The organism is Bacillus sp. M5A3_1b (genome assembly GCF_053345335.1).
Genome location: NZ_JBKEZY010000003.1, coordinates 1 through 228,626, shown reverse-complemented (window position 1 = coordinate 228,626; position 228,626 = coordinate 1). Strand labels below are relative to the sequence as shown.

The window sequence follows — 228,626 nt, the reverse complement described above, 5'->3', positions numbered from 1 at the left end:
ACAACGCGCTATCCTGTTTCGGGAGAAAATTCATTATGGAATGTGTATAAAACAGTTTCTTTTTGGAAGGTAATGAAAAACTTTATTATTATCCAAATTGCGCGTTATACACCATTTTTATCCGTCAAGAATTGGTTGTACCGTACATTTTTACGGATGAAAGTCGGAAAGAAAACATCAATTGCGCTTATGGTAGTGCCGGATATTATGTTCCCAGAAAAGATAACTGTGGGAGAGAATTCAATTATTGGCTATAATACAACGCTTTTAGCACATGAATATTTAATTCGCGAATATCGACTTGGAGAGATCGTCATAGGAAATGAAGTGATGATTGGAGCAAATACGACTATATTACCAGGTGTGAAAATTGGAGATGGCGCGATTGTTTCAGCTGGCACACTTGTTCATAGAGATGTCCCAAGTGGTGCTTTCGTGGGTGGAAATCCAATGCGTGTTATTTATACGAAAGAAGAAATGGATGCTAGAGAAGGTTGATGCTAAAAATGTAACATTTCTCTTCTTTTTTAATGAATAAAAAGGAAATAATTGAGTATAATATACTGTTTTGTTTTTTACGGAATCGTTTATACTTATAGATAGAAGAATGTGTGAACGAAGAAAACAAAAAACTGGAGGATATATGGGGAAAAATCAAGGAATATATAAGGAGAACGGACAAGTTATCTCTTTTAATCAATTATCGGACTTCTTTTATAAAAAAGGGATGAGGGCTTACAAAGGACAGAAATTGCAAGATGCAATTAAATATTTTCGAAGAGCGGCACAAAGTGAGAAGGAGCCGTTTATTTTATGCCAATTAGCAACAGTATTATCTGAGGCTGGTGAATATCAAGAGTCGAATCAAATCTTCTTTAAGCTTGTTAGATCTAATCCAGAACTTGAACAATGCTATTATTTTATTGCAAATAATTATGCATATATGGGGCTATTTCAGCAGGCGAAAAAGTATGCGGATCGCTATTTAGAAGTTGCAGAAGAGAAGGAATTTGTAGAAGATACATTAGAATTACTTGAAATTATGGAAGAAGAAGCGATGGGTGAGGAAGAGATTGAGGATGAGGACGATCTAATTGTTATGCAAGAAGAAGCGAATCGTTATATTCGTAACGGACAATTGGAAGAAGCAATTGCTACATTGGAAATTGTTACAAAAGATTATCCGGAATTTTGGTCGGGTCATAATAATTTAGCTATTGCACATTTTCAATCTGGTAATGTAGATAAAGCTCTGAAGTTAACGGAAATGATTTTAGAGAAAAATCCTGGTAATATACATGCGCTTTGTAATACGCTTATTTTCCTATATTCAATTGGAGAGCATAAACAAGTAGAAGCGTTAGCGGAGCAGTTAGTTTCAGTATATCCGATTTCGTTCGAGCATCGTTTGAAACTTGGAACGACACTTGCAACAATTGGTCATTTTGAGCCTGCATATAAATGGTTCAAAGTATTAAAGCGTCAAGGATATGAGGGAGACGTTAGTTTTTATTATTGGTTTGCATATTCTGCTTATATGGTGAAAGATCAGCAAGTAGCTGAAAAAATGTGGCAGCATGTTGTAGAATTGCACCCTGATAAAAAGGGAAAAGAACCGTGGAATGCGCTGAATTTAGCAGATGAAGGACAAAACGTATTATTTGAAGAATTACGAAAATCATTTCAACAAAGTGCGACGCTAGAGGAACAAATGCTAGCTTTATATTTAATGAATGAATTATCAACGCCAGAGAAGGTGGGATTCTTCTTTGATGTAACGCAGGCGAAGAACGGTGTTCCAATCGTATCGCAACTTGCAAAGTATTTCTTTTTACTTAATAGCCATAAGAGCATTCCAGCTGATTTACAGCAATTTGAACAGTGCGCGCAAATTGCGGATGCTTTATATAATTATACGAAAAAAGATGATGAATTAATCGAAGAGTGTTTACAATTTTGGTTTTGTACGTTCATACGTTTATATACATCTGGGGCAGTTTTTACAAATGTATACGGCTGGTCAGCTGCTGTTGAATATATTGTACGCAGCGAACAAGGAAATAAGATGACACAGTCGGAGCTTGGGGATGTATATAATGTATCTGTAGCGACTGTTCGAAAGTATGTGCAGGCTGTTAAACGTACGCACACATAGGGTAAGCAAATCATTGGGAAAAAAATGATGCTAACAGTATAATGAGGGTAACTTAATTGTGTAGGAATGAATAGGAGTGAATAGTGTGTCAGAAGAAAAAATTTATGATGTCATTATTATTGGTGCAGGACCAGCTGGTATGACAGCTGCAGTATATACATCTCGTGCGAATTTAAGCACATTAATGCTTGAGCGTGGTATCCCAGGTGGCCAAATGGCAAACACAGAGGATGTAGAGAACTACCCAGGTTATGAGTCTATTTTAGGACCAGACTTATCAAATAAAATGTTCGAGCATGCGAAGAAATTTGGTGCTGAATATGCATACGGTGATGTGAAAGCAGTCATCGATGGTAAAGAATACAAAACAATTATTGCTGGTAAAAAAGAATATAAAGCACGTGCAATTATCGTTGCAAGCGGTGCAGAATATAAAAAAATTGGTGTGCCAGGCGAAACAGAACTTGGCGGCCGTGGTGTATCATATTGTGCAGTATGTGATGGGGCTTTCTTTAAAGGAAAAGAACTTGTAGTTATTGGTGGTGGAGATTCTGCTGTTGAAGAGGGTGTATTCTTAACACGCTTCGCATCAAAGGTAACAATCGTTCACCGTCGTGACACTCTTCGTGCACAGAAAATTTTACAAGATCGTGCTTTCCAAAACGAGAAAGTTGATTTCATTTGGAATCACACTATAAAAGAAATTAACGATGCAAATGGTAAAGTGGGAAGCGTAACACTTGTAGACGTAAACAGTGGAGAAGAGAAAGAAGTCAAAACTGATGGCGTGTTCATATACATCGGTATGTTACCACTATCAAAACCATTTGTTGAACTAGGTATTACAAATGAAAATGGTTACCTTGAAACAAATGAGCGTATGGAAACGAAAGTTCCTGGTATTTTCGCAGCTGGAGATGTTCGTGAAAAAATGCTACGTCAAATTGTAACTGCAACAGGTGATGGTAGTATCGCAGCACAAAGTGCACAACATTACGTAGAAGAATTATTAGAAGAACTAAAAACAGTATCAGAAAAATAAGGGATAATATGCCTTTTGAGAAGAAAGCTACCGATAGGAGCTTTCTTTTTTTATGAAAATGTCAAAGTTTTGTCAAAAAATATTGGGATTATAAGCTTTCTTATTGATATACTGGACTTTACGGAAAAATCACTATAAGAAATGAGGAATTTATTCAGTATGGAATGGCGTAATATATATCGTGGGTTTTGTATGGGCGTTAGTGATTTAATTCCTGGTGTGAGCGGCGGTACAATCGCTGTTGTGTTAGGGATTTATGAACAATTGCTTGCGGCAATTAGTGGATTCTTTAGTCGTGAATGGAAAAAACATTTAGGGTTTTTAATTCCCCTTGCAGCTGGTGTGGCAGCAGCGTTTTTAACGCTAAGTCACGTTATTAAATATTTACTTGCAAATCATTATGAACCGACTCAATTTTTCTTCCTCGGTTTAATTATTAGTATATTACCGATGTTAATGAGAGAAGCTGATGCAAAGTCGTCGTTTAAAGGTAAGCACATTGTTTTATTAATAGTTGCAGCAATTCTTGTTGCGATCACAGCTTTCTTTAAACCAGATAAGGCAGCAGATCCAATTACGACGTTAACAATTTTAAATGCAATTGGCTTATTTTTCGCGGGCTGGATGGCTAGTATGGCTATGTTGCTTCCTGGAATTAGCGGATCATTTATTTTATTAATTATTGGTGTGTATCCGACAGCAATTAATGCTTTAACTACACTGAACTTACCTTTAATCGTAGTTATCGGTGCTGGTGTTATGGCGGGGTTTGTTGTAAGTAGTAAAGGAATTAGTTTCTTGTTAGATCGTTATAAAAGTATGACATTTGCGGCAATTATTGGACTTGTTATCGGCTCGATTGTAATTGTGTTCCCTGGTATTCCAACTGGAGGATTTTCAATTATAAGTTCAATTATTACCTTTATTTTAGGATTTGCGATTGTTACTTATTTCGGTAAGAAATAAGTACTTTAATCCCCTTGGCGATAAAAATCGTTAAGGGGATTTTTCATGCTATTCATTGAAAGTCTAGGCATTTACATTGCTTGTTCTAGAAAGCTTTTTTAAAATTGTTGAGTGGCATGTGCTTAGCGAAAGAGGACTGGCTCCTTCGTTGTAGCAAACTGTTTTTGATAGTATAATGAAATGAGTATGCAGTGAGAAATTTACTGCAAGTAGCTGAGGTGAAGAAACATGCAAAGAGTGACAAACTGTGTGTTAATTAGAGATAATGAAGTACTCTTACTCCAAAAACCTCGCCGAAATTGGTGGGTTGCACCAGGCGGGAAAATGGAGCGTGGTGAGACAGTAAGAGATTCCGTTGTTCGCGAGTATCGTGAAGAAACAGGTATTTATTTAAAGAACCCAGCGTTAAAAGGGGTCTTCACCTTTGTCATCCAAGAAGGTGATAAAGTTGTTTCTGAATGGATGATGTTCTCCTTTTTAGCGACAGATTTTGCAGGAGAAAACAAACTAGAGAGCGAAGAAGGCATCATTGGTTGGCATACATTTGACAAAATTGATGATTTAGCAATGGCACCAGGAGATTATCACATTATTGATTATTTAATTAAAGGAAATGGCATAATCTACGGTACATTTGTATATACCCCAGATTTTGAGTTGCTTTCATATCGATTAGATCCGAGTTAAACCGTCAAGGAGAGGATACGATGACAGAGAATAATGATATAAAAATGGTAATTATTACAGGAATGTCTGGAGCTGGAAAGACAGTAGCTTTACAAAGTTTTGAAGATTTAGGATATTTCTGTGTAGATAATTTACCACCGATGTTATTGCCGAAGTTTATTGAACTTATGGCGGATTCAAAAGGGAAAATGAATAAAGTGGCACTTGGCGTTGATTTACGTGGCCGAGAGTTTTTCGAACATTTATGGGGAGCACTTGATGATTTATCAGAACGTACATGGATTATTCCTCATATTTTATTCTTAGATGCGAAAGATGGCACGCTTGTAACTCGTTATAAAGAAACGAGACGTTCGCATCCACTTGCACCAACTGGTTTACCGTTAAAGGGAATTGAGATGGAGCGTGGCTTATTAACTGATATGAAGGCACGAGCGAATATTGTGCTGGATACATCGGATTTAAAACCGAAAGAATTACGTGAAAAAATTGTTCACCTGTTTTCAACTGAAACTGAGCAAGCATTTCGTGTAAATGTTATGTCGTTTGGATTTAAGTACGGTATTCCAATTGATGCAGATTTAGTATTTGATGTTCGTTTTTTACCAAATCCATATTACATTCCACATATGAAGCCATTAACAGGACTAGATGAAGAAGTTTCATCGTATGTGCTGAAATTTAATGAGACACATAAGTTTTTAGAAAAATTGACGGATCTTATTACTTTCATGCTGCCTCATTATAAAAGAGAAGGCAAGAGTCAACTTGTAATTGCGATTGGATGTACAGGTGGACAGCATCGTTCTGTTACGCTTACAGAATACCTTGGGAAACATTTGAAACCAGAGTATAGCGTTCATGTATCTCATCGTGATGTGGAGAAGAGAAAGGGCCATTAAGGGATGAAAAAAGAGAGAAAACCTAAAATTGTTATCATGGGAGGCGGTACTGGACTCTCTGTTTTATTAAGAGGATTGAAACAATATCCAGTTGATATTACAGCAGTTGTTACAATCGCTGATGATGGTGGCAGTTCAGGTAGATTACGTGATGAGCTCGAAATTCCACCCCCAGGTGACATTCGTAACGTACTTGTTGCATTATCAGATGTAGAGCCGCTGGTGGAAGCTTTATTTCAGCATCGTTTCACAACGGGAGACGGGCTGAAAGGTCATGCGTTAGGAAATTTATTATTAGCGGGTATGACCTCGATTACAGGAGACTTCTTCCATGCGATTACGGAAACGAGTAAAGTGTTAAATGTCAGAGGACGTGTGTTACCTGCAGCGAACCAAAGTGCGGTACTTCATGCGGAACTAGAAGATGGAGAAATTGTAACAGGTGAATCAAAGATTCCTTATTCTAGGAAGAAGATTAACCGCGTCTTTTTAACTCCAGAAGATGTAGAGCCTTTACATGAAACGTTGGCTGAGATTAAACGAGCTGATTTACTTGTTTTTGGTCCAGGAAGTTTGTATACGAGTATATTACCGAATTTAGTTGTTAACAAAATCGGGGACGCTGTTCTTGCTGCAAAAGCGAAGAAGGTATATGTCTGTAATGTTATGACGCAAGCTGGTGAAACGATGGGATATACTGCGTTTGACCATGTGCAGGCGTTACATGATCATTTAGGTAAACCATTTATCGATACTGCAATTGTAAATAACCGTGATATTCCTTGTGAATTACGTCAGTTGTATGAGGAAGAAATGTCGGCACCAGTTGTAGTAGATGAAGAGCGTTTTACAGAGAGCAATATTGATGTCATTCAAGATCAATTAGCGAAGTATGATGATCGTGTTGTAAGGCACGATACATTAAAACTAGCTTCTATTTTATATTCACTGTTGTAGATGTGCGTTGCCTCTTTTGAGGTAACGCTCATCATTTCATATAGGACAAGATTTTTGTTCCAAAGTAATCGTATAAGGAGGTGTTGACTGTGTCATTTGCATCAGAAACAAAGAAAGAGCTAACGAATCTTGAGGTGAAGGAATGCTGTGAGAAAGCAGAATTATCAGCGTTACTTCGAATGAACGGATCGCTTTCTTTTTCAAACCGTCGTCTATCTATCGATATTCAAACGGAGAATGCGGCAATTGCAAGAAGGATTTATACGCTTTTGAAAAAAGGATATGACGTGACGGTAGAATTACTTGTTCGTAAAAAAATGCGATTGAAGAAAAATAATGTATATATTGTGCGGCTTGTTGAGAAGTCTCGCGAAATATTAGCTGATCTTCATATTGTTCGAGACGACTTTTCGTTAATTCGAAATATATCCCAGGAATTAATCGAGAAGAAATGTTGTAAACGATCGTATTTACGAGGTGCATTTTTAGCAGGTGGTTCAGTAAATAACCCAGAAACATCATCTTATCATTTAGAGGTCTTTTCGTTATATAAGGAACATAATGATGCTATATGTGAATTGATGAACGGATTTGATTTAAATAGTAAGACGTTGGAAAGAAGAAAAGGGTACATTACGTATTTGAAAGAAGCAGAAAAGATTACGGAGTTTTTAAATATTATAGGCGCTCATAATGCACTTTTAAGATTTGAAGACATTCGAATCGTTCGCGATATGCGTAATTCAGTAAATCGTTTAGTGAACTGCGAAACAGCCAATTTAAATAAAACAATTGGTGCAGCGCTAAGGCAGATTGAAAATATCCGTTATATTGATGAGACAGTTGGTCTTGATATATTACCAGATAAACTGCGAGAAATTGCACAATTACGAAGAGATTATCAAGATGTAACATTGAAAGAGTTAGGCGAGATGGTATCCGGGGGGAAAATTAGTAAATCGGGTATTAATCATCGTTTGCGTAAAATCGATGAGATTGCAGAGAAATTACGCGCGGGGGAAGCTGTAGCAAAAAAATAAGAGGTTAAAGGGGAAATGGAGCTGTGGTTCAAAAACGAGTTAAAGTTTCATTAAAAAACGGTTTACAAGCACGTCCGGCTGCGTTGTTTGTACAAGAGGCCAATCGCTTTCATGCAGATATCTTCATCGAGAAAGATGGAAAGACAGTGAATGCAAAGAGCATAATGGGGATTATGAGCTTAGCAATTGGAACTGGTAGCATGATAACAATTACAACAGAAGGTTCAGATGCAGAAGAAGCTTTAGAAGCATTAGCTGCATATATACAATAAGAAGCTATCGCGCATGTGCGATAGCTTTTTTGTTTTGTTATTTGGTGTTGGGAGTCGGGTATGTAGGGGGCGCGTGCTTGTCGAGGGTTGTCGGTAAGTCGATAAGTTGTGTCGAATCGTCGATATATTAAAATAATCGCCGATATAATTGGAGTTACGGTGGATATATTTGAAAAATCGCCGATATATTTAGAGGTATACTAGGTGGGGTATGTGAGCGGGGAACAATATATAAAAGAAGCGCCCAATTATAGGGCGCTTCCGCTTTAAATCTATCCAGCTCCAGCGGCTAGAATGGTCGGTGGCTTCGCTTCTTCCGACGAGGTAAAAAGCACCTCTTTGTCAGAAGCTCCATCCTCCTCCCATTCTAAACGAGCCGCTTCCGCTTTAAATCTATCTAGCTCCAGCGGCTAGAACAGTCGGTCGTTTCACCCCTTCATTCGAGGCAAAAAAGCGCCTCGTAATCAGGGGTTCCAACTTCCTCCTGTTCTAAACGAGCCGCTTCCGCTTTAAATCTATTAACGATTTGTAAAGATCTTATCGATTAAGCCGTATTCTAGAGCTCTTTCAGCTGTCATGAAGTTGTCGCGGTCTGTGTCGCGTTGTAGTACTTCAAGTGGTTGACCTGTGCGGTCAGCAAGAATTTGGTTTAGTTTTTCACGTAAGAATAGGATACGTTTTGCAGCGATTTCGATTTCAGTCGCTTGGCCTTGTGCTCCGCCAAGTGGTTGGTGAATCATTACTTCACTGTTTGGAAGTGCATAACGTTTTCCTTTTTCACCTGCTGCAAGTAAGAATGCACCCATAGATGCAGCCATACCGATACAGATTGTTGATACTTGTGGTTTAATAAATTGCATTGTATCGTAAATTGCCATACCTGCTGTGATAGAACCACCAGGGCTATTGATGTAGATGTGAATATCTTTTTCTGGATCTTGAGATTCCAAGAATAAAAGCTGGGAAACGATTGAGTTAGCTACGTTGTCATCAATTGCACTACCAAGCATAATGATGCGGTCTTTTAATAGTCGAGAGTAAATATCGTAAGCGCGTTCTCCACGATTTGTTTGTTCAATTACTGTAGGAATTAAATTCATCTGTTATTTCCTCCTTCTAAAGCTTTCTTAGTCTTATAATACAATTATGGTCAATAAAGGTCAAACGAAACCACTTTAAATCAAAAAAATATGTAGTTGTACCATGAATTATTCGCTATGTTTTTGAAATTCCCTGCTTATGTATCTTCAACATCATAACCGAATTACATAAATTTAAACGTCATGAAATCTGTAGTAAAAAGAAAAGAACGCCTTTTTACTGAAGCGTTCTTGTGATATCTATTCTTTTAAAAGATAGGTTACTTTATTTAAAATCTTTTCGATGTGTTTCGCGTTTTTACTATACATTTCGCTTGCTGATTTCGACTTTGTTTCTAGGGAAAATAGTTCAAGATCAGCATGACATTTTTTTAAAGATGCTAATAATAAAGGCTTGTTTTGAGGAGAAGGCATTTGTAGTTTGTCATTATAAATGTCGATAGTAAGTTGTCCGTATGAATCCACTTGACCGAGAAAGACATTTTCAATAACAACACCGAGCTTTTCTAGTTCAGAATGTAACCAAGCGCGGTTATGTCCACTAGAGGATAGAGGTTCATCTAAGACATTGCCATCCATAATAACAGTTTGTGGTTCTTTTTCATTCGGTACTTTTAAGCCAACGTCTTTTGCTGTAAGTGGTTGGCGATCTTTCTTCAATAATACATTTAATTCTCCGCTCGGTTCTAGTACGGCAAATTCAACATCAGCTACGCTGAAAGCATTTTTTCCACGGAGTAGTTCCAGTAATTCGTCACTTGTATATTTTTCTTTCTTTAAGTTATCTTCGAGTATTTTTCCATCTTTTATTAATACGGTAGATTTCCCTTCAAAGAAGTCGCGAGCTGTTTTGTTCTTTAAGGAGAGGATTCCTGTGAAAAAAGGTACCACAGCGAAAATGAGTATCGCAAAGACGCCATGGAAAAATTTTGAATCGAGCCCTGTAGATACTTGGGCAGCGATGTCACCGATTGTCATTCCGGCTATGTATTCAAAAAAGGAGAGCTGAGAGATTTGTCTTTTCCCTAACCATTTCGTAATAGCGAATAAAATAATTAATATGAATACAGAGCGAAGAATGACAAGTGTCCATTCCGGCAGGTGAGACATAGTCATTTCCTCCAGTCTACTTAAAACCCTTTATATTGAGGTTCTTCACGTTCTAATAATGAAACTCTATTCTGTAAATCAGCGATGATGCTGTCCATTTCTAACATACATTCATGAAATACGCGTTTTGATTCCGCGTCCTGTGAATGTAGTGAAAGGGAGCTTAAACTTGCTTGAGCGCCCCTTACACTAGCAAGGCAGGTTTTAACGCTAGCGATAACTGTCATACAAACACCTCTTATCCTTTCGGTTTGAATAGTAATGCACCAATGAATCCGAATATGATAGCAGCAGAAATACCAGCGCTTGTTACTTTAAACATTCCGGTAATGACGCCAACGATGCCGTGTTTTGCAGCTTCTTCCATTGCGCCGTGAACGAGGGCATTACCGAAACTTGTAATAGGTACAGTTGCCCCGGCTCCAGCAAAGTCGATTAATGGTTCATACAGGTTGAATCCGTCCAGTATAGCACCGGCAACAACAAGTGTTGCCATTGTATGAGCGGGTGTTAGCTTGCCAACATCAAACATAAGTTGGCCAATTACACATATGAGTCCGCCGATGACGAAAGCCCAGAAAAAAATCATTGCGTTGCACCTCCAAATTCAATCGAAACGGCGTGAGCGATACACGGAATCGTTTCTTCTTGTTGGAATGTAAGTGGAGATAGTAAAGCGCCTGTCGCAACGACAAGTATTTTTTTGAACTCTCCTCTTTTCATTCGGTTTAATAAATGACCGTACACGACTGTTGCGGAACATCCCGGTCCGCTAGCACCAGCTATGACAGGTTGCCCTTCTCTATAAATGAGTATGCCGCAATCTTGAAACTGTTCGCTCGTTATTTTCGTTCCGTGTTTATGTAGTAAGTCATAAGCAATTTCGCGACCGACATGTCCTAGGTCGCCTGTTACGATTAAATCGTAGTAAGAGGCATCAATTTGGCGTTCGCGCAAGTGGGCTTCAATTGTATCGACGGCAGCTGGAGCCATCGCACCGCCCATATTAAACGGATCCGTTAGTCCCATATCAACCACTCGTCCGATTGTTGCAGATGTTACTCTAGGACCATGTCCAGTGTCGCTTAAAATAGCTGCGCCAGCTCCAGTTACTGTCCATTGTGCGGTAGGAGGTTTTTGACCGCCGTATTCAGTTGGATATCGGAACTGCTTCTCTACAGCGGTGTTATGACTAGATGCCCCGGTTAATAAATATTTTGCGCCTTTTGCATTTACAATACTTGCCCCGAGCGCTAATCCTTCCATGGAAGTAGAACATGCTCCGAATAATCCGAGATATGGTGTTCCGAGTGTACGGCAGGCAAAGCTTGTTGGAGTGATTTGATTAATTAAATCTCCTGCAAGTACGAATTGAATATCGTCTTTACGAAGCTTGGCTTTTTCAGTAGCGCGGCTACAAGCTTCTTCGAATAAAATTTTATGTGCTTTTTCATAGGAATCCTGGCCGAGCCATAAATCTTCATGGAGGATATCGAAGTCTTCTGGAATGTTTCCTTTTGCTTCAAACGGTCCACCAACGACTCCTGTCGAAATAATAACGGGTTTATTTTCAAATACCCACGTTCGGTGTCCTTGTAACATTTATAGCCCTCCCCATTGAACGAGAATCGTTTTAATAAGTGCGATGACGAAAGCTGAAAATACACCAAACAAAATAACAGAGCCGGCTAATTTAAACATATTTCCTCCAACGCCGAGTACGAACCCTTCTGTTCGGTGTTCGATACATGCGGCAATAACAGAGTTACCAAATCCAGTAACGGGTACAGCTGTGCCTGCTCCAGCAAACTGCCCAAAACGGTCATATATACCGAAACCAGTTAGTAACATGGAAATGAAAATGAGAGTTGCGACTGTTGGATTTCCTGCTGAACGCTCAGTGAAGTCAAAATATGTGATATAAAACGTAGAAATGAGTTGTCCGATGAAGCAAATAAAACCACCGACGAAAAAGGCTTTAATACAATTTTTCAAGACAGGGCGCTTCGGTTCGCGTTCTTGCTCGAATTTTTTATACTCTTGTTGCACAGGGGTTAAGTTCTTATCTTTACTAGACATTGCGATCCTTCCTTTTCTATTAAAAAGCGTTAAGTGTTAGACTCCATTTTTTTCCCAATGAGTTTTAATTGCTTATTGATCTCGTCTTTAGATACTTCTTTTTTCTTAATTTTGTTCTCAAGCCTTTCGAGTAACATAAAGATTTTTTTATCAGTACTTACACGAACATCGAAAGTAGGATGCTCATCACTTAGCTGCTTTTGAAGCTTCTTACGCAGAGGCTTTAATCCAAACCTTTCGTGATGCTCAGGCAGAACTGCTATGTAGAGATCCAAATTTGAATTCACTGCTGTGCTTTTTGTAATTTCATCCATAGCGAGAGCCCTTTTCTTGGCTCCTTGTGATATAGATTGATTAAAGGATTCTGTACTCGTCTTTGTTAGTTTGGGACCTTTTTCTTTCTCCGTTCGTTTTGCTTCTTCTTTCACTTTTTTATCTAAGGGACTATTATCACATCCGGCAAAAGAGCTACATAGAAGGGCAAATAACGCGGTTATGAGGCCGAGTTTTCGCATGATTATCATTCCATTTCTGTTGCAATATGTAATGTGATAGAAAAAGGATGACTGCATATCATCCTTTTTCTATTTCACAGCATGACTAATTCGTTATTGCTGTGAGTATTGTGGTTCTTCTTGTTGGACTTCTTCAACGCGTGGATTTAAAGAATCGATAATCGTTTGCGTTTGCTCTGCAGCTGTTTGGAAAAGTTGCTTAGCTTGTTGGTTATCCGTATCAAGAGCGAATCCCTCTAAGCTAGCTTGTGCACTTTTTAATCCAGAAACAGTTTGCTTTAATTTTGTAATTACAGTCATTGAATGAAGCCCCCTTTGGAATATCAATTCAAAGATTATAATTTGTGAGTTGGGGTGAATTTATGATTGGAAAATTTAGGAGTGTTACATGTGTGGATTACAATTTTGTAATGAATATGTAAGGAAAAGCGATAGTGGAAAAAACTTTTTCTCCTAGAATAAAGAAAGTAAAGCAAGTCAAAAGGACATTTGAAGGAGAGAAAAATGAAGAAATTATTATTAGGTTTAATTGGACTTTTTATATTAGTTATTGGTGTGGCAAGCTTTTCTCATAATGAGGTGACTGATAGATATAATCCGCTTGTGAAAGAAGACTTTGTATATGTAAAAGCGAAAGAATCTGGCCGACTATCTACAGTTGGAGAGGTAGCTGGAGACTATAAACTTACCGGTTATTACGCTTCGGGCGAAGGAAGAGATGTTAAGTTTTATGCACCTCGTGGGCTTAGAGAAGGAGCATATGTAAAGGTTAAAACGAAAGGTGAGTATATCGAAACGTACCAAGAAGTACAACCGGATGAAATTCCAAAAGAGATTAAAGAGAAACTAGATAAATAAGACCGTTAAGAATTGCCTCCTAAATGTAGAAAATAGGGGGCATTTTTATGCAGAAAATATCGTATATACAATGTGCTATCAAAGAGTTTTTATTGATTTAAATGGTTTTTATTGCTATTATTATGGAGAGAAAATGAAGTATATTTTATAATCATGCGCCCATAGCTCAGTCGGATAGAGCGGTGGTTTCCGGTACCACGTCTGCCGGGGGTTCGAATCCCTCTGGGCGCGTTATGTATTGTTGGTGTTACGTGTTGAAAATAAATAGTAAATTTAAAACAACCTCTTGTATGTGATTAGAAATAATCGTGTATAGGGGGTTTTTGTTATGGTCCAACAAGGTACTTCTGTTAATTTTGTAATGAGTTTATACTAAAATTATCTGAAAATTATAGTATGAGGGGATTGCAGGTGCGTAAAATTAGTGGATATTTAAGTATTTTAGGGGATAACGAACGTAGAACCGTTGCTGTATCTGATTCTGGTGAAATTACAGGCGATGAAATGTTGAAATTCATGTTAAATATGGAATTGCAATATAAAGGAATTGATAGGGATTGTTTTGGACCTAGTCACTATTTGCCTAGCGGAGACTACCATAAGGATTTAATAGCGATTGTCTTTACGGCTGAAATGATGTTAGACGACATGGAATTAGAAGGTGAATGGCCTGCTGAAGAAGGGGATGTTATATTTAACGAAGCATAATGAATCTATCTGCATAAAAAGGTCTGCACTTACAAATATAAGTGCAGACCTTTTTTATTAACACTTGTTATATCTGATAATAAGATTTACTATTAGTATGTGGTAATAATTTTGTCGCGCTATTATTTTCTTTCAATATTATTCAAATTTCGGTTGTAAGTTGTAAATCTCATTAATACATATAAATTAATAATATTTTGGAATGGGTGTCTGTGATAGCATTCTCCTTTTACCAAACTTATTGTACAATAGAAACAAGGGGGAGATTAGTTTGAAGGCAAGTCTTTTACAAGAACAAAGCTTACGTTTGGCAATGACACAAGAGTTAAGGCAAGCGATTACAATGCTCCAGTATAATGTACAAGAATTATCGGAGTTTTTGTATGAGCAATCGTTAGAGAATCCCCTTATTGAGTTAGGTGGTTTTGAGAGGGAGAAGAAAAAGAGCTCTAACAACAGTAAAAGTACCAGCAAACAAGTCGAGAATCAGATGGAAATCTACAGTGTGGATTCAACAACGATTCAGCAACATTTATTAAATCAAATACAGTATTATAAAATAGATGAAGAAGAGCGAAAAATAGCTTCTTTCATTATTATGAACATGGATGGAAATGGGTATTTACAAGAAACGAACGAAGAGTTAGCGGATCTCCTTTCCGCACCGATTCATGAAGTCGCCCGCTTTGTAGAGCTTGTCCAATCACTCGAGCCAGCAGGGGTAGGAGCGCGTAATATTCAGGAATGTCTAACTTTACAATTGAAGCGCTTACAAAGACGGAATGGATTAGCGGAAGAGGTTATAGAGGATCACTTCGCTTATTTCGTGAAGAAAGATTGGCGAAAGCTCGTTCAAGTGTTGAAGTGTAGTAATGAAGAATTGCAATCGGCGGTGAACTGTATTACGTCATTACAGCCGAAACCAGGTCTTGCGTTTTCTTCTGATAAACCGCTTTATATTGTGCCTGATATGGCGGTGAAAAAAGATGGTGATCGTCTCGTTTTACAAATGAACGAGAGAAATATGCCGAGAATTGAAATTCATTCTGAGTATAGTGCGCTTCTGAATAATAGTGAAAGTGAAGTAGCATCTTATGTATCAGAAAAGTATCAGCATGTGCAGTGGATTATGCGCAGTTTAAAACAGAGAAAACAAACGCTTTTGCAAGTGATGACTATTATTATGGAAAAACAACGTGATTTCTTCTGGGAAGGGCCAGAACATTTAAAACCGCTTGCTTTAAAAGAGGTAGCGGAAGAGTTAAGTGTGCATGAATCTACAATTAGTCGTGCAACGCGAAATAAATATGTGCAAACACCACATGGTTTATTTGAGATGAAATCTTTCTTTAGTAATGCTATTACGACTACTGAAGATGAAGCAGTTTCTACAAAGCGTGTGAAACGATTTATCCAAACGCTTGTTGAGGCGGAGAATAAGAAAAAGCCACTTTCAGATCAAAAGATTTCAAAATTATTAGAAGAAGAGCATGAAATCGTTATTTCTCGAAGAACAGTGGCGAAGTATAGAGAACAAATGCACATTCCAGCGTCATCATTACGAAAAACGATCGGATAGGTGAAGAATATGAAAGTTGTACTGTATACAAAAAAAGATTGTGGCCTTTGCGTGCAGGCGAAACAAGTTTTAGAGGAAGTACAATGTGAATATTCTTTTCAAATCGAGGAAATAAATATATATGAAGATAATGACCTTTTAGAAAAATATCACCTAATGATTCCGGTGGTAGAAATAGGCGGAAAACAAGTAGAATATGGTAACATTCACAAAGGTGTCATAATAAACTATATAAAGAATGCAGTTAAGAGTTGAATAAGTTTCTATCTCCTGTTACAATAATACACGTAGCAGGGATTATTTTTTTAACCTATGTGGGACACAAAATGTCACTACGGGACGTAAAGTGACCACGAGGAAAAATGAACCAATGTAGTGAGGAGAAAAGATATGCGCTCATGGATTCAGAACACAAAAAAATTATTACCTGATCTGCTACCTGTTATGCAAACGAGAATGCAAATTCTTCAATACATTAGGCTCATGCAGCCGATTGGAAGAAGAAACTTGTCAGCAAGTCTCGGTATGACAGAACGAGTATTGCGAAGTGAAGTTCAAGTTTTGAAAGAACAAAACTTAGTTCACGTCGCTTCTTCTGGAATGACTTTGACAGAAGAAGGAACAGCTTTAGTTCTTGCTTTGGAAGACTTTATGAAAGAAATTTCCGGGTTAAAGGTTTTAGAAAAGCAACTTAAGGAAACATTAGACTTGGATGAAGTTTTCGTTGTCCCTGGTGATAGTGATGAATCACCTTGGGTCAAACTGGAGATGGGCCGTGCTTGTGTGACTTGTATAAAAGACCGTCTGACAGCGAATAATATCGTTGCTGTGGCTGGAGGAACTACGCTAGCTGCTGCTGCGGACATGATGCAGCTTGATTGCAAAGATTTACATATGCTATTTGTCCCAGCGCGTGGTGGAATTGGAGAGGGTGTCGAATTAGAAGCCAATACCATTTGTGCCAAGATGGCACAAAATACGATGAGTAATTATCGCTTATTGTATGTTCCAGACCATGTTAGTAGCGAAGCATATGCGTCTATTGTGACAGAGCCTTCCGTGAAAGAAGTTCTTGAGTTGATTCGATCTTCCAATATCGTCATTCATGGAATAGGTGATGCGTTAACAATGGCACGTCGCAGAAATACTTCAGAAGCAGATTGGTTAAAGATTCAAGCAAGCGAAGCAGTAGGCGAAGCTTTCGGTTACTACTTTAATGAACAAGGAAATGTTGTTCATAAAGTAAGAACAGTTGGTATGCAACTTGAGGATTTACAACATGTATCTCACGTTGTTGCAGTCGCTGGAGGTTCTTCAAAGGCAAAGGCAATACAGGCTGTAATTAAACAAGGGCACACTTCAATTCTAATTACAGATGAAGGTGCAGCAAAACAGTTAACAAAGGGTATTACCCTTTAATATAATCCCCCAAGGAGGAAATTCAAATGACTAAAATTGGTATTAATGGATTTGGACGTATCGGACGTAACGTATTCCGCGCAGCTCTTAACAACTCTGAGGTAGAAGTAGTAGCAATCAACGACTTAACAGATGCTAAAACATTAGCTCACCTTTTAAAATATGACACAGTTCACGGAACTTTAAATGCAGAAGTATCTGCTAACGAAAACAGCATCGTTGTTAACGGTAAAGAAATTAAAGTTATCGCTGAGCGTGACCCAGCTCAATTACCATGGAGCGACTACGGAGTAGAAGTAGTAGTAGAATCTACTGGCCGTTTCACTAAAAAATCAGACGCTGAAAAACACTTAGGTGGATCAGTTAAGAAAGTTATCATCTCAGCTCCAGCTTCTGACGAAGATATTACTGTAGTTATGGGTGTTAACCACGAACAATATGATGCAGCTAACCACAACGTAGTATCTAACGCTTCTTGTACTACAAACTGTCTAGCTCCATTCGCTAAAGTATTAAACGAAAAATTCGGCGTAAAACGCGGAATGATGACAACAATTCACTCTTACACTAACGACCAACAAATCTTAGACTTACCACACAAAGATTTACGTCGTGCTCGTGCAGCAGCTGAAAACATGATCCCAACATCTACTGGTGCAGCTAAAGCTGTAGCATTAGTATTACCAGAACTTAAAGGTAAATTAAACGGTGGCGCTGTACGTGTTCCAACTGCTAACGTTTCTCTTGTTGACTTAGTTGTTGAACTTGACAAAGAAGTAACAGTTGAAGATGTAAACGCAGCATTCAAAGCAGCAGCTGAAGGCGAATTAAAAGGTATCCTTGGATACAGCGAAGAGCCATTAGTATCTATCGACTATAACGGATGTACAGCTTCTTCTACAATCGATGCATTATCTACAATGGTAATGGAAGGTAACATGGTTAAAGTACTTTCTTGGTACGATAACGAAACTGGTTACTCTAACCGCGTAGTAGACCTAGCAGCATACATGACTTCTAAAGGTCTTTAATTCTTAATTATATAAGTAATCAATGACAAAACGAGGGAGAGGGTTTGTTCCCTCTCTCTCTTCTTTCGTTTTAAAAGCAAATGTGTTAAGCTTTTGAGTGGGTTTTGTCAATCCTAACTAGTAGTCGGAGGGAAATCCAATGAACAAAAAATCAATTCGTGACGTAGATTTAAAAGGTAAGCGTGTATTTTGCCGCGTTGATTTCAACGTACCTATGAAAGAAGGCAAAATTACAGATGAAACTCGTATCCGTGCAGCTCTTCCTACAATTCAATATTTAGTAGAGCAAGGTGCGAAAGTTATTTTAGCAAGTCACTTAGGCCGTCCAAAAGGTCAAGCAGTAGAAGAATTACGTCTTACTCCAGTAGCAGCACGTTTAGGCGAGCTTCTTGGTAAAGATGTTAAAAAAGCAGACGAAGCATTCGGACCAGTTGCACAAGAAATGGTTGCAGCAATGAACGAAGGCGACGTATTAGTTCTTGAAAACGTACGTTTCTATGCGGGCGAAGAAAAGAACGATGCAGAACTTGCGAAAGAATTTGCAGCTCTTGCTGATATCTTCGTAAACGATGCATTCGGTGCAGCTCACCGTGCTCACGCTTCTACAGCAGGTATCGCAGACTACCTACCAGCAGTATCTGGATTATTAATGGAAAAAGAGTTAGATGTACTTGGAAAAGCACTTTCTAACCCAGAACGTCCATTCACAGCTATCATCGGTGGTGCGAAAGTAAAAGATAAAATCGGTGTAATTCGTCATCTATTAGACAAAGTAGATAACTTAATCATCGGTGGCGGACTTGCTTACACATTCGTTAAAGCTTTAGGTCATGAAATTGGTCTATCTCTATGTGAAGACGACAAGATCGAACTAGCTAAAGAATTTATGCAACTTGCAAAAGAAAAAGGCGTAAACTTCTACATGCCAGTTGATGTTGTAATCACAGAGGAATTCTCTGAAACTGCAACAACTCAAATCGTAGGTATCGACTCTATCCCTTCTACTTGGGAAGGCGTGGACATCGGTCCTAAAACACGTGAAATTTATGCAGATGTAATTAAAAATTCTAAGCTTGTTGTATGGAATGGACCAATGGGTGTATTCGAAATGACTCCATTCGCAGAAGGTACAAAAGCAGTAGGACAAGCATTAGCAGATGCAGAAGATACATACTCTGTTATCGGCGGTGGTGACTCTGCAGCAGCTGTTGAAAAATTCGGTATGGCTGATAAAATGAGCCACATTTCTACTGGCGGCGGTGCGTCATTAGAATTCATGGAAGGCAAAGAGCTTCCAGGTGTAGTTTGTCTTAACGACAAATAAGTAGCAGCCAAAGAAAAAGGACGGTGCAAAGCATGCGTAAACCAATTATCGCAGGTAACTGGAAAATGAATAAAACTCTATCTGAAGCAGTTAGCTTCGTAGAGGAAGTTAAAGGTCAAATCCCAGCAGCTTCAGCTGTTGATGCAGTAGTTTGCTCGCCAGCTCTATTTTTAGAGCGTTTAGTAGCAGCAACTGAAGGAACTGATTTACAAGTAGGTGCACAAAACATGCACTTCGAAAAAAATGGTGCATTCACTGGCGAAATTAGCCCAGTAGCACTTAGCGACTTAAAAGTAGGCTACGTAGTACTTGGCCACTCTGAGCGTCGTGAAATGTTTGCTGAAACAGATGAGTCAGTAAACAAAAAGACTCTTGCAGCATTTGAACATGGTTTAACACCAATCGTATGTTGTGGTGAGACTTTAGAAGAGCGCGAAAGCGGAAAAACATTTGATCTAGTAGCAGGTCAAGTGACAAAAGCACTTGCAGGTTTAACAGAAGAGCAAGTTAAAGCAACTGTTATCGCTTATGAGCCAATTTGGGCTATCGGTACAGGTAAATCTTCTTCTTCTGCAGATGCAAACGAAGTATGTGCACACATCCGTAAAGTTGTTGCAGAAGCTGTTTCTCCAGAAGCTGCAGAAGCTGTTCGTATTCAATACGGCGGTAGCGTAAAACCAGAAAACATTAAAGAGTATATGGCACAATCTGACATCGACGGCGCTTTAGTTGGCGGTGCTAGCTTAGAGCCTGCTTCGTTCTTAGGTCTTCTGGGGGCGGTAAAATGAGAAAGCCAACAGCTTTAATCATTCTTGATGGTTTCGGACTACGTGAAGAAACGCATGGGAATGCTGTAGCACAAGCTAAGAAACCTAATTTTGATGGTTACTGGAACAAATTCCCTCATACAACGCTTACAGCTTGTGGTGAGGAAGTAGGTCTTCCAGAAGGTCAAATGGGTAACTCTGAGGTTGGTCACTTAAATATCGGTGCTGGCCGCATTGTATATCAAAGCTTAACACGCGTAAACGTTGCAATTCGTGAAGGTGAGTTCGATCAGAACGAAACTTTCCAAAATGCAATTAAAAGCGTAAAAGAAAAAGGTACTGCTCTTCATTTATTCGGTTTACTTTCTGATGGTGGTGTGCACAGTCACATGAACCATATGTTTGCTCTTCTTCGCTTAGCAGCAAAAGAAGGCGTGGAGAAAGTTTATATCCATGCATTCTTAGACGGCCGCGATGTTGGACCACAAACAGCAAAAGGTTATATCGATGCAACAAATGAAGTAATTAAAGAAACAGGAGTAGGACAATTCGCGACTATCTCTGGTCGTTATTACTCTATGGACCGTGACAAGCGTTGGGATCGCGTAGAAAAATGTTACAGTGCTATGGTGAATGGTGAAGGCCCTACTTATAAATCAGCAGAAGAGTGTGTAGAAGACTCTTATGCGAACGGTATCTATGATGAATTCGTATTGCCGTCTGTAATTGTTAACGAAGATAACACGCCAGTTGCAACAATCAATGATGATGATGCAGTTATCTTCTATAACTTCCGTCCAGACCGTGCAATTCAAATTGCTCGTGTATTTACAAACGAAGACTTCCGTGAGTTCGATCGTGGTGAAAAAGTACCTCACATTCCTGAATTCGTTTGTATGACACATTTCAGTGAAACTGTAGATGGTTACGTGGCATTCAAGCCAATGAACCTTGATAACACATTAGGTGAAGTTGTTGCGCAAGCGGGATTAAAGCAACTTCGCATCGCGGAAACTGAAAAGTATCCGCACGTTACATTCTTCTTTAGCGGTGGTCGTGAGGCTGAATTCCCAGGAGAAGAGCGTATTTTAATTAACTCACCGAAGGTTGCAACGTATGACTTGAAACCTGAAATGAGCATTTACGAAGTAACGGACGCTTTAGTAAATGAAATCGAAAATGATAAACATGATGTTATCATTCTTAACTTTGCAAACTGTGATATGGTTGGCCATTCTGGGATGATGGAACCAACAATTAAAGCAGTAGAAGCAACTGACGAATGTTTAGGAAAAGTTGTAGAAGCGATTCTTGCAAAAGATGGTGTAGCACTTATTACTGCTGACCATGGTAATGCTGATCAGGAGTTAACTGCTGATGGTGGACCAATGACAGCTCATACAACTAACCCGGTTCCTTTCATCGTTACAAAAAATGATGTAGAGCTTCGTGAAGGTGGTATTTTAGGAGATATCGCTCCAACAATGCTTACGCTTTTAAATGTGGAACAACCGAAAGAAATGACAGGTAAAACAATTATTAAATAATTTGCTTATATAAAAAGGAGAGAATTTATTATGTCAACAATTATTGATGTTTATGCTCGCGAAGTCCTTGACTCTCGTGGTAACCCAACTGTAGAAGTAGAAGTTTACACAGAAAGCGGCGCTTTCGGACGCGCTATCGTACCAAGTGGTGCATCTACTGGTGAGCACGAAGCAGTAGAATTACGTGACGGTGACAAATCTCGTTACCTTGGTAAAGGTGTTCTAAATGCAGTAAACAACGTTAACGAAGCAATCGCTCCAGAAATCGTTGGTTTCGACGTAACTGACCAAGCTGGTATCGACCGTGCTATGATCGAATTAGATGGCACTCCAAACAAAGGTAAACTAGGCGCTAACGCTATCCTTGGTGTATCTATGGCAGTAGCTCACGCAGCAGCTGACTTCGTAGGTCTTCCATTATACCGTTACCTTGGTGGATTCAATGCAAAACAATTACCAACTCCAATGATGAACATCATCAACGGTGGTTCTCACGCTGATAACAACGTAGACTTCCAAGAGTTCATGATCTTACCAGTTGGTGCTCCAACATTCAAAGAATCAATCCGTATGGGTGCTGAAGTATTCCATGCACTTAAAGCTGTATTACATGACAAAGGTCTTAACACTGCAGTAGGTGACGAAGGTGGATTCGCTCCAAACCTTGGTTCTAACCGTGAAGCATTAGAAGTAATCATCGAAGCTATCGAAAAAGCTGGTTACAAAGCTGGCGAGAACGTATTCTTAGGAATGGACGTTGCTTCTTCTGAGTTCTACAACAAAGAAACTGGTAAATATGACCTTGCAGGCGAAGGCCGTACTGGCTTAACTTCTGCAGAAATGGTTGATTTCTACGAAGAGCTTTGCAAAGACTTCCCAATCATCTCTATCGAAGATGGTTTAGACGAAAACGACTGGGATGGTCACAAATTATTAACTGAGCGTATCGGTGATAAAGTACAATTAGTTGGTGACGACTTATTCGTAACTAACACTCAAAAACTTGCTGAAGGTATCGAAAAAGGTATCTCTAACTCAATCTTAATTAAAGTTAACCAAATCGGTACTTTAACTGAGACTTTCGAAGCTATCGAAATGGCTAAACGTGCTGGTTACACAGCAGTTGTATCTCACCGTTCTGGTGAAACTGAAGATGCTACAATCGCTGACATCGCAGTTGCAACTAACGCTGGCCAAATCAAAACTGGTTCTATGAGCCGTACTGACCGTATTGCTAAGTACAACCAATTATTACGCATCGAAGACGAACTAGGCGAAATCGCTGTTTACGATGGTATCAAATCTTTCTACAACATCAAACGATAATTGTAGAAAATAACGACAGACCGTGAGAAATCACGGTCTGTTTTTTTTATCCCGCGTTAACGGACAGTAAAACCCCCACTGATTAAAGTTTCACTTTATGTTAAAATTGCTCACCCGTCATAAGTGACATGAAATGTTTAAAGAAGCGGTTATAATCAAAATCAATTGCGATTTGATGACTCGGCCAATCAATAAATGGCTTAGATTCTCCTAAAGAACGAAATTCCCCTATGCTTGTTCCTTGTGCATAAGATTCTGTCATGACAACGATAGGTGACTTGTGATATGTAAACATAGAGTTATCAAGTAAAGCGAGTATTGGCATTGTGTCATGGAAGGGGCTCCCCTTTAAATGCGGTAAGGCGTCTTTATAATATTCGTAGTAATAATGATTGAATAACGGTTTGACGAGTGGAGCTTTTCCTTTTGCTTCAATGTATTCAGCCATTTCTGGTGTAATGATGGAATACTGAGTGACGTTTAATGGATAGATGTACATGTTAGGTGAGGATTGAAGGACTATATTAGCAGCAGTAGGATCGCCATAAAAGTTTGCTTCGGAAATAGGGGTAACATTACCAGGATGTAAAAAGGCACCGCCCATTACGTAGTAAGATTTAACTTGCTTCATGAGCTGTTTACATAAGATGAATAAAATTGCTAGGGAGGTAAGTCTGCCTAAACTAACAATGATTAATTCATCTTTATACTGTTCAATAAGAGGAATAACTTCGAAAAAATTCTCCATTTCTCTGTTAGTTACATGTCCCTTTGGAATAATTGGCCCGAGCCCCTGTTTCCCGTGTACTTCCGTAAAGAAAGTAGGAGGGGCGCCAGTAAGTGGGCGTTCTGATCCACCAAATATCTTGATATTTCTATCCTTTGCTTCGTTCTTAAGAAAATGAGCGTTTTGTACGGCCATTTCTTTTGGAACATTGCCGTAATCAGCAACGATGCCGACGATTTCTATTTCATCAATAAAGAATGCTAAGAGGAGAGCCATCGTATCATCAATGCCAGGATCACAAAAAATAAGAACTTTTTTTGGCATATGTTCACCACCTATCTTGTTTATCCCGTAAAAGTCCGATTGTGGGGATGAAGAAAACCACCACTAATGAAAGTTTCACTTTATATATATGTAAGCTTAAGGATAAAAAGATTATTTTATTGAAATAACAACGTTATAAATTCAGAAAATAAAAACTTTTTATATTAGGTCAAGGTTTTTGACTTAATTTCTATGCGGAAATCCAGTCATATCAAGGTTGTAAGCGTCTAACATAAGCTGTTTTTGCTGTCAAGTTGATAAATTGCAGCTTTTTACAATTTATACTATGATAAAGATATTAAGAGAAGATCGTATAAACATGAGGGATGATGAACATGAAATTTACAAAGATTCTTGTCCAAATTGCAGCTCTTTACGTTTTTTATATGGTTGGAAATTGGGTACAAGAAGTGTTAAATATTCCGATTCCAGGAAGTTTGATTGGAATGTTCCTCTTACTTGTTTTACTTAGCCTAAAAGTCCTTCCAGTGAAATGGTTCGATTTAGGAGCAGAAACACTCGTTGCTATTATGCCGTTTTTATTAATTCCGCCAACGCTTGGCCTAATGAATTACGGTGCTTTTTTTATGAGTAAAGGAATTTCTCTTTTCATTACAATTGTAGCGAGTACATTTTTAATTATTATTGTCGCAGGACATACAGGACAATATCTTGCGAATAGAAAGGAAAGAGAGTCGCGATGAGCCAAATATTAATCGGAATCGGTTGGGTTCTTTTTACGGTGCTATTATACCAATTATCTAAAAAAATCTATAAATTATTTCCAACACCATTCACCATTCCAATGCTTGTAGCAACAGGATTAATGGCTTTCTTATTTATCATGCTTGATATACCATATCAACATTATATGGAAAGCGGTGGTGGCTGGATTGCAAAACTGCTCGGACCCGGTGTTGTAGCATTTGCAATTCCTCTTTATAAACAACGTCACGTTCTGCAAAAATATGTTGTACCGATTGCTGGTGGCGTATTAGTAGGGACAACAGTTGCAATCGCAAGTGATTTTGCCATTGCATCACTTATGGGAACAGATAAAAGCTTAATTTTATCTTCTTTACCAAAATCGGTGACAATGCCAGTTGCGATGAGTGTTTCAGAGCAAGTTGGTGGTGTACCATCATTAACAGCAGCTTTCGTTGTTATCGCAGGTATTACTGGAACGATTACCGGTCCACTTTTATTAAAATGGAGCCGTGTTACAAACTCAGTTGGTAAAGGTATCGGATTTGGATGTGCTTCTCATATTATGGGTGTAATGAGAGCGATGAAAAATAATGAACATGAAGGTGTTATTGGATCGGTAACAATGACATTAACAGCAATTTTGACATGTTTGCTCGGACCATTATTTGCAATGATGTTTATGTAATAGAAGAAAAGCGAGAGCAACCCTATAGCTCTCGCTTTTCTATAGAATTTATGCTACAGTTAAAATAACTGAATCTTTGTAGGAGGTACGCCAAGTGCATACGTTATTATCCGTTTTACTTATTATTGTATCGATTTTAATGATTGTTATGGTACTTATGCAGTCTAGTAATAGCTCAGGCCTTTCAGGTGCAATTTCAGGCGGTGCAGAGCAATTATTTGGTAAGCAAAAAGCACGTGGAATTGAAGCGGTATTAAACCGTATTACAATTGTTTTAGCTGTATTGTTCTTTGTATTAACAATTGGTGTTACGTACTTCAATTTATAGAATTGAAAGAAGAAGCGTTAGTAAGATGTACTAATGGTTCTTCTTTTTTTATTTTGCCATTTGAAAGATGTTTCTAATTAGATTATAGAAATATAAATATGGTACACTAGATATAGAAAGAATACGACTAGATTACAGAAGAGAAAGAGGAGAAGTACATGATGAAATTAGCATCTCCGAAACCATTTACATTTGAGGGTGGAGACCGCGCTGTTTTATTACTACATGGTTTCACAGGAAACTCAGCTGATGTACGTATGTTAGGGCGTTTCTTAGAGAAGAAAGGCTATACTTGCCATGCGCCAATTTTTAAAGGGCACGGTGTACCACCAGAAGAGCTTGTTCATACAGGTCCTGAAGATTGGTGGCAAGACGTAATGGAAGCATATCAGCTTTTAAAAGATAAAGGCTTTGAGAAAATTGCTGTTGCTGGATTATCACTTGGCGGCGTATTTTCTTTAAAATTAGGTTATACAGTACCGGTTTTAGGTGTAGTGCCAATGTGTGCACCAATGTATATTAAGAGTGAAGAAACGATGTACCAAGGTATATTGGCATATGCCCGCGAATATAAAAAACGTGAGCAAAAATCACCAGAGCAAATTGAACAAGAAATGTTGGAATTCCAAAAGACACCGATGAATACATTAAAAGCATTACAACAATTAATTGCTGACGTACGTAACAATGTGGATATGATTTATGCCCCAACATTTGTTGTACAAGCGCGTCATGATGAAATGATTAATACAGATAGTGCTAACATTATTTATAACGGTGTAGAATCTACGTTAAAAGACATTAAATGGTATGAAGACTCTACGCATGTCATTACACTTGATAAAGAGCGTGACGAGCTACATGAGGATGTATATAACTTCTTGGAGCAACTAGATTGGTAAGATCTAGTTGCCTCTTTTTTTCATAAGGAATTTTTTGTGAAAACTGTAAAAATCATTAGGGGAGTATTAAAGTTTCGCTTTATACATCCCCGGTCTTTCGGATACACTAAATAATATAAGGGTTTAAAGGAGGTATTTCTGCTTGGAAGAAATCATACAAGAAAATATTGATAAGTTGTTATTATTTATGAGAGAAGAAGCGTATAAACCGCTAACGATACAAGAGTTAGAAGAGGCATTTGGAATTGAAGGTTCTGAGGGCTTTAAAGATTTTGTAAAGGCACTTGTAACGATGGAAGAGAAGGGACTTGTTATTCGCACACGTAGTAACCGTTACGGTCTTCCTGAAAAGATGAATTTAGTACGCGGTAAATTAATTGGACATGCACGTGGCTTTGCATTCGTTGTACCAGAAGAGAAGAAAACCGGAGACGATGATCTTTTCATCCCACCTACAGAGTTAAACGGTGCACTTCATGGCGATACAGTATTAGCGCGTGTTAGCGCACAATCAAGTGGATCACGCCAAGAAGGTTCAATTGTACGTATTTTAGAGCGCGGCACGAAAGAACTAGTTGGTACATATACAGAATCGAAAAACTTTGGATTTGTTGTACCTGACAATAAGCGCTGGACGAGTGATATCTTTATCTTGAAAAGTGCATCAATGGGTGCTGTAGAAGGCCATAAAGTAGTTGTGAAAATTACGAGCTATCCAGAGAATCGTTTAAGTGCAGAAGGTGAAGTTATTCAAATTCTAGGTCATAAAAATGATCCAGGAGTAGATATTTTATCAGTTATCCATAAACATCATCTACCTTTAGCATTCCCTGAAGAAGTGATGGAGCATGCAAACAGTGTACCAGAAACGATTTCAGAAGAAGATTTAAAAGATCGCCGTGACCTGCGTGACCAAATGATCGTAACGATTGACGGTGCAGACGCGAAAGATTTAGATGACGCTGTTACAGTAACGAAGCTCGAGAATGGTAACTACAAGCTTGGCGTTCATATTGCGGATGTAAGTCATTACGTTCAAGAAGGTTCTCCAATTGATGTAGAAGCAGCGGAAAGAGCAACGAGTGTATATCTTGTTGACCGTGTAATTCCGATGATTCCGCATCGTCTATCTAACGGTATTTGTTCGTTAAACCCGAAAGTAGACCGTCTGACGTTATCTTGTGAAATGGAAATTAACAACTTAGGTGATGTTGTAAAGCATGAGATTTTCCAAAGTGTGATTAAAACGACAGAGCGTATGACGTATGCTGACGTAAGAAGCATTTTAGAAGATGAGGACGAAGAGTTAATCAAACGCTATGAGCCGCTCGTACCGATGTTTAAAGAGATGGGTCAATTGGCACAGATTTTACGTGAAAAACGTATGCGCCGCGGTGCAATCGACTTTGACTTTAAAGAAGCGAAAGTATTAGTAGATGAAGAAGGTAAACCGACAGATGTTGTCATGCGTGATCGTTCTGTATCAGAGAAGTTAATTGAAGAATTTATGCTTGTTGCGAACGAAACAGTAGCAGAGCATTTCCACTGGATGAACGTACCATTCATGTACCGTGTCCATGAAGATCCGAAAGAAGATAAGCTGGAACGTTTCTTTGAGTTTGTAACAAACTTCGGATATGCAGTAAAAGGACGTGCGAATGAAATACATCCTCGTGCGCTGCAACAAATTCTTGAAATGGTTCAAGGACAGCCGGAAGAAGTAGTTATTTCAACAGTAATGCTTCGTTCAATGAAGCAAGCGCGTTACGATGCGGATAGCTTAGGACATTTCGGTTTATCAACTGAGTTCTACACACATTTCACATCACCAATTCGTCGTTACCCAGATACAATCGTTCATAGATTAATTCGTGAATACATCATTAACGGTAAAGTCGACAACGAAACACAAGCAAAATGGCGTGAAAACTTACCTGAAATTGCAGAGCATTCTTCTAATATGGAACGTCGTGCTGTTGAAGCAGAACGTGAAACAGACGAAATGAAAAAAGCAGAGTATATGGTTGATAAGATTGGCGAAGAGTATGACGGTATGATTAGCTCTGTAACAAACTTCGGTTTATTCGTAGAGCTTCCAAATACGATTGAAGGTCTTGTACACGTTAGCTACTTAACGGATGATTACTACCGTTATGACGAGAAACATTTCGCAATGATCGGAGAACGTACAGGTAACGTATTCCGCATCGGAGACGAAATCACAATTCGCGTTATTAACGTAAACAAAGACGAGCGTGCAATCGACTTTGAAATCGTTGGCATGAAAGGTACGCCTCGTCGTAAGTTCAAAGATCGTCCAGTCGTTATCGAACAGCCAAGAACAGGCAGAAAGAAACGCGGTGGACGTAGCGAGCGTAGTGATGAGCGCGGCGGAGAACGTGGTACAGGTAGAAAATTCGACCGTGGTGGCAAAGGAAAAGGAAGAGGATCAGCTTCTGCTTCTGCTTCCACTTCCACGTCCGCTAGTCAGCCAGGGAAAAAAGATGGTAACGGTAAGAAGAAAAAAGCATTCTTCGAAAATGTACCAGGATTCAAGAAGAAAAAGAAAAAGCGTAAGTAAGAAAAGGAGGGCTTCGCTTTGATAAAAGCGGGGCTTTTCTTTTTTATTGGTGGCTTGAGAGCGAGCCACTTTCGCTTTTTGTTGGAATCCAGCTACAGTGGCTAGAATGTTCGGCGGCTTCGCTTCTTCCCGAGAGGCAAAGAGCGCCTCAAGGTCAGAAGCTCCATCCACCTCACATTCTGAGCGAGCCACTTTCGCTTTTTAATGGAATCCAGCTACAGTGGCTAGAATCTATTGGCCATTTCACTCCCTCGAACGAAGCAAAAAACGCTTCTCTCTCGGGAGTTCCAATGTCCAAAGATTCTGAGCGAGCCACTTTCGCTTTTTATTAACATTTGTTACAATAGTAAAAATAGAGGAGGGACGTTATATGCCAAAGGGTTCAGGTAAGGTTATTGCACAAAATAAAAAAGCATTTCATGATTATTTCATTGAAGAAACATACGAGGCAGGGCTTGTCCTTCAAGGAACGGAAATTAAGTCGATTCGCGCTGGACGCGTGAACTTGAAAGATGCGTTTGCACGTGTACATAATGGTGAAGTATGGGTACATAATATGCATATTAGTACGTACGAGCAAGGGAATCGTTTCAACCATGATCCGCTTCGCACGAGAAAGTTACTTCTTCATAAAAAAGAGATTGAAAAGTTAACGGGTGCTTCAAAAGAAACAGGCTATGCATTAGTTCCAGTTAGAATTTATTTGAAAAATGGATTCGCGAAAATGGCACTTGGTTTAGCAAAAGGTAAAAAGCAATATGATAAGCGTAACGATTTAAAAGAAAAAGAAGCAAAACGTGAAATTGCACGCGCGTTCCGTGATCGCCAAAAGATGTAATACAGATATTTACATTTGTAAAACGACGCGCGTATGTTATAATAACTTATGTAAGATTGTTGCACATTGAAAAACAGCTCTTAGTAGCTATCACGATATTTCTTCGTATGCTCCATTTTTATCATGGGGACGTTACGGATTCGACAGGGATAGTTCGAGCTTAGGTTGCGAGTCGAGGGGATCGGCCTCGTTAAAACGTCAAAGCCTATAATTGGCAAACAAAACAATCTTTCTTTAGCTGCTTAATTGCACTAAAGGTTCCTCCCTCCATCGTCCATGTGGTAGGGTAAGGGACTCAAACTAAGTGGACTACGCCGGAGTTCGCCGTCTGAGGGCGAAGGAAGAGAACAATCAGACTAGCAACTTGGAAGCCTGTCGATAGGCCGAAGAGTTCGCGAAATGCTAATATATCGACTACACTCGTAGAAGCTTAAGTGCCGATATTTTTGGACGTGGGTTCGACTCCCACCGTCTCCACCAATACATAACTGTTTGGTGGTTTTTTATTTTGTATGATATGAACCATAACTTTGCCAGATTGGCGAGGTTATGGTTCTTTTTGTTTTGTAGTTTTATAAAATGCTTAAGTTGATGGGGGGAGGGGGTACCTCTGAAACAGAAGATGAAGAGACAGTTATTGATGATAAGCAGGTAGATACTATAGATGCCCTTAATGATTAAACAATATGTATTTAAATCTTCATATCCTTTGTGTTTCTATTCATATCTATTGTAAGATTATATAGAGTTCTCCTAATAAGCTGTTATAATGGCCTTTTTTAGGGGGTTCATATTTATAAATTTTAAAATGTTTCTTGAGATAATTTTTTATCTAACTAAGTTATATTGAAGTAGAGGTGAACCATCGGTGAAGCAGGTGTTAGTAATTAAGAATGAACGGTCTTTTGCGAAGAAAATCGTAAGCGGTCTAACGCAAGAGGGCTATTTCATTTTAAAACTTCACAATGAAAACCAAGGTTTAAATATAGTATATGAACAAGATTGGGATATTATCATATTGGATTGGGATTCATTAAGTATATCGGGGCCAGAAATTTGTAGACAAATACGACTTGTTAAAACGACACCGATCATTATTGTGACCGACAATATTTCTAGTAAGGATTGTATAGCAGGGCTACAAGCAGGAGCAGATGATTATATTAGAAAACCATTTGTGAAAGAAGAATTAGTAGCAAGGGTTCAAGCTATTTTAAGGAGAACTAACTATATCCAGCAAAATGAGACAAACTTTTTTCAGTTTAAAGATCTCTTTGTTGATACATCTAGCAATATTGTGAAAAAAGGTAGCGAAAATCTCTCGCTTACGAAGCGCGAGTACGATTTACTTGTATTTTTAATCAAGAATAAAAATACAATATTGAGCCGTGAAATGCTTTTGAATCAAGTTTGGGGATATAACGTAGTAGTGAATCCAAATGTAGTAGACTTATATATTGGTTATGTAAGAAAAAAGTTAAAGTGTGAGAAGAAAGACAGATATATTCAAACGATACATGGCAGAGGCTATTCAATGGTTGAATGATAAAAATAAGATAATAAAATAGTTTCTGTGAAATATGAAAAGAAGGAAATTATAAAAAGAAGATTGCTATCAGGAAATGGGTATTTTTTTCATATTAGAAATCATGGTTTATAAGGTGCTCAATCTATTGATTAGCACGTGTGTGGGCTGAATCTGGTGAATTTATGTTTAATTTGATTAACTCACACCATTCACAAGATTTTCACAGAATTAATGACTATACTAATTAACAGGATGTTCAAATGAAAATGATTATCAATATTGATTTAGGTGAATAGCAGTTATTATCTAATTCAATCTATGGACGTTATCATTTTCGAACTAAATTACATAATAAGGAGTATACGTATGAAAAAAACTATGCTTTTAAAATTAGTAAGTATTCTAGCAATTTTCACTTTAATGTTAGTAGCTTGCTCAGATTCAAGTAAGGAAACTTCGAAGGCTACTAAAGGTAATAGTAGTGATAAACCAAAAACGGTTGAAATCACTGATGCTCATGGAACTGTTAAAGTCCCTGTAAATCCAAAGAATGTAGTTGCTTTAGATAATAGAACGTTTGAAACTTTAGCTGATTGGGGAATTAAATTAGCGGCTGCTCCAAAGGATATCATGCCTGCGGATTCAGCATATAAAAAAGATGATTCAGTTAAAAATATCGGGAATCACCGCGAACCAAATCTTGAAATTATTGCAGCGGCAAACCCGGACCTTGTAATCGTTGGTCAAAGATTTGCTGATCATTACGAAGAAATCAAAAAATTAGTGCCAAATGCAGCTGTTATTGATCTTAATTTTGATGTTTCTGAGAAGGCTACTAAGCCTGGAGAAAACTTAGTAAAAGGACTTAAAGATTCTACAACTACTTTAGGAAAAATCTTTGCTAAAGATAAAGAAGCTAAACAATTAGTAGCTGATTTCGATAAATCTATTGAAAAAGCAAAATCTGCTTATAACGGAAAAGATAAAGTTATGAGTGTTATCGTTACTGGTGGAAATATTGGCTTTGCTGCGCCGCACTCTGGTCGTGTTTGGGGACCTATGTATGAAATTTTCGGTTGGACTCCAGCATTAGAAGTTTCGAATTCTACTGCAGGTCATAAAGGTGATGACGTTTCTGTTGAAGCTATCGCACAAACAAATCCTGATTGGCTTTTCGTATTAGATCGTGATGCTGCAACATCTGATGCAGCTAAGTCAGCTCCTGCTCAGGATGTTATTTCTAAATCACCAGCTCTTCAAAATACAACTGCTGTTTCTAAAAAACAAGTTATTTATGCACCAGCAGATACTTACACAAATGAATCAATTCAGACTTATATAGAGTTATTTGGAAATATTGCAAAAACTTTAGCTAAGTAGTGTAAAGGAGTACGAAACAGTGTCAAAAAATATGATTTCTAGGGTTGAGAATATTTCTCAACCCCAGTTTTATAATCACAATAAAATATGGACAAAACCTTTTATAATAGCGGTTATAGTTGTTATAATTTTAGGGATTATATCACTGTTTACTGGAGTTTATGATATACGTGGACAAGAGGACGGAATGGAAATGTTTTTCATCACTCGTGTTCCGAGAACAGTTGCATTAATGCTTACTGGAGCTGCAATGGCAATGGCAGGGCTCGTAATGCAATTAATTACACAGAATCGTTTTGTTGAACCTACTACAACGGGGACGATTGAATGGTCAGGCTTAGGCCTGCTTTTTGTGTATTTACTATTTCCTGCCCCGACTTTAGTTCAAAGAATGACTGGTGCAATCATTTTTTCTTTTATAGGAACTATGATTTTCTTTTTATTTTTAAGAAGAGTTAAACTTCGTTCTTCTTTAATTGTCCCAATTATTGGATTGATGCTTGGAGCAGTTATTTCTGCAGTGTCTACTTTTTTGGGACTCCTTTTTCAAATGACGCAAAGTATTGAAACTTGGTTCGTAGGTTCATTTGCTACTGTTCAGGTGGGAAGATATGAATATTTATGGCTGATTGTTATCGTTACTTTGTTTATTTTTATGTATGCGAATAGATTGACTTTAGCTGGACTAGGAGAAGATGTCGCAACAAGCCTTGGAGTTAATTACAATAGAATTGTTCTTTTTGGGACTGGTCTTATCTCTGTTGCTGTTGGAATTGTTGCAGCTGTTATTGGAAACTTGCCTTTCTTGGGATTAATTGTTCCAAACATTGTTTCCATGTTTAGAGGGGATGATCTTAGGAGTAATTTACCTTGGGTATGTGTGATCGGAATGGGGACAATCACTGCCTGTGACATCATTTCTCGAACAATTATAAAGCCGTTTGAATTACCTGTTTCTTTAATACTTGCAACAGTGGGAGCGGTCGTGTTTATTACTATTTTATTGAGACGAAGAAAACCAAGGAGGCTACGATGATCACATTAGATTATAGAAATAAAGAAAATGTCGAAGTCGATTCTAGCCTTCATAATGAAAGTAGATCAGCTAGTGCTTTTCGTTCTAAGAAGGAGGCAAGACGTTATTGGATTGTACTGACAACATTGATTGCTTTAGGTCTCCTTTCTTCATATGGACTTTTAGTTTATAACAATCCAGTTCCGATAGATTCACCTTCGTTTATCCCGGTTGTTAAGAGAAGGATAGTAGCTATTGTTGCAATGATTATTGCTGCAGTTTGCCATAGTTTATCGACAGTCGCTTTCCAATCTATTACGAATAATAAGATTATTACTCCTTCACTTTTAGGTTTCGAATCACTTTATTCAGCAATTCAAACGAGTACAATATTCTTCTTTGGTGCTAGTGCATTGATCAATTTTAATGGAATTGGATCATTTTTATTTCAAGTCGTTGTTATGGTCTTCATGAGTTTGATACTTTATGGGTGGTTACTTTCCGGTAAATACGGGAATTTACAACTTATGCTTTTAGTCGGGATTATCATTGGTACCGGGCTAAATTCTGTGTCAACTTTTATGAGAAAACTACTTGCGCCTTCAGAATTTGATATTTTACAAGCGAGATTATTTGGTTCTGTTAATCATGCAGACTCTGCATATTTTCCTGTTGTAATTCCTATGATCATAATTGTAGCAGTATTAATTTTTGCTCATTCTAAGAATTTGAATGTTTTGTCACTAGGAAAGGATGTTGCAACTTCTTTTGGCGTTAAATATCAACCTAGTGTAATTTATACGCTTGTATTAGTAGCTATTTTAATGTCCATTTCAACAGCTCTAATCGGGCCACTTACGTTCTACGGATTTTTAGTAGCGACTTTAAGTTATCAGGCGGCATCAACGTATGATCATAGATATATTTTCCCAATGGCTTTTGCTATAGGATTTTTAATAATGACGAGTGCATACTTTTTAATGTATCATGTATTCCATGCTCAAGGTGTAGTTTCAGTTATTATTGAATTATTTGGTGGAATCATATTCTTAACTATTGTTTTAAGGAAGAGGGCTTTATGATAAAAATTGATAATGTTAAAAAGTTCTATACTGATAAGGTAAAAATAGGACCTTTGGATATTGAAATACCAAAAGCAGGCTTTACTTCTTTAATTGGACCAAATGGCGCTGGAAAGTCTACGACACTTTTGATGATTGGAAGACTTTTAGATATGGATGAAGGTCAAATTCAAGTAGCGAATATGGATGTTTCTGAATCTAAATCAAAAGACTTAGCAAAAATCCTGACTATATTGCGACAAGAAAATCATTTTGTAACGAGGCTTACTGTTAGACAATTAGTTGGATTTGGGCGCTTTCCTTATTCAAAGGGAAGATTAACTAAAGATGATGAAGTTATCATTTCTAAATATATCGATTTCTTAGATTTAACTAGTTTAGAGAATAGATATTTAGATGAGCTTTCTGGTGGTCAAAGACAAAGGGCATATGTAGCGATGGTATTGTGCCAAGAGACGGAATATGTACTTTTAGACGAGCCTCTGAACAACCTTGATGTTGCTCGTTCTGTTCAAATGATGGAGCATTTAAGACGTGCAGCTAATGAATTCGGAAGAACCATTTTGACTGTTATGCATGACATAAATTTTGCAGCTAAATACTCTGATAAAATTTGTGCTATGAAAGATGGACAAATTGCTGCTTTTGGAACAGTAGAAGAGGTTATGGACCCAACACTTTTAACAGACATTTTTGAAACAAAAATAGAAATTATCAAAGGTCCTTATGGGCCAATTGCTGTTTATTAGTTACAAAATGATTATGCAAAAAAGCTGCTGTCTATATTTTATAGGTAGCAGCTTTTTTTATGAGATTGCCGATGATAGCTCTGTCCCACAGGTATTTCATTACTTCCGGCCCTGCGACGCTTCCAACAATAAACTTGTAAATTACTCATAAAATGCAAAGGAATGCTTCAATTTTTCAAGTATCTACCAAAGGGAAAATTTATCCCGCTTTAATGGGCAGTAAGACCCCCACCTCAAAATTCAGCGAAAGCAAAGAATTTAGGTGGGGGGGCAACTGCCCATAAAAGTCCGATTGGTTCAACTAATAATCAGTGGGGGATGAAGAAAATCCCCACTGATTAAAGTTTCACTTTATCTCTGTATAACTTTTTATGAGGATTCAGCTTGGTTCTTAGTATGTAATATTGCATATAAGAGTGTGTTGATAAAAGTGTAAGGGGTCACTATAATGAGGGCATAAAGATTAATCACATTTTCGCAGCAATAAAAAAGGAGGAAAAAATATGGAAATCGCAATGGCAGTTTTAAAATTTTTAGGTGGAGTAATTCCTTTAGTTCAAGAATTTTTAAAAGCGTTTATGTAAGGTTATTAGCTAGCTATCATATATCAATCATTATTATATCTTACTAAAAAAGAACGGGGTGATTTTTCTGAATATTAAGAAAAACACTAAAAGAAGAAAGTTCCTTGCATGTTTATTAGTTAGTCTATGCACTATTAATTATTCATCTATTTCCTTCGCAGAAACACAAGTAGGTAATGCAACTGATGTAATCAAAAATGCTAGTGGCATTGATACTGGTATAGCAAATCTTAAATATAATAATCAAGAGGTTTTAGCTGTAAATGGTGATAAGGTAGAGAGTTTTGTTCCGAAAGAAAGTATCAATTCAAATGGTAAATTTGTAGTAGTGGAACGCGAGAAAAAATCACTTACAACTTCACCAGTCGATATTTCGATTATTGATTCTGTGGTGAATCGTACGTATCCAGGAGCGGTACAACTTGCAAATAAAGCTTTTGCAGACAATCAACCGAGTTTATTAGTGGCTAAGAGAAAGCCTTTAAATATTAGTATAGACTTACCTGGCATGAGAAAAGAAAATACAATTACTGTCCAAAATCCGACATATGGTAATGTGGCTGGAGCAGTAGATGATTTAGTATCTACTTGGAATGAAAAGTATTCTAAAACACATACGTTACCTGCAAGAATGCAGTATACGGAATCTATGGTTTATAGTAAATCACAAATCGCAAGTGCTCTTAATGTTAACGCTAAATATCTTGATAACAGTCTAAACATTGATTTTAATGCGGTTGCAAATGGAGAGAAGAAAGTGATGGTGGCGGCATATAAGCAAATATTCTATACCGTAAGTGCTGAGCTACCTAACAATCCATCCGATCTTTTTGATAATAGTGTTACTTTTGATGAGTTAACTCGTAAAGGAGTAAGTAATTCAGCTCCACCTGTTATGGTTTCAAATGTAGCTTATGGTAGAACCGTTTATGTAAAATTAGAAACAACATCTAAGAGTAAAGATGTACAAGCTGCTTTTAAAGCCTTACTTAAGAATAACAGTGTCGAAACGAGCGGACAGTACAAAGATATTTTTGAAGAAAGTACCTTTACTGCTGTAGTATTAGGTGGAGATGCGAAAGAGCATAACAAGGTTGTTACTAAAGATTTCAATGAAATCCGAAATATTATTAAAGATAATGCTGAATTAAGTCTTAAAAATCCAGCATACCCAATTTCATATACAAGCACTTTCTTAAAAGATAATGCAACTGCTGCTGTTCATAACAATACAGATTATATTGAGACGACAACTACAGAATATTCAAGTGCTAAAATGACACTTGATCATTACGGTGCTTACGTTGCTCAATTTGATGTATCTTGGGATGAATTCACATTTGATCAAAATGGGAAAGAAGTACTAACACATAAAACATGGGATGGTAGCGGCAGAGACAAAACAGCTCATTACTCTACAGTTATCCCTCTTCCACCAAATTCAAAAAATATAAAAATTGTAGCTAGAGAATGTACTGGTCTTGCATGGGAATGGTGGAGAACAATTATTAATGAACAAAATGTTCCATTAACAAATGAAATAAAAGTTTCAATTGGAGGAACAACATTATATCCAACGGCTAGTATTAGTCATTAGGTGTAAAAAAGCGCCCTGTAATCAGGGCGCTTTTTTACTTAGTCACAAATTTTATGCTTTCCAAAACTGATTAATAATGTAATTCCTAATATAGTTAATCGGCGTCGATTTACTTCTTCACGTAAAATGGATTGAAATGAAATTCTTATTACTTGGACAAATGTTGCTAAAAGTACGGCAATTAAAGGAATAAAACTTTAAAAAGTTTATGTTCTTTTGTTTGCGGCCAACTTAAAAAACTTTTGTAAAATGATAGAATTACAAAAATGTAATGTGAGTGTAAGGAAGCTGGATTGTACCAACTTTATGGTTAAAGCATACTTAAGGTAAGGAAGATTTATATTTTAATGGGTATAAATCTTACAAGTAGAATAGAAAGGTTAGGTATTATCATATGAAATGGATCATGAGAATTTTTGTGTTATTAGCTATAGTAGGAGGTGCTTTCTACTATATGAAGTCAGGGAATGGATATTATTCAACTAAACAATATTATGTAAAAGTAATGACGGATTCTACAGTAGAAAACGAAAAATTGAGTAATGGAGAAGTTCTTACGTATCATGCTTACGATGAGAAGGTGTACGATAAAAAAGGGAAAGAAAGAGAACTGAAAATTTCCGTACAAAATAAATTGGAAAAAAATCAATATTATTTGATTGATTGGGAAGATCGCCGTGGGATTGTTTCTAAAATAGCTAAAGTGAATCAAGCAAAAATAGATAAAAGTATTTTAGATAAGTTGAACGCAAATTCATAATATTTCAGGATAAGTTAATCAAGAGCTGTGTTAGCGTAAGATTTATAAGAAAAAGGTATTGTAGAAAAAATAAGAGAGATTATTATAAAACAAAAAGGACCGAACCGTCTGGTTCTGCCCTTTTTTAGGAATGAAGAATGAATTGTACAAATGATGTGGCACAAAGCTGGATTGCTACGATCATAATGATATGTATGAATATTGGACTGTAACACTTATGCAGATGGTTTGCAGAGATATAAAATCAATATAGAAGAGGAGTATTGTTATAAATGACTGAAGTAACTACAATTCTATCAATAGCGGGTATCGTTATCATGTCTTTAGCAAGGATTAATTTTAAAATAAGGGCGTTTGCTAATAAACCAGCTTGGGGTGGCTTCACTCTTCCCTTAATTCTAATTGGATTTATTTTATTTTGTATCGGTATGTTTTTAGGTTTTGTAAATCATCAATTATAAGGTGGGAATATTGTGAAGACGAAAAGCTACATGTTTTTCGTCTTTTCGTTCTCTTGCTTAATAAGAAAGATCCTGCAACTCAGTACAGGATTTGTAATCAAACGTTTTTAAAAGCTAAATTGTGGTTTCATATCACCTTTATAAGGTTCATGTTCAACGAATATAGTTATATCCTTACCAGCTTGGTCTTTACCAGTTCTTTTATACGTAAATTTATTCTTATTGAGTTCAGTAAGTTCAAGAGCAGCACCGTATTTATTATTTCCAATTGAAACATGGGCTCTTATTTTATTTTCGTGTACAACATCAAAGTAGCCATAATCACCGCGGCTTTGACCTGTTTCGCTATTGAAGAACTCATATTTATTAGATTTGTCATCAAATTTTGCTAGACTTATAAAATTCGAATTAAACTGTGTTACATCGTTACCAGCTTCATCTAATACCTTTGTTCCGTGCCAAAGGGTACCGCCTAAAATTTTATCTCCATCAACGTTTTTAACAATATCGCCTGTAGTCGTGTTCAGCTGCTTGTCCGGATCAGTGAAAGAAAGTTCTTTTTCTTTATATGGAACATGTTCAACAAAAACTTCTACATCTTTGCCGTTAGCGTCTTTCCCTATTCGTTTATAAGTAAATACATTTTTATTTAGTTTTGTCATGTCAACGACAGCTTGATACTTCATTGATTCTGAAATTAATATTCTCTTCTTCCCATCATTTGTGACAAAGAAAGTACCTTTATCACCACGACTTGCACCTGTTTTAGCATCAAAAAATTCATATCTTCCTGACTTCGCATCATATTTTGCAAGGCCAATGAAGTTTGCATTTTCTTTCGTTAAGTCATTATTATCTTTGTCATACACTTTTGTACCTTGCCAATTCGTATCGCTAAGAATATTAGCCATTTTTTGGCCTTTCGTTAACTTAGTTTCCTTTTTAGTATCTTTCGTAGCTTGTTCTTGTTTCGGTTTACTATGTGTTTCTTCGGCTTTCGTACCAGCACACCCTGTTAGTGCTAGTGTGAATCCGAGCAATATAGATGATAGTGCTTTAGTTTTTTTGTTCATGTTTTATCGTCTCCTTATTTTATGATTTTAAGTAGTACGGTTAGCGATTATAGTAGCAGTGCGTTATATATGAAAAGACTCAAATTGAATAGATGAACTTAGTTGCTACGTTTCTTATGTTAATACCCGACTATAAACTCCCTCTAAATAAATCATTAAAAAAAGATAAACTAATTCCTAAAAATTTTTCATATTCATAAAAAAATCGCTAGCTTGCTGTAGTGCCTACGAGTAATTAATAAAATACATTGTAAAGAAGAAGGAAAGCCGTTAACAGTAATGTAATTGTTAATAGAGTTAATCGATTGTATTGTAAAGATTTTTAAGGTGAATTGTAGGGGAAATGATGATCTTATAGAAGGTGATTCCTATAGGAAGGGGATGTCCATGTTTGATTCAACAGATTTTAAAATTATAAAGTTACTACAAGAAAACGCTAGAATGAACTGGAAGGAAATTGGAGAGATAGTACATTTGACTGGTCAGGCTGTTGGGAAACGAATTAATAAATTAGAAGAGGCAGGTGTCATTCAAAAATATACGATAGATATCGACAGGGCTAAGCTGGAAGGATCTATTATGACGTTTGTTACACTATTTCTGCATGCACCACATTATCATAATCAAATTCAAACCTTTTTTGAAAAAACGGACTTAATTACTGAAATGTATCGTATAAGTGGCGATGGGTGTTATATCATGATTCTTCATACATCTTCGCACCAGCAATTAGAAGAGACTCTTGCAGATGTTTTACATTTTGGTGATTATCGTATAAATACTGTCATCAAGACAATCGAAAAAAAGAAAGGATAAAAAATTTATCCTTTCTTTTTTTAATATGAAATTTTAGTTTTTTATTTAGTATTGTTTATAAAACAGCTCGCTGAAATGACTGTTGCATAAATATCACCAAACTCTAATGCACTCATGAACGATTGATGAGCGTGTACTGCGGGGATTAGATTTCCTTGGAATTCTAAATCTTTTGTTGTACAAGCATCTTCAATTACAACACATTGAAATCCTAAATCACTGGCAGCGCGTACTGTTGCATCAATACATACATGAGTCATCATACCGCAAATGACTAGTTGATCTATCTTTTCTTTCTTTAATGTTTCAAATAAATTGGTTCTTAAAAAACTATTAGGGCGATGTTTTTGTATGACTCTTTCGTTAGCAATCGGTTGTACATCATCATGAATTTGAACACCTACTGTTTCAGGTAAGAAGAAAGTAGCTCCTTCATTGTTCGCAATATGTTGTACATGAATGACTGTTTTATGTCTTTCACGAAATACTTTCAATACTTCCTTGGCTTTTTGTACGGCTTTTTCAGGCTGATGTAATTCCATATTGCCGCCTTCAAAGTAATCATTTTGTATGTCTACTAATAGTAACGCTTCGTTCATCGTTATTCCCCCATACTTATTGATTCAGTACGTTATTTGTACTGTACCGTTATTATATAAATTGCAACTATGTGGAAGTAATAACGTCGTGAAACGATTTTGATGTATATAGTTTCATTGTGAAAAAGTGGGAGGGTAACAATGATTAAAAAGAAAAGTATGAATATTATCTTTTTAATCCACTAATAAATTTATCTAATTCTTTTTTTATAATTAAGTATATAAATACTTTACTCTTTCCAAAACTGTTCTAACAGAATAACGATCATAGTACCTACGAGTAGTCCGTTACTTAACACATATTGTAAGGAAGAAGGAATGCCGCTAAATGCGCTTTCTGGAAGAAACATTATTCCTAAACTGATTAATAATGTAATTCCTAATATAGTTAATCGGCGTTGATTTAATTCTTCACGTAAAATCGAGTGAAATGAAATGCCTATTACTTGGACAAATGTTGCTAAAAGAGCAGCATTAGCAATAGGACCTGGAAGCAAGGATATAAAGTTTACAATTGAGGGGATAAAAGAAATACTTGCTAATATAAGACTTGCTATAAGAAACGACTTCACCTTTTTTTGACCTGTTAGTTGAATAAATCCTGCTGATGCAGGTAATGGTACAATTCCAATTGTAGAGAACAATGATGAGATAATATGTGATATACCTCCGACCCATACACCACGGTTCAGTGTTTGCTTTTCATTTTCTTTAGATAACGGAGCCACTAGTTTTACAGCCGAAATAGCAGCAATTGTATTTGCAACTAAAAGAAAGGTAAATAAAGTCGCAGTTAGAGTCATTCCAATATCGAATCTAGGTGTGCCCCAAGCAAATATCTCTGGTAACTTAACTAGCGTTGTATGTGAAGGCATATGAGATGATTTTCCTAATACTGCATACAAAAGCCAACCGCATGAAATTCCAAGTAACACAGCGTAACTTTTCATCCACCCTTTCCCTTTAATTGATAAGAAAGTAATAAAGGCAAAAACAAAGAGCGCAATAGTAGCTGTTGTATAGTCAGGATGAGTTGCAGATCCTTGTAATCCCATTATTCCTTTTAGTAACACACCACTAAGCTGAAGTGCTAAGATTAAAAGAAAAGTTCCTGTAACTAAAGGTGTAAATAAACGTAGAATTCGATGTACAAGCCCTGTTATACCAAGAATGAAGAGTAATATACCTGCAATAATTAAACCACCTTCTAAAAGTTGTAATACATCTTTTGCACTCTGTCCTTGATGCATAGCGACTTGTCCCAATATGACAAATATACTTACCCATGAACCGGCTGGTCCATCCGCAATAGGATAGCGATGCCCAAACCATGCTTGTATAAATGAACTTACTCCTACTACTAAAAAAGTTCGCTGCATTAATGTTGAGATATCTTCTATTGGTAAATGGAATATGCCACCAATAATGATAGGTAATGCAATTGCATTTGCTAATAAAAACACGAACCACTGTAGAATACTGAAGCTCGTATCAAAGTATTTTTTATTCATATTAGTCTCCTTTGCCGAAAAAGAATTTCATAGTTAAAATCCATCCTTTCTACATAGTTAGAAAGGATGGATTTTGTAAATCTATAAAATTAATTTAATTATATAGATGGATTTTTTGATTTTTTACCATGTACGGAATGGTAAGAATTTCCCGTTAAGTGTAATGACGATACGAGGGTCGCCACCTTGTGGATCTTCTTGTGTATCCACACCGAGGTTGAAGTTAATTGCACTCATTACACCTTCGCCGGCTTTTTCTAAGATTAATTCTCTAATAGTTGGTGCATATTGTAACATCATTTCATATAAACGATATGCAATCGGGTCAGTAGGAGGCATTTCCATTACTTGGCCACGAAGTGGAACTACTGTTAATGCTTGAACTACTTCTTCATCTAATTCTAATAGTTTACCGATTTTTTCTGCTTCTGGACGTGTCATTGTAGCTTGTCCTAATAACGCGGTTACAACCCAAGTCTCAGAGTTTTCACTTACTTTTGCAATTTCTTCCCAAGTTAACCCTTTTTTAATTTTTGCCGCTAGAATTTTTTGCGTAGCTTCTTGTCTATTCATATCTAACACTTGTTTTTTCATATCTCATAACTTCCCTTCATGTACGTAATAATTATTATTTTGTTTCACTATTTAACGCTTTATATCCATCAACCACTACATCTAATTTACCTGTGTGAGGATCAATAACTAAACCATGTACAGGAACATCTTTTGGAATAAGTGGATGATTTCTTACTAAATCAACATTAGCTTGCGTTGAATCGCAGACATCATCGAATCCAAATAACCATTTTTTAAGGTCAACACCAGCATATTCAATAGCTGATAAAATTTCTGGTGAAGCTACTCCGCGATCTAATATTTTTTGAAGTGTTCCTTTTGGATTCGTTTGGCTCGCACCACATCTATGGTGTCCAATAAGGAAGATTTCATCTGCATTTAAATCGTATACTGACGCTACAACACTTTGCATAACACTATCGAAAGCAGAAGCAATTTTACCGCCTGCATTTCTGATAACTTTTGCATCACCATCATGTATATCTAAAGCTTTTGGAAGTAGCTCAATTAAACGAGCATCCATGCAAGAAACAACAACCATACGTTTTTTAGGCATTTTTGTCGCTTCACGAGGAGCGTATCCCTTATTTTCTACAAATTGTTCATTGAACGATAGAATTTCTTGTAATAACATATTTGTAACCTCCTTTAAATCTAGATGTATTTTTTTGTTGCGTCCTCTGTGTTATAAGTAAATATAACTGATAAATAATGTGATGTAAGAGGATAAACTAAGTATAGTGAATTGTATCGATAAGCAGAATAAGTTGGCGAAACACTTTCGGGCTTTCTACTTTCACGGTGAAAGGATTGGTTTATATCATTGATCAAACAGATTTTGAGATACTGAAATTATTAGGAGAAAACTCGAGAATACAATGGAAAGAACTTGGTCAGAAAATACATATGACAGGGCAGGCTGTAGGAAATCGAATTCGGAGATTAGAGGATCTAGGAATTATTGAACAATATACAATTGCAATAAACCGAATCAAATTAGGACAAGTAGTGACTGCATTTGTTACTTTGTTCGTAACAACAGCTAATCATCAAGAGTTTATGAATTTCTTTCAAGGAGAAGAAGGGATTTCTGAAGCACACCGTATAAGTGGTGAGGGGTGTTATTTATTAAAAACACATTTTACTTCTAATGAAGAATTGGATAACTTTCTGGGGCGACTATTAAAGTATGGGAATTATCGTGTTAACCTATCGATAGGAAAGTTAAAATAAGATTTCTTTTTTTGAGGTTATAGTAACATTATTTGCTAATCCCTATTTGTATAGAGATAATAAAGTCGTTTGATTTTTATCCCGCATTAACGGGTGAGTTAAAACGATTGGTAACTGGTATTAAGCAAAAAATGCTTACCAAACAATTGAAAGAGCATGAAAAGGATGGACTCGTATCTAGAAAAGTATACAATCAAGTACCACCGAAAGTGGAATACTGCCTTACAGAACAGGGACAATCATTAAAACAAGGTTTAAAAGTACTTTGCGATTGGGGCAGCGATTATATTGAGCATAAATATCCTAATGGTGAAGTGATAGTGAAAGAGGACGATCATATTTGATTTAACACTTCTGTAAGTATAATTTTGCTATAATAAATTAAGTACTTATACGAAGGGGAGCTAAAAGAGAAAATGAAGTTTAATATCGATCATTACATAGCTAGCATTTTGCAGTGGATATTGAATATAGCGTTAATTATATTATCCATTGTATTATCTATCTTTTTAATTAACGAGACTATCACATTTATTCAATACATATTTTCAACAAAGGAATATACATCGTATAAATTGGTTGAAAGTATCATCGTCTATTTCTTATATTTCGAGTTCATCGCATTGATTATTAAGTATTTTAAGTCGAATTATCATTTCCCGTTACGTTATTTTATTTATATCGGAATTACAGCTTTAATTCGATTAATTATTGTATCTCATGAGGAACCGATAGAGACGTTATTATACGCAGGAGCAATTCTTGTTTTAGTTATTGCTTTATACATATCAAATATGAGAGATTTGAGAAAAGAGTAGTAGTGCAGACATAAGTTTGCACTACTTTTTTATTTGCAATTTTCCTCACTATTCATTTGAGGCTGTAATCAAATGAATAGTGTCAGGACATTCTAATTTATAAGTTACTTTGTTGTCTTTAATATCCTTCTGTATTTTTTGACATGTATTATTTGAATACTGAATATCTTTATTTTCGTTATCTTTCTCACTTGTTTTGGTGTAGTCGACATCATAATAGACGGAGGTAGATTCCTTTTCTTTTTTTACAGTTAAATCAATAATAATAGGTTCGTTCTTGTTATTAAATTTAGTAATTCTAACTGAATCGTCTTTATTTGAATTATAATTTTTTACGAAAGTATCTAATTTCTCTATGTTATAAACTTTATCGTTTTTTTCAATAATATCACCACGTTTTTTGGAATCCTCAAAAGTATATGTTTCGTTTTTATTGTTTTTTTCTCATTATTAGTACAACCAATAAGAGTAAATAAGGCTAGCGAGATTACAGATAACGCATACTTTCTATATTGTATTCTCATAGATTTATCTCCTTTTCTTAATTTTTAGAAAAACATTCACAATAATATTTTAGCCTACACGGGTCTAGGATAGGTTAAGGATAATTTGTTTTTTTATTAACTTACAGTAAATATTTGCATTTTTTTCATTTTTTCGTTAATAAGTTGTAAATTTCGACATGAAATTTTTATATTATTTTATGATGTTTTTGTAACGAAAAAATCTAAAAAGGAGTGATGTGATTCATGTTTAACAAATTTTTGGGGAATTCAAGAGCAAAAAAGATTTGTGGAATTGGGGCATTAGCAACTTTAATAGGTTTTTCGTCGTTAGGGTCAGTTAGTGCAGGCGTAGCTTGCACTAACTTTTTATGTCTTGACCTTCAAGTTACTTGAAAGTTTACAATGTAAATAGGGCGTTTGAAATTGAAAAAAATTGAGAAATTAAGTGAAGAAGTTTCTTTTACTTGGAGGTTATAACAATGAGTCAGGAATTGAAGTTACGTCCTTTAGAACGGGAAGATTTAAAGTTTGTACACGAACTTAATAATAATGCCCATATTATGTCGTATTGGTTTGAAGAGCCGTATGAGGCATTTGTGGAGCTGCAGGATTTATACGATAAACATATACATGATCAAAGTGAACGCCGATTTATCGTTGAGAAAGATAATGAGATGGTTGGATTGGTCGAGTTAGTGGAAATCGATTATATTCACCGAAGAACTGAATTCCAAATTATTATTGATCCTAATTATCAAGGGCATGGCTACGCAGCAGAAGCGACGCGTTTAGCGATGGATTACGCTTTTTCTGTATTAAATATGCATAAGATTTATTTAGTTGTGGATAAAGAAAATGAGAAAGCAGTCCATGTGTATAAAAAGGTTGGATTTATAGTGGAAGGCGAGCTTTTAGACGAGTTTTTCGTTGATGGTAACTATCATAATGCGATAAGAATGTGTATGTTCCAGAAGGAATATTTTAAAAATAAGTAGTTGAATGATTTGGAGGTAATGTTGACGCTTCGTAAAACTGTATGCTAAAATCCCTTTTAAGTATTAAGGAAGGTGCAGAACATGCTTTATATAAAATTTGTAAAACTCATTAGAAAACTTTGCTCCGCACAAATGTATACGGTGAAGCGTTGTACGGAGCTTAATCAAGGGGCATAAATCCCTATATTCATCGACTGAATAACTTTTCTAAAAAAGTATAGTTTCTCTATGCTTATTTGGTTATGGTTTTTCAGTTGATGTATAAAATAGATTAAGGGGCCATAGACAATGCTTTGTCTATGGCCCTTTGTGTATATTATTCCAATGAGCTTTTACTGTAAATTGGAGTAGTATGGGAAAAACCACGAAGCAGAGGGCTAGTGTCGAATGACGCTATCTCTCTGCTTTTTTTAATTTCAGGAAAAGAGGAATAAAAATGAGTTTACTTAAAGTTGAACGTTTATCACATAGTTCTATAGATAAAGTATTATACGAAAATGCTTCTTTTGATTTGTATAAAGGGGAACATATGGGGATTGTTGGACAGAATGGTGCAGGGAAAAGCACATTAATGAAAATATTGGTGGGGGAAATTATTTCTGATAAGGGGAGCATTAAGTGGCAACCTAATATTCAAATTGGACATCTTGATCAATATGCGGAAATTGATGGGAGCTATACCATTTCACAGTATGTAAAGCGAGCCTTTTATGATTTGTTTGAAATGGAAAAGAGAATGAATAAGTTATATGAAGAAAGTGCGATGACTGGAGATGAGAATCAACTATTGAAAGCAGCTGAAATACAAGAACAGCTTGAGGCTCGTGATTTTTATTCAGTAGACAGCGTAATAAATAAGGTGGCAGCCGGTTTAGGTATTGATGCGATTGGGATGGATCGTGTTATTGATGAATTAAGCGGAGGACAAAGGGCAAAGGTAATTTTAGCAAAGCTTTTATTAGAAGAGCCTACTATTTTATTACTAGATGAACCGACAAACTTTCTTGATAAAGAGCATGTTGAATGGCTTGCTAATTATTTAGTGAATTTTGAAGGGGCATTTATTGTCGTGTCACATGATTATGAATTTCTAGAAAAAGTGACTTCTTGCATATGTGATATAGAGTTTGGAACGGTGAAGAAGTATTACGGCAAATACTCAGATTTTGTAAGACAAAAGGAGCATTTGCGAAAAGATTATATTCGCCAATATTATGCACAGCAAAAGAAAATTGAAAAAACGGAAGAGTATATTCGTAGAAATATTGCTGGAGTGAATTCTAAAATAGCACAAGGACGTAGAAAGCAGTTGCAACGTATGGAAAGAATTGCACCACCAAGTTTTACTCATAAACCGTTTATTCATTTTCAGGAACTTCCCATTTCAGTTCAGACGGTTCTGGAAGTAAATAACCTTGAAGTTGGTTACGATTTTGCTCTCTTACCAAAATTGAATTTTTCAGTAATGGGTGGGGAAAAACTTGTTATTACAGGGTTCAATGGGGTAGGGAAATCTACTTTATTAAAAACAATCGTTGGAAATATTGCTAGCATTTCTGGAGAATTTCACTTCTCAGAGCAAATAAAGATTGGATATTATGAGCAAGATTTAAATTGGAAGAATGATTCTTTAACGCCGCTTCACATTATTTCGGAACAGTTTCCTAAACTAAGCGTGAAGGAAATACGTCATCATTTAGCTGCGTGTGGTGTGAAGGATACTCATGTTTCCCAAGAAATACGTACGTTGAGTGGTGGTGAACAATCAAAGGTTAAATTATGCGGGTTGTTATTATCACCTTGTAATTTCTTAATTTTAGATGAACCGACAAATCATCTAGATGCGGAAGCGAAAGAAGCTTTGCGAAAGGCGTTAATACAGTTTAAGGGGAGCGTTATACTCGTATCTCATGAGGCAAGTTTTTATCTTGATTGGGCAGATAGTATTTTTAATATAGAGACAGGGTTAGTTAAGGGGGTGTGAAACATATGATTGAAAACAATTGGAAAAAGAAAATTATATTATTTTTGACCGCTCAAACGATTTCGTTATTCGGTTCATCTCTCGTACAGTACGCGATTATATGGTATATCACCTTAACGACATCGTCAGGGTTAATGTTGACCATTTCAACCGTTTGCGGTTTCTTACCACAAATTGCGATTTCTTTATTTACGGGTGTTTGGATTGATCGTTATGACCGTAAAAAGATGATTATGTTATCGGACGGGGTTATAGCAATTGCTACGTTAGTTTTAGCAGTTTTATTTTTAACAGGATATAAAAGTATTTGGTTACTTTTTATAGTACTACTCATTCGATCAGCTGGGACAGGTATACAAACGCCAGCTGTGAATGCGTTAATCCCACAAATCGTTCCGAAAGATTATCTTATGAAAGTAAATGGGATAAATAGCAGTATTACATCTTTAATTATGTTTCTTTCTCCAGCAGCAAGTGCTGCAATTCTTTCTATTGCTAGCATTGAAACGACATTTTTTATTGATGTTATTACGGCTATGATTGGGATTAGTATTATGTTTATCATTCAAGTGGAGAGACATGTGAATACAGAGAGTAAGCAAAAATCTAATCTACAAGGCATAAAAGAAGGATTTGCTTATTTAAAAGAAAATGAATTGATTAAAAGGCTACTCTTTTTATTAATTATTGTCATGATTTTAATAAGTCCAGCCGCCTTTTTAACACCTTTAATGGTAACTCGTTCTTTCGGTGCAGAAATGTGGAGACTTACTGCTAGTGAGATGACTTTTAGTGCGGGGGCGGCAGCTGGTGGCGTATTGATTGCGGCATGGGGTGGTTTCCGTAATCGTATGCATACAACAGCGCTAGCTTGTGCGTTGTATGGACTGCTTATGATTGGACTAGGGATTGCTCCGGTATTTATTGTGTATTTAGTATTTAACTTTTTAATTGGTATAACAATGCCGTGCTTCAATACACCGGTTACCGTGTTATTGCAGGAAAGAGTAGAACCTTCTATGCACGGACGAATGTTTAGTCTTGTACAAATCGCTAATTCATGCGCGTTTCCTTTAGGAATGATAATATTTGGTCCATTGGCTGATATGTTTAGTGTAGAAATTTTGTTAATTTATGCTGGGATATTCGTGCTATTGTGTGCGATTTATGTTGTAGTAAGCAAGGGGTTTGAAGTGTAAATATTTATGTTTGAAAAGGTTTGTGAGGCAATTTAAGGTGCTTCATAAACCTTTTTCTATTTACAATAATCAATAATTATTTATTGCAAAACAATAAATAATTATTGACGAATGATTTTGTTTTAGGTAATATGATGTTAATAATCTAAGGGTAATTATATGAATAGAGGAGAATGTGAAATGATAAATAAATACGTAGTAGCTATTTCTTTCATGATTTTAGCGATCATTTCTATGGCTATACATGCTTCAAACAGTAAAGTGGGAGCGAATGGATTCCTTGAAGAACCTTTCTTTTTCTTAGTACCGATAAGTTATGTATTGTTCTTGAGTGGTATTGGTGTATTACTATTTGGATTTATTACTTCAAAGCTGAAAAAAAGTAATAGATAAAATGAAGTTTAAGTAGTGAGGGATTCATTAATCGGGACAAAACACTCACCATGAAATAGAAACATACTATATGGAAGAAAAATAATAAGTGAGCTGAATCATGATGAATCATTATTTTTATAGTGGTAGACAAGTGGGAGCAGCTATTACACTGGCAGGCGCACAGGGGACAATTCATGCTGTGAATCAAGCGATTCAAATGCAGCAGCAAGCATATTTTGCACAAATGATGCAAGGGCAGTATATGTCGTACTCACAGCCTCCGATGCAAATTGTACATTACGATGTGCATCCAGCGGGTTTATTTTCCATTCCATATGGCGGGACATACTTCTTATGAAAGAAAGCGACTGATAAGAGTCGCTTTCTTTTTTTATATTCCGCCTAGTTTCATTCCAAGAAATGCAAAAAGGATACCGATTATATAAGTTGCGCTTACATATAGAAATAGTATGCCAAAGTTTTTAAGATTGAAGAGCTGAATGGACTCTAGTTTAAATGTTGAAAACGTCGTAAAGGCACCCATAAATCCAGTACCTAATAATAATTGCCAACTTGTAGAGATCCCGTTGCCAATTATATATCCGAGTAAAAACGCGCCTGTTATATTAATGAGAAATGTAGCAATTGGAAAGGAAGTTTTATTTCTTTTTTTAAACCAATTACTAATTGCAAATCGTGTAATAGCACCGAAAAATCCACCTGTTGCCACTAATAAAGCTTCTATCATAAGTGATCACCTTCCGTAAGATGTTTCTTAATTAAGAAATCACCTAGTGTATAGCCAAGACCAGACATAATGAGACCACCAAGTATGCTGCATGATACATATAAGAAAGCCGTACCCCATTCAGAAAGATGGATTAGTTGCACAGTTTCTACACTAAATGTTGAAAACGTCGTAAAGGAACCGATGAATCCAGTCCCAATGCCTGTGATAATTTCTGAAGGCAAGATGTTTCTCCGAGCGATATAGGTAGTCAGCCACGCTAATAAGAAGCAGCCGAGTAAGTTGATGAGCAATGTAGCTAGCGGAAATGAATGATTCCATGAATTATGAATAGTAAGACCTAAATAATAGCGAGAAAGGGCTCCTAATATACCGGCTATGCCAACGATAATATAAATCAATTTCTTCACCTCTTTAAATATCTTGCTCAAAAAAATAGACTCCTACCAGTAGTTATACTGGTAGGAGTCATTAGCTAAGCAGCAGTTATGGCGAACTCCATCGCCTATGATTATTACATATAGTGTACTAAAAATTTCATAGAATTTCCAGTGAAGAAGTGGAGCTTTTTTGTATGTATGTGATGGTTTAAGATAGAGAATTTATACTTATAAACTAAATATAGTGATATAAGGTTTTCGATATGATAAAATGTTTCGTATGTCTGTCATTCGTTTTAGTTAACTGAAAATAAAGAAAAGTAAAATTGGTAGTTTTAGAAAAGGAGTCGTTCGTTTGAAAAAATTATTAAAAATAGTACTTATATGTATTTTAGTAGGGGTGGGAGTTGTAGGTGGTTTTTTAGCGTATATGACACTTACAAAAGAACAGCCGGCTAATGTTATAAGTTTGAAGGTGGAAAATAAAAAAGAACGCGTGTTAGCGCTTGGAAATGAATTTAAAGTTACAACATTTAATATTGGATATGCTGGATTAGATAAGGATCAAGACTTCTTTATGGATGGTGGAAAAGGTTCTGGTTCAAGTAGTAAAGAGCAAACAGAAACGAATTTAAAGAAAATGCTTTCGTTTTTACAAAATGAGAATAGTGATTTTACGTTATTACAAGAAGTTGATATAAAATCAATGCGATCTTTTGATGTAAATGGGCATGAATTTTTGACAAAAGGATTACCTGATTATGCTTCGTCGTTCGGAAAGAACTATGATACAAAATGGGTCCCTGTACCAATTACAAGTCCAATGGGATATGCGGAGGCTGGATTAAGTACATTTTCTAAATATACAGTTCAAACAGCGGAGAGGTTCCAGCTTCCTGGAATGGAGCCTTGGCCAAAGCGTTTGTTTGATTTAGATCGAGCGATTGTTGAGCATAAAATACCTGTTAATAATGGGAAGTTTGTGAGACTCGTAAATTTACATTTGTCTGCGTATGATGAAGGCGGGAAAATTAGAAAACAGCAAGTAGAGTTTTTAAAAGAATATATGAACAAGCATTATGAAAATGGTGATTACGTAATAATGGGCGGAGATTGGAATCAATTACTTTCGGACGCTCAGTTAAGTGATCCGAAGTTTGTGAAAGAGCGTCCTGAGTGGTTAGTAGAGTTACCAAAGGACTTTACTGATGGTGGCTTTAAGTGGGCTGTAGACCCGTCTGTTATGACTGTGAGAGATGATGTGAAGAAGTATGTGGAAGGTGAAAACTTTGTCACAATTATTGATGGTTTTATCGTTTCACCGAATGTGGAAATTGTAAATGTACAAGGGAAAGATTTAAAGTTTGAAAATAGCGATCATAACCCAGTAAGTGCGGTATTTAAGCTGAAGTAATCGATATGTATAAGTAGAAGGTGGGGCTTCATATATGGAGTGGTTAAAGAGAACTTGTTTTTCTAACCTGGAGAAAGAATCACAGAAAAATCATTTATTGCTGTTCATTACGATTTGTAGTTTCTTTCTTGGAATAATCGCGATTGGGTATTACGGATATATTTTTACAGAGAGAGCAATAGCGTTTTGGGTTTGTGGTATTTCAGTTGTTGTATTTGGAACGCTGTTTACTTTTATAGAAAGCATGGAAGCGATGTATAAATATATCATGACATTTATGTTGCTTATTATGTCTTTCATTATGGTACAAGCTTTTAATGAAAGTCCGGCTGTATTTCAAATGGTCTACTTTACATTAGCAGTTTCACTTATTTATTTAAGTGAACGTCTCGTTATCATTCTCGGCGGAGTGGCGGTTATTATCACATTTATTCTTTGTAGTTATTGGCCGGAGCAATTTTTTGCTTATACAGCGGCATCTGAAGCTGCAAACTTCGCAAGCTTGTTAGCAATCGTAACGAAGATTGGCTCTAATTTGTTAGCTCGTTTAAGTGATGAGAAGCAAGAAGTAACGAGGAAAGCTCAGGAGCTAGAAGAAACGCAAAGACTGATTGAGGAAACGGTTGTGAAACTAGATAGTAATTTCAATCACTTAAGACAAAATATGAATACATCGATGGAGTCGATGAGTGAAATTAATTTTGCTTTTGAAGAGGTGGCAGTTGGCACTCAATCACAATCAGAGATGATGTCACGTTCAGTAGAAGTATTGAACGATATGGAAGGGAATATTGAACAAATCATTTCGCAAGTAAGAAATGCATCGACTCGTGTTGATGAAAGTTTAGAGATTTCAAAGGGTAGTGTACATACTTTACGAAATTTTGAAGCGAATATGAGAAGTTTAAATGATGTTGTTTCACAATCAGGAATTATATTTAGAGATTTAATGATGCAGTCGAAGCAAATCAACGAAATTGTAGATGTAATAACGAATATCTCAAGTCAGACGAGTTTGCTAGCTTTAAATGCAAATATTGAAGCGGCAAGAGCAGGCGAGCATGGAAAAGGATTTGCTATTGTAGCGAATGAAGTATTAAAGCTTGCCGAAGAATCGAATCGCTCTGCGGGGAGAATTCAAGGTATTTTGAAGGAGTTTAGTAATCAGGCAAGTAAAGTGGAAGTACAGGTAGAAAAATCAGAAAAAGTACAAGAAGAATGTAATGAAATGCTAGCAAGTGTTTTAACAAATGTAACGGATTTAGGAAAGTTTATTGATGCAATTAATGATGTAATGAGAGAGATTGTTGGTCATCAAGAAAACTTGCAGGTTAAAACGACAAATATCGTAAAGGATGTTACACATGCTTCTAATGTAATTCAGCAAACTTCTGCGGCTACGGAAGAAGTGTTAGCAAGTGTGGAAGAAGAAAAACATCGAAATGATATATCGGTGAAGACGTTGCATACTGTTAGCGAGCAAGTGAAGTTGCTAGAAAATATTTTAGAAAAGTAATATCTCTTAAAAAGGGCACACAATGTGTGCTCTTTTTTCATTTAAATGAATACTTGATAGTAATTTAATTGCTTTTCTGCGCGTTTTCTGCCAAGCTTAAGGAGATAAACTGAGACTTTAATTAGTGGGGCTATACGCTACTGATTATTAGTTGAACCCCGCAAATAGCGGAATAAAATACTTCAAAGAAAGAATTATATAGGTGACGCATATGATCGAAGTTAAGACTTCTGAACTTAGTGATGGAGAATTTAATAGAGGGGTATTTGCAACTCGTGATATTAAAAAGGGTGAGTTGATTCACTCAGCACCAGTTATCTCTTATCCGAATGAACAGCATGAACACATTGAGAAAACGTTACTTGCTGACTACGCATTTGAGTATGGGGTAAATCATACAGCATTCCTTTTAGGATACGGCATGTTATTTAATCATGCATATAATCCGAATGCAACGTATGATATTGTCTTTGAGAATCACACGTTTAACTTCTTTGCTTACAAAGATATAAAAGCGGGAGAAGAGATTTTAATCAATTATAATGGTGAAGTTGATGACGATGAGCTATTATGGTTTGATAAGGAAAAAGAAGAGAACGAAAAGTAAATTATAATAAGTAATAAAAAAGATGCTTTTACATAGGTAAAAGCATTTTTTTTATTGATGAAAATAAAGTAAAGATTACAAAAAATACCACTTTATTTTCGTATGGTATAGTAAGATACTGAAGGATAGTGTTTTGAAAAAAGTAATATATTTTACAAATTGTTGTCTTTCTGATGACATGTCAAGTTTAGTAGCCCATTTGGGTTGCTTTATTATGCAATATATATTTTAATATGAGTGGCACCTCTTATAAATTAAGAGGTTTATAGGTGTCTCGAATTGATTTTGGGTACACTGTATCCACCACTTTAGGTTCGTTCATGTATGTGGGGATATTATGGGCCCGTATAACGGGATAAAAAGAATATAGAAATAGAGGAATCGTAAAATGAATATGCAAGAGGTTTATAAATATTTAAGTACGGTATTGCCTGAAGGTCATGTGAAACAAGATGAAATGCTAAAGAATCATACGCATATTAAAGTTGGTGGAAAAGCAGATGTGTTCGTTGCGCCGACAAATTATGATGAAATTCAAGAAGTTATCAAATATGCTAACGAATATAATATTCCAGTTACGTTTTTAGGAAATGGATCGAATGTCATTATTAAAGATGGTGGAATTCGTGGGATTACCGTAAGTTTAATTCACATTACAGATGTGACTGTAACAGGAACGACGATTGTGGCACAGTGTGGTGCAGCAATTATTGATGTATCACGTATTGCATTAGATCATAATTTAACGGGTCTTGAGTTTGCTTGTGGCATTCCAGGTTCAGTTGGCGGAGCTTTATATATGAATGCTGGCGCATACGGCGGTGAAGTATCGTTTGTATTAACAGAAGCTGTCGTAATGACAGGTGATGGAGAGTTACGTACTTTAACGAAAGAAGCATTTGAATTTGGATATCGTAAGAGTGTATTTGCAAACAACCATTACATTATTCTTGAAGCGAGATTTGAGCTTCAAGAAGGTGTGCGTGAAGAAATTAAAGAAAAAATGGATGATTTAACGTTTAAACGTGAATCAAAACAACCTCTAGAATATCCTTCATGTGGTAGTGTATTTAAGCGTCCACCAAATAACTTTGCTGGTAAATTGATTCAAGAATCAGGACTACAAGGTAAGCGAATTGGCGGAGTGGAAGTTTCTTTAAAACACGCTGGATTTATGGTGAATGTTGATAACGGAACAGCACAAGATTACATCGATTTAATTCACTTTGTACAAAAGACTGTTGAAGAGAAATTTGGCGTGAAGTTAGAGCGAGAAGTAAGGATTATTGGAGAAGATCTATAATAATCTTTGAATTAAAAGCGTATAAAAATATGAATTATTTTAAAATAACATTTGGGTATTGTTGACAATTTGTTTTCAATTCAATATAATGGCTAATAATTTAACAAATAACATACGTTGAAAGAGCCCAGTAGCAGTTTGTCACTGTTAACGAGAGAGCTAGGGGTTGCTGGAACCTAGCACAAACAAACTTGCGAATTACACTCTGGAGTATCTTAGGTAATGCTAAGCGGATTGGCAATCGATATTATTGCTAAGAGTGGTATGAGTAGCTATGCTATTTATACAAACTGGGTGGTAACACGGTGAATAATCGTCCCTATGTCATAGACATAGGGACTTTTTGTTTTAAAAAATAAAGGGGATGACAAAAGATGAATATTATTGATGAATTAGAATGGCGCGGCGCTGTGAATCAACAGACTGATGAAGAAGGTTTACGTAAGCTAGTAGAAGAGAAAAAGATTTCACTATACTGCGGAGTTGATCCGACTGGTGATAGTATGCATATTGGACATTTAATTCCGTTTATGATGATGAAGAGATTCCAGTTAGCTGGCCATCATCCAGTTATTTTAATTGGTGGGGCAACAGGAACGATTGGTGATCCGAGCGGACGTCAATCAGAACGTCAACTTCAAACGTTAGAAGTAGTTCAGCATAATGTGGATGCGTTAACAGAGCAAATGAAAAAGCTATTTGATTTTGGCGGAAATAGCGAAGTGAAGATGGTAAATAACTACGACTGGACACATAAAATAAACATTATTGAGTTTTTACGTGATTACGGAAAGAACTTTAGCATTAATAGCATGTTGGCGAAGGATATTGTAGCAAGTCGTTTAGATACAGGAATTTCTTTCACAGAATTTACGTACCAAATTTTGCAAGCGATGGACTTCCATCATTTATACACGAAAGAAGATGTTCAACTGCAAATTGGTGGTAGTGACCAATGGGGAAATATTACGAGTGGTTTAGATTTAATTCGTAAGTTAGAAGGGCACGAAGCGAAAGTATTTGGATTAACGATTCCGTTATTACTGAAATCAGATGGTACGAAGTTCGGTAAATCAGCAGGTGGTGCAGTTTGGCTTGATCCTGAAAAAACAACACCATTTGAATTTTACCAGTTTTGGGTGAATACAGATGACCGTGATGTAGTTAAATACTTGAAATACTTTACGTTCTTAACGAAAGAGCGCATTGATGAATTGGCAACGAAGGTAGAAACAGAGCCTCATAGACGTGAAGCGCAAAAAGTATTAGCGGAAGAAATGACGAAATTCGTTCATGGAGAAGGGGCCTTCCTGCAAGCTGTGAAAATTACAGCAGCGTTATTTAGCGGGGATATTAAATCGTTAACAGCCGATGAAATTGAACAGGGCTTTAAAGAGATGCCAACATTCCAGTCTTCAAAGGAGACGAAAAATATCGTAGAATGGCTAGTCGATTTAGGAATTGAGCCATCTAGACGACAAGCACGTGAGGATATTAATAATGGAGCTATTTCGATGAATGGCGAAAAAGTAACGGATGTGGGTACAGATGTTACTGTAGAAAATTCATTTGATGGACGATTTATTATTATTCGTAAAGGGAAGAAGAACTACAGCTTAGTGAAGTTAGGAGAATAATTTGTGTGAAAGGATGGGAGTAGGAAGAATACTTCCATCTTTTCATATACACAATTTAGACATAAAATAATCAGTAAATTTAGATAATTGAAAGGGTTATAATATTCTTCTGCCGAATAAATAAGTTAGAGAAAATTACGGATAAAGTGAAACTTTAATCAGTGGGGATTTTGTTCATCCCCACTGATTATTAGTTGAACCAATCGGGCTTTTACGGGCAGTTAATCTTCCAACTTCATCCCTGCATTCACTGAATTTAAGGTGGAAGTTTTACTGCCCGTTAATGCGGGACAAAAATAGCCCGAACCATGCAGGGCATGATTCGGGCTTATATTCAGATTAGTAAGCTAAGCTGAATAGACCTTTAATGTGTGATAAGTAACGAACGTTACTTGCTTCTTTCATTAATGATGCTGGTAAGCCTTTAAGTGGAGTATTGCTTGCTCCAATTGTAGCAACAGCATCTTTACGTCCTAGACTAGCAAGTGTTCCAGAGTTTACAGGTGCGAACTCTTCGAATGCTTTGCCTTCTAGTGCTGCGTATAAGTTGTATCCAATTAACTCACCCATTTGCCAAGCGATTTGTGCAGTTGGTGGGTATGGACGTCCGTCTGGAGCGAAGACAACAGCGCTGTCTCCAGCAACGAATACGTCTTTGTGAGAAGTAGATTGTAGGTATGCATCAACTGTTGCACGGCCACGGTTTACTTCAAGACCTGATTCACCGATTAATGGGTTACCTTGTACGCCGCCTGTCCAAACGAATGTGTTAGCAACAAGTTTTTGACCGTCTTTTAAGTCGATTTCATTGCCAGCAACGTTTGTTACAGGAAGACCTGTTAAGAATGTAACACCGCGTGCTTCTAGGCTAGTAGTTGCACGTTCGATTAAGTGGTCTGGTAATACTGGAAGGATTTTTGGACCTGCTTCAACAAGAAGAAGTTTAACTTCTTTTGGATTTACGCCGTGGCTTTTTGCAAGTTTAGGCATAATGTCAGCAAGCTCACCAACTAGCTCAACGCCAGTTAATCCGCCACCACCGATTACGATTGTAGCATCAGCTTCGTTTTTCGTTTTCGCGTATTCACGAATACGGTCTTCAACGTGTTTGTAGATTTTGTTTGCATCAGCAGCAGATTTTAATACCATGCTGTTTTCTTCTAGTCCTGGAATACCGAAGTAAGCAGTTTTACTTCCTAAAGCAACTACAAGTGCGTCGTAAGATAAAGTAGTGCCACCAGCTAGTTTAATTTCTTTACTATCAACTGAGAATGACTCAACTGTTGCGATTTTAAGATCGATGTCTTTACCTTTGAAAAGCTTTGTAAGTGGCATTGCAATTGCTTGCTCAGCAACGTTACCAGCTGCAAGGCGGTGTAGTTCAGTGATGATTTGGTGTGTTGGGTATTGGTTAATCACTGTAACTTGCGCTTCTGATTTGCTGTAATATTTACGTACGTTTAAAGCGGCAAGAAGACCGCCATAACCAGCGCCTAAGATGACAATTTGTTTTGACATAGTATGATATCCCCCGTCTTTACTAATTGTTGTTATAAGTTAACTTATTTATTGTTACGTTCTGCACTAATTTGAAGATATGCGTTCACAAAGCGGAACATTTTTTGCGCTTGTGGGTCTTTTAATAATTTTAATAGACCGAACAGGCCGATAACTTCATTGCTTTCGTCAGCACGATCTTTCGCTTCGATTGCAGTAGCAGCCATGCCTTTCACTGTATCTTTTACAGGTTCTACAAGCTCTGTGATTGCACTAACAGTGTCGCTTTTTAATACTTCATCAGTAGCAACAGTTTGAGCGAAATCATAAGACTTAGTTAAAATGTTAACAAGCTCAGTTAATTTTGGAAGCTGTTCTACTAGTGTAGTTAATGATTCTTGTACCTCAGGTTTTAACAACTGATCAAGTACATCAAGTTGTCCTTGGCTAGCAGAAATTTGTACAGTTTCTTGTTCTGGCTTTGTTTGAGTCATAGTTTCTGGCATCTCCAATTCTCCTTTACGATAGCAATACTCTTATTTTTGATAGGTAAGATAGTAAACGTTTGCGAAACTTTATACAAAGTTTCACAAAGCACAATAAAATGCCTTTAAATTTATGCCAGCAAGTAAGCTGAAATCATAAATCCAAAACCATAATGTCCTACCTATTATTTATGAACTGTCCGATACATGGCTTGTCCGCATAATGGAAAGTTCCTTTATCGGAAAGTGTATATAATATATATCCTATATTATATACTATATACACCTATGTTAACATAAAAATGATTCCTAATTATTTGATATTAAGCGTATAACGTAGTACTGACAAGGCATGAAAGCGCATAAATTATTTTGATAAGGTAGGAAATGTACGTATATATAAATAAGAAAAGGAAAAAATGGACAAATTTATGTTCATTTTTTCCTTTTCTTATTGTTCACCTTCTGTAATTAGCATCGATGTGTTACCGCTTTTTTCAAGGTGGCATTCGCCCCAAGTACAAAGAGAATCAAGAATGGATTCTAAAGACCAACCGTAGTCTGTAAGAGAATATTCTACTTTCGGTGGTACTTGATTGTATACCTTTCTTTGAATAACTCCGTCTTCTTCTAATTCGCGTAATTGCTGTGTTAACATCTTTTGTGTAATACCAGGCATGAGACGTTTTAATTCACTCGTTCTCTTTGTACCTTTCGTTAAGTGGCAAAGAATAACGACTTTCCATTTTCCGCCGATAACCTCTAAAGTCGCTTCAACGGGAATATTATATTTCTTCATATAAAAAATCTCCTTTGATGAATATAGATTTCAGTTCTCCAACAAAAGAAGCTAAATAATTTAAATGTTACTAAAAAGTACCTATAGCACTTTAAAGTACGTACTTTTTATCATGTTGAATATGTTCCATAATAGCATATGTAAGAGGGAAATGAGTAGTACGGTACTAAAAAGTGCCTATGTTACTTTTTGGTACCTATCGTACTTTAAAGTGCGTTCTTCAAAAAAAGAGTGAAGCCATTCATAATAGCATATATCAGCAGTAAAGTTATGTTTGTAGAAGATAAAAAGGCCTTTTTATCATACTATTATGATTGGATTTCTCGCATTAAGGAGGAGTTCAATTGAATTCATATACAGTATCTTCTTCAGCGGTACAGACGAATCGAAGAAGTATGTTTGCTTTATTAGCACTAGCAATTAGTGCGTTTGGAATTGGTACAACCGAATTTATTAGTGTCGGTTTATTACCATCTATTTCAGAGGATTTACATGTTTCTGTTACAACAGCGGGTTTAACCGTTTCTTTATATGCATTAGGAGTAGCGTTTGGTGCCCCAGTATTAACGTCGTTAACAGCTAGTATGTCGCGAAAGACGTTATTAATGTGGATTATGATTATTTTCATTATTGGTAATGGAATTGCGGCAGTGGCAACAAGTTTTACTGTGTTACTTATCGCGAGGGTTGTATCTGCGTTTGCGCATGGTGTTTTTATGTCGATAGGATCCACAATTGCGGCTGCGCTTGTACCAGAGAATAAACGTGCAAGTGCAATTGCATTTATGTTTACTGGTTTAACTGTTGCGACCATTACAGGCGTACCAATTGGAACATTTATCGGTCAACAATTTGGCTGGAGAGCATCGTTTATGGTAATTGTGGCAATTGGAATCGTTGCCTTAATCGCTAACAGTATGCTAATTCCGTCTAACTTGAAAAAAGGTACATCCGTATCATTTCGTGATCAATTCAAACTGATTACGAATGGAAGACTATTACTTGTATTTACTATTACTGCATTAGGGTACGGGGGAACATTCGTAACATTTACGTATTTATCTCCGCTATTACAAGAAGTAACAGGATTTAAATCAAGTACCGTTACAATTATTTTGTTAGTGTACGGAATTGCAATTGCGATTGGGAATATGGTCGGCGGGAAATTATCAAATCATAATCCGATTCGAGCATTATTTTACATGTTCTTTATTCAAGCAATTGTATTATTTGTTTTAACATTTACAGCGCCATTTAAAGTCGCTGGACTCATCACAATTATTTTTATGGGACTATTTGCGTTTATGAATGTTCCAGGGCTACAAGTGTATGTCGTTATCTTGGCTGAGAGATTTGTTCCAAGTGCTGTTGATGTGGCATCAGCGATTAACATTGCAGCATTTAACGCAGGAATTGCTCTTGGTGCTTACTTGGGCGGTATTGTAACGAACTCGTTAGGGTTAATTCATACGGCCTGGGTAGGCGGCATCATGGTAGCGGGGGCTGTTATTTTAACAACGTGGAGTATGACATTAGAAAAAAGAGATCAAGTGAAATAAGGGAGAGAAAATATAATGAAAAATTTACAAAGTACAACAACATTGCATAACGGTGTAGAAATGCCTTGGTTCGGTTTAGGTGTATTTAAAGTAGAAGATGGACCAGAACTTGTAGAAGCTGTGAAATCGGCGATTAAAGCAGGATACCGCAGTATCGATACAGCTGCGATTTATGGAAATGAGAAAGCTGTAGGAGAAGGAATTCGTGCTGGTATAAAAGAAGCAGGGATTACTCGAGAAGATTTATTTATTACTTCAAAAGTGTGGAATGCAGATCAAGGGTATGAAACGACACTTGCTGCATATGAAGAGAGCTTAAAAAAATTAGAACTAGACTATTTAGATTTATACCTTGTTCACTGGCCTGTAGAAGGAAAATATAAAGATACATGGAGAGCGTTAGAAACACTTTATAAAGAAGAGCGCGTACGTGCAATTGGTGTAAGTAACTTCCAAGTTCATCACTTACAAGATGTAATGAAAGATGCGGAAATCAAGCCAATGATTAACCAAGTAGAATACCACCCTCGTTTAACACAAAAAGAATTACAAGCGTTCTGTAAAGAACAAGGTATTCAAATGGAAGCATGGTCACCACTTATGCAAGGTCAATTATTAGATAACGAAACAATACAAGAAATTGCTGATAAGTATGATAAAACGACAGCTCAAATCATTTTACGTTGGGATCTTCAAAATGAAGTTGTAACAATTCCGAAATCAACGAAAGAACACCGCATTATTGCAAATGCTCATATATTTAATTTTGAATTAACGAAAGAAGATATGGAGAAAATTGATGCGTTAAATGAAAATCATCGCGTTGGTCCAGATCCTGATAACTTTGATTTCTAAACTTATAGTGGAGAGAAGGGGTGCAAACAGTTTGCACTCTTTTTTGTTTTGCTTATGCATAAAAAAAGTTTCTAACTAAATAATAAACAGAAGAAAATTTGTTATTTCATAAGGGGTTGTAAACATGAATATAAAAAGATCGTTCAAGCTAATGGCCGCTTTTTTGAGTGTTTTATTTGTATTTGCGAACTTATTATTTCCACTTCAAAAAGCATTCGCGGAAGTTATGGATCATACAAAGTATGAAATGGATTGGAGTTATAGTAGGTCAAAGAAGAAACCAATTCGAACAGAGCTTATTAAAACAGCAGATGGAAAAATTGCCTTTTGCTTAAATGTAGATTTGAAATCTCCAAGCGGTCAAGATTTACCGGAAATGGGCAAAGTGGATATTAATGTATACCGTGTACTGTTAAATGGGTATCCGCAAAAGAGTCCACAAGAATTAGGTGTTTCTGATTGGAGAGATGCCCATTACGCAACGCAGCTTGCAGTATGGAATGCGTTAAAGCAAATTGATATTAACGATTTAGAGTTCCGTAATAAAAATGTAGAAAAAGTAACGAAAGACATCGTTGCAAAAGCGAGTGCTAGTGAAGAATTACAAGAAATTACGATGAGTGTCGTGCCGTCAGAAGAACAACAAGCAGTGTTGAAAAATGATTTCTTTGAAACAGGTTTATATACAGTAGAAACAAATGCGAAAAGCGGAACATATAAAGTGCAAGCAACAGGTGCACCAGAAGGCGCGAAATTTGTAAATGAAAAGGGCGAAGCAAAAACGGAATTTAATGTAGGAGAAAAGTTCCGCATCTTAATTCCGAAACAAACACCAGCTGGTGGGTTTAGCTTTAAAGTATTAGGGAATTTAACAAAGTTACAAGGGATTGCACATAAAGGGACACCGACTATTCAAAATGCAGTTGTATTACTTGAGCGTAGTGAAGAAAAAACAAGTCCGGAGTTATCGGTCAGTTGGAAAACAACAAATGGTCATGAGAATAATAAACCACATACTCCAAATGAACCACATAAACCGAATCAAAAGAGATAATGAAAAAGCATTGGCGTGTGCCAATGCTTTTTTATATGAATTTTAAAATTATATCAGGAAAATTATATATAGAATGAGAGCGCTGTTTATACAGTTTGAAATTTATTTTGAAATAATATAAATATGGTGAAATCCAAACGTTACAATTAGTGGATTTTATTCACAAAATTGTAACATTATTCTGATTGAAAAGGCTATCAAACAAAGTAGAAAGCGTGTAGAATTCAGTTGAAAAAACTACCTATAGATGGTCATATATGAAGAAAATGTAAGATTCTATTTGTTATTTACAACTTTAGATGTATAGATGACAATACTGAAAATATATCGTTTACTATTCTCTATTTATGTAGAGAGAACTCATCACAAGCAGAGAGAAGTGAGGAGAATAAAGTACATAAAAATTTTTATAATGTAGGAAAGCAAATACATGGAGAGATATGCGGTAGTAAATGATACAGGTGCGCGAGGTGTTAGTCTATTCACTAAATGTTTTTATAAAAATAATAGGATTTCTTATTAGATGAATATGCATAGGATGGTTTCTCTAAATAAAGGAACAGGGGACACAGATTATGTCGAAGAAAAAGACGAGTAGGGTATTAGTAGCTGGAATATGTATATCTACATTATTATCGCCAGTAGCTTTCGAAGCATCGAAAGGATATGCAGCGCCTTTAGAAGAGGTTAAAGGTGGGAATTTGGAAGAGAACAAATTTGAGCAAAGGACGTTCCAGGTACCCGGAAAAGGGGATATAGACAAGGAAACAGAACGATTAAAAGTAACTTTTGATCTTTCTGTTAATGAACCGACTGGAATTTATGCAGCGGCAAATGAAAAAATTACAGTTGAAATAAAAGGAACACAGTCTATTCAAGCTTTCATAGGAACGAGATCTTATGATGAAGAGGCACCTGAAAAATTCGATTTAAAACCTGGAAAAAACGTTATTTCATCGCCAAGAGGTGGTATTTTATATTTTTACAATATGAATAACGAAGGTGAGGTAACTGCTTCAGTTACGAAGGGTGGTAGCCATTTTCCTTTATTTATTTTAGGTAAGCATACGAAAAAAGATTGGGATGAAATGTTAAAGAAATATAAAGATCCTTATGCGGTTGAATTAAAAGGTGAGCGAAGTTTAGTTACTGCTAGTCCGAGCTCTATACAAAAGTTTATGAAAAACACAAGCCCGATAGAGTTAATGAAATTGCATGATAAGATTATTCGAATAGAAAATGCAGTAGCTGGTTTATCAGAGGATGGAATTGGACTCGCGAAATCTCCAATTCATTATGTTCAGTTTGTTGAAAAACGGAAGCCTGCTGAAGATGATTTTATGTTTGCAACAAATTATCATACAGGATATATTCCAAGCGCAATGAATAGAGTTTTAGATATAGAAGTGCTTGAAAAGGATGGCTGGGGACCATGGCATGAAGTTGGACATCTACATCAGCAAAGTCCTTGGGATTGGGATGCTATTGGAGAAGTAACAGTCAACATTTATTCTTTAATGGTGCAAAAAGCATTAGGAAATGAATTAGAAATGGATGGGCACTATAAAAAGTCATTTGAGTACTTAGAGAAACCTATAGAAGAAAGAATAATTGATGAATTTGATCCTCTTACAATGTTTTGGCAATTAAATGTTGTTTACGGAGAACATTTTTATCCGAGACTGCATCAAGCTTATCGTATGTTACCTAAGGAGGAATTGCCTACTTCTGATGAAGAGAAAAAGCAAATGTTTGTTTATATGACATCAAAAGTGGCAGGACAAAATTTAGTTCCTTTCTTTAAAGAATGGGGATTAACTCCAAGTGATGAGACTAGAGAAAAAATAGAAAAATTAAATTTACCTAAATTAGAAAAAGAAATATGGAAAGCTACAGATAGTAATGATATTCGCGAGAAGCAAGTTGAACCGTATAAAGTTCCGTATGGTGAACCTGCTAATGAGGTACAAAACCTTGTAGTTGGTACCAATTTTGATGAAGAGCAAGCGGGTAAACTTGTTCAAAATTTAGGTGAGAATGTAAAAGTAACAGGTAAGATTATATGGTCTAAATTAGAGAGTGGAAAACAGGAAGTGTTAGTAGAAATTGAGGATGAAAAAGGGAATGAAAATTTAATTACTGTTCCAGTCAATGCTGTTTATGGTGACAGTATGATTTTTCAAGGAATTTCAAATGATGTAATGTCGACAGTGGAGCTTCGTCACAATGAAAAAAAATTACATGTCGCTTTTATTAGTAATGAAATACATTACCTTTTTGATAAAGAAAAATATATAGGTTTAACAGTATATGATCAAAATGGGATTGAAAAGAAAAGTGTATCAGCAGAAGGGCAAGAAAGTGGAAAACGATTTGCGATGGAACTAAATGGATTGAATTTTGAATATGGTGATGTAGTAAAAGTATTCCATGCAGAACCAAGTCGTTTAAAATGGTACCGAAATAACGAACTTGTAGATCAAGGGAAAGCTAAAAATAAAAAAGAAAAATTCTTTAAAATTACTCCGCAAGGGTTCGAATTAAAAGATAGTTTACAAGAAGTGACGGCGAAACCGCAAAAAGTAGTAGTTGGAATGGATGTAGACAAACTAGATCCGAAAGAATTCGTACAAGTAAAAGACGGTGAAGTAGTAGGTTTTGTAGAAAAACCAAATACAACAAAAATCGGTGAACAAAAAGTAAAAGTAGAAACGAAAGATCGTTTTGGGAATAAGCAAGTGACAGAGGTACCTGTAGAAGTGGTTTATGGAGATAGTATTGTATACGCAGGATATGGCGATGATATTGCTTCAATTCTAACTTTAAAGCACGAAGAGAAGAAATTCCATGTGACTGATATGGATAGCGAGATTCATGAGTATTTTAATAAAGAGTTATACATGGGTATCACGTTATACGATCGAGATGGAAAAGAGAAAAAACATGTAACAGCAGAGGGACAAGAAACATCAGAGAACTTTGCGAAGCAAGTGAATGGTATGCAATTCGAGTATGGAGATGTAGTAAAAGTATTCCACGCAGAACCGGATCGTTTGAAATGGTATCAAAATAATACCCTTACTGGTCAAGGTGAGAAAAAAGGGGCAAAAGAACTATTCTTCAAAGTGACAGAAAAAGGCTTTGAGAGAATGGATATGTTGCAAGAAGTAACAGCGAAACCGCAACAAGTAGTAGTCGGAACAGATGTTGAAAAGTTAGACGTGAAAAACTTTGTTGAAGTAAAAGATGGGGAAGTAGTTGGATTTGTAGAAAAGCCAAATACAACAAAAATCGGTGAACAAAAAGTAAAAGTAGAAACGAAAGACCGTTTCGGAAATAAGCAAGTGACAGAGGTTACATTAGAAGTAATTTACGGTGATAGCATTATGTTCTTTGGTACATGGCATGGTGGAACGAATATTAAATCGATTGTGACATTAAACCATGAAGAAAAGAAATTTAGTACAACAAATTCAGAAGGTTCAATGCATACTTCATTTGCAGATGAGAAGTATATGGAGATGACTGTATACGATAAAGCTGGAAAAGAGAAGAAAGTAGTATCTGTAAAAGCATCTGAAAATACGAAAGCATTTGCAGAACAATTCAATGGAATGACTTTTGAGTATGGTGATGTAGTAAAAGTATATCAAAAAGAGTTTGATAGATTTAAAGTGTATAAAAAGAATGAATTCGTGGATACAGAGTATGGCGTTCATGAAGTATTCTTTAAAGTTACGGAGCAAGGTTTCGAAAGAATGGCGACTCAACAAGAAATAACAGCGAAACCGCAACAAGTAGTAGTAGGAACAGATATTGAGAAGATAGACGCAAAAAACTTTGTTGACGTGAAAGATGGAGAAGTAGTTGGATTTGTAGAAAAACCAAATACAACAAAAATCGGTGAACAACAAGTGAAAGTAGAAACGAAAGATATGTTTGGAAATAAGCAAGTGATAGAAGTTCCTCTAACAGTAACATATGGAGATAGCCTACTTGTATATGGATTAAGTTATGGTGCCGACGATATGAAATCAATTGTAACTTTGCATCATGATACGAAAAAACTGAGTGCGACACATACAAAGAACTTAATTCATGATTACTTTAAAGATGAAAAGTATTTTGAATTCACACTGTACGATAAAGAAGGAACAGTGAAGAAAAATATAGCGGTAAAAGGTTTAGAGAATACGCAAGAATTTGCTAAGGAAGTAAATGGACTTGCATTTGAGTATGGAGATGTAGTGAAAGTATATCATGCGGAATCTTCTCGTTTACATTGGTATCAAAAAGATGTATATGTGGGCGAAGGAAAAAGTAAAGAGATAAAGGAATTAGTCTTCAAAATCACTGAAAATGGATTTGAAAGATTAGACGGTGAGCAAACAGTAAAAGCAAATCCGCAGCAAGTAGTAATCGGAACAAATAGCGAAACGCTAGATGCGAAGAAATTTGTTGAAGTACAGGGTGGAGAAGTAGTAGGTTTTGTAGGGAAACTAGATACGACAAAAATTGGTCAGCAAACAGTGAAAGTAGAAACGAAAGATCGATTTGGAAATAAGAAAGTGACGGAAGTTCCTGTAGAAGTGACATATGGGGATAGTCTAGTCTATCAAGGTGTGTCCGATGTTACACGTTCTATTATTACGTTAAATCATGATGAAAAGAAGTTACATGCAACATTTACGAATGATGTGATTCATTATCGTTTTGTGAACGAAGAGTATATAGGCTTTGCGATTTATGATCAAAATGGGAATAAGAAAAAGCATATATCAGCGGAAGGGCAAGAAACTTCAAAGAATTTTGCGGAACAGGTAAATGTTACTTCATTTGAGTATGGTGATGTAGTAAAAGTGTATCATGCAGAACCAAGTCGTCTGAAATGGTATAAAAAGAATGAGTTAGCAGAACAAGTGGCTTCAACAGAAGTTGAATTTAAAATCACTCAAAGTGGATTAGAGCTAGTAAAGAAAACATTGTAATAAAAAATGCGCGTAGATGTTGGGTCTACGCGCATTTTTGTATTATTCAGCTTCAGAAACAACTGTGAAGCGTTCGTTTACGTGTTTTGGATTTTCGATTTCATCAAGTGCTGCAACTGCGAAGTCTTCGTAACTTACGTAGCTATCACCTTTTGCGTTAACAAGGAGATTGTCTTGTCCAGCTGTATAAGAACCAGTACGTTTTCCTAATGCGAATAGTGCAGAAGGGCTGATGAATGTCCAAGTAATATCGTTTGTTTGTTGCAGAATTTCTAAGTTTTTACCTTGGTTTTGAGCTGTTGCAAGGTATTCATTTGGGAAACCTGGCGTATCAAATACACGCGTTGTTTTCTCTTCGTCTACAAATAAGCTTCCAGCGCCGCCAACTACAAGTAATTTTGTGTTAGGTGCACCTTTCATAGCTTCAATTAGTACGTTTCCTGCATCTACGTGAAGATGTTCTTCTCCTGCTGGAGCGCCGAATGCATTTACAACTACGTCAAATGCTTGTAGGTCATTAGATGTAAGAGCGAATACATCTTTCTCTAAAACTTTTATATTTTCTTCTGTAATTTTTGCAGCGTTTCTTACGATTGCAGTTACTTCATGTCCGCGATCTAATGCTTCTTTTAAAATACGACTTCCTGCTTTACCAGTTGCTCCGATGATTCCGATTTTCATAATAAATCCCTCCAAAGTGTTTTGTTAAAGTGTATATCTGAAAGTAAATGAATTTGTTGTAATAAGCTTTGTTACAACCTGATGTAATCATTATAGTTACAGGTTGGTGTTTTTGTCAATGGGGTAGTTTGTAGATTTACTTTTTGTTTTAGTATGTACAGTTAAAGGGAGGAGAGTCATAAAAGATTGTTACGCTATAAATCGCTAACATTTGGAAAAACGAAAATTGTCGAAAAATGTTGATTTTTGAATATTTTTTAAATATAATTCGTTTTATGGAGAAAAAGGAGGGGGTAATTGCATGAATATTTTAGAGCAATTTGTTTCATCAACGAATACAATTCTTTGGTCATATATTCTTATTGCAATGTTAATTGGTTTAGGTCTTTATTTTTCTATTAAATTGAAATTCGTACAAATTACTCATTTAGGAGAAATGGTTCGACTAATGAGTGATGGATTAACTGGAAAGACGCGTAAAAAAGGTAGTGTATCTTCTTTCCAAGCGTTCTGTATGAGTTCAGCAGCTCGTATTGGAATCGGGAACTTAGCCGGTGTAGCATTAGCTATTTCTATGGGAGGACCTGGCGCAGTATTTTGGATGTGGGTGATTGCGATTATCGGGGCGTCTTCAAGTTTCGTGGAAAGTACACTTGCGCAAATTTATAAAGTAAAAGATGGCAGTGGTTTCCGTGGTGGTCCTGCTTATTATATGGAAAAAGGTTTAAATAAACGTTGGATGGGAATTTGGTTTTCTATCCTTATTACGATTAGTTATGGTTTAATTTTTAACTCAGTACAAGCAAATACAGTAACATTAGCGTTTGAAAATGCATTTGGTATTGAGCGTTATATTGTTGGAATTGCATTAGCTGCATTAGTTGCGGTTATTATTTTTGGTGGTGTAAAAAGTATCGCACGTATGTCGGAAATGATTGTTCCGCCAATGGCGCTTATTTATATTGCGGTAGCTATTTTTGTTGTCATTAAAAACTTCTATTTAATACCAGATGTGTTTACTGAAATCTTTAAAGGTGCATTTGGTTTAGATTCAGCTGTAGGTGGCGGTATCGGTGCTGCGATGAAGTTTGGTATTCAGCGTGGATTATTTGCGAATGAAGCAGGTATGGGGAGTGCGCCGAACGCGGCTGCAACAGCGGATGTAACACATCCGGCGAAACAAGGTTTTATTCAAACAATCGGTGTTTTAGTAGATACGTTCTTAGTATGTACATCAACAGCGTTTATCGTACTATGTTCTGGTGCATATAAAGCAACAAATTTAGAAGGTATTGAATTAACGCAAAATGCATTAAGTTCACAAATTGGTCCGTGGGCAAGTAGCTTCTTAGCGATTATTATTTTCCTATTTGCTTTCAGTTCACTTCTAGGAAACTACTATTATGGTGAAACGAACATTGAATTCATTAAACAAAGTAAAACTTGGTTAACGATTTACCGTATTGCGGTAGTGGGAATGGTATTATTCGGTTCTGTTGCGACGCTTAAAGTCGTATGGAATATGGCGGATTTATTTATGGGACTAATGGTAATCACAAACTTAATTGCGATTACACTTCTTGGCCGATTTGCATATGCTGCTTTGGCAGACTATGTAAGGCAAAAGAAACAAGGAAAAGATCCGGTGTTCAGTGCAGATTCTATTCCGGGTTTAACGAATACAGAGTGTTGGGATAAGCCAGTTGTAAAAAATAAAGAAAAAGCAGTGTAATGAAAAGATGAGTATCGAGCAGAATTCGATACTCATCTTTTTTGTTGTAATACATGATGTAAAGTGTAATTCGGTTTGTTTTTCTTGCTATTTTTAGTATAGAAATAATTAGTTGAATAGGTGTAGGGATGTTGGTGCTATTTTCCTTGTTTTAGTATAGAAAAAAACAAACATGTCACATGTGATAACAATTTCATGTAAGGAAACCTTACATCTTTTTGTCGAAAATTGTTGATTGTTTAAAGTTTTTAGAATATAATTTTCTTATTGTGAAGAAGAGGGGGCAATGCAATTATGGATTTTTTAACTAATGTAATTGGGGATATAAATAATGTTCTTTGGTCATATATAATCATTGCGATGTTAATTGGGTTAGGACTTTATTTTTCATTTCGTGTGAAATTTGTCCAAGTTCGTTACTTCGGTGAAATGATTCGTTTGCTTGGGGATGGGGCAAGTTCGAAAACGAGGAAAGCACAAAAAGAGAAGAGTGGTGTATCATCGTTCCAGGCTTTTTGTATGAGTACAGCTTCTCGTGTAGGTACTGGTAACTTAGCTGGTGTAGCTATCGCAATCTCAGCAGGTGGACCAGGAGCAGTATTTTGGATGTGGTTAATTGCGGTAATTGGGGGTGCTTCTGCATTTGTAGAGAGCACATTAGCGCAAATTTATAAAGTAAAAGATGGGAATGCATTCCGTGGTGGTCCAGCTTATTATATGGAAAAGGGATTAAATAAGCGCTGGCTTGGAGCAATTTTCTCTGTTTTAATAACAGTAAGTTTCGGATTGATTTTTAACGCTGTACAGTCTAATACTGTAGCAGCTGCTTTTGATGGGGCATTCAAAGCAGACAGTAGATTAGTAGGTCTTGTAATGGCTGGTTTACTTGCAGTTATTATCTTCGGCGGAGTAAAACGTATTGCACGTGCGGTTGAAATGATCGTTCCAGTAATGGCAATTATTTATGTAGCAGTAGCATTATTCGTTGTTGTAACAAACATTACGGCAATTCCGTATGTATTTAAAGAAATTTTCTTACATGCTTTCGGAATTAAAGAAGTAGTAGGTGGGGGATTAGGAGCTGCGATTTTACTAGGGGTAAAACGTGGATTATTCTCAAATGAAGCAGGTATGGGTAGTGCGCCGAACGCAGCTGCGACTGCAAACGTAACGCACCCAGTTAAACAAGGTTTCATTCAAACTTTAGGGGTATTTACAGATACATTATTAATTTGTAGTTGTACAGCATTTATTATTCTTTTATCAGATGTGCATAATGCAGCTGATTTAAATGGTATTCAATTAACGCAGCAAGCATTAAGCCAACATATTGGACCGTGGGCATCTATATTTGTAGCGGTTGCAATCTTCTTATTTGCATTCAGTTCATTAGTAGGTAACTACTACTATGGTGAAACGAATATTGAGTTCTTAAATGGAAGTAAAGTGCTATTAAATGCATACCGCATTGCTGTACTTGGTATGGTTGTTTTAGGATCTGTAGCAACAATTCAAATCGTTTGGGATTTAGCAGATTTATTTATGGGGATTATGGCTGTTATTAACTTAGTTGCGATCGTATTTCTTTCTAAGTATGCTTTCGCGGCATTATCAGATTACGTTAAGCAAAAGAAACAAGGAAAAGATCCAGTATTCTATGCGGAGTCTATTCCAGGTTTGAACAATACAGAGTGCTGGGATAAGCCAGCAGTAGCTGATAAAGAAAAAGCAGTATAATGAGGTGAGCATCAAGTGAAACTTGATGCTCATTTTTTTGTTTTATCCTGCTATTTGTGAACAGTAAAACTCTCGATTGATACGGGCTAATAATCAGTGGGGATGATATTGATTAAAGTTTCGCTATATAATGTAAAAGACGAACATTCATGAACGTTTTATAATAAAATGTAATTTTTTTAAGAAAAATGCGGATATGAGTTGTGATTTATGTTAGAATGGAAAATGCCTTTGAAACAAGAGGTTTTATGGTCTTTCCTATCCGATTGAAGGTTTTGGAGGAGAAATGGAAAGTTCGGATTATTTCTTATTTCAAGTAGTCAGACGTTCAACGTTAATGAAGAGTTAAATGGAGGATTTTATTAATGAAGTTTGTTATGTTTCTTGTAGGATTGCTCGTTGTATTCGTACTCGGTTTTCTTATAAGTGCCGATCGAAAGAAGATTAAGTATAAACCAATCGCAATTATGCTTGTTATTCAGCTAGCGTTAAGTTATTTCTTATTAAACACGCAAGTTGGTTATATTTTAGTAAAAGGAATTTCAGATGGATTTGGCGCGCTTCTTGGATATGCGGAAGCTGGAATCATTTTCGTATTTGGCGGTCTTGTTAATAAAGGAGAGGTTTCATTCTTCTTAACAGCGTTATTACCAATCGTATTCTTTGCCGTTTTAATCGGAATTCTGCAACACTTTAAAATTTTACCGATATTTATTCGTGCTATTGGTACTGCGCTAAGTAAAGTAAATGGTTTAGGAAAACTAGAATCATATAACGCAGTAGCAGCGGCTATTGTTGGGCAAGCGGAAGTATTTATTACAGTAAAAGATCAATTAAGTAAAATCCCAAAACATCGTTTATATACATTATGTGCATCTTCCATGTCGACAGTATCAATGTCAATCGTAGGTTCTTATATGAAAATGATCGAACCGAAATATGTAGTAACAGCACTTGTATTAAATTTATTTAGTGGTTTCATTATTATTCATATTATTAACCCGTACGATATTACAGAAGAAGAAGATACACTGAAATTAGAAAATAAGAAAAAACAGTCATTCTTTGAAATGCTAAGTGAATATATTATGCTTGGCTTTACAATCGCGATTACAGTAGCGGCAATGTTACTTGGTTTCGTAGCATTAATTACAGCAATTAATAGCTTGTTTGATTCAATGTTCGGTATTACATTCCAAGCTATTTTAGGATACATTTTCTCACCATTAGCATTCGTAATGGGTATCCCGCAAGCAGAGATGGTAACAGCGGGACAAATTATGGCAACAAAATTAGTATCAAATGAGTTTGTTGCGATGCTGGATCTTGGAAAAGTAGCGGGTGATTTATCAGCTCGTACAGTTGGTATTCTTTCTGTATTTCTTGTATCATTTGCGAACTTCTCATCAATCGGAATTATCGCAGGTGCAACGAAAGGTATCGATGAAAACCAATCAAATGTTGTATCATCATTCGGTCTACGCCTTGTGTATGGTGCGACATTAGTAAGTATTCTATCAGCGATTATCGTTGGTGTTATGTTATAAGAAAGATTGCCCTAGCTTATAGCTAGGGCTATTTTTTATGGTAAATTTGCATGAAAAAACCAATTATTTAGGAATATATTAACATATAAAAATCTTTTTAAATTTATATTGCATTTCGATTAGATAACGCTTACAATTTGATTTGTAGGTGGTATCAATTTCAGACTTTCAAGTATGGTAGGAGAGAAGAAGCTACCTTTTATAAATTGCAATTTATGTAAACGCTTACTGATTTTAGAAAACAGTTGAATAATATTTAGGGGTTTTAAATTTTTTTAACATCAATGGTCAGACGTCATTCGTTATACGACCGATAACTCGTGGGAGAAGTGGAGGATTCACATATGAAAATCGTAATGTTTCTAGTCGGTTTACTTGTAGTATTTGTACTAGGGTTCCTTATCAGTTCAGATCGTAAGAAAATTAAATATAAACCAATTGCACTTATGCTTGTCATTCAATTGGTACTTGCGTATTTTTTACTAAATACAAAGGTCGGATTTGTATTAGTAAAAGGGATTGCAGATGGATTTGGCGCTATTTTAAAATTTGCGGAAGCAGGGGTTAATTTCGTATTTGGTGGTCTAGCAAATGATGGACAAGCACCATTCTTCTTAACAGTATTATTACCAATTATTTTCTTAGCAGTATTAATCGGGATCTTACAACATATTAAAGTTTTACCGATTATCATCCGTGCAGTCGGTTTCCTATTAAGTAAAATTAACGGCTTAGGAAAACTAGAATCATATAATGCAGTAGCAGCTGCAATCGTTGGTCAAGGTGAAGTATTCATTACAGTAAAAGATCAACTAAGCAAATTACCGAAAAATCGTTTATACACACTTTGTGCATCTTCCATGTCAACAGTATCGATGTCAATCGTCGGTTCTTACATGAAAATGATTGATCCAAAATATGTAGTAACAGCACTTGTATTAAACTTATTTAGTGGATTCATTATCGTTCATATTATTAATCCATATGAAGTGAAAGAAGAAGACGATATTTTAGAATTACAAGAAGATAAAAAACAAACATTCTTTGAAATGTTAGGCGAATATATTATGCTTGGTTTCTCTATCGCTGTAACAGTAGCGGCGATGTTAATCGGTTTCGTAGCATTAATTACAGCAATTAACGGTGTGTTCGATTCAATTTTCGGAATCACATTCCAAAGCATTTTAGGATACGTTTTCTCACCATTAGCATTCGTAATGGGTATTCCAACATCAGAGATGCTAACGGCAGGACAAATTATGGCAACGAAATTAGTAACGAACGAATTCGTTGCAATGCTTGACCTTGGAAAAGTAGCTGGTGATTTATCAGCTCGTACAGTAGGTATTTTATCTATCTTCCTTGTATCATTTGCGAACTTCTCATCAATCGGAATTATCGCAGGTGCAACGAAGAGTATCGATGGCAAACAAGCAAACGTTGTATCTTCATTCGGATTAAAACTTGTATACGGTGCAACGTTAGTAAGTATATTATCAGCGATTATCGTTGGGGTTATGCTTTAATAAATAGTAAAGAAGTCGTTTATCTCTCGCTTAGAGGGATGAACGACTTTTTTATTTTGGTATGATGAATAATATAGAGAGGGGGAATTAGGGTGAAAGAATCGGATAGTTTAAGGGAGTTTGATGAGATTATAGAGAACATTAATCATTTAACTGGAGAAGATGCTAGAGCGCTTTTGAAGTTTATACATGGATATTTAAGCATAGTAGAAGAAGGCGATGGGACTTTTACTCATAGTAACTTTGTTGAAAAGGTTTCAGGGCTTTATAAGAAGGATTTGGCGAGGGTTATTCAGCTTAGAGAAGAAATAAAAAAATCACCTTAACAAATTCATTAAGGTGATTGAAATACTATTCAGCTGGAGGCGTAAATGTACGTTTCTCTAATTCAGCGTCTAGCATAAATAATGCGTTTGAATCGCTTGTAATACGTTTTAATTTTTGGATGATGCTATCGAATGAAGATTCTTCTTCTACTTGCTCATCGACGAACCATTTTAAGAATGTAATTGTTGCATGCTCACGCTCATCCCAAGCGATATCAGATAAGTTGTAAATACGCTTCGTTACTTCACGCTCGTGCTCAAGTGCTACTTCAAAAGCGTTCAGTACAGATTCATATACGTTATTTGGATTATCAAATCCAGTAATAATAGCGCGCTCACCGCGGTCATTAATGTAGTTGTAAAGCTTCATTGCGTGGAAACGTTCTTCTTCAGCTTGTACAAGGAAAAAGTTAGCGAATCCATCATAGCTCTCAGCTGTACAGTAAGCAGCCATTGCCATATAGGCGTGGGCAGAGTAAAATTCAAAGTTCATTTGATCGTTTAATGCGTCGTGCAATTTTTTAGATAACATAAAATCCCCCTTAATATTGTGACAAGAATATTATACCATAATTGATAATATTCTCATTTGGATACTTCGAACCTTTTCGAAAGCTTTGTGACGTGAGCCTCCATAATGTCTTGTAAATCTAAATCATATTTTTGTGAAAGAATAATAAGATTAGATAGTACATCACCAAGTTCTTCTTTTAACTCTTGTTTTAGTTCTTCTTCTGTTTTCACTTTTTCGTCAGGACGATCACGGCCAATTTCGATTGCACGAACAACGCGTGAAACTTCTCCAACTTCCTCTGTTAAGAAATTTAAGCGAATAAAGGAATTATACTGTGACCAGCTTCGTTTTTCGTAAAATTCCTCCACCCATCTTTGAAATGCGACGATATCCATTTCTTCCTCATCCCTTCAATATGTTGTACAATGTTCATTGTATCATAACAATATATAGTTTCGGGGTGTAGGAATGAGAAAGATTTGTGTGTTTGCAGGTTCCAACTTAGGGGAGAGACCTGAATTTAAAGAGCAGGCAATAGCGTTAGGGAAAATGTTTGTTGAGAACGATTATGAGCTTGTATACGGTGGTTCTTGCGTTGGATTAATGGGAGAAGTGGCAAACGAAGTTCTTCGCTTAGGCGGACGTGTAACAGGTGTTATGCCGCGCGGTCTATTCCGAGGAGAAATTGTTCATACAGGGCTAACAGAATTAATTGAAGTAGAAACGATGCACGAGCGCAAAGCGAAAATGGCAGAGCTTGCGGATGCTTTTATTGCATTACCAGGCGGATACGGAACGTTTGAAGAGCTATTTGAAGTAGTATGTTGGTCACAAATTGGTATACATAATAAGCCGGTTGGTTTATTGAACATAAAAGGCTTTTATGGGCCAATTTTGCAAATGGTTGAACGTGCAGCAGAAGAAGGATTTATGAATCCATCAAATAAAGAGTTGATCGTTTCAGCTGAGACGGCAGATAAACTAATTCATGCAATCCAAAATTATGAGCGTCCTGTTTTAGGAACGAAGTGGAAACAGCTATCATAATACAATTTTATAGATATTTTTGGAAACACATGTCATTTTACTTTGAAAAGGCATGTGTTTTTAATTTGGTTAAATATGTTAATGTTAAGATGTAATGTTTTTAGAAAAGGAGAAATAGATGGAGGAGTTTGTGTATTTACGTCCTGTTTTTAAAAGTATATTAGCAGCATCTATTCTTGTTATGCTAATTGTTTCAACACAGAAGAAAGAGCTAATTAATGAATTTTCGCTTTGGTTTATTTCGATATTGTGTATTGGTGTTTCGGCGATAACACTCTTTATGATTGGCTTTATCGTTGATGAGTATAATCTAGCCGGAGATGTGCATAGTTCTAATATGTTTATTGCGATTGGTTGTATTAGCGGTTTGAATTTTATTATTTATTATAGACGGCAATAAAAAGAAGGCATTCCGTATTACTTTGGAATGCCTTTATCATTTTGATTACTTTGTTTTTTATACAGGTACCAGCCACCCCAGCCGCCACCAATTGCTACAACAACGAGGAAAGCATAGTCTTTCACCTCGATACGTATATTGAAAATATTAGCTATAAGTAAGACAATACCAACCGTTATTAACGCAAAAAATGCTCTAATTAAGTAGTCTTTCAACTGAACCACTCCCGCCATTTAAGTAGTAAATGATGAATATGGAAAAGCTTTTTTGGATCTATTTTACTAAAGGATGTTACCTATATTTTAACATAAAAGGGATTGTAATATATTGATAAAAGTAGAGGAGAGGGGTGCTAATATTGTCGTGTTTTGTCGGTAAGTCGATATATTGGAAAAATCGCTGATATATTTGATGGAATCGCCGATATATTGAGAAAATCGCTGATATAAATTTCATGTACTGATATGCGCGATTAACCCCATACAAAAAAGCGACTCTGAACGAGCCGCTTTCGCTTTTAGTGATATCCAGCTCCGGTAGCTAGAATGTTCGGTGGCTTCGCTTTTTCCTACGAGGCAAAGAGCGCCTCTACGTCAAAAGCTCCATCCCCCTCACATTCTGAGCAAGCTACCTCCGCTTTAAGTAATATCCAGCTCCAGCGGCTAGAACAGTCGGTTGTTTCACTCCTTCATTCGAGGCAAAAAGCGCCTCGTAATCAGGAGTTCCAACACTCTCCTGTTCTGAACGAGCCGCTTCCGCTTTTAATCTATCTAGCTCCGGTGACTAGAACAGTCGGTCATTTCGCGCCTTCCTGTGAGGCAAAAAGCGCCTCTTCGTCAGGAGCTCCAATGCCCTCTTGTTCTGAGCAAGTCACCTCCGCTTTAAAATCTATTATTGATTCAAGAACGCGCGTAGCATCCAAGCGTGTTTTTCTAGTTCTGTGTAGATGCCTAGTAGTAGGTCAGATGTCATTTCGTCATCAGAGTTTTGAGCGATTTCCATGCCTTTTTTCAGTTCGACTAGCATCATTTCGTAGTCTTTCATGATTGATTCAACCATTCCTTCTGCAGTTTCGCCGTATGCTGCTTCTTGAATAGAAGATAGTTCTAAGTATTCTTTCATTGTTGCTACTGGTTTGCCGCCAATTGCTAAAATACGTTCTGCAATTTCGTCGATGTGAGTAGCTGATTCTGTGTAAAGTTCTTCGAATTTCTCGTGTAATGTGAAGAATTGAGGTCCTTTTACGTACCAATGGAAGTTGTGTAATTTTGTGAATAAAACGCTCCAGTCTGCTACTTGTTTGTTTAATACTTCGATTACTTGTTTGTTCATTATGATCAATCTCCTTTTGAGTTGTTATGTTATATCAATTACTAATTTATAATTATTATAATCTAGTAATTCGTATAAATCAACCCTTTTGCTGGAATTAATTTGTACAAATTATGAACTGTTGTAAATAAAAATCCCTATTACGGTGAAGTAATAGGGATTTTGTTTGATATATAGCTCTTGTTCTGAGCGAGCCGCTTCCGCTTTTAGGTGATATCCAGCTCCAGCGGCTAGAATGTTCGGTGGCTTTGCTTTTTCCTGCGAGGCAAAAGCTCCATCCCCCTGATATTCTGAACGAGCCGCTTCCGCTTTTAGCTGTTACACAGCCTTCTGTTTTTCTTCTACATCCTGTCCATCCCAGCACTCTGTATTCTGTAAGCCAGGGATAGAACTTGCAACGAAGACAGGATCTTTTCCTTGTTTCTTTTGCTTTATATAGTCTACTAAAGCTGCGTATGCAAACTTGCTAAGGAATGAGATGGCAATTAAGTTTGTGAATACCATTAGTCCCATAAAGAAATCAGCTAAACTCCAAACTGTTTGAAGGGCAGCGATAGATCCGAAGAACACCATTCCGACAACTGCAACACGATAAATCAGTAACCATGTTTTGCTTTCTTTAATGAATGCGATGTTTGTTTCACCATAATAGTAGTTTCCTAGTAAAGAACTGAAAGCGAATAGGAAAATAATAATCGCTAAGAAAGTGCTTGCCCACGGTCCGATTTGTGAACTTAATGCTCGTTGTGTTAATTCAATACCTTCTAAATTCGATCCTTTGTAAAGTCCAGAACATAATACGATAAACGCTGTTGATGTACATACTAAGAATGTATCTACGAAAACACCTAATGCTTGAACAAGTCCTTGTTTTACAGGGTGAGATACATCTGATGTTGCTGCTGCGTTAGGGGAGCTACCCATACCAGCTTCTGTCGCGAATAAACCGCGCTGAATTCCGAATTTGATTGCTGCTCCAATACCACCAGCGATAGCTTGGTCTAAACCAAATGCGCTGTTAAATATTTCTGTAAAAATGCTTGGTAACATATTGAAGTTGTTAATTACGACAAAAATAGCCACACCGATATAAATGATCGCCATTGGAGGAACAATCATTTCTGTAATACGTGAAATGCTCTTAATACCACCAAAAATAATAACTGCAACTAATAAAGCTAATAGAGCTCCTACGATTGTTCGCTCTAGTCCAAAAGCATTTTCAAACGCTATTGTTACTGTATTTGCTTGTACAGAATTGAAAATTAATCCGTACGCAACTGTAATAAGAAGTGAGAACCAAACACCCATCCAGCGCTTGTTTAATCCTTTTTCCATGTAATATGCTGGCCCACCACGGAACCTGCTTCCATCTTTTACTTTATAAATTTGTGCGAGCGTACATTCTACGAAACTAGTAGCTGCTCCAAGGATAGCGATAAACCACATCCAAAATATTGCGCCGGGTCCACCCATTGAAATGGCTAATGCTACACCAGCTAAGTTTCCGATACCGATACGTGCCGCTGCACTTAAGCAAAATGCTTGGAATGGAGAGATGCTATCTTTCTTTTTTTCTTTTCGATTAAACCCTTTACTAATTAAACTGACCATCTCACCGAAATGAGTAATTTGGACGAATTTTAATTTGAAAGAGAAATAAAGACCGAAGCCGATTAGCATTGCAATAAGAATATATGACCATAAAATATTATTCGTTACCTCAAGGAATCTGCTAAAGATATCAACCATATAATACACTTCCTTTTTTCCGTAATAAGAAAATTATATGCAAAAAATATACGAGAATCAATTTTTCTAAAAAATCATGTTACATAAACGTGTTTTGTGTTATGATTATGTTACATCGTAATATTTTTAGAATTATTTACATTTTAAAAAACTAAATTTAAAACGAGAAAGAGGGGATAATTTGAAAGAAGAATCTTTATTGAATATAAGCCTTAAGAGTTTGAAAATGAGAAGTAATATGTTTTTTATCATTACATCTTTAAGTATTTTTTTAGGAGCCACTTATTATTACAATAAAAGATTTCCAAGTCATAGGTATCCTGAATGGTTAGAATTTCTAAAATTGATTGGATGAACAAAAGACAGAAAAACAGAAAATTAAAATAAAGAAGTTATGGAGGAGCTAAATATGAATATTAGAGAAAGTGAACTTCCGGGTATTGGTTATAAGTTTCAAATCGTTACGAAAGGTAACGAAAAGATGGTGATTGTCATTCATGATGATGGGCGTAGAGAAATGTATCATTTTGATTCAGATCATGAAGAAAGTATCTCAAGTATTTCATTACGTGACTCAGAGGCGAGACAAATTGCAGCAATATTAGGTGGAATGGTATACAAACCTAGAGCATTAGAAAATGTTGAAATGGTCTTTGAAGGTTTAGCAATTGAGTGGTTTAAAGTAGAGAATGCAGCTCCGGCAATCGGAAAAACAATTGGCGACCTTGAAATAAGAAAAACATATAGCGTAACGATTATTGCAGTTATGAAAAAGAATATGAAAAAGCTATTCAATCCAGGACCAGAAACGGTAATTGAAGAAGGCGATATGCTTGTAGTTTCAGGTGAGAGAGAAGAAATTAAAAAAATTATTAATGAGTTACTTTCGAATAGGGGGACTGACTAGATGGATACGTTAATTTTTGAAGTTGGTACAGCTTTAGTTTTAGTGGCAATTGCGGCGGTAATTGCTGGAAAGTTTAAATTCTCAGTAATTCCTTTTCTAATTGTTCTTGGGATGTTAGTAGGACCGCACGCACCGACAATAGGTGTTATCGATCTCAAATTTATTGAAAGTGCGAGTGTCATTTCCTTCCTTGGACGGATTGGCGTTCTGTTCCTTCTTTTCTACCTAGGACTAGAGTTCTCGATGAAAAAACTAATTAAATCTGGACGTTCTATTGCGATTGGCGGAACAATCTATATTTTAATTAATTTTTCACTTGGATTATTATACGGATTTATAATGGGATTCCCTTTACTAGAAATTTTAATTATTGCGGGTATTATTACGATTTCTTCTAGTGCTATCGTTGCTAAAGTGTTAGTGGATTTAAGAAGAACTGGTAATAATGAAACCGAATTAATTTTAGGAATTATTATGTTTGAAGATATATTCCTTGCTGTATATTTATCAGTCGTATCTGGTTTAGTTCTAGGAGATCATGCTTCCTTCCTAGGTGCTCTTACTTCAATTGGAATTGCTTTAGGATACATGCTTCTATTCTTTATTGTAGCTAGAAAGGCGACGCCTTTATTAAATAAATTGCTCAATATTAGTTCAGATGAAATTTTTATTATTGTAGTATTTGCTTCGTTATTCTTTATTGCAGGTTTCTCGGAAACAATTCACGTTGCCGAAGCAATTGGAGCACTTCTTTTAGGATTAGTTTTCTCTGAGACAGAGCATAGTGACAGAATTGAACATCTTGTTGTTCCATTTAGAGACTTTTTCGGAGCTATTTTCTTCTTCAGTTTCGGATTAAGCATTGATCCGTTTTCATTAGGCGGAGCGATATGGTTAACGTTAGGTGCTGTCCTTCTTACAATCATCGGAAACTTTGTTGCAGGAATGATTGCAGGGCGACAAGCTGGGTTATCTCATAAAGCGTCAACAAATATTGGATTAACAATTGTTTCAAGAGGAGAATTCTCCATCATTATGGCCAATATCGGCATCGCCGGTGGTTTAATGTCAGTCTTGAAACCATTCTCGGCACTATACGTGCTTATACTATCGATCTTAGGTCCACTTCTGACGAAAGAGTCAAAGAATGTATATAAATTTTTAAATAAAATCTTTAAGTGGGATACGAAGACTAACTAATTTTAAAAAAATAAAAGTACAAGATATTTACTGCTTGTACTTTTATTTTTTGCAATGAAAACAGTAAAGAGAGGTACATAATGTTAGGAGAGTTGATTCATTCCGTTTTAGTTTTTCTAGAAGGACTTGGTTATTGGGGAATTATGCTTGGATTGATGTTAGAGGTTATTCCGAGTGAAATCGTATTGTCTTATGCAGGTTATTTAGTATCAACAGGAAGCATTACATTTTGGGGCGCTGTCGCGTTCGGTACAATTGGTGGTGTAATCGCACAATTATTCATTTATTGGATCGGTCGATACGGAGGAAGACCCGTCCTTGAGCGATATGGAAAATATATTTTAATTCAAAAGAAACATATTGATTATGCTGAAGATTGGTTTAATCGTTACGGAACTGGCGTTATTTTTACAGCGCGTTTTATTCCTGTTGTGCGTCATGCTATTTCGATACCAGCAGGGATTGCAAAAATGTCACATGCTAAGTTTATTACGCTAACTACATTAGCTGTTATTCCGTGGTCAATTGTATTTGTATATTTAGGTTTTAAATTAGGAACAGAGTGGGAAAGTATTAATAAAGTCGCTGGGCCATATGTGAAATACTTTGCACTTGCAGCTATTGTTTGTGCAATTGGTTACTTTGTATTAAAAAAAGTGATGAAAAAAAAGTGATTACGGAAAAGGAATCTATATCGGTATAGATTCCTTTTTTATTGGCATTTTTTCAAGGATGAAAGAATACGTTTAATATTTACCATATTGTGGCATACATATAGGAAAAGGGAGTTTGGAAAGGGGATTATAGAGAAATGGAACTCCAGTTTCAAAATGTATATCAACAGGTGGAGAATTGGTATGTGTTGGATTCGGAGCTTCCTTGGGATGTCAAAAGGCTTAGAGATGATTTGTTTTCACTGATTGAAGTATGTAAAACACCAGTTATTTTTTGTGATACGTGTGATGCGAATCATGTGCTTCTATCATTAGGAGAAGAAGAAGAGGAATTCTTATTCCCAGTAGGTGGTTTTTATCATAAAGAAAAACAATTAATTTTTGTTTGTATGTGGGAAGAGTATGAGCAGGTGCTCAAAACACTATTGCATGAATTTCGTCATGCGATGCAGCATAAGAGGGAAGTATTGTATGTTGGAAGTGAATTGTACGAAGATAGATGGATTGAGAAAGATGCGAGAAAATTCGCGGAGAGGAAGTTAGATGAATATAAAAATAGAAAGTTAATGTAAAGCATAGTGGAGAAATGGCACTGTGCTTTCTTTGTTGATTACTAAAAGTAAGCGATTGACTTTTATAAAGTTTAGTTCTAAACTAATGGTATGAAATAAGCGAGGTGATAGAATGAAAACAGAAGATAGACTCGGGTTACTATTATGGTTTCGTTTATCACGTTTTTATAACAAAAGTATTCGTGAGACGAATCAGCATTTGAAAGAATGGAATGTATCTGCCGCTCAGTTTGATGTGCTAGCTCAAGTTGGAGGACATAATCGTCTAACGCAGCAAGAGCTCGGAAATAAACTATTTGTTACGAAGGGAAATATCACGCAGCTATTAAATAAAATGGAGCAGCTGGAGTGGATTCATCGTGAACAAGAAGGCACTACAAAATATATTTCGTTAACAGAAAAGGGAAAAGTTTTATATGAAGAAATCGTCCCGCCTCAAGAAACGTTCCAAGCGGAGCAGTTTCAAAATTTAAATGTAGAAGAACAACATCAATTATTAAAATTACTAAAAAAATTACAGTGAGAAAAATTTTAAAAATAAATCTTGAATTCGAGATAATATGAGGTGAAGGATATGTTTAGAAAAGTTGATCATAAAAATATGGGAAGAGCAAATCACGGTTGGTTAAATACACATTTTCATTTTTCCTTTGCGAATTACTATAACCCGAATAACATGAACTTTGGAGCATTGCGCGTAATTAATGATGACTTAGTAGCACCGCAAACTGGTTTTGATATGCATCCGCACCGCGATATGGAAATCATTTCGTACGTTGTAGATGGTGCTTTAACACATGAGGATAGCATGGGGAACCGCGGAACAATTGAGCGAGGACATGTTCAATATATGAGTGCTGGCACAGGTGTATTTCATAGCGAGCATAATTTAGGAAATGAAACACTACGTTTATTACAAATTTGGATTTTACCAGATCGTGCGGATCATAAACCAAACTATGGTGAGTTTACATTTGATTGGAGCAAGCGTGAAAACGAATGGTTTCACATGGTATCTCCACTAGAAGGAGAGGCACCAATTCAAATTCACCAAGATGCGAATTTATATTCTTTATCATTAGATGCAGGAAAAGAAATTCATTTTCCTGTGCGAGAAGGCCGTCAATTGTATCTTGTACAAATTGAAGGAAGTAGTGTAATAAATGGTGAAAAGCTTGTTATGCGTGATGCAGCAGAAGCGATAGAAGAGGATATTCATATTGAAGCGAAAGAGCAATCACACTATTTAGCAATTGAATTGAAAAGACAATAAAACATTTATGAAAAAGAGGACACCCAATAGGATGTCCTTTTTTTTTGAGTGGAATTGTCAGAAAACTTTTTCTCAATATTTAGAAAAAGGTATTAGCCCGGAAAATAAGAATTGTATAAAAGTGTCAAAAATCTTTAGGGAATGGGGAATGTTATAGTGAAAAAGCAAGTCATTTCATCAGCATTAGCCTTAACTGTTATCGCCGGGGGATTTGGAACATTTGGAGCAACGACAACGAAAGCGGAAGAACAAAAAATTCAATATCATCAAGAATTTAAAACGCCTGCATACATAGGTGAAGAATGGAAAGCACCGGAAGGACTAGATAAAAAAGAGACAGTCTTTCAGTATTTAGAGAGTAAGAAAGATATGTTTAAATTAGCAGGAAATATTGATAAACATTTCAATGTCGTTGGGGAGGAAAAAGATGCTGAATCTGGTACGACACATGTGAAGTTAGTTGAGAAGCATAATAACATTCCTGTGTATGGTTCAGATCAAACTGTTACACTTGATAAAGAAAATAATGTAAAAGCATTCTTCGGACAAGTTATTCCGAATTTAGAGGATAAAAATATTCCTGCGTTTGCAAATATTAGTGCAGAGCAAGCTGAAACGATTGCAAAGGCAGATATTGAAAAAGAAGTTGGTAAAGTAAAGAATTATGACGGTGTGAAAAAAGATTTATTTGTGTATGAAAAAGATGGGAAGTACTATCTTGCATACTTAGTTAAAGCATCGATTTCAAAACCAGCTCCAGGATATTGGCATTATTTTGTTGATGCAACGAATGGAAATGTGATTGAGAAATATAACGCTGTAGATCACATTACAGGATTTGGTTACGGAGTATTAGGCGATAGACAATCATTTGAAATTGCTCAAGATGAGAAAACAGGAGCGTTCAACTTGTTTGATGGTAAACGAGGACAAGGTGTTCACACATTTGATGCAGAAAATATGGATGAAAACTTGTTTAACTTATTCTCACAATGGCTTGGATATACAGGAGAAGAAGTTGAGAGTAAATCTAAGTTCTTCGAAGATAAGGCTGCAGTTGATGCGCATGTAAATGCAGGAAAAGTATATGATTACTACAAAAAGACATTTAATCGTAATTCTTTCGATGATAAAGGTGCGAAGCTTATTTCTACTGTTCACGTCGGAGAAAGCTGGAATAACGCAGCTTGGAATGGTGTGCAAATGATGTATGGTGATGGCGATGGAAAAACATTCATTCCATTATCTGCTGGACTAGATGTTATCGGTCATGAATTAACGCATGCTGTAACTGAACATACAGCAAACCTTGTTTATAAAAATGAGTCAGGTGCGTTAAATGAATCGTTATCTGATATTATGGGTGTCATGGTTGAGAAGAAGAGCTGGGATTTAGGTGCTGACATTTATACACCTGGAAAACCTGGTGATGCACTTCGTTCTCTGAAAGATCCAGCATCTATTCCAAATCCATTAAAACCAGGTGAAGGTTACCCAGATCATTACAATAAACGCTACACTGGAACAGCTGATAATGGCGGCGTTCATATTAACAGTAGTATTAACAATAAAGCTGCATATTTAGTATCTGATGGCGGAGAGCATTACGGTGTGAAAGTAACTGGAGTAGGACGTGAAGCGACAGAAAAAATTTATTACCGTGCTCTTACGAAATATTTAACTGCAAACTCTGACTTTAAGATGATGCGTCAAGCTGCTCTGCAGTCAGCTGAAGATTTATATGGTAAAAACTCTAAAGCTGTACAAGCTGTAACGAAAGCTTATGATGCAGTAGGCGTAAAATAATAAGAGAAAAAGACCTGACTAGGATGTCAGGTCTTTCTTTATTTAGTCACGAACACCTAATGCGATTTTCGCCATACGTGACATGCGTTCTTTAGACCAGGGTGGATTCCAAACGACATTTACTTCTATTTCATTGACTTCAGGTACGTTCGTTGATAATACTTTTTTAACGTCTGATATAATTTGCCCAGCCATTGGACAACCGATAGAAGTCATCGTCATCGTAATGACAGCATTATTATTTTCATCTGCTGTAACGTCATAAACTAATCCAAGATTAACAATATCAACACCTAGTTCAGGATCAATAACAGCTTCTAAGTTTGCATATAACTTTTCTTCAAATGCTTGTTGTGACATGTATAGCACCCCCTACATATTAATGATATCGATTCTCATTATAACGGATATATATATAATATGCAGGGAATGAGCTCAAAAAAATATTCCTCTTGAAAGAGGAATATTTTTTGAAAGCTATTCAGTTTTGAAATGAGATACGAGTTGATCTAATTCTTGAACTGTTTGTTTCATTTGTCTAGCAGTTACAGTCATCTCATTCATAGTAATGACCTTTTGCTCAGCAGATTGTGCTGTTGCCGCTGTTTCACTAGATACTTCAGTCGAAATAGAAGCGATGTTATTCAGTGAAGCGTTCATTTCTTCAGCGCTTGCAGCCATTTCTTCAGCAGTTGCGGAGATGTCTTGCATTTGAGTAGATACTTTATTTACTTGTTCTACAATCGTTGTGAAAGAATTTCCAGCTTCACGAATGACATGAATGCCTTCAAATGCTTCCGAACGACCTTGGGACATCATAGAGCTCGCAGTTTCAGTGTCTTGTTGAATTTGATGTAGTAGTTGGTTAATATCTGTTGCCGCTGTTTTAGATTGTTCAGCAAGTTTTCGAACTTCGTCAGCTACGACAGCGAAGCCTTTTCCTTGTTCGCCAGCACGAGCTGCTTCGATAGATGCATTTAAAGCAAGTAAGTTTGTTTGCTCTGCGATATTAGAAATAGATTGTACAGCTGTATCAATATATTTTGTGTGAGTGATTAGACGTTCGACCACTTCTGACGTAGCATTTACCGCGTCGTGTATCGTTGTCATTTGTGAAACGGATTTTTGAATAACAGTACTTCCGTCGTTAGCTTGTTCAGATGTAACTACAGCAAGCTCAGTTACAGATGTGGCAGATTCAGCAATACGCTGAACACTTGCCGCCATATCGTCCATTGCTGTTGAGCTTTCTTCCATACTAGAGGCTTGTGATTGAATATTTGCATTTAAGCTAGACATCGAGCTCTGAACTTTTATTGTTGCCTCGCGTGATATATTCGTCTTTTCTAGCATATTTTCAGAAGCGTTTTGCACTTCCACAGATGTTTTTTGAACACGATTGATAATATGTTGTAGGTTTTCTAACATTTTATTAAATGATGTTGCGATCGTACCAATTTCATCATTACTATTTACTTGTAGGCGGGCTGTTAAGTCACCTTCTTGAGATGATAATTCTTTTAGCTTACTATCAATTTGTTGAATTGGTTTAACAAGTTTACCAGAGAACCACCATGCAACAGTGATAGCTACGATAATACAAATAACAAGTGATAAGAAGACAACATATTCAATTTGTAGCGAAGATTGATCAATTTTCTTGATAGATTGATCACGTAACTTTGCTTGTTCGTTACTGTAATTTGTGAAGTCACCAATTACTTTATACACAGTACCATTTTCTGCATAAGCTACTTGTAAAGCCTCTTCCCACTTTTGTTCTTTTGCAAGAGTGAAAACTTTTTCTTCAATAAATTTTCTCCAAGTGGATCCTGATTCCATTGTATTTTTCATGGACTGAGAAACATTTGGATTAGAAAGAAGTTTATCTTTTGAATCCTCCAGACGTTTACTCATCTCATTAAATTTGTCTAATTCAACTTGATCATGTTGTAATAAATAACCTCTTAAAGCAGAGAGCTGTACCTGATAAGCGTCCCCACGCTCTTTCAATTCTGTTGCCAGAGGGGAAATTTCTTTTTGTAATGCTTCAGCTTGACGAGATTGATCCATGGTAAAGAATAAAATAAAAGCTAAGGCGATGCCAAATAAAGCGCAAATCGTTCCCATCATGAACATTAGTTTTTTTCGAATGCTAATAAAACTCATATGATAAAAAGCCTCCTTTGTGAAATCTTAGTATTAGAATTAATAAATTTAAAAAATTGAAAGAAAGCTTTACTCCATTTGGAACAAAGCTTTCTTCTTTCCTTTAGGAATTATAGCAGACGGAATGAGAGATAGAAAGAGATATTTTAAGATGAAAAAAGAGAGACTGTAAATCTCTCTTTTTAATAATTTGGAGCTCATGGAAATATAAATGAAAGTTTTGCTTTAAACGTTTGTTTTGAAATGAGAAACGAGAACTTCAAGTTCTTGTACGGTCGTTTTCATTTCAGAAGCTTTTTTAGCAACGACACTCATTTTGTTTACTTGGTCACCAGCTGAAGTTGCTGTTTGTGATGTTTCGGCGGCAACTTCATTTGAAATAGAAGCGATGTTATTTAAAGCTGCATTCATTTCTTCTGAACTTGCGGCCATTTCTTCAGCAGTTGCAGACATTTCTTGCATTTGTGTAGAGACTTTGTTAATGTGGTTAACAATTTCCGAGAATGAAAATCCAGCGGTACGAATGACTGTAATTCCTTCCGAAGCCTCTGACTGACCTTGTGTCATCATTTCATTTGCTATTTTTGTGTCAGCTTGAATTTGATGAAGTAAATGGTTAATGTCAGTTGCTGCTAGCTGAGATTGTTCAGCAAGTTTTCGTACTTCATCGGCAACAACGGCGAATCCTTTTCCGTGTTCGCCAGCACGAGCTGCTTCAATTGAAGCATTTAAAGCGAGTAAATTCGTTTGTTCCGCGATATTAGAAATGGATTGAAGTGCAGTATCAATATGATTCGTATGTGTAATGAGTCGCTCTACTACTTGTGATGTAGCGTTAACAGCTTCGTTAATGGTATGCATTTGTGTAATAGATTTCTCAATGACTTTATTCCCACTATCTGCTTTTTCTGAAGTTGTAACAGCTAGGCTAGCAACAGAAGAGGCAGATTCTGCAATACGCTGAACACTCGTTGTCATATCGTCCATTGCAGTTGAACTTTCTTCGATGCTTGAAACTTGTGAACGAATACTATACTCAAGAGCATTCATAGTTTCTTCGGTTTTTGCTGTATTTTCCATAGAAGCAGTGGTTTCGATGAACACATTTTCAGACGCTTCTTTTACACTTGTTGATGTTTGTTGCACTTGTTTTATGATACGTTGTAAGTTAGCGAGCATTTGATTAAAGGAATTAGCGATATCACCAATTTCATCTTTACTCGTTACGTGTAATCTAGCAGTTAAATCGCCGTCTTGAGAAGCTAATTCTTTTAATTTCTCATCAATTTGTCGTATCGGTTTAACGAGTTTACCAGAGAACCACCATGCTAATAAAATAGATGTTAACGTACATGTAATGAGTGAGAAGAAAATAATATATTGAATAAGAGATGAAGAAGACTCTACGTCAGCAATTAATGCGTCACGTTTATCATTTTCTTCATTTGCATATTTAGTAAAACGACTTAAAAGATCGTTTACATAATCGGTTTGAGCTAAAGCGATTTTGGATGCTTCGTCCCATTTTCCTTCGCGAGCGAGAGGAAGGACTTCATTATCTATGACGCTTCGCCATTTTGCCCCCATTAAAATGGCTTCTTTCATTCCTTCTGGGAGTTTTTTATCACTTGTTACCTTCTCTCTAGTATCAGCAAGTTTTTTTCCTTCTCGGTTGAATTTATCCAATCCTTTTTGATCATGTGACAGTAAATATTCTTGTAAACCGGCAACTTGTGCTTGGAACCAATCACCACGTTCTTTTAAAATTGTTGCTCGTTTTGATACATCATTTTTTAACGTTTCAATTTCGCTTGCTTGGTTCATAGCGAATGAAAGAATAACAATAAGAGCAATACTAAATAAAGAAGAAATGCTTAAGAGTGTGAACAGTAGTTTTTTGCGAATACTAACATATTTCATCGTTACCCCTGCCTTTAAAAACTATTTATTATGATTTATGAATATTAAGAACGACATTAATAAAAACATCATTATGAAGTTATTAATCTGTTCAATGAAAATTATAGCAGATAATGGAAGATGGCAGATTAATATGAGTAAATGTTCTTAAAATGTATACATTTGTATATCAAAAAGTTCATAAATAAAAATGAGAAATGCTATTGTAATTTGAAATAACATCATGTATACTTCTAATTAGTTGATAACGATTATCAGTATCAACTAATGACATTACTCTTCGTTATGTTGGTCATACCCCTTTTTGACGACGTAAGTCAGAGACGAAATGTTGAAATATCTTGTGTCCTATTCTACAGAATTATGGTAATCTCCAACCTCAACTTATATGCGTGAGCATGCAAAAAGGATCCTATCCGTGAAGGGATCCTTTTTTGCATGCTGTCGCAATTAATGTATATAAACCAGGCACGCGATTTTCAATTTCTTCCGGTGCAGTAGAAGGGAAGACCCACCTTTGATGAGACCCGTGTTCTTCAACTAGTTTTTCAATTTTAAAATGTTCTTCGGCAAGTGTTGTAACAATTTCTCCTAGCGTCCAGCGGCGGATAGTTGTTTTAGGTAGCGATTCTTTCTGTGCTTCTGTAAGAAGGATGCTATAAGCAACATCATCTTCAATCAATTCTTCATCAAAATAATTTCCATTGGCCTGAAATGATGGATGGTCGACTCCTAATAATTTCGTGTAAACAGGATGATAGTCACGAAGGATAAGCATTCCATCTTGCTTAAGTAAAGTAGCAATTTTTTGAAAGAGTGGTTTTAAATCTAGAAAGTAATGGAGTACACCAAGTTCGAGCAATACGATATCAAATGATTCGGAAAGATTTACATCCAGTACATCAGAGACGATGTATTGGATAGAGACACCAGCAGCTTCGGCTAGTTCGGTTGCGTATTTTTCATTACTTGCTGAAATGTCTACAACTGTTATATCGGCTCCTAAAAGAGCAAGAGCAACAGCTTTATTTCCTTTTGACCCGAGTAAATTAATAATACGTTTTCCTTTCGGAGATTGTATGTAAGGTAAATAGTGATCTACCTCGCGCATAGGGTCTTCCATGATTTTTTTCGCATAATCAGCTGGTGCCCCGTGGCGATTCGTCCAAGCTTCATAAGCAGCTGTATTCCAGCTTTTTTCATTACGTGTGCTTAGTTGTTTTTGATTCAATCATATCACTCCTTTTGTGAACGTATAGGTATTCGGCAGGAAGGTGAGATTTCCTGTTTTTCTTGAATTAAAGTTTGATTTTTCTGTTATTAAGTCGTAAAATACGTGTTATACGTAAAAGCGTTGAAAAGGAAAAGTAGGATGAACACATTCTTTCCAGAGAGCTTCGGTAGCTGAGAAGAAGCAAGAATATTCATTTGAACAATGGCCTTTGAGCTTCGTCCTGAACTTATCAAATGATAATAGTAGGCGGCGACGAGAGTTGGTACTCGTTATCAAAACCACAGTATAAGAGCTTATAGCTCCGTACTTGATAAGGCTAATTATGTGAGTAATTGGCGAAATAAGGTGGTACCGCGACTGTTTATACAGCCCCGCCCTTATCTTTTTTAAGATAAGGGCGGGGCTTTTTATATTTTAAAGGAGGAATGTAAGATGAGTATTTTTGTTGGAGGAGCTTGGCCGTATGCAAATGGTTCGTTACATCTTGGACATATTGCGAGTTTGTTACCTGGAGATATTTTAGCACGTTATTACCGGGCAAAAGGTGAGAATGTGTTGTATGTTTCGGGAAGTGATTGTAATGGAACACCGATTGCAATTCGGGCAAAACAAGAAGGTGTGACGGCGAAGGAAATTGCTAATAAGTATCATGAAGAATTCCAGCGATGTTTTCGTAGCCTTGGTTTTACGTATGATTGCTATACACGTACAGATAGTGAGCACCATCATGAAACGGTTCAAAATGTTTTTTTACGTTTATTAGAAGAGGGACATATTTATAAAAAAACAGTGGAACAAGCATATTGCGAAACGTGTACGCAGTTTTTACCTGATCGTTATGTAGAAGGCGTTTGTCCACATTGTCATGAAGCAGCAAGAGGAGATCAATGCGATGCGTGTTCAGCTATTTTAGATCCACTCGATTTGTTAGAAAAGAAATGTAAGTTATGTGGTAGTACGCCGTCTGTACAGGAAACAGAGCATTTCTATTTCGCATTGCATACATTTCAGGAGCAAATTAAAACGGCTGTAGAAAACGCCAAACAAACAGGAACATGGCGAGACAATGCGATTCAACTAACAGAGAGATATGTAAAGGAAGGGTTACAAGATAGGGCCGTATCACGTGATTTACCAATTGGGGTACCAATTCCAGTAGAAGGGTATGAAGATAAGAAAATTTACGTATGGATTGAAGCAGTGACAGGGTATTATTCAGCGAGTAAACATTGGGCTGAAAAAAAAGGGAAAGATGATCAAGAGTTTTGGGATAAAGAAGCGAAAACATATTATGTGCACGGAAAGGATAATATTCCGTTCCATTCCGTCATTTGGCCAGCGGTATTACTTGGAATAGGGGAAGGCGCAATTCCACGTCATATCGTTTCGAATGAATATTTAACAGTTGAAAAAAGAAAATTATCTACAAGTAAAAACTGGGCAGTATGGGTGCCTGACATATTAGAACGCTATGATCCAGATTCTATTCGTTACTTTTTAACCGTCAACGCACCAGAAAATCGTGATACTGATTTTTCATGGCGGGAATTTATTTACAGTCATAATAGTGAATTGTTAGGTGCATACGGGAACTTTGTGAACCGGACATTAAAGTTTATTGAAAAATATTATGGTGGTATCGTGCCGAAAGGAAGTATTGATGTAGAGCTGAAAGATAAAGTAGAAGGATTATATAAACATGTAGGAGAGGCGATTGAGCAAACTAAATTTAAGGTGGCACTAGAATCAATATTTGATGCAGTACGTTTTGCAAATAAATACTTTGATGAGAGGCAGCCGTGGAAACAAAGGGAAGATGATCCAGTTTCATGTAAAGAAACCATTTATAACTGTGTGTATCTTATCGCTAATTTTGCAAATCTCCTTGAACCGTTTTTACCATTTTCAAGTGAAAAAGTTAGAAATACATTATCGATTGTGAACCGAAATTGGGAGCCTCAACATACGTTGCCGAATAGAATTGATAGTGTACAGCCCCTATTTGAGCGAATCGATGTAAAGCAAATTGAGCATGAGGTAGGGAAGCTATATGGAGCAGTAAAGTGAGATAGAGAAAAAGACCTTTCAAATAAATGAAAGGTCTTTTGTTATGCAGTAGGATTCTCTTTCTTATCCTTTAAGAAGAAAAGCACAGCAAGGATTACGAGAATAATAGCTGCAATATCATATGTTATTTTGAATGTAGTATTAAAGTTTAAGTACTCCACTAAAGGGGGTTTGACTGCCCCAGCATATATGCAAATGGGAATGAGGAGCAAATCGTAAAATTTCTTTTCTTTCATATATCTTATTAGGAAGAAGATACACATAATGGCAAAAAAGGCTACGCTTAAAATAGTCATTTATACCTCCAAATAGATTTGAAATTATACCACATTGTAACTGCATTTACATTTATCCCGCTTTAATGGGCAGTAAGATCCCCACCTCAAAATGCAGCGAAAGCAAAGAAGTTATGTGGGGAATCAACTGCCCATAAAAGTCCGATTGGTTCAACTAATAATCAGTGGGGATGAAGAAAACCCCCACTGATTAAAGTTTCACTTTATATGCAAACTTCTATTTTCACGCACTATGCACACTACTATGTTTTTTTGTTTTCCTAGCCGTAAGCAGCTGAGGAGTAAAAATTCCAAGTAGTATAAAGAGTATCCCAATCCACTGCATAAAGGTTACGACTTCATGTACAAGTGTAATAGAAGCGATAATGGCCGTTGGTAATTCAGCTGCTCCTAGTATTGTACTAAGTCCTGTTCCTACTTTCGGTACACCAATTGAAAAACAAATGACAGGTACGACAACGCCGAACAATCCGAGGAAGAAAGCGTATTTCCAAAGACCGGCTTGCAGGGTACCATCCGTTAAAAAGGTTGGCGGGAAGAATAGGCATACGATAAGAGTAGCACTTGTTGTCATAAGAAAGCTTTTCGTATAAGGTGGTACTTCTGTAGCAACACGCCCACTTGCAAAAACATAGAATGAAAAAGAGACAGCGGCTAATAGACCAAAGATAATACCTTTCGTGGAAAAGTTTTGTCCGAGACCTTCAAAGACACCGCCTGCAAACAATGTTCCAGTAAATAAAATAATGATAGATATAACTTTCTCACGGTTTGGTAATGTTCGATTAGCGATTGCTTCTATAACGACACCAATCCATGTGAACTGGAAGAGTAGGACAACAGCGATAGATGCTGGTAGTTCTTCTACAGAAATAGCGTAGAAGATACCAGTCATACTCATTGTTGTGCCAACTGTTAGTAAGGAAAAGAATTGCTTTTTTGTTACTTTATGACGTGAAACGAAAAGAACGAGCAGAAGAAGCCCGATCCATCCGAAGACATATTGTCCCCCTAATAGTTGATGTGCTGAAAATCCATCAATGAATCCGAGTTTGAAAATAGTTGAAAGTACGCCGTAGCTACAAGCGCCGAATAAAACAAGTAATGAATACTTAAATTTCTCCATGAAAATCCTCCTTTTAAATAATAAAAAACGCCCGCTATCCAAATAAGGATAACGGGCGAACGAAACAGAGTAAGATACTCTACAAAATTCCGCCATTCATACGAAGTATGAATTTGGGGTATGAAATTGTAGTAGGTTTTTTACATTGCTTTTGGGAATACAATAGAACATTTTACACCTTGAGGTGTGTTTTGTATCCCATAAGGAAACTGATGTTTATCTAATATTTGTTTTACAATATATAGCCCAAGACCACTACCTTGTACTAATCCATGTTTGCCAGGGTTTGCGCGATAGAATGGCTCAAATAAATGGGCGAGTTTATCCTCATCAATTTGTGAACCTGTATTTAATACTTCTAATGCATAACCGTTTGGCTTTTCATAAAGCTTTATATATACATGCTGATGGTCAATTGTGTAATGAATTGCATTTGAAATAATGTTAAAAATAGCAGTTTGAATAAATTTAGGGTCAGCTAAAATTTGTACATCTTGCTTAATGTTAGATTGAACATTTAATTGCTTTACAGATACAAAGTAATCTACTTTCTTCATAACATCCTCAATAATATTAGTTAATGAGATAACTTTTAAATCAGGTTTAAATTGAGGGTTTTGTATTTTGGATAATTCCGACATTTTTTCCGTTAATATGTTAATGTCTTGCATCATTTCATAGGAACGTTTTAAATATTTATCTCTATCTTTATAAGCTCCAATTCCGTGAATCATGCCATCTATTTGTCCCATAACGGCTGCGATTGGTGTTTTTAATTCATGGGAAACCATAGACATAAATTCTTTACGAGATTGTTCTAATTGTTGTTCCTTTTTGAGTTCATTTCTTAAATCTTGATTGCTTGCATGTAAATTCTTCACTATATTTGGGACCTGTGAAGCAGCTACTTGCAAATTAAAATCTGTTTGATCTGTATTTTTGTTAAGTAGCTTTTTATCTGAGAAATCAAGATTCATAATATCTTTTAAAGCATCACTCATAAATTGAAAAGGTTTGGCAATTAGTTTCGTATAAATTAAAGATCCGAGTAAAGATAATGCAAGCATTGTCGCACCAATATGTGGAGCCAATTGCTGCAGTGCATCTGCTAATTTTGGATAATCTTGTGTATCATTTGTGTTTTTTGCTGCATTTTGTTTATGTAAGGCATCATTAGTAGCGACTTGCTTTTCCGTTTCTGTAAGTGGAGCAGAAGTGCTGTTTTTCCCCGCAATATTTTGGGTATGTTCTTTTGCTTTTACAGTTTGGCTAGGCTGCAAAAGGTGATTTATGGCTGTAGAGAGTGCTTTATAATCTATAATAGAAGATTGGAAATTGGAAATCATACTCTCTGAAACAGCCTTACTTTGATTCGTTTTACTTTGGTCGTTTTGTTTGTCTGAATCCGCTTGTTCTGTAGACAGCGCTCCATTTTCTTTTGCAAAACGTTCTTTATCGTAGTTTGAAGCTAGAAAATAAATAATTTGATAAAGACAAAGTGATAAAAGAATACAAAATAATAAGGTTTTGATGAAAATATTTTTGGTGATGTTGTCTGTACTACGATTCGATTTTGTAGCCAATGCCTTTCACCGTTTTAATATAAGGAATCCCTAATTTTTTTCTTAAGTTTTTAATATGTGTATCTATAACTCTTACATCACCATAATGTTCATAGCCCCATACCTTATTCAGCAAATCACTTCTTGATAATACTTTTCCCCGATTTTGCAGTAAAGTATATAAAATTTCAAATTCTTTTGTTGTTAATTCAATTTGATTACCATGAACATAAGCGGCATAGGCTGTAGAATTTAACATCAATTCATGGAATTGTAGTATAGTTGCAGCTTCTGCTTCCTTCGTTGCTGCCCTTCTTAATACAGCCTCTACACGTTTAATAAATACGGTGTAATGGAACGGTTTCGTAATATAGTCATCAATACCTAACTCAAATCCTTTAATTTCACTTTCTTCATTATGTAAGCCTGTTAACATAATGATCGGTACATCAGATTGTCCTCGCATAATTTTACAAATACTATAGCCATCTATATCTGGTAACATCACATCAAGGAGGACAAGATCGTATGAATTTTTTTGGAAAAGAAGAATACCTTCTGTTCCAGCGCCAACGACATCAACAGTAAAGTTTTGTGCCATTAGAAATTCACGAATCAGTTCTTGTATATCTGGGTTGTCTTCAATCACCAGTATATGCGTCATAGTAACACCTCCTAAATAACGCTTTTTACTGCAATATTCGAATTCATCATTTTTTGGATAACTCAAATTGTTTATACATATAATAAGCCCCCGCTATAAAGTCATCATGAAAGTAGCAAGGGGAATGGTTTAGAGAAACTGAATATTTCAGAATTACATTAGTTCTATTATAGTATGTATTGTAAAATTTATAAAATATTATAACTGTATAATTTTAATATCCATGTTTATCAATGTTTTGATATTGCTTAACGAAACCTATTCTTATTATATATGTAAATACAGTTGTTTTGCTACTGTAAATGAATAAATAAAATAAGCCAAGATATAAAATTCTTGGCTACACATAAATCTTGTTTTTAGGTTATTTTACAGTGACGGTAGCTTGCTGCTGAATACGCTCAAATAACCAGTGTATATCATTGTTATACATACGAATACAACCAAGTGTTGTCCATTTGCCGATTGCTTGATTATTGTTAGTACCATGAATCGCATAAGTTGTTCCGTAAGTTCCTGCCATGTTTAGTCCGAGCCAACGGTCACCAAGTGGATTACGTGGATCGCCGCCTTTAATTTTTCCTGTATAGTAAGGACGGTTTTTAATTTTATTAACGATTTGAAAAGTACCTTTAGGCGTAGGTGTGGCTGCCTTTCCAGTAGCTACAGTAAAACTCTTTATAAATTGTCCGTTTTGATAATAATCCATTTTATTTAACTGCGTATTCACGATAAGCTGATCGTTTGTTGTAGCTGCCTCAGCATTTGTGAATGGAATAGTTAAAAATCCTAATGATAATAGTGCGCTTAATAATAGTTTTTTCATTATATTCTCCTTTTTGCTATTGTAATAGTCTTACATACAATGAATTTGCAATCCTCGTAATACTTTATTTACATTTTCATCTAATGTTTCAAAGAAGGTAGTAATCTTTGGATTTTGTTTGTTGTTTTTATCAATAAGTAATCTTTCATTTAGTAAAAGTTCACCATGTAGTCCAAAACTTTGAACTTGAATATTTAGCTCATCTTCAGTTTCAGAAATAATTGGTAAGAAGTAGTGGAAAGCTTTCGTTGGAATGATGTAACTTTTACCAATCATGCTTTCTTGATTTGAATTAATCCATTTTTTCGTAACAATCTTAATGTTCTTTTTTGAAACGATAAAAGACAGTGTTGTAGATTTTATTAAACTTACGTCAAATTCACTTGTTTCACATATGTGTAAATTAAAAACGGTTTCATTTTGATGAGATTCAACATTTGTATTAATAAAATCATGCATTTTATAAGCTTCCATTTCTTATTCACCCTTTTTTCAATTTCGAAAAACTACTTATATTTATTCAATTTAATGCTTAGTCATATATTAGTTAAATTTTTCAACAAATTCCGATATAATCTTACAATACGTATATGAAGCTAATATGAAGTTAGTATGAGTTTGTGGTGGTTTTTTATTGAGAACAAAATAAGGTGACTTTTAAGTGTTAAAAACTGGATAAAAAATGCATATTAACGCCCTTGTGTCGTCTTATATATAGTTGTTAGCTTATTTTAAAACGATAATGGATAGCAGCAAATAATGAACAGAAAACTTTAGTGTGAGCCTTACAAAAATGTAATAAAAATGTAAGCTATTGTGATAGTTATTTCGACAATTTTTTTATACAATAATAGTAAGAAGTTGTACGTGATTGAAAGGAGAGATGACATGGAATGGGTTCATGAATTATTTCAGCAGTACGGGTACTATGTTGTACTTGTTGGTTTGCTGTTAGAATATATTGCACTTCCGTTTCCGGGAGAGCCAACGTTAGCATATGCGGGGTTTTTAGCACAGAAGGGCGATTTAAGTTTACCAATTTTAATTATCCTATCCTTTATTGGGACAAGTGTAGGAATGACAATTCAATACTTTTTAGGAAATAAATTAGGTATGCCCTTTATTCAAAAGTATGGGAAATACGTATTTTTAACACAAAGAAAAATCGACTTAACAAGAATGTGGTTTGATAAGTATGGATACTTCCTTATTTTTATCGGCTTCTTTATTCCTGGTGTACGTCATTTTACAGGATATTTTGCAGGAATTATTAACTTACCATTCCGTCGTTTTGCGATTACAATTTACTCAGGTGCTCTATTTTGGGTATCATTCTTCTTAATCGGTGGTTACTGGTTAGGTGGCAACTTACATGATATTTTTGGAGTGCTAGAAGATCATATCGGTAAAATCATTGTTGGAGTTATCGTTATCGTAGCAATTACGTTAGGAGTACGTTTCCGCAAACAGCTAAAACGAGTATTGTTACAAAACGCAAGTTAATATGGAATCCATTCTATGTCAGAATTTAGGAAGGCAGTGCAGACGCACTGCCTTTTTATTTTATGTTCCAATCTATTTTAATGAGATTTTGTTAGTTCATCTGTTTAAAATTATATAGATTATATTGTCAATTATTAACGTCAAAATGACAATTATAATTGACAAAAATAAGGGCATTATTTACAATTTTAATTAAATAAATGAAAAAGAGGGAAGACATGAAGCTTCAAAATCGAGTGAGGGAATTGCGAGCAAAGCATCGTTTATCACAAGGGGATTTAGGGAAAGCGATAGGATCATCACGGCAAACGATTAGTTTAATTGAGCGCGGGGATTATGCACCATCTATTGTATTGTCGCTAAAAATCGCACACATTTTCAACGTACCGGTGGAGGAAATATTTACGTTAGTGGAGGGGGAAGATGGAGATGAAGAGTAAAGTAAAGGGGAAAAATTTGACTATACTGAAGTTGTTAGTAGGAGTGGTATGCGGTGGGTTTATAGGGTATGTAGTAGGAGATATTGCAACAGAGGGAACTAGTAAAATATCTCCTGTTATTAGCATTGGCATGATGAGTTTATTTGGCGTAATAGCTATATATTATATTTGGAAGCGTACAAGGGCGCTCGCACAAACGAAAGATGAAGAAGAAAATGTTAAGGGACGAAGATTAGGAATAGCACTTATTTATTTTCGAGTAATGGAAATTGTTATTCCATCATGGTTTGTTTGCTCAGTTATTGCTTTTTATAGAACGTATACAAGTGAGGGAAACTTGCTCTTTGTTAGTGTAAGTATTGTGGTATCTACAGTGTGCTTTATTGCTATAACTTGGTTAGGATCTGTAATGAGGAAAAGGTATAACGCTCTATATCCAGAACAGAGTGTTACGTATTCTCAGTCAATGGAAATGTGGGCAAAGAATGCAGATGAAGGGCAAAAACAAATTGTTCATGAAGCGGGATATAAGGCATACCAATATACAAATATGACACTTGCCTGTGCGTGGTTAGCGGCGATTGTGTATGCACTTTTAGATGGGAAAGATTATTTTATGGTCATTATGATTTCGTTCGTTTGGGTATTACATGTTGGAACATATATGTACGAAATGCATAGAAAAATGATTTATTAAGGGGAGAAAAAGGTGGATATTTTAAGAAGGCCAGCTGGTTCACTGACAGTGGCGCTCATTCTGTCCATTTTATACGGAGTGATCCGAACTGGAAAATTAGAAACAATGTTGAATATATGGGTATTATTGGGTATTTTTCTGTTAGTGGTAATCATTCATGAGTTAGGACATGTCATATTCGGCATAATAGGTGGTTTGACATTTAAATTTATGACAGTAGGGCCTATTACTGTTCAAAAAGAGAAGGGGAAAGTACGTATTCGAGAAAATAAATTATGGGCGTACTTCGGAGGCGTGGCAATGTTAATACCGCCTTCTATAGTAACACCGAACCTTTCGAAAAAATGGGCATGGATGACTTTAGGTGGACCAATAACAAGTTTACTATTTGGTATTACTTTTGGTTACATATACATGGTGAGTTATTATCAATATCTTTTATATTTTTCTGTTTTCCATTTTATAATTTTTGCGGTTACAATCTCGCCGATAAAAGGAACGCTTATGAGCGATGGTATGCAATTTCTTATTTTAATTAAAGATGATGAAAAGGCGAAGCAGCATGTATATAACATTCAAGTATCGAGTGAGTTATTTAGTTATAAGAGGCCGAAAGATTGGGATAAGAGATTAGTAGAACTTAGCGAAGATAAAATAAAAGAAAATAAAAATATAAGAGAGATCATGAGCGGACTTATGCTCGTTTTCCTTGCCCGATCGGATCAAAAGGGAATGGAAAGAGCAATACTATATGTAGAACAAGTTGCTCAACTTTCGGTCACGAAAGAAAATAAATATTTCGTTAGTAGTTTTCATAGTTGGTATCTTTTATATAAAGCTCTTTATGAGATGGATAGTCTTTCTCTGCAAGAAGCGAAGGAACATGGGAAGGCCATTACAAAAGTGGACTTACATGGGTATTATCGCACACAAGGAATTGTTAAATATTTAGAGGGCGATATGGAAGCGTCCAAAACTTATATGAGGAAAGCAGACAAAGAATTAAAGAGTGCCGAGAAGAGTGAAATAGGATATTTACAATTAGAGAGAGAATGGTTTGAGCAGTTGAAAGAGAGGGTATCTTACGATGGGTGAGGTATCCTCTTTTTTCTATGTCGTCTTATGCCGTTCCATAAAAAGTCTGAAGCGAGTAAAATAAGATAAGCAGAGCAAAGCTTGGAGGAATTCTAGATGGAAATTTTAACGATTATTTTAATAGTCTTGCTCATTTATGCTGTTTTTAAAGTAGCATATGTAGCATTAAAGATACTCGCGATCCTATTAGTTATCTTTTTAATCGTAGAGTTCGGCAGTAAGTTGCTTGGGGGATAGGGTATGTTGTGCGTTTTGAGTGTCGAAGGGTGTCGGTAAGTCGATATGTTGTGTCGAATCGTCGATATAATGAAAAAATCGTTGATATAAGTTTAAAAATCGCCGATATATTTGAAAAATCGCTGATATATTTTAGTGAATACTAAGTGGGATATGTAGAAAAGAAGTTGCCGTGAGGGTAGCTTCTTTTTATTATAGTGACAGGGCATAGAGCCTACATAGGTTGCTGAAAATTGTCGGTAAGTCGATATCCCGTGTCGAAACGTCGATATAATGAAAAAATCGCTGATATATTTCAGTAAATACCAACGGGGGTATGAAAACCAATCTAAAAAAGCTGGAAGAGTATCTTCCAGCTTACGAGTTACTTTCAATTTGGCGACCGTTCTCTTCTTCATTGTCTTGTAAAAGGTTGAATACGTCTGCTAGGCAGAATGCAATGAACCAAGTCCATAGACCGTGGAAGAAAGCTGAGCTTAATTGAAGTGGTAATGTATAGTTAGTCATTGAGTAGGAGATACATCCGCCAACGATTCCGATCATTGTTAATAACATTGTTTTTTGCGCATTTTCTTCTGGATTGAAGAGGAAGAAAATGTATCCACCTAAAATTGAAGCGCTTACAAGCGTTTCGATTCCATTAAAAATGATATTCTCTCCAAGCTGAGTGTTTGTCCAGAAGCAGATTGTTCCGCCGATAATAGCAAACAGGACAGCTATTGTATATCTTATATATTGATTCATATGTTCATCTCCTTATGTAATAAGATGATTTGGAAGTCAAAAAGGTAGGTATAGTATATTGAAGTGAATTTTAGTTGTACGTATCTTTTTATAAAAAGATCATGGAAGAATAACTAAGATGATCGGTTTTTTAAACCGTTACGTGTATGGTGTCTGAAATATACCTGACTGCTCGTTTCTTTTTGCTTGTAAAAATAAGAGAAACTTCCAAGTCTATATACTCTTTTTTTGTGAGTCTGCTTTCATTATAACACATTTAGGGCCACAATAATAGAATTATCTGATTTTGTAATAAGTGTAAAAAATAAAAAGCGCAAGGAAATACCACTAACAATGCAGTTTAGTGGAAGAAGGATTTTAATTTATTATGATGAAATATGTAATCAAGGTGAGGTCTAAGAAGGAGGATTAAATACTATAAAAAATGTTTTGTAGCATGAATGTAAGGGAGGAGAGCTAACTTGGAGATCACAACAGAAAGATTAATAATTAGACCTTTTAAGAGTACTGATTTACAGGATGTATTTGCTATTTATAATAATGATGATACATGTAAGTTCCTATTACATAATAAGTGGACTCATGAAGACATGCAGAAAAAATTTAATAAGAAGCTAGTAAATAATGTACTTACTAAAGAATCAATATTAAGTTTGGCAGTTATATACAAGACTAAAGTAATTGGTGATTTATCCGTATGGTACACAAATATGAAAGACACTGTTGAGATTGGTTATAGTTTTTCAAATGAAGTAGCTGGGAGAGGTTTGGCAACAGAAGCAGTAAATAGTTTGGTATTTAAATTATTTAATGAATTTCATGTACATCGTATACAAGCTAATCTTGATGCACGTAATACAGCTTCACAAAAATTGTGTGAACGAATAGGCATGAGAAAGGAAGCCCATTTCATACAAGATTTTTGGAATAAAAATGAATGGACAGATAGTATCGTATATGGAATGCTATCCTCCGATTTGTAGTAATAAACTTCGTGATTTTATTATGCTAAAGGGTGCGTTAGTTGAATAACAAAGGGCATAACATATTATATATGACTAATATGTTATGCCCTTTCATGTATTAACCTTTTTTATATGCGTTTGAAACGGCCGACAATTTCAACTGTTTCAGTAATGTTCATGAATGCTTTGTTATCCACTTGACGGATAATACGTTTCATTTCGCCTAACTCATAGCGAGTCACGACAGTGTAAATCATTTTTTTCTTATGGTTTGTATAGCCGCCGACAGCATCTACCATTGTCACACCGCGTATGCCGTGATGCAATAGTGCGCTTTTTATTTCCTCGCCTTTTTCTGTAACTGTCATTATCGTTAATTTAATATGTTTCGTATGCACAGCATCGATAACTTTGCTGACTACAAACCGGCTAATTAACGTATAAAGCGTAATATCCCATCCGAAAATAAATCCTGCTGCAACAAGTAAGATTAAGTTGAATCCAAAGATGATTGCTCCAATTGAAATATCTCGATGTTTCGCTACAATCAATCCAACAACATCGAAGCCACCTGTTGAAGAAGCAAATCGGAATATGATTCCGGAAGCTGCTCCGCAGATTACACCACCAAATACAGAAGACAGTAAAATATCGTCTGAAACTTGGTGTACCGGGATAATGTTCATCGCTAACGATGATATAGCTACAAAGTACGCTGTTAAAAAGGTTGTCTTCTTGCCTAAGTAAAAATGACTTAAAATAAGAAGAGGAATGTTTAGTAAAAAGATAAGTGCACCGATATTGTAGTGCATTAAATAACCGATAATCATCCCTACACCAGCGAAGCCACCGCTAATCATGTTATGCGGGATAAAGAACATATTCATAGAAATTGCATACAAAATAGAGGCTACGAAAATAACAACCAACTGTATGATAAATTCTAAGTGAAATGTTTTAGCTGCTGGGAAGGATAAAAAGGCGGTGTCGGGAACGTAATCGGCGTCTCCTAGTTGACCCATAGTATGTTTCATCTCCATATTCATTATTGATTACAAGAAGAGAATAAAGGTTTTTTCAAAAACTGGCAATAGTTTTATTATAATGCGAAAATTTTATAAATTTCTAACAAATTAAACCTATACAAGGATACGTGTGAATATACTAAAGAAAGCGAATACATTAGTTTTTTAGCATAGTTTTCTTGAGAAAATATGCAAAATACTTTTTTGACGATAAAAGGAAATAGAGAATATTTGCCCGATGTGCTAAAATGACCTTATTAAGGATGTGAAGCGATGGAATTTTTATTGCAGGATGCAATTCTATATATATCGTTTGTAACGACAGCACTTTGTTTATTAGAAGTTTTCTTCCTTGCTAACGTTTCTCGCTTTGTGCGTCAGCAAGCATCAAGCGGTAGACAAAGAGCTTTTAAACTAGTTAATACGTGTGAAGAGGGTACTGGTAATGTATCGCTTTTCTCTATTTTTTATAAATATGGAATGATTCGTTCTGTGCGCAGACAAGAATCCAGTGAAGAGAATGACGAGATCGGTCCGTATACACCAATGTTTCGCTAAATAATTACGAAACATTGGAGGAATGAACATGTTAAAATCATACCGAGCTGTGCTCGTTAGTTTATCATTATTACTTGTTTTTGTTTTATCTGGTTGCAGTAATGCAGCCCCAATTGATGCACATAGTACGGGAATTTGGGATCATTATTTCGTATATCCAATCTCGTTTATGATTCAATTTGTTGCTCATCATATACCGGGAGCTAGCTTCGGGATTGCTATCATTATTATGACGCTCGTTATTCGTTCAGCAATGATTCCATTAGCTGTTTCACAATATCGTAGTCAAGCGAAAATGAAGAAAATGCAACCTGAACTGCAGAAGCTGAAACAAAAATACGGTGATGTGGGTAAAGATCTTGAAAAACAAAAGCAGTATCAAAAGGAAATGTCGGAACTAATGAAATCAGGCGGTTGGAATCCACTAGCTGGTTGCTGGCCACTATTAATACAAATGCCGATTTTCTCTGCTTTGTATTATGCGATTAGCCGAACAGAAGAGATTCGCACATCGTCATTTTTATGGGTGAACTTAGGACATGCAGATCCTTATCATATATTACCGATTATCGCAGCGTTAACGACATTTATTCAGATGAAAGTTTTCCAATCTAATATTACACCTGGAGAACAAGTACAGATGCTGAAAGTGCAGCAAATTATGATGCCAGCAATGATTCTATTTATGGGATTTGCGGCGCCATCAGGACTTGTGTTGTACTGGATAACGGGTAATTTATTTACAATGACACAAACAATTGTATTAAGAAGAATAATGGAACGTGAAGAATTACAATTACAAAAAGCTTAGAACAACGCCGCTCGGGATGAGCGGCGTTTTTTTGTTAAGTCGTTAAGGAAATGTTAAGAAACCAACATTACTATAGGAATTGTATACGAAAGTGTACATGCTTTAGAAATATGAAGGAGGAAATTTCCTATGAAGAAGAAAACAGTTGGGTATTTAGCGATTGCAGGTGCTTTATCATTCGGAATCATTGGAGGAGTCGGTATTCCGGCATTCGCGGCAACGAATACTCAAGCAGCTGAGCAGTCTACAAAAACAGCGAAAAAAGATTTAGATGACGCTACAAAACAAAAAGTAAAAACGATTATGGACGATACAAAGAAACAGTTGAAGGAGTTAGGTGTAAAGCTTCCAGAGAAACAAAAACGTAAAGATATGTTTGCGGGATTAGATGATCAAACGAAAGAAAAAGCGAAATCGATTTTAGAGCAAGAGAAATCTGGGAAATTAACAAGTGAACAAGCGCAAGAGGAATTAACGAAGTTAGGCGTGAAAATGCCAGAGAAGGGTAAGCATGGAGATATGTTCGCTAACTTAGATGAAGCAACAAAAGAAAAAGCGAAATCAATCTTAGAACAAGAGAAATCCGGCAAACTAACACGTGAACAAGCAAAAGAAGAATTAACAAAACTAGGCGTGAAGTTCCTAGAAAAGGGTAAGCATGGAGATATGTTCGCTAACTTAGACGAAGCAACAAAAGAAAAAGCGAAATCAATCTTAGAACAAGAGAAATCCGGCAAACTAACACGTGAACAAGCAAAAGAAGAATTAACAAAGCTAGGTGTGAAATTCCCAGAGAAAGGTAAGCGTAAAGACATGCTTGCTGACTTAGATGAAGCAACAAAAGCAAAAGCAAAGTCTATTTTTGAACAAGAAAAATCCGGGAAATTAACTCATGAGCAAGCAAAAGAAGAATTAACAAAGCTAGGTGTGAAACTTCCAGAGAAAGAGAAGCATGAAGACATCTTTGCGGGATTAGATGAGACAACGAAAGAAAAAGCAAAAGCGATTTTAGAGAATGAAAAGAAACAATTAGAGGAATTGAACGTTGATTTACCGCACCATAAAGTGAAACTTTAATCAGTGGTGCATTTCCACTGATTATTAGTTGAACCAATCGGGCTTTTACGGGCAGTTAATATTCCAACTTCATCCTTGTATTCGCTGGATTTTAAGGTGGAAGTTTTACTGCCCGTTAATGCGGGGGAAATTTTTTATGAAAAAAGATGAGAAATAATTGAGTGAAGTCGTATCTTCCGTGTGGGCAACCGGAAGGTATGTATGTGAGGAGACTTTCTTTTAGAAAGTCTCCTCTTACTTATTGTCGTTTTTTGTTGGTAAATTGATATATTTTGAAAATCGCTGAGATAATTTTTACCGCTACGCTGTTCCAAAGATACTCGGGAATTAGAGAAATATTATAGCTTCTGTTATAATATAAGAAGAGAAACATTTCTTATGTTATATAAAAAAATATATTGATTTTTTCTAACAATTCAATATAATGAACAATAACTACAAAATTCGACATCAAGAAGTGATGATGAGGACATGATCAATTTTTTACGATTCTCAGAGAGGGAAGCCTTTGGCTGTGAGCTTCCTAATACGGAAAAATGGATTACCACCTCTGAACTGCAGCAGTGAACGGATACCTAGTAATTGCTTGCCGGCAAAAACCGTTATTTAGACTTGAGAAATTGGTGAAGTATGTTACTTTACGAATTGAAACAAGGGTGGAACCACGAATATAACACTCGTCCCTTTTTTAGGGAGGAGTGTTTTTTTATTTCATTTTTGCATCACACTAGAATTGGAAGGAGGATACGCAGCATGCATCATGATGAGAAGAATAAAATTGGTTTAACAGTAGCACTTTCTATCGTAGTAGGAACGATTATTGGATCTGGTGTGTTTATGAAGCCAGGGAGCGTATTAGATTACTCGGGGAGTTCTAATATGGCTATTCTTGCTTGGGTAATTGGTGGTCTGTTGACGTTAGCAAGTGGTTTAACAGTAGCTGAAATTGGAGCGCAAATCCCGAAAAATGGTGGGTTGTATACGTATTTAGAGGAGATTTACGGAAGTTTTTGGGGATATTTATCAGGCTGGATGCAAACAATTGTTTATGGACCAGCTATTATTGGAACATTAGGATTGTACTTTAGTTCTTTAATGATTAATTTTTTCTATTTAGATAAAGTATGGAATTTACCAATTGCTATTGGAACAGTTGTGTTCCTTGGCGTTGTAAATAGTATGGGAACAAAATATGGAGGTATCGTCCAAACGGTTACGACAATTGGAAAGATGATTCCAATCGTATTAATTGTTGTGTTAGGTTTTTGGAAAGGAAATAGCGATATCTTTAATGTAGTAGTGCCGATATCAGAAAATCAAAGTATCGGTATGGCAATTTTAGCAACATTATTTGCTTATGACGGCTGGATTCTACTTGCTTCGATTGGCGGAGAAATGAAGAATCCAACAAAGCTATTACCGAAAGCGATGACAGTTGGGATTTTAATTGTAACGGCTGCTTACGTACTAATTAACTTGGCATTATTAAATGTGTTACCAGCAGCGAAAATTGTAGACCTTGGAGAGAATGCAACAGCGACAGCTGCGGGCATGCTACTTGGAGAATATGGCGGGAAAATCATTAGTATCGGTATTATCGTTTCTATTTTCGGTTGTTTAAATGGAAAGATTTTAACGTTCCCACGTATTCCGATGTCTATGGCAGAGCGTGGACACCTTCCGTTTTCTAAGTTTATCGCAAAGGAAAGTCCAAGATTTAAAACACCAGCAAATGCGATTACTGTTGAAATCATTTTAGGAATTATTTTAATGGTTATTAGTGATCCGAATAAGCTATCTGAGATTTCCGTATTCATTATTTATATTTTCTATGTAATGACGTTTATTGGTGTCTTCATTTTAAGAAAACGTAACAAGAATAAAGAGCGTGCATACAGTGTACCGTTATTCCCAATCGTACCAATCATCGCGATTTTAGGATCATTGTTTGTACTTGGAAGTGCGATTATTAATGATCCGGTAAGTTGTTTCTTATCAATTGGAATTGTATTTACTGGACTGCCGGTGTATTGGTATTTAAATAAGAAGAACAAAACTAGTGTTTAATAATTAGAAGGCAGGCGTATGATACGCCTGTTTTTTTATTGTAAAAAAATTGTACTTGTGTTCAATTTCTTTTTTGGTTACTATAGTCGTAGTAACCAAAAAAAGAAAGCGTGGGGAAAGACTTGAATTTTCGTGTGTATATTTTAGCTATCGCGGCTTTCGTAGTCGGAACGGTTGAGCTAATTATAGGAGGAACGCTCGATCTAGTTGCCAATGATTTAGGAGTATCTATTAGTGCAGCTGGTCAGCTTATAACAATATTTTCAGTAGTATTTGCTTTATCAGGTCCGGTTTTATTAGCGATAACTGGAAAATTTGAAAAAAAAAGATTATACATTGGGGCATTATCAATTTTCTTAATCGGAAATATTATTTCAGCATTTAGTGTGAATTACGGGATGTTAATGTTCTCAAGGGTTGTTTGTGCAGCGAGTGGTTCGCTTATTATTGCACTGTCAGTAACACTTGCTTCTAGTGTTGTAGAACCGCATTTTCGTGCGCGTGCCATTGGAATCATTTTTATGGGGATTAGTGGATCACTTGTACTTGGAGTACCACTTGGACTTGTACTTGGAAATGCATATGGATGGCGTGCACCATTTGTATTAATTTCGGTATTAACAGTTATAGCAATCGCTTGTATTTCATTATTCTTAACGAAAGTACCACCGACATCAGTGTTATCAATAAGAGAACAAATTGCTACGTTAAAAGATAAGAAAATCGTAAGTGCACAGTTAACATCATTTTTATTTTTAACGGGTCATTTAACACTATATGCATATTTAACACCATTTTTAAAAGATGTGATGCATGTTGAAGCGGATTGGATTAGTGTATTTTACTTCATTTTCGGAATTGCAGCAGTACTTGGAGGCGGCCTTGGGGGCTTGCTTGCTGATAAATGGGGATCGAAGAAAAGTATCATTTCAATTATTATTGTATTTGCGTGTGCGATCTTCATATTGCCGATGATGACATTCTCATTCCCGCTCTTTATTATTATGATGGGACTTTGGAGTATGCTGAGCTGGGCTATTTCACCAGCGCAACAAAACTATTTAATTGAAATTGCGCCAGAATCGGCTGGTATTCAGCAAAGTTTAAATAACTCTGCCCTTCACTTAGGAATTGCGCTCGGTTCAACAGTAGGCGGAGTTGTTATTGAAAAATCATCTGTTATATATAATGCTTGGGTAGGTGGCGGCTTTATTATATTAGCTCTGCTTTGTGCGATTTTCTCTATTACGAGAGGACGTTCTACTCAGTTCGTGAAAGAAGAATCTATCGTTTGATAGGTTCTTTTTTGAAAATTGTAAAATTTTGCAGGTTTTAGTGGATATGTGGAGAAAGTTGTATGTAGCGAGGTGATGGGAAAATGATGTTCAATTTCTCTATATTCGGTATGATACTTGCACTATTACCGATAGTTGTAGTTGTTTTTGTATTAAGGTGGATTCGTTTCATCTATCAAAATTCAGAGAAACAAGTGGAGCAAAATGAGAAAATAATTAAGTTGTTAATGGAGATAAAAGAAAAAGATAAGTAATATATATTCGTTTAAAATTTGTTTCTCATAAGTTATGAAGGCACTTATAAAGTGCTTTTTTATTTTTTGGAAATTTAAAATATGTAATATTCATTTGTCAATAGCAGCATGAGAGCAAATAATTTTAAAGTTGCTTATTACTTTGGAACTTTCTCAACAATTCGACAAGATACTACAAAAAAACCACCTATTCTCTTTTTTTTACTATAAGTACAATGAAACAGTAAGATTGCTTCATACAGAAATTTACATATGGTGGTGGAGAGAATGAAACGAAAGATGGTAGGAAAATGGTTTAGTTTTTTAAGTGCTCTTATTATTTTATTAGGAATTGCAATGCCACAAGTAAAGGCAGAAGTAATGAACAGAGAAACATATAAGATGGATTGGAGCTATAGTAAGTCGAAACAGCGTGAAATAAAGACCGAAATAATTAAAACGGCTTCGGGTAGTATTGCGTATTGTTTAACGCCTGATTTACGTTCACCCAATGGGGATGATTTGCCTGAGATGGGGAAAACATCTGATTCTGTATACCGTGTTTTATTGAACGGATATCCTCAAAAAAGCCCATCTGAATTAGGTGTAGCGACAACGGAAGAAGCGCATTATGCTACACAATTAGCGGTATGGATTGCAGCAAATGAATTAACGGTAGAAGATTTAGTTGCAAAAAATGAACGAGTACATAATCTTATGAAGCGTTTAGTAGAGGCTTCAAAACAAGAAACAGGATCACAAGATGTATTTTTTAAAGTTAATCCTGTAGATCCACAAACTGCTACACAAAAAGGTGATTATTTAGAAACAGGATTTTATGCAGTGCAAACAAATGCGGTTTCTGGCTCTTATACAATACTTCCTGAAGGTGCTCCTAAAGGGCTTCGAATTGTAAATGAAAATGGAGAAGAGAAAAGTATATTATCAATTAACGAAAAATTTAAAATTTTAATCCCAAAAAATACGAGTAGTGGTAATTTTAAAATGAAAGTAAAGTCTAATTTAACAAATTTACAAGCAATAGCTTTTAAAGGGTCGGAAAAAGTTCAAAATACAACGGTATTGTTACAAAGAAATAGTGAGAAAATCAGTACAGATTTAGTTGTAAATTGGGAATCAGTAGGCTCTTTAAAGATTATGAAATTAGGAGAAAAAAAGGAATTATTAAAAGGGGCGGTGTTTGAAGTTTCTAATGAAAACTTTAAACAAAATGTCACGACTAATGATAAGGGGATTGCGGAGCTAGGGAATCTTCCAATCGGTATATATAGCGTCAAAGAAATTCAAGCGCCAGCTGGATATGTGTTAGACGGAAGTATTAAAAAAATTGAAGTGAAAACTGGTGAAACTGCTGTATTAGAGTTGAAAAATGAAAATATAAAAGGTGAACTAGAAATAACGAAAGTAAATATAGCGGATGGGAATACAAAATTACCAAATGCAGAGTTTACAATCTACAACGAACAAGGGAAAGAAGTAGTAAAAGGGAAAACGGATGAAAAAGGTGTAGCGAAATTTAAACTACCGTACGGAAAGTACACGTATAAAGAAACAATAGCACCGAATGGATATGTAATAAGTGAAGAGACGTTTGCATTTGAAATAAAAGAGAATGGAGAAATTATTAAACATATCGTTCAAGATAAAAAAGTAGAAGGTGAACTAGAAATAACAAAAGTAGATGTAGCGGATGGGAATACGAAGTTACCAAATGCAGAGTTTACAATCTACAACGAACAAGGAAAAGAAGTAGTAAAAGGAAAAACAAATGAGCAAGGTATAGCGAAATTTAAACTACCATACGGAAAGTACACGTATAAAGAAACGATAGCACCGAATGGATATGTAATAAATGAAGAGGCATTTGCATTTGAAATAAAAGAGAATGGCAAAATTATTAAACATATCGTTCAAGATAAGAAAGTAGAAGGTGATTTAGAAATAACGAAAGTAGATGTAGCGGATGGGAATACGAAACTGCCAAATGCAGAGTTTACAATCTACAACGAACAAGGGAAAGAAGTAGTAAAAGGGAAAACGGATGAAAAAGGTGTAGCGAAATTTAAACTACCATACGGAAAGTACACGTATAAAGAAACGATAGCGCCGAATGGATATGTAATAAATGAAGAGACATTCGCATTTGAAATAAAAGAGGATGGAGAAATTATTAAACATATTGTGAAAAATAAGAAAGAAGAAAAGGCATCACTTCCTTCTAAGCCAAATAAGCCAACACCGAATGAAGAAGTGAAACCTTCCGCTGATGTGAAGCCGATGCAACAACATAATACTCATAATGAAGTGCGTTTACCAGCTACTGGCGGCGTTGGTAATGAATTTACGGCTTTATTCGTTTTAGGAATTGGTTTTATTATTGCTGGTGCTTATGTGTTAAGGATGAAAAATAAAAAAGAAATGTAGAAAAAAACGCCTTGTAATAGAGGCGTTTTTTTAGTATCTCAACTTCATCAACAAACTCTTAATTTCCTCATCTTCCATAAAGAGATCATGGTGTTTCTGGGTAATCTTCGCAAGTGCAACATCGTGATAGAAAAATTCTGTAAAGAACTTTACGAAAGGTTGTGACATTGTTTTCATTGCTTGCCATGACTCTTGCTCTACACCAGCAAATAAAATTTCACGGTCATCAACGATGAGTAGTAAGTAGCGCTCTAGCGCATTAGGCTCTTCAGCTGGGATTAGAAAATGCATGTTTTCTAAGTTTGTTTCTACGTTTCCAACGATAAGGGACTCGGTTTTGACCCCTTGTTTTGCCTTTTCTTCTAATAACGGAAGATATTCTACAAGAGTATCATTCCAAGCTGAAATGCGAATTGATTCTTTTGCACTTTCGATGAGGTCTTTACTTTGAACTCGAATAGAAGATTGCATTTTTAAGCTCCACACACGGTCATCTGTAAATGATTTTTTCGATATAGTTGTCTCTAATTCTTTAATATTGGATTGAAATTCTGTCGTTAATTTTTCAATTGCTAGCTTGAGTGGTAATGCTGTATACATCTTTTTCTTCTCTGAAACGGAATCCATTACCATTCCTTTATCGATTAGGCGTGCAAGCACTTCATATATTTTTGCTTTTGGGACACCAGAATGCTTCACGATCGTTGTAGCATCTAATGGTTCGTTGCTTGATACGACAACTTCGTAAGCTTGGCTTTCATATTGTGAGAAACCGAATTTTTGTAACATAGTTCCCTCCGAACGAATGAGATTATATTTTAAGGATAATGAACTATTTGTTTTTGCACAAGTGGTAGTAGGTTGTCTACTCAAATTGAGATGAGAATTAATTTCAATTTTTTAATTTTATCCATTATACTTAATATAGTGATTAATAAGATTTGAATTCAATACGAAGGGGATGCTTGGGGGAAGATGTTGAGAAGTTTACGTTTAAAAATTGCGGTAGTATTTTCGGTACTTATTTCTATGATGTTCGTAATATTAGGTACAGCTATGTATCAATTACAGAAAGAGAAGGAAGTGCGCTCCTTAGACCAGTATTCTCAAAATACGATGGATCTTGTGACAGAGCAACTTACGACATTTGTTCAAAGAACGGATGAAGATATGGGATATTATGCGAACAGTGAGATGGTTCGTAATATACTTCAAGACGGAGTTACTCCAGAAGAAGAAGCCTTTTTGACGAAAGAGTTTTCGGAGTACAAAAAGAATCATCCTGGCATTTTAGACTTATATATTGGTACGAAAGATAAAAAAACATTAAGTGCCAATCTTGCTGAAGGTGGACAAGTGCCAGAAGGATATGATCCAACGACAAGACAATGGTATAAAGACTCAGAAGCTGATGTGAAAAAGGTTCACTGGGGACAACCTATGTATGAAATTGCAACAGGTAAGTTAAGTGTGGGAGTTTCTAAAGCAATTACAGCTCAAGATGGATCTGTATTAGGTGTTGTTGCGATGGATGTATCGCTCGGAACAATTCAGAAGTTACTTCATAATATTCAATACAATAATGGCGGAGAAATGTTTATTATAAATGATAAAAATATGGCTCTCGTTTATCCAGAGAAAATAGGGAAAGATGTTTCGAAAGAGCCACTTGTGAAGAGTTTAAATAAAGAGGTAACAAAATATGCTGTCACTACATTAAAAGGTGAAGATGTAGTTGTTTATAGTCAGTCATTTGATTTGATGAAATGGAAAATAGGAATTTTTTATCCGAAAGAAACGATTGATGGGCTATTAAATAGTACGAGAAATACAGTCATTATAATGGCTTGTATTAGCTTATTAGTTGGAATCATAGCTTCATACTTGTTCTCAAGAAGATTAGCAAGACCGCTGCAACTATTAACGAATCACGTTCAAAAAGTGGCAGAAGGTGATTTAACGTTGCAAATGAAAGTGACAAGTAAGGATGAAGTTGGAGAGTTGACGAACCACTTTAATCATATGGTTGAGCAAATGAATGAAATGGTAAGTAAAATTAAAAATAGTGTATCAACAGTGCAACAATCAACGAATAATCTACATTATTTAACGAATGAAACTGTAGCAGCTAGTAGAGAAGTATCAGGTGCAATGGATGATGTGAGCGGAGGAGCGTCCACTCTTGCTAATAGTGTAGATGAAGTTTCAGAGCAACTCGAGAATATGGCGCAGTCAGTGGAACAAATGAATAATTCAGTCGGTGACATAAAAGACGTGGCTGGCAAAGCTGAAGAGGCATCTAAGCAAGGATTAAATACGATGCGTAATTTAGTTCGTACAAGGGGCCAATCATCTTCGATTGTTGTTCATACAGAAGAGGCATCCGGAAAGTTAGAGCAAAGAGTTGGATCGATTCAAAATGTTGTAGAGCTTATAAAAGGTATTTCGGATCAAACGAATTTACTTGCTTTAAATGCTTCGATTGAGGCGGCGCGTGCAGGGGAACAAGGTAAAGGCTTTGCTGTTGTTGCCGAAGAAGTTCGAAAGTTAGCGGAACAATCGAAAGAGGCGACAGGCGAAATCGCAACGATGATTGGCGATGTACAAGTAGAGGTAAAACGAGTTGTAGAGGTTGTAAGTAAATTAAAAGATATTGCAGATATACAAAATAAAGTTACGACAGAGGCAGAAACGGAATTCCGCACAATTATGTCAGTTGTAAATACAATTAGTACTTCAGTCGAACAAATTGTAGAAGAGGTACATAACATCGGTTACGAGCAAGGAGAAATTACAACGGTAATGCATACAATTGCTAGTACAAGTCAAGAAAGCGCAGCTGTTTCGGAAGAAGTAAATGCTGCAACTGAATCTCAAGTGAGTCATCTAGAAAAGGTAGCTCATACGATGGAAAGTTTGGCGGAGCATATGAGAGACTTAGAAAGATTGGTTGAGCAGTTTAAAATAGAGGAATAACAAATTAGTAAAATGATGAGTATTTCGGTAAAATAGACAATGGATATATAAGAAGCAATTATAGGAGGAAGACTACTATGGCAATTGTTGACGTATCGATTATTCCAGTAGGAACTGGTAATCCAAGTGTTAGTGAATATGTAGCAGAAGTACAAAAGGTGCTAGAGAAAAATGCAGATCGCGTGAAGTATCAATTAACACCAATGAATACAGTAATTGAAGGAGATCTTCCTGTCATTCTAGAAGTAATTCAACAAATGCATGAAGTTCCATATACGAAAGGTGCACAGCGCGTTGCAACAACAATTCGTATCGATGATCGTCGTGATAAAGTAAGCACGATGGAAAAGAAATTAAACTCTGTTCGATCAAAATTATAAGGAAAAGCAGCGATTTTCGCTGCTTTTTTCATATAGGAGGTAGATAAGATGAGTGAAAAGTTTAATGAACAATTTGACGGGTTACTAGAAAAATACACGGAACTATTACTTGGAGAGAGCAATGAAGAGAGAAAAGAACAGGTGCAGAAGTGGGCACTGTATTCTTACATAGCGAAGACGATGCCGGCTTTAGTGAAGCATTGGAATGAGACATATCCTGATGCGAAAGAAGAGATGGTACAGTTAATTACAGATATTAAAAAGTTGAATGAAGAGAAGAGAAGAGAAATGAGCAATAAAAAACTTGAGGTAAATATAATCTCAAGTTTTCTGTATTAATATCCTTATATAATTTACATGGAATATAAAGGGTTTTATAAGCATGTCGAATATTTTCGACATGCTTATTTTGTGCCTAGTAAATTCGTTTTTTCTAAATGTCGAAAAATATTCCCTGCATATTTATAAGCGAGAATATAGGTTTTTAAATGTTTTTATAGTATTTTATAAATTATCTAAATAATTATTTGTATCCAATAATTTTAAACAATGATATAATTTTGAAGAGGGGTAAAAAACAGATAAATTACAGTCATAGGGGTGAATTACATGGAACAATTAATGCGAAATTCGTTTCTTTTCTTGTCAAAAAATAAAGCGCTAACAAAACTGGCTAAAAAGTACGGTTTACGCTTTGGTGCAGGTCGCTTTGTCGCAGGGGAGACAATTGAATTAGCGACAGCAGCTATTAAACAATTGAACAAGCAAGGACTTTGTGTAACAATCGATTATTTAGGGGAATTCGTTGATAATGAAGCGGAAGCAAATGAAATGGCTAACCAATCGATTGAAGCAATCCGTGCAATTGGAAGAGAAGGTCTTGATTCGCAGCTTTCTTTAAAAATGACTTCTATGGGATTAGATATCTCTGATGAAATCGTAATGAACAACATGCGCCGTATTTTAGAAGCTGCAAAAGAAAATGGTGTGTTTGTTACCATTGATATGGAAGACTATACACGCTGCGGAAAGACAATTGATATCTTTAAACAGTTAAAATCTGAGTACGATAATATTGGTACAGTTATTCAAGCTTACTTATATCGTACAGAAAAAGATATGGAAGAATTAAATGCTTATAGTCCTAATTTACGTCTTGTAAAAGGAGCTTATAAAGAACCTGAAGAGGTAGCGTTCCCGGAGAAGAAAGATGTAGATGATAACTATAAAAAAATTATTAAAATGCACTTATTAAATGGAAATTATACTGCGATTGCTTCACATGATGAAGCGATTATTGAATATACAAAAAAACTTGCTGAAGAACACAACATTCCAAGAGACCAATTTGAATTCCAGATGTTATATGGTATTCGTAATGAGCGTCAACTTGAGCTAGTAAAAGAAGGTTACAAAATGCGTGTTTATGTGCCTTATGGAAATGACTGGTATGGCTACTTCATGCGTCGTCTAGCAGAGCGTCCAGCAAACGTTGCGTTCGTGTTAAAAGGTATGGTTAAAAAATAACCAAGGAGAAAATACTCCTTGGTTATTTTAATTGCTGAAATGCGTAATGTGCCATTTTCTTCGTATCAGGATATAGCTGCGTGCGAGTAGAAGATAATACAACATTAATGACGCGTTTACCGTCTTTTTCATCCACTGTTACGACCGTATATTTTCCGAGTGCGGATAGACCGCTTTTACTTCCAATTGCATATGGATCGTCATATAGTTCTTCTCGTCCATAGTTTGCGATGTTTGGAGATCGTTCTGAAGTATGTAGAGTTGTACGTGTTGAATTCATATATTCTAAAACAACTGGGTACTTTAATGCTTCTTTCGTAATCATAGCAATGTCATATGGCGATACTTTATTTCCAAGTGCATCAGCACCACTTGCGTTTTTGAAAGTCGCATGCTTTGTACCAAGTTCCTTCGCTCTAGCATTCATCATTTTTGCAAATTCATTTTTTGATCCTGCGATATGTTCTGCAATGGATTCAGCTATCGGGTCTGCACTAATGATAAGCATAAGCTTTAATGCCTCATCCCGCTTTAACTTTTCCCCGGCACGAAGTTTAATTTTCTTACTTTGACTTTCTGTTTTAATTGCGTTCTCTGTAACTGTAATTTCTTCATTTTCTTTTACATTCTCTAGTAAGAGTAAGGTAGTCATCATTTTCCCTATACTAGCCGGATAAGAGCGTTCGTCTTCCCGTTTCCCATACAAAATTTCACCTGTGTCTGCATCGATTGTAATGCCATATTGCCCAGTAATGTTAGGTTGATCCGCTCTTACAGCTTGTTGCCTTTGTGCATAAGAGAAGAAAATCATCCCTGTAAATAGTGTAGCAATCATTACAATCATAACTATTGTTCGTTTCATCATCGTTCCCTCTTTTATTTTCCATATGTACAAATAAATTGGGCAGAAAAAGCAGCCATTACCCATTATGCCACGTTTTCTGCCCAAAAATATACCGTTATTTTTCGCCCATATTATGCTTCTTATATTGTTGGTTATTACCTTGACGGCCCTTTTCCACACCGTGATTATGAGGACCTGCATTTCCGGTTACGCTTGCTGCGCTAATTCCAGCCTTTGAAGGGTTCTTCTTAAGTTTTGCCATATATATTCCTCCAGTTTCGTCAGATTATAAAAAGGAAAAGTGCATTTTAATGAAGAAAATACACATGTATAGCATAGCCAAATGAAAGAAATATATTTATTTCAGAAAATTTTATCAATAAATATATTGCGAAAATTCAAACTGTATCATATATTTATTAGTAGAGGCTCACTCATTGATTGCGACTTATGTCGAAAAATTGAATGAGCATTCATTCAAGAATAGGGGGAGAAATGGATGTTCCAAATTAAAAAGGCTGCTGTTCTAGGTTCAGGCGTAATGGGTTCAGGAATTGCGGCACACTTAGCTAATATTGGTATTCCGACATTATTGCTTGATATTGTACCACCTGCGCTAACAAAAGAAGAGGAAGCGAAGGGACTTACATTAGAACATAAAAGTGTAAGAAATCGTTTTAGTAATACGGCTGTGCAAAAACTATTAAAGCAAAAACCAGCTCCTCTGACAGTGAAAGGAAATCTAGCACTGATTGAAGCAGGTAACTTAGAAGATGATCTTGAGCGTCTAGCTGATGTAGATTGGATTATTGAAGTAGTAGTTGAAAACTTAGATATTAAAAAGAAACTATTTGAAAAAGTAGATGCTGTTCGTAAACCGGGTTCTATTGTAAGCTCGAATACGTCAGGTATTTCAGTAGAAAAAATGGCAGAAGGTCGTTCAGACGACTTCCAGAAACACTTCTTAGGCACACACTTTTTTAACCCACCACGATATTTAAAACTTCTAGAGGTAATACCGACGAAAGAAACTGATCCACAAGTATTAAGCTTCATGAAATTATTTGGCGAAGACGTTCTTGGAAAAGGCGTTGTTATCGCAAAAGACACACCAAACTTTATTGGAAACCGCATCGGTACGTATGGTTTATTAGTAACTCTTCAAGAGATGATAAAACGCGGCTATAGCATTGGGGAAGTTGATTCTGTAACAGGCCCACTTATCGGTCGTCCGAAGAGCGCAACGTTCCGTACATTAGATGTTGTCGGTTTAGATACATTCGTACACGTTGCAAATAACGTATATGAAAACGTACAAGAAGAAGAGCGTGATGTATTTAAAGTACCAGCTTTCATGCATGACATGCTTGATAAAAAATGGCTTGGAAGCAAAACAGGTCAAGGCTTCTTCTTAAAACAAGGAAAAGAAATTTTAGAACTAAATCCTGAAACGATGGAATACGAAGCTCGCAAAAAATTAAAAGCTGCATCTATCGAGTTAAGTAAACAAGAAAAAGGTTTATCGAATAAATTGAAAGCGCTTGTATACGCGAAAGACCGCGCAGGAGAGTTGTTATGGAACATCATCACACCAACTCTTTTATACTCTGCAAAACTTCATAAAGAAATTGCTGACGATATCGTTGCAATTGACCAAGCGATGAAGTGGGGCTTCGGCTGGGAGCAAGGACCGTTTGAAGTTTGGGATGCAATTGGCGTTGAAAAGTCCGTTCAAAAGATGGAAGAAAACGGTGCAGTTGTTCCGACTTGGGTGAAAGAAATGTTAGAGAAAGGTTTCACTACTTTCTACAAACATGATAACGGAGATAGCTACTATTACGATAATGGCGAATATAAGCGAATCGAACGTAATAAAAAGGCAATTTCTCTTAAGCAATTAAAAGCGAAAAATGGTGTATTAAAGAAAAATAGCGGAGCGAGCTTAATTGATTTAGGTGATGGCATCCTTTGCTTAGAATTCCATTCGAAGAGCAATGCGATCGGTATGGATATTACGCAAATGATTAACTACGCTGTTGATGAAGTAGAAAAGAATTACAAAGGTCTTGTTATCGGTAACCAATCGAAGAACTTCTGCGTTGGTGCGAACTTAGCAATGATCTTAATGGAAGCACAAGATGACAACTACTTTGAAATTGAGTTAGTTGTGAAGAATTTCCAAGATGCAATGACGAAAATTAAATACTCTTCTAAGCCAGTTGTAGCAGCACCATATGGTATGACGCTTGGTGGAGGTACAGAAGTTTGCTTACCAGCAGCGAGCATTCAAGCTTCTAGTGAAACGTATATGGGCTTAGTAGAAGTTGGTGTTGGCTTAATCCCTGGCGGAGGCGGTAATAAAGAGCTATACATTAAACACTTAAATAAAATGCCAAACGGTGTAGAGTTTGATCTGCAAAAAGTTGCGAATAAAGTATTCGAATCTGTAGCGATGGCGAAAGTTTCTACATCAGCACAAGAAGCTGTATCGAACAACTTCTTAGGCGATAAAGACGGTATTAGTGTGAATGGTGATCACTTACTATATGATGCGAAACAAAAAGCACTTTCTTTATATGAAGCTGGCTATAAAGCGCCGATTCGTAAAAAGATACCAGTTGTTGGTGAAACAGGATATGCAACTCTTGTACTTGGTGCAGAAGCAATGCACTTATCAGGTTACATTTCTGAACATGATCTTCACATTGCGAAGAAACTTGCATATGTCATTGCGGGCGGAAAAGTGCCGTACGGAACAGAAGTTGATGAGCAGTATTTATTAGATGTAGAACGTGAAGCATTTATTAGCTTAGTAAGTGAGATGAAATCACAAGCAAGAATGCAGCACATGCTTGTAAAAGGAAAGCCATTACGTAACTAATAACGAGGGGAGATATCGTTCATGAGAGAAGCTGTCATTGTTGCGGGAGCAAGAACACCAATTGGAAAAGCAAAGAGGGGTTCATTAAAAACAGTTCGTCCTGACGATCTAGGGGCATTAGTAGTAAAGGAAACATTAAAGCGTGCGAATTATGAAGGACCAATCGATGATTTAATTTTCGGTTGTGCGATGCCAGAAGCAGAGCAAGGCTTGAACATGGCTCGTAATATCGGCGGACTAGCAGGACTTTCTTACGATGTTCCAGCTATTACGATTAACCGTTACTGTTCTTCAGGTTTACAAAGTATCGCTTACGGAGCAGAGCGCATTATGCTTGGTCACTCGGAAGCTGTATTATCAGGCGGAGCGGAATCAATGAGTTTAGTTCCGATGATGGGACACGTTGTTCGTCCGAATAGTCGCCTTGTAGAAGCAGCTCCAGAATATTATATGGGTATGGGACATACAGCAGAGCAAGTTGCTGTGAAATATGGAATTTCTCGTGAAGAGCAAGATGCATTTGCAGTAAGAAGTCATCAACGTGCTGCGAAAGCATTAGCTGCAGGGAACTTTGCTGATGAAACAGTATCTGTAGATGTAACGTTACGTACTGTTGGATCAAATAACAAACTGCAAGAAGAAACAATCATTTTCGCACAAGACGAAGGTGTAAGAGCAGAAACGTCGCTAGACATTTTAGGTAAATTACGTCCAGCATTTAACGTTCGCGGTTCTGTAACAGCTGGTAACTCTTCACAAATGAGTGACGGTGCAGCATCTGTACTATTAATGGATCGTGAAAAAGCAGTGAGTGATGGTATGAAGCCACTTGCGAAATTCCGTTCATTTGCAGTAGCTGGCGTACCACCAGAAGTAATGGGAATTGGTCCAATCGCTGCAATTCCAAAGGCGTTAAAATTAGCTGGTTTAGAGCTATCTGATATTGGCTTATTCGAACTAAATGAAGCATTCGCTTCTCAATCAATCCAAGTTATTCGTGAACTTGGTTTAGATGAAGAAAAAGTAAACGTAAACGGCGGTGCAATCGCACTTGGACATCCACTTGGCTGTACAGGAGCAAAACTAACACTATCTCTTATTCACGAAATGAAACGCCGCAACCAACAATTCGGTATCGTAACAATGTGTATCGGCGGCGGAATGGGAGCAGCAGGAGTGTTTGAATTACTATAAAAAGTGGAAGTGGCTTGCTCAGAACGAGAGGACACTAAAGCAAAGAATGGAAGCAACAAAGGTTTATAAAAAATAAAATTGAGAGCCAGCTTCTTTCAAAAAGGAAGAAGCGGCTTATGAAAATATGAAGGAGGAAATTTTCATGGAAAAAACAGTAGGAAATGCGGTTAAAGGCGGTAGCTTTTTAGTTGATGAGATTACGATTGATCAAGTGTTTACGCCAGAGGATTTTTCATCTGAGCATAAAATGATTGCAAAAACGACAGAGGACTTTATTGTGAATGAAGTTCTTCCAGAGCTTGAATATTTAGAGCAGCACGAGTTTGATCGTTCTGTTCGTCTTTTAAAAGAAGCTGGGGAACTTGGTTTATTAGGCGCTGACGTACCAGAAGAGTACGGTGGAATTGGTCTTGATAAAGTAAGCTCAGCGTTAATCGCAGAGAAATTCTCTCGCGCTGGTGGCTTTGCAATTACTCACGGTGCTCACGTAGGTATCGGGTCATTACCAATCGTATTATTTGGTAACGAAGAGCAAAAGAAAAAGTATTTACCATTACTTGCAACTGGTGAAAAATTAGCGGCATACGCATTAACAGAGCCAGGTTCAGGGTCTGATGCATTAGGTGCGAAAACAACTGCACGTTTAAATGCAGAAGGTACACATTACGTATTAAATGGTGAAAAACAATGGATTACAAACTCTGCATTCGCTGACGTATTTATCGTATACGCAAAAATTGATGGAGAGCACTTCTCAGCATTTATCGTAGAGAAAGAGTATGCTGGCGTATCTACAAGCCCAGAAGAAAAGAAAATGGGTATTAAATGTTCTTCAACTCGTACTTTAATTTTAGAAGATGCATTAGTACCGAAAGAAAACTTACTTGGTGAAATCGGTAAAGGTCATATTATCGCGTTCAACATTTTAAATATCGGCCGTTATAAATTAGGTGTTGGTACAGTTGGATCTGCGAAACGTGCAGTAGAAATTTCAGCACAATATGCAAACCAACGTCAACAGTTCAAACAACCAATCGCTCGATTCCCATTAATTCAAGAGAAACTTGCGAATATGGCAGCGAAAACATATGCAGCTGAAAGCTCTGTATATCGTACAGTAGGTCTATTCGAAAGCCGCATGAGTACATTATCTGAAGAAGAAGTAAAAGACGGTAAAGCAGTAGCAGCTTCTATCGCTGAATATGCAATCGAGTGTTCTTTAAATAAAGTATTCGGTTCTGAAGTACTAGATTATACAGTAGATGAAGGTGTTCAAATTCACGGTGGTTACGGATTTATGGCAGAGTACGAGATTGAAAGAATGTACCGTGATTCTCGTATTAACCGTATTTTCGAAGGAACGAACGAAATTAACCGCCTAATCGTACCAGGTACGTTCTTACGTAAAGCGATGAAAGGTGAATTACCGCTTCTTCAAAAAGCACAAAAATTACAAGAAGAGTTAATGATGATGATGCCAGAAGAAGTAGGCGATGAGCCATTAGCACTTCAAAAATATTTAGTAACTAACGCGAAAAAAATCGGCTTAATGGTAGCTGGATTAGCAGCTCAAAAATACGGTAAAGCACTAGATAAAGAGCAAGAAATTCTTGTGAATATCGCTGACATCGTAAGCAACCTATACGCAATGGAGTCTGCTGTTCTTCGTACAGAAAAAGCAATTAAAACAACTGGCCTTGAAAAGAATAAACAAAAAGTGTTATACACTGAAGTATTCTGCCAAGAAGCATTCAACGAAATCGAAGCAGATGCGAAAGAAACACTTATCGCAGTTGAAAACGGCGACATGCTGCGCATGATGTTATCATCATTACGTAAATTAACTCGCCACACACCACTTAACGTAATTCCGAAGAAACGTGAGATCGCTGCGAAAATTTTAGAAGATGAGCGTTACACAGTTTAATACCTTTAAATAACAGTAGTCGTATAAACGACTACTGTTATTTTTTTGTGAAAAAATGTAATTTTCAGTGACAAAAACTAATACCATTAGTATAATAAAACTAACGGTATTAGTTTTTGTGAAAAGGGAGCTGGAAATATGAGAGTGATACATGAAAAAACGGTATATCAATTGTCATTTTTGCCAAGAGTGTTTCCTGTGAATTGTTACTTTGTAGAGGAAGAAGATGGTTTAACTTTAATTGATGCGGCTTTGCCATATAGCGCAAAAGGAATTTTACAGGCGGCTGAGAAAATAGGGAAACCCATTACTAAGATTGTATTAACACATGCGCATGATGATCACATCGGTGCACTAGACGCATTAAAGGAAGTACTTCCTAATGTTCCAGTCTATATTTCTAAGCGGGACGTAAAGCTGTTAGAAGGAGATACGACGTTACAAAAGGATGAACCAAATATACCAATAAAAGGCGGTGTACCTAAAAAGGTAAAAACGGTACCTGATGTTTTATTGGAAGATGGCGACCGAGTTGGATCGCTTCTTGCGATTATGACACCGGGACATACGCCAGGGTCCATGTCGCTTCTTGATGTACGAAATAAAGCTCTTATTGTCGGGGATGCCTTCCAAACAAGAGGAGGTATAGCTGTTTCGGGACAAATGAAATTTTGGTTTCCGTTTCCGGCGATGGCAACGTGGAGCAAAGAAATATCATTACAAAGTGCAGAGAAGTTAAGCGAATATGAGCCTTCCTTGCTTGCGGCAGGACATGGGAAAATGATAAAGGATCCAGGTACTGTCATAAAACTTGCTATTAAGGAAGCTAAGCGGAATATAGAAAGTAGGAAAGAAGGTTAATTTATGTCACCGAGAATCGGACTTACATTACAGAAAATTGTAGAAACAGCAGCAGAAATAGCAGATGCAAATGGAATACAAGAAGTAACGTTAGCTTCATTAGCGCAAAGGTTAGGGGTACGTTCACCTTCGCTATACAATCATGTGAAAGGTTTACAAGATGTACGGAAAAATCTCGGTATGTACGGAATACAACAGCTGCATAACAGACTGGAAGAAGCGGCCGAGGGTAAACGAATGGACGAAGCAATTCATGCTTTAGGAAAAGCGTATGTAGCATTCGTACGCAAACATCCTGGATTGTATGAAGCAACCTTTTTACGAGATGAAGAAGTAAGAAGAGCAGGAGACGGAATTGTGAAGCTTTGTCTTCAGGTTTTACAACAGTACGGCTTAGAAGGAGAGAATGCACTTCATGCGACACGTGGATTCAGAAGTATTTGTCATGGATTTGCGTCGATTGAACAGCAGGGTGGATTTGGTTTGCCAATAGATTTAGATACAAGTTTACATGTATTATTGGAAACGTTTATTAAAGGATTACATGTAATGAGAAATTAAATAAGAAGCGAGGCAACTAAAAACCTTAGAAGCGATTCTAAGGTTTTTTAGTGCATATGATTCCAAAAGAATGGTAGGTGGGAGGATTAAAATTTCACTTTATTTATGTTAAAAATAGTTTACATGATGTTAAAAATAAATTACAAACAAAATATAGAAAATAATGTAAAACAAGGAGAGGTTATGAAACAAAGTGGGAATTTACAAAATAATCTCGTTGTACTCAGAGCAGAAAAGCGCTGGTCACAAACAGATTTAGCGAACAAAGCTGGGGTAAGTAGACAAACAATCGCCTCAATTGAAGCGAATCGTTACAATCCATCTTTAATTTTAGCTTTTGAAATTGCACATATTTTAGGTAAGGAGTTTCATGAAGTTTTTCAATATAAGATAGAGGGGGAAACGGAATGAGTATTGTAATAGGGATAATAATCTCAGTAGCAGGGCTAATAGGTGTTTTATATTCAACACGTTTTCAGAAGAATGAAGGGGAAGATGAAAGAGGCGAGCATATTACAGGGAATGCAGCTAAAATTTCATTGTTTGTATTTTTATTTCTATATTTAGTTATCTTTTTAATTGGGAATCTATATTCATTGACAGGTGAACAGTATAAATTAGCAAATGCATTTTTATTAGCAGGGGTACTTTGTTCTTATGCTTTAACTATCGTAGTTTTAAAAAGAAGATATTAACTGGAAAAGAGTCTCTAATGGTTTAGAGGCTCTTTCTTGTTAAATGATATTATTTAGCTGGTTTGAAAAATGTGTATATGGCTAAGGAAAGGCAAACGAAAATAAATGCGATAGGATCTTGATATGGACTAGGCTCAGAACCTTTCTGGATTTCTGTAAGGAAGTCATGTGTTTTCATGTTCATTGCTCCTTTAACTAATAAGTTTTATATGATGCGAGGGTTATGGTGGATAGGAAGTGTTTTTTGAAATTTCATATAATAATTATTGCATAGCAATCCTATTCCTAAAACTATAAAATATAAAGTTTTCATAATATGTAAAATTGCATATTATTCTTTTTGGAAATTTTGTTATATTATCTTTATATTTCAATTAAAGGGTTTTATTAAGATAAATGAGAATAACTGGAGGGATACTGTGAGTAAAACAGTGTTAGAAGCGTATAGTGTGGAAAGAAAAATAGAGAATATAACATATAAAAATCTATTTGTAACGATAGCAATGATTATAGGGATTTCACTCCTAGGAGGATTATTCCTTGGTTTAGCCTTTGAGATTTATGGAGAAGAAGTATTAAGTACTAATTTAGAAGGATATTATTTACTCTTATTTGATGCAGCTGTTGTTGCCATCGTTTTATTAGCTTATAAACCAGTTCTTCATTTTATTAAATATATTTGGGATTTATCCGTTTTGAAGAATGGGAAGACATATTTATATCTATTAATTGGCTTTATTGTCATTGCGTTATCACAATATTTAATGTTACATGTGTTTAGTTTTGAAAGTGCAGCAGAACAAAAGAAACAATTAGGGAGTTTAGGGCTTCAAAATAGCATACAAAGTATTATATATGTGTTAAGTGTTGCTATCATTACACCGATTAAAGAAGAAATTCTATTTCGAGGTATTTTATATCGATTTTTAGAAAAGAAATATAATTTTTTAGTTGGTATCATTATTTCTTCCTTCATTTTTGGAATTCTTCATGGAGGTCTTCTAATTACGGCAACGATTATGGGAATGGTATTTGCAATGTTATACAAAAAGACGCAATCTATTATACCTAGTATTATTTTACACATTGTATGGAACTTACTTGTGAGTATAAGTATGATCGTATCTCTATAAAAATGAATACATAACTAGTATAAAAGATGAATGGCTTAGCTATTCATCTTTTATTTTGTATGCACGTGAAAAAGTTAATTTATGTATACAATCAAAAAATAGCTAAATACTAACAGTGAACGAATAAAGAAAGGTAGGAGTATTCTATGCAAAATTTAACAGAGCTTGAAGTAGAAAACTTACGTCATTTAATTGGTGGACACGCAACAATTATTAACAAGTTGGAGCAGTATGCACAGACGTGTACGGATCCACAACTGAAACAAATGCTACAAAAAGATGCACAAGATGCACGAAATACGAAACAGCAATTAATGACTTTCCTAGGATAGGAGGAAGAGAAAGATGAATGAAAAAGATATGGTAAATGATTATTTAGCAGGATTAAATGCAAGTTTAACAAGCTATGCAAATTATATTGCTCAGTCTGATAATGAACAGTTACACCAAACGTTAATTCAAATTCGTAATCAAGATGAAATGCGCCAACGTAATATGTATGAGTACGCAAAGCAAAAGAGTTATTACAAGCCAGCAGCACCTGCGAATCCAATGATTGTCCAACAATTAAAAAGCCAATTAAGTATGGAACAATAGGAAAAAGAAAACGAGCGAATTTCTTCGCTCGTTTTCTTTTTGTATATGTCAATAAATACATAATAAATATTTTTCCAGTTGTAACAAATATGACGAAAATGGAATATGACAATTCACAAAAAGGACAAAAACTTTGTTCAATATTTCACAAAGTATCCATGGTTTCTATCGTGGGAATCTCTATAATTAGGGGTGTAAAGAACAAAAGAAATAGATTATATGATCAATTAGGAGAGATTGCTATGAAAAGACATACAAGAAAAATTGCAATTATCGGTACTGGATTAGTTGGATCAAGTTGTGCATATTCCATTGTCAATCAAGGCATTTGCGAAGAGCTATTATTAATTGATATAAATCATGAACGTGCAGTTGGGGAAGCAATGGATTTATCACATTGTATTAACTTTACAAATACAAGAACAAAAGTATATGCAGGAAGCTATGAAGACTGCAAAGATATGGACATTGTTATTATTACAGCAGGGCCAGCACCAAAACCAGGGCAAAGTCGCTTAGATACTTTAGGAGCGAGTGCGAAGATTATGGAAAGTGTTGTTAGTGGTGTAATGGAAAGTGGATTTGATGGTATTTTCTTACTTGCATCGAACCCAGTTGATATTATTACATATGAAGTATGGAAATTATCTGGATTACCTAGAAATCGCGTAATCGGTACTGGTACATCACTAGATTCTTCTCGCTTAAGAACAATTTTATCTGAAATGTTACATGTAGATCCTCGTAGTATTCATGGGTATTCATTAGGAGAACATGGTGATTCTCAAATGGTTGCTTGGTCTCACGTAACTGTTGGTGGAAAGCCAATTCTGCAAATTTTAGAAGAACAAAAAGAACGATTTGGTGAAATAGATTTAGATGAGATTGTTGAGAAGACTGCAAAAGCTGGCTGGGAAATTTATAAACGTAAAGGAACTACTTATTACGGAATCGGAAATTCTCTAGCATATATTGCAAGCTCAATCTTTAATGATGATCACCGTGTCATTGCTGTATCAGCCATTTTAGATGGTGAGTACGGTGAATATGATATTTGTACAGGAGTACCAGCTATTATTACTAGAGACGGTATAAGAGAAATTGTAGAACTTAATTTAACAGAGGATGAAGAATCTCGATTCGCAAAATCAAACGATATTTTACGTGATTATATGAAAACAATTGGTTACTAACTTATAGGAGAAGGTGAAACAAATGAAGGAATATATAATGTCTCGTGTATTTAAAGCATCTGCTGGAATCGCACAAGGTATTTTCGTATCCCTCGGAATTGGTTTACTAATCGAAAATATAGGAAGAATTGTTGATATTCCATTGCTGATTACAATCGGAGTTGTTGCAAAATCACTTATGGCACCAGCCATTGGTGCCGGAATTGCCTTTATGCTCGGTGCAAATGGTCTTGTAATCTTCTCGGCTATGGTAGCTGGAGCGATTGGTGCCGGATCCATTTCAATTACTGAAGTAGGTCTAATTATTAAAACAGGTGAGCCAATCGGTGCATTATTAACAGCGACTTTAGCTGTCTATATTGGTAAACGTTTAAGTGGAAAAACTGCGTTAGATATGATGCTCGTTCCATTTGCGGCCATATTAGGTTCTGGTTTAGTTGGTATTTGGTTATCTCATAATATTACTCCTGTGTTAAATACAGTTGGAGCATTTATTAAAGATAGCTCAGCTGGTAGCCCGTTTATCGCTTCTATCGTCATTGCAGTCGTTTGGGGACTATTACTTATCTCTCCCGCTTCATCAGCTGCGTTAGCGATCGCACTTAGCTTAGACGGTGTTGCAGGTGGTGCTGCTCTTGCAGGCTGCGTTGCTCAGTTTATCGGATTCTCTGTAATCTCAGCGAAAGAAAATAATTTAGGCGGCATATTAGCTCAGGCGCTTTGTACTCCGAAAGTGCAGTTGCCAAATATCACTAAAAATCCAATGATTCTCGTCCCAACTGTCGTCGCCAGTGCTATAGTTGGTCCAGTATCCGCATTAATTTTCCAACTAGAAGCAGGAAAAGAAATTGCAGGTCTTGGATTAAGTTCTCTTATCGCACCAATTAATTTAATTTCTAGCGAAGGATGGGAAGTTGTCCCGGCGATGGTCATCACTTATATCATCATTCCAGTAGCTGTTTCTTATATACTTTACATTGCTCTTAAAAAAGCAGGTCGTATTCACTCTGGTGATATGACTGTACCGCAATCTTAAATCGAAAATCTCCTTTTATATAGAGAAAAGCAGACTGGAAGCCACAGTCTGCTTTTTACATTTTGTGATTTTGTTTTACTGGAACACGTACAGTTTCTTTTGCTAATAATAGCTGCACGCCGAAGTAAAGTATGCTTGCAAGCGTCATTCCAGAAATGGCGTCTACAAACGCATGTTGCTTCGTAAATAGCGTTGATAAAATAATAAGCGTACCGAAGAAGGTGAGAATGTAATATTCAAAAGCATGTTGTTCTCTACGTTTAAAGGCAGCTAGCATAATCACAAAGGTAGTAAGAACGTGAATGCTAGGGAAACAGTTTACCGGTTGATCGATACTATAAATATAGCGGACTAGTTCGGAAAATACGTCGGATCCAACGACTGTTGGACGTGGTACAGTTGTCTGCCAAAAATAATAAATAGAAAAACAAGCAAGTTTTCCAAGAATTATACTACTTAAAGTGACATAATATTGTTTTCGATTCGCAAAGCAATAATAAATAAGTGCGCCGTATAAGTAAGGAAACCAAAGTAAATAAGGAATAATAAATGCTTTCACAAATGGAATCCAATCATCTACTACAGTTGTGACATCTACTGCGTGTACAGTAGATTTATTTAATACATCGTAAAGGGGACTTACGAGTACGAGTAGAAGTATATAACTTAACGGAAGAAAAGATGAAAGTTTAAATTTCTTCATGATAATCTCCTATGTTTAGTAATGTAAATAAATTCAATTGATTATAATATAGAAACGTCATTTGAGCTATCGATTTTACTTACATTTTCTTGAATTCACCTTACGTTTTTGTCACTTGACTGAAAAGAAGGGGAGGGTGCTAAATGAAGCGTTTATCGTATTTCTTATTTTTTATATTGATATGCCTAGTCAGTGCGGGGTGTGCAAAGGATAAAGAAGGAGAGAAATTAGAATATAACGGAAGAGCACTCGTAATTGGAGTTGTTGGAGAAAAGCCGAAAGATACGTTTAGGAATATAAAGTTTGAGGAGATAAAGTTAGAGGAACTGGAAAAGAAATCTAAGGAAGTAGATGGTTTTCTAATAATGAAAGATCACTTTCAAGAAGCCTCAACAGAGCAGTATAAAAATGTATTTTCATCGCTAAAAAAACCAGTATTTTTTATCGGTTTGCAAGATAAATCATATTCAACGTTTATTACAAAGGGGATAGAGTATAACAGTGCAAGAAAAGATGTAAATGCTATGTATACGCAAGGCTTTGCAAATATCGGAAGTGGTGAAGGACAACAATGGGCAGTCGGTTTGTCCAATGGTGGCAATACTGAAGAAAGTATTCACAATATGTATATCGTCGTATTTCAAACAATTGCAGATTATTTGAGTCGATGAAGAAGGAGCCTGTAAACGAGGCTTCTCCTTTATTTCGCATGCAGAAATCGATTATGTAATGGTCCGAATGATTTTTTTGTTATGAGGTTACTAGTCGAAATTATGGAATACTGTCAATACAATATGTAAATATGCATATTGTATTTATTTGGATATTATGTGTGTTAAAATTAAATATAAGGATTTTTGCATGTGAAGGACTAAAAACAGAAATATCCAATGAATTTTGAGAGGTGTTACATGTTTAAAAACAAGAAATTAATTCGGTTTGGTCTAACATTACTTGTATGTTTATTTGTAGTTGATTTTACAATCAGTTATTTTCAAACATATCTTGAATCAGCGGCAGGGATTAGATGGGTAGTATCAGAAACTTGGAGAACTATTTTGTTAGATGCCCCTGAAAGTATATTGGTTATTTTAGGCGCAATTGCTTTATATGATTTTACAAAAGAAACATCGCCAAAAGACGCATCCATTTAAATGCGTCTTTTTTTATTTCATTCAATTAGCAATTTCGTGGATGGTAGTTTTGCTATTAATGATAGGGCATTATGTCATACAATGAAGATAATATTAGAAAATTATGGGGATGATTACTTTGAGGAAATTTTTAATTAGTTATGCTGCAAGTTTGCTTACTTTTATTATCATATGGTTCTTAATACCGTATATTTCTGATCCTAGTTATTCTTACGAGAATGATTTACCTAATATAGTTGGATTTATTGTAATTCTCATCATATTTGGTAGTGTATTAGATCTTATAGTTTGTCTAATTGGAGAAGTATTATACAGCAACATAAAACAATGTAGGAAGTTTCGAGTTGGAATTCCTGTATTTATTGGACTAGCTCTTATCTATATATTTATACTCTCTCTTTTTACTATTACTAGTGCATATGCTTCTAGTTTAGTTGCACCTATTATTATCGGTTCCTTAGCTTTTTATGTAGTACGTAGAAAAATATAATTAACCTCAGCTAACGATAATTATGTAAATGAGCTAGTGGCGGTTCCGCAAAGATTTTGAATAAACTACGAAAAAGTAGAAAAGTATACATTTCTACTTTAATAAAGGATACGTTTATCTTTAGATTGATGATAAAAAAGAAGTACCCTGTCTCTAAGCAAGGGCACTTCTTTTTATATTTCAGTTAGTAATGTGAATTTCATATTCTCAGGAGCAGTTACTTTTGCTTTATTGATGATAGGTTTAATAACTTTTTTATGGGCTCAATACTACGGTCAAAATCGTTAATTCCTTTTATCTGTAAGCCTTTGTCATTTAAAGTGTTTCCAGGTTTTGTGACTAAAGGCTGAACCGGTTAAATAAACGTTTGTTTAAGATGCATGTTCGGTAGGAAGAAACTGATGCAGCTCAAGGGTGAATAAAAGAAAATAGGAATTTAATCAAACGTTTGTTTAAAATATATGTTCAGTAGAAAGAAACCGATATAGCTCAAGGGTGAACAAAAGAAAATAGGAATTTAATTAAACGTTTGTTTAAGATATATGTTCGGCGAGGGATGAGAGAAGAATCTAAAAAAATATATATTTATTTTTTCTTAACAAATGGCGGGAAAATAAGGAAAATTCGCAGGATTATTAAAATTTATCACGAAATAAGTAAAAGTTTAGCGAATAATCGTTTGAAATAATAAAACGTTTTCTATATGATAAAGGTAAAGGTTAGTAAAAAAGTAGGTGAATTTATGACAGTAACATTTTATTCATATCCAAAGTGTGGCACATGTCAAAAAGCAAAGAAATGGTTTGAGGCAAACGATGTAGCATATGAGATGATTCATATTGTTGAAAATCCACCATCAAAAGAAGATTTACGTAATTTACATGAAAAAAGTGAATTACCATTAAAAAAATTCTTTAATACAAGTGGAATGCGTTACCGCGAACTTGGTCTGAAAGATAAGTTAAAGGATGCAAGTGAAGACGAAATGTACGAACTTTTAGCATCTGATGGCATGTTGATTAAACGTCCAATCGTAACAAATGGAACGAATGTAACACTTGGTTTTAACGAAGAGCAGTTTGAAAGTGTGTGGAAAAAGTACCAATAAGGTATTTTTACATAATTAATACATTCACTGGAGGTACAGTCATGAGCATTCCAAATAATTTACGTTACTCTGAAGAACACGAATGGGTAAAAACTGAAGGTAATGAAGTTGTTATCGGTATTACTCACTTTGCACAAGGTGAGCTAGGCGATATCGTATTCGTTGAACTTCCTGAAGTAGGTGCAACAATCGAAGCTGACGAGCCATTCGGAAGCGTAGAATCTGTTAAAACAGTTTCTGAGTTATACGCACCTGTAAGTGGTAAAGTTGTAGCAGTAAACGAAGAATTAAGTGACCAACCAGAACTTGTTAACGAATCTCCATACGAGGGTGCATGGATGGTTAAAGTTGAACTTTCTGATGCAAGCCAAGTTGAGAAGTTATTAACTGCAGAAAAATATGCAGAAATGACAAACCAAGACTAATTATAGTCGACTAAAGGACAGCCTTTGTGCTGTCCTTTTTTATTTTGTGTAAAATAATGAACGTAGAATCATATACTAATTATCGTGTAGGAGAGTGTTTTTTGAAAAAACGATTTCGTTTAATTTTTCATTGTCCAGCTCCACCTCCTAGCCCTTCATGTCTAAGAACCTTCCGCACGAGAAGACAAAAAGCGTCTTCTGTGCGAAAGAACCTTAGCCAACAGGGCTAAACAGTCGGTTCCGCTTTTCTGTATTGTCCAGCTCCAGCGGCTAGATTGTTCGGTGGCTTCGCTTCTTCCTACAAGGCAAAAAGCGCCTTTACGTCAGAAGCTCCATCCCTCTCATAATCTGAACGAGCCGCTTGCGCTTTTCTTTGTGATCCAGCTCCAGCGGCTAGATTGCTCAGTGGCTTCGCTTCTTCCTACGAGGCAAAAAGCGCCTTTACGTCAGAAGCTCCATCCCCCTCACAATCTGAACGAGCCGCTTCTGCTTTTCTTTTGCAAAAATAAACAGGAAACAACATGAAAATAACGAATATACTATATACTAAGTTAAAGGTTGTATAGTATATGGTGATCGGGTGATGACATATGATTTATGTAGAAAAAGTCATTATTGTAGAAGGTAAATCAGATAGAAGAAAGATTGAATCTATTATTCGTGAACCGGTGGAAATTGTTTGTACAAATGGTACAATTGGTTTATCGAAAATGGATGAGCTCATTGATCAGTTTTTTGATAAGGAAGTGTATGTACTAGTTGATGCTGATGATGCTGGAGAAAAGTTAAGGAAGCAATTTCGAAAAGAATTTCCGCAAGCAGAGCATATTTACATTGATCGCTCGTACCGAGAAGTGGCAACTGCGCCATCTTCACACTTAGCAAATGTATTATGGGGAGCTGACATTGACGTTTATACAGAATATTTACGGTAAGGAATGATAGAAGTGATTGATTGGACAGGAGCCGAAGCTACAGCCCTAATAGAGAACGAAGAAAAAACAGTGTTATATGTATATACTCCAATGTGTGGAACATGCCAATTAGCAAAAAAGATGTTAACAGTTGTTGAGCTGACAATTGAAGAATTGAAAATTGGAATGTTAGATTTAAATTATGCTCCGCATTTAGCGAAAGAGTATGGAATCGAAAGTGTACCGTGTTTACTTGTTTTTGAAAATGGGACACTCATGAAGAAGATATATGCATTTCATTCGGTTGAATATTTATATACGGAATTAAAGTAGGCGGCAAAGTTTTTGCCGCCTCGACATATTTCTCGGGAAATATGTCGAGATGCAGGGTGGTTACAGTATTTGTCGAGCGAAAGTAACAGGATTGCTCTTTAGTGAGAGGGAATGGTATGTGTAATAGAAAGTGATATGAAGGATGTGATTTAGGGTGAAATTATATTCTTTGCTGCAATCATTTGTAAATTACGCTAATGGTCAATATCATTTAGAGCCGCTTTTAAGACAAGGAGAAAAAACTGTTAATTTCCGCTTTGGAGATGAAAGTTGTTCGTTACAAATTTCAAGAGATTATATAGAGCTGCTACATGAGGAAAGAGGAACGGAGCAAATCGTTTGTGTAGATGAGGAAGATGTAAAACAATTGGTGAACGGAAATGTACGATTGCAAACACTAATGAACGATGGACGTGTACAATATTCGGGAACGTATCGAACGATGCTATTAGTTGAATCGATGTTTCATATATGTAAACCGATGTCAGTAGGTGCTTAAAATTCTGAAGTTTCATTTTTTACGAAAATTTCTGTTGACATAGTGTGTGGATATTGATACAATTCAATTCATAAAATATAGACAATTTCATAAATTACAAATCAGACGAAAATGTAATCTGATTTCTCTTATCAAGAGAGGTGGAGGGACTGTGCCCTGTGAAGCCCGGCAACCGTCAACTTATGTTGAAATGGTGCCAATTCCTGCAAAGCAAATGCTTTGAGAGATGAGAGAGAGGGATAATGTTGTTATATACGCATATAAACCTTTCTGCTTCTCTAAAGCAGAAAGGTTTTTTTATTGTTTGAATGTGGAGGACATTCAAACAATAAAAGTAGTGATAACGGTGGACTACACGCATTAAAAATAAAAAATTGCGGAGTCGACCAAAAATCTAGCTTCAGCGGCTAGAACAGTCGGTCGTTTCATCCCTTCCTATGAGGCAAAAAGCGCCTCTACGTCAGGGATTCGGGCGTCCTCTTGTTCTAAACGAGCCGCTTACGCTTTTTAAACAAAAAAAGGGGTGAACATCATGATCTTGTTAGAAAATGTAAAGAAAATATATAAAGCAAAAAGCGGTGATGTCACTGCTGTAGATAATGCCAATTTAAAAATAGACAAAGGTGAAATATTTGGTGTAATCGGATATAGTGGCGCTGGGAAAAGTTCTTTAATCAGATTATTCAATCAGTTAGAGAAGCCAACTTCTGGCCAAATTACAATTGCAAATCGTGTGATTTCAGCAATTACAGGGAGTGAACTTCGTAAGGCAAGGCAAGAAATCGGAATGATTTTTCAGCACTTCAACTTACTTTGGTCACGAACTGTACGCGAAAATATCGAGTTCCCACTTGAAATTGCAGGTGTTGATAAGGCGAAGAGAAGAAAACGAGTGGATGAGTTAATTCATCTTGTTGGATTAGAAGGAAGAGGGGACGCGTATCCATCTCAGCTGAGCGGAGGACAAAAGCAACGCGTTGGTATTGCAAGAGCATTAGCTAACAATCCACAAGTGCTTTTATGTGATGAAGCGACATCAGCTCTTGATCCAGAAACGACAGATCAAATTTTAGATTTATTATTAGATATTAATAAGCGTCTCGGTTTAACAATTGTACTCATTACACACGAGATGCACGTGATTCGAAAGATTTGTAATCGAGTGGCGGTAATGGAGAAAGGGAAGATTGTAGAAACGGGTCCAGTACTTGATGTATTCCGCAATCCGCAGAAAGACATTACAAAGCGATTTGTACAGCAGTTAACGGATTCTGAAGATACAAATGAAACGATTGAAAGTTTAATTGAAAAGTATCCAGATGGTAAAGTAGTTCGTTTGCAGTTTATCGGTGAAGCTGTAGAAAGACCAGTACTTCAAAGATTAATGCAACGCAGTGATATAGAAGTTAGCATTTTGCAAGGAAACATCGCCCAAACAAATAACGGATCTTACGGTAGTTTAGTTGTTCATTTAAATGGTGAGGAAACAGCGATTCAGCAAGCAATAGAGGGAATACATCAAGATCAAGTAGAGCTGGAGGTGATTGCACATGGATAAGTTACTCACAAATATTGATTGGAATCAAATGTTAGAAGCAACTGGTGAAACGTTATATATGACGGCAATCGCAGCTCTTGCCACATTTGTTTTAGGACTAATTTTAGGATTGTTACTCTTTATGACAGCGAAAGATAATTTATGGGAAAACAAATCGGTTAACACGGCGATTGGAGCGTTCGTAAACATTTTCCGCTCGATACCGTTCATCATTTTAATCATTTTATTAATCCCATTCACAAAGATTCTGCTTGGAACAATTCTTGGAGCGAGTGCAGCACTGCCAGCTTTAATTATTGGAGCGGCACCGTTTTACGCGAGAATGGTTGAAATTGCACTTCGCGAAATTGATAAAGGTGTAATTGAAGCTTCAAAAGCAATGGGAGCAAAAACAAGCACTATTATTTTGAAAGTATTAATTCCAGAATCGTTACCAGCATTAGTATCTGGTATTACGGTTACAACAATCGCTTTAGTAGGCTATACAGCAATGGCGGGGGTTGTTGGTGCTGGTGGCCTTGGAACACTTGCTTATTTAGAAGGATTCCAGCGAGGAAATAACGATGTAACAATCGTTGCGACAATTTGTGTATTACTAGTGGTATTTTTCATTCAGTGGATTGGTGATAGTGTAACGACTCGAATAGATAAACGATAATAAAAAAACAGGAGGATGTTTCAAATGAAAAAATTATTACTTACAGCACTTATTTCAACTTCTATTTTGGGGTTAACTGCTTGTGGCGGGAAAGATAAAGATGAAAAGAAACTAGTTGTGGGGGCTTCTAACGTGCCGCACGCTGAAATTTTAGAAAAGGCAAAACCGTTACTTGAGAAAAAAGGAATTGAATTAGAAGTGAAAAAGTTCCAAGATTACGTGTTACCAAATAAATCGTTAGCGGATAAGGATTTAGATGCAAACTACTTCCAGCACATTCCGTATTTAGAAAAAGAAATGAAAGATAAAAAATATGATTTTGAAATAGCAGGGAAAATTCACTTGGAACCAATTGGTGTATATTCTCAAAAATATAAGAGCTTAAAAGAACTTCCAGACGGGGCGACAATTATTATGAGTAATTCCGTTACTGACCATGGACGTGGTTTAGCAATTTTACAAAAAGAAGGCATTTTAAAAATTAAAGACGGAGTAGATCCAGTTAGTGCAACTCCAAAAGATATTGCAGATAATCCGAAAAACTTAAAGTTCAAAACGGATATCGAGCCTGGTTTGTTACCACAAGTGTATAACAATAAAGAAGGCGACGCTGTTTTAATTAACTCGAACTATGCAATTGATGCGAAATTAAATCCAGAAAAAGATGCAATTGCAATTGAAGGTGATGATTCTCCATACGCAAACGTATTAGTGGTTCGTAAAGGTGATAAAGATAAAAAAGGGATTAAAGAGCTTGTAGAAGTATTGCATTCTAAAGAAATCGAAGACTTTATTAATAAAGAATATAAAGGAGCGGTTGTTCCTGTAAAAGAATAATTGCTGAAAAGAGCTGGTGTATGCCAGCCTTTTTTATAACTACATAACTATAGGGGAGAAGGGGACATCATATGAAAAAGATTCTATTGTCAGTTGTTACAGCGCTGTCTGTATTTACATTAGCTGCTTGCGGAGGGAAAGAAGAGAATAAGCTTGTTGTGGGAGCTTCTAACGTGCCGCACGCTGTTATTTTAGAAAAGGCACAGCCGATACTAGAGAAAAAGGGCATTAAATTAGAGATTAAAAAGTTCCAGGATTATGTTTTGCCGAATAAAGCGTTAGCGGATAAGGAAATTGATGCGAACTACTTCCAACACATTCCTTACTTAGATAAAGAAATTCAAGAAAAGGGATATAAAATTGTAAACGCAGGAAAAATCCATTTAGAGCCAATGGGCATTTATTCTAAGAAGTATAAAAGTTTAAAAGAATTGCCAGATGGCGGAACAGTTATTATGAGTAATAACGTAGCGGAGCGTGGCCGTATGCTCGCATTGTTACAAAAAGGTGGCGTTATTAAATTAAAAGACGGTGTAGATGTTGTTAAAGCAACAGTAAAAGATGTTGTAGAAAATCCGAAAAACTTAAAGTTTAAAACAGATGTAGAACCGGGACTTTCACCGAAGCTATATGAAAATAATGAAGGTGATGCTTTATTCATTAATTCAAACTATGCAATTGATGCGAAATTAAATCCAACAAAGGATGCAATTGCGATTGAAGGATCGGACTCTCCGTATGCAAATATTATTGCAGTTCGTAAAGGTGACGAGAAGAAAAAAGAAATTAAAGAACTAGTAGAAGTACTGCATTCAAAAGAAATTCAAGATTTTATTAATAAAGAATATAAAGGTGCTGTACTTCCGGTAAGTGAATAAATATAAGGGAAGGACTGGAAAATTACCAGTCCTTTTTTCTTTATATAAATAAGAAGAAAGGTGTATTATATAAAGATGCAAGGGAAATACTTATATACATTTGTGAAAAAATTGTTACTTTTTTTCGTCGTTTGCGATATCATTTTATTTGATATAAAATTAGAATGAGAATAAAATGAGAATATGAACGTTTTAGGAATTTTTAAAATGTATATAGAGGATTAATGGAGGTATTGAGATGGCTGGTTCTACATTAACGGTTAAAGACTTACACGTATCAATCGACGGTAAAGAAATTTTAAAAGGTGTAAACCTTGAAGTAAAAGGTGGAGAAATCCACGCAATTATGGGACCTAACGGAACAGGTAAATCAACTTTATCTTCTGCAATTATGGGTCACCCAAAATATGAAGTAACAGAAGGTAGCATCATCATCGACGGTGAAGATGTATTAGAAATGGAAGTAGATGAGCGCGCACAAGCAGGTCTATTTCTAGCAATGCAATATCCAAGTGAAATTAGCGGAGTAACAAACGCTGACTTCTTACGTTCTGCAATTAACGCACGTCGTGAAGAAGGCGATGAAATTTCTCTTATGAAATTTATCCGTACTTTAGATAAAAACATGGAATTCCTAGAAATGGATCCAGAAATGGCACAACGTTACTTAAACGAAGGTTTCTCTGGTGGAGAGAAAAAACGTAACGAAATTCTTCAATTAATGATGATTGAGCCAAAAATCGCAATCTTAGATGAAATCGACTCAGGTCTTGATATCGATGCATTAAAAGTTGTATCTAAAGGTATTAACCAAATGCGCGGCGAAGAGTTCGGTTGCCTAATGATTACGCATTACCAACGTTTATTAAACTACATCACTCCAGACTTCGTTCACGTTATGATGAACGGTCGTATCGTTAAATCTGGTGGCCCTGAGCTTGCACAACGTCTAGAAGCTGAAGGTTACGACTGGATTAAAAAAGAATTAGGTATTGAAGACGAAACAGCAGAGCAAGAAGCGTAAGAGAGGAGCATAAACATGACAATCGGTACATTACCTTTCGATCAAGAAACAATCCGTCAGCGCGCAAGCGAAGTAAACGAAGCTGCTTGGTTGACTGAGTTCCGCTTACAAGCTCTTGCACAAGCAACTGAACTTCCAATGCCAACGCCTGATAAAACGAAAATTGAAAAATGGGACTTTATCGGAAAAGGCGACGCTGCTAAGCAAGAGCCTGTAAGTTCTTTAACAGAGCTTCCAGAAGCAGTGAAAAACTTAATCGATGAAAATAACAGTGTATTAGTACAACGTACTGGTACAACTGCATTCGTTTCTTTAGCAGACGAAGCAAAAGAAAAAGGTGTTATTTTTACAGACATCGTAACAGCTGCAACAGAGCATGCTGAACTATTACAAAAGTATTTAATGAAAGACGGCGTGAAGGTAGACGAGCATCGTTTAACTGCACTTCATGCTGCATTAATCAACGGCGGTGCATTTGTATATGTTCCGAAAAACGTTGTTCTTGAAACTCCACTTCAAGCTGTATTCTTAGTAGACGGCGAAGAAGCTAACGTATATAACCACGTATTATTCGTAGCTGATGCGAACAGTACTGCAACTTATGTAGAAAACTACGTTGCAAATGAAAATGCTAAAGGTATTGCAAATATCGTAGCAGAAGTAATCGTGGAACAAGGCGCACAAGTGAAATTTGGTGCGGTTGATCTATTAGCAAAAGACGTAACAACTTACGTTAACCGACGCGGAATTGTTGGACGCGACGGCCGCATTGATTGGGCTCTAGGCCTTATGAATGACGGAAACACAATTTCAGAGAACGTTACGAATTTAATGGGCGACGGATCATATGCTGATACAAAAACAGTAACAATTGGTCGTGGTAACCAAACACAAAACTTTACAACTAAAGTTGTTCACTTCGGTAAACACTCTGAAGGTTGGATTTTAAAACACGGTGTACAAAAAGATAGTGCAACATCTATCTTTAACGGAATTGGTAAGATTGAACACGGTGCATCTAAATCAAATGCACAACAATCTTCTCGCGTTCTTATGTTAGATGAAAAAGCTCGCGGTGATGCAAACCCAATTCTTTTAATCGACGAAGATGATGTAATGGCAGGTCACGCAGCTTCAGTAGGCCGCGTAGATCCGTACCAATTATACTACTTGATGAGCCGTGGTATTCCAAAACGCGAAGCAGAACGTTTAGTCATCCATGGATTCTTAGCACCTGTAGTAAATGAGCTTCCAATTGAAGGAGTAAAGGCACAGCTTGTTGAGGTAATTGAAAGGAAAGTTCGCTAATGAATATTCATGAAATACGCAAACAGTTTCCAATTCTTGATCAAAAAGTGAACGGCAAACAACTTGTATATTTCGATAGTGCAGCAACTTCTCAAAAACCAATTCAAGTCATTGAAACGTTAGAACGTTACTATAAAGAATATAATTCTAACGTGCATCGCGGTGTTCATACGCTCGGTACGAAAGCTACCGACGCGTATGAAGGTGCACGCGAGAAAGTTCGCAAGTTTATTAACGCGAAATCAATGGAAGAGATTATTTTCACGCGCGGAACGACAACTGCATTAAATACAGTAGCGGCTAGCTATGGTCTTGAAAATGTAAAAGAAGGCGATGAAATCGTTATTTCTTACATGGAACACCATAGTAACATCATTCCGTGGCAACAAGTTGCGAAGAAAACTGGTGCAACTTTAAAATACCTTCCGCTTCAACCAGACGGTACAATTTCTTTAGAAGATGTTCGTCAAACAGTTACACCGAATACAAAAATCGTTTCTATTATGCAAGTATCAAACGTACTTGGAACGATTAACCCTGTAAAAGAAATCGGAGCAATTGCACATGAAAACGGTGCAATCATGATCGTTGATGGAGCACAAAGTGCACCGCATATGAAAGTGGATGTACAAGATTTAAACTGTGATTTCTACGCATTATCTGCTCATAAGATGTGCGGACCTACAGGTATCGGCGTATTATATGGTAAAAAAGAATTGCTGAACAATATGGAGCCAATTGAATTTGGCGGTGAAATGATTGATTTCGTAGATTTACAAGAATCTACTTGGAAAGAGCTTCCGTGGAAGTTTGAAGCAGGTACACCGATTATCGGTAATGCAATCGGACTTGGTGCGGCAATTGATTTCCTAGAAGAAATCGGTCTTCATAATATTGAAAAGCATGAACATGAATTAGCGCAATATGCTTTAGAAAGACTATCAGAAGTAGATGGCGTTACAATTTATGGTCCAAAGCATCGCGCTGGTCTTGTTACATTTAATATTGAAGACGTACATCCTCATGATGTAGCAACTGTATTAGATGTAGAAGGCATTGCGGTTCGCGCAGGACACCACTGTGCACAACCGCTTATGAAGTGGCTGAAAGCTTCTTCTACAGCACGTGCGAGCTTCTATTTATATAATACAAAAGAAGAAATTGATACATTTGTTGAATCACTAATCAAGACAAAGGAGTATTTCACAAATGTCATTTAATAATTTAGATACGTTATACCGTCAAGTTATTATGGATCATTATAAGAATCCTCGTAACAATGGCGTGTTAGAAGATAGTGTTACTGTTAACTTGAACAATCCAACTTGCGGCGATCGTATTCAACTTACGATGAAAGTAGAAGAAGGTATTGTACAAGAGGCGAAGTTTGAAGGAGAAGGGTGTTCTATCTCAATGTCTTCAGCTTCGATGATGACACAAGCAGTAAAAGGTAAGAAAATTGAAGAGGCACTTCAGCTTTCTAAAATTTTCTCTGACATGATGCTAGGAAAAGAGTACGATGACAGCATTGATTTAGGAGATATTGAAGCATTACAAGGCGTATGCAAGTTCCCTGCACGTATTAAATGTGCAACATTAGCGTGGAAAGCGTTAGAAAAGGGCTTAAACGAAGATAAGTAATGTTAAAGGTTCCTAAAAACGAGGTTATCTAAGGAGGGACACACCAACATGGCGAAGCAACTGCCAGATATCGGCGATTATAAATATGGTTTCAAAGACAAAGACGTTTCGATTTTCCGTGCTGGACGCGGTTTAACAAAAGAAATCGTTGAAGAGATTTCACGTATGAAAGAAGAACCACAGTGGATGTTAGACTTCCGTTTAAAATCACTGGATAAGTTCTATGAAATGCCAATGCCACAATGGGGCGGCGACTTAAACGACTTAGATTTCGATGAAATTACGTACTACGTAAAACCATCTGAGAAATCTGAGAAGTCTTGGGATGAAGTACCTGAGGAAATTAAAGCGACATTTGATAAATTAGGTATTCCTGAAGCTGAGCAAAAATATTTAGCTGGTGTATCTGCACAGTACGAATCTGAAGTTGTATACCACAACATGAAAGAAGACCTAGAAGCTCTAGGAATCGTCTTCAAAGATACAGATAGCGCATTAAAAGAGAACGAAGATATTTTCCGTGAGCATTTCGGAAAAGTAATCCCACCAACAGACAACAAATTCTCTGCATTAAACTCTGCAGTTTGGTCTGGTGGATCATTCATCTACGTTCCAAAAGGTATTAAAGTGGATACACCACTTCAAGCGTACTTCCGTATTAACTCTGAAAATATGGGACAATTCGAGCGTACGCTTATCATCGTAGACGAAGGCGCACACGTACACTACGTAGAAGGTTGTACAGCACCTGTTTACACGACTAACTCACTTCACAGTGCGGTAGTAGAGATCATCATTAAGAAAGATGCATATTGCCGTTATACAACAATCCAAAACTGGGCGAACAACGTATACAACCTAGTTACAAAACGTGCGGTTTGTGAAGAAAACGCAACGATGGAATGGATTGACGGTAACATCGGATCTAAATTAACGATGAAATACCCAGCAGTTATCTTAAAAGGCGAAGGCGCTCGTGGTTTAACATTATCTATCGCGATTGCTGGTAAAGGCCAACATCAAGATGCTGGTGCAAAAATGATTCACTTAGCACCAAACACGTCTTCAACAATCGTTTCTAAATCGATTGCGAAGCATGGTGGTAAAGTAACTTACCGTGGTATCGTACAATTCGGACCAAAAGCGAAAAACTCTCGCTCTAACATCGAGTGTGACACGTTAATCATGGATAACCAATCTACATCTGATACAATTCCTTACAACGAAATCAAAAACGATTACGTTTCACTTGAACACGAAGCGAAAGTATCGAAAGTATCAGAAGAACAATTATTCTACCTAATGAGCCGCGGTATTTCTGAGCAAGAAGCTACAGAAATGATCGTAATGGGCTTCATCGAGCCATTCACTCGCGAACTTCCAATGGAATACGCAGTTGAAATGAACCGCCTGATTAAGTTTGAGATGGAAGGTTCTATTGGATAATATATGTATGAAGAAAGCGCCCTGCTATGCAGGGCGCTTTTTTATGTTGTGCTTGATTGGGTTCAGTTTAGGTCAGTTCAGGGCAGGCTGGGCTATCCAGTCAGTGTTTAATTAAATATATCGACTTATCAACAAATTACGACAGGAAGAACAGGCTGTATACCCCGAACCTATATCGTATCCACCTTATCCACAGATTTAATACGCTCCCAAATACGTTTCATCCCAATGAAAGAACCATACCCAATTAAAGCACCTAACATATTCAATATGATGTCATCAATATCGAAAACACCAGTAAAAGTAAGGAGTTGTAATGATTCAATTAATAAAATAAACTTAATGAAAATTTTTGATGCCATTTTTACATTGTTTATTTGTTTAAATAATAACGGCAGAAGGAATCCAAATGGGATAAATATGATGACGTTCCCTAATGTATTCATAAGTATGATTTCTATATTATAAGGATCTAGTAAATGAGTAGGATCGAATCCACTTAAATAGCGGATTGTACTTTTGAGTGGAATTAAGTTTATTAACCCACCGTGTATAGAATGCCAGTCACCTGTTTCAAAGAAGTACTTCAGATTACCAAAGTAAAAAGCTGGCCTCCCGAGCAACAGTTTAAATAATAAAACAAATGAATACGGTAAAAATAATCCCCAACCAATCCACTGTACATATTTTTGCGTAGAATATTGCATTGCTTTGTCAATTTCAGTTCCTAAAGTAGAGGCTTCTCCAAAATTTTGAATGGCTAATGTAGTGGCTTCTTCTTCAGATTTTCCTTGATCGAGAAATTCTTGTTTTAAGCTTGTGAGATGATCGTAAATTTCGAAGTATAGTTCGTCTTTATCAGATTGGGATAGGTTTGTTTTTTGAACGATACTCTTTATGTATTTTTCAATCGTCATTAATTTAAAGCTCCTTTCTGACAAGTTTTAATAAGAGCTGTAACTGAATCCCACGCTGTTAGTTTTTCTTCTAAAATTTTCTTACCGCTCGTAGTAATGTGATAAAATTTTCGTTTCATACCAGTTTCAGATTCACCCCAGTAGGAATTGATTAAATCCTTTTGTTCCAAGCGCTTAAGTGCTGGATAGAGTGTACCTTGGCTCATCGTGTATAGATCATTGCTGTTTTCTTTTAGCTTTTGAATAATTTCATATCCGTACGTATCGTGCTGTTTAATGATGGAGAGCAGTAAAATATCAATACTTCCTTTTAATATCTCTTTATCCATTTTATGGTTCACCGCCTTATAATGAGATTGTAACACGACATATGTCGTGTTACAAGGTATATGTGCAGAATGATACCCTAGCTAGTATACATTGAAATATATCAGCGATTTTTCAAATATATCGAACACAACTCGGAATATATCAGCGATTATTTCAATATATCGACGATTCGACAAGGGATATCGACTTATCAACAAATTACGACATAGCAGAGCGGGGCATATACCCCTCAATATTTAGATGACAGAGGAGCGCCTATTCATAAAGCGCCGAATGGAAGTAATTTATGCTAAGATACTGACAAACCCACACGGAAATCCACCAAAATACTCGTAAAACCAATCAATAAACTTTCTGACAAATCCCCGCTCTACCAACAAATCCCCAGACTGGCAAAAGTAAAGTTTCTCATATAAAAAGGACAATCTTTTGCTTTTTCTCACAATGCGAGTACAATGTAAAATAGCAAGAAAAGACGAAAAGTATTTACAGGATTATTGCGTACGTGTAGCGTAAATGGCAGTAAGGAACTGAGAGGAGGTTTTTTCTCTGAATATAAATAAAGAAACAATCATCCACCTTTATCATACAAACGATATACATAGTCATTTTGAAAATTGGCCGCAAATTTCTCGGTTTGTACAAGGGGAGAAAAAGCGAAGACAGGAAGCGGGAGAGACCGTTTTGACGGTTGATATCGGCGATCATGTGGATCGTTTTCATAGTATTTCGGAAGCGACGAATGGACTTGGCAATACGAAGCTTTTGAATGAGGCGTTATATGATTATGTAACGATTGGAAATAATGAAGGAATTACGTTAGCGAAGGAGCATTTGAATCGTCTATATGATGATGCTGGATTTGAGGTGCTCGTTGCGAATTTATTTGAAAAAGAAGGTGTACGTCCGGAGTGGGCAAAGCCTTATAAATTACATACAACGACAGATGGAATTACGATTGCCTTTATCGGATTAACAGTAGCGTACCCAGAGTTTTATCATATGCTCGATTGGCATATTGAAGATCCGCTTATCCATTTAGAGTCTATTTTAGAAGAAGTGCGAGATGAGGCTCATATTACCGTTGTCCTTTCTCATCTTGGAAAAAGCATGGATGAGTATATGGCAGAGCATTATGATATAGATGTTATTTTAGGTGCACATACGCACCATTTATTTGAGCGTGGCATTCTTATGAATAATACTTTACTTTGTTGTTGTGAAAAGTGGGGACGTTACGTTGGGCACGTTCAGCTTACTGTGGATAAAGAGACGAAGAAGCTGTTGAAAAAGGACGGTAGAGCGATTAAGACAGAACGTTTAGGTGCTTATAGCAAACCGTTATCCACAATTGAATTGCTGCAGGAAGAAAGTAAACATATTATGGCAGAGCCTGTCGTTCATTTAAAGGAATCATTACCGGTCAATTGGTTTCATGAGACGGTATTTTCGCACATGTTAGCAAGTGCGCTGAAAACGTGGTGCGATGCAGAAATTGGAATGGTGAACGCTGGTGTGCTATTAGAGGGATTAAATGAAGGTGTTGTGACGCGCGGAGATATTCACAGAATTTGTCCACATCCAATTAATCCATGTTTATTAAAAGTGCCGGGGAAAACGTTAAGAGAAGTTATTTTGAAAGCACGTCGCCCGAATATGGAGAACCTTGAGGTAAAAGGATTCGGATTTCGTGGAAAAGTGATGGGGAAAATGATTTACGCTGGTGTCGAAGTCATTCCAGATATGATTCCTGGGAATAAAATTTTACTGGAAGACGTATTGATTAACGGGGAATCGCTGGAATTAGATCGTATATATACGGTAGGAACGATTGATATGTTTACATTCGGATACTTATACCCAGAGCTATCCACACTTTCTGACAAACAATATTATATGCCAGAGTTACTCAGAGATGTGTTAACAGACGTGTTGATAACTCATACATCTTCCGTCAAACTATAGGCTAGTTAACTTGTAACACTCATTTTTCTCTTGTCATACAGATAAGAAAGAGAGGAGTGTGAACTATGGTTAATGTAGAGCCAATTATAATCGATAATTATACGTTTATTGCGGTTAGCGTCAAACTTCCAAAGACAAATTTGCTAGCTGTAATGAGCGATAAAGGATATATTATGTGCGGTGCATTAGATGTAGGTCTTTTAAATGAGAAGTTAGGTGATCGAGGAATTATTGCTGGCCGTGCGGTTGGTGTAAGAACGATTGAACAACTTCTTGAAGCGCCGCTAGAATCAGTAACGATTGAGGCCGAAGCATTAGGTATTACGGCAGGCACAATCGGAAAAGAAGCATTATTAAAAATGAGATAAGCATATATCGTCCCTCCTTCTTGCATAGAAATGATATAAGAAGGAGGTTTTTTTATGAGTATATTTCGTTCGAAAAATTCGCGGTTTCGAAGGGGACCAATTTCCTTTCGGCACATACTGCTTATGTCGTTTATTCTTTTTGTCATATTACTCGTGCAAGGATTATGGATTGTGAATAAAAGCATTCAGCCGACATTACTTAAATATGGGGAAGTAGAGACACATAAAATGGCGACAGCGGTTATGACGAAGGCGGTAAAAGATAGAATTAATGAAGGGTTTGATGTCGATTCATTAATGAAAGTACAAAATGATAAAAACGGAAAAGTATCCACAATTAATTTAAATACGAAGCAAGTAAATGAAATCGTAACGTCAACGACCACATACATAGAAAAATATTTACAGCAAGTAGAACAAGGTGATTTGAAGGGGCTAGGTATTTCTGAAAAAAATGGAGCAACGATGGCAGTTCCTTTTGGTCGTGTAACGGATAATGCGCTTCTTGGAAATATAGGTCCCGATATTCCAATTGATTTCACGACGATTGGTCATGTGAATACGGATATTAAACAAAAAATTGAACCGCACGGGATCAATACGACAGCGATTCAAATTATTATGGAGATGGAAGTTACGTTGCAAGTAATTATTCCATTTCATACGAAAGAAATAAAGGTAAAACAAGATGTTCCGATTGCAACGCGTATTGTTCAAGGGGAAGTGCCTACTTATTATGGAAGTGGGAGTGTTGTTGTACCTGATAAAAAGAAAACGGATAGTTAGCCGAATTAAAAAAATAACCGTAGCAATATGCTACGGTTATCGTTTTGTATTCGTGCGTTCTTTTCGCTCCCACAGACTTAAATGCATGTATGGATCGAAAGCCCATTCTGTATAACCATTGTCTTTATACATACCGAAATGTAGGTGGGGCGGGAATTTTCCAGCTGTGCCGGGAGGGCCGTAACCGGTGCTACCGACAAATCCGATTACTTTTCCTGGTTCGACAATTTGTCCAAGCTGTATTTCTTTTGAGAATCCGCCTAAATGAGCGTAATAATGGTAATTATTATGAAGGTCGCGAATACCGATGCGCCATCCGCCAAGACGGTTCCAGCCTTTTGTTTCAATAATGCCATAGCAAGTAGATCTTACTGGTACACCATAGCCTGCAAAAATATCAGTTCCTTCATGAACTCTCCTCCCCCCAAAACTTCTTCCAGCACCGAAAGTACTACGGTAGCTATGGTCACTACGAATCGGAAGAGGGAAAGCATTTCCTTCTAAATTAATACGTCCGTAATGTTTATAAATTTGGGCGTATTCGGTAATTAATTCAACTGTTTTCGCACGTCTATAATATTCCCAAAGCATAATGTGAACACGGTCTTCGGACGTTCCTTGTTTCTTTAAAATTGTCGCTGCTGTATGCAGAAGATCACGGTCGTTATTTGCGTTTGCAAATCCATCTTTGTCACCATCTAAACCCAATCCGCCAAATAAAGAAATTGTATGAGGGAGAGTGTCGTTACCATTAACGGGACCAGCCCATATTTCTGGTTTGAAATAAAGGGAAATAATGGCATCTGGTTTTTTCGGAATATCTTTTCTTACGCTCCGTATATTTCTTTCGTATTGATCCATTGCAGCTAAGTAATACCACGGAATGCCTGAAGATTGCTCGGTTTCTTTATATAGTGCCATGCGCTTTTCGTATATGCTTTGCTGATTATCTTCACCGTAAGCGATATTTTGGTGGAGAAGAAAGCAAATCGAAAGCAAAAGAGAAATTTTTCGAAGCATGAAATAGACTCCTTTCACAACATCACTCTTTTTAGTGTGGGATATACGGAGTATTTCATTATAGGGAACGATTGGAAAAAATCTTAGAATCTTCATTTGAGCAAATCGCTTTCATACGTTAGAATAGATATGTTACATTGAAAGAAGCGAACACGGTAAACTATTTCATATTGTGCGGAGTTGATAACCATGACAAAACAAACAGAATATAAGCGCAAGCCCGAATGGTTGAAAATTAAGTTGAACACGAATGAAAACTATACAGGCTTAAAGAAAATGATGCGTTCTAAGAATCTTCATACAGTTTGTGAGGAAGCAAAATGTCCGAATATTCATGAATGCTGGGCTGTAAGAAAAACAGCAACATTTATGATTTTAGGTGCGGTTTGTACACGTGCTTGTCGTTTTTGTGCGGTTAAAACAGGCTTACCAACTGAGCTTGATTTACAAGAGCCAGAACGCGTAGCAGATTCTGTAGTACAAATGGGCTTAAAGCACGTTGTTATAACAGCGGTTGCACGTGATGATTTAAAGGACGGGGGAGCAGCTGTTTTTGCTGAAACAGTACGCGCTGTACGTCGTAAAAATCCATTTACGTCAATCGAAGTATTACCATCCGATATGGGTGGAGTAGAAGAAAACTTAAAAATGTTAATGGATGCAAAACCAGATATTTTAAACCATAACATTGAAACAGTACGTCGATTATCTGACCGAGTTCGCGCTAGAGCAAAGTATGATCGTTCATTAGAGTTTTTACGTCGAGCAAAAGAAATGCAGCCTGATATTCCAACTAAATCGAGCATTATGGTGGGCTTAGGTGAAACGAGAGAAGATTTAATTGAAGCGATGGATGACTTACGTGCAAACAATGTGGATATTTTAACTCTTGGACAATACCTACAGCCATCTAAGAAGCATTTACCAGTTCTTAAATATTACCCACCAGCAGAATTTGCAGAGCTTAAAGAAATTGCACTTAGCAAAGGCTTTAGCCACTGTGAAGCTGGCCCACTTGTGCGTTCTTCTTACCATGCGGACGAGCAGGTTCGTTCTGCAAAAGAAAAAACAGCAGAAGCAAGATAATGAAAAAAGAGAGCTAATCATTAGCTCTCTTTTTGTTTATATTCTAAAACAGTATTTGGGCATGTTAATAAGATTTTCTTTAATTCCTCTGTGGATAATTCAATTGTAAATTCAGGTACACCAGGTGTAATTAAAATTTTATCGTAAGCATAAATAGCACTATCCACAATAATCGTTACATTTTGTGAATAACCGAAAGGAGCTACACATCCTGGAGTACAGCCTGTTTCTTCTCTTAGCTCATCAGGAGAACAGAGAGATAAACTTTCTCCTGTTATTTCTTTCATCTCTCCTCGGTTGAGCCTTGTACCCTCTAACGTAAAAAATACGTAATAATCTCCAGACTTTGATTTTAAAAATAAGCTTTTACTTGGAGTGCCGTGTAAGCCAAGCCTTTCACGTACGATACGATCTGTTTCATAATCGAGTACTGGTTCGTGTTCAAACTTTTCGTAAGAAGCATTTGTTTTATGTAGTAAAGCAAGTACATCTTCGTACATATGGAGTGATACCCCTTTCTATTATTAGTACAGTTTCTTCTCGTGGCGTCAACTGAATGTGTTGGAAAGAGATATTACTTGGACGGTGCTTCCCATAATCGTTTTAGGATACATTGTTTATCGAGTGTAATTTCGTAAATATCAGGATTCGTTAAAGCTCTCCATTCAATAAAGCCGATCGTATGATCAAAGTGCTTTAAAATGAGCGTCAGTAAGTTGCCGTGTGTAACAAGTAGTGTTGTAGTATGGTTTAACTTTAAAACGTCTTGGATAAGTGATATAGCACGATCCGTCGCTTGTTTTGTTGACTCTCCGCCTGAAAAGGCGATATCTATATTTGTAAAAGTAGATTCTAGTTTTTGCAACCAATCATCCATTGGAACGTCGCTTAATATGCGTTCAGCTAATCGTTCATCTTCTTGGATAGACAAGTTAGCTTGAAGCGCATAGGGCCGAATAGAATCGATAGCTCGCACAAATGGGCTTGAAATAATATGATCTATTTGTGATTGGTTTTCTAATAGGAATGTAGCAAGAGCGTTTGCTTGATTTTTTCCTGCAATCGTTAATTCGGCATCACGTTCTTGTCCAGTTGCTGAACAATGTCGTATTACAATCAATTTCTTCATAATTCATCCCCATCTTTCAAGTTGACGCTATATACTTCGACAAATGTGGGGAAAATTCCTTTTTATTGGAAACGGCATATTGATTTAAATATGTGGAAAAGTAATGTGGATAAATGAACATTTGAGGTGTAATGATGAAAAAAATGATATGTATTATATTCGGTCTTTGTTTTTTTATACACTTGTCCACAACATATGCAGAATCCAATCAAAAATTAAATTATCCAAGCAATCGAAATAAATCATTTGTGAGTGAAGATGTGTTTTACGAACAGTTAGATAAGAAAATCTATAAAGAATACAACAATGCAGCATATAGCGTTCGAAAAAAGATTTTATTTAAAGAAGTGCCTGATGAAGAATTTTCTTTCCTACAAAAAACAGCCGCGGGTTGTCGTAGTAGCGTGGTACTTCAAGATTTTTTTGTTCACCCTGATCGCCAAGTTTATTTTTTTGCTTCCTTTTCTCAAAATGAAGCAGAAGAGATTCATAAGTACATTGTTATAGATGCAGAAACAAAGAGGGAGTTGCAAGAGGGCAAGAGTTATCATCATTGCGAAAATCGTGGTAAAAAATAACCCACCAGTTGGTGGATTATTTTTTATTCCGGTACACTCATTAATTTCTCTTTCATTTTACGAATAAGAATGATAGCACCAATTGTGAAGAGAAGGGTAATTCCTTCTGCAACAAAGATGTTAATTGTTTTTGTTTGATAAAGTGCCGCGAAAAAGTCTACAAATGCGTGGAATAATATAGCGTAAACAAGGAAGATATATTTCTTCTGTTTTACTGCGTATAAGACAAGCATTGTAAAGGCAATTTGCAATACAAGAGCCATAATTCTTTCCAAGCTGCCAAGGAAGTATAAATAAGCAGGTTGTTCTATTAACATATCCTTTACAAGATTTAATTGTGGTAGTTTTTCTGCCATTTGAGCGAAGCTACCATTGTTAATAGCATTAGCGAATATAAGTGTCTGCAATGCAGAGAATCCGCCAACTAAAATAGATTCAATCCCGCCGTGACCAATTCCATAAGCGAAGCCATCTTTATATTCTAGATATTTTTTTAGTAGGAAGAAGAAGGCAACGAAGCGTCCTAATTCTTCAAAAATACCAGCAGTTAGTCCGCCATAAATTGCAAAGACAAACGGATTTTCTAAAAATGGAGCGATTGCTGGATTACCACGCATAAATAGGTGGAACGGTGTTTCGAGAATTTGGGTAAATCCAATAAAGATAAGAACACCAACGCCGACCACTTTCCAATTAATATTATATTTTTTACGGAAATAAACAAACGCAATAATAGGTACCAGAATCGAAATCACAAGTTGAATTGTGATACTGGCAATTACCGTACTTGAAACCATACTTTCACCGCTTTCTAATATATGTACATATCTATTATGCATGAAATATAGTGGAGATGAAACTTTTAACAAAAAATGAATTTACTTATTGACTCTAACGTTGCGTCATACTTTATCGTATGTATTAAGGGGGAGATACACATGACAATGAAGGTAAAAGAAGTAGCTAATTTAGTTGGAATTAGTGTGCGCACACTGCATCATTACGATGAAATTGGGTTATTAACCCCAGACGAGACGACAGAGTCTGGATATCGTCTATATTCCAATGAAAATTTAGAGACATTGCAGCAAATTTTATTTTTTAAAGAGCTAGGCTTCCCTTTGAAGAAAATTAAAGAAATTATCATGAGTCCATCATTTGACCACGAAGAAGCACTACAACTTCATAAGAAAATGCTTCTTGAAAAACGTGCCAGATTAGATAAGGTGATTGCGACAATTGATAAAACAATTCAGCATACAAAAGGAGCGATTGAAATGACGAATAAAGAGAAATTTGAAGGGTTCGATTTCAGCCATAATCCGTACGAAGAAGAAGCGCGTGAACGATGGGGAGACGCAGCTGTAGATAAGGCTAATGAATACGCGAAAGGTATGTCAAAAGATAATCAAGAAGAGTTTAATACGATTTACAGAAATTTAGCGGCGCTTAGACACGGCGCACCAAATTCTAAAGAGGCACAGGAAGCAATCGGGGTATGGTACGATTACTTGCAAAACTTTGGAGAATATTCACTAGATGCTTTTAAAGGACTCGGTCAAATGTACGTCGCTGATGAGCGCTTCACGAAAAATATCGATAAGTTTGGTGAAGGTTTAGCACAGTTTATGTGTGATGCGATGGCGGTTTATGCGGATCGTAAGAAATAGTCAAAAATAAAGAAGGTGGAGGTTTTCTCCATCTTCTTTATTTTTTAATCATATCATTCAAAGTCTGATCCCCCGTATTGTTTAAATGAGGATTTTTGCTCATTTCTCGCTTTAGCATGTCGAGGCTCTGTGTATATTCTGTATCATTTAAGCTACCTGATTGAAGGCCTTGAATTTGAGAAATCAACTTTTGGTCTGTTGATACATATGCTTTATAATAGCGAGGGACGATGGACAAAGCAGCTTTATATACTTGATCCGCTACGAGTTTTGGATCCGTTGTGTTTGCACGGTATACAACAAATACTTCATCATCGGTAACGAGCGTAGCAGCGTTTGTAACGTCAGGAAGTTTGACTGTCATGCTTGTAATCATTTCAGCGACTTTCTCACGGTTAATGGCTCCTACTTGTTTGTTAGATACTTCATGTTTTTGTTTAGATGAATAACCGACTCTCGTTAATCTTGTATTTGTATTTTCCGTATGATACATGTCGTTTTTATTGGAAACAAGAACACGACTTCCTTCTTCACGTTCCATTTCGGCTTTATTAGATGATTGACAGCCTGCAAATAAGGAAAGAGTGAGGAGAGAGAGTATAATTTGTTTTTTCACGATGTATCACCTCCTTCTCCATAGCATGCACTAATTTTCAATTTTTTGTATTTGAAATTGTTGGTTGGTATGCTTTGTGATACGATAAAAAGAAGAATGCTTAGAGAGGAAGTTAATGATGGAGCAAAAGCAAGAGCAAGAGATGCATGCTACGGTGAGCATTAATAATGTGCAGTACGAAGTAATTAAAAACTTTCGTGACGGTTTTAGTGAAGAAGCATTTAAAGAGCGTTATGCAGAAATTTTAAATAAATATGATTATATCGTTGGGGACTGGGGTTATGAGCAACTTAGATTGCGCGGTTTCTTTGATGATAGTAATCAACGTTCGACATATGATACGAAAATTAGTACGTTAACGGAATATTTATACGAGTACTGTAACTTTGGTTGTGCACACTTCGTATTACGAAAAGTGAAGAAATAAAAAAATCCTCTTACGATTGTAAGAGGATTTTTTACATATTTTCGCTTATAAACAAATCGAGATATGATCACCTTCAGAAAGTATTGCATTTGGTTTCATTTGTTGTCCGTTCAATTGAATATCCCCATTTTTAATTTTATCCACAATGCGTGTACGGCTCCAGTCAGAAATATATGTGGATAAAGCTTTATCGATTCGGTGGGAACCGAAAACGATATCTAATACGACTGTAATTTCAGCTACGCCACTTTCTTTATGATGTGTAATGGAAATGGTAGTAGTTGTTTCTGTTTGATCTTGCGTATTCATGTCGACTGTTTCCACATGATCAGTAAATGATTTATAAATACGAAGTTTTTGGTTCCACGTATGATCTTTCGGACATTTATAAATGGCAAAACGATATATATTTTTTCCGTTGGCGTTATGCCTACGAATATTCGTGTCAGTAAATAGGGTAGTGCGTCTGCAATTTTTACAATACTTTTCGATTGTATTTTGCTCATTTTCATATAAACTCCAAGAAAGTTGTACTTTCTGCATTTTCCTTCACCTCTTATAGTAGTGGTAAAGGAACGTAATACAGCTATTTGGATGTCTTGTAGTATGAAGACATGAGAAATAGACAAAAATAAAAGGAGGTTCCCCAAAGAGGAACCTCCGTAAACATCATACTACAGATGCGTTACGTTCCTTTGTAATGGGAATGGGCAGACTACTCCCTTGAAAAAGCATGGTGCTTTTTTGAGAGTAATGCTATCCAATTGCTGGTCCATTACAAAGTAGTTGTTGGCATACGTAGATAACGTCCTTTCTATCCAAATAGATTTATTCTTAATTATAACATAAGGTTTGAAAATTCAAAATACTTACAGTGAAAAAACACCAGCTAAAATAGCTGGTGTCTAAGATAAATTATATAAGTTCAAATAAAAATGAGCGTAGTTCTTCTGCAATTTCTTCAGTCATAGAAAATGCATGCTCTAAGTAGCCTGGTTCGTTTAAATCGTCAGGACCGATGATTGCAAATCTATTGCGCTGTATATCAAGGACAATTGTTTTACCGTAATGACGATCGGAGTATAAAAGCGCTAAATCATGACGCTCATTTTCTCCCATAAAGCTAACGAAACGAGTTCTTGTAGCGACTGTATCGTCGTACAGAAAGAAACGTTCTTCCATACACATGGCTCCTTTATTAAATATCTAAGTTTAAGTGTGGTTTATGATCTAAATGGTGATGCGTTTTAATGAATCGTACCGTTCTTGTTTTGTAACGCATAACGATAGAATATGTTTCAGCTAGATCTCCGCCAAGGAATTTAACACCGTCTAATAACTCACCAGCAGATACACCAGTTGCTGAGAAGATTGCATCATCCCCAGATACTAAGTCATCTAACATAAGAAGTTGACGAGGATCTTCTAATCCCATTTCACGACAACGAGCTTCTTCTTCTTCGTTCATTGGAACTAAGCGAGCTTGCATTTCACCTTCAAGGCATTTTAATGCTGCTGCAGAAATAACACCTTCTGGAGCTCCGCCAATACCAACGAATAAATCAATACCCGTTCCAGGTAGTGCTGTTGCGATTGACGCACCAACATCACCATCACCAAATAATTTTACGCGTGCACCTTTTGCACGAACACGGTCAATAATATCTTGATGACGTTCACGTTCTTGCACGATAACTGTTAGATCGCGAATCTTTTTATTGTTAGCTTCTGCTACAATTTCAATTGTTTTTTCAATTGGATCATCTAAGCTAATTTTACCAGCTGCTTTTGGACCAACCGCGATTTTTTCCATGTACATATCAGGAGCATGAAGAAGGTTTCCTTTATCTGCGATTGCGATAACTGCCATTGCATTTGCAAGACCTTTCGCAACGATGTTTGTACCTTCTAATGGATCAACGGCAATGTCTACTTCTGGACCGTTACCTGTTCCTAGTTCTTCACCAATATACAACATCGGTGCTTCATCAAGTTCTCCTTCACCAATTACAACTGTACCTGCCATGTTTACTGAATCAAACATATCACGCATTGCTGTAGTTGCTGCATCATCTGCTTCGTTTTTCTTTCCGCGGCCCATCCACTGTGCGGATGCTAATGCTGCTGCTTCTGTTACACGGACAATTTCTAGTGCGAGTTCACGTTCCAAGATTCCATTCCTCCAATTTCAAAAATCATACAAATATAACTATAACAAATAACGGAGAAAAGGTGAATTCGAAAAATTGTCGATTTTTTCAGAAGAAAGCGTTACAATTAAAATGTAAATGCTTTAATTTCCAGGTAGGTGACATTCATGTATTTTGTAGACAGAAAGAAAATAGAACAAATGCTAGTATGTTTAGAACGAGCAACAAGTACATTTCAAGAGAAAAAGATATATGAAACCGAGTTTGAATTTTACGCATTAGAACGTATAGCTCATCTAATTATTGATTGTGTATTAGATGTAGGGAATGCGATGATTGATGGATTTATTATGCGCGATCCAGGAAGTTATGAAGATATTATCGATATTTTGATGGACGAGCGAGTGATAAGTGCAGAAGAAGGACAAGGAATGAAGGAAATTATCCTTCTTCGAAAAATGCTTACGCAAGATTATATTCAAATGAATCATGATGAATTATATAAGACGATTCAAAAACATATTGCAGTGGTAGAGAAATACCCAGCAAATATTCGCAGTTATTTAGAGAAGGAATTAGGACCTGTATCTGCATTTGTACCAGAATAATTATGCTTATAAGATCCCCGGAACTGCCTTTTGGGGATCTTATATTATATGTGAGAAAGTAAAGGGAAAAGGGAAAAGGGAGAAGGGTTAAGCATGGGGGAAGCACGTACGACGAAAGATGAAATTGTACAATTGTTGAAAGTTAAGGGAGAGCACACAGTAGCGGAACTAGCTGACGTTTTAGAGATTACAGAAATGGCGATCCGAAGACATTTAAGTAATCTTGAGAAAGATGGTTTCATTTATTCTAAGATGGTAAGACAACATGTCGGAAGACCAACTTATTTATATGGATTAAGTGAAAAGGGAGAAGATACATTCCCGAAGGAGTATAAGCAATTTGCAATTGATATGCTAGAAGATTTAGCTCGAATGGGTGATGAAAAAATACTTCGTTACGTTTTAACAGAGAGAACGAAGCGAATGGAAGAACAGTTGCAAAAGCGAGTGAGTAATCAAAAGAATTTAGCATATAAAGTGCAAGAGATAGCAGCTATGCAAGAGAAAAATGGTTATATGGTTCAAATAAAGAGAGATGGAGAGAACTCTTTCGTAATTGAAAAACAAAACTGTCCGTTAAAAGAAATTGCAGAGAGATTCCCGCAAGTATGTGAAGATGAAAAAGAGATGTACAATCGTTTATTTGCAGGAGCAGATGTAAAGACGTTAGCAAACATGTGTGAGGGCGATTGTAGTTGTTCTTACCAAGTAAAAGAGAAAAAATGAACGTTATGGGGCGCTTTAAGGTAAAGCGTTTTTTTCTTTTTGAAAAGCGGGTAATATAAGAGTGGTATGATAGGTGAGAACGTTAGCATAGAAGGAGAGACATAATGATGTATAAAGGTTACTTAATTGACTTAGACGGTACGATGTATCGCGGAGAAGAACAAATTGAAGAAGCGAGCGACTTCGTAAAAGCATTAGGAGAGCGCGGCATTCCTTATTTATTCGTTACGAATAACTCAACGCGTAAACCAGAACAAGTGGCAGAAAAACTTGTTCGTTTCGATATTCCAGCGAAAGCAGAGCAAGTATTCACAACGAGTATGGCGACAGCGAACTTCATTTATGAACGTAAACAAGACGCAACTGTATATATGATTGGTGAAGAAGGCTTACATGATGCACTTGTGGAAAAAGGATTTGAACTTGTGGATGAAAATCCTGATTTCGTTGTTGTTGGTTTAGATCGTGACATCACATATGAAAAATTAGCAAAAGCTTGTCTGGCTGTACGTAACGGCGCAACGTTTATTTCTACAAATGGAGACATTGCCATTCCGACTGAGCGCGGATTATTACCAGGTAACGGTTCATTAACATCAGTTGTAGCCGTATCAACAGGCGTAGATCCAATCTTTATTGGAAAACCAGAATCAATCATTATGGAACAAGCTCTAAAAGTGCTTGGTATAGAAAAAAATGAAGCATTAATGGTTGGGGATAACTACGATACAGACATTTTAGCGGGAATAAATGCTGGCATGCATACGCTTCTTGTCCACACTGGAGTCACAACTGTGGAGAAGTTAACAGAATATGAAGTACAACCAACGCAAGTTGTGCATAACTTGACGGAGTGGATTGAGAAGATGTAATGAAAAACAGGTAACCGGAAGAGGTTACCTGTTTTTTTTTATGCATAATTGCATATGTGCTATTGTTATATAAAATGTAAAATTTATATGTGATGATATTGAGGGGAGGGAATCAGATTGTACTGGATGTCATGTATTATGTTTGTTTTTACATTATGTGTTTTATTTTTTGTTCTATGGAAGATATATATAATAAATGAAATGAAAAAAAGTGCAGGAAAACTTATTGCAACATATCCACGAGTGAAGAGACGTTGGATTGCATTACTTGGGCCAGCATATTTCATTGGACAATGTATGTATATATATGCTCAGTACGTAAGTGGCGATATTGATACAGCTGAACAGTTTCTTATTCAGTCGGGTAGTTATGTTGTAGCAAGTTGTTTTATGACTTTAATAGCTGTTCATCTTATTAAAAGTGTACAAATATATGAAAAAGGTGTAGTAGACGGATTAAACTTTTATTCATACGAAGAATTAAAAGGCTATAAAACATCAACATGGGAAAATCCAAAAGAAAATATATTTTTATATCGCGGGCGAGAAAAAATGAATGACAATGTGAATTTACTTATTAGACAGGAAGATATGAATGAATTAGAAAGCATTCTTCAAAGATATATTCCGAAATTAATGATGAAATAAAAAAACTCCGGTTTTAACAACCGGAGTTTTTTTATTAGAATGCACGATTCACAACATCTTTCACTTCTTCAAGATATTGCTTACGCACACTGTCATCCACAGACGGAACACTCGTATAGAATGTATGCTCAATTGTTTCAATGCCTGTAAATTCAAAAATACCAACATCCGCTGTTTTCTTCATTGCGTCAAACATACCGCCTGCTGTGTATGCTTCTTTCGAATTTCCCATTGTAGATAATAATAAGCCCTTTTTACCGCTTAATAACTTTTCAATACCGTTTTCACCGTAAGCATAAGCGAAGCCGTGACTAAATACACGGTCAACGTATCCTTTTAAAATAGCAGGAAGACCCGCCCACCAAACTGGGTAAATAAATGTAATGCTATCAGCCCAAGAGATATGCTCTTGTTCTTCTTTAATATCTTCTGGTGTGTTTCCTTGAGAAAATGAGATGAAATCGGAAGCGCCTAATACTGGATTGAAGTTTAATTCGTATAGATCGCGAACGCGTACTTCATGACCTTTTCCTTCTAACTCATGTTTTACAGTTTCTAAAATCGCATGGTTGAAGCTTTCTGTATTTGGGTGTGCATAAACGATTACATGTTTCATTGTTCTTCCTCCTATTTGTGGATATGTGAATAGTTTTTTATTTATGTAACAATTATGGTTACTTCTTTTGCGGAAGTCAAATGATACATATGTATAAAAAGACGGCAAAAATCGTCTTTCTATACCCCACTCATACAAAGAACAAAGAAAACAAATAAAATGATGACAATACCAATGCCGAAATTAAATACGAGAGTACTATCCATATTATGTAACCTCCTTATTTGAAAGTAAAAAGCACTCTAGCCAAGAGTGCTTTTTTACTTTGAGTCTACTTCAAAACTTTGAGAAAAGGGTTCATGCATGTAAGAGTTACATTATTTTATGTGTGTATATTTTGAAATGAGTAAGTCCTTGTGAGATATAAAAAAAAGACACTCTTTTGAGTGTCTTTCATGATGACAAAATGTGCCAATTGCTTGAGTTTGATAAGGCGCTAATATCCGTTTTAACGCCTTTTCTTTGATCAAGAAGTGTAGCAACAGCGATTCAAATAAATTGTACCATTTGTTTCATAGGTGTGCGTATGTAATTATGCATATTCCAATTAGAGGGAAATGAGGCGCGAAAAATGAATGAGTATATATAGAATATTTGATTAGGGGAGAGAAGGATGAATATACACAAGTTAACGGTAGCAGAAGCAAATGAGATAAATACGTGGAAGTACGAAGAACCTTATAATTTATATAGTTTTTCAGGAGAGGAAGAAGTAATAGAAGAATTATTAGATGGGACATATTATGGCTGTTGTGACGATAAGGGAGAGTTTATCGGCTATTTTTGTTTTGGGGAAAATGCACAAGTACCAGGTGGAAGAGATGCTCATTTATATGGTGGAGAAGATGTAATTGATATCGGACTTGGCATGAAGCCATCGTTAACAGGGAAAGGGCTGGGAAAAATGTTTTTTCAAGCTGGGATAGCGTTTGCTGCGAAAGAATATAAGCCAAAAACGTTCCGACTTAGTGTAGCGACATTCAATGCAAGAGCGATTACGTTATATAAAAAAATAGGTTTTCAGCAAGGTCCTATTTTTTTGAGCCGCGGAAGAGAATTTATCCTCATGAAATATGAAAGACCGTCAGTATGAAACTGACGGTCTTTCATATTTTATTATTCCGAATGATCAGCTCGGTGCGCTAAACGGCTTGAAGCAGCGGCAGCGATTCCGCCAACGATATCATCAAGGAATGTGTGCACCTTTCCAGTTGATTTATCATTTAAGTATTCTAAAATACCAGGTTTTAATTTATCGATATATCCAAAGTTCGTGAAACCGATAGAGCCGTACACATTAACGATAGAAAGTGCGATCACTTCATCAATTCCGTATAAGCCTTCATCACGTTTTACGATATCTTGTAACGGCTCACTTAACATTCCTTTTTCAGCAAGGACATCGAGTTCGATACCAGTAATCAGTGCGTTTTGTACTTCACGTTTTGATAATACACGCTCAACGTTATAACGGCATTCTGACATCTCTAAATTTGGATGATATTTTTTTTGAAGAAAATGAACAAGCTCAGCAATATCGTCAATTGTTACACCACGTTCTTGTAATAGTTGTAATGCTCTTTCTTGTAGTTGATTTGATTCTTTCATGTTTATCACCTTTTTTTCTTTTTAGTATTTGTATACGTTTCGTTGCTTTATCATGTGCATAGGAATGAAAGGCGAGCACAAGCTCATATATATAAAGAAAAACCATAGGTGGCGACTGCGATGATTCATCATATTTATGAGCATTATCATATGCATGTTAAAGAATTAATCCCCCTTGGCCCCTATAAAAGCTTTTGGATTCGCAACAAAATTTATGTACTTGTTCCAATTGGAGAAATGGAGGAAGAAGTACTTGTAGAGATGAAAAAGCTCAGTGATTATATGAACCAGCAAGGGGATATAACTGTAGCGACTTTCGTTCCGACTATACACGGGTACTATGTAAGTGAGATAGAAGAACAAAATTACTGCTTATTAAAAGGTATGCGTGCGTTAGAACGACATGCTACATCATTAGGAAGTGAGCTTTCTATATTCCATAAACGAGGTGCATTCTTTCCAGAAGAAATCGAGCAATTAAGCCGCATAGGCGAATGGAAAGCGTTATGGGAAAAAAGGCTCGATCAATTAGAAAAGTTTTGGCAATCACAAGTGATGAACCACCCTACAGACGTATTCGATCAATTGTTTATTGAATCCTTCCCGTATTACTTAGGAGTTGCAGAAAATGCAATTCAGTATGTTGTCGATACAGAGATGGATGATACGCCGCAACTGACTGATGCAGCAACAATTTGCCAAGAACGATTCACACCTTTATTATGGCATCAAACGAAGCGTCTCAAACTTCCTTTCGATTGGGTGTATGATCACCCAACTCGAGATATGGCAGAATTAATTCGCTATATGATGATAGAAAAAAAGAAAGACTGGGAGCAAACAATCGTTCAATTTGTTACAGATTATGAACGGAATTATTCGCTATCCTCATTTGGTTGGCGCCTATTATTTGCAAGGCTCCTGTTTCCGCTTCACTACTTTGAAACAGTCGAACGATATTACCAAACGGGAAATGAAGAACAAAAAAGCATATATAGAGATCGCTTAGAAGCCATTTTACACGATGTGAACCGCTCTGAGCAATTTATGAAGCACTTTTATGGCTCACTTCGTTTACCAGTCGATAAGTTAGGGATTAGGAAATTAGATTGGCTATCTTAAAATATAAAAAAGAGACCGATTAAGGTCTCTTTTTTATATATCACAATTGTATGTAATACATTATGCCCCTACCTGTTGATCTGCACATATATTTAAAATGAATTGATGTCTTTCGATTTTTTCATTTACTTTACTCAATAATTCTTGCTGAATTTCTTTAAATAAAAATTGATAACTTGCATTCCATGTTGGTATAACGGATGAAAGGTCTAATAAATACTCTTTTTTCTTTTCTAGTTCTTGAATTGTTAAGAAAGTGTTCCCCATTTTTGGCATGTGTCGTCCCCCTATGTTTTTTACTTTTATATGTGTGAACGATTCTATAGTATTAATTATCTCACTTTTTGAGAATGATTTCCAATTTTGTTTTATGATGTTAAAGGAGAAGTGTTTTTTGAATAAAAAAAGAGACCCAAATGGGTCTCTTTCTAGGAAGCGATTTTGAACGAGCCGCTTCCGCTTTTAGATTAAAATACTTGTTCTACTTCAATAACGCCTGGTACTTCTTCTAGTAATGCGCGTTCGATACCAGCTTTTAGTGTGATTGTAGAACTTGGGCAGCTTCCGCAAGCACCCATAAGGCGTAATTTTACGATACCTTCTTCAATGTCTACTAATTCAACGTCTCCGCCATCGCGAAGTAAGAATGGACGTAATTTATCTAATACTTCTAGTACTTGTTCTTCCATATGTGGGTTTTCCATTTTTATCGACTCCTTTCATCAGTTTTATTATAATCAAGATAGAGGGGAAAATCTATTTTTTCTGTTCTTGTTTTAATGTCGAAATTTTTTATCATGTTTACAACGTGTTTTTTCAGTATAGGGGTATGGAATAAGTTTGTAAAATGATGTGCTTATGTACTAAGACATCTGAATATACTGTTGAAACAAGAAGTGGGGGAGAAGAAATGGTTAATGTGCAAGTGTATGGGACGAAAGTAATTTGTGCGAGCTGCGTTGGAATGCCATCTTCAACAGAAACATTTGAGTGGCTACAAGCGGCGATTGGTCGTAAATATGAAGGACAAGAAAATAAATTTAATTTCGAGTATATTGATTTTCAAGAAGAACAAGAAGATGAAGATAAAAAAGCATTCGCAGAGCGCGTAGTGGAAGAAGATTTATTTTATCCGGTCGTTCTTGTAAATGGGGAAATTGTTGGAGAAGGAAATCCTCGTTTGAAGGATGTTTACGAAGAAATCGAGAAATATTTATAAAACAGGAAGCCTTTGCGAATTTGCGAAGGCTTTTTTTATTGGAGGGATAGATGTGCAAAATGGAGTGAAGCATGCGTTACCAACGGAAGTACAACAGTTAATGGAGCGGTACAAAATAGAATTAAAAGAAATTTTTTTAGATGAGAAAATAGTCGGGGTATATATTTACGGGTCCATTGCACTCGGTGCATTTCATGCAGAAACGAGCGATGTTGATTTTGTTACGGTAATAAATGATTCTGTGAATGAAGCTGAAAAACAGCAACTTGTAGAACTTCATAAGAAACTTAGTGGTAGTACGTTAGGCAAAAGAATGGACGGTATGTATATTCCGCTTGCTGATTTAGGGAAATACAATGATGAACTGAATGAGTACGTGTATTGTGCAGATGGTAAAGCGAATGTAGGTCATTGGGATATTAATGCGGTCACATGGTGGACATTGAAAAATCAAGGTATTACAGTTACCGGGAAAGAAGCGGAAGATCTTTCGTTTCAAATAAAGTGGGACGATGTAGTCAATACGATGAAATACAACGTAGAACAGTACTGGAGTGAAAAAGCGAAGCAGCCGTATTTATTTTTCATAGAAGAGTGGGTAGAATCAGCTGTCGTTACGATGGGCCGTATTTTATATACACTAGATCATAAAACAATCGTTTCAAAAGATAGTGGATTGCAATACTTGTTAGAATGTTCAGGTGAAGAATGGGAGATTTTATTAAAAGAAGTAGCGAGAATACGGCAAAATCCAAAAGAAAAGCGAATGCTCTCAAGGTGGAGAAGAGCAGATATGACGAAAAGGTACTTATTGCATTTAATTGAAACATGTAGAGAGAAATGGTAGGGAAAAAACAGACGATACAGTAGATTGTATCGTCTGTTTTTGTGTTAAAAATGGTATATAATGGTTTAAAAGGTTTGATTATACTGGAGGGGATAGGATGAATACAGAATTAGCTACTTATGAAGAAAAGAATGTAGTAATGAGTATGCGCGAAGTAATTAGCATGATAATAATTATTTTTGGGGTAATGTATGGAATCGGTTTTTTGAACCTTATATATGACTCTTCCTTATATCCATGGTATGTAGATCATCTTATTCCGCCTTTAACATTTCTTACTATTATTTTAATATATTCACCAGCGAGAAATTACTGTTTACATTTATTAAAATCAATACAGTTTAATAATTTAAAACATTATGTAACGATAGTAATGACGATGATCGTACTGCTTATATATCTTGCGGTATTAAATTTAGTTTTACCGCATGGGCTTCGTGTGAATGAATCTAATCTAGTAATAGAGCCTACTAAAAGTGAAATCATTTTATACGTAGTTGTACTCACCACTTTTGCACCAATTTGGGAAGAACTTTTATTTCGGGGGATGTTTTTCACGAAATTATCTCAGCGCTTTTCTACACTTAGTAGTGCCGTTATAAGTGCTGTTATCTTTACTTTAGGTCATCCCCTTACAGTAGGGAGTGTTTTATATATTTTTGGTGGTGGTATATGTTTAGCTTATACGTATAAGAAAACAAATAACTTACTCGTCCCATGGGGGATTCATTTATTAAATAATGCATTTTTTATATTAGTAAATTTTCAACTATAAAAAGATGCCTTTTTGAAAAGGGCGTCTTTTTGTAGTGTCTTTACACACATTGTGTAGAGACAAGGTAATACAAAATATAAATAGTTTCATGTGAAACATTTTATTATCAAATATACAAAATGATTAACTTAGTGTATTAAACCTATTATTCATAAGTATTCTAATATATTTAAAAGTAAAATGGAATAATAAACGGGTAATTGTCGGAATATATTCAATTTCTGTTCATTTTTATGAAATATATGTACTTTTTGTTAGAATCCTTCTTTTTATTTCTATAAAATACACGTATGTAGAAATGAGAAAAGGATGATGTACGTGAAGGACACTGTTTTACAAGAAATAATTTCTCCGCAACAGTTACATACAGTCGTTCAAAAGAATACGGCGTATTATGACTTTAAGTGGGGCAAAGTAGAAAATCCAGCGCAAGGGAATACGTGGAATTGGGTAGCCTTTTTCTTCCCAACTTTTTGGTTAGCTTATCGTAAAATGTATAAGTTGTTTATTATACTTATGTTATTATCCGTTCCTAGTATACTTATACCGCCTTTTATAGACATTCCAGATGGGATTTTTTTATCAATTAGTTTAGTTTTTCAATTAGGAATGATGATATTTACTGGATGGCAAGGAAACCGTTTATATTATAAGCATGCTGTTCGTATTTTACATAAGGGAGAAAATATGCCTGATCATGAGAAGGCGTATTACTTACAATTAAAGGGTGGCGCTAGTTTTGCTGGCATGATTGGTTTACAAGTTATAGTGACGATAGTATTTGGTGGAGCTATGTTTGGACTTTCCCTTTTATCAACTGAGCCGAACATTAAAAATGTTGTTCGTTCAAGTGGTGAAGGTGTTACTTTAGAGATTATGACGGATAATCCAACGTGGAAGCTTGTAAAGAAAGAAAAAGATTATGATGTAGTAGAATTTACCGGTTATGATTATACAGAGAAGAAAAACGTGAAAATAAAATTTGCTGTTTATTTCGATGAAGAGTATTTCGAGTGGCAAGAGGTATATGAAAATAATAAGAAGTTAAGTGAAGAAGAGTTAGAAGAGTATCAATTTTATATTGAAGAAAATGGTTTGGGGTTCTAGTGAGAACCCGTTCATTTTGAAAAGAAGAATCTTGTGAAGGTTCTTCTTTTTTATTGGAAACACCATACGAATTAAAAATTTGTAAAATACAATAAAAAATGAGAATTCCAGGTAGGCTTGTCAATAACGTGAGACTATGGCACTATAAAGAAATGCTATACAAATTTTATTTATCGAGATGTAAACATCAATTTTGATTTTTACGTATAAATAATGAACGGAGGAAATGAATTTATGGCTACTTTACCTAATTGTCCAAAATGTAATTCAGAATATACGTATGAGGATGGCGTTCTTTTCGTATGTCCAGAATGTGCTCATGAGTGGGGCCAAGAAGCAGAAACTGAAAATAATGATGGTGCAAAAGTTGTAAAAGATGCGAACGGAAACGTTCTTCAAGACGGCGATGCTGTTACTGTCATTAAAGATTTAAAAGTAAAAGGAACTTCTTCAGTTGTGAAGATCGGTACGAAAGTAAAAAGTATCCGTCTAGTTGATGGCGATCACGATATCGATTGCAAAATCGACGGTTTCGGAGCAATGAAGTTAAAATCACAATTCGTGAAGAAGGCGTAAGTAAAAGAGGAGGCGAATAGGCCTCCTCTTTTTATTATGTCATTTTTTGTCGGTAAGTCGATATTCCTTGTCGAATCGCCGATATATTTCAAAAATCGTTGATATATTTTGAGTTATGATAGATATATTCGAAAAATCGTCGATATAATTTCACTCACCGAGAACGGTGCAACATTTACCAAGCGAGAGTTACGATTCACTTCGCAGCATAGTCAATCTCTTTCAACTGACACCGCTTATTAAAGAATGTTTTATATCCAAGCTGTAAGAAGATAATAACAGCAAAAGCAGTGCTTCCTGAAATACCAAGTATAATGGCGATTTGATATTGAATGGCTGTAAATGGTGATACACCAGATAAGATTTGACCAGTCATCATGCCTGGTAAGCTTATAATCCCCATTCCGACCATAGAATTGATTGTTGGTAAAATAGCAGAGTCAAAAGCGTCTCGAATGAGCGGAGCAGCAGCTTCTTTCGGTGTTGCGCCGAGCATAAGTGCACCTTCAATTTGACCTCTTTGCGATTTCATATTATTTAAGAACGTATTTGCACCGAGAGAAACGCCAGTCATCGCATTCCCAACTAACATTCCTGTAATAGGGACGATATATTGCGGAGCATACCAAGGGTCATGACCGATAATAACAAAGATAAATAGTAGAAGTGGCCCAATTGATCCGGCGACCATGGAAAGGGCGGCTACTCGTTTTAATTCTTTAGACATTGGGATGTTAACCCGTTTATAAATATTAAAAATTGCAAAGGTAGTAATAGAAGTAATAAGAGCAATTGTATAAAATGGATTACTGTTTTCAAATACGTATGTAAGGACATATGCAACAAGTACGAGCTGAATCGTCATACGGAATGTTGCGAGCGCGATTTGTTTTTCGCGAGGTATTCCTTTTAATTTTACAAGTCCAATTAAAATAAGAATAAAAATATAGGCAGCGGCAAGTTGCCAAATTTGGAGTTCAATAACGCCCTTCAACTGAGAGCACTTCCTTTCTAGTTGCACCGTTTGCTTTAGTAATCTCAATAATATCGTCTGCAATTTCTTCTGGAAGTTGTTGTGAGTGTGTAATGAAGATAACTGTTTTTTTCTTTTCTCTTGCTAGCATAGTAAATTGTTTCATAACGCGGCGTTCTGTATCGCTATCTAGTGCCGAGGTTGGTTCATCTAATAAATAAACAGGTGAATCCATAAGTACGATACGTGCAAAAGCAAGTCGTTGTTTTTCTCCGCCTGATAATGAATCAGCGTTGTCTTCTAATTTTTTTTCTAAGCTAACAGTCGTTAATGCGCTTCGCAAGGCATCGTCATTTGGAAATGGTTTTTCAGAAAAACGAAGTCCCATTAATAGATTGTCTTTAATCGTTCCATCAAAAAGAGGTGGCGTTTGCCCAAGCATAACTACGTCACGACGTAATTGAATAGGCGGATAATCAGAAATTAACTTTCCGTTATATTCAATTGTGCCGGATGTTGGAGATTGTAAATCGTTTAACATGCGAAGCAACGTGCTTTTTCCGCTGCCGCTTTCACCTATAATACAAGTGACCTTTTCTTTTTGAATCTGTAAATAAGGAATGTGTAGTATATCTTTATATGTAACGTCTTTTAATATAAACATAAATCGCTCCTTTCTGATTCTAGTTATATCGTATCAAAAAAAGAGGGGGAAATGGTTATAACGAACAACGTTTTTTCTTCGTCTTGAGTTCTATTAATAAGTTAAGTAAACGATCTAATTCTTGGCTGAAAGAAATCACTTTATCATGAGTGAATCCGTACTTTTCAACGAGATAGATCAATTCTTTCTTCTTCGCTTCTATTCGATCGTTTAGTTTCGTTAAGTTCATAAGTGAAATGGAATACCTCCTGTAAAAGTATTTACAACATAAAAAATAAGACCGAATGACTTCGGTCTTAAAGGAAATAATAAAACAACTTATGAATAGCATACACTGTTTATCAATAGTTTTTAATATAAAAATGAAAAATAAATCATTATACATATTGAGAAAAATGTGTCTGATAATTTTTAAAAACTGATGCAAAGAGGCTGCCTACATAGTAGACAGCCTGTAAAGTATTAACCTTTATGATATTTGTACATCCAAAGAAGACCGGATTTTAATAATCTCGGTACACGTCCCATTAATGGTTGGTTTGCTAGTAAACCGAAGCCGTGCTTCTTACCAAGAGAGCCGAGAACACCTTTTAATTTAATTACAGGTAGTTCGTCAGGAAGTGGTTCATTATTCCAACGTTTTAATAATATTTGGACAATTTGTTCTCCTTGACCTTCAGCAAGTTGTGCAGATGGAGCGTGTGGAAGTGCTGCGCAATCTCCTACAACATACACGTGCTCGTTATTTGGAATATTGTGATATTTTGTTAAAACAACCCGTCCGCTACCATCTTGTTCAACTGGAAGGTTTCGAACAACTTCATTTGCTTGAATACCAGCTGTCCAGACGATTGCATCACATTCAAGTGGTTCATCGTGGTTGTACACAATATTTGGTTCTACTTTTGTAATGTTAGAGTTTCGTATAATAGTAACCTTATGTTTTACGAACCATTCTTCTACGTATCTACTTAATTTCTCTGGATATGGGAATAGAATTCTATCTTTTCGATCAAATAAGTGAATTTTTAAATCAGAACGGCTTTCGCGAAGTTCACTTGCAACTTCAACGCCACTTAATCCAGCACCAACGACAGCTACTGTTGCGTTTGGTTCTAGACTATTTAATTGTTCATATGTCTTACGTGTTTGTTCAATCGATTGTAGGCTATGTGTATATTCCTTCGCCCCAGGAACGTTATGATATTTATCCTCACAGCCAAGACCGATAATTAAATCATCATATGGGATCGCTTCGCCGCCATCGAGATGAACAGCTTTTTTTTCGAGATCAATATTTGTTATTGTGCCGTATTGAATATTGAGGCGTGGGTGCTCGGGAAACGGTATACGAATATGTGTTTCTGAAATAGTACCCGCAACTAATGCATAATATTCAGTTTTGAAGCAATGGTATGGTACTTTGTCGATTAATGTCACTTGTACATCATCTGGAAGTTGGTTGCTTGGAAGTAGCCGCTGTAGAATTCTCATTCCCCCGTAGCCGCCACCCAGTATTACGAGGTGTTTCATGATGGATTACCCCTTTTCTGTTGAAATATCCCCTAATCACACAATTTTATATTAATAAAATATTTTGACTTTACTCAATCAAATTATATCGAATTTGTGAACAAATAACAATGCATGAATGAATACTCTGTTGTACAATAAGAAGAAAAGTAAAGTAAACTGTTTTGCCTTTGTAGTTACCATTTCATTGCAAGTAGCATGTTATATAAAATAAGTCCATCTACTTTGAAGTGAAATAGTGAAGTAACTAAATAGTTTAGAATATATAACGAAAACAACAAGAGACAGCTTAGTTTTCTTCTTATAGATAGTCAGAAGGTAATTTGTTTTGTAGTACAGGGGGGAGAATTTTGATTAAACCATTAATTGAATTTTGTGTAGGTAACCTTGCGAGTGGTTCACAAGCAGCTTTAGAGAAATTAGAAAAAGATCCGAATTTAGATGTAATGGAATATGGTTGTTTAGGATATTGTGGTATTTGTTTTGAAGGGCCGTTTGCACTTGTAAATGGTGAAGTCGTACAAGGTGCTACAGTAGAAGAACTTGTCCATAATGTATATGAGTATTTGGATGAAAATCCAATGTTTTAAGGTGTTGCAATCAGCAGCACCTTTTTCTATTAGATAAAATCTTCTTTCGCGGGGGAGGATAATATTGTATGTAAATAAAAAAGGCCCTTGTAGAAGGGCTTTTTTCTTACACAATTTGTGCAAGAATGGCTCATCGCCAAATGTTGTCAAATATGAGAAACGGGGGACATTCATATTGTGTTCTAAAAGCATGCATTTTATACTTAAAATAACAAACTATTTTTGGAGTGAATACAAATGAGCCAATTTTCTTTTACAAAAATGCATGGTCTTGGCAATAGTTATATATATGTAAATATGTTTGAAGAACAAATTCCTGAAGAAGATTTAGTTCTTGTGGCGGAAAAGGTTTCCAATATTAATACTGGTATTGGAGCAGATGGAATGATTTTAATTTGTCCATCTGACGTAGCTCCGGTGAAAATGCGCATGTTTAATAATGATGGTTCAGAAGGAAAGAGCTGTGGTAACGGTTTACGCTGCGTAGCGAAATATGCGTATGAGCATAAACTAGTAGAAGAAACAGTTTTCACAATTGAAACGTTAGCTGGTATTGTAACGGCGGAAGTAACGGTAGAAGAAGGGAAAGTTACATTAGCGAAAATCGATATGGGAGCACCGCGTTTAACACGTGCAGAAATACCGATGCTTGGTGAAGGTGAAACACCATTTATTCGTGAAAACTTCTTATACAATAATCATCGTTACGCATTTACAGCTGTTTCAATGGGGAATCCGCATGCGGTTATTTTTGTGGATGATGTAGAGCAAGCACCTCTTACAACACTTGGTCCAGTTCTGGAGACACATGAAATGTTTCCAGAGCGAGTAAATGTTGAATTCATCGAGATTTTGAATGATGCAGAGATGAACTTCCGCGTTTGGGAACGAGGATCTGGTGTAACACAAGCTTGCGGAACAGGGGCGTGTGCTGCGGTTGTAGCCTCTATTTTAAATGGAAAGATGGAACGTGGTAAGGAAATTACAGTTCATTTAGCTGGCGGCGATTTAATGATTGCATGGACAGAAGAAGGCAATGTGTTAATGAAAGGACCAGCGGAAGTAATTTGCCGCGGAGTGTATGAGTACAAGATAGAAGCGTAAAGATGTATAATAGAATGAGAACAGAAAGGATGTGTATTTCATGATTGAAGTAACAGAACAAGCAGCTTTTCAAATTAAAGATATGTTAAAAGATGCTGAAGATGGAGAGAAGTACGTGCGCCTTGCTGTACATGGCGGCGGATGTACTGGCCTTTCTTACGGATTAGGATTTGAAGTAGAACCAAAAGAAGACGACACAGTTCTTGAATTTTTCGGTGTTGAATTTGTTATCGATAAAGAAAGTGCTCCAATTGTTAAAGGAGTAAAAATTGATTATAAACAATCTATGCTTGGCGGCGGATTCACAATCGACAATCCAAACGCAATCGCATCATGCGGATGTGGATCATCTTTCCGTACAGCGACGAATGCTGGTAAGCCGGAAGAGTGCTAAGCTTTTAGCAGAAATAGAGAAAGACCTTTTTAGCGATGAAATAAAATCGTTAAGGAGGTCTTTTCTTTTGTCGTAAAAAATCAAAACGTCGCCTTCCAAATTTAGAAACCGAACTTAAGATATGTTGCACAATGAATTTTAAAATCTAATTTATCTTTGCAAAGATGCAAGTATCAATTAGTTGTTTACCGTCAGCTGAAAGATCTTCATTACGTAATATCCCTTCAAGCTCAAAACCTAGTTTTTCAGGAATCGCACGACTTTTCGTGTTATTACATTCACATCGTATTTCAATCCTTCTAAATTTGAATAACTGAAATCCAAGGTTTATTAACGCACTTACTGTTTCTGTCATATATCCATTGCCACCAAATTGCGTGTTAATCCAGTATCCAATTTCACATTTAGAAACCTTCCAATCAATTGCGTGAAGGCTAGCAGTTCCAATAAAATCATTTGTCTCCTTATGATAGATAAGATAGCGGAAGCTTTCTCTTTTCAAAAAATCTATATGCGCATTTCTCAGGAGAATTTCCGTTTCTTCAACAGTAGGAATTGACTGGAATAAAAGCAGCCATTGTTTTAATTCACTAATTGAATCTTTAATAGCTTGGTGTACTACATTTCCTTCACCAGCTTGAAGTGGTGCCCGAAGAATGAGTCTGTCTGTTTCTATTTGTAACGGAACATCTAATAAAATAGGATTCATATTATTTCTCCTCTCAAAAGCTAGAAAACAATAAATATATATTCCATTCATCATTTAGAAATCCCTTTTCACATATTGAAAACGAAACCGCTACTTAGAAAGGAGTTAAATGATTCCTTTTTAATTAGCGGTTTTTCTTTTGTTTTGACATTTCGTATACAAACGTATACACTTTTGAATAACGAAATAAATGTATACATTTGTATACAAAGGGGGATTTGAAATGAGAAAAGATAAGTTCATGAAAGAAGGACACCACCGTGGTGAGCGTCATAAAGGGAGAGATGGATCGCATCATCGCGGACCGAAAACATTTCGCCGCGGGAGAGCAATTGCCTTTTTAGAAATGATGAATTTGAAACGAGCGACAATTAAACAACAGTTAAGTGAGCCAGAATTCCAGTCAATTCAGCAAATTTTAATCGGGGAATTAAAGGCAATTGATATGGTTATTAATGAATTTACACAACTATTTGAAATACATGAGAGTGAAACAGAAGAAGCGCCTACGTTAGATGAGAAGGCAAATCTAGAGCAAGGGACTGCATCTGATGAAACAAATTAATCGTTATATCGATTCAGTGTTTTGTGATCAAGATGCTCTTTTGGATGAAGTGATTGCTTCCATAAAAGAAAACGAAATGCCGCCGATATCGGTATCACCTTCTTCGGGGAAACTTTTAACGATGTTAGTTTCCATTTCTGGAGCGAAAGATGTATTAGAAATAGGTGCATTAGGTGGGTATAGTGGCATTTGTCTTGCGAGAGGTTTTGGAGAAGAAGGTACGTTAACTTCACTTGAACTAGAAGAGAAATACGTAGAGGTAGCGCATCGTAATTTACATAAAGCGGGATTTGGAAAACAAGTGTCGTATATGACTGGTGCTGCTTTACAAAGTCTTGAGAAATTAGTCACAAGTAATAAGCGATTTGATTTCTTCTTTATCGATGCCGATAAGGAGAATTATGAAAATTATTTAACATACTGTATTGAGCTTGCTAATCCAGGTGCTGTAATTGTTACAGATAATGTTTTAGCTGGTGGTAGTGTAGCTGATGAAAGTGCGAAACAAAAACGTTATACAGAAGTTATGAAGAAGTTTAATGAAGTAGTAGCAACTCATCCAAGTTTAGAGTCCGTACTTATTCCAATTGGTGATGGGATGACGGCTTCTAAAGTGAAGAAATAATTATTATCTTACAAAAGTGTAATGTTCATGTCATGTTTTTGAATTTCTTCTTTAAAGCTTAGGCTTTAAGATAACAATATAAGAAAAACACATGAGGTGAAGGAAATGAAAAGATATATTGCACTTTTTAGTATTTTAGTTGTATTTGCAAGCCTATTAGTTGGCTGTGATTTAAATCGTATGGGTAAAGACGAGTATTATGTTCAAATTACAGTAGATGGAAAAGAGTATAATGGTAAGTCTGATAACGGAGAGCCATACAAACATTTTGAGTATAAATTAAAAGGGTTTGATAAAGACGGAAAAGAAAAAGAATTAGAATTTAATGCTCAAAAAAATCTTCGTAAAGATGCATTCTTACGTGTATACTATTCAGATAAAAAAGGTGTATCAGCTTGGGAAGAAGTAAAGAAAGATGAGCTTCCTGCGAAAGTGAAAGAAAAACTAGGTGCAAAATAAGAAAGAAAAAAGGAATTGACGAACAGGGTCAATTCCTTTTTATATTCTCAAAATCCTCTTCTGAAATGACTTTAAATCCATGTCTTTTGAGTAAAGCAGTTGTTACCCCGTAACCAATTTGTTTATTGCCGTTAAACTCTCCGGTGTAAATCGTTGAACTACCACAAGATGGACTGCGTTCTTTCAAAATAATATATTCAGGATGTAAACCTTTCATTTGTTCTAGAGCTTTATAAGCGCCATTTACAAATGCTTCTGTGACATCTTCACCGTCTTTTGTCATCACTTTTGCTTTTCCATCCAAAACGTCATCGCCATTCCCGCCAATAATTTCAGCTGAGGGACGAGGCGTTGGCAATCCTCCTAATACTTCAGGGCAAACAAGTAAGGTATCTTCTCTTTGTAATAACTCCTCTATTTTTGAAACGAGATTGTCATTTCCATCATACCGACAAGCGATACCACCTAAACAAGCGCTAATTACGATCATATTTTCATCTCCACTAAAAAAATATTAAATATCACGCCAATTTCTCTTCCTGCTTCTTACCTATAAATGAGGTGATAAAAATGGGAAGCTTATATAATTTAATGAAACCATATAGTGAATTTCGAAGTAAAGAAGAGTTTAATACATATCAAAAACAAGTTTTGAAGTGCTATCGATTTCAATTGAATAAAACGGATGTTATTATTATTCATTTTTTAGGAAAGTATGCAGTGAATGAGAAACAGAAAACAGTGGGAGTTGCTTGTCCGTTAATGGAGACGATTGCTACAAATATTGGAAAAAGTATTCGTACAGTGCGCCGTTCAATTGCAAAATTAGAGGAGCTAGGAATTATAAAACGTGTTGCGACAAAAGAAAGATATAAGCGCGGTGGATATAGTGCGAACTTATATGTATTTCTTACATCTGCAATTGACCGTATGGATGACCGTATGAAACTGTCCGCATGTGAAAGTGAGGATCGTGCAGATGGCTGTAGTAAAAATGAGCAAAAAAGTGAAGGGGAAACAATTCTTTTTAAAAACATTCCACAAATAAAAGAGAATAGAAAAGAAACGTACGAACTTGATGAGACGTATTGCCGTCACGATATACCGAAGCCTTTTATATACGCACTTGTGCCGATGACGCGTAATCCGAAAAAGATTAATATATTTTGGAGTAAGGTGGAACTAGCATATAAAAAGAGCGGGTTACTAGAGCAAGGTGTTTTACTGGAGCAAATATTAGCTGATGACGAAGTGTATGGAAACTTCATTTGGCGAGTGAAGAGTGTTGTGAGAGCGTATAAATACGGGGAAATCCGTAAAAATGTGAAGGCTCTTTTATACAGTACAGTGCGGGATCTATTTTTAGAGGTTGGATTAGAATGGGGAGCAGCTGTGAGAAGAAGTAAGGGGATACAGTTATTTGATCCGTTTAAAAAGGAGCCATGCGTATAACACATGACTCCAAGTAGTTAATCAAACTTCCTTACAACTGGAACACGAATCGCTACAAAGAGTACGAAGACGATAACGGCGATTGCACCGCTTTTCATAATGGTTACGATTGGAATTCCTATTGCAAGTGCGATTGATGTGAATGCATAAGAAAGCGGGATAAAGCCCATTGATGAGAGCATAAGTAAACTCATTACGCGTCCCATCATTTCTTCTTTTACTGTCGATTGAATCATTGCCATAAGCGGAACGATAGCCATTGCAATTGTAATACCGTAAAACATGCCAGCTAATAATGCTTGCCAAAGTACGGTGCTAAAGTTGATGGATAAGAAGAATACACCAGACAGTAGCATCATGATAATGCAAAATAGACCGCGTCTACGATTAATATTTTTTAAACCGACAATGACAGCGCCTATCGCCATTCCGCCTCCTACAGATGCTTCTAAGTAACTAAACTGAAGCGAGTCACCGTGCAGAACATTTTTAACAAAAAGCGGGAAACCGACTTGCATCGGACCGATTAAAAATAAGTTTAAAAAGGCACTACAAATAAGGAAGGTTGAAAGGAATGGTGATTCCTTTACATATAAGATGCCTTCTTTAATAGAAGTGAACATGCCTTTGTCTGTATTTTGCTGTTCTGGCATCGTAAATTGTATTTTTTGAACGAGTATGGCTGCGATGATCAGTAATAAAATCGTGATCGAAAAGATCGTTTCATAGTTCGTAAATTTGATAAGAATGCCGCCAAGTACAGGGCCTAAGATGACCGATGCTTGGTTTGTCATTTGTGTAAGTGAATTTGCTTGTGTTAAACGGCTTTTTTCTACAAGTTCAGGTAAGATAGATCCATCAGCTGACCAGAAAAAAGCATCAGCAAGCCCAAAGAATAAAGCGAATAAAGCAAATGTATATAGTGTTACATCACCTACGATGAACCATGTAAGGATGGTTGCGACGAGAATAGCACGAATAATATTAGAATAAAACATAATGTTTTTTTTCGGGAATTTATCAGCTACAGCACCGCCGATAATCATAAAAATAAGCCTTGGAACACTAAGAGCTACGAAAACAACACCGAGTGAAGCCTCAAGGTTTAATGTTTTTGCTATGTACCACGTTTGTGAAAAAGTAAAAAAGGCTAAAGCAAAACTTGAAAAAAGAGTAGCTGCCCAAAGGAAAAGGAAATTCGTATTTTTTAATAATGGTTTCGCATTTTCTTTTAAAGCAGATTTATTTTGTTGTAGTTCCTCCATATTGCTTCCTTTCTATGTGACAAATTTAAACTAAAAAACCTATTAACAATCGTTTTATACAGTTTCTAATATTTCTATACTGCACTTTCTCATTGTAGACAATAATGTTGAATTTGCACAGTGGCTATTTAGCGACAAAAAAGAAGATACCAAATGGTATCTTCTTTTTTGTCGTTCAGGCTAATGCAATATAAATATCCAATTGTCCGTTGGTTGGATCTGTTGCTTTTTCATCATAAAGCTCAAAGTCTGTTGTAAAAGCACGTTTGTTTTCTTTTGACCATTGCCAAATATATTCCCAAGCCTCACAAACGACTTCAGCAACTGGCCCCTTTCTCGTTGTAAATATCGCATATGTAGCAGCAGGTATTGTTAAAGTTGTCATATTTTCAGGTGCGTCTTCTAATGAAGAAACGGGCATACCGATCGTAAATTGATATGTACCAGTTTCATCTGATTCGTAATTTGAGTAGAACGCGAATGTTTCTTTCGTTTGTTGATTTGGGATGTGATGCATCATTTGTTCTTGGAAGTATTGGTTCCAAAGCCCTGGAATTTTTCCTTCAGTAGATGCCTCTATTTCATTTGTCGTCGTAATCGAAACGCCGATTGCTTGGAAAGCTTCTTTTTTTACTATAATAGGTTCTTTCATTTTAAAATATCCCCCTTATTAAACGGAACATTTGTTCTTATTTATTGTAACATATTTTGGAAGGGTACGGTAGCACAATAACAAAAGAACTCCTTCACGTAAAAGGAGTTCTTTTCATTTCTATATTAAAACATACTTGAGCTGTGCATCGGTTGAAGTTTTGCGTTTGGATCGAAGTAAGCTTTTGCATTGTTTACTGCTGTTGGTGCTTCACCGAAGCCGCAAGCAATGAGTTTTACTTTTCCTTCATATGTACAAATGTCACCAGCAGCATATATGCCAGGAATATTTGTTTCCATTTTCGAGTTCACGAGAATGCTGTTTTTTTGTATATCTAAGCCCCAGTTTTTAATTGGGCCAAGAGAGGAAACGAAGCCGTAGTTTACGATGACATCATCCACATCGATGATAATTTTTTCTTCTGTTTTTATATGCTGAAGAACGACTTGTTCAATGTTGTCATCACCAATGAGTTCTACTGGTATGTACGGTGTGCTTACTTCTGCACGAGAATTCATTAAGCTTTCTACGCTATGTTCATGTGCACGGAACTTATCACGGCGATGAACGATTGTAACTTTTTCAGCGATCGGCTCTAACATCATTGTCCAATCAACAGCTGAGTCGCCGCCGCCAAATACTACGACGCGCTTACCAGCAAATTTATTCATATCATCAACGAAATAATGTAAGTTTTTCTTTTCATACTTTGCTGTACCTTCTAATTCTAAGCGGCGTGGTTGGAAAGCACCATTGCCAGCAGTAATAATAACTGATTTAGAATAGTGAGTTTGCTTATTCGTAACAAGTTTAAATATACCGTCAGCTTGTTTCTCAAGCGTATCAACAGCTTCTTCTAAACAAACGGTTGGATCAAATTTCTTCATTTGCTCTTTTAAGTTATCAACTAGTTCTTGTGCGCGCACTTTTGGAAATCCAGCTACATCATAAATGTATTTTTCAGGGTAGAGTGCGGATAATTGTCCTCCAAGTTGAGGTAAGCTTTCAATGATTTTTACACTTGCTTGTCTCATACCGCCATAAAATGCTGTGAACAGCCCTGTTGGACCACCACCAATAATCGTTATGTCGTAAACTTTTTGATTTTCTGCCACTTTCATTCCCCCTATAGATGGAATTTTGATATTGATTTCATATATTGTTCATATGTACACGAAAATCCTGCAAATGATGACACTTTCAAATAAATGATAGCATATTTGAGTTCATAATACTTCTGAAAACGACTGAATTGTGTGTAAGTTTTCGCATAGATGCTTTTTTAATTGTATAAAATATGGTGAAAGGAAAATACATGAAAAAAAGGCTGAAAAACCCTTGAAAACGCTATGTTATTTTAAAATATTGATAATTCACCAGACGCTTGAATTCTGGAATAAAACCGACTAATATAGGGAAGTATTATGTTAAATTTCTATGACAAAATTCGTACGATTTTTTGACTGCGTTTTGTTATGATATAGAATGTGATAAATTCCACATTCTTGACAAATATAGTTTTTAGTACTTGGTATTATTTTTCATTACTATTATATAAAGAAAAGGGTTGTGATTTGGTGAAGACTCCAAAAATCGTAGTTTTAGGTGCAGGTTATGGCGGGATGATTACGACTGTTCGTCTGCAAAAAGCATTATCTGTAAATGAAGCTGAAATTACGTTAGTAAACAACAACAGCTATCACTACCAAGCGACTTGGTTACATGAGAGCGCAGCTGGTACATTACAAGATGAAAAAATCTGTCTAGATATTCAAGACGTTATTGATACAAATAAAGTGAACTTTGTACAAGACACAGTAGTAGAAATTAAAGCTGCTGAAAAACGCATCATCTTAAAAGACGGCGAGCTAGAGTATGACTACTTAGTAATCGGTCTTGGTTTCGAATCAGAAACATTCGGAATTACAGGATTAAAAGAGCATGCATTCTCAATTGCTAACATTAATGCAACTCGTGAAATTCGTGAGCATATGGAAGCTAGTTTCGCTAAATATGCAACTGAAAAGCGCGATGAGTTAGTAACAATCGTTGTTGGTGGTGCTGGATTTACTGGTATCGAGTACGTAGGTGAGCTTGCAAACCGTGTTCCTGAACTTTGCAAAGAGTACAATGTACCACGTGAAAAAGCACGTATTATCTGTGTAGAAGCTGCTCCAACAGCACTTCCAGGTTTCGATCCGGCATTAGTAGAATACGCTGTAAAACAACTTGAGAAAAAAGGTGTAGAATTCCGCATCGGTACAGCAATTAAAGAAGCAACTGAAGAAGGTATTATCGTTGCAAACGGCGATGATACTGAATTAATTAAGTCTGAAACAGTAGTTTGGGCTGCGGGTGTTCGTGGTAACGGTATTGTAGAAGAGTCTGGCTTTGAAGCAATGCGCGGACGTGTAAAAGTTGATGAGTACATGCACGCTCCAGGATACGAAGATGTATTTATGGTTGGTGACGCAGCGTTAATCATTAACGAAGAAATTAATCGTCCATACCCACCAACGGCACAAATCGCAATTCAAGAAGGTTACAACATTGCACACAACTTAACTGTGTTAGTTCGTGGTAAAGGCGAAATGAAAAAATTCGCATTCGACAATAAAGGATCTGTATGTTCTTTAGGTCATGACGATGCAATGGGCGTTGTTATGGGCAAAAAGTTAACAGGTTGGAAAGCTTCCTTCATGAAGAAAGTTATCGATAACCGTTACCTATTCTTATTAGGTGGACCTTTATTAGTTCTTAAAAAAGGTAAATTAAAGTTCTTTTAATATATAATAGAAAAAGCAGAAACGGCTAAGAGCTGTTTCTGCTTTTTTCATTTTAAAAATATAGTATAATATATAAAAAAGAAAGAATATTCTGTCCGTTCTAGTAGAGGAGGGTATTACATCATGGAGAAGCGAGGGAAAGTATGGCTAGCTGTTGGTGGCTTAGTAGCTACAAAAGATGGCAGGTGGCTGTTCGTTAAGAAAAAATATAGTGGATTAAAGGGGAAATGGTCATTGCCGGCTGGTTTTGTAAATGAAGGTGAGACGGTTGATGAAGCTGTGAAACGTGAAGTGTTAGAAGAGACAGGTATCGTCGCTCATGTGAAGGGGATCATTGGTGTTCGATCGGGCGTGATTCGCAATGAGATTAGTGATAATATGATTATTTTCCTTTTGGAGCCTGAAGGAGAAAACATTATTGTACAGGAGAAGGAATTGTCTGAAGTAGCATTTTTATATCCAGATACGATTGCGGACGATCCAAATACGTCGCTACTTATCAAATATTTGTTTGAAGGAAGATCAGAACTACATCTTGAGATGAACAAAACATTAGATCCAGGAGAGCAATTTGGTTATACAGCCTATCATGTATTTACGGCGCATGCGAAGGAGAGGGAGAAAGAGTGAGTATACCAGTACTACTTATTTCAATGATGTTATTTTTCATTTTGTTTTTTGGAATTGGATTTTTACTCAACATGATATTGCGAGCGACATGGGTAATGGTTATTGTGTATCCAATTGTTTGTATACTTATTGTTAATAAGGCGAGTGTGTGGGATTATTTTTCAAAGCCGAAAGAAACATTCTCTTCATTTGGGACAAGTATATCGCATTTAGGGCAGGCAGATGTGTTTATTCTATCTACTGGATTAGTAGGTGCTGCTTTAGCCGGAATTGTCATTAAGAAACTTCGGAAAAGCGGATATCAAATGTTTTAATCTCCAATTCATTTGGGGATTATTTTTTTGCATATTCCTTCATCGTATAGGGAATGATTAACGATGAAGGAGTGTGGAATATAAAAATGTTAAAACGATATTGTATTCGCATTATGATGACTTGTTTACTTGTATCCGCATTATGCGTAACATGGAATGCTTTCACAGGAGTTTCTTTATTAGAGATTGTAAAGAAATATGAGGGAACGAGTGCAAAAGAAGTACATGCAGCAGAAGTTAAGAGAAATGTTGCTCCGAGTAAAGAAGTGATAAATGCTTTAGAGCAGGCAAACGACTGGTCTAAATATCGTTCAATTGAAATGACTGCAACAGGTTATACGTCGGGAATTGAGTCAACTGGTAAGAGACCGGGACATCCGGAGTATGGTATTACATATTCAGGAGTTAAGGTGAAAAGGGATTTATATTCCACAATCGCTGCGGACTTACGCGTATTCCCAATTGGAACGATTCTATTCGTACCAGGTTATGGGTACGGTGTAGTAGCTGATAAGGGCGGTGCAATAAAAGGAAACCGTCTTGATCTGTATTATGATACGGTGAAAGATGTTTATAGCCAATGGGGTAAGAAAAAAGTGAATGTGTATGTAGTGAAAGTTGGAAATGGTAAGTTTTCAGAAGAAGAGTTAACGATGTTAAATCAAGACGAAACGATGCAAGTGTTTCGTGGTCAATATTTAAAACAAAGATAGTCTAGTGGTAATTACGCTAGACTTTTTTATTTGATAATAGAAGAAATGGAAGAAAGATGGATTACCCCGCTATTTGTGGGCAGTAAAACCCCACCTCAAAATTCAGCGAAAGCAAAGAAATTAGGCGGGGGGCGGGCTACCCGTAAAAGTCCGATTGGTGAAGGCTAATAATCAGTGGGGGATGAAGAAAAACACCACTGATTAAAGGTTCACTTTATATAGGATGCAACAGAAGTTAGAATTGTCGCATTTTATCGAAAATAAAGTTATAATAAAGGTAGAGTAGAGAAATTTAGGGGGTCTGAACATGTTTCAAGTACAAAAAGAATTAGCAAGCCACGAAGCGGTTATTGTTGCCTTATTTGAAGAAGAGAAAACGAGTAGTTTTGTACAAGAACTGGACAAAGCATTTGAAGGACAATTACAAGTTTTATTAGAAGAGAAAGAACTTTCTACTAAGAAGAAAGCTATTTCGAAAGTACATAGTTTAGGGAAAACAAATGTGAAACGTTATTATTTCGTTGGTTTAGGAAAGAAAGAATCTTATACGACAGAAACGTTACGTGCGGCTCTTGGTAAGGCGTTTAAAACGTTACAAGCAGCAAAAGTACAAGATGCAGCAATCTTACTTGATTCTTTCGTAACAGAGAAATTAGATGTGATTGATGTAGCTCATATAGCGGCAGAAGTACAAGGTCTTGGTACATATGAGTTACAAACGTATAAATCAGATAAAAAGGATCGTGTAGAGTTAGAGAAGTTCACGGCTATTACAGCGGAAGATGCACAAGAAATTGAAGCTGCATTAACAGTTGGCTACGTGCATGGACGCGCAACAAATTCGGCTCGTACACTTGTAAATATGCCACCAAACGTATTAACAGCGACGAAGCTTGCTGAGTATGCTGTTGAGTTAGCGGAAAAGTATGATATGGATTATAAAGTTCTTGAGAAAGAAGAGATGGAAGATCTTGGTATGGGTGCGTTACTTGCAGTAAACCAAGGTAGTACAGAGCCGCCAAAAATGATTGCTCTTATTTATAAAGGAAAAGAAGAGTGGACAGATGTCATTGGATTTGTTGGAAAAGGAATTACATACGATACAGGTGGTTATTCTTTAAAACCACGTGAAGGCATGGTCGGTATGAAAGGTGATATGGGCGGTGCTGCTGCTGTATTAGGTGCGATGGAAATTATCGGTGAACTTCGCCCAGAGCAAAATGTGATCGCTGTTATTCCATCAACGGATAACGTTGTAAGTGGTACAGCATTTAAGCCAGACGATGTAATTACATCTATGAGCGGAAAAACAATTGAAGTATTAAATACAGATGCAGAAGGTCGCCTTGCGTTAGCGGACGGTATTACGTATGCGAAAAAACTAGGTGCAAACTACCTTATTGATGTTGCGACATTAACAGGCGGTGTAATTGTTGCACTTGGAAATCATACGACAGGCGCAATGACAAACAATGAAGAGTTGTTTGAGCAAGTGCTAGAAGCTTCTATGGAAACGGATGAATCAATTTGGCAATTACCGATTTTTGATCGTGATAAAGAACGCGTTCGAAACAGTAAGTTTGCCGATTTAAATAACTCACCAGGCCGCGAAGGACATGCGGTTATGGCAGGTACATTCTTAGGTGAATTTGCTGAAGATACACCTTGGGTACACTTAGACATCGCTGGAACATCTGAAACGTCAGGAGCGCATGATTTAGGGCCGGCCGGGGCAACAGGTGCAATGGTACGTACACTTGCAACGTTTGTTGAAAGGTTTAGTGATGGAGAATAAGCAAAAAGATAAAGGTGAATGGTTGTTACAACTTATAAGCAATCATAAATGAAATAATAGCAAAGAAGATAATTGCATTGTTATTACTATGAGAAGTAAGTTTTTGATAACTGAATATTTTTATGAAGATGTTCCATATAAATTATTATTTTGTTTTAAACATTTATCCTGTAGTTTGATCCAAAGAAAATGACCTCCAAATGAATCGTAGATTCGTTCGAAGGTCATTTTTTAATAGTTTATTGATTATATCCGACAATTTTATTTGTATCGATATCGACGTACACTTCAACGTTTTTGGGATAGGACGTATCAGATGGGAAATGCACGAGGTAGACACTTCTCCCTTCATATTCTTCATTAAATTGACGGCTATTATATTTATGCAATATTGTTTTGATCATTGTTGCATTTTCCCAATCACCGATAATATATTGCTTTTCTTGATTGGATAGTTGATTCCAAACTGCCTTTTTTATGCCTTTTTCTGTTTCTTGATTTTGATAGGAAATGTCTTTCGAATTATTCGTATCGATGCAACCTGTAAAAGTGAAGCATACGAAGAGTATTGTAATAAATTGCTGTAATATGTTCTTCATGGCTAGCATATCGCCTCCCTGTTCCCAAACACTTCAATTAGCAGAAAGAAAATTCCTGCTATGCGAGGAAATATAAGTGTATTATATGTTTCATAATGAAAATGTATATAAGGTTCCATCTAAGGCAAATGACGTTATACCAGTTTCCTCAGATACAACAAAAATAAGTGCATCACTGACTTCAGAGAGTCCAATTGCTGCGCGGTGACGTGTTCCTAACTTTCGATTGGATGTCAAAGTTTGTTGCGATAAGGGTAGTATATTTGCTGCTGATATAATATGGTTATTATTTATAAGAACAGCACCGTCATGAAGTGAGTTTCCAGGGTAAAAAATAGATTCTAGTAACGGAACTGTTAAATGAGCCTGAATTTCTATACCAGATTGGATATATGCTTCTAATGATTTTTCTCTTTCTATAATAATAAGAGCTCCATGGCGTTTTTGAGATAATTGCCTGATTGCAGTTAATAGTTGGATATAGCAATCTGTATATGGTGATAAATATGTTTTGAGATAGTAAGAAGCGGTTGTTGATTGAATTTGTAATAGTAACTTATGTATATCTTCGACTTTACATAAAAGGCATTTATCATTGTTCTCTAATGTGCTTTGCATATCTTGAAGTGCAAGGGAAATATCTTTGATAATCTCTTGGATATGTTGTTGTATTTCTGGTTTAAGCGCCCATTCTTGCATTGTACCTCACCTTATTCGAGAATATATTTATTTATGTATAGCTTTTCAATTTATACAAAAAGTATTCATAATGGGTGCTGTTTTATACATTTAATGTAAAAGTTTTTGTGAGTATTAAATATAGTATTGAGGAAAATATCATTTTCACCATATAATTAAATTGTGTTTGATTGAGAGGAGAGAATTTAAAATGGAATGGAAAAAAGAATATGAACGCTGGAATACATTTGTTAGTTTGGATATAGAGTTAAAACAAGAGTTAGAGGAAATGAAACAAGATGTAAAGAAAATTGAAGACAGTTTCTACAAAAATTTAGAATTTGGTACAGGCGGTATGCGTGGTGAACTTGGTGCTGGAACAAACCGTTTGAACGTATATACAGTACGTAAGGCGACAGAAGGTTTAGCTCAATTTATTGAGAAACAAGGAGAGGAAGCAAAAGCACGTGGTGTTGTTGTTGCATATGATTCTCGTCATAAATCTCCAGAGTTTGCAATGGAAGTAGCTGCAACACTTGGTGCACATGGTATTAAAACATACGTGTTTGAAAGCTTACGCCCAACGCCAGTGCTTTCTTTCGCAGTTCGTCATTTACATACAGTAAGTGGAATCGTTCTTACGGCAAGTCATAATCCGCCTGAATATAACGGATATAAAGTATACGGTGAAGATGGTGGACAATTGCCTCCAAAAGAAGCTGATGAGTTAATTAGCTACGTAAATGCAGTAGAAGATGAGTTAACAGTTGAAGTAGCTGACGTAGAGAAATTAAAAGCTGGCGGTTTATTACATATTATTGGACAAGAAGTAGATGATGCATATGCAGCAGAATTGAACAATGTCATTATTAATAAAGAAATGGTGCAAAAAGTTGGTAAGGACTTAAAGATCGTCTTTACACCATTACACGGAACATCAAATGTTTCTGTGCGCCGTGGTTTAAAAGAAGTTGGATTTACAGATGTAACGGTTGTAAAAGAGCAAGAGTTACCAGATCCGAACTTCTCTACAGTAAAATCACCGAATCCAGAAGAGCACGCGGCGTTTGAGTATGCAATTCGTGATGGTGAAAAAATTGGTGCAGATGTATTAATCGCAACAGATCCTGACGCAGACCGTCTAGGAGTAGCAGTTCGCAATCACGATGGTGAGTTCCAAGTGTTAACTGGTAACCAAACAGGTGCATTAATGCTTGATTACTTACTATCTCAAAAGAAAGAAAACGGAACTCTTCCAGAAAACGGTGTTGTTTTAAAAACAATCGTAACGTCTGAAATTGGTCGTACAATTGCGAAAGCATACGGTTTAGATACAGTTGATACGTTAACTGGATTTAAATTTATTGGAGAAAAAATTAAGCAATATGAAGAAAGTGGACAGTATAGTTTCCAATTTGGTTATGAGGAAAGTTATGGTTATTTAATTAAGTCATTCTGTCGTGATAAAGATGCTGTTCAATCTGTTTTATTCGCATGTGAGGTTGCAGCATATTATAAGGCGCAAGGAAAGACATTGTATGATGGATTGCTTGAAGTGTTTGAAAAACATGGTTATTTCCGTGAGGGGCTTGTGTCATTGACCTTAAAAGGAAAAGATGGCGCAGAACAAATTCAAAACTTGATGACAACATTCCGTGGAAATTGTCCTGTAGAAGTAGCTGGTTTAAAAGTTACAATTGCTGAAGATTATAAAGCAAGCTTGAGAACAAAAATTATAGGGGATGGAACAGAGGAAATACATTTACCAAAATCAAATGTGTTAAAGTATTACCTTGAGGATGGTTCTTGGTTCTGTTTACGTCCGTCTGGGACAGAACCTAAAATCAAATTTTATTTTGGGGTGCAGGGAAGTACGCTACAACATAGTGAAGAAAAACTTGAAAGTATAAAGAATGATATTATGAACCGAGTTCAATAATATATTAAAAAAGCATGAGCGTTAGATGCTCATGCTTTTTTTTTTTTTTGAAACTTGGAGTGAATTTTCTTGTTCGAATTTTTATCAGTAGTTGGTTTTATTGTCACAAATTGGGCACAATCGGTAAATGCATTTAATTAAGTTCAGAATGAAATTTTGGATTAATTATGTTAAAATTTGTTTCGTGTGTATATAAACTAAAAATGGCAATTTGTAAAAAAGTAATGATATAACTATCAATTTTAAAAAAAGAGAGTTGAGTGTATGAAAGCATCAATGAAGCATTATATATTTTTACATGTTGCCTTTTTTTTATACTCTATCATAATGGTGTATATGAAATGGGCGGCAAACTTTTCAGTTGGATCAATTTCTTTTTTTATTGCCTACATGATTCTTGTAATTCTTTTATTTGGATACGCAATTATTTGGCAGCAAGTTATTAAACCATTTGAAATATCTAAAGCGTATTCCCATCGAGGAGTCATTATTTTATGGGGACTATTATGGTCAGTGGTGTTCTTCGGCGATACAATAAAATGGAATAATTTGGTTGGTGCAGTCATTATTATTATAGGGATTGTCGTGGTGGTAAAAGATGAATAAATTTGTGTTGCTTTACATTTTTGGAGTTGTTTTAGCAAACTATTCGCAAATTTTATTAAAGAAGGCAACATTATCGAATTATGATACAAAGTGGAAAGAATATGTAAATCGCTACGTAATTGTAGGATATTCTTTATTTGTAATTAACGCTGGATTAAATGTAATTGCCTTGAAAGGTGTTCCATTAAAACAAGCGCCTGTTATTGAATCGCTTAGTTATATTTTTATTTTAATATTCAGTTGGTATTTTCTTGGTGAAAAAATAACTAAAAGGAAGATATTTGGAAATCTGATTATTATTATAGGTATTATTGTGTTTTGCATTCAGTAAAAGTCATTTTTTGTGCATCTACTGTGTGCCGATATTTAGAAAATAATATAATCGAGGTGTTTGTAGCATGATAGGAAGAAAAAAGATATTTTTATCTTTTTTTGTAGTTTTTTGTGCAGTTTTATATGTGTTTTTGACGGGGCCTATACACACTGTAAATAAGAGTCTTGTTTATAGCAAATATAAGATGATTGATTTAGCGCAAGGTGAAGAAGTGCGTCAAGAGATTCATTTTGCAGGTGAAAACCCAAAGCATTTGCTGTTACCTCTTACAAGTGAAAGTTATCATAAAAACGCTGTGTTAGAGTATGAGCTCTCGGCTAAAGGGAAAATCGTGAGTAAAGAAAGAGTCGATTTAAAAACATGGGGCGGAGAAAAATATATTAAGGATCCTCATTTTAAGAGCAGTATTATAATTCCTATTGAAAAAGACATAAATAAAGATGCTGTCTTGAAAGTAAAAATAGTAGAAGCTGAAAATGGCGAAAAAGTTACTATTCGTACAGGGGCATCATTGTCTCCAGATGAAAAACTGACTGTTAATGGTAAAGAAGAAAGTGGACAAGCGATAGCTGCAAAGGTAGCATATGATCAACTTGATTGGTTTAAGGTTGGAAAAGCAGTTGTTACTGCATTAGCTACTTTATTAGCTTTATTCCTTATTGGTAATAACACAGTTAAAAATTTTGTCGTTGTTACCGGAATAATGGGGGTTATGTTCAGTTTCAATAATCCACTCTTTGAGGCAACTGATGAAAACTTCCATTTTGCAAAAGCGTATGATATTAGCTTAGGGAATCTTCTCTCTACAAAACAGGGAGATAAAGTGGGCGTTAACTTACCAGAGAATATTGATGATATGCCACGCCCGAATCAATTTGAAACAACTTATGGGTTATTGGCAAATGGCGAAAGATACGATAGGGCTAAGAGTGATATTTGGGATACCTATACATTTGCAGATAAAACGAATTTTGTAGAGCAACCCACAACAGCTGTTTATACACCAATTCCTTATATTCCACAAGCTCTTGGCTTAATTATTGCTAATATATTGGGGCTAAAAGCTTTTAGTGCGCTAATGTTAGGAAGGATTTTTAATTTAGCTGTGTATATTGCTTTGAGTGCTCTTGCGATAAAAATTATTCCAAGGTTGAAAAATACGTTAGCATTTTTAGCGGCATTTCCATTGTTTGTATCATTGGGTGCGTCGTTTTCAGCAGATGCAATACTGATGGGGTTAAATTACCTGTTTATTGCTGTAATGTTGCAGAAGCTTATGCGTTCTGAAAAGAATACGTTAGGAATTAAAGATTTTATTATTCCAATTGTTTTATTAATCCTAATAGTATTATGTAAATTTACGTATTGGCCGTTATCATTCTTGATTTTTGCGTTTATTGGAAGGGATTTATTCCGTACAAAAATGCAAGGTGTTATGTCATTTTTATTACTGGCAGGAATACCAGGTTTAATAATGAGTTCTTGGAACCTATTCGTAATGAAATTTGTGGGAACTATTAATCCAAATGAAAAAATTAATCCTGTTGGTCAATTGAAGTTTATACTAGAGCATCCAGTTGAAGTAATAAAAGCTTTCTTTGGAACATTTGAAAGTGGAATGAGCATGTGGATGAACATGCTAAATCAAGTTGGATGGGTAACTCATTTAATGAGTGGTATTGTGCTTATTAGTATGGTAGGACTTGTAATGACAGTCATTTTTGATTATAGCGAAGATGGATTTAAATTACGTAAGTTCGATTATGCAGTCTTTATACTCACAATTGTAAGTGTAGTTGGGCTAGTTATGTTAAGCTTATATTTAACATGGTCTGAAGTTGGTACAGATTTCATTAGTGGTTTACAAGGAAGATATTTCTTACCTGTCATTCCAATTGTATTGTTCATCTTTAATGAAAGAATGAATGTGAAACAACACTCAGAGTTAACAGCGCAACGCTCAGCCAGATTAGCATGTTGTATGCTATTGTATGCAAATGTGTTTATGCTAGGATATTTTTATTAAAATTAGTGGAGTGAGGGATTCCAATTGTTAAAAAAGAAGCTGATTATTATTCCTGCTTACAATGAATCAACGAACTTAATACACGTTGTAGAGGATATAGAGAAGAATGCTCCAGATTTTGATTATGTTATTATCAATGATTGCTCAAAAGATGATACAGAGCAAATATGTAAAGATAATAATTTTAATTATGTAAGTTTACCGATCAATTTAGGAATTGGTGGAGGCATGCAGACTGGTTATAAGTATGCTCAGCGCCATGGATATGATGTTGCGGTACAATTTGATGGTGATGGACAACATGATGCGGCCTATTTAGGAGCCCTTCTTAAAGAAATGGAAGATACGAGAGCAGATATGGTTATTGGCTCACGTTTTATTAATAAAGAAGGATTCCAGTCTTCATTTACTAGAAGAGTTGGGATTCGTTTCTTTGAAAAATTAATCAAAATTGTATCTGGAAAAAGAATAACGGATGCGACTTCTGGATTTAGAATGGTAAATCGTAAAATTATTAATGAATTTTGTGAGTACTATCCAAAAGACTATCCAGAGCCGGAAAGTATTGTTGCTGTAATTAGAAACAATTATGAAGTAAAAGAAGTTCCAGTACTTATGCGAGAAAGAATGGGTGGGACATCTTCAATAGTAAATTACAAAGCCATTTACTATATGATTAAAGTAACACTTGCGATTACAATTGATCGATTAAAACCTAAAAGAAAGGAGAATGCTTCGTGACAATTCGCCTTCAAATATTAATTATTTTAGGAGTTATAGTAGGATTAATTATTTTTACAAACCTAGTCCGTAAAGAAAAATTGGAATTGAAATATGTATTAACATGGTATGGAGTGTTAATCGGTATTTTAATGATTGGGATTTTCCCAAAATCAATTGATGTGGTTTCACATTTATTGGGAGTTGCTACACCGATAAATGCGCTATTCTTTTTGGGATTTCTTTTTGTGACATGTGTTTTATTTTTCTTAACTGTTGTAGTTTCGAGATCTTCCATTCGAATTAAAGAATTGACGCAAGTTATAGCTATTTATCAGCATGAAAATGAAAAAATGCAGCAAGAATTATTAACTCATAAAGAAAAAGAAGAAAAACAGAAAGTAACTGTATAATTAAATAGGTTGTATAAGCGAAGCAGAAATATACTGGATTTCTGCTTTTCTTATGTCACCTCCTTTATGGGTCTCATAATAATGTTTTGGAGGAGAATAAATGGTAAATATAAAAATAAGCGAGAAAATGTTTAAGGTTATCTCCTTAATATGTTTGCTAGGGGCAATTGGGTACTCGCTAGGATATCAAGTCCTATGGCCACTTTATAAAGAGCCTGCAATGTTAGGGTGGATGTTTGATGATTATCATTTCTTTTACTATGCATTTCATACAATTTGGAATGATAATGCTATAAGCATGATGTATAATTTGGACCATCAAATGGAGACATTTCGTCAACTATATGGTGAAACAAAAGGTGCACTAGGATACTATATGTATCCACCACAGTTCGCTGTATTTCTTTCGTGGTTCGCAGCATTTCCTTATGAAAAAGCGCGCCTTTTATGGACCATGTTCAATAGTATATTATTCATATTGGGTGTATGTTTAGTAATACAAGCTGCGTATAAAGGAAGAGCAAAAGGGGTAAAGTATCTCTTGTTTTCTGCGGCTATTATTATTTATCCAGTATTTGCTGATTTTTATTGGGGACAATCCAATCGTTTAATCTTCTTTTTATTATGTTTAACATATTATTTTTATCAATCTAAACATAAGTGGTTGGCAGGGATTCCGATTGTTTTTGCTACTAGCTTTAAATTACTACCGGGTATTTTTCTTGTATACTTCCTATATAAGAAAGAGTGGAAGGTGTTTTTAAGTGCTGTAGTTACAACGATTGTTACATCAGGGATTACCATTGCTATAGTTGGATGGAATGTAGCTTGGGAATATGTAACAAAAGATTTGTTTGTTGTAAATGAAATTAATGAAATGCATGGTGGAGCACCTTGGGATAGCTCATTTAAAGGAGTATTAAAGACATATTTCCCACACGATTCAATGAGTATAACTCACCTTGTGTATGTCATAATACTATTAGTAATTACATTTCTAGTTATTAGAAAATGTAAAAAAGACAGCTCGTTGGAGTTTGTCCTCGTTACAGCGCTTATGCTGTTATTCTCACCTGTTGTTGAAGTACATTATCCTGTATTAATGATCATTGTAATCGTATATGTACTTTCACATATATTTAACAATTCATTAATAGAAGAATTCGTAGATGGTAATGTAATGTATAACATTAGTCTAGATGCAAAAAGTGTATGGCATGTAGTTGTTACAGCGGTTTCAATCAATATTTTGATGGATTCACCAGAAGGAATGAGTTACTTCATAGCCATGTTATTCCTGTTTTATGTATTATTAGATCGTTACTATATTCAAAATAAAAAATAGATTTTAGTAAAAGTTTACGTATAATTTGAAATTGTTATGGTGAAAAAATTAAATTATATAATTTTAAAGATGTATATTTACGTGGCCTTTCACATGTTTATTAACATGCATCTATTTAGCTTTTTTGCAAAAGGAAATAAGTGCATATTTGTCAGATTTGCTACGCTTTTTAGGACCGATTGTACGAAGGATACAGTAAATAAAAGGGCTCATGAGTAGAGAATAAGGAGAAGCACATGAGAGATTAATAAGTAACCTTGACGAATAAAGAGACAATCATGTAGAATTTGTACGAAGTGTCTTTTGCAGTTAGTGAAGAAGTTAACATGTAAAAAACTTTAGTTTAATAAGAAAATTGATAGATATATAGTATAAAAGTTATACTCATTTGGATAAGAATGTATCCCATAAATATGGTTTGATAAGGGAAAAATAATAAAAATAACTACTGCTTGGACAAATGCGAATATATACCAAAGATGAGAGAAAGAGGTTATAAGCATGAAAAAAGTAAGAAAAGCTATTATTCCTGCAGCTGGTCTTGGGACACGTTTTTTACCAGCTACAAAGGCACAGCCTAAAGAAATGTTACCAATTGTTGATAAACCAACAATCCAATATATCGTTGAAGAAGCTGTAGCGGCTGGTATTGAAGATATCATTATCGTTACAGGAAAAGGAAAACGTGCGATTGAAGATCATTTCGACAATGCATTTGAATTAGAACAAAACTTATTAGAGAAGAAAAAATATGAGTTACTTGAAAAAGTACAAGCATCTTCGAAAATGGTAGATATTCACTATATTCGTCAAAAAGAACCACAAGGTTTAGGACATGCAGTATGGTGTGCTCGTAAGTTCATCGGCGATGAGCCATTTGCTGTTCTTCTTGGTGATGACATTGTACAAGCTGAAAAACCTTGTTTAAAACAGCTTATCGATGAGTATGAGCATACACTTTCATCTGTGATCGGTGTGCAAACTGTTCCAGAAAATGAAACGCATCGCTATGGTATTATTGACCCATTAGAAAAAGAGGGTCGCCGTTATCAAGTGAAGCAATTTGTTGAAAAACCGGCTCCAGGTGAGGCACCTTCAAACTTAGCAATTATGGGACGCTATGTGTTAACACCAGAAATATTCCGCTTCTTAGAAGAGCAGGATATTGGTGCTGGCGGTGAAATTCAATTAACAGATGCAATCCAAAAGCTAAACGAAATTCAACGTGTGTTCGCATACGATTTTGAAGGAAAGCGTTATGATGTTGGAGAGAAGCTAGGCTTTATTCAAACAACAATCGAAATGGCGTTACAACATGAAGAGTTAAAAGATGATTTATTAGCGATTATGGAAGAAATTGTGAACGGACAAAAAAATACTGTGAAAAATTAACTTATTTATAAATATGTGAGGTTAGACATAGTGAATTGGAGAAAGAGGTATTCTAAGATAAACATCCAGTTTACTATGTCTAATCTGTGCTTATAAGATGTTCTTTATGAGCAGGCTTGAAAAAGAAAGGAGCACCTTTTTTGAAGACTATTACTATATTGGTACCGGCGTATAATGAAGAAGAGGTATTAGATCAATTATATAGTCGTTTAACAGGGGTATTTCAAGGCATTCCAAATTATAACTTTGAAATTTTGTTTGTTAACGACGGAAGTAAAGACCGCACGTTAGATATTATTAAGGAATTTAGAATGAATGATAAGCGTATTTCGTATGTAGACTTATCACGAAATTTTGGAAAAGAAACAGCAATGATTGCGGGTCTTGATCATGCAATTGGAGATGCAGTAATTATCATTGATGCTGATTTACAAGATCCACCAGAATTAATCCCTGAAATGATCAAGTACTGGGAGCAAGGGTATGATGATATTTATGCAAAACGTCGTTCTCGTTCAGGTGAATCATGGGCGAAGAAATGGACAGCTGGTAAATTTTATAGCTTGCTAAAGAAAACAACAAGAATTCCGATCCAAGAAAATACAGGTGATTTTCGTTTACTAGACCGTCGTTGTGTTGAGGCATTAAAGAAAATTCGTGAAACGCAGCGTTATACAAAAGGGATGTTTAGCTGGATTGGTTATAATAAGAAAGAAATTTTATTCGATCGTGATCCTCGTGCTGCAGGTGAAACAAAGTGGAACTATTTCAAACTAATGGATCTTGCTATTGAAGGAATTACATCCTTTACAACAGCGCCATTGCGCCTTGCATCGTTCATGGGATTTACTGTTTCATTCTTAGCTTTTATCTATATGATTTGGATTATTATTAAGACGCTAATGTATGGTGAATCAGTAAGTGGATATCCATCTATGATGACAGCTATTCTATTCATCGGTGGTGTACAGTTAATTTCTATCGGTATTATTGGGGAATATTTAGGACGTATCTTCAATGAAACAAAACAACGTCCGCTATATTTTGTAGATGAATATAATGATGATAAAGTAACGAATATCGATGGCGATCAAAAAACGGCGAAATTATACAGCGTAGAAGATCGTAAAGTAAAATCAAATCACTAGGGGATTAGAAGTGTGAATAATAAAGCGAAAGAAATCTTTAACTATTTACTTTTCGGTGGTTTAACGACGTTAATCAACATTGTGACGTATTTTATTTGTGCAACGTTAATTGGAATGGATTACAAAATAGCAACAACAATTGCTTGGATTGTATCGGTACTGTTTGCGTATATTACAAATAAGAAGTATGTATTTAACAGTCAACAAACAAGTTTTGCTCATGTAGTAAAAGAGTTTGTCTACTTTATGGGATTCCGTATTGTATCGTATTTCATTGATATCGCATCCATGATTGTTTTAATTGAATGGCTAGGTATGAATGATTTAGTAGCGAAAATTATTGCAAACGTTATTGTTGTGGTTGTAAATTATTTTGCGAGTAAATATATTATTTTTAAAAAGAAGACCGATATAGAAAACGGTCAAAATATATAAAAAACAATGGCTTGGCTCTATGCCGGCTATTGTTTTTTATACATAAAATTTGGTAATAAATGATTAATGAAGAATGATATGGAGGAGTATAATGCAAGTGCTGTTAGATTTGTTTAAGAAAAAGAAGTTTTTATATACTTTTGCTTTTTTACTTCCTTTTTCTATTTATGGTGTCATTTTTATTTTACTGGGTATTGCACCGTTTGGAGAAAAATCAATCCTTGTAACGGACTTACACACACAATATGTGCAGTTTTACACGTATTTATATGATGTGTTTAAAAATGGAAAAAGTATATTTTATAGCTGGGAAGGTGGAATGGGGTTAAACTTCATTGGAGTATTTGCTTATTATTTAGCTAGTCCTTTTTCACTACTTATTCTCCTGTTTGATCGTTCGCATATTCCAGAAGCGATTATGTTAATGACGTTATTAAAAACAGGATTAGCTGGTTTTACAATGACGTATTATTTAAGTCATATGATGAAGCGTCGTGAAATTGCTATTGCGCTATTCTCAACTTTTTATGCTTTAATGTCATTTGTAACAGTATATTCTTTCTGTGTAATGTGGTTAGATGCTATTTATTTACTACCACTTATTATGTTAGGTGTTGAAAAGCTAGTTACAGAAAAAAAATGGGTGTTATTCACATTTAGTTTAGCACTTACATTTATTACGAATTTTTATATTTCCTTTATGGTAGGGATTTTTACATTTATCTATTTTGTAGCACGTTATTGTGTGCTTTACGATATTCGAAATATAAAATTATTAATGCAAAGGTTCGTATGGTTCTGTCTTGGAACAGGATTGGCAGGTGGAATGTCTGCATTTATTACGCTACCAACATACATGGATTTAAAGAGCAACTTTGTTGAACGTACTAAGATTCCATTCTCTACAGCATTTAATTTTGATCCTTTTGATTTTTATGCACGATTCTTTAATGGCGTAATTGATACGACAGTAAATGGAATGCCGAACGTTTATGCAGGTGTTTTAACTGTATTACTCATTCCATTATTCTTTATTACAAAGAGAATTTCATTGAAAGAAAAGATTGTATATGGAAGCGTACTGTTATTCCTAATCCTTTCTTTTGAAATTCCGTTTTTAAATATTGCTTGGCATGGTTTTGAGCCACCAACGAATTTCCCGTATCGTTATTCATTTACATTCTCCTTTGTACTCATTTATGTAGCAGTTCGAACGTTTATGGTATTCGAAGAGGAATTAATACCAGCTTTAAAAAAGGTTGTATTGTTTAATATATTTATGCTGCTATTATTAGGAAAAGTAGCTCCAAGTTATATGCAGTCAAATAAGATTGTAATTAATGCCTTTTTAATCATTATGTATGCATTATTGTTATTTGGAAAAGTTCGCTTGCGAAAAAATAAAGCAATTATCTCTTTGGCTTTATTAGCTATAGTAGGGCTAGATGTAGCAACTAATACAGTATACATGGTTAAGTTAATGGGCTATGAATACGGATATATTAATCGTCAAGAATATGCTTCGCCGTATCCAAAATATGAAGAGACCATTCAGAAAGTAGCCGAGCAGGACAAGGGACTTTATCGAATGGAAACGACAAGAGGTGTTACATGGAATGATGCGCTACGCTTTGGATATAAGGGCGTAACACACTTCAATTCTGTGGCAAATGGTCACTTGAATTTATACATGCAAGATTTAGGTTATGGATATCTAGAGGCATTAATTTTACAAAATGGTAAAGGGATTCTCTCTACTGATGCCTTGTTTGGTGTAAAATATATGATTTCTGATCAACCTTTAAATAAATACGGATGGTCTGAAATCGATCATGTTGGAAGCAATTATGTATATGAGAATAAAAATGCGCTTTCGTTCGGATACATGGTAAATAAAGATGAATTTGATGTTAAAGGAAAAGACAAGTTGAAAGTACAAAGAATCAACTATACAAATTCCTTTGAGAAGCAAAACGAATTGATTGGTAAATTAGATGGGCAACAAGTTAGTTACTATCAACCGTTAAACCCACTTTCTGTAGAATATAATAATTTAGCAGTTGTGGAAACGAGCGAGAAAACGAAAAAAGAGCTACAGGCTGAAACCGAAAAAATAGCTCAAACAAATCAAAAGCCAATCGAATTGGTTAAACAGCAGGGTGGACAAAAAGCAAGTATTAAATATACAGTTGATGTAAAAGGTAAGCAACAATTGTATACAAAATTACGTGTGGAACCAACTGATATTACAAAAGTATATGTAAATGGAAAATCACTTGGTAAAAAATTCACTGAATATCCTCGTTACTATTGGAACAATGGTATTTTAGATTTAGGATATTTTGATAATGAAAAAGTCAAGGTTGAAGTTGAAGTCAAAGGAAGTAGTCATTCCATTGAGATGGAACAACAATTATTCTATGGACTTGATGTAGAAGCATTTGATAAGCGAATAAATGTACTGAAACAACAGTCATTTGATGTAAAGAATTACACAAGTCGCACGGTATCAGGAAAAATTGATGTGAAGGAAGATAACTATTTATTCCTATCTATTCCATATGATAAAGGCTGGAAGGCAACAGTTGATGGTAAAGAAGCTAAGTTACTTAAATTAAATGATGCATTCCTTGGATTAGATTTAGAAAAAGGAACGCATACAATTGAATTAAAGTATACTTCCCCAGGATTTGTAATGGGAGCAATTGTTTCGTTTATTACTTTTGTTATCACACTATTAGGCGCTTTTATTGTATCAAGGAAACAGAAGAAAATATAATAAAAAAGGACTACTGATTATTTCAGTAGTCCTTTTTTATTATATATACATCCCGTAATGAGGAAGAAATACATCATGAAGACGGCATTCTCTAATATGTTATAAAAGGCACTTCCTATAATAGCACCAACAAATAAACATAAGAGAATGGGACTAAATATTGAATTTCTTCTTAGTTTCCAGAAAGCACTTAAAATTCCATATGCAAATATCGAACATAAAATGACTCCGATAAGTCCTGTTTCCGCTAGAATTTGGATGTATTGGTTGTCAGAATAAAAATTCCATGTAATATTATACGATTTATAAATTGGTGACGAGTGTGTTTGAGTAGCTGCATCACCGAATGTACCGAAACCATATCCGGTAATTGGTTTGTCACGGAAGATTTCTAATGCTTTCTGTACATAATATATTCGACCGTCTTGCTTACTTAATTCTAATGTGTCTTCTGATAGTGCTTCTGAAAAGCGTTTTGCACCTAGAGCATCTCCTTCTAAATAGTTTGTCATAAGAGAGATTCCAGTAGCGCATATAAATGAGATGAGTATTATAGGGATTAATGCTTTCCAATACGGTATATTACGATGGATAATGATATAAAGCACTCCAAAGGTTATTAACGCTAAAAATGCTCCGCGTGAATAGGTTAACCATAAAGTTGTCGCGATAATTGTTAGCCCTACATAGAGTATGTACTTCATTCTTATGGAAGCATTTTTTAACAAATATAAAGAAATAATAAATGCAATTATTAAATAAAGTGCAAGTTCATTTGGGCCACCAGCCATACCATATATACGAATTTTATTAGTAGGAGCTAGATCGAGATTTTTCCATACCTCCGGTAGTAGCATACTACGGAGAGAAATTTTTTCAATTAAGCCTTGAATCGAAATGATAATTGCAGCCACGAAAGTTACTTTTGCAAACAATATGAAATCATCTCGGGTGAATGACAATCGAGAGACGATATAGAATACAAAATAGTATAGTAAAAGGGTATGTAACTGCATAATTATTGCTGCTAAAGATACATTGTTAATTAATCCTACAATCGCTCCGAATAAACAAAATAGGAAATATGCGATTTCAAAATAATGAAATGTAAAAAGTTTTGAAGCAGTATTTCGATATTGCAAAATGATTTTGCATAATAAAGCGAGAATAATGAAAATCCCAATAAATTTAAACCCTGCATTGTAGGCAGTTAAAAAGGGGCGCATTGGAATAAATAATAGTAAATAAGCAATACCGAGCTTTTCATCTCGAAAGGCAGTTATTGCTAATAATGCCGAAATGAATAGCCCGGTATAAGTTGCTGAAAATATTAATCCTACTATAATAAGGAAAATACTTAAAGTAATATAGTGAAATCGATTTAGCTGAATCATAATATATTAAGCCCCTTTAACATGATGATGGTATGCGGTAAATATGTTTCACCTCTTCTATCATTTTAGAGAAGGTGAAATGTTGTAAATAATATTCGCGTCCGCATTCTGCTAAAGAATAGTAGAGTTTGTCATCTTGTAATAATGTTGCCAGTGCAGTTGCCAATTGTTCGACATCTCCATATGGTATAGAAATACCAGATTGATTTGGAACAATAACTTCTGGTAATCCGCCAATATTTGTCGCAATCACAGGCTTTTTCATAGCAATCGCTTCAATTGCTACGTAGGATAGCCCCTCATTTTTAGAAGGAATTACGATGATATCGTGTGCACTATATTCTTTAATAATGTCATCTCGAAAACCTAATAAAGAAACGGAATCATTTAATTGTAAAGCAGTCACTAAGTCTTCTAATTGAGTTTTTAATGGACCATCTCCAATAATGTTACAGTGCCATTGTAAAGAAGGGAATTTTGTTTTTAGTTTTTGTAAGCTGTGTATTAAAAATGGTTGTCCTTTTTCTTCGCTTAACCTTCCAATTACAGCGATTTTCATCGGTTTATGAACAGAGGGTAAATTGTTTAAATAAGGATCCTCTAAGCCATTATAAATTATTTTTAATTTATCTTTTCGAACTCCTTTTTGAAGGAGTTGCTGTTTCATAAACTGTGAAATACAAATGATGGTGTCATTATAACGAGTGAATATATTATTGCACCATTTTAAAGGAAGTGACATGGGGACATCCACATGGTATGTCCAAATGACACGGATGGATGCCCCTAATAACTTTGCTAAAATTGCAATATAATTTTCACGTAAAAATTGTGCGTGAACAATATCTACTTGCTCTTTTGCAATTATTTCTTTTAGTTTCCATGCAGTTTTTATATCAAAAGGGTGTTTCATTTCTATTTGATATATGGGTATATTTAATGCTTCAAACTTATGTAAGAAAGGACCAGGAGTAGAATATACAAGAATACAACATTCTGGATCCATAGATTGAATTAAATCTAGGACGTATTTTTCTGATCCACCATCCCCAACATAATTCAAAAGGTACATAATTTTATTCATTTATATCATTCCTTTTACCTAAAAATAGCGATAGCAATTGTTGTAGTTCTTTAATCTTTAACATGTAAGTGACTAATAAGTAAACGATGGCGCCAATCGCTATTGCTAATAAAATAAGCAACTTTGTATCATGTGTAAAATGAAGCATCAGCTTGGAAGTAAACAAGCTAATAAAGGATGCCACAATGCATTTGAATAAAAAGCCACCGTAGTACAAGTTTACTGCTTCTTTCTCTTTCATGAATTTTTGGAACATCCACAATAGTATGATTACTGTACTAGCCGATGCTATTGACGTAGATAGAGCTGCACCAGCTAAGCCCATTTTGTTAACGAGTATAATACATAATATAACATTTATAATCATGGAAAAAATTGATGCGTACATAATATATCGATTCAATTTTAAAGAAAATAGTAAACGATCAAGTAAATCTTTTAAAGGTTGCATGAGAGCGGCTAGCGCATAAAATTGCAATGCAGTTGCTGTCATCATAATAGAATCTTTCCCGAATTCACCATAGTTATAAACAACTTTGACAATTTGTTCTGTAAAAAAGGTAAAATAAATAAAAACGGGAATAAATAAATATAATAATACTTTTATATTCGTTTCCATTAAATTTACGAAATCTTTCCATTTTGAGTCAGTTACATAACCGACAAATTTAGGGTACATAACTGTTAAGACTGGAGCAGCGATTAATCCAAGAGGAATGAAGTATAATTTTTGGGAATAATTAAGGGCTGCAATAGATCCTTCTTCTAATCCAGATACTAGTGTACGATCCACAAGTAGATTAATTTGAATAGACATACTTGTAATGAAAGCAGGAATACTCAACTTAATCATCGTTTTTAAAGAAGGGTCTTTCCAATCGATTACAAATCGATAGCGATACCCCTCGCGCTTAGAAGCAAAATAAACAAGTGTATTTTGTACAATGTTTCCGATAATAACGCCTAATGCGAGTGCGTAAATTCCAATCCAATTAACAAGGGAAACAAATATAATAAGGGTAATTCCATTTAATACAACCCATTGCATGCTTGTAATGCGAAATTTATGTAAACTGTTCAAATAAGCATTAAAAATATCAATCATGAATGTACAGAATACAGTTGGGAAAATGATTTGTAATAGGTAAGCTGATAATAAAGCTGTTTGCTCTGGGAGCCCATTTGCAAATATTGAAATAAATAAGTTCGGCTGTAGTTCAATGAGCAAAAGCGGAATGAAAAAAATAAGTAGAACAATGTTTAAAAAGTTATTCATAAATCGATATGCTTTAAGGGAATCTTTTCCCTTTAACTCCATAAAGATAGGAATGAAAGAAAAGGCGAAGGCCCCTGTGATACCAGTAAAAACAATAGTTGGTATATTTAAAGCTACAACGTATGCATCAACGGCATGGTTTGTACCGAAATAAGCTCCAAGTGTGATTTCTTTTGCAAAGCCAAGTAGCTTTCCTAAAGCTGTCCCAAGCGTAAAAAATAGTGTTACTATGAGAAATCTTTTTGTATGTTCTTGAGAGGATTCTCTCCCCATCTATAATCAAATCCTTACTTTAGTTTAATTCTTTTTCAAGCATAATTTATTTGTATCTAAAAATCAAATATATATGAAGAATAGAAAGTGCTAACCATATGAAAAAAGAGGCTATCTTCCAATAGAAGGATAGCCTCTTTAATACGTAATAAAAACCCGATTAGGGAAGGGGAATAATAATCAAGGGAAACGGTATCTCATGCAAATATCAAAAAAACAACTTATGAAACGAAGTGACTGTTTCGATAAGCAGAACGGCGTACAGCATAGTATATGCGAGGTGCGATAATAGCACCGATAATTGTAAATGCAATATCTTTTACTGCAAACCACATCATAATCATCCAAGCAGCTTTATAACTCATATTACCACCCATAAAGAAATTGACTGCCCCGTACATATAAGTAGTACCGATAATATAAGTTAAAATGATTCCTGTGAAAGAGGCAATTGCAAATGTACTGAATGTTGGTCTTTCTTTTTGTTCTACTGGTTTTCCGGATACGTAAGCAACGATAATAAATGCAATAATAAAACCACCAGTAGGATCTAAAAGTGCTCCAAATCCAGCTTTGAAGTTAGCGAAGATTGGTGCACCAGCTAAGCCAACGAGCATATACACAGTCATTGATAATGCGCCAAGTCTACTTCCAAGAAGAAGCCCTGCTAAAATTGCGAAAAATGGTTGCATAGATAATGGGATGCCCGCCACTTGCAGGAATGGTGCCCAAGATACAATATTTGCACCAATGGCCATAAGAGCGACGAACATGGCAGCTAATGCTAAATCTAAAACATGAAATCTTCTCATAATGTTAACCTCCTGTTGTTTTCGGGTTAACATTATCGTAGCGAAAATATTTACTTGTTGTCAATCAAAATATTTTGATAAGAAGGCTTCAAATAATCTCTTAGCAACGTATACGGAATACGAAATTGAGGAATTCCGCTTGAATAAGGAGCAATCTCATATAAAGGGAAATAAATGACGAGATTGTCCGGTTCTAAAAAGAAGTGGAACTTTTTCGTGCTCATGACCTTTTCAGTTGCATCGGGAAAATAAATGCCTTCATTTTGTTTAATTTGTCTTACGATCTCAGCGCGGATTACTTCTTTATATTTATCTTCTTGTTGAAATAAATCATCTAAGCGTAGTAACTTTTTTTCATTTAAATCAAATGTGTTTGCCTTCCACGTATAAAGACCGTGTGCTCCGCCTGTATATTGATAGTAATTCAAATATAGGCTGAGTAAGGGTAGTTTATTTAAGGAAACTTTATAATCAACATTCGCCACGTACGGATGAAAAGGTGTGCTAGATCCTTCCGTTTCTTTATAATATTTTTTTGCGTCTTTTTCTAATTTGGTTTTAAATTTGTCAGTAGATTTTTTGTAATAGAAATTGAGCTTATTTTGAAATTTAGAATCGGAAAAATTGTGAAAAGAAGGTCTGTTAATTTGATATTCTATATAAGGTTTCTTACCTTTTTGTGTTACAGTCTGAACATCGATTGTCAGGTTGGATGCTTTGGCTGCTAGTGCACAATTTGGTACAATAGTCAGCAAGGAGAACATAAGCAGTAATATACAAAATTTCTGTTTCATTTAGGTGAAACCTCCTTATATAAGTGTTATAAGTAGTTTGAAAATAAATAGGTAAAATTATACATTCAATTAAAGTAAGAGAAGGAGGAAACGATATGGGAAAAACTTTAATGGATTCACTTGGAATTGAGTTGTTAGAGATGACAGAAGATAAGGTGGTTGCTACGATGCCTGTTGATGAGCGTACGCATCAGCCATTTGGTTTTTTACACGGTGGTGCATCTCTTGCATTAGCAGAAACAGTAGCTAGCGTTGGTTCATACAATTTAATTGATCAAGAGAAATGTATTTGTTTCGGTCTAGAAATTAATGCAAATCACATTCGCTCAAAGAAAGATGGAATTGTAACAGCAATCGGAACACCGATACATAGAGGACATTCAACGATGGTTTGGGATGTACGTATTATTGATGAGAATGATGATTTACTATGTATATCAAGGTGTACAGTAGCAATTAAAGAAAAACGTGAAAAGTAAAAAGAGGCGGCTCAATAGAGCGCCTCTTTTTTATAATTAGAACTGGATTTTCTTCTCTAAGAAGCCTTTTAGCTCGCTAATTGGCATACGAACTTGTTCCATTGTGTCACGGTCACGTACTGTAACAGCTTTGTCTTCAACTGAGTCGAAGTCGTAAGTGATACAGAATGGTGTACCGATTTCGTCTTGACGACGGTAACGTTTACCGATAGAACCAGTTTCGTCGAAGTCTACCATGAAGTCTTTAGCTAGTTCTGCGAATACTTCAGTAGCACCTTCAGATAGCTTTTTAGATAATGGTAAGATAGCTGCTTTGTATGGTGCTAAAGCAGGGTGGAAACGAAGAACTGTACGAGAATCGTTTTCTAATTGCTCTTCTTCATATGCATCACATAAGAATGCTAATGTTACACGGTCAGCACCTAAAGATGGCTCGATGCAGTACGGTACGTAACGCTCATTCGTTTGTGGATCGATATAGTTAAAGTCTTCATTAGAGTGTTCCATGTGACGTTTTAAATCGAAGTCTGTACGAGATGCTACGCCCCATAGTTCGCCCCAACCGAATGGGAATCTAAATTCAATATCAGTTGTTGCGTTACTGTAGTGAGATAATTCCTCTTCACCGTGGTCACGAAGACGCATGCTTTCTTCAGTCATACCAAGTGAAAGTAACCAGTTCTTACAAGTTTCACGCCAGAATGCGAACCATTCTAAATCTTCACCAGGCTTACAGAAGAATTCAAGTTCCATTTGTTCGAATTCACGTGTACGGAATGTGAAGTTACCAGGCGTGATTTCGTTACGGAAACTCTTACCGATTTGGCCAATACCAAATGGAAGCTTTTTACGCATAGAGCGTTGTACGTTTTTAAAGTTTACGAAAATACCTTGTGCTGTTTCAGGACGAAGGAAGATTTCGTTCGTGCTAGACTCTGTAACACCTTGGAATGTTTTGAACATTAAGTTGAACTGACGGATTTCAGTGAACTCTTCACTACCACAATCAGGACATTTTACTTCATGTTCTTTCATTAGGTCAGCCATTTGGTCGAAAGTAAGACCATCAACAACCATTTCGATGCCTTTTGCATCTAATGCATCTTCAATTAATTTATCAGCACGGTGACGCGCTTTACATTTTTTACAGTCGATCATTGGATCGTTGAAGTTACCAACGTGACCAGAAGCGATCCAAGTTTTTGGGTTCATTAAAATAGCTGCGTCTAAACCAACGTTGTATGGAGATTCTTGAATGAATTTTTTCCACCAAGCTTTTTTAACGTTATTTTTTAATTCGATTCCAAGTGGACCGTAATCCCAAGTGTTTGCAAGACCACCGTAAATTTCAGAACCAGGGAAAACAAAACCGCGATGTTTCGCTAAGTTTACAACTTGTTCCATTGAATACATAATAAAATCCTCCTTTTGAAAGTTAACGTATTGGCGATGACGTGCTCAGATACTAGTGAAACGAGCGGTATATGCTTTGAAAACATAAAAAAACGCTCATCCCAAGGCTTAATTGCCTAGGGACGAGCGTTTGCCCGCGGTTCCACCCTAGTTGATACACAACAGGTGCATCCACTTTATCACGTATTGCTCGGGACTGCCGTTTCCTTGCGGCTTCAGGCTTTCACTATCCCTGAATCGCTTTTGTGCAAGTACTTATAAGTCCGTCATCGCTACTTATATTAATAATAATGAACATATTCTAACACGTTCTTTTTTAAATCTCAATAGAGGAACGCGTCTATCTATGATAGAGTCTCGCCTATTTTTTCGTTATTTATTCCGTAATTTTGTTTAATGTGCTTAATTGCTTCACGTTTACTAAGGGGAGCAAGCTCGTTATTTTGCACGTATTCCCAAACGACATCAGGTTTCGTTTTTGCATATTCACGAAGAACCCAGCCAATCGCTTTTTGAATAAAAAATTCTTTTGAAGAATGTAGTTGTCCAATAATCCAGAAAAGAAGTTCTTCATCCATCTTTTGTTTATATTTTAGCTGGAATAAAATAGCGGCGCGTTGTAACCATATGTTACCTGATGCGATCCATTTTGGGATGTATGCAGAAATCAATTCTGGGTGTTTTAAAAAGATATCCCCTAAAAATGTAGGGATGATGCTATCGACAGAATCCCACCAAGATTTTGTTACAATGAGTTCTTCTAAAAACGGGATATGCGTTTCATTTATATACTTTTTATATTTTTGCATAATATCGAGTGCAGCCGCTTGAAATTCACGTTCTGGTAAATCCCAAAGTTCACGTACGATAATTTGAAAATCTTTTTGATCTGGAAGAGTGTGTATTTGGATAACGTCTTTTAATAACTGTCTTCTTTCAGGTGTTTGAATACCGAGAAATGGGAAGTGGTTTTTCATATAACGTGCCATCGGTTCTGCTTTTTCAGGATTTTTATGGGCTGTGAAATGCTCTTGTAATGCTTGTACAAATGGATGCATAAGTACGTTCTCCTCTCTTATTATCTCGCTCCTATTATTATACAGAGAGTTTGGATAAATTTTAAAACATAACTTGCAATGGAATGAAATATGTTGAGAGTAGAGAGGAGAGGATAAGATGGAAGATCAAGGCGTACTAGCAGGTTTCTTTGCTCTTAGTTTTGCGTTTATTCTTGTTGTATTGATTTGGGCAATTATTGCGTATTTATTAACGGCTTTTGCACTGTATACGATGGCGAAAAATGATGGTGCAACGGATGGTGCTCTTGCGTTTATTCCTTTTTTAAATAGTAAGATATGGGGTGATTTAGCAAAAGACAAATTACCGGATTTCTTAAAAGAAGAAGCAGGATGGAAAGTATTCGGCATATATGTCGCATGTTTCATTTTTAACTTCGTACCAATTCTATATTTATTAGCAACAGCTGTATCGATTGTGCTGTCTATTTATCTTATCTACGCAATTTTAGATAGATACGGAACGAATTCTATATTGTTTACGATTATTCATACAATCACATTTTCGGTTTTCTTACCGATTCACTTGTTCATTATTCGGAATGAGCCGGTAAGGTATAACGAGTAGGGATATTTGAAAAATCATTCATATAATTGTATTGAACAAGAAAAAGGGCTGTCACATGTGACAACCCTTTTTCTACTACATAAGGTAGCGTAAATAAATATAAATATGAGAAATGATTAATGAAACGATCATAATTGGGAAGCCGACTTTAAGGAATTCCATGTAGCTAAATTTATGGCCCTCACGACTTGCGATACCTGCAACAATTACGTTAGCAGAAGCTCCGATTAATGTTCCGTTTCCACCTAGACAAGCACCTAATGCTAATGCCCACCATAATACGTCGATTTGTGCGTCAGAAGGTGATAAACCTAGCCCAACTGCCATATCGTTAATAAGTGGGATCATTGTTGCAACGAATGGAATGTTATCAATTGTTGCCGAGGCGATACCAGATACCCATAAAATAAGGATAGATGCTTGAGAAATATCTCCGCCCGTTATTCCAATTACTTTTTGAGCTAACATTTTGATAAGGCCGATATCAATAAGTCCTCCAACAAGTACGAATAGTCCTGCGAAGAAGAAGATTGTTACCCACTCTACACTTGCGAATACTTCTTCAATTTCATGTTCTTTCACACCGATTAGCATAAGTACAGTAGCACCAGTTAAAGCGATGATAGCTGCATCAACATGGAAGATCGAATGAGTCATGAAACCTACGATTGTAAGTCCAAGTACGGTTAAAGATTTTTTCATTAATACTGGATCTTTAATGTATTGTTTTTCATCTAAACTCATTAATTTTTTAACTTGTACAGGATCAGCAATTAATTGTTTACGGTACATGAAGTAAAGTATTGTCGCTGTAACAGCAATAATAATGATTACGATAGGTGCTAAGTTGAATAAGAACGCATTGAAATCTAAATGCTTATTTGCAGAACCAATCATAATGTTAGGTGGATCACCAATTAATGTTGCTGTTCCTCCAATGTTTGAAAAAATAATTTCAGAAAGTAAATAAGGAACAGGATTTACTTGCAGTATGCGCGTAATAGATAAAGTAACTGGAACAACAAGAAGTACAGTTGTAACGTTATCTAAAAATGCGGAACCAAGCGCAGTAAGTAAGGAAAGTGAAATTAAAATTTTAATTGGATTTCCTTGCGCCCCTTTTGCTGCTTTAATGGCAACGTATTGGAAGACACCCGATTTACTCGTAATGTTCACCAGAATCATCATACCGATGAGTAGCGTAATCGTCCCCCATTCAATATGTTTCGTAAAGGCGTTGTGTAAATCAACGACCCCCATAATTACCATGAGTGCTGCACCAAGAAGTGCGATGACAGCGCGATTAATTTTTTCTGAAATAATAATGGCATATGTAATTAAAAAGACTGCGATAGCAAAATAATACTGCCAGTTTGCGAGCTCTTGCGTTGTTTCGTGCAAAACTCTCATCTCCTTTCATTCACTTTTCTTAGTGTGTCAAAAAATTAACTAGATGAAACACACATAACGTCATTATAAAGTAGAAAAAAGGGGGATGTAAATGAAAGGGCTTATTTTGTCATATTTTCTGCATCGGTCATTTTTTCTTATTTTTAAAAATATTTGTGGGCATTTGACATATATATAAGATACATCCAATCTGAATATTTAAAATGGAATTAGCATTCGAGCTTGTTCGTGTAGGAGTGTCAAATAGAAAGGAATGACAAAGATGATAAGGAAGGGATCGTATGGATGAACAACAATTTTTATTTTTGGATTTTGAGTTTACGATGCCCCAGCACAGAAAAAAACCAAAAGGATTTTTCCCGGAAATCATTGAGGTAGGACTCGTTTCGGTTGTTGGCTGTAAGGTAGAAGACACGTATTCAGCTCATGTTAGGCCGAAAACTTTTCCTTCTTTAACGGATCGATGTAAGAAATTTTTAGGAATTAAACAAGAAGTCGTAGATAAAGGAATTTCGTTTCCAGAACTCGTTGAAAAACTTGCAGAATATGAAAGGAGATGTAAACCAACCATTGTTACGTGGGGAAATATGGATATGAAAGTGTTGAAGCATAATTGTGAAATGGCAAGAGTAGACTTTCCGTTCTTAGGACAGTGTCGTGATTTATCACTTGAGTATAAGAAGTTTTTTGGGGAGAGAAATCAAACAGGATTGTGGAAAGCAATTGAGGCATATGGAAAAGCAGGGACGGGTAAGCATCATTGTGCGCTAGATGATGCGATGACGACGTATAATATTTTTAAATTAGTAGAAAAAGATAAAGAGTATTTAGTGAAACCAGCACCTCCAACATTGGGAGAACTCGTTGATTTTTCAAAAGTGTTAAAGAAAGTGAGTACACAGTAACGACCAAATTGCACAGTATGTAATTTGGTCGTTTTGTTTTTTTAAAGTTTGTAGTCTTTTTTTAACTGCTCTAATGTTTCTAGACTGCGAACGGCAAAAGGTAAATCATCTTCAGAAAATGAATTCATTTGAGTTTCCAATGCTAATTTGAGTGACTCTGTATACTCTGGAATTTCTCCTTCATATTTCTTCACCATTTGCTCCGGAATGTTCGTCTGTTCACGGAAAGCTAAAGCGCGTCTTTCATGGAAAAATGGTACGTCAGCTTGTTTTACGTTATGTAAGTCACCTTGCACCGGATGTTTTAAAACAGCTAACACTTTTACGACGTAACTGCCAGGACGGCTATTTGTAACTTCGCCGATGTATTTGCCAGTTTTATAAATACCAGTAACGATTTCACCAATTTCAAATGTTTCTCTCATATTTTTCACCTCAAGTTTATAGTAAGGAAAGTGTGCGAAGGAGTCAAAGAAATCATTCGCTTTTGGAACGCCCCCTTGAGAATATGAACTGGTTCAACTATAATTTAAAGTTATATAACAGAAAATTCTGATGTTTTTTTGAATCCAATAATAAGGAGTGTTCCGTATGATGCCTTTATATTTTCCGGAAGATAAAACAGAATATATTATTCCAGGGATTGTTTGCGTTCTATTTATCATTGGTGCCGTTGCTACGTGGCGTATGTTCATTCGTGTATCAAAACGCGAAGCGGAGCGATTACAGAAAGTTGAAGAAAAACTTTTAGCGGAAAAGAAACAGTAACTCATTTTTGTATGTTTCCCTCTATGCTCGGACAATCTAAGGGCAGAATATATTTTGGAGGGAATAGAATGAAAAAACGGCTTTTTTTCAGTTGTTGTTTATTATTTCTGATGGCAGGTTGTGACCAAGGAAAGCCGAAAGAAATTGACGTGAAATTACATAATGCTTCAGGCGATGAAGTGGGGACTGCGAAAGTAAAGCAACAAACAAGCGGAGTGAAAATTACGATTAAAGGGGAAGGTTTCACACCAGGCCCGCACGGCATACATGTACACGAAATTGGTGAGTGTAAAGCACCACGTTTTGAATCATCTGGCAATCATTTTAATCCTGATAATAAAAAACATGGACTTCTTAATCCGAAGGGTGCAGAAAACGGTGATTTACCGAACGTAATTGCAGACGGTTCTGGAAAGATCAAGGCAGAAATCGATGCGCCGCACATAACGCTTGAAGAAGGAAAAACAACGATTCATAGAAAAGATGGAGCGTCTATTATTATTACAGAAAACGCTGATGATGGTATGACACAACCAACAGGTAAATCAGGTGATCGAATTGCTTGTGGTGTCATTGTAAAAAAAGCATCGGATATGAAGAAAAAGTAAAAGCTACCGTGCATGGTAGCTTTTTTTGTGAAACGTATTTGAAAAGATATCAGCGATTATTGGAATATATCGACTGTAACTCAAATTATATCGGCGATTATTGGAATATATCGACCGTAACTTGAAATATATCAGCGATTATTGAAATATATCGACTTACCGACAAAATATGACAAAGGAGTCTGCCCAAGAATGATTAGGGGCAGACTCCTTTCTTATTATGAAAACGTATGACGCAGTCTGTTTAAAATTTCTTCTAAAACAGATCGTGGACAGCCGATGTTAATTCGAATATGTTCTTCGCCACCTAACCCGTATTTCTCACCAGGTTCAACGATGATTTTTCCTTTTTCCTCAAGTAGTGCGGTACGCTCGTTTTGAGAAAGCTTTAGACGAGAACAATCAATCCATAATAAAAAGCTACCTTCTGGCTTCGTTACGGAAAGAGCAGGTATGTGAGTTTTAATATATTCACAAGCAAATTGAGCATTATCTTCTATATATAATCGAATTTCATGTAGCCAATCGTTGCATTCTGTATAGGCACTTTGCATCGCTGTATAGGCAAATGTATTTAATCCATGGAAACCTTGTCTATATTGGATAGATATAAAGGTTTGACGGAGTTTTTCGTTTGGAATGATAATAATCGATGCCTGTAATCCAGCGATATTAAATGTTTTACTCGGAGCCATACAAGTAATCGTGCGCGCTGCTAATTCTTCAGATAAGGAAGCGAACGGTGTATGAGTACGATCTCCGTAAATAATATCGGCATGAATTTCATCCGCAACAACGATTACATTATATTTTGTACATAACGTGCCAAGTTGTGTAAGTTCCTCTTTTGACCAAACACGCCCGATTGGATTGTGAGGACTACAAAGAAGCATGAGTTTGACGCCTTGTTGAAATTGCTTTTCTAAATGATCGAAGTCTATCGTATATGTATCATTTTGTTTCTGTAAAGGACTCACGCATAATCGTCTGTTGTTTGTTGTGACCATTTCGAAAAATGGGGGATAAATAGGTGGTTGTACGAGAACGGATTCGTTTTCCTTTGTGAAGGCCTGTATGCTCGCACTAAGAGCTGGAACGATTCCCGCGCTAAAGACAATCCAATCTTTTTGAATATCCCAGTTGTACTGTTTTTTTGTCCAGTTACAAATAATATCTCCAATATTTTCGGGAGGAAGTGTATAGCCGAAAATAGGATGCTCGATACGTTTCTTTAAAGCAGTCTGAATTGGTTGTGGTACTTCAAAATCCATATCAGCAATCCAAGCATGGAGAAGTTCTTCGTTTTTATACGTATCCCATTTCGTACTATGAGTTCCACGTCGATTGACTGTTTTATGAAATAGTTGCATAAGTTTGCCCCCTTCTTCTGTAAACCGTTAAGTTATGAAAGTTCTCTCTCTTCTTATAGAATAGCTGATGTGATAGGATAAAGAAAAGCATTAAAAAGTGAAAAGGCGGGAAGCGAATGGGTACATATGAAAAGATGATAGAGGTTGTGAAGAATTGGGATCCGTTTCAAATGGGACCGGAGTTTTATGAAACAGAAGCGAGCGATGTTGTGAACGTCGTAAGTGTGTTCGACGATCCAAAATACATCGCAAAAAAGATTCAACATATATACTTTATGTCTTTTGAGGAAGTACCTGCGCTTGAAAAATGTGAGAAGTTAGCTGTGGAATTACTTGTAATAAAAGAAGGCGGAAGTTGTTCATTGTAGGCTGTCGGAATTTCCGACAGCCTTTTGCCCCGCATTAACGGGCAGTAAAACTCCCACCTCAAAATTCGGGTAGAGCAAAGAAGTTAGGGGGAGATCCACTGCCCGTAAATGCCCGATTGGTTCAACTAATAATCAGTGGAGGATGAAGCCCCCCACTGATTAAAGTTTCACTTTATATTATTGTGCAGAAAAAGCGATAATTTCTTCATAAACAAGTTCAGGCTTTTCTTCAGGTAGTAAATGTCCTGTGTTTTCGTAAGAAATAAATTTCGAATTTGGTAAATCTTTGTGTAGCCGATGACCTACATGTACAGGGACGACACGATCTTTTTCACCCCAAATGAGTAGTGTAGGTGTTTCGATTTTTTGTAATTCAGTTGAAGATAAATCACCTTCACGGTCTCTTATCATACGAGTTAAAGCAGGGAATATACGGTTGTCATAAAAAGGAGCGGAGTAACCTTCCTTCATTTCATCGTCAATTAATGAGTGATCATGAACGACATTCATTAAGTTATGAACAATCCCGCGCCGTATAATCCAGTTCTTTACGTATAAATGAAAGAACGGTAAATAAGAAGAGTACAGTAAAGGTAAGGTTGCGCGTGCTAAATAGCTAGAGCTGCATAGTAAAATTGTCTTTGAGATTAATTCAGGGCGTATACGGTTTACATAGAGAGAAATTTGTCCACCCATAGAATGCCCAACTAACACAATATTTGAGAGAGATAAATGTTCAATTAAATCAATAATAACCGTTGCTAAATTATGATAAGAATACTTAAAGAGATGAGACTTATCACTTTTTCCGAACGGTGGCAAATCAAGAGCTAGTACTGTTCCTGCTTTCGATAATAAAGGAATGAGGCGGCGGTAACTGAATGAGGAAGATAAAAAGCCGTGAACGAGTACGAAAGTAGGACGTTCCGTTTTGTTGTCATGTTCATACAATTCGTAATGAATAGTAGTGCCGCGAGTGGAAAAAGTGAAATAAGGACAAGTATATTCGTGATTCATTTTTTGTCACTCCATTGATTTTTGTTCATATCATCTCCAAGGCAGAAAAAAATATGTTAACAAAAAAAGGCAAGATGACGATGTCATCTTGCCTTTTGCTTATTCATCATTATCCACGAACAATATTAGGCGGTGTTTTTCCTTGTAACACTGCAACTAAATTTTCAGCGGCTGTCATAGCCATTTGCTGCCTAGTTTTTAATGTTGCAGATCCGATGTGTGGTAAAGTCACAACATTTTGTAATGATAAGAGCGGATTATCTTTTTGAATCGGCTCTTGTGTAAAAGTATCAATGCCTGCTGCAAAGATTTTCTTTTCTGTTAACGCATGTATTAACGCTTCTTCATCTACTGTTTTTCCGCGAGAGGCATTAATGAAGATTGCTGTTTCTTTCATTAATGAAAATTCCTTTTCTCCGATAAGATGATACGTTTCATCTGTTAATGGAGTAAGAAGAACAATAAAATCAGATTGTTTGAGTAACGTCTGTAAATCACAATATGTAGCATCGAATTTTTGTTCAGCTTCTTCTTTACGGCGACGGTTATAATACAGAACATTCATATCAAATCCGAATTTCGCTCGTTTTGCAACGGCTTCTCCAATTCGTCCCATTCCGATAATACCGATTGTACTATGGTGTACATCCAGCCCGAAGTGCTCTTTTCCGATTTCGGCGTTCCATTCACCATTTTTCACGTAGGAGTCGAGTTCGCAGACGCGGCGACCAGCAGATAACATAAGAGCGAAAACAAGGTCCGCTACTGTATCATCTAATACATATGGTGTATTCGTTCCAATGACATTGCGCTTTTCCATCGCTTGTAAATCAAAATTATCGTAACCGACAGAAATGTTGCTCACTACTTTTAAGTTAGGAGCTACATTTAATAATTCTTCATTAATAGCAGATCCGAAATTTAATAAGCCATCTTTATTTTGTATTTTCTCCAATAGGACATCACGAGGTACCTTCTCATTTTTCTCCCATTTTTCATAATCACAGTGTTCTGATAAATAGTTTTCTACAAATGTTGGAACTGGTTCAGCAATATAAACTTTTGGTTTCACGGTTCCATCCCCTTTCGCTTTATCACGCATTTTCCCGCTGATTAAAGTTTCACTTTACCCCGTTTTAACGAGCAGTAAGACTCCCACCTAAAAAGACGGTTGAGGCAAAGAAGTGAGGTGGGAGATCAACTGCTCGTAAAAGCCCGATTGGTGTGGGCTAATAATCCATGGGGTGAACCTTTCCATGAATTAAAGTTTCACTTTATTTTGACATAATTCACTAAAAAAATCTTCTTTTCAAACTGGAAAGGGTATTTGTATAATTTAGACACAACTGAAAAGGAAGGATGATTTATATGGTGACAGAAAAAGAATTAGAATTATTAGCTTGTCTTGAAAAAAGTAGTCGATTATCTGTAGATACATTAGCGAAGCTGTTAAATATAGAAGTAGAAGAAGTAAAGAAGATGGTTGAAAAATTAGAAGCGGAAAAGATTATTGTGGATTATGTAACACATATCGATTGGACGAAGGTAAAAGAACATACAGGTTTAACGGCGATGATCGATGTGAAAGTTACGCCAAAGCGCGGCGTTGGGTTCGATGCGGTTGCTGAACAAATTTATCGTTATTCAGAAGTGAAATCTGTGTATTTAATGTCAGGGACATACGATCTTTCTATTACATTAGAAGGAAAGACAATGGGAGAAGTAGCGATGTTTGTTTCTGAGAAATTAGCAACAATTGAATCTGTCGTTTCTACAACAACGCATTTCATTTTGAAAAAGTATAAACATGAGGGAATTATTTACGAAAAAAACGATGATGATAAGCGCATTGTGGTGACACCATGAAGCAATTTGAACTATCTAGAACGGCAGAATCTTTACAACCATCTGGTATTCGAAAGTTTTTCGATTTAGCAGCAAATATGAAAGGTGTTATTTCTCTTGGAGTAGGAGAGCCTGACTTTGTTACACCTTGGAATGTAAGGCAAGCATGCATCCGTTCTTTAGAACAAGGATATACGTCATATACAGCAAATGCAGGATTATTGGAACTGCGCCAAGAAATAGCAAAGTATCTAAAAAAACAATTTGCAGTATTTTATGATCCGAACGATGAAATCATTGTTACAGTTGGAGCGAGTCAGGCGTTAGATGTAGCGATGCGCGCCATTATAAATCCTGATGATGAAGTACTCATTATTGAACCAAGTTTCGTTTCTTATGCACCGCTTGTGACATTAGCTGGAGGAGTTCCGGTTCCTGTGGCAACGACTTTAGAAAACGAGTTTAAAGTACAACCAGAACAAATTGAAGCAGCTATTACAGCGAAAACAAAGGCAATTTTGCTTTGTTCACCAAATAACCCAACAGGTGCAATGTTAAATAAATCCGAGCTTGAAGAAATAGCAGTGATTGTTGAGAAGTACAATTTAATCGTATTATCTGATGAAATTTATGCAGAGCTTGTATACGACGAAGTATATACAAGTTTCGCGAGTATTAAAAATATGCGCGAGCATACAATTTTAATTTCGGGATTTTCAAAAGGGTTTGCGATGACAGGATGGCGCCTCGGTATGATTGCAGCTCCTGTTCAATTTTCGGAATTAATGCTTAAAATTCATCAATATTCCATGATGTGTGCACCGACAATGTCTCAGTTCGCAGCACTCGAAGCGTTACGCGCGGGGAATGATGAAGTAATTCGGATGAGAGATAGTTATAAGAAACGCCGTAATTTTATGACGACATCGTTTAATGAAATGGGTTTAACGTGTCATGTGCCGGGCGGAGCATTTTATGTCTTTCCTTCTATTTCTTCAACTGGACTATCTTCGGCAGAATTTGCAGAACAGTTATTATTAGAAGAAAAGGTGGCTGTTGTACCTGGAAGTGTATTTGGCGAAAGTGGTGAAGGATTTATTCGTTGCTCGTATGCAACATCGCTTGAACAACTTATGGAAGCAATGAAGAGAATGGAACGGTTTATAGAAAATAAAAAAAGGACAAAACATAATACGTTTTGTCCATAAAAGGGGGGGAATACTAGAAAGCCATGTGTTAGTATTCTATCCCAATATTAGAAAATTATACGTACTCTAGGAAATTTTTCGTTAATTTTGAATGAGTTCTGTCATAGTGGTATAATTTACTAATATAAGGTATGCATATCCTGAGTAGCTTTACTTAGGGTACGTACTAACTAATCGGATATTTAACAATAAATCATCTGCTTTACTATCTACAATTGTAGAGAAAATGGTAACGTATGGGAGTGTTTCATATGTCAGAACAATATACAACTGGAGTGGTTGTAACAGGGAAAGTGACTGGGATTCAAGATTACGGAGCATTTGTAGCGTTAGATGCAGAAACACAAGGGCTTGTGCATATATCTGAAATTACAAATGGATATGTAAAGGATATTCATGACTTTTTAAAAGTCGGCGATACAGTAGAAGTAAAAGTACTTTCAATTGATGAAGAACACAGAAAAATGAGTTTATCGTTAAAAGCGGCGAGAAGAAAACAAGGGCGGATCCTTATACCGAATCCATCTGAGAACGGATTTAATACGCTGCGAGAAAAGCTAACCGAATGGATTGAAGAGTCCGAGTTAACAAAGTAAAAGAGGAGCGCATATGAGCGTTCCTCTTTTACTTTGTCTTATGATATATATTTGCAAATATGATTGCATGCAATCATATTCGTATGTCGGAGGTGAAATAAAGACATACTGACTAGTGGATTTCGTTCGTTTCTGGGTGAGTGCCAAGATTTTCTGATGGTTTAAAGAGTAAACCAAGATTGATTAGCCCAGAAATACCGACGATGCCGTAAATAATACGGGAAAGAGCTGAATTTTGTCCACCGAAAATGGCTGCCACTAAGTCAAACTGGAAGAACCCGATTAGTCCCCAGTTCACAGCGCCAATTACAGTAAAGACTAATGCGATACGTTGCAGAGTACTCATGAAAAAGCCCCCCTTAATTGTGAAGCGTGAACAAGCGATGAGTTAATTAACTCCTTTATAGAATGGCGTAGTTATGTTGTTTTTATACATAAAAAATATAAGAAAAAGGATGTATATACATCTATACCGAAAAATGCGAATTTTTATGCAAAAAATGAACTTTTTCTAAAAAATATATATTGGTTACGTTTACAATGGTTGAATCGCTTGATTTACAACTTCAGTTTCGCTAAAGTGAATACAGAAATACATATACATTATTGGAGGGAAAAAGATGAGTACACATGTAACGTTCGACTATTCTAAAGCGTTATCCTTCATCGGTGAACATGAAATCACTTATTTACGTGATGCAGTGAAAGTAACACATCATGCAATCCACGAAAAAACTGGAGCTGGGAACGATTTCCTTGGGTGGGTAGACCTTCCGCTTCAATATGACAAAGAAGAATTTGCTCGCATTCAAAAATGCGCAGAAAAAATTAAAAATGACTCTGACATTTTACTTGTTGTAGGGATCGGTGGTTCTTACCTAGGAGCACGTGCAGCAATCGAAATGTTAAACCATTCTTTCTACAACACGCTATCTAAAGAACAACGTAAAACTCCACAAGTGCTATTTGTTGGACAAAACATTAGCTCCACTTACATGAAAGATTTAATGGACGTATTAGAAGGTAAAGACTTCTCTATTAACGTTATTTCCAAATCAGGTACAACAACAGAGCCGGCACTAGCATTCCGTATTTTCCGTAAGTTATTAGAAGAAAAGTATGGAAAAGCAGAAGCTCGCAAACGTATTTATGCAACGACGGATAAAGCACGTGGTGCATTAAAAACATTAGCTGATAACGAAGGCTACGAAACATTCGTTATTCCAGATGATGTTGGAGGACGTTTCTCTGTATTAACGCCAGTTGGTTTATTACCAATCGCAGTAAGTGGCTTAAATATTGAAGAGATGATGAAAGGTGCAGCTGCTGGTCATGATGACTTTGGTGCATCAGAACTAGAAGAAAACCCAGCTTACCAATACGCAGTAGTTCGTAACGCTTTATACAATAAAGGAAAAACAATTGAAATGCTTGTTAACTATGAGCCGGCACTTCAATACTTCTCTGAATGGTGGAAACAGTTATTTGGTGAAAGTGAAGGGAAAGATCAAAAAGGTATTTTCCCATCTTCAGCAAACTTCTCAACTGACTTACACTCATTAGGTCAATACGTTCAAGAAGGTCGTCGTGACTTATTCGAAACAGTTCTGAAAGTAGGTAAATCTACACATGAACTAACAATTGAATCAGAAGAAAACGATTTAGATGGATTAAACTACCTTGCTGGTGAAACTGTAGACTTCGTAAACACGAAAGCATACGAAGGTACATTACTTGCACATAGCGATGGTGGCGTACCAAACTTAATCGTAAATATCCCTGAATTAAATGAGTACACATTCGGTTACCTTGTATACTTCTTCGAAAAAGCATGTGCGATGAGCGGCTACTTATTAGGCGTAAATCCATTCGACCAACCAGGAGTAGAAGCATACAAGAAAAACATGTTTGCTTTACTTGGTAAACCAGGATTTGAAAAGTTAAAAGCAGAATTAGAAGAGCGTTTAAAATAATAAAAAGCGACCGGATTCCGGTCGCTTTTTATTATTTTATCGAAAAGTCCATCGGTATATTAAAACTAGAGTGGGTATGCTAAAGAAAAAGTCTAGGAGGGATGGGCTTGATTCCGATTCAATCAAATTTAGAAGGACGTACATATGCGTTATATAAGTTAGAAGAGATAATGAAGCCACTTGGGTATAACATTGGTGGCAATTGGGATTACGATAAAGGATGCTTTGATTACAAAATCGATGAAGAAGATGGATATCAATTTCTGCGAGTGCCGTTTACAGCAGTGAATGGCGAATTAGATGTGCCTGGTGTAATAGTCCGTCTTGGAACGCCGTATATTCTTTCGCACGTATATCAAGACGAACTAGATGATCACGTAAATACTTTAACGGCTGGAACGAGTGGAATGGATCAATTTGCTGAGCCGAAAGATCCAGACGGAGATGTGAAAAGAAAATATATCAATATTGGGAAAGTGCTCATGCAGGAACTAGAAAAACATTTTCTTAATGGTGAATAACAATGAGTATGTCGCTTTCAATGAGGACAAAGGAATGGACTGGATTAATCATATATTGTTCGTCGCGTTTTATACCTAGTAAGAGAATATTTTGCTTTAAAAGAGTATAGCTACAATTTGCAAAAGTTTGTCCAGTGCAGGAAGGATAAAGCTCCATCAGTTGTAATTTGTTATCAGAGATTTCATCGTAAAGTGAGAATAGTACACCTGAAATGGAAGGGAATAAAAGAGAAGCGGTAAATACGTAGCTCGTTAATTTATTTCCTTCTATAATTTCTGATACACCAGCTCTAGTTGCATTTTGTATTTGTTCAGAAGTAAGAAGTTCAGCGATGCAGTGAATGTTTGGATTGAGACCTTTTGCAGTTAAAATATTTAAAATGGACTGTGTATCTGCTAAGCTTTCATTTTTTTCTTTATCAGCTGTTATTAATATAGTGTGTGCCGTTGTAATATTAGCTTTTAATAAAGTTTGATCGTGATGGGGGCACCCCTTTATAAATTCTAAATGATGAAATGGTTTTGGAAGTAAAGAAAGTGTTTCATCAATTAAAACGATATCAAGGTTCGGTTGTAAGATGTGCATTTGTTTGACAACATGCTTTGCCCGTTCGTTCCAGCCGACAATAATCATATGTCCGTTAGAAGTTGCAGCTTCCTCTCCTTTAATCTTCATATATTGTTTACTAATCATTTCAGTAGCGAACAAAACCATATAATAAGAACAAAATCCGGTACCTAATAAAATAATACCCATACCGACTAGCTTACCCATTGTTGTATGCGGGGCAAAGTCACCATAGCCAACGGTGAAAATGGTAACGATTGACCACCAAACTCCATCAAACCATGTGGTGAAGTGCGATGGCTCTAATCTATGTATAAGGAAGCCAGAAAAAGCAGTAAGTACAACAATAAAGCAAACTAAACGAAAAATAATGGAATCACGAAATGTATCTACTAAATTTGGACGGGATTTCAAACTCTTATTCCTCCTTACTTTGCAGGGCTACATTCATTGTTACCATTATAGAAAAAAGAAAAACTCTCTAATTTAAAAGAGAGTTTGTTTTACATTACATACTTTCTAATTCAGTTTGTTGGACACTTTCAAGATGCTGGAGGGCGTAGTAAACATCAGCAGTATGCCTTTTTTGATCGATGGATAATTTCAAATGTAAATAGTGAGAGCCATTCTCCAATGTTTTGAGCTTCATATTCTTAACTTTTATATCCATTTCTTTTATTTCTTCAATTACAATTGGGATATTGTCCATATTTCGCACAACAAGTTTTACTGCGATATCACGTTGACGAAATGATCTCGGTCCTACAAATTTCATTGCTAATGGTATAAGTTCAACGCTAATCATAAGGAAACACATTCCGAAAATCGCTTCGATATAGAATCCAGCCCCAACAGCAATACCGATACCAGAAGCACCCCAAATCATAGCAGCAGTCGTTAGTCCTGCAATGCTATCGTTTCCTCTTCGTAAAATAACACCGGCACCTAAAAAACCGATTCCTGATACAATTTGAGCGGCAAGTCGAAGTGGATCCATATTCATATGATCGGTATGTGGTAAATTGTAAGCCGCTTTAATAGAAACAATCGTCAGGAGGCAACTAATGATAGAAATAACTAAACAAGTTTTTAAACCAAGTGGTTTTCGTTTTAATTCGCGCTCTAAACCGATAGCGAACCCTAAAATAGCCGAGAGACCTAGTTTGATTAATAAATCGGCATAGTCCATATATATTCCTCCTTGTATGATATGGTATATAAATAAAACATTTATTATAGAAAGAAACGCTTTTGATAGAGTTACTTTATATAGAATATATGTAGGAATTATTTATACATGAAAGAGATATTTCGTTTAAGTATATGATATTAACAAAGAAATTAGGGTGATCTAAAAAAAAGTTTATAAAAGGTGTTGCATTTCGAATTTCACCATGATATATTAATAACCGTCGCTGATGCGGAAACGCAGAAAACGACAAAAAAGAAATTGAAAAACTTAGTTGACATCGAAAAACGAAGATGTTAACATAAGGAAGTCGCAAATGAGCGGCCAAGTAGTTCTTTGAAAACTGAACGAAACAAACAACGTGAAACGTCAATTTTTATTTTTAGATGCTAGACAAACTAACTTTATTGGAGAGTTTGATCCTGGCTCAGGATGAACGCTGGCGGCGTGCCTAATACATGCAAGTCGAGCGAATGGATTAAGAGCTTGCTCTTATGAAGTTAGCGGCGGACGGGTGAGTAACACGTGGGTAACCTGCCCATAAGACTGGGATAACTCCGGGAAACCGGGGCTAATACCGGATAACATTTTGAACTGCATGGTTCGAAATTGAAAGGCGGCTTCGGCTGTCACTTATGGATGGACCCGCGTCGCATTAGCTAGTTGGTGAGGTAACGGCTCACCA

General features: G+C 36.1%; 246 protein-coding genes, 1 tRNA gene, 1 rRNA gene, 1 other RNA gene, 1 pseudogene, 2 riboswitches and 3 other annotated features (1 of these 255 running past the window's edge). Of the genes and pseudogenes, 167 read left to right on the top strand and 83 right to left on the bottom strand.

Annotated elements, in window-relative coordinates:
* The 9 genes from ACLBWW_RS10900 to ACLBWW_RS10860 all read left to right on the top strand — a co-directional run.
* Positions 1-498: the 3' portion of an acyltransferase gene (locus ACLBWW_RS10900; protein ID WP_048542491.1), read on the top strand. The gene continues 9 nt to the left of window position 1, outside the view; the window shows 498 of its 507 coding nt (coding positions 10-507); its start codon lies off the left edge, out of view; it ends in the stop codon at positions 496-498.
* Between the two features lie 145 nt (positions 499-643).
* Positions 644-2,155, top strand: a complete 1,512-nt coding sequence (locus ACLBWW_RS10895; RefSeq protein ID WP_048542490.1) for a tetratricopeptide repeat protein — start codon at positions 644-646, stop codon at positions 2,153-2,155.
* 85 nt (positions 2,156-2,240) lie between these two features.
* Positions 2,241-3,197 carry a thioredoxin-disulfide reductase gene (gene trxB, locus ACLBWW_RS10890; protein WP_001288065.1) on the top strand — a complete coding sequence of 319 codons (957 nt, stop codon included), beginning with the start codon at positions 2,241-2,243 and terminating at the stop codon, positions 3,195-3,197.
* A gap of 159 nt (positions 3,198-3,356) precedes the next feature.
* Complete coding sequence (locus ACLBWW_RS10885) at positions 3,357-4,163, top strand: DUF368 domain-containing protein (RefSeq protein WP_000455195.1); 807 nt, start codon at positions 3,357-3,359, stop codon at positions 4,161-4,163.
* A gap of 228 nt (positions 4,164-4,391) precedes the next feature.
* Positions 4,392-4,850, top strand: a complete 459-nt coding sequence (locus ACLBWW_RS10880; RefSeq protein ID WP_001190080.1) for an NUDIX hydrolase — start codon at positions 4,392-4,394, stop codon at positions 4,848-4,850.
* Positions 4,851-4,870: 20 nt separating this feature from the next.
* Entirely contained in the window at positions 4,871-5,752 is an 882-nt protein-coding gene (rapZ, locus tag ACLBWW_RS10875) for an RNase adapter RapZ (protein ID WP_000138461.1), read from the top strand.
* A gap of 3 nt (positions 5,753-5,755) precedes the next feature.
* Entirely contained in the window at positions 5,756-6,709 is a 954-nt protein-coding gene (locus ACLBWW_RS10870; protein ID WP_435712123.1) for a uridine diphosphate-N-acetylglucosamine-binding protein YvcK, read from the top strand.
* A gap of 89 nt (positions 6,710-6,798) precedes the next feature.
* Positions 6,799-7,749, top strand: coding sequence for a DNA-binding protein WhiA (gene whiA / locus ACLBWW_RS10865; protein WP_000006569.1), 951 nt, complete (start codon positions 6,799-6,801; stop codon positions 7,747-7,749).
* A 23-nt stretch (positions 7,750-7,772) separates the two neighbouring features.
* Positions 7,773-8,021 carry an HPr family phosphocarrier protein gene (locus ACLBWW_RS10860; RefSeq protein WP_000250305.1) on the top strand — a complete coding sequence of 83 codons (249 nt, stop codon included), beginning with the start codon at positions 7,773-7,775 and terminating at the stop codon, positions 8,019-8,021.
* A gap of 518 nt (positions 8,022-8,539) precedes the next feature.
* Here the strand turns inward: ACLBWW_RS10860 and clpP are convergent.
* The 8 genes from clpP to ACLBWW_RS10820 form a co-directional block, all read right to left on the bottom strand.
* Complete coding sequence (gene clpP, locus ACLBWW_RS10855; protein ID WP_001049163.1) at positions 8,540-9,121, bottom strand: ATP-dependent Clp endopeptidase proteolytic subunit ClpP; 582 nt, start codon at positions 9,119-9,121, stop codon at positions 8,540-8,542.
* A gap of 240 nt (positions 9,122-9,361) precedes the next feature.
* Positions 9,362-10,231 carry a DUF421 domain-containing protein gene (locus tag ACLBWW_RS10850; protein WP_046955590.1) on the bottom strand — a complete coding sequence of 290 codons (870 nt, stop codon included), beginning with the start codon at positions 10,229-10,231 and terminating at the stop codon, positions 9,362-9,364.
* A gap of 20 nt (positions 10,232-10,251) precedes the next feature.
* On the bottom strand, positions 10,252-10,458 hold the full coding sequence (locus ACLBWW_RS10845; protein ID WP_000215899.1) for a DUF1657 domain-containing protein: 207 nt from the start codon (positions 10,456-10,458) through the stop codon (positions 10,252-10,254).
* An 11-nt stretch (positions 10,459-10,469) separates the two neighbouring features.
* Positions 10,470-10,820 (bottom strand): stage V sporulation protein AE, encoded by a 351-nt coding sequence (gene spoVAE, locus ACLBWW_RS10840; protein ID WP_000575918.1) that lies wholly within the window; start codon positions 10,818-10,820, stop codon positions 10,470-10,472.
* Positions 10,817-11,833 carry a stage V sporulation protein AD gene (spoVAD, locus tag ACLBWW_RS10835; protein WP_048542485.1) on the bottom strand — a complete coding sequence of 339 codons (1,017 nt, stop codon included), beginning with the start codon at positions 11,831-11,833 and terminating at the stop codon, positions 10,817-10,819. The genes spoVAE and spoVAD overlap by 4 nt, the downstream gene beginning before the upstream one ends.
* Positions 11,834-12,310, bottom strand: coding sequence for a stage V sporulation protein AC (gene spoVAC / locus ACLBWW_RS10830; RefSeq protein WP_000095399.1), 477 nt, complete (start codon positions 12,308-12,310; stop codon positions 11,834-11,836). It lies immediately after the preceding gene.
* A gap of 29 nt (positions 12,311-12,339) precedes the next feature.
* Positions 12,340-12,825, bottom strand: coding sequence for a YhcN/YlaJ family sporulation lipoprotein (locus tag ACLBWW_RS10825; RefSeq protein WP_048542484.1), 486 nt, complete (start codon positions 12,823-12,825; stop codon positions 12,340-12,342).
* A 93-nt stretch (positions 12,826-12,918) separates the two neighbouring features.
* Positions 12,919-13,125, bottom strand: coding sequence for a DUF1657 domain-containing protein (locus ACLBWW_RS10820; RefSeq protein WP_000216160.1), 207 nt, complete (start codon positions 13,123-13,125; stop codon positions 12,919-12,921).
* Positions 13,126-13,329: 204 nt separating this feature from the next.
* Between ACLBWW_RS10820 and ACLBWW_RS10815 the strand changes: the two genes are divergently transcribed.
* From ACLBWW_RS10815 to eno, 11 genes are all read left to right on the top strand, one after another.
* Positions 13,330-13,683, top strand: a complete 354-nt coding sequence (locus ACLBWW_RS10815; RefSeq protein ID WP_000734941.1) for a YxeA family protein — start codon at positions 13,330-13,332, stop codon at positions 13,681-13,683.
* Positions 13,684-13,838: 155 nt separating this feature from the next.
* Positions 13,839-13,914, top strand: a tRNA-Arg gene (locus ACLBWW_RS10810).
* 180 nt (positions 13,915-14,094) lie between these two features.
* Entirely contained in the window at positions 14,095-14,391 is a 297-nt protein-coding gene (locus tag ACLBWW_RS10805) for a hypothetical protein (protein ID WP_048542483.1), read from the top strand.
* Positions 14,392-14,662: 271 nt separating this feature from the next.
* Positions 14,663-15,970 (top strand): RNA polymerase factor sigma-54, encoded by a 1,308-nt coding sequence (rpoN, locus tag ACLBWW_RS10800; protein ID WP_447614028.1) that lies wholly within the window; start codon positions 14,663-14,665, stop codon positions 15,968-15,970.
* A 9-nt stretch (positions 15,971-15,979) separates the two neighbouring features.
* Positions 15,980-16,225, top strand: coding sequence for a glutaredoxin family protein (locus ACLBWW_RS10795; RefSeq protein WP_000869731.1), 246 nt, complete (start codon positions 15,980-15,982; stop codon positions 16,223-16,225).
* 135 nt (positions 16,226-16,360) lie between these two features.
* A complete protein-coding gene (gene cggR, locus ACLBWW_RS10790; protein WP_001258183.1) occupies positions 16,361-17,389 on the top strand; it encodes a gapA transcriptional regulator CggR in 1,029 nt (342 codons plus the stop codon).
* A gap of 26 nt (positions 17,390-17,415) precedes the next feature.
* Positions 17,416-18,420 carry a type I glyceraldehyde-3-phosphate dehydrogenase gene (gene gap / locus ACLBWW_RS10785; protein WP_000161234.1) on the top strand — a complete coding sequence of 335 codons (1,005 nt, stop codon included), beginning with the start codon at positions 17,416-17,418 and terminating at the stop codon, positions 18,418-18,420.
* Between the two features lie 139 nt (positions 18,421-18,559).
* Positions 18,560-19,744 carry a phosphoglycerate kinase gene (locus ACLBWW_RS10780; RefSeq protein ID WP_001036333.1) on the top strand — a complete coding sequence of 395 codons (1,185 nt, stop codon included), beginning with the start codon at positions 18,560-18,562 and terminating at the stop codon, positions 19,742-19,744.
* A gap of 32 nt (positions 19,745-19,776) precedes the next feature.
* Positions 19,777-20,532, top strand: a complete 756-nt coding sequence (gene tpiA / locus ACLBWW_RS10775) for a triose-phosphate isomerase (protein ID WP_001231042.1) — start codon at positions 19,777-19,779, stop codon at positions 20,530-20,532.
* Positions 20,529-22,058, top strand: coding sequence for a 2,3-bisphosphoglycerate-independent phosphoglycerate mutase (gene gpmI, locus ACLBWW_RS10770; RefSeq protein ID WP_001231145.1), 1,530 nt, complete (start codon positions 20,529-20,531; stop codon positions 22,056-22,058). The genes tpiA and gpmI overlap by 4 nt, the downstream gene beginning before the upstream one ends.
* 30 nt (positions 22,059-22,088) lie before the next feature.
* The gene (eno, locus tag ACLBWW_RS10765; protein ID WP_000103948.1) at positions 22,089-23,384 is read left to right on the top strand and encodes a phosphopyruvate hydratase; all 1,296 of its coding nucleotides are present in this window, start codon (positions 22,089-22,091) and stop codon (positions 23,382-23,384) included.
* Between the two features lie 100 nt (positions 23,385-23,484).
* Here the strand turns inward: eno and ACLBWW_RS10760 are convergent, their stop codons facing one another.
* Positions 23,485-24,435: a nucleoside hydrolase gene (locus ACLBWW_RS10760; RefSeq protein WP_098047314.1), complete on the bottom strand. Its 951-nt coding sequence runs from the start codon at positions 24,433-24,435 to the stop codon at positions 23,485-23,487.
* A gap of 335 nt (positions 24,436-24,770) precedes the next feature.
* Between ACLBWW_RS10760 and ACLBWW_RS10755 the strand changes: the two genes are divergently transcribed.
* The 15 genes from ACLBWW_RS10755 to ACLBWW_RS10685 all read left to right on the top strand — a co-directional run bounded on the left by ACLBWW_RS10755 (position 24,771) and on the right by ACLBWW_RS10685 (position 39,633).
* The gene (locus tag ACLBWW_RS10755) at positions 24,771-25,139 is read left to right on the top strand and encodes a CidA/LrgA family holin-like protein (RefSeq protein ID WP_000673212.1); all 369 of its coding nucleotides are present in this window, start codon (positions 24,771-24,773) and stop codon (positions 25,137-25,139) included.
* Positions 25,136-25,828 carry an LrgB family protein gene (locus tag ACLBWW_RS10750; protein WP_000078299.1) on the top strand — a complete coding sequence of 231 codons (693 nt, stop codon included), beginning with the start codon at positions 25,136-25,138 and terminating at the stop codon, positions 25,826-25,828. Before ACLBWW_RS10755 ends, ACLBWW_RS10750 begins: the two co-directional genes overlap by 4 nt.
* Before the next feature lie 94 nt (positions 25,829-25,922).
* Entirely contained in the window at positions 25,923-26,156 is a 234-nt protein-coding gene (secG, locus tag ACLBWW_RS10745) for a preprotein translocase subunit SecG (protein WP_000557264.1), read from the top strand.
* A 161-nt stretch (positions 26,157-26,317) separates the two neighbouring features.
* Positions 26,318-27,058, top strand: a complete 741-nt coding sequence (gene estA / locus ACLBWW_RS10740; protein ID WP_165775569.1) for a carboxylesterase — start codon at positions 26,318-26,320, stop codon at positions 27,056-27,058.
* Positions 27,059-27,200: 142 nt separating this feature from the next.
* On the top strand, positions 27,201-29,639 hold the full coding sequence (gene rnr / locus ACLBWW_RS10735; RefSeq protein ID WP_098047316.1) for a ribonuclease R: 2,439 nt from the start codon (positions 27,201-27,203) through the stop codon (positions 29,637-29,639).
* Between the two features lie 370 nt (positions 29,640-30,009).
* Complete coding sequence (smpB, locus tag ACLBWW_RS10730; RefSeq protein ID WP_001123908.1) at positions 30,010-30,477, top strand: SsrA-binding protein; 468 nt, start codon at positions 30,010-30,012, stop codon at positions 30,475-30,477.
* Positions 30,478-30,602: 125 nt separating this feature from the next.
* Positions 30,603-30,957, top strand: a transfer-messenger RNA (tmRNA) gene (gene ssrA, locus ACLBWW_RS10725).
* A 388-nt stretch (positions 30,958-31,345) separates the two neighbouring features.
* Positions 31,346-32,023, top strand: coding sequence for a response regulator transcription factor (locus tag ACLBWW_RS10720; RefSeq protein WP_000815801.1), 678 nt, complete (start codon positions 31,346-31,348; stop codon positions 32,021-32,023).
* A 348-nt stretch (positions 32,024-32,371) separates the two neighbouring features.
* Positions 32,372-33,385: a siderophore ABC transporter substrate-binding protein gene (locus ACLBWW_RS10715; RefSeq protein ID WP_048542471.1), complete on the top strand. Its 1,014-nt coding sequence runs from the start codon at positions 32,372-32,374 to the stop codon at positions 33,383-33,385.
* A 19-nt stretch (positions 33,386-33,404) separates the two neighbouring features.
* The gene (locus ACLBWW_RS10710) at positions 33,405-34,421 is read left to right on the top strand and encodes an ABC transporter permease (protein WP_046955599.1); all 1,017 of its coding nucleotides are present in this window, start codon (positions 33,405-33,407) and stop codon (positions 34,419-34,421) included.
* On the top strand, positions 34,418-35,482 hold the full coding sequence (locus ACLBWW_RS10705; RefSeq protein ID WP_048542469.1) for an iron chelate uptake ABC transporter family permease subunit: 1,065 nt from the start codon (positions 34,418-34,420) through the stop codon (positions 35,480-35,482). The genes ACLBWW_RS10710 and ACLBWW_RS10705 overlap by 4 nt, the downstream gene beginning before the upstream one ends.
* On the top strand, positions 35,479-36,231 hold the full coding sequence (locus ACLBWW_RS10700) for an iron ABC transporter ATP-binding protein (RefSeq protein WP_048542468.1): 753 nt from the start codon (positions 35,479-35,481) through the stop codon (positions 36,229-36,231). Before ACLBWW_RS10705 ends, ACLBWW_RS10700 begins: the two co-directional genes overlap by 4 nt.
* Before the next feature lie 642 nt (positions 36,232-36,873).
* Entirely contained in the window at positions 36,874-38,412 is a 1,539-nt protein-coding gene (gene alo, locus ACLBWW_RS10695; protein WP_048542466.1) for an anthrolysin O/cereolysin O family cholesterol-dependent cytolysin Alo, read from the top strand.
* 394 nt (positions 38,413-38,806) lie between these two features.
* On the top strand, positions 38,807-39,172 hold the full coding sequence (locus tag ACLBWW_RS10690) for a YxeA family protein (RefSeq protein WP_048542465.1): 366 nt from the start codon (positions 38,807-38,809) through the stop codon (positions 39,170-39,172).
* Positions 39,173-39,444: 272 nt separating this feature from the next.
* Positions 39,445-39,633 (top strand): hypothetical protein, encoded by a 189-nt coding sequence (locus ACLBWW_RS10685; protein ID WP_061673433.1) that lies wholly within the window; start codon positions 39,445-39,447, stop codon positions 39,631-39,633.
* Positions 39,634-39,740: 107 nt separating this feature from the next.
* On the opposite strand, the gene ACLBWW_RS10680 is transcribed toward ACLBWW_RS10685, so the two are convergent.
* Complete coding sequence (locus ACLBWW_RS10680; protein ID WP_447614027.1) at positions 39,741-40,706, bottom strand: DUF4822 domain-containing protein; 966 nt, start codon at positions 40,704-40,706, stop codon at positions 39,741-39,743.
* 381 nt (positions 40,707-41,087) lie between these two features.
* Between ACLBWW_RS10680 and ACLBWW_RS10675 the strand changes: the two genes are divergently transcribed.
* Positions 41,088-41,522 carry an Lrp/AsnC family transcriptional regulator gene (locus tag ACLBWW_RS10675; RefSeq protein ID WP_193388639.1) on the top strand — a complete coding sequence of 145 codons (435 nt, stop codon included), beginning with the start codon at positions 41,088-41,090 and terminating at the stop codon, positions 41,520-41,522.
* 41 nt (positions 41,523-41,563) lie between these two features.
* Here the strand turns inward: ACLBWW_RS10675 and ACLBWW_RS10670 are convergent, their stop codons facing one another.
* The 4 genes from ACLBWW_RS10670 to ACLBWW_RS10655 all read right to left on the bottom strand — a co-directional run bounded on the left by ACLBWW_RS10670 (position 41,564) and on the right by ACLBWW_RS10655 (position 44,842).
* Positions 41,564-42,121 (bottom strand): cysteine hydrolase family protein, encoded by a 558-nt coding sequence (locus ACLBWW_RS10670; RefSeq protein ID WP_048542457.1) that lies wholly within the window; start codon positions 42,119-42,121, stop codon positions 41,564-41,566.
* A 230-nt stretch (positions 42,122-42,351) separates the two neighbouring features.
* Positions 42,352-43,632 (bottom strand): purine/pyrimidine permease, encoded by a 1,281-nt coding sequence (locus ACLBWW_RS10665; protein WP_048542455.1) that lies wholly within the window; start codon positions 43,630-43,632, stop codon positions 42,352-42,354.
* Between the two features lie 123 nt (positions 43,633-43,755).
* Complete coding sequence (gene cynS, locus ACLBWW_RS10660; protein ID WP_033665564.1) at positions 43,756-44,205, bottom strand: cyanase; 450 nt, start codon at positions 44,203-44,205, stop codon at positions 43,756-43,758.
* A gap of 55 nt (positions 44,206-44,260) precedes the next feature.
* Positions 44,261-44,842, bottom strand: coding sequence for a beta-class carbonic anhydrase (locus ACLBWW_RS10655; RefSeq protein WP_048542453.1), 582 nt, complete (start codon positions 44,840-44,842; stop codon positions 44,261-44,263).
* 167 nt (positions 44,843-45,009) lie between these two features.
* On the opposite strand from ACLBWW_RS10655, the gene ACLBWW_RS10650 reads away from it, so the two are divergent.
* From ACLBWW_RS10650 to psiE, 3 genes are all read left to right on the top strand, one after another.
* Complete coding sequence (locus ACLBWW_RS10650) at positions 45,010-45,441, top strand: Lrp/AsnC family transcriptional regulator (protein ID WP_048542451.1); 432 nt, start codon at positions 45,010-45,012, stop codon at positions 45,439-45,441.
* Positions 45,442-45,473: 32 nt separating this feature from the next.
* On the top strand, positions 45,474-45,785 hold the full coding sequence (locus ACLBWW_RS10645) for a winged helix-turn-helix transcriptional regulator (RefSeq protein ID WP_447614026.1): 312 nt from the start codon (positions 45,474-45,476) through the stop codon (positions 45,783-45,785).
* A gap of 72 nt (positions 45,786-45,857) precedes the next feature.
* Positions 45,858-46,259, top strand: a complete 402-nt coding sequence (gene psiE / locus ACLBWW_RS10640; protein ID WP_048542447.1) for a phosphate-starvation-inducible protein PsiE — start codon at positions 45,858-45,860, stop codon at positions 46,257-46,259.
* Between the two features lie 48 nt (positions 46,260-46,307).
* On the opposite strand, the pseudogene ACLBWW_RS10635 reads toward psiE, so the two are convergent.
* A pseudogene (locus ACLBWW_RS10635) lies at positions 46,308-46,783 on the bottom strand (DUF4362 domain-containing protein).
* 461 nt (positions 46,784-47,244) lie between these two features.
* Here ACLBWW_RS10635 and speG point away from each other — a divergent pair.
* The 5 genes from speG to ACLBWW_RS10610 all read left to right on the top strand — a co-directional run bounded on the left by speG (position 47,245) and on the right by ACLBWW_RS10610 (position 51,676).
* On the top strand, positions 47,245-47,760 hold the full coding sequence (speG, locus tag ACLBWW_RS10630) for a spermidine N1-acetyltransferase (protein ID WP_000076820.1): 516 nt from the start codon (positions 47,245-47,247) through the stop codon (positions 47,758-47,760).
* A 436-nt stretch (positions 47,761-48,196) separates the two neighbouring features.
* Positions 48,197-49,744, top strand: a complete 1,548-nt coding sequence (locus ACLBWW_RS10625; RefSeq protein ID WP_447614025.1) for an ABC-F family ATP-binding cassette domain-containing protein — start codon at positions 48,197-48,199, stop codon at positions 49,742-49,744.
* A gap of 5 nt (positions 49,745-49,749) precedes the next feature.
* On the top strand, positions 49,750-50,943 hold the full coding sequence (locus ACLBWW_RS10620) for an MFS transporter (protein ID WP_048542440.1): 1,194 nt from the start codon (positions 49,750-49,752) through the stop codon (positions 50,941-50,943).
* A gap of 159 nt (positions 50,944-51,102) precedes the next feature.
* Positions 51,103-51,336: a DUF3955 domain-containing protein gene (locus tag ACLBWW_RS10615; protein WP_088110450.1), complete on the top strand. Its 234-nt coding sequence runs from the start codon at positions 51,103-51,105 to the stop codon at positions 51,334-51,336.
* Positions 51,337-51,436: 100 nt separating this feature from the next.
* Entirely contained in the window at positions 51,437-51,676 is a 240-nt protein-coding gene (locus ACLBWW_RS10610) for a DUF3947 family protein (RefSeq protein WP_000980964.1), read from the top strand.
* A gap of 33 nt (positions 51,677-51,709) precedes the next feature.
* On the opposite strand, the gene crcB (ACLBWW_RS10605) is transcribed toward ACLBWW_RS10610, so the two are convergent.
* Positions 51,710-52,066 (bottom strand): fluoride efflux transporter CrcB, encoded by a 357-nt coding sequence (gene crcB / locus ACLBWW_RS10605; protein ID WP_098068782.1) that lies wholly within the window; start codon positions 52,064-52,066, stop codon positions 51,710-51,712.
* On the bottom strand, positions 52,063-52,467 hold the full coding sequence (crcB, locus tag ACLBWW_RS10600) for a fluoride efflux transporter CrcB (RefSeq protein WP_048542863.1): 405 nt from the start codon (positions 52,465-52,467) through the stop codon (positions 52,063-52,065). The genes crcB (ACLBWW_RS10605) and crcB (ACLBWW_RS10600) overlap by 4 nt, the downstream gene beginning before the upstream one ends.
* A 54-nt stretch (positions 52,468-52,521) precedes the next feature.
* A riboswitch (Fluoride riboswitch) is annotated at positions 52,522-52,581 on the bottom strand.
* A gap of 220 nt (positions 52,582-52,801) precedes the next feature.
* On the opposite strand from crcB (ACLBWW_RS10600), the gene ACLBWW_RS10595 reads away from it, so the two are divergent.
* The 5 genes from ACLBWW_RS10595 (at position 52,802) to tyrS (ending at position 58,923) form a co-directional block, all read left to right on the top strand.
* Complete coding sequence (locus tag ACLBWW_RS10595) at positions 52,802-53,860, top strand: endonuclease/exonuclease/phosphatase family protein (RefSeq protein WP_447614024.1); 1,059 nt, start codon at positions 52,802-52,804, stop codon at positions 53,858-53,860.
* 34 nt (positions 53,861-53,894) lie between these two features.
* Positions 53,895-55,376 carry a DUF4077 domain-containing protein gene (locus tag ACLBWW_RS10590; protein WP_447614023.1) on the top strand — a complete coding sequence of 494 codons (1,482 nt, stop codon included), beginning with the start codon at positions 53,895-53,897 and terminating at the stop codon, positions 55,374-55,376.
* A 211-nt stretch (positions 55,377-55,587) separates the two neighbouring features.
* Entirely contained in the window at positions 55,588-55,983 is a 396-nt protein-coding gene (locus ACLBWW_RS10585; RefSeq protein ID WP_000573650.1) for an SET domain-containing protein, read from the top strand.
* 388 nt (positions 55,984-56,371) lie between these two features.
* Positions 56,372-57,286 (top strand): UDP-N-acetylmuramate dehydrogenase, encoded by a 915-nt coding sequence (gene murB, locus ACLBWW_RS10580; RefSeq protein WP_048542427.1) that lies wholly within the window; start codon positions 56,372-56,374, stop codon positions 57,284-57,286.
* A gap of 108 nt (positions 57,287-57,394) precedes the next feature.
* Positions 57,395-57,610: a binding site (T-box leader), on the top strand.
* Between the two features lie 50 nt (positions 57,611-57,660).
* Complete coding sequence (gene tyrS / locus ACLBWW_RS10575) at positions 57,661-58,923, top strand: tyrosine--tRNA ligase (RefSeq protein WP_098801803.1); 1,263 nt, start codon at positions 57,661-57,663, stop codon at positions 58,921-58,923.
* A 339-nt stretch (positions 58,924-59,262) separates the two neighbouring features.
* On the opposite strand, the gene ACLBWW_RS10570 is transcribed toward tyrS, so the two are convergent.
* The 3 genes from ACLBWW_RS10570 to ACLBWW_RS10560 form a co-directional block, all read right to left on the bottom strand.
* Entirely contained in the window at positions 59,263-60,441 is a 1,179-nt protein-coding gene (locus ACLBWW_RS10570) for an NAD(P)/FAD-dependent oxidoreductase (protein ID WP_000043194.1), read from the bottom strand.
* A gap of 44 nt (positions 60,442-60,485) precedes the next feature.
* Positions 60,486-60,926: a DUF1641 domain-containing protein gene (locus ACLBWW_RS10565; RefSeq protein ID WP_001115312.1), complete on the bottom strand. Its 441-nt coding sequence runs from the start codon at positions 60,924-60,926 to the stop codon at positions 60,486-60,488.
* A gap of 430 nt (positions 60,927-61,356) precedes the next feature.
* Complete coding sequence (locus tag ACLBWW_RS10560) at positions 61,357-61,704, bottom strand: winged helix-turn-helix transcriptional regulator (RefSeq protein WP_000760478.1); 348 nt, start codon at positions 61,702-61,704, stop codon at positions 61,357-61,359.
* A gap of 395 nt (positions 61,705-62,099) precedes the next feature.
* On the opposite strand from ACLBWW_RS10560, the gene ACLBWW_RS10555 reads away from it, so the two are divergent.
* The 4 genes from ACLBWW_RS10555 to ACLBWW_RS10540 all read left to right on the top strand — a co-directional run bounded on the left by ACLBWW_RS10555 (position 62,100) and on the right by ACLBWW_RS10540 (position 70,160).
* Positions 62,100-63,263, top strand: coding sequence for an MFS transporter (locus ACLBWW_RS10555; RefSeq protein ID WP_165775570.1), 1,164 nt, complete (start codon positions 62,100-62,102; stop codon positions 63,261-63,263).
* A 15-nt stretch (positions 63,264-63,278) separates the two neighbouring features.
* Positions 63,279-64,118, top strand: a complete 840-nt coding sequence (locus ACLBWW_RS10550; protein WP_048542421.1) for an aldo/keto reductase — start codon at positions 63,279-63,281, stop codon at positions 64,116-64,118.
* Positions 64,119-64,242: 124 nt separating this feature from the next.
* Positions 64,243-65,172 (top strand): thioester domain-containing protein, encoded by a 930-nt coding sequence (locus ACLBWW_RS10545; protein ID WP_048542419.1) that lies wholly within the window; start codon positions 64,243-64,245, stop codon positions 65,170-65,172.
* A gap of 575 nt (positions 65,173-65,747) precedes the next feature.
* Complete coding sequence (locus tag ACLBWW_RS10540) at positions 65,748-70,160, top strand: putative mucin/carbohydrate-binding domain-containing protein (protein ID WP_098706325.1); 4,413 nt, start codon at positions 65,748-65,750, stop codon at positions 70,158-70,160.
* A 42-nt stretch (positions 70,161-70,202) separates the two neighbouring features.
* Here the strand turns inward: ACLBWW_RS10540 and ACLBWW_RS10535 are convergent, their stop codons facing one another.
* The gene (locus tag ACLBWW_RS10535) at positions 70,203-70,841 is read right to left on the bottom strand and encodes an NAD(P)-dependent oxidoreductase (RefSeq protein ID WP_048542416.1); all 639 of its coding nucleotides are present in this window, start codon (positions 70,839-70,841) and stop codon (positions 70,203-70,205) included.
* Between the two features lie 301 nt (positions 70,842-71,142).
* Between ACLBWW_RS10535 and ACLBWW_RS10530 the strand changes: the two genes are divergently transcribed.
* The 5 genes from ACLBWW_RS10530 (at position 71,143) to ACLBWW_RS10510 (ending at position 77,709) form a co-directional block, all read left to right on the top strand.
* On the top strand, positions 71,143-72,573 hold the full coding sequence (locus tag ACLBWW_RS10530; protein ID WP_048542413.1) for an alanine/glycine:cation symporter family protein: 1,431 nt from the start codon (positions 71,143-71,145) through the stop codon (positions 72,571-72,573).
* Between the two features lie 294 nt (positions 72,574-72,867).
* Positions 72,868-74,310, top strand: coding sequence for an alanine/glycine:cation symporter family protein (locus ACLBWW_RS10525; protein ID WP_447614022.1), 1,443 nt, complete (start codon positions 72,868-72,870; stop codon positions 74,308-74,310).
* A 365-nt stretch (positions 74,311-74,675) separates the two neighbouring features.
* Positions 74,676-75,857 carry a NupC/NupG family nucleoside CNT transporter gene (locus tag ACLBWW_RS10520; protein ID WP_098132672.1) on the top strand — a complete coding sequence of 394 codons (1,182 nt, stop codon included), beginning with the start codon at positions 74,676-74,678 and terminating at the stop codon, positions 75,855-75,857.
* Between the two features lie 344 nt (positions 75,858-76,201).
* A complete protein-coding gene (locus ACLBWW_RS10515; protein ID WP_000706847.1) occupies positions 76,202-77,383 on the top strand; it encodes a NupC/NupG family nucleoside CNT transporter in 1,182 nt (393 codons plus the stop codon).
* A gap of 92 nt (positions 77,384-77,475) precedes the next feature.
* On the top strand, positions 77,476-77,709 hold the full coding sequence (locus ACLBWW_RS10510; RefSeq protein WP_048542410.1) for a hypothetical protein: 234 nt from the start codon (positions 77,476-77,478) through the stop codon (positions 77,707-77,709).
* Between the two features lie 25 nt (positions 77,710-77,734).
* On the opposite strand, the gene ACLBWW_RS10505 is transcribed toward ACLBWW_RS10510, so the two are convergent.
* Positions 77,735-78,241, bottom strand: coding sequence for a ferritin (locus ACLBWW_RS10505; RefSeq protein WP_048542408.1), 507 nt, complete (start codon positions 78,239-78,241; stop codon positions 77,735-77,737).
* A 53-nt stretch (positions 78,242-78,294) separates the two neighbouring features.
* Positions 78,295-78,618, bottom strand: coding sequence for a MazG nucleotide pyrophosphohydrolase domain-containing protein (locus ACLBWW_RS10500; protein WP_000355764.1), 324 nt, complete (start codon positions 78,616-78,618; stop codon positions 78,295-78,297).
* A 73-nt stretch (positions 78,619-78,691) separates the two neighbouring features.
* Here ACLBWW_RS10500 and ACLBWW_RS10495 point away from each other — a divergent pair, with 73 nt between their 5' ends.
* Positions 78,692-79,270: an LOG family protein gene (locus ACLBWW_RS10495; RefSeq protein WP_046955625.1), complete on the top strand. Its 579-nt coding sequence runs from the start codon at positions 78,692-78,694 to the stop codon at positions 79,268-79,270.
* A gap of 118 nt (positions 79,271-79,388) precedes the next feature.
* The gene (locus tag ACLBWW_RS10490; RefSeq protein WP_048542405.1) at positions 79,389-79,670 is read left to right on the top strand and encodes a hypothetical protein; all 282 of its coding nucleotides are present in this window, start codon (positions 79,389-79,391) and stop codon (positions 79,668-79,670) included.
* A gap of 17 nt (positions 79,671-79,687) precedes the next feature.
* Here the strand turns inward: ACLBWW_RS10490 and ACLBWW_RS10485 are convergent, their stop codons facing one another.
* From ACLBWW_RS10485 to ACLBWW_RS10475, 3 genes are all read right to left on the bottom strand, one after another.
* Positions 79,688-79,885, bottom strand: coding sequence for a hypothetical protein (locus ACLBWW_RS10485; protein ID WP_000656322.1), 198 nt, complete (start codon positions 79,883-79,885; stop codon positions 79,688-79,690).
* Positions 79,886-80,561: 676 nt separating this feature from the next.
* A complete protein-coding gene (locus ACLBWW_RS10480; protein ID WP_001041898.1) occupies positions 80,562-81,002 on the bottom strand; it encodes a Dps family protein in 441 nt (146 codons plus the stop codon).
* A gap of 318 nt (positions 81,003-81,320) precedes the next feature.
* On the bottom strand, positions 81,321-82,754 hold the full coding sequence (locus ACLBWW_RS10475; protein WP_048542403.1) for an alanine/glycine:cation symporter family protein: 1,434 nt from the start codon (positions 82,752-82,754) through the stop codon (positions 81,321-81,323).
* Between the two features lie 409 nt (positions 82,755-83,163).
* Here ACLBWW_RS10475 and ACLBWW_RS10470 point away from each other — a divergent pair, with 409 nt between their 5' ends.
* From ACLBWW_RS10470 to nprB, 7 genes are all read left to right on the top strand, one after another.
* Positions 83,164-83,661, top strand: coding sequence for a cation:proton antiporter regulatory subunit (locus ACLBWW_RS10470; protein WP_001026069.1), 498 nt, complete (start codon positions 83,164-83,166; stop codon positions 83,659-83,661).
* Entirely contained in the window at positions 83,662-84,861 is a 1,200-nt protein-coding gene (locus ACLBWW_RS10465; protein WP_000380223.1) for a cation:proton antiporter, read from the top strand.
* Between the two features lie 80 nt (positions 84,862-84,941).
* Positions 84,942-85,535, top strand: a complete 594-nt coding sequence (locus ACLBWW_RS10460; RefSeq protein ID WP_000900216.1) for a DedA family protein — start codon at positions 84,942-84,944, stop codon at positions 85,533-85,535.
* A gap of 137 nt (positions 85,536-85,672) precedes the next feature.
* Positions 85,673-86,107, top strand: coding sequence for a DUF3920 family protein (locus ACLBWW_RS10455; RefSeq protein WP_046960033.1), 435 nt, complete (start codon positions 85,673-85,675; stop codon positions 86,105-86,107).
* Positions 86,108-86,219: 112 nt separating this feature from the next.
* On the top strand, positions 86,220-86,630 hold the full coding sequence (locus tag ACLBWW_RS10450) for a MarR family winged helix-turn-helix transcriptional regulator (RefSeq protein WP_048542401.1): 411 nt from the start codon (positions 86,220-86,222) through the stop codon (positions 86,628-86,630).
* 51 nt (positions 86,631-86,681) lie between these two features.
* Positions 86,682-87,380: a pirin family protein gene (locus tag ACLBWW_RS10445; RefSeq protein ID WP_048542399.1), complete on the top strand. Its 699-nt coding sequence runs from the start codon at positions 86,682-86,684 to the stop codon at positions 87,378-87,380.
* A 156-nt stretch (positions 87,381-87,536) separates the two neighbouring features.
* On the top strand, positions 87,537-89,186 hold the full coding sequence (nprB, locus tag ACLBWW_RS10440; protein ID WP_048542397.1) for a neutral protease NprB: 1,650 nt from the start codon (positions 87,537-87,539) through the stop codon (positions 89,184-89,186).
* A 42-nt stretch (positions 89,187-89,228) separates the two neighbouring features.
* On the opposite strand, the gene ACLBWW_RS10435 is transcribed toward nprB, so the two are convergent.
* The 4 genes from ACLBWW_RS10435 to ACLBWW_RS10420 all read right to left on the bottom strand — a co-directional run bounded on the left by ACLBWW_RS10435 (position 89,229) and on the right by ACLBWW_RS10420 (position 94,506).
* Positions 89,229-89,546: a metal-sulfur cluster assembly factor gene (locus tag ACLBWW_RS10435; RefSeq protein ID WP_048542395.1), complete on the bottom strand. Its 318-nt coding sequence runs from the start codon at positions 89,544-89,546 to the stop codon at positions 89,229-89,231.
* Positions 89,547-89,663: 117 nt separating this feature from the next.
* Positions 89,664-91,355 carry a methyl-accepting chemotaxis protein gene (locus ACLBWW_RS10430; protein WP_048542393.1) on the bottom strand — a complete coding sequence of 564 codons (1,692 nt, stop codon included), beginning with the start codon at positions 91,353-91,355 and terminating at the stop codon, positions 89,664-89,666.
* Between the two features lie 225 nt (positions 91,356-91,580).
* Positions 91,581-93,275 carry a methyl-accepting chemotaxis protein gene (locus ACLBWW_RS10425; protein ID WP_098067670.1) on the bottom strand — a complete coding sequence of 565 codons (1,695 nt, stop codon included), beginning with the start codon at positions 93,273-93,275 and terminating at the stop codon, positions 91,581-91,583.
* A gap of 412 nt (positions 93,276-93,687) precedes the next feature.
* Complete coding sequence (locus tag ACLBWW_RS10420) at positions 93,688-94,506, bottom strand: class I SAM-dependent methyltransferase (RefSeq protein WP_048542386.1); 819 nt, start codon at positions 94,504-94,506, stop codon at positions 93,688-93,690.
* 114 nt (positions 94,507-94,620) lie between these two features.
* Positions 94,621-94,891 (top strand) — a binding site (T-box leader).
* A gap of 50 nt (positions 94,892-94,941) precedes the next feature.
* Here ACLBWW_RS10420 and metG point away from each other — a divergent pair.
* On the top strand, positions 94,942-96,576 hold the full coding sequence (gene metG / locus ACLBWW_RS10415; protein ID WP_098067668.1) for a methionine--tRNA ligase: 1,635 nt from the start codon (positions 94,942-94,944) through the stop codon (positions 96,574-96,576).
* 41 nt (positions 96,577-96,617) lie between these two features.
* On the opposite strand, the gene ACLBWW_RS10410 is transcribed toward metG, so the two are convergent.
* From ACLBWW_RS10410 to ACLBWW_RS10385, 6 genes are all read right to left on the bottom strand, one after another.
* Positions 96,618-96,872, bottom strand: coding sequence for a hypothetical protein (locus ACLBWW_RS10410; RefSeq protein ID WP_447614021.1), 255 nt, complete (start codon positions 96,870-96,872; stop codon positions 96,618-96,620).
* 223 nt (positions 96,873-97,095) lie between these two features.
* On the bottom strand, positions 97,096-97,998 hold the full coding sequence (locus ACLBWW_RS10405) for an EamA family transporter (RefSeq protein ID WP_048542382.1): 903 nt from the start codon (positions 97,996-97,998) through the stop codon (positions 97,096-97,098).
* A gap of 140 nt (positions 97,999-98,138) precedes the next feature.
* Positions 98,139-99,581: a sensor histidine kinase gene (locus ACLBWW_RS10400; RefSeq protein WP_099004691.1), complete on the bottom strand. Its 1,443-nt coding sequence runs from the start codon at positions 99,579-99,581 to the stop codon at positions 98,139-98,141.
* Entirely contained in the window at positions 99,559-100,224 is a 666-nt protein-coding gene (locus ACLBWW_RS10395; RefSeq protein ID WP_000148835.1) for a response regulator transcription factor, read from the bottom strand. Before ACLBWW_RS10395 ends, ACLBWW_RS10400 begins: the two co-directional genes overlap by 23 nt.
* A 364-nt stretch (positions 100,225-100,588) precedes the next feature.
* A complete protein-coding gene (locus ACLBWW_RS10390) occupies positions 100,589-101,050 on the bottom strand; it encodes a L,D-transpeptidase (RefSeq protein ID WP_000735054.1) in 462 nt (153 codons plus the stop codon).
* 30 nt (positions 101,051-101,080) lie between these two features.
* Positions 101,081-101,524: a DUF3978 family protein gene (locus ACLBWW_RS10385; RefSeq protein WP_048542378.1), complete on the bottom strand. Its 444-nt coding sequence runs from the start codon at positions 101,522-101,524 to the stop codon at positions 101,081-101,083.
* A gap of 414 nt (positions 101,525-101,938) precedes the next feature.
* On the opposite strand from ACLBWW_RS10385, the gene ACLBWW_RS10380 reads away from it, so the two are divergent.
* From ACLBWW_RS10380 to ACLBWW_RS10360, 5 genes are all read left to right on the top strand, one after another.
* On the top strand, positions 101,939-102,553 hold the full coding sequence (locus ACLBWW_RS10380) for a DedA family protein (protein WP_048542376.1): 615 nt from the start codon (positions 101,939-101,941) through the stop codon (positions 102,551-102,553).
* A 218-nt stretch (positions 102,554-102,771) separates the two neighbouring features.
* Complete coding sequence (locus ACLBWW_RS10375; protein WP_048542374.1) at positions 102,772-102,993, top strand: helix-turn-helix transcriptional regulator; 222 nt, start codon at positions 102,772-102,774, stop codon at positions 102,991-102,993.
* Entirely contained in the window at positions 102,977-103,690 is a 714-nt protein-coding gene (locus tag ACLBWW_RS10370; protein WP_048542372.1) for a DUF3169 family protein, read from the top strand. The genes ACLBWW_RS10375 and ACLBWW_RS10370 overlap by 17 nt, the downstream gene beginning before the upstream one ends.
* A gap of 12 nt (positions 103,691-103,702) precedes the next feature.
* Positions 103,703-104,785: a M50 family metallopeptidase gene (locus tag ACLBWW_RS10365; RefSeq protein ID WP_048542370.1), complete on the top strand. Its 1,083-nt coding sequence runs from the start codon at positions 103,703-103,705 to the stop codon at positions 104,783-104,785.
* A gap of 96 nt (positions 104,786-104,881) precedes the next feature.
* Positions 104,882-105,022: a DUF3985 family protein gene (locus tag ACLBWW_RS10360; protein ID WP_000404783.1), complete on the top strand. Its 141-nt coding sequence runs from the start codon at positions 104,882-104,884 to the stop codon at positions 105,020-105,022.
* 357 nt (positions 105,023-105,379) lie between these two features.
* Here ACLBWW_RS10360 and ACLBWW_RS10355 read toward each other — a convergent pair whose 3' ends face one another.
* Positions 105,380-105,766: a DUF3938 domain-containing protein gene (locus ACLBWW_RS10355; protein ID WP_001077770.1), complete on the bottom strand. Its 387-nt coding sequence runs from the start codon at positions 105,764-105,766 to the stop codon at positions 105,380-105,382.
* A gap of 461 nt (positions 105,767-106,227) precedes the next feature.
* Between ACLBWW_RS10355 and ACLBWW_RS10350 the strand changes: the two genes are divergently transcribed.
* Positions 106,228-106,749 (top strand): GNAT family N-acetyltransferase, encoded by a 522-nt coding sequence (locus ACLBWW_RS10350; protein WP_048542368.1) that lies wholly within the window; start codon positions 106,228-106,230, stop codon positions 106,747-106,749.
* Positions 106,750-106,859: 110 nt separating this feature from the next.
* On the opposite strand, the gene ACLBWW_RS10345 is transcribed toward ACLBWW_RS10350, so the two are convergent.
* Positions 106,860-107,753, bottom strand: a complete 894-nt coding sequence (locus ACLBWW_RS10345) for a YitT family protein (protein ID WP_000530033.1) — start codon at positions 107,751-107,753, stop codon at positions 106,860-106,862.
* Positions 107,754-108,029: 276 nt separating this feature from the next.
* On the opposite strand from ACLBWW_RS10345, the gene ACLBWW_RS10340 reads away from it, so the two are divergent.
* From ACLBWW_RS10340 to ACLBWW_RS10310, 7 genes are all read left to right on the top strand, one after another.
* A complete protein-coding gene (locus ACLBWW_RS10340; RefSeq protein ID WP_048542366.1) occupies positions 108,030-108,314 on the top strand; it encodes a hypothetical protein in 285 nt (94 codons plus the stop codon).
* A 28-nt stretch (positions 108,315-108,342) separates the two neighbouring features.
* A complete protein-coding gene (yidC, locus tag ACLBWW_RS10335; RefSeq protein WP_000920534.1) occupies positions 108,343-109,125 on the top strand; it encodes a membrane protein insertase YidC in 783 nt (260 codons plus the stop codon).
* A 129-nt stretch (positions 109,126-109,254) separates the two neighbouring features.
* A complete protein-coding gene (locus ACLBWW_RS10330) occupies positions 109,255-110,202 on the top strand; it encodes a hypothetical protein (RefSeq protein WP_048542364.1) in 948 nt (315 codons plus the stop codon).
* Positions 110,203-110,653: 451 nt separating this feature from the next.
* Positions 110,654-110,890: a binding site (T-box leader), on the top strand.
* A gap of 65 nt (positions 110,891-110,955) precedes the next feature.
* The gene (locus tag ACLBWW_RS10325) at positions 110,956-112,269 is read left to right on the top strand and encodes an APC family permease (protein ID WP_048542362.1); all 1,314 of its coding nucleotides are present in this window, start codon (positions 110,956-110,958) and stop codon (positions 112,267-112,269) included.
* Positions 112,270-112,379: 110 nt separating this feature from the next.
* Entirely contained in the window at positions 112,380-113,564 is a 1,185-nt protein-coding gene (locus ACLBWW_RS10320) for an MFS transporter (RefSeq protein ID WP_098887517.1), read from the top strand.
* An 83-nt stretch (positions 113,565-113,647) separates the two neighbouring features.
* Positions 113,648-113,818 carry a hypothetical protein gene (locus ACLBWW_RS10315; protein WP_046960012.1) on the top strand — a complete coding sequence of 57 codons (171 nt, stop codon included), beginning with the start codon at positions 113,648-113,650 and terminating at the stop codon, positions 113,816-113,818.
* Positions 113,819-114,085: 267 nt separating this feature from the next.
* Positions 114,086-116,242 carry a SpaA isopeptide-forming pilin-related protein gene (locus tag ACLBWW_RS10310; RefSeq protein WP_098047355.1) on the top strand — a complete coding sequence of 719 codons (2,157 nt, stop codon included), beginning with the start codon at positions 114,086-114,088 and terminating at the stop codon, positions 116,240-116,242.
* A 30-nt stretch (positions 116,243-116,272) separates the two neighbouring features.
* Here the strand turns inward: ACLBWW_RS10310 and ACLBWW_RS10305 are convergent, their stop codons facing one another.
* Positions 116,273-117,031: a TrmB family transcriptional regulator gene (locus ACLBWW_RS10305; protein ID WP_048542356.1), complete on the bottom strand. Its 759-nt coding sequence runs from the start codon at positions 117,029-117,031 to the stop codon at positions 116,273-116,275.
* Between the two features lie 186 nt (positions 117,032-117,217).
* On the opposite strand from ACLBWW_RS10305, the gene ACLBWW_RS10300 reads away from it, so the two are divergent.
* The 4 genes from ACLBWW_RS10300 to ACLBWW_RS10285 all read left to right on the top strand — a co-directional run bounded on the left by ACLBWW_RS10300 (position 117,218) and on the right by ACLBWW_RS10285 (position 121,125).
* Positions 117,218-119,218: a methyl-accepting chemotaxis protein gene (locus ACLBWW_RS10300; RefSeq protein ID WP_098221838.1), complete on the top strand. Its 2,001-nt coding sequence runs from the start codon at positions 117,218-117,220 to the stop codon at positions 119,216-119,218.
* A 77-nt stretch (positions 119,219-119,295) separates the two neighbouring features.
* Positions 119,296-119,598, top strand: coding sequence for an MTH1187 family thiamine-binding protein (locus ACLBWW_RS10295; RefSeq protein ID WP_001018862.1), 303 nt, complete (start codon positions 119,296-119,298; stop codon positions 119,596-119,598).
* Between the two features lie 48 nt (positions 119,599-119,646).
* Positions 119,647-119,937: a YusU family protein gene (locus ACLBWW_RS10290; RefSeq protein WP_447614020.1), complete on the top strand. Its 291-nt coding sequence runs from the start codon at positions 119,647-119,649 to the stop codon at positions 119,935-119,937.
* Positions 119,938-120,207: 270 nt separating this feature from the next.
* A complete protein-coding gene (locus ACLBWW_RS10285; RefSeq protein WP_046955846.1) occupies positions 120,208-121,125 on the top strand; it encodes a proline dehydrogenase family protein in 918 nt (305 codons plus the stop codon).
* 22 nt (positions 121,126-121,147) lie between these two features.
* On the opposite strand, the gene ACLBWW_RS10280 is transcribed toward ACLBWW_RS10285, so the two are convergent.
* Positions 121,148-121,987, bottom strand: coding sequence for a D-alanyl-D-alanine carboxypeptidase family protein (locus ACLBWW_RS10280; protein ID WP_048542351.1), 840 nt, complete (start codon positions 121,985-121,987; stop codon positions 121,148-121,150).
* A 97-nt stretch (positions 121,988-122,084) separates the two neighbouring features.
* On the bottom strand, positions 122,085-122,231 hold the full coding sequence (locus ACLBWW_RS10275; protein ID WP_001096344.1) for a YuzL family protein: 147 nt from the start codon (positions 122,229-122,231) through the stop codon (positions 122,085-122,087).
* A gap of 237 nt (positions 122,232-122,468) precedes the next feature.
* On the opposite strand from ACLBWW_RS10275, the gene ACLBWW_RS10270 reads away from it, so the two are divergent.
* The 7 genes from ACLBWW_RS10270 to ACLBWW_RS10240 all read left to right on the top strand — a co-directional run bounded on the left by ACLBWW_RS10270 (position 122,469) and on the right by ACLBWW_RS10240 (position 130,088).
* On the top strand, positions 122,469-124,850 hold the full coding sequence (locus ACLBWW_RS10270; protein ID WP_048542349.1) for a 3-hydroxyacyl-CoA dehydrogenase/enoyl-CoA hydratase family protein: 2,382 nt from the start codon (positions 122,469-122,471) through the stop codon (positions 124,848-124,850).
* A gap of 21 nt (positions 124,851-124,871) precedes the next feature.
* The gene (locus ACLBWW_RS10265) at positions 124,872-126,044 is read left to right on the top strand and encodes an acetyl-CoA C-acetyltransferase (RefSeq protein WP_001206340.1); all 1,173 of its coding nucleotides are present in this window, start codon (positions 124,872-124,874) and stop codon (positions 126,042-126,044) included.
* Positions 126,045-126,186: 142 nt separating this feature from the next.
* Positions 126,187-127,971: an acyl-CoA dehydrogenase family protein gene (locus tag ACLBWW_RS10260; protein WP_000416287.1), complete on the top strand. Its 1,785-nt coding sequence runs from the start codon at positions 126,187-126,189 to the stop codon at positions 127,969-127,971.
* A 138-nt stretch (positions 127,972-128,109) separates the two neighbouring features.
* Positions 128,110-128,832: an MBL fold metallo-hydrolase gene (locus ACLBWW_RS10255; RefSeq protein ID WP_048542346.1), complete on the top strand. Its 723-nt coding sequence runs from the start codon at positions 128,110-128,112 to the stop codon at positions 128,830-128,832.
* 3 nt (positions 128,833-128,835) lie between these two features.
* The gene (locus ACLBWW_RS10250) at positions 128,836-129,393 is read left to right on the top strand and encodes a TetR/AcrR family transcriptional regulator (RefSeq protein ID WP_048542344.1); all 558 of its coding nucleotides are present in this window, start codon (positions 128,836-128,838) and stop codon (positions 129,391-129,393) included.
* 183 nt (positions 129,394-129,576) lie between these two features.
* The gene (locus tag ACLBWW_RS10245) at positions 129,577-129,804 is read left to right on the top strand and encodes a helix-turn-helix transcriptional regulator (protein WP_000813830.1); all 228 of its coding nucleotides are present in this window, start codon (positions 129,577-129,579) and stop codon (positions 129,802-129,804) included.
* Positions 129,801-130,088: a DUF2178 domain-containing protein gene (locus ACLBWW_RS10240; protein ID WP_016085685.1), complete on the top strand. Its 288-nt coding sequence runs from the start codon at positions 129,801-129,803 to the stop codon at positions 130,086-130,088. The genes ACLBWW_RS10245 and ACLBWW_RS10240 overlap by 4 nt, the downstream gene beginning before the upstream one ends.
* Before the next feature lie 49 nt (positions 130,089-130,137).
* Here the strand turns inward: ACLBWW_RS10240 and ACLBWW_RS10235 are convergent, their stop codons facing one another.
* Positions 130,138-130,266, bottom strand: a complete 129-nt coding sequence (locus ACLBWW_RS10235; protein WP_000848031.1) for a hypothetical protein — start codon at positions 130,264-130,266, stop codon at positions 130,138-130,140.
* A 241-nt stretch (positions 130,267-130,507) separates the two neighbouring features.
* On the opposite strand from ACLBWW_RS10235, the gene ACLBWW_RS10230 reads away from it, so the two are divergent.
* The 5 genes from ACLBWW_RS10230 to ACLBWW_RS10210 all read left to right on the top strand — a co-directional run bounded on the left by ACLBWW_RS10230 (position 130,508) and on the right by ACLBWW_RS10210 (position 134,047).
* Positions 130,508-131,221, top strand: coding sequence for a CPBP family intramembrane glutamic endopeptidase (locus ACLBWW_RS10230; RefSeq protein WP_048542341.1), 714 nt, complete (start codon positions 130,508-130,510; stop codon positions 131,219-131,221).
* Between the two features lie 146 nt (positions 131,222-131,367).
* The gene (locus ACLBWW_RS10225; protein ID WP_001180555.1) at positions 131,368-131,553 is read left to right on the top strand and encodes a hypothetical protein; all 186 of its coding nucleotides are present in this window, start codon (positions 131,368-131,370) and stop codon (positions 131,551-131,553) included.
* A gap of 13 nt (positions 131,554-131,566) precedes the next feature.
* On the top strand, positions 131,567-131,818 hold the full coding sequence (locus tag ACLBWW_RS10220) for a spore coat protein (RefSeq protein ID WP_001002988.1): 252 nt from the start codon (positions 131,567-131,569) through the stop codon (positions 131,816-131,818).
* 242 nt (positions 131,819-132,060) lie between these two features.
* On the top strand, positions 132,061-133,011 hold the full coding sequence (locus ACLBWW_RS10215; protein ID WP_048542339.1) for an L-lactate dehydrogenase: 951 nt from the start codon (positions 132,061-132,063) through the stop codon (positions 133,009-133,011).
* 22 nt (positions 133,012-133,033) lie between these two features.
* Entirely contained in the window at positions 133,034-134,047 is a 1,014-nt protein-coding gene (locus tag ACLBWW_RS10210) for a PTS transporter subunit IIC (protein WP_048542337.1), read from the top strand.
* 55 nt (positions 134,048-134,102) lie between these two features.
* Here ACLBWW_RS10210 and ACLBWW_RS10205 read toward each other — a convergent pair whose 3' ends face one another.
* Positions 134,103-134,750, bottom strand: coding sequence for a phosphatase PAP2 family protein (locus ACLBWW_RS10205; protein WP_048542336.1), 648 nt, complete (start codon positions 134,748-134,750; stop codon positions 134,103-134,105).
* Positions 134,751-134,893: 143 nt separating this feature from the next.
* Between ACLBWW_RS10205 and ACLBWW_RS10200 the strand changes: the two genes are divergently transcribed.
* The 17 genes from ACLBWW_RS10200 (at position 134,894) to sufB (ending at position 149,023) form a co-directional block, all read left to right on the top strand.
* Positions 134,894-135,421 (top strand): hypothetical protein, encoded by a 528-nt coding sequence (locus ACLBWW_RS10200; protein ID WP_048542333.1) that lies wholly within the window; start codon positions 134,894-134,896, stop codon positions 135,419-135,421.
* A 240-nt stretch (positions 135,422-135,661) separates the two neighbouring features.
* Positions 135,662-135,904, top strand: a complete 243-nt coding sequence (locus ACLBWW_RS10195) for a DUF3937 family protein (RefSeq protein ID WP_048542331.1) — start codon at positions 135,662-135,664, stop codon at positions 135,902-135,904.
* 118 nt (positions 135,905-136,022) lie between these two features.
* Positions 136,023-136,394 (top strand): hypothetical protein, encoded by a 372-nt coding sequence (locus tag ACLBWW_RS10190; protein WP_088080795.1) that lies wholly within the window; start codon positions 136,023-136,025, stop codon positions 136,392-136,394.
* Positions 136,395-137,136: 742 nt separating this feature from the next.
* Positions 137,137-137,502 (top strand): arsenate reductase family protein, encoded by a 366-nt coding sequence (locus ACLBWW_RS10185; protein ID WP_000218969.1) that lies wholly within the window; start codon positions 137,137-137,139, stop codon positions 137,500-137,502.
* A gap of 41 nt (positions 137,503-137,543) precedes the next feature.
* On the top strand, positions 137,544-137,927 hold the full coding sequence (gcvH, locus tag ACLBWW_RS10180; protein ID WP_000026896.1) for a glycine cleavage system protein GcvH: 384 nt from the start codon (positions 137,544-137,546) through the stop codon (positions 137,925-137,927).
* 590 nt (positions 137,928-138,517) lie between these two features.
* Positions 138,518-138,862, top strand: a complete 345-nt coding sequence (locus ACLBWW_RS10175; protein WP_000640866.1) for a toprim domain-containing protein — start codon at positions 138,518-138,520, stop codon at positions 138,860-138,862.
* 3 nt (positions 138,863-138,865) lie between these two features.
* The gene (locus ACLBWW_RS10170) at positions 138,866-139,174 is read left to right on the top strand and encodes a thioredoxin family protein (RefSeq protein WP_098048596.1); all 309 of its coding nucleotides are present in this window, start codon (positions 138,866-138,868) and stop codon (positions 139,172-139,174) included.
* A gap of 154 nt (positions 139,175-139,328) precedes the next feature.
* Positions 139,329-139,673: a hypothetical protein gene (locus ACLBWW_RS10165; RefSeq protein ID WP_048542324.1), complete on the top strand. Its 345-nt coding sequence runs from the start codon at positions 139,329-139,331 to the stop codon at positions 139,671-139,673.
* A 125-nt stretch (positions 139,674-139,798) separates the two neighbouring features.
* A riboswitch (SAM riboswitch) is annotated at positions 139,799-139,906 on the top strand.
* Positions 139,907-140,205: 299 nt separating this feature from the next.
* A complete protein-coding gene (locus ACLBWW_RS10160; RefSeq protein ID WP_000601756.1) occupies positions 140,206-141,231 on the top strand; it encodes a methionine ABC transporter ATP-binding protein in 1,026 nt (341 codons plus the stop codon).
* The gene (locus ACLBWW_RS10155) at positions 141,224-141,889 is read left to right on the top strand and encodes a methionine ABC transporter permease (RefSeq protein WP_000359548.1); all 666 of its coding nucleotides are present in this window, start codon (positions 141,224-141,226) and stop codon (positions 141,887-141,889) included. Before ACLBWW_RS10160 ends, ACLBWW_RS10155 begins: the two co-directional genes overlap by 8 nt.
* Positions 141,890-141,913: 24 nt before the next feature.
* On the top strand, positions 141,914-142,726 hold the full coding sequence (gene metQ, locus ACLBWW_RS10150) for a methionine ABC transporter substrate-binding lipoprotein MetQ (RefSeq protein ID WP_098221833.1): 813 nt from the start codon (positions 141,914-141,916) through the stop codon (positions 142,724-142,726).
* Between the two features lie 71 nt (positions 142,727-142,797).
* Positions 142,798-143,604 carry a methionine ABC transporter substrate-binding lipoprotein MetQ gene (metQ, locus tag ACLBWW_RS10145; RefSeq protein ID WP_000722406.1) on the top strand — a complete coding sequence of 269 codons (807 nt, stop codon included), beginning with the start codon at positions 142,798-142,800 and terminating at the stop codon, positions 143,602-143,604.
* A gap of 238 nt (positions 143,605-143,842) precedes the next feature.
* On the top strand, positions 143,843-144,628 hold the full coding sequence (sufC, locus tag ACLBWW_RS10140; protein ID WP_000929162.1) for a Fe-S cluster assembly ATPase SufC: 786 nt from the start codon (positions 143,843-143,845) through the stop codon (positions 144,626-144,628).
* A gap of 15 nt (positions 144,629-144,643) precedes the next feature.
* Entirely contained in the window at positions 144,644-145,936 is a 1,293-nt protein-coding gene (sufD, locus tag ACLBWW_RS10135) for a Fe-S cluster assembly protein SufD (protein ID WP_000152176.1), read from the top strand.
* On the top strand, positions 145,936-147,156 hold the full coding sequence (gene sufS / locus ACLBWW_RS10130) for a cysteine desulfurase SufS (protein ID WP_001020765.1): 1,221 nt from the start codon (positions 145,936-145,938) through the stop codon (positions 147,154-147,156). The genes sufD and sufS overlap by 1 nt, the downstream gene beginning before the upstream one ends.
* Complete coding sequence (gene sufU / locus ACLBWW_RS10125) at positions 147,146-147,577, top strand: Fe-S cluster assembly sulfur transfer protein SufU (RefSeq protein WP_000009525.1); 432 nt, start codon at positions 147,146-147,148, stop codon at positions 147,575-147,577. The genes sufS and sufU overlap by 11 nt, the downstream gene beginning before the upstream one ends.
* 48 nt (positions 147,578-147,625) lie before the next feature.
* A complete protein-coding gene (gene sufB, locus ACLBWW_RS10120) occupies positions 147,626-149,023 on the top strand; it encodes a Fe-S cluster assembly protein SufB (RefSeq protein ID WP_001118829.1) in 1,398 nt (465 codons plus the stop codon).
* A 170-nt stretch (positions 149,024-149,193) separates the two neighbouring features.
* Here the strand turns inward: sufB and ACLBWW_RS10115 are convergent, their stop codons facing one another.
* Both ACLBWW_RS10115 and ACLBWW_RS10110 read right to left on the bottom strand, forming a co-directional pair.
* Positions 149,194-149,940 (bottom strand): VanZ family protein, encoded by a 747-nt coding sequence (locus ACLBWW_RS10115; protein WP_447614019.1) that lies wholly within the window; start codon positions 149,938-149,940, stop codon positions 149,194-149,196.
* On the bottom strand, positions 149,940-150,269 hold the full coding sequence (locus tag ACLBWW_RS10110) for a PadR family transcriptional regulator (RefSeq protein ID WP_060488128.1): 330 nt from the start codon (positions 150,267-150,269) through the stop codon (positions 149,940-149,942). Before ACLBWW_RS10110 ends, ACLBWW_RS10115 begins: the two co-directional genes overlap by 1 nt.
* A gap of 550 nt (positions 150,270-150,819) precedes the next feature.
* Between ACLBWW_RS10110 and ACLBWW_RS10105 the strand changes: the two genes are divergently transcribed.
* The 3 genes from ACLBWW_RS10105 (at position 150,820) to yunB (ending at position 153,389) form a co-directional block, all read left to right on the top strand.
* Positions 150,820-152,235 (top strand): bifunctional metallophosphatase/5'-nucleotidase, encoded by a 1,416-nt coding sequence (locus ACLBWW_RS10105; protein WP_306472327.1) that lies wholly within the window; start codon positions 150,820-150,822, stop codon positions 152,233-152,235.
* Between the two features lie 65 nt (positions 152,236-152,300).
* Positions 152,301-152,603, top strand: coding sequence for a YunC family protein (locus ACLBWW_RS10100; protein ID WP_000248463.1), 303 nt, complete (start codon positions 152,301-152,303; stop codon positions 152,601-152,603).
* Between the two features lie 54 nt (positions 152,604-152,657).
* Positions 152,658-153,389, top strand: a complete 732-nt coding sequence (gene yunB / locus ACLBWW_RS10095; protein WP_046954393.1) for a sporulation protein YunB — start codon at positions 152,658-152,660, stop codon at positions 153,387-153,389.
* A gap of 36 nt (positions 153,390-153,425) precedes the next feature.
* On the opposite strand, the gene ACLBWW_RS10090 is transcribed toward yunB, so the two are convergent.
* Positions 153,426-154,409: a M23 family metallopeptidase gene (locus ACLBWW_RS10090; protein ID WP_000944677.1), complete on the bottom strand. Its 984-nt coding sequence runs from the start codon at positions 154,407-154,409 to the stop codon at positions 153,426-153,428.
* Positions 154,410-154,598: 189 nt separating this feature from the next.
* Between ACLBWW_RS10090 and lipA the strand changes: the two genes are divergently transcribed.
* Positions 154,599-155,495: a lipoyl synthase gene (gene lipA / locus ACLBWW_RS10085; RefSeq protein ID WP_048542308.1), complete on the top strand. Its 897-nt coding sequence runs from the start codon at positions 154,599-154,601 to the stop codon at positions 155,493-155,495.
* A gap of 20 nt (positions 155,496-155,515) precedes the next feature.
* Here lipA and ACLBWW_RS10080 read toward each other — a convergent pair whose 3' ends face one another.
* Both ACLBWW_RS10080 and ACLBWW_RS10075 read right to left on the bottom strand, forming a co-directional pair.
* Positions 155,516-155,995: a YbaK/EbsC family protein gene (locus ACLBWW_RS10080; protein ID WP_048542306.1), complete on the bottom strand. Its 480-nt coding sequence runs from the start codon at positions 155,993-155,995 to the stop codon at positions 155,516-155,518.
* A 74-nt stretch (positions 155,996-156,069) separates the two neighbouring features.
* A complete protein-coding gene (locus ACLBWW_RS10075) occupies positions 156,070-156,624 on the bottom strand; it encodes a histidine phosphatase family protein (protein WP_048542303.1) in 555 nt (184 codons plus the stop codon).
* A 134-nt stretch (positions 156,625-156,758) separates the two neighbouring features.
* On the opposite strand from ACLBWW_RS10075, the gene ACLBWW_RS10070 reads away from it, so the two are divergent.
* Positions 156,759-157,202 carry a hypothetical protein gene (locus ACLBWW_RS10070; RefSeq protein WP_141538791.1) on the top strand — a complete coding sequence of 148 codons (444 nt, stop codon included), beginning with the start codon at positions 156,759-156,761 and terminating at the stop codon, positions 157,200-157,202.
* Positions 157,203-157,225: 23 nt separating this feature from the next.
* On the opposite strand, the gene ACLBWW_RS10065 is transcribed toward ACLBWW_RS10070, so the two are convergent.
* Positions 157,226-158,041 carry a YhfC family intramembrane metalloprotease gene (locus tag ACLBWW_RS10065; RefSeq protein ID WP_048542861.1) on the bottom strand — a complete coding sequence of 272 codons (816 nt, stop codon included), beginning with the start codon at positions 158,039-158,041 and terminating at the stop codon, positions 157,226-157,228.
* 99 nt (positions 158,042-158,140) lie between these two features.
* Between ACLBWW_RS10065 and ACLBWW_RS10060 the strand changes: the two genes are divergently transcribed.
* Positions 158,141-158,872, top strand: a complete 732-nt coding sequence (locus tag ACLBWW_RS10060) for a MerR family transcriptional regulator (protein WP_048542299.1) — start codon at positions 158,141-158,143, stop codon at positions 158,870-158,872.
* 37 nt (positions 158,873-158,909) lie between these two features.
* Here the strand turns inward: ACLBWW_RS10060 and ACLBWW_RS10055 are convergent, their stop codons facing one another.
* Entirely contained in the window at positions 158,910-159,488 is a 579-nt protein-coding gene (locus ACLBWW_RS10055; protein ID WP_046954398.1) for a YhcN/YlaJ family sporulation lipoprotein, read from the bottom strand.
* A 115-nt stretch (positions 159,489-159,603) separates the two neighbouring features.
* On the opposite strand from ACLBWW_RS10055, the gene ACLBWW_RS10050 reads away from it, so the two are divergent.
* Positions 159,604-159,915 carry a YutD family protein gene (locus tag ACLBWW_RS10050; protein ID WP_002008894.1) on the top strand — a complete coding sequence of 104 codons (312 nt, stop codon included), beginning with the start codon at positions 159,604-159,606 and terminating at the stop codon, positions 159,913-159,915.
* A gap of 45 nt (positions 159,916-159,960) precedes the next feature.
* Here the strand turns inward: ACLBWW_RS10050 and ACLBWW_RS10045 are convergent, their stop codons facing one another.
* The 3 genes from ACLBWW_RS10045 to glpX form a co-directional block, all read right to left on the bottom strand.
* Positions 159,961-160,458: a cytoplasmic protein gene (locus ACLBWW_RS10045; protein ID WP_048542296.1), complete on the bottom strand. Its 498-nt coding sequence runs from the start codon at positions 160,456-160,458 to the stop codon at positions 159,961-159,963.
* A 372-nt stretch (positions 160,459-160,830) separates the two neighbouring features.
* The gene (locus ACLBWW_RS10040; protein ID WP_000392614.1) at positions 160,831-161,097 is read right to left on the bottom strand and encodes a DUF3055 domain-containing protein; all 267 of its coding nucleotides are present in this window, start codon (positions 161,095-161,097) and stop codon (positions 160,831-160,833) included.
* Positions 161,098-161,113: 16 nt separating this feature from the next.
* Positions 161,114-162,085, bottom strand: coding sequence for a class II fructose-bisphosphatase (glpX, locus tag ACLBWW_RS10035; RefSeq protein WP_000439090.1), 972 nt, complete (start codon positions 162,083-162,085; stop codon positions 161,114-161,116).
* A 147-nt stretch (positions 162,086-162,232) separates the two neighbouring features.
* Here glpX and ACLBWW_RS10030 point away from each other — a divergent pair, with 147 nt between their 5' ends.
* From ACLBWW_RS10030 to ACLBWW_RS10015, 4 genes are all read left to right on the top strand, one after another.
* Positions 162,233-162,673, top strand: a complete 441-nt coding sequence (locus ACLBWW_RS10030) for a DUF86 domain-containing protein (RefSeq protein WP_000274003.1) — start codon at positions 162,233-162,235, stop codon at positions 162,671-162,673.
* A 93-nt stretch (positions 162,674-162,766) separates the two neighbouring features.
* Positions 162,767-163,399, top strand: a complete 633-nt coding sequence (locus tag ACLBWW_RS10025; RefSeq protein ID WP_000503338.1) for a helix-turn-helix transcriptional regulator — start codon at positions 162,767-162,769, stop codon at positions 163,397-163,399.
* Positions 163,400-163,506: 107 nt separating this feature from the next.
* Positions 163,507-164,271 carry a TIGR01457 family HAD-type hydrolase gene (locus tag ACLBWW_RS10020; protein WP_000276467.1) on the top strand — a complete coding sequence of 255 codons (765 nt, stop codon included), beginning with the start codon at positions 163,507-163,509 and terminating at the stop codon, positions 164,269-164,271.
* A 117-nt stretch (positions 164,272-164,388) separates the two neighbouring features.
* The gene (locus tag ACLBWW_RS10015) at positions 164,389-164,919 is read left to right on the top strand and encodes a hypothetical protein (RefSeq protein ID WP_000289894.1); all 531 of its coding nucleotides are present in this window, start codon (positions 164,389-164,391) and stop codon (positions 164,917-164,919) included.
* A gap of 34 nt (positions 164,920-164,953) precedes the next feature.
* Here the strand turns inward: ACLBWW_RS10015 and ACLBWW_RS10010 are convergent, their stop codons facing one another.
* A complete protein-coding gene (locus ACLBWW_RS10010) occupies positions 164,954-165,535 on the bottom strand; it encodes an NAD(P)H-dependent oxidoreductase (protein ID WP_048542293.1) in 582 nt (193 codons plus the stop codon).
* 613 nt (positions 165,536-166,148) lie between these two features.
* On the opposite strand from ACLBWW_RS10010, the gene ACLBWW_RS10005 reads away from it, so the two are divergent.
* Complete coding sequence (locus tag ACLBWW_RS10005; RefSeq protein WP_107134693.1) at positions 166,149-166,628, top strand: GNAT family N-acetyltransferase; 480 nt, start codon at positions 166,149-166,151, stop codon at positions 166,626-166,628.
* A 23-nt stretch (positions 166,629-166,651) separates the two neighbouring features.
* Here the strand turns inward: ACLBWW_RS10005 and ACLBWW_RS10000 are convergent, their stop codons facing one another.
* A complete protein-coding gene (locus ACLBWW_RS10000; protein ID WP_000665102.1) occupies positions 166,652-167,143 on the bottom strand; it encodes a phosphatidylglycerophosphatase A family protein in 492 nt (163 codons plus the stop codon).
* A 120-nt stretch (positions 167,144-167,263) separates the two neighbouring features.
* On the opposite strand from ACLBWW_RS10000, the gene yutH reads away from it, so the two are divergent.
* The gene (gene yutH, locus ACLBWW_RS09995) at positions 167,264-168,265 is read left to right on the top strand and encodes a spore coat putative kinase YutH (RefSeq protein WP_048528362.1); all 1,002 of its coding nucleotides are present in this window, start codon (positions 167,264-167,266) and stop codon (positions 168,263-168,265) included.
* 60 nt (positions 168,266-168,325) lie between these two features.
* Here yutH and ACLBWW_RS09990 read toward each other — a convergent pair whose 3' ends face one another.
* Together ACLBWW_RS09990 and ACLBWW_RS09985 are read right to left on the bottom strand one after the other, a co-directional pair.
* The gene (locus ACLBWW_RS09990; protein WP_001125489.1) at positions 168,326-168,541 is read right to left on the bottom strand and encodes a hypothetical protein; all 216 of its coding nucleotides are present in this window, start codon (positions 168,539-168,541) and stop codon (positions 168,326-168,328) included.
* Positions 168,542-168,732: 191 nt separating this feature from the next.
* Positions 168,733-168,969: a NifU family protein gene (locus ACLBWW_RS09985; RefSeq protein ID WP_000431158.1), complete on the bottom strand. Its 237-nt coding sequence runs from the start codon at positions 168,967-168,969 to the stop codon at positions 168,733-168,735.
* A 206-nt stretch (positions 168,970-169,175) separates the two neighbouring features.
* On the opposite strand from ACLBWW_RS09985, the gene ACLBWW_RS09980 reads away from it, so the two are divergent.
* The 5 genes from ACLBWW_RS09980 to phnA all read left to right on the top strand — a co-directional run bounded on the left by ACLBWW_RS09980 (position 169,176) and on the right by phnA (position 172,789).
* Positions 169,176-169,484: a YuzD family protein gene (locus ACLBWW_RS09980; RefSeq protein ID WP_000248590.1), complete on the top strand. Its 309-nt coding sequence runs from the start codon at positions 169,176-169,178 to the stop codon at positions 169,482-169,484.
* Positions 169,453-170,331: a nucleotidyltransferase domain-containing protein gene (locus ACLBWW_RS09975; RefSeq protein ID WP_088110444.1), complete on the top strand. Its 879-nt coding sequence runs from the start codon at positions 169,453-169,455 to the stop codon at positions 170,329-170,331. The genes ACLBWW_RS09980 and ACLBWW_RS09975 overlap by 32 nt, the downstream gene beginning before the upstream one ends.
* Before the next feature lie 97 nt (positions 170,332-170,428).
* Positions 170,429-171,106 (top strand): CPBP family intramembrane glutamic endopeptidase, encoded by a 678-nt coding sequence (locus ACLBWW_RS09970; RefSeq protein WP_048542288.1) that lies wholly within the window; start codon positions 170,429-170,431, stop codon positions 171,104-171,106.
* Positions 171,107-171,418: 312 nt separating this feature from the next.
* The gene (locus tag ACLBWW_RS09965) at positions 171,419-172,213 is read left to right on the top strand and encodes a DUF2628 domain-containing protein (RefSeq protein ID WP_098152401.1); all 795 of its coding nucleotides are present in this window, start codon (positions 171,419-171,421) and stop codon (positions 172,211-172,213) included.
* A 234-nt stretch (positions 172,214-172,447) separates the two neighbouring features.
* Complete coding sequence (gene phnA, locus ACLBWW_RS09960) at positions 172,448-172,789, top strand: alkylphosphonate utilization operon protein PhnA (protein ID WP_048528370.1); 342 nt, start codon at positions 172,448-172,450, stop codon at positions 172,787-172,789.
* A gap of 196 nt (positions 172,790-172,985) precedes the next feature.
* Here the strand turns inward: phnA and ACLBWW_RS09955 are convergent, their stop codons facing one another.
* From ACLBWW_RS09955 to ACLBWW_RS09940, 4 genes are all read right to left on the bottom strand, one after another.
* Positions 172,986-173,783, bottom strand: coding sequence for an ABC transporter permease (locus ACLBWW_RS09955; RefSeq protein WP_048542284.1), 798 nt, complete (start codon positions 173,781-173,783; stop codon positions 172,986-172,988).
* Complete coding sequence (locus tag ACLBWW_RS09950) at positions 173,767-174,426, bottom strand: ABC transporter ATP-binding protein (RefSeq protein WP_048542282.1); 660 nt, start codon at positions 174,424-174,426, stop codon at positions 173,767-173,769. Before ACLBWW_RS09950 ends, ACLBWW_RS09955 begins: the two co-directional genes overlap by 17 nt.
* A gap of 55 nt (positions 174,427-174,481) precedes the next feature.
* The gene (locus tag ACLBWW_RS09945) at positions 174,482-174,655 is read right to left on the bottom strand and encodes an aspartyl-phosphate phosphatase Spo0E family protein (protein WP_001054620.1); all 174 of its coding nucleotides are present in this window, start codon (positions 174,653-174,655) and stop codon (positions 174,482-174,484) included.
* 233 nt (positions 174,656-174,888) lie between these two features.
* A complete protein-coding gene (locus tag ACLBWW_RS09940) occupies positions 174,889-175,959 on the bottom strand; it encodes an NAD(P)/FAD-dependent oxidoreductase (protein ID WP_447614018.1) in 1,071 nt (356 codons plus the stop codon).
* A gap of 350 nt (positions 175,960-176,309) precedes the next feature.
* Between ACLBWW_RS09940 and ACLBWW_RS09935 the strand changes: the two genes are divergently transcribed.
* From ACLBWW_RS09935 to ACLBWW_RS09925, 3 genes are all read left to right on the top strand, one after another.
* Positions 176,310-176,549, top strand: a complete 240-nt coding sequence (locus ACLBWW_RS09935; RefSeq protein ID WP_000595024.1) for a YuzB family protein — start codon at positions 176,310-176,312, stop codon at positions 176,547-176,549.
* A gap of 237 nt (positions 176,550-176,786) precedes the next feature.
* Entirely contained in the window at positions 176,787-177,653 is an 867-nt protein-coding gene (gene dapF, locus ACLBWW_RS09930) for a diaminopimelate epimerase (protein WP_048542278.1), read from the top strand.
* Positions 177,654-177,693: 40 nt separating this feature from the next.
* Entirely contained in the window at positions 177,694-178,047 is a 354-nt protein-coding gene (locus ACLBWW_RS09925) for a HesB/IscA family protein (protein WP_000573828.1), read from the top strand.
* Between the two features lie 145 nt (positions 178,048-178,192).
* Here the strand turns inward: ACLBWW_RS09925 and ACLBWW_RS09920 are convergent, their stop codons facing one another.
* A complete protein-coding gene (locus ACLBWW_RS09920) occupies positions 178,193-178,756 on the bottom strand; it encodes a GNAT family N-acetyltransferase (RefSeq protein WP_048542276.1) in 564 nt (187 codons plus the stop codon).
* Between the two features lie 223 nt (positions 178,757-178,979).
* On the opposite strand from ACLBWW_RS09920, the gene ACLBWW_RS09915 reads away from it, so the two are divergent.
* From ACLBWW_RS09915 to ACLBWW_RS09905, 3 genes are all read left to right on the top strand, one after another.
* Entirely contained in the window at positions 178,980-179,321 is a 342-nt protein-coding gene (locus ACLBWW_RS09915; protein ID WP_001224266.1) for a hypothetical protein, read from the top strand.
* Positions 179,308-179,946: an O-methyltransferase gene (locus tag ACLBWW_RS09910; RefSeq protein ID WP_048542274.1), complete on the top strand. Its 639-nt coding sequence runs from the start codon at positions 179,308-179,310 to the stop codon at positions 179,944-179,946. The genes ACLBWW_RS09915 and ACLBWW_RS09910 overlap by 14 nt, the downstream gene beginning before the upstream one ends.
* 105 nt (positions 179,947-180,051) lie before the next feature.
* A complete protein-coding gene (locus ACLBWW_RS09905; RefSeq protein WP_048542271.1) occupies positions 180,052-180,405 on the top strand; it encodes a YxeA family protein in 354 nt (117 codons plus the stop codon).
* A 28-nt stretch (positions 180,406-180,433) separates the two neighbouring features.
* On the opposite strand, the gene ACLBWW_RS09900 is transcribed toward ACLBWW_RS09905, so the two are convergent.
* Positions 180,434-180,895 carry a DUF523 domain-containing protein gene (locus ACLBWW_RS09900; protein ID WP_048542270.1) on the bottom strand — a complete coding sequence of 154 codons (462 nt, stop codon included), beginning with the start codon at positions 180,893-180,895 and terminating at the stop codon, positions 180,434-180,436.
* An 80-nt stretch (positions 180,896-180,975) separates the two neighbouring features.
* On the opposite strand from ACLBWW_RS09900, the gene ACLBWW_RS09895 reads away from it, so the two are divergent.
* The gene (locus ACLBWW_RS09895) at positions 180,976-181,857 is read left to right on the top strand and encodes a helix-turn-helix domain-containing protein (protein ID WP_048542267.1); all 882 of its coding nucleotides are present in this window, start codon (positions 180,976-180,978) and stop codon (positions 181,855-181,857) included.
* 17 nt (positions 181,858-181,874) lie between these two features.
* On the opposite strand, the gene ACLBWW_RS09890 is transcribed toward ACLBWW_RS09895, so the two are convergent.
* From ACLBWW_RS09890 to ACLBWW_RS09880, 3 genes are all read right to left on the bottom strand, one after another.
* Positions 181,875-183,122 (bottom strand): MFS transporter, encoded by a 1,248-nt coding sequence (locus ACLBWW_RS09890; RefSeq protein ID WP_048542266.1) that lies wholly within the window; start codon positions 183,120-183,122, stop codon positions 181,875-181,877.
* Positions 183,123-183,297: 175 nt separating this feature from the next.
* Positions 183,298-183,774 carry a GyrI-like domain-containing protein gene (locus tag ACLBWW_RS09885; protein ID WP_048542265.1) on the bottom strand — a complete coding sequence of 159 codons (477 nt, stop codon included), beginning with the start codon at positions 183,772-183,774 and terminating at the stop codon, positions 183,298-183,300.
* Between the two features lie 125 nt (positions 183,775-183,899).
* Complete coding sequence (locus ACLBWW_RS09880; protein ID WP_048542263.1) at positions 183,900-184,889, bottom strand: NAD(P)/FAD-dependent oxidoreductase; 990 nt, start codon at positions 184,887-184,889, stop codon at positions 183,900-183,902.
* Positions 184,890-185,351: 462 nt separating this feature from the next.
* On the opposite strand from ACLBWW_RS09880, the gene ACLBWW_RS09875 reads away from it, so the two are divergent.
* The 5 genes from ACLBWW_RS09875 (at position 185,352) to pepA (ending at position 190,012) form a co-directional block, all read left to right on the top strand.
* Positions 185,352-186,560 carry an NAD(P)/FAD-dependent oxidoreductase gene (locus tag ACLBWW_RS09875; RefSeq protein ID WP_000856605.1) on the top strand — a complete coding sequence of 403 codons (1,209 nt, stop codon included), beginning with the start codon at positions 185,352-185,354 and terminating at the stop codon, positions 186,558-186,560.
* 123 nt (positions 186,561-186,683) lie between these two features.
* Positions 186,684-187,190 (top strand): NUDIX hydrolase, encoded by a 507-nt coding sequence (locus ACLBWW_RS09870; RefSeq protein WP_048542261.1) that lies wholly within the window; start codon positions 186,684-186,686, stop codon positions 187,188-187,190.
* Entirely contained in the window at positions 187,187-187,504 is a 318-nt protein-coding gene (locus tag ACLBWW_RS09865; protein ID WP_048542259.1) for a YuiB family protein, read from the top strand. Before ACLBWW_RS09870 ends, ACLBWW_RS09865 begins: the two co-directional genes overlap by 4 nt.
* A gap of 86 nt (positions 187,505-187,590) precedes the next feature.
* On the top strand, positions 187,591-188,217 hold the full coding sequence (locus ACLBWW_RS09860) for a 3D domain-containing protein (RefSeq protein WP_000920109.1): 627 nt from the start codon (positions 187,591-187,593) through the stop codon (positions 188,215-188,217).
* Between the two features lie 307 nt (positions 188,218-188,524).
* Complete coding sequence (gene pepA, locus ACLBWW_RS09855) at positions 188,525-190,012, top strand: cytosol aminopeptidase (RefSeq protein ID WP_098152406.1); 1,488 nt, start codon at positions 188,525-188,527, stop codon at positions 190,010-190,012.
* Between the two features lie 239 nt (positions 190,013-190,251).
* Here the strand turns inward: pepA and ACLBWW_RS09850 are convergent, their stop codons facing one another.
* Together ACLBWW_RS09850 and cdaS are read right to left on the bottom strand one after the other, a co-directional pair.
* A complete protein-coding gene (locus ACLBWW_RS09850; RefSeq protein ID WP_223265760.1) occupies positions 190,252-190,611 on the bottom strand; it encodes a hypothetical protein in 360 nt (119 codons plus the stop codon).
* Positions 190,612-190,701: 90 nt separating this feature from the next.
* Entirely contained in the window at positions 190,702-191,310 is a 609-nt protein-coding gene (gene cdaS, locus ACLBWW_RS09845; RefSeq protein ID WP_447614017.1) for a sporulation-specific diadenylate cyclase CdaS, read from the bottom strand.
* A gap of 190 nt (positions 191,311-191,500) precedes the next feature.
* On the opposite strand from cdaS, the gene ACLBWW_RS09840 reads away from it, so the two are divergent.
* From ACLBWW_RS09840 to ACLBWW_RS09790, 11 genes are all read left to right on the top strand, one after another.
* Entirely contained in the window at positions 191,501-193,228 is a 1,728-nt protein-coding gene (locus ACLBWW_RS09840; RefSeq protein WP_107134690.1) for a phospho-sugar mutase, read from the top strand.
* 264 nt (positions 193,229-193,492) lie between these two features.
* The gene (locus ACLBWW_RS09835; protein WP_000648045.1) at positions 193,493-193,834 is read left to right on the top strand and encodes a hypothetical protein; all 342 of its coding nucleotides are present in this window, start codon (positions 193,493-193,495) and stop codon (positions 193,832-193,834) included.
* Entirely contained in the window at positions 193,827-194,165 is a 339-nt protein-coding gene (locus tag ACLBWW_RS09830; protein ID WP_048542249.1) for an EamA family transporter, read from the top strand. Before ACLBWW_RS09835 ends, ACLBWW_RS09830 begins: the two co-directional genes overlap by 8 nt.
* Positions 194,166-194,232: 67 nt before the next feature.
* Entirely contained in the window at positions 194,233-196,194 is a 1,962-nt protein-coding gene (locus ACLBWW_RS09825; RefSeq protein ID WP_048542247.1) for a DUF2142 domain-containing protein, read from the top strand.
* 24 nt (positions 196,195-196,218) lie between these two features.
* Entirely contained in the window at positions 196,219-196,935 is a 717-nt protein-coding gene (locus ACLBWW_RS09820; RefSeq protein WP_048542245.1) for a glycosyltransferase family 2 protein, read from the top strand.
* A complete protein-coding gene (locus tag ACLBWW_RS09815) occupies positions 196,932-197,327 on the top strand; it encodes a DUF2304 domain-containing protein (RefSeq protein ID WP_048542243.1) in 396 nt (131 codons plus the stop codon). The genes ACLBWW_RS09820 and ACLBWW_RS09815 overlap by 4 nt, the downstream gene beginning before the upstream one ends.
* A gap of 100 nt (positions 197,328-197,427) precedes the next feature.
* Entirely contained in the window at positions 197,428-198,672 is a 1,245-nt protein-coding gene (locus tag ACLBWW_RS09810) for a glycosyltransferase family 87 protein (RefSeq protein ID WP_048542240.1), read from the top strand.
* Between the two features lie 501 nt (positions 198,673-199,173).
* Positions 199,174-200,064, top strand: a complete 891-nt coding sequence (gene galU / locus ACLBWW_RS09805; protein WP_048542239.1) for a UTP--glucose-1-phosphate uridylyltransferase GalU — start codon at positions 199,174-199,176, stop codon at positions 200,062-200,064.
* A gap of 140 nt (positions 200,065-200,204) precedes the next feature.
* Positions 200,205-201,212 carry a glycosyltransferase family 2 protein gene (locus ACLBWW_RS09800; protein ID WP_048542238.1) on the top strand — a complete coding sequence of 336 codons (1,008 nt, stop codon included), beginning with the start codon at positions 200,205-200,207 and terminating at the stop codon, positions 201,210-201,212.
* Positions 201,213-201,224: 12 nt separating this feature from the next.
* Positions 201,225-201,647: a GtrA family protein gene (locus tag ACLBWW_RS09795; protein ID WP_001060121.1), complete on the top strand. Its 423-nt coding sequence runs from the start codon at positions 201,225-201,227 to the stop codon at positions 201,645-201,647.
* A 91-nt stretch (positions 201,648-201,738) separates the two neighbouring features.
* Entirely contained in the window at positions 201,739-204,426 is a 2,688-nt protein-coding gene (locus ACLBWW_RS09790; protein ID WP_107134689.1) for a YfhO family protein, read from the top strand.
* Positions 204,427-204,443: 17 nt separating this feature from the next.
* Here the strand turns inward: ACLBWW_RS09790 and ACLBWW_RS09785 are convergent, their stop codons facing one another.
* The 5 genes from ACLBWW_RS09785 to ACLBWW_RS09765 form a co-directional block, all read right to left on the bottom strand.
* The gene (locus ACLBWW_RS09785) at positions 204,444-205,820 is read right to left on the bottom strand and encodes an O-antigen ligase family protein (protein WP_048542234.1); all 1,377 of its coding nucleotides are present in this window, start codon (positions 205,818-205,820) and stop codon (positions 204,444-204,446) included.
* 16 nt (positions 205,821-205,836) lie between these two features.
* Positions 205,837-206,904, bottom strand: a complete 1,068-nt coding sequence (locus tag ACLBWW_RS09780) for a glycosyltransferase (RefSeq protein ID WP_048542232.1) — start codon at positions 206,902-206,904, stop codon at positions 205,837-205,839.
* A complete protein-coding gene (gene murJ / locus ACLBWW_RS09775; protein WP_000532294.1) occupies positions 206,897-208,453 on the bottom strand; it encodes a murein biosynthesis integral membrane protein MurJ in 1,557 nt (518 codons plus the stop codon). The genes ACLBWW_RS09780 and murJ overlap by 8 nt, the downstream gene beginning before the upstream one ends.
* 221 nt (positions 208,454-208,674) lie before the next feature.
* Entirely contained in the window at positions 208,675-209,265 is a 591-nt protein-coding gene (locus ACLBWW_RS09770) for a biotin transporter BioY (protein ID WP_447614016.1), read from the bottom strand.
* Positions 209,266-209,315: 50 nt separating this feature from the next.
* Complete coding sequence (locus ACLBWW_RS09765) at positions 209,316-210,059, bottom strand: DUF3298 and DUF4163 domain-containing protein (protein WP_048542231.1); 744 nt, start codon at positions 210,057-210,059, stop codon at positions 209,316-209,318.
* 95 nt (positions 210,060-210,154) lie between these two features.
* Here ACLBWW_RS09765 and ACLBWW_RS09760 point away from each other — a divergent pair, with 95 nt between their 5' ends.
* A complete protein-coding gene (locus tag ACLBWW_RS09760; RefSeq protein ID WP_000520763.1) occupies positions 210,155-210,538 on the top strand; it encodes a hotdog fold thioesterase in 384 nt (127 codons plus the stop codon).
* A 36-nt stretch (positions 210,539-210,574) separates the two neighbouring features.
* Here the strand turns inward: ACLBWW_RS09760 and ACLBWW_RS09755 are convergent, their stop codons facing one another.
* Positions 210,575-211,951, bottom strand: a complete 1,377-nt coding sequence (locus tag ACLBWW_RS09755) for a glycine--tRNA ligase (RefSeq protein WP_000287155.1) — start codon at positions 211,949-211,951, stop codon at positions 210,575-210,577.
* Between the two features lie 344 nt (positions 211,952-212,295).
* Positions 212,296-213,009 (bottom strand): DNA alkylation repair protein, encoded by a 714-nt coding sequence (locus ACLBWW_RS09750; RefSeq protein WP_098152414.1) that lies wholly within the window; start codon positions 213,007-213,009, stop codon positions 212,296-212,298.
* A gap of 118 nt (positions 213,010-213,127) precedes the next feature.
* Between ACLBWW_RS09750 and ACLBWW_RS09745 the strand changes: the two genes are divergently transcribed.
* Positions 213,128-213,595, top strand: coding sequence for a hypothetical protein (locus ACLBWW_RS09745; protein WP_000390066.1), 468 nt, complete (start codon positions 213,128-213,130; stop codon positions 213,593-213,595).
* A gap of 75 nt (positions 213,596-213,670) precedes the next feature.
* Here ACLBWW_RS09745 and ACLBWW_RS09740 read toward each other — a convergent pair whose 3' ends face one another.
* Positions 213,671-214,996, bottom strand: coding sequence for an ArsB/NhaD family transporter (locus tag ACLBWW_RS09740; protein ID WP_048542227.1), 1,326 nt, complete (start codon positions 214,994-214,996; stop codon positions 213,671-213,673).
* A 290-nt stretch (positions 214,997-215,286) separates the two neighbouring features.
* Here ACLBWW_RS09740 and kapD point away from each other — a divergent pair, with 290 nt between their 5' ends.
* Positions 215,287-215,910 carry a 3'-5' exonuclease KapD gene (kapD, locus tag ACLBWW_RS09735; protein WP_000344317.1) on the top strand — a complete coding sequence of 208 codons (624 nt, stop codon included), beginning with the start codon at positions 215,287-215,289 and terminating at the stop codon, positions 215,908-215,910.
* A 41-nt stretch (positions 215,911-215,951) separates the two neighbouring features.
* Here kapD and ACLBWW_RS09730 read toward each other — a convergent pair whose 3' ends face one another.
* Positions 215,952-216,335 carry a kinase-associated lipoprotein B gene (locus ACLBWW_RS09730; protein WP_048542226.1) on the bottom strand — a complete coding sequence of 128 codons (384 nt, stop codon included), beginning with the start codon at positions 216,333-216,335 and terminating at the stop codon, positions 215,952-215,954.
* A 166-nt stretch (positions 216,336-216,501) separates the two neighbouring features.
* Here ACLBWW_RS09730 and ACLBWW_RS09725 point away from each other — a divergent pair, with 166 nt between their 5' ends.
* Both ACLBWW_RS09725 and sodC read left to right on the top strand, forming a co-directional pair.
* Positions 216,502-216,678: a hypothetical protein gene (locus ACLBWW_RS09725; protein ID WP_000982763.1), complete on the top strand. Its 177-nt coding sequence runs from the start codon at positions 216,502-216,504 to the stop codon at positions 216,676-216,678.
* A gap of 68 nt (positions 216,679-216,746) precedes the next feature.
* On the top strand, positions 216,747-217,286 hold the full coding sequence (gene sodC / locus ACLBWW_RS09720) for a superoxide dismutase [Cu-Zn] (RefSeq protein WP_098048560.1): 540 nt from the start codon (positions 216,747-216,749) through the stop codon (positions 217,284-217,286).
* Between the two features lie 218 nt (positions 217,287-217,504).
* On the opposite strand, the gene ACLBWW_RS09715 is transcribed toward sodC, so the two are convergent.
* On the bottom strand, positions 217,505-218,656 hold the full coding sequence (locus ACLBWW_RS09715) for a MalY/PatB family protein (RefSeq protein WP_098122188.1): 1,152 nt from the start codon (positions 218,654-218,656) through the stop codon (positions 217,505-217,507).
* A gap of 116 nt (positions 218,657-218,772) precedes the next feature.
* Here ACLBWW_RS09715 and ACLBWW_RS09710 point away from each other — a divergent pair, with 116 nt between their 5' ends.
* Positions 218,773-219,024, top strand: coding sequence for a YugE family protein (locus tag ACLBWW_RS09710; protein ID WP_000537642.1), 252 nt, complete (start codon positions 218,773-218,775; stop codon positions 219,022-219,024).
* Between the two features lie 177 nt (positions 219,025-219,201).
* Here the strand turns inward: ACLBWW_RS09710 and ACLBWW_RS09705 are convergent, their stop codons facing one another.
* Together ACLBWW_RS09705 and ACLBWW_RS09700 are read right to left on the bottom strand one after the other, a co-directional pair.
* Positions 219,202-220,041 carry an alpha/beta fold hydrolase gene (locus ACLBWW_RS09705; RefSeq protein ID WP_001015207.1) on the bottom strand — a complete coding sequence of 280 codons (840 nt, stop codon included), beginning with the start codon at positions 220,039-220,041 and terminating at the stop codon, positions 219,202-219,204.
* A gap of 109 nt (positions 220,042-220,150) precedes the next feature.
* A complete protein-coding gene (locus ACLBWW_RS09700; RefSeq protein ID WP_048542220.1) occupies positions 220,151-221,143 on the bottom strand; it encodes a 2-hydroxyacid dehydrogenase in 993 nt (330 codons plus the stop codon).
* A 266-nt stretch (positions 221,144-221,409) separates the two neighbouring features.
* Between ACLBWW_RS09700 and ACLBWW_RS09695 the strand changes: the two genes are divergently transcribed.
* The 3 genes from ACLBWW_RS09695 (at position 221,410) to yugI (ending at position 223,690) form a co-directional block, all read left to right on the top strand.
* Positions 221,410-221,907, top strand: coding sequence for an Lrp/AsnC family transcriptional regulator (locus ACLBWW_RS09695; protein WP_000255701.1), 498 nt, complete (start codon positions 221,410-221,412; stop codon positions 221,905-221,907).
* Entirely contained in the window at positions 221,904-223,094 is a 1,191-nt protein-coding gene (locus ACLBWW_RS09690; protein WP_048542218.1) for an aminotransferase, read from the top strand. The genes ACLBWW_RS09695 and ACLBWW_RS09690 overlap by 4 nt, the downstream gene beginning before the upstream one ends.
* Before the next feature lie 251 nt (positions 223,095-223,345).
* Positions 223,346-223,690, top strand: a complete 345-nt coding sequence (gene yugI / locus ACLBWW_RS09685; RefSeq protein ID WP_000003769.1) for a S1 domain-containing post-transcriptional regulator GSP13 — start codon at positions 223,346-223,348, stop codon at positions 223,688-223,690.
* 112 nt (positions 223,691-223,802) lie between these two features.
* Here yugI and ACLBWW_RS09680 read toward each other — a convergent pair whose 3' ends face one another.
* Positions 223,803-224,036 (bottom strand): DUF378 domain-containing protein, encoded by a 234-nt coding sequence (locus tag ACLBWW_RS09680; RefSeq protein WP_048542215.1) that lies wholly within the window; start codon positions 224,034-224,036, stop codon positions 223,803-223,805.
* 274 nt (positions 224,037-224,310) lie between these two features.
* Here ACLBWW_RS09680 and ACLBWW_RS09675 point away from each other — a divergent pair, with 274 nt between their 5' ends.
* Positions 224,311-225,663: a glucose-6-phosphate isomerase gene (locus tag ACLBWW_RS09675; RefSeq protein ID WP_048542213.1), complete on the top strand. Its 1,353-nt coding sequence runs from the start codon at positions 224,311-224,313 to the stop codon at positions 225,661-225,663.
* Between the two features lie 107 nt (positions 225,664-225,770).
* Positions 225,771-226,184 (top strand): YugN-like family protein, encoded by a 414-nt coding sequence (locus tag ACLBWW_RS09670; protein ID WP_000612330.1) that lies wholly within the window; start codon positions 225,771-225,773, stop codon positions 226,182-226,184.
* Here ACLBWW_RS09670 and ACLBWW_RS09665 read toward each other — a convergent pair.
* Together ACLBWW_RS09665 and ACLBWW_RS09660 are read right to left on the bottom strand one after the other, a co-directional pair.
* Positions 226,171-227,166, bottom strand: a complete 996-nt coding sequence (locus ACLBWW_RS09665; RefSeq protein WP_048542212.1) for a potassium channel family protein — start codon at positions 227,164-227,166, stop codon at positions 226,171-226,173. The two genes, ACLBWW_RS09670 and ACLBWW_RS09665, sit on opposite strands and share 14 nt — an antisense overlap.
* Before the next feature lie 94 nt (positions 227,167-227,260).
* Positions 227,261-227,941, bottom strand: a complete 681-nt coding sequence (locus tag ACLBWW_RS09660) for an MgtC/SapB family protein (protein WP_000384160.1) — start codon at positions 227,939-227,941, stop codon at positions 227,261-227,263.
* A 404-nt stretch (positions 227,942-228,345) separates the two neighbouring features.
* Between ACLBWW_RS09660 and ACLBWW_RS09655 the strand changes: the two genes are divergently transcribed.
* Positions 228,346-228,626: ribosomal RNA gene (locus tag ACLBWW_RS09655) — 16S ribosomal RNA — on the top strand; the annotation flags it as partial.

What these genes read in the sequence shown, in the direction of transcription:
- ACLBWW_RS10885 (WP_000455195.1), top strand. Translation starts at nt 3,357, where the DNA reads ATGGAATGGCGTAATATATATCGTGGGTTTTGTATGGGCGTTAGTGAT.
- ACLBWW_RS10820 (WP_000216160.1), bottom strand. Translation starts at nt 13,125, where the DNA reads ATGACTGTAATTACAAAATTAAAGCAAACTGTTTCTGGATTAAAAAGT.
- ACLBWW_RS09730 (WP_048542226.1), bottom strand. Translation starts at nt 216,335, where the DNA reads ATGAGAGAAACATTTGAAATTGGTGAAATCGTTACTGGTATTTATAAA.
- ACLBWW_RS10410 (WP_447614021.1), bottom strand. Translation starts at nt 96,872, where the DNA reads ATGACTATTTTAAGCGTAGCCTTTTTTGCCATTATGTGTATCTTCTTC.
- ACLBWW_RS10625 (WP_447614025.1), top strand. Translation starts at nt 48,197, where the DNA reads ATGAGTTTACTTAAAGTTGAACGTTTATCACATAGTTCTATAGATAAA.
- ACLBWW_RS09910 (WP_048542274.1), top strand. Translation starts at nt 179,308, where the DNA reads ATGAAACAAATTAATCGTTATATCGATTCAGTGTTTTGTGATCAAGAT.
- ACLBWW_RS09915 (WP_001224266.1), top strand. Translation starts at nt 178,980, where the DNA reads ATGAGAAAAGATAAGTTCATGAAAGAAGGACACCACCGTGGTGAGCGT.
- clpP (WP_001049163.1), bottom strand. Translation starts at nt 9,121, where the DNA reads ATGAATTTAATTCCTACAGTAATTGAACAAACAAATCGTGGAGAACGC.
- ACLBWW_RS09945 (WP_001054620.1), bottom strand. Translation starts at nt 174,655, where the DNA reads ATGAACTTAACGAAACTAAACGATCGAATAGAAGCGAAGAAGAAAGAA.
- ACLBWW_RS10555 (WP_165775570.1), top strand. Translation starts at nt 62,100, where the DNA reads ATGTTTGCTTTATTAGCACTAGCAATTAGTGCGTTTGGAATTGGTACA.
- ACLBWW_RS10025 (WP_000503338.1), top strand. Translation starts at nt 162,767, where the DNA reads ATGGGGGAAGCACGTACGACGAAAGATGAAATTGTACAATTGTTGAAA.
- ACLBWW_RS09760 (WP_000520763.1), top strand. Translation starts at nt 210,155, where the DNA reads ATGGGAAAAACTTTAATGGATTCACTTGGAATTGAGTTGTTAGAGATG.
- ACLBWW_RS10290 (WP_447614020.1), top strand. Translation starts at nt 119,647, where the DNA reads ATGAGTGAAAAGTTTAATGAACAATTTGACGGGTTACTAGAAAAATAC.
- ACLBWW_RS09925 (WP_000573828.1), top strand. Translation starts at nt 177,694, where the DNA reads ATGATTGAAGTAACAGAACAAGCAGCTTTTCAAATTAAAGATATGTTA.
- kapD (WP_000344317.1), top strand. Translation starts at nt 215,287, where the DNA reads ATGGATGAACAACAATTTTTATTTTTGGATTTTGAGTTTACGATGCCC.
- ACLBWW_RS10200 (WP_048542333.1), top strand. Translation starts at nt 134,894, where the DNA reads ATGAAGCGTTTATCGTATTTCTTATTTTTTATATTGATATGCCTAGTC.
- ACLBWW_RS10210 (WP_048542337.1), top strand. Translation starts at nt 133,034, where the DNA reads ATGAAGGAATATATAATGTCTCGTGTATTTAAAGCATCTGCTGGAATC.
- ACLBWW_RS10515 (WP_000706847.1), top strand. Translation starts at nt 76,202, where the DNA reads ATGAAAATCGTAATGTTTCTAGTCGGTTTACTTGTAGTATTTGTACTA.
- ACLBWW_RS09980 (WP_000248590.1), top strand. Translation starts at nt 169,176, where the DNA reads ATGGTTAATGTGCAAGTGTATGGGACGAAAGTAATTTGTGCGAGCTGC.
- gcvH (WP_000026896.1), top strand. Translation starts at nt 137,544, where the DNA reads ATGAGCATTCCAAATAATTTACGTTACTCTGAAGAACACGAATGGGTA.
- ACLBWW_RS10375 (WP_048542374.1), top strand. Translation starts at nt 102,772, where the DNA reads ATGAAGCTTCAAAATCGAGTGAGGGAATTGCGAGCAAAGCATCGTTTA.
- tyrS (WP_098801803.1), top strand. Translation starts at nt 57,661, where the DNA reads ATGAATATTATTGATGAATTAGAATGGCGCGGCGCTGTGAATCAACAG.
- ACLBWW_RS10550 (WP_048542421.1), top strand. Translation starts at nt 63,279, where the DNA reads ATGAAAAATTTACAAAGTACAACAACATTGCATAACGGTGTAGAAATG.
- ACLBWW_RS10075 (WP_048542303.1), bottom strand. Translation starts at nt 156,624, where the DNA reads ATGAAGAAATTGATTGTAATACGACATTGTTCAGCAACTGGACAAGAA.
- ACLBWW_RS10215 (WP_048542339.1), top strand. Translation starts at nt 132,061, where the DNA reads ATGAAAAGACATACAAGAAAAATTGCAATTATCGGTACTGGATTAGTT.
- ACLBWW_RS10160 (WP_000601756.1), top strand. Translation starts at nt 140,206, where the DNA reads ATGATCTTGTTAGAAAATGTAAAGAAAATATATAAAGCAAAAAGCGGT.
- sufS (WP_001020765.1), top strand. Translation starts at nt 145,936, where the DNA reads ATGAATATTCATGAAATACGCAAACAGTTTCCAATTCTTGATCAAAAA.
- ACLBWW_RS10480 (WP_001041898.1), bottom strand. Translation starts at nt 81,002, where the DNA reads ATGAACAAACAAGTAATCGAAGTATTAAACAAACAAGTAGCAGACTGG.
- ACLBWW_RS10280 (WP_048542351.1), bottom strand. Translation starts at nt 121,987, where the DNA reads ATGAAACGAACAATAGTTATGATTGTAATGATTGCTACACTATTTACA.
- ACLBWW_RS10175 (WP_000640866.1), top strand. Translation starts at nt 138,518, where the DNA reads ATGATTTATGTAGAAAAAGTCATTATTGTAGAAGGTAAATCAGATAGA.
- ACLBWW_RS09890 (WP_048542266.1), bottom strand. Translation starts at nt 183,122, where the DNA reads ATGGAGGAACTACAACAAAATAAATCTGCTTTAAAAGAAAATGCGAAA.
- ACLBWW_RS09920 (WP_048542276.1), bottom strand. Translation starts at nt 178,756, where the DNA reads ATGAATCCTATTTTATTAGATGTTCCGTTACAAATAGAAACAGACAGA.
- ACLBWW_RS10185 (WP_000218969.1), top strand. Translation starts at nt 137,137, where the DNA reads ATGACAGTAACATTTTATTCATATCCAAAGTGTGGCACATGTCAAAAA.
- spoVAC (WP_000095399.1), bottom strand. Translation starts at nt 12,310, where the DNA reads ATGTCTAGTAAAGATAAGAACTTAACCCCTGTGCAACAAGAGTATAAA.
- ACLBWW_RS10220 (WP_001002988.1), top strand. Translation starts at nt 131,567, where the DNA reads ATGAATGAAAAAGATATGGTAAATGATTATTTAGCAGGATTAAATGCA.
- ACLBWW_RS10065 (WP_048542861.1), bottom strand. Translation starts at nt 158,041, where the DNA reads ATGCATAATAGATATGTACATATATTAGAAAGCGGTGAAAGTATGGTT.
- ACLBWW_RS10315 (WP_046960012.1), top strand. Translation starts at nt 113,648, where the DNA reads ATGATGTTCAATTTCTCTATATTCGGTATGATACTTGCACTATTACCG.
- ACLBWW_RS10080 (WP_048542306.1), bottom strand. Translation starts at nt 155,995, where the DNA reads ATGTACGAAGATGTACTTGCTTTACTACATAAAACAAATGCTTCTTAC.
- ACLBWW_RS10110 (WP_060488128.1), bottom strand. Translation starts at nt 150,269, where the DNA reads ATGGATAAAGAGATATTAAAAGGAAGTATTGATATTTTACTGCTCTCC.
- ACLBWW_RS09895 (WP_048542267.1), top strand. Translation starts at nt 180,976, where the DNA reads ATGGGAAGCTTATATAATTTAATGAAACCATATAGTGAATTTCGAAGT.
- ACLBWW_RS10330 (WP_048542364.1), top strand. Translation starts at nt 109,255, where the DNA reads ATGAAGAAGAAAACAGTTGGGTATTTAGCGATTGCAGGTGCTTTATCA.
- ACLBWW_RS10285 (WP_046955846.1), top strand. Translation starts at nt 120,208, where the DNA reads ATGGAACAATTAATGCGAAATTCGTTTCTTTTCTTGTCAAAAAATAAA.
- murJ (WP_000532294.1), bottom strand. Translation starts at nt 208,453, where the DNA reads ATGGGGAGAGAATCCTCTCAAGAACATACAAAAAGATTTCTCATAGTA.
- ACLBWW_RS10490 (WP_048542405.1), top strand. Translation starts at nt 79,389, where the DNA reads ATGGAGGAGTTTGTGTATTTACGTCCTGTTTTTAAAAGTATATTAGCA.
- ACLBWW_RS10500 (WP_000355764.1), bottom strand. Translation starts at nt 78,618, where the DNA reads ATGGATATCGTCGCATTTCAAAGATGGGTGGAGGAATTTTACGAAAAA.
- ACLBWW_RS10305 (WP_048542356.1), bottom strand. Translation starts at nt 117,031, where the DNA reads ATGTTACAAAAATTCGGTTTCTCACAATATGAAAGCCAAGCTTACGAA.
- ACLBWW_RS09900 (WP_048542270.1), bottom strand. Translation starts at nt 180,895, where the DNA reads ATGATCGTAATTAGCGCTTGTTTAGGTGGTATCGCTTGTCGGTATGAT.
- ACLBWW_RS10340 (WP_048542366.1), top strand. Translation starts at nt 108,030, where the DNA reads ATGGAATTTTTATTGCAGGATGCAATTCTATATATATCGTTTGTAACG.
- ACLBWW_RS10870 (WP_435712123.1), top strand. Translation starts at nt 5,756, where the DNA reads ATGAAAAAAGAGAGAAAACCTAAAATTGTTATCATGGGAGGCGGTACT.
- yunB (WP_046954393.1), top strand. Translation starts at nt 152,658, where the DNA reads ATGAGTATATTTCGTTCGAAAAATTCGCGGTTTCGAAGGGGACCAATT.
- ACLBWW_RS09965 (WP_098152401.1), top strand. Translation starts at nt 171,419, where the DNA reads ATGTACGTGAAGGACACTGTTTTACAAGAAATAATTTCTCCGCAACAG.
- ACLBWW_RS09860 (WP_000920109.1), top strand. Translation starts at nt 187,591, where the DNA reads ATGTTAAAACGATATTGTATTCGCATTATGATGACTTGTTTACTTGTA.
- ACLBWW_RS09690 (WP_048542218.1), top strand. Translation starts at nt 221,904, where the DNA reads ATGAAGCAATTTGAACTATCTAGAACGGCAGAATCTTTACAACCATCT.
- ACLBWW_RS10300 (WP_098221838.1), top strand. Translation starts at nt 117,218, where the DNA reads ATGTTGAGAAGTTTACGTTTAAAAATTGCGGTAGTATTTTCGGTACTT.
- ACLBWW_RS10390 (WP_000735054.1), bottom strand. Translation starts at nt 101,050, where the DNA reads ATGAAAAAACTATTATTAAGCGCACTATTATCATTAGGATTTTTAACT.
- ACLBWW_RS10565 (WP_001115312.1), bottom strand. Translation starts at nt 60,926, where the DNA reads ATGCCAGAAACTATGACTCAAACAAAGCCAGAACAAGAAACTGTACAA.
- ACLBWW_RS09745 (WP_000390066.1), top strand. Translation starts at nt 213,128, where the DNA reads ATGGAAGATCAAGGCGTACTAGCAGGTTTCTTTGCTCTTAGTTTTGCG.
- ACLBWW_RS10380 (WP_048542376.1), top strand. Translation starts at nt 101,939, where the DNA reads ATGGAATGGGTTCATGAATTATTTCAGCAGTACGGGTACTATGTTGTA.
- ACLBWW_RS10020 (WP_000276467.1), top strand. Translation starts at nt 163,507, where the DNA reads ATGTATAAAGGTTACTTAATTGACTTAGACGGTACGATGTATCGCGGA.
- ACLBWW_RS10385 (WP_048542378.1), bottom strand. Translation starts at nt 101,524, where the DNA reads ATGGAAGCTTATAAAATGCATGATTTTATTAATACAAATGTTGAATCT.
- ACLBWW_RS10850 (WP_046955590.1), bottom strand. Translation starts at nt 10,231, where the DNA reads ATGTCTCACCTGCCGGAATGGACACTTGTCATTCTTCGCTCTGTATTC.
- ACLBWW_RS10675 (WP_193388639.1), top strand. Translation starts at nt 41,088, where the DNA reads ATGTCCATGTTTGATTCAACAGATTTTAAAATTATAAAGTTACTACAA.
- ACLBWW_RS09810 (WP_048542240.1), top strand. Translation starts at nt 197,428, where the DNA reads ATGGTAAATATAAAAATAAGCGAGAAAATGTTTAAGGTTATCTCCTTA.
- gap (WP_000161234.1), top strand. Translation starts at nt 17,416, where the DNA reads ATGACTAAAATTGGTATTAATGGATTTGGACGTATCGGACGTAACGTA.
- cdaS (WP_447614017.1), bottom strand. Translation starts at nt 191,310, where the DNA reads ATGCAAGAATGGGCGCTTAAACCAGAAATACAACAACATATCCAAGAG.
- ACLBWW_RS10250 (WP_048542344.1), top strand. Translation starts at nt 128,836, where the DNA reads ATGTCACCGAGAATCGGACTTACATTACAGAAAATTGTAGAAACAGCA.
- ACLBWW_RS10680 (WP_447614027.1), bottom strand. Translation starts at nt 40,706, where the DNA reads ATGAACAAAAAAACTAAAGCACTATCATCTATATTGCTCGGATTCACA.
- ACLBWW_RS10010 (WP_048542293.1), bottom strand. Translation starts at nt 165,535, where the DNA reads ATGAAACATGTAATCGTTTATGCACACCCAAATACAGAAAGCTTCAAC.
- ACLBWW_RS10545 (WP_048542419.1), top strand. Translation starts at nt 64,243, where the DNA reads ATGAATATAAAAAGATCGTTCAAGCTAATGGCCGCTTTTTTGAGTGTT.
- ACLBWW_RS10475 (WP_048542403.1), bottom strand. Translation starts at nt 82,754, where the DNA reads ATGGTTGATATCTTTAGCAGATTCCTTGAGGTAACGAATAATATTTTA.
- eno (WP_000103948.1), top strand. Translation starts at nt 22,089, where the DNA reads ATGTCAACAATTATTGATGTTTATGCTCGCGAAGTCCTTGACTCTCGT.
- ACLBWW_RS09940 (WP_447614018.1), bottom strand. Translation starts at nt 175,959, where the DNA reads ATGAAACACCTCGTAATACTGGGTGGCGGCTACGGGGGAATGAGAATT.
- ACLBWW_RS10345 (WP_000530033.1), bottom strand. Translation starts at nt 107,753, where the DNA reads ATGGGTCAACTAGGAGACGCCGATTACGTTCCCGACACCGCCTTTTTA.
- ACLBWW_RS10360 (WP_000404783.1), top strand. Translation starts at nt 104,882, where the DNA reads ATGGAAATTTTAACGATTATTTTAATAGTCTTGCTCATTTATGCTGTT.
- ACLBWW_RS10690 (WP_048542465.1), top strand. Translation starts at nt 38,807, where the DNA reads ATGAAATGGATCATGAGAATTTTTGTGTTATTAGCTATAGTAGGAGGT.
- ACLBWW_RS10370 (WP_048542372.1), top strand. Translation starts at nt 102,977, where the DNA reads ATGGAGATGAAGAGTAAAGTAAAGGGGAAAAATTTGACTATACTGAAG.
- ACLBWW_RS10535 (WP_048542416.1), bottom strand. Translation starts at nt 70,841, where the DNA reads ATGAAAATCGGAATCATCGGAGCAACTGGTAAAGCAGGAAGTCGTATT.
- sufC (WP_000929162.1), top strand. Translation starts at nt 143,843, where the DNA reads ATGGCTGGTTCTACATTAACGGTTAAAGACTTACACGTATCAATCGAC.
- gpmI (WP_001231145.1), top strand. Translation starts at nt 20,529, where the DNA reads ATGAGAAAGCCAACAGCTTTAATCATTCTTGATGGTTTCGGACTACGT.
- ACLBWW_RS10000 (WP_000665102.1), bottom strand. Translation starts at nt 167,143, where the DNA reads ATGAAAGAATCAAATCAACTACAAGAAAGAGCATTACAACTATTACAA.
- ACLBWW_RS10780 (WP_001036333.1), top strand. Translation starts at nt 18,560, where the DNA reads ATGAACAAAAAATCAATTCGTGACGTAGATTTAAAAGGTAAGCGTGTA.
- ACLBWW_RS10615 (WP_088110450.1), top strand. Translation starts at nt 51,103, where the DNA reads ATGAATAGAGGAGAATGTGAAATGATAAATAAATACGTAGTAGCTATT.
- ACLBWW_RS09835 (WP_000648045.1), top strand. Translation starts at nt 193,493, where the DNA reads ATGAAAGCATCAATGAAGCATTATATATTTTTACATGTTGCCTTTTTT.
- ACLBWW_RS10530 (WP_048542413.1), top strand. Translation starts at nt 71,143, where the DNA reads ATGAATATTTTAGAGCAATTTGTTTCATCAACGAATACAATTCTTTGG.
- rapZ (WP_000138461.1), top strand. Translation starts at nt 4,871, where the DNA reads ATGACAGAGAATAATGATATAAAAATGGTAATTATTACAGGAATGTCT.
- smpB (WP_001123908.1), top strand. Translation starts at nt 30,010, where the DNA reads ATGCCAAAGGGTTCAGGTAAGGTTATTGCACAAAATAAAAAAGCATTT.
- ACLBWW_RS10255 (WP_048542346.1), top strand. Translation starts at nt 128,110, where the DNA reads ATGAGAGTGATACATGAAAAAACGGTATATCAATTGTCATTTTTGCCA.
- ACLBWW_RS10505 (WP_048542408.1), bottom strand. Translation starts at nt 78,241, where the DNA reads ATGTTATCTAAAAAATTGCACGACGCATTAAACGATCAAATGAACTTT.
- dapF (WP_048542278.1), top strand. Translation starts at nt 176,787, where the DNA reads ATGAGCCAATTTTCTTTTACAAAAATGCATGGTCTTGGCAATAGTTAT.
- ACLBWW_RS10060 (WP_048542299.1), top strand. Translation starts at nt 158,141, where the DNA reads ATGACAATGAAGGTAAAAGAAGTAGCTAATTTAGTTGGAATTAGTGTG.
- ACLBWW_RS10115 (WP_447614019.1), bottom strand. Translation starts at nt 149,940, where the DNA reads ATGACGATTGAAAAATACATAAAGAGTATCGTTCAAAAAACAAACCTA.
- ACLBWW_RS10845 (WP_000215899.1), bottom strand. Translation starts at nt 10,458, where the DNA reads ATGACAGTTATCGCTAGCGTTAAAACCTGCCTTGCTAGTGTAAGGGGC.
- crcB (WP_098068782.1), bottom strand. Translation starts at nt 52,066, where the DNA reads ATGATAGAAGCTTTATTAGTGGCAACAGGTGGATTTTTCGGTGCTATT.
- ACLBWW_RS10240 (WP_016085685.1), top strand. Translation starts at nt 129,801, where the DNA reads ATGAGTATTGTAATAGGGATAATAATCTCAGTAGCAGGGCTAATAGGT.
- ACLBWW_RS10235 (WP_000848031.1), bottom strand. Translation starts at nt 130,266, where the DNA reads ATGAAAACACATGACTTCCTTACAGAAATCCAGAAAGGTTCTGAGCCT.
- ACLBWW_RS10670 (WP_048542457.1), bottom strand. Translation starts at nt 42,121, where the DNA reads ATGAACGAAGCGTTACTATTAGTAGACATACAAAATGATTACTTTGAA.
- ACLBWW_RS10260 (WP_000416287.1), top strand. Translation starts at nt 126,187, where the DNA reads ATGGAAAAAACAGTAGGAAATGCGGTTAAAGGCGGTAGCTTTTTAGTT.
- ACLBWW_RS10610 (WP_000980964.1), top strand. Translation starts at nt 51,437, where the DNA reads ATGATGAATCATTATTTTTATAGTGGTAGACAAGTGGGAGCAGCTATT.
- ACLBWW_RS10760 (WP_098047314.1), bottom strand. Translation starts at nt 24,435, where the DNA reads ATGCCAAAAAAAGTTCTTATTTTTTGTGATCCTGGCATTGATGATACG.
- ACLBWW_RS10445 (WP_048542399.1), top strand. Translation starts at nt 86,682, where the DNA reads ATGTTTAGAAAAGTTGATCATAAAAATATGGGAAGAGCAAATCACGGT.
- yugI (WP_000003769.1), top strand. Translation starts at nt 223,346, where the DNA reads ATGTCAGAACAATATACAACTGGAGTGGTTGTAACAGGGAAAGTGACT.
- ACLBWW_RS10275 (WP_001096344.1), bottom strand. Translation starts at nt 122,231, where the DNA reads ATGGCAAAACTTAAGAAGAACCCTTCAAAGGCTGGAATTAGCGCAGCA.
- estA (WP_165775569.1), top strand. Translation starts at nt 26,318, where the DNA reads ATGAAATTAGCATCTCCGAAACCATTTACATTTGAGGGTGGAGACCGC.
- yutH (WP_048528362.1), top strand. Translation starts at nt 167,264, where the DNA reads ATGATTCATCATATTTATGAGCATTATCATATGCATGTTAAAGAATTA.
- ACLBWW_RS10465 (WP_000380223.1), top strand. Translation starts at nt 83,662, where the DNA reads ATGGATACGTTAATTTTTGAAGTTGGTACAGCTTTAGTTTTAGTGGCA.
- lipA (WP_048542308.1), top strand. Translation starts at nt 154,599, where the DNA reads ATGACAAAACAAACAGAATATAAGCGCAAGCCCGAATGGTTGAAAATT.
- ACLBWW_RS10700 (WP_048542468.1), top strand. Translation starts at nt 35,479, where the DNA reads ATGATAAAAATTGATAATGTTAAAAAGTTCTATACTGATAAGGTAAAA.
- ACLBWW_RS10395 (WP_000148835.1), bottom strand. Translation starts at nt 100,224, where the DNA reads ATGACGCATATACTGGTGATTGAAGACAACCCAGATATACAAGAACTG.
- sodC (WP_098048560.1), top strand. Translation starts at nt 216,747, where the DNA reads ATGAAAAAACGGCTTTTTTTCAGTTGTTGTTTATTATTTCTGATGGCA.
- ACLBWW_RS10520 (WP_098132672.1), top strand. Translation starts at nt 74,676, where the DNA reads ATGAAGTTTGTTATGTTTCTTGTAGGATTGCTCGTTGTATTCGTACTC.
- ACLBWW_RS10310 (WP_098047355.1), top strand. Translation starts at nt 114,086, where the DNA reads ATGAAACGAAAGATGGTAGGAAAATGGTTTAGTTTTTTAAGTGCTCTT.
- ACLBWW_RS09950 (WP_048542282.1), bottom strand. Translation starts at nt 174,426, where the DNA reads ATGTTTATATTAAAAGACGTTACATATAAAGATATACTACACATTCCT.
- ACLBWW_RS10815 (WP_000734941.1), top strand. Translation starts at nt 13,330, where the DNA reads ATGAAGAAATTATTATTAGGTTTAATTGGACTTTTTATATTAGTTATT.
- sufD (WP_000152176.1), top strand. Translation starts at nt 144,644, where the DNA reads ATGACAATCGGTACATTACCTTTCGATCAAGAAACAATCCGTCAGCGC.
- ACLBWW_RS10030 (WP_000274003.1), top strand. Translation starts at nt 162,233, where the DNA reads ATGTATTTTGTAGACAGAAAGAAAATAGAACAAATGCTAGTATGTTTA.
- yidC (WP_000920534.1), top strand. Translation starts at nt 108,343, where the DNA reads ATGTTAAAATCATACCGAGCTGTGCTCGTTAGTTTATCATTATTACTT.
- cggR (WP_001258183.1), top strand. Translation starts at nt 16,361, where the DNA reads ATGCGCTCATGGATTCAGAACACAAAAAAATTATTACCTGATCTGCTA.
- ACLBWW_RS09660 (WP_000384160.1), bottom strand. Translation starts at nt 227,941, where the DNA reads ATGGACTATGCCGATTTATTAATCAAACTAGGTCTCTCGGCTATTTTA.
- ACLBWW_RS10435 (WP_048542395.1), bottom strand. Translation starts at nt 89,546, where the DNA reads ATGTCACAACAAGCATTTGAAGAAAAGTTATATGCAAACTTAGAAGCT.
- ACLBWW_RS10590 (WP_447614023.1), top strand. Translation starts at nt 53,895, where the DNA reads ATGGAGTGGTTAAAGAGAACTTGTTTTTCTAACCTGGAGAAAGAATCA.
- ACLBWW_RS09705 (WP_001015207.1), bottom strand. Translation starts at nt 220,041, where the DNA reads ATGAATCACGAATATACTTGTCCTTATTTCACTTTTTCCACTCGCGGC.
- ACLBWW_RS10620 (WP_048542440.1), top strand. Translation starts at nt 49,750, where the DNA reads ATGATTGAAAACAATTGGAAAAAGAAAATTATATTATTTTTGACCGCT.
- ACLBWW_RS10570 (WP_000043194.1), bottom strand. Translation starts at nt 60,441, where the DNA reads ATGTCAAAACAAATTGTCATCTTAGGCGCTGGTTATGGCGGTCTTCTT.
- ACLBWW_RS10050 (WP_002008894.1), top strand. Translation starts at nt 159,604, where the DNA reads ATGATGGAGCAAAAGCAAGAGCAAGAGATGCATGCTACGGTGAGCATT.
- ACLBWW_RS09825 (WP_048542247.1), top strand. Translation starts at nt 194,233, where the DNA reads ATGATAGGAAGAAAAAAGATATTTTTATCTTTTTTTGTAGTTTTTTGT.
- ACLBWW_RS10225 (WP_001180555.1), top strand. Translation starts at nt 131,368, where the DNA reads ATGCAAAATTTAACAGAGCTTGAAGTAGAAAACTTACGTCATTTAATT.
- ACLBWW_RS10170 (WP_098048596.1), top strand. Translation starts at nt 138,866, where the DNA reads ATGATAGAAGTGATTGATTGGACAGGAGCCGAAGCTACAGCCCTAATA.
- ACLBWW_RS09780 (WP_048542232.1), bottom strand. Translation starts at nt 206,904, where the DNA reads ATGAATAAAATTATGTACCTTTTGAATTATGTTGGGGATGGTGGATCA.
- ACLBWW_RS10495 (WP_046955625.1), top strand. Translation starts at nt 78,692, where the DNA reads ATGAGAAAGATTTGTGTGTTTGCAGGTTCCAACTTAGGGGAGAGACCT.
- ACLBWW_RS10405 (WP_048542382.1), bottom strand. Translation starts at nt 97,998, where the DNA reads ATGGAGAAATTTAAGTATTCATTACTTGTTTTATTCGGCGCTTGTAGC.
- ACLBWW_RS09750 (WP_098152414.1), bottom strand. Translation starts at nt 213,009, where the DNA reads ATGCATCCATTTGTACAAGCATTACAAGAGCATTTCACAGCCCATAAA.
- ACLBWW_RS09695 (WP_000255701.1), top strand. Translation starts at nt 221,410, where the DNA reads ATGGTGACAGAAAAAGAATTAGAATTATTAGCTTGTCTTGAAAAAAGT.
- ACLBWW_RS10560 (WP_000760478.1), bottom strand. Translation starts at nt 61,704, where the DNA reads ATGAAGAAATATAATATTCCCGTTGAAGCGACTTTAGAGGTTATCGGC.
- ACLBWW_RS10040 (WP_000392614.1), bottom strand. Translation starts at nt 161,097, where the DNA reads ATGGAAGAACGTTTCTTTCTGTACGACGATACAGTCGCTACAAGAACT.
- ACLBWW_RS09850 (WP_223265760.1), bottom strand. Translation starts at nt 190,611, where the DNA reads ATGAAGAACATATTACAGCAATTTATTACAATACTCTTCGTATGCTTC.
- ACLBWW_RS10100 (WP_000248463.1), top strand. Translation starts at nt 152,301, where the DNA reads ATGGTTAATGTAGAGCCAATTATAATCGATAATTATACGTTTATTGCG.
- metQ (WP_098221833.1), top strand. Translation starts at nt 141,914, where the DNA reads ATGAAAAAATTATTACTTACAGCACTTATTTCAACTTCTATTTTGGGG.
- murB (WP_048542427.1), top strand. Translation starts at nt 56,372, where the DNA reads ATGAATATGCAAGAGGTTTATAAATATTTAAGTACGGTATTGCCTGAA.
- ACLBWW_RS10295 (WP_001018862.1), top strand. Translation starts at nt 119,296, where the DNA reads ATGGCAATTGTTGACGTATCGATTATTCCAGTAGGAACTGGTAATCCA.
- ACLBWW_RS10705 (WP_048542469.1), top strand. Translation starts at nt 34,418, where the DNA reads ATGATCACATTAGATTATAGAAATAAAGAAAATGTCGAAGTCGATTCT.
- ACLBWW_RS09680 (WP_048542215.1), bottom strand. Translation starts at nt 224,036, where the DNA reads ATGAGTACTCTGCAACGTATCGCATTAGTCTTTACTGTAATTGGCGCT.
- ACLBWW_RS09790 (WP_107134689.1), top strand. Translation starts at nt 201,739, where the DNA reads ATGCAAGTGCTGTTAGATTTGTTTAAGAAAAAGAAGTTTTTATATACT.
- psiE (WP_048542447.1), top strand. Translation starts at nt 45,858, where the DNA reads ATGAAGTTTAATATCGATCATTACATAGCTAGCATTTTGCAGTGGATA.
- galU (WP_048542239.1), top strand. Translation starts at nt 199,174, where the DNA reads ATGAAAAAAGTAAGAAAAGCTATTATTCCTGCAGCTGGTCTTGGGACA.
- ACLBWW_RS10355 (WP_001077770.1), bottom strand. Translation starts at nt 105,766, where the DNA reads ATGAATCAATATATAAGATATACAATAGCTGTCCTGTTTGCTATTATC.
- ACLBWW_RS10460 (WP_000900216.1), top strand. Translation starts at nt 84,942, where the DNA reads ATGTTAGGAGAGTTGATTCATTCCGTTTTAGTTTTTCTAGAAGGACTT.
- metG (WP_098067668.1), top strand. Translation starts at nt 94,942, where the DNA reads ATGAGTATTTTTGTTGGAGGAGCTTGGCCGTATGCAAATGGTTCGTTA.
- spoVAE (WP_000575918.1), bottom strand. Translation starts at nt 10,820, where the DNA reads ATGATTTTTTTCTGGGCTTTCGTCATCGGCGGACTCATATGTGTAATT.
- ACLBWW_RS09700 (WP_048542220.1), bottom strand. Translation starts at nt 221,143, where the DNA reads ATGCGTGATAAAGCGAAAGGGGATGGAACCGTGAAACCAAAAGTTTAT.
- ACLBWW_RS09725 (WP_000982763.1), top strand. Translation starts at nt 216,502, where the DNA reads ATGATGCCTTTATATTTTCCGGAAGATAAAACAGAATATATTATTCCA.
- speG (WP_000076820.1), top strand. Translation starts at nt 47,245, where the DNA reads ATGAGTCAGGAATTGAAGTTACGTCCTTTAGAACGGGAAGATTTAAAG.
- ACLBWW_RS10665 (WP_048542455.1), bottom strand. Translation starts at nt 43,632, where the DNA reads ATGAATAAAAAATACTTTGATACGAGCTTCAGTATTCTACAGTGGTTC.
- ACLBWW_RS10045 (WP_048542296.1), bottom strand. Translation starts at nt 160,458, where the DNA reads ATGCAGAAAGTACAACTTTCTTGGAGTTTATATGAAAATGAGCAAAAT.
- ACLBWW_RS10155 (WP_000359548.1), top strand. Translation starts at nt 141,224, where the DNA reads ATGGATAAGTTACTCACAAATATTGATTGGAATCAAATGTTAGAAGCA.
- ACLBWW_RS09710 (WP_000537642.1), top strand. Translation starts at nt 218,773, where the DNA reads ATGGGTACATATGAAAAGATGATAGAGGTTGTGAAGAATTGGGATCCG.
- ACLBWW_RS10205 (WP_048542336.1), bottom strand. Translation starts at nt 134,750, where the DNA reads ATGAAGAAATTTAAACTTTCATCTTTTCTTCCGTTAAGTTATATACTT.
- ACLBWW_RS10195 (WP_048542331.1), top strand. Translation starts at nt 135,662, where the DNA reads ATGTTTAAAAACAAGAAATTAATTCGGTTTGGTCTAACATTACTTGTA.
- spoVAD (WP_048542485.1), bottom strand. Translation starts at nt 11,833, where the DNA reads ATGTTACAAGGACACCGAACGTGGGTATTTGAAAATAAACCCGTTATT.
- ACLBWW_RS09970 (WP_048542288.1), top strand. Translation starts at nt 170,429, where the DNA reads ATGAATACAGAATTAGCTACTTATGAAGAAAAGAATGTAGTAATGAGT.
- ACLBWW_RS10685 (WP_061673433.1), top strand. Translation starts at nt 39,445, where the DNA reads ATGACTGAAGTAACTACAATTCTATCAATAGCGGGTATCGTTATCATG.
- ACLBWW_RS10540 (WP_098706325.1), top strand. Translation starts at nt 65,748, where the DNA reads ATGTCGAAGAAAAAGACGAGTAGGGTATTAGTAGCTGGAATATGTATA.
- ACLBWW_RS10270 (WP_048542349.1), top strand. Translation starts at nt 122,469, where the DNA reads ATGTTCCAAATTAAAAAGGCTGCTGTTCTAGGTTCAGGCGTAATGGGT.
- ACLBWW_RS09990 (WP_001125489.1), bottom strand. Translation starts at nt 168,541, where the DNA reads ATGCCAAAAATGGGGAACACTTTCTTAACAATTCAAGAACTAGAAAAG.
- ACLBWW_RS10005 (WP_107134693.1), top strand. Translation starts at nt 166,149, where the DNA reads ATGAATATACACAAGTTAACGGTAGCAGAAGCAAATGAGATAAATACG.
- metQ (WP_000722406.1), top strand. Translation starts at nt 142,798, where the DNA reads ATGAAAAAGATTCTATTGTCAGTTGTTACAGCGCTGTCTGTATTTACA.
- ACLBWW_RS10825 (WP_048542484.1), bottom strand. Translation starts at nt 12,825, where the DNA reads ATGCGAAAACTCGGCCTCATAACCGCGTTATTTGCCCTTCTATGTAGC.
- ACLBWW_RS09765 (WP_048542231.1), bottom strand. Translation starts at nt 210,059, where the DNA reads ATGAAACAGAAATTTTGTATATTACTGCTTATGTTCTCCTTGCTGACT.
- ACLBWW_RS10880 (WP_001190080.1), top strand. Translation starts at nt 4,392, where the DNA reads ATGCAAAGAGTGACAAACTGTGTGTTAATTAGAGATAATGAAGTACTC.
- ACLBWW_RS09975 (WP_088110444.1), top strand. Translation starts at nt 169,453, where the DNA reads ATGTTTACGAAGAAATCGAGAAATATTTATAAAACAGGAAGCCTTTGC.
- ACLBWW_RS09770 (WP_447614016.1), bottom strand. Translation starts at nt 209,265, where the DNA reads ATGAGAAGATTTCATGTTTTAGATTTAGCATTAGCTGCCATGTTCGTC.
- ACLBWW_RS09755 (WP_000287155.1), bottom strand. Translation starts at nt 211,951, where the DNA reads ATGTATTCAATGGAACAAGTTGTAAACTTAGCGAAACATCGCGGTTTT.
- ACLBWW_RS10455 (WP_046960033.1), top strand. Translation starts at nt 85,673, where the DNA reads ATGGAACTCCAGTTTCAAAATGTATATCAACAGGTGGAGAATTGGTAT.
- ACLBWW_RS10715 (WP_048542471.1), top strand. Translation starts at nt 32,372, where the DNA reads ATGAAAAAAACTATGCTTTTAAAATTAGTAAGTATTCTAGCAATTTTC.
- ACLBWW_RS10655 (WP_048542453.1), bottom strand. Translation starts at nt 44,842, where the DNA reads ATGTTATTACAAGAAATTCTATCGTTCAATGAACAATTTGTAGAAAAT.
- ACLBWW_RS10090 (WP_000944677.1), bottom strand. Translation starts at nt 154,409, where the DNA reads ATGCTTCGAAAAATTTCTCTTTTGCTTTCGATTTGCTTTCTTCTCCAC.
- pepA (WP_098152406.1), top strand. Translation starts at nt 188,525, where the DNA reads ATGTTTCAAGTACAAAAAGAATTAGCAAGCCACGAAGCGGTTATTGTT.
- ACLBWW_RS10265 (WP_001206340.1), top strand. Translation starts at nt 124,872, where the DNA reads ATGAGAGAAGCTGTCATTGTTGCGGGAGCAAGAACACCAATTGGAAAA.
- ACLBWW_RS09870 (WP_048542261.1), top strand. Translation starts at nt 186,684, where the DNA reads ATGGAGAAGCGAGGGAAAGTATGGCTAGCTGTTGGTGGCTTAGTAGCT.
- ACLBWW_RS10795 (WP_000869731.1), top strand. Translation starts at nt 15,980, where the DNA reads ATGAAAGTTGTACTGTATACAAAAAAAGATTGTGGCCTTTGCGTGCAG.
- ACLBWW_RS10750 (WP_000078299.1), top strand. Translation starts at nt 25,136, where the DNA reads ATGAGCCAAATATTAATCGGAATCGGTTGGGTTCTTTTTACGGTGCTA.
- ACLBWW_RS10585 (WP_000573650.1), top strand. Translation starts at nt 55,588, where the DNA reads ATGATCGAAGTTAAGACTTCTGAACTTAGTGATGGAGAATTTAATAGA.
- sufB (WP_001118829.1), top strand. Translation starts at nt 147,626, where the DNA reads ATGGCGAAGCAACTGCCAGATATCGGCGATTATAAATATGGTTTCAAA.
- ACLBWW_RS09840 (WP_107134690.1), top strand. Translation starts at nt 191,501, where the DNA reads ATGGAATGGAAAAAAGAATATGAACGCTGGAATACATTTGTTAGTTTG.
- ACLBWW_RS10470 (WP_001026069.1), top strand. Translation starts at nt 83,164, where the DNA reads ATGAATATTAGAGAAAGTGAACTTCCGGGTATTGGTTATAAGTTTCAA.
- ACLBWW_RS10070 (WP_141538791.1), top strand. Translation starts at nt 156,759, where the DNA reads ATGAAAAAAATGATATGTATTATATTCGGTCTTTGTTTTTTTATACAC.
- ACLBWW_RS10325 (WP_048542362.1), top strand. Translation starts at nt 110,956, where the DNA reads ATGCATCATGATGAGAAGAATAAAATTGGTTTAACAGTAGCACTTTCT.
- cynS (WP_033665564.1), bottom strand. Translation starts at nt 44,205, where the DNA reads ATGAATAGACAAGAAGCTACGCAAAAAATTCTAGCGGCAAAAATTAAA.
- ACLBWW_RS09905 (WP_048542271.1), top strand. Translation starts at nt 180,052, where the DNA reads ATGAAAAGATATATTGCACTTTTTAGTATTTTAGTTGTATTTGCAAGC.
- tpiA (WP_001231042.1), top strand. Translation starts at nt 19,777, where the DNA reads ATGCGTAAACCAATTATCGCAGGTAACTGGAAAATGAATAAAACTCTA.
- ACLBWW_RS09785 (WP_048542234.1), bottom strand. Translation starts at nt 205,820, where the DNA reads ATGATTCAGCTAAATCGATTTCACTATATTACTTTAAGTATTTTCCTT.
- ACLBWW_RS10430 (WP_048542393.1), bottom strand. Translation starts at nt 91,355, where the DNA reads ATGAGTTTTATTAGCATTCGAAAAAAACTAATGTTCATGATGGGAACG.
- ACLBWW_RS10245 (WP_000813830.1), top strand. Translation starts at nt 129,577, where the DNA reads ATGAAACAAAGTGGGAATTTACAAAATAATCTCGTTGTACTCAGAGCA.
- ACLBWW_RS10895 (WP_048542490.1), top strand. Translation starts at nt 644, where the DNA reads ATGGGGAAAAATCAAGGAATATATAAGGAGAACGGACAAGTTATCTCT.
- ACLBWW_RS10755 (WP_000673212.1), top strand. Translation starts at nt 24,771, where the DNA reads ATGAAATTTACAAAGATTCTTGTCCAAATTGCAGCTCTTTACGTTTTT.
- ACLBWW_RS10450 (WP_048542401.1), top strand. Translation starts at nt 86,220, where the DNA reads ATGAAAACAGAAGATAGACTCGGGTTACTATTATGGTTTCGTTTATCA.
- ACLBWW_RS09675 (WP_048542213.1), top strand. Translation starts at nt 224,311, where the DNA reads ATGAGTACACATGTAACGTTCGACTATTCTAAAGCGTTATCCTTCATC.
- phnA (WP_048528370.1), top strand. Translation starts at nt 172,448, where the DNA reads ATGGCTACTTTACCTAATTGTCCAAAATGTAATTCAGAATATACGTAT.
- ACLBWW_RS10425 (WP_098067670.1), bottom strand. Translation starts at nt 93,275, where the DNA reads ATGAAATATGTTAGTATTCGCAAAAAACTACTGTTCACACTCTTAAGC.
- ACLBWW_RS09885 (WP_048542265.1), bottom strand. Translation starts at nt 183,774, where the DNA reads ATGAAAGAACCTATTATAGTAAAAAAAGAAGCTTTCCAAGCAATCGGC.
- ACLBWW_RS09715 (WP_098122188.1), bottom strand. Translation starts at nt 218,656, where the DNA reads ATGCAACTATTTCATAAAACAGTCAATCGACGTGGAACTCATAGTACG.
- ACLBWW_RS10525 (WP_447614022.1), top strand. Translation starts at nt 72,868, where the DNA reads ATGGATTTTTTAACTAATGTAATTGGGGATATAAATAATGTTCTTTGG.
- sufU (WP_000009525.1), top strand. Translation starts at nt 147,146, where the DNA reads ATGTCATTTAATAATTTAGATACGTTATACCGTCAAGTTATTATGGAT.
- ACLBWW_RS09985 (WP_000431158.1), bottom strand. Translation starts at nt 168,969, where the DNA reads ATGGAAAACCCACATATGGAAGAACAAGTACTAGAAGTATTAGATAAA.
- ACLBWW_RS09830 (WP_048542249.1), top strand. Translation starts at nt 193,827, where the DNA reads ATGAATAAATTTGTGTTGCTTTACATTTTTGGAGTTGTTTTAGCAAAC.